At 64.7% G+C, this 228462-nt stretch carries 206 protein-coding genes, 3 pseudogenes and 1 riboswitch (2 of these 210 only partly in view); of the genes and pseudogenes, 114 read left to right on the plus strand and 95 right to left on the minus strand.

Annotated elements, in window-relative coordinates; translation table 11 throughout:
- A protein-coding gene (locus TO66_RS12195) for a LysR family transcriptional regulator (RefSeq protein ID WP_044462551.1) crosses the window boundary here: on the plus strand, positions 1–164 show its 3' end. 730 nt of this gene lie to the left of the window's left edge; only the last 164 of its 894 coding nucleotides appear in the window; its start codon lies beyond the left edge, outside the window; it ends in the stop codon at positions 162–164.
- 133 nt (positions 165–297) lie between these two features.
- Here TO66_RS12195 and TO66_RS12200 read toward each other — a convergent pair whose 3' ends face one another.
- The 4 genes from TO66_RS12200 to TO66_RS12215 all read right to left on the minus strand — a co-directional run bounded on the left by TO66_RS12200 (position 298) and on the right by TO66_RS12215 (position 6875).
- Positions 298–2178, minus strand: coding sequence for a DUF3857 domain-containing protein (locus TO66_RS12200; RefSeq protein ID WP_044462552.1), 1881 nt, complete (start codon positions 2176–2178; stop codon positions 298–300).
- A 407-nt stretch (positions 2179–2585) separates the two neighbouring features.
- Entirely contained in the window at positions 2586–3683 is a 1098-nt protein-coding gene (locus tag TO66_RS12205) for a DNA alkylation repair protein (RefSeq protein ID WP_044462553.1), read from the minus strand.
- Positions 3684–3940: 257 nt separating this feature from the next.
- Positions 3941–5764 carry a monovalent cation:proton antiporter-2 (CPA2) family protein gene (locus TO66_RS12210; protein WP_044462554.1) on the minus strand — a complete coding sequence of 608 codons (1824 nt, stop codon included), beginning with the start codon at positions 5762–5764 and terminating at the stop codon, positions 3941–3943.
- Between the two features lie 220 nt (positions 5765–5984).
- Entirely contained in the window at positions 5985–6875 is an 891-nt protein-coding gene (locus TO66_RS12215; protein WP_044462555.1) for a LysR family transcriptional regulator, read from the minus strand.
- Between the two features lie 168 nt (positions 6876–7043).
- On the opposite strand from TO66_RS12215, the gene TO66_RS12220 reads away from it, so the two are divergent.
- From TO66_RS12220 to TO66_RS33315, 6 genes are all read left to right on the plus strand, one after another.
- Complete coding sequence (locus tag TO66_RS12220; protein ID WP_044462556.1) at positions 7044–8120, plus strand: 4-oxalomesaconate tautomerase; 1077 nt, start codon at positions 7044–7046, stop codon at positions 8118–8120.
- 45 nt (positions 8121–8165) lie between these two features.
- Complete coding sequence (dctA, locus tag TO66_RS12225; RefSeq protein WP_044462557.1) at positions 8166–9488, plus strand: C4-dicarboxylate transporter DctA; 1323 nt, start codon at positions 8166–8168, stop codon at positions 9486–9488.
- 128 nt (positions 9489–9616) lie between these two features.
- The gene (locus tag TO66_RS12230) at positions 9617–10921 is read left to right on the plus strand and encodes a CitMHS family transporter (protein WP_044462558.1); all 1305 of its coding nucleotides are present in this window, start codon (positions 9617–9619) and stop codon (positions 10919–10921) included.
- An 82-nt stretch (positions 10922–11003) separates the two neighbouring features.
- Complete coding sequence (locus TO66_RS12235) at positions 11004–12257, plus strand: OprD family porin (RefSeq protein WP_044462559.1); 1254 nt, start codon at positions 11004–11006, stop codon at positions 12255–12257.
- A gap of 202 nt (positions 12258–12459) precedes the next feature.
- A complete protein-coding gene (locus TO66_RS12240) occupies positions 12460–14103 on the plus strand; it encodes an AarF/ABC1/UbiB kinase family protein (protein WP_044462560.1) in 1644 nt (547 codons plus the stop codon).
- Positions 14104–14311: 208 nt separating this feature from the next.
- A complete protein-coding gene (locus tag TO66_RS33315; RefSeq protein ID WP_156162062.1) occupies positions 14312–15043 on the plus strand; it encodes a fimbrial protein in 732 nt (243 codons plus the stop codon).
- On the opposite strand, the gene TO66_RS12245 is transcribed toward TO66_RS33315, so the two are convergent.
- Positions 15040–16196, minus strand: a protein-coding gene (locus TO66_RS12245) for an IS3 family transposase (RefSeq protein ID WP_103462477.1) whose coding sequence is annotated in 2 segments (ribosomal slippage) — positions 15040–15938 and positions 15938–16196 — 1158 coding nt in all. Because the reading frame shifts where the segments join, the coding sequence is not laid out codon by codon here. The genes TO66_RS33315 and TO66_RS12245 overlap by 4 nt on opposite strands.
- Before the next feature lie 546 nt (positions 16197–16742).
- Between TO66_RS12245 and TO66_RS12255 the strand changes: the two genes are divergently transcribed.
- Entirely contained in the window at positions 16743–17081 is a 339-nt protein-coding gene (locus TO66_RS12255; RefSeq protein WP_044462561.1) for an FKBP-type peptidyl-prolyl cis-trans isomerase, read from the plus strand.
- 105 nt (positions 17082–17186) lie between these two features.
- Here TO66_RS12255 and TO66_RS12260 read toward each other — a convergent pair whose 3' ends face one another.
- The 5 genes and pseudogenes from TO66_RS12260 to TO66_RS12270 form a co-directional block, all read right to left on the minus strand.
- Positions 17187–17543: a DUF6572 domain-containing protein gene (locus tag TO66_RS12260; protein WP_044462562.1), complete on the minus strand. Its 357-nt coding sequence runs from the start codon at positions 17541–17543 to the stop codon at positions 17187–17189.
- 30 nt (positions 17544–17573) lie between these two features.
- Positions 17574–17732 (minus strand): annotated as a pseudogene (locus TO66_RS33940) (pyocin); the annotation flags it as partial.
- A complete protein-coding gene (locus tag TO66_RS34290) occupies positions 17681–17797 on the minus strand; it encodes a bacteriocin immunity protein (RefSeq protein WP_148558663.1) in 117 nt (38 codons plus the stop codon). The pseudogene TO66_RS33940 and the gene TO66_RS34290, both read right to left, overlap by 52 nt.
- 82 nt (positions 17798–17879) lie before the next feature.
- A complete protein-coding gene (locus TO66_RS12265; RefSeq protein ID WP_044462563.1) occupies positions 17880–18236 on the minus strand; it encodes a DUF6572 domain-containing protein in 357 nt (118 codons plus the stop codon).
- Positions 18237–18246: 10 nt separating this feature from the next.
- Positions 18247–19437: an S-type pyocin domain-containing protein gene (locus TO66_RS12270; RefSeq protein ID WP_044462564.1), complete on the minus strand. Its 1191-nt coding sequence runs from the start codon at positions 19435–19437 to the stop codon at positions 18247–18249.
- A gap of 212 nt (positions 19438–19649) precedes the next feature.
- On the opposite strand from TO66_RS12270, the gene TO66_RS12275 reads away from it, so the two are divergent.
- Together TO66_RS12275 and dmeF are read left to right on the plus strand one after the other, a co-directional pair.
- On the plus strand, positions 19650–19922 hold the full coding sequence (locus TO66_RS12275) for a metal/formaldehyde-sensitive transcriptional repressor (RefSeq protein ID WP_044462565.1): 273 nt from the start codon (positions 19650–19652) through the stop codon (positions 19920–19922).
- A gap of 13 nt (positions 19923–19935) precedes the next feature.
- A complete protein-coding gene (dmeF, locus tag TO66_RS12280) occupies positions 19936–20898 on the plus strand; it encodes a CDF family Co(II)/Ni(II) efflux transporter DmeF (protein WP_044462566.1) in 963 nt (320 codons plus the stop codon).
- 2 nt (positions 20899–20900) lie between these two features.
- On the opposite strand, the gene TO66_RS12285 is transcribed toward dmeF, so the two are convergent.
- The 3 genes from TO66_RS12285 to TO66_RS12295 all read right to left on the minus strand — a co-directional run bounded on the left by TO66_RS12285 (position 20901) and on the right by TO66_RS12295 (position 23457).
- Positions 20901–21875 carry an alpha/beta fold hydrolase gene (locus tag TO66_RS12285; RefSeq protein WP_044462567.1) on the minus strand — a complete coding sequence of 325 codons (975 nt, stop codon included), beginning with the start codon at positions 21873–21875 and terminating at the stop codon, positions 20901–20903.
- Between the two features lie 92 nt (positions 21876–21967).
- Positions 21968–22315, minus strand: coding sequence for an antibiotic biosynthesis monooxygenase (locus TO66_RS12290; RefSeq protein ID WP_044462568.1), 348 nt, complete (start codon positions 22313–22315; stop codon positions 21968–21970).
- Positions 22315–23457: a cytochrome P450 gene (locus TO66_RS12295; RefSeq protein ID WP_044462569.1), complete on the minus strand. Its 1143-nt coding sequence runs from the start codon at positions 23455–23457 to the stop codon at positions 22315–22317. Before TO66_RS12295 ends, TO66_RS12290 begins: the two co-directional genes overlap by 1 nt.
- Positions 23458–23538: 81 nt before the next feature.
- Here TO66_RS12295 and TO66_RS12300 point away from each other — a divergent pair, with 81 nt between their 5' ends.
- From TO66_RS12300 to TO66_RS12325, 6 genes are all read left to right on the plus strand, one after another.
- Entirely contained in the window at positions 23539–24312 is a 774-nt protein-coding gene (locus TO66_RS12300; RefSeq protein WP_044462570.1) for a helix-turn-helix transcriptional regulator, read from the plus strand.
- A gap of 68 nt (positions 24313–24380) precedes the next feature.
- Entirely contained in the window at positions 24381–24878 is a 498-nt protein-coding gene (locus tag TO66_RS12305; RefSeq protein WP_044462571.1) for an AAA family ATPase, read from the plus strand.
- A gap of 962 nt (positions 24879–25840) precedes the next feature.
- A complete protein-coding gene (locus TO66_RS12310) occupies positions 25841–27250 on the plus strand; it encodes a circularly permuted type 2 ATP-grasp protein (RefSeq protein WP_044462572.1) in 1410 nt (469 codons plus the stop codon).
- A gap of 3 nt (positions 27251–27253) precedes the next feature.
- Entirely contained in the window at positions 27254–28204 is a 951-nt protein-coding gene (locus tag TO66_RS12315) for an alpha-E domain-containing protein (protein ID WP_044462573.1), read from the plus strand.
- Complete coding sequence (locus TO66_RS12320) at positions 28201–28998, plus strand: transglutaminase family protein (protein ID WP_044462574.1); 798 nt, start codon at positions 28201–28203, stop codon at positions 28996–28998. The genes TO66_RS12315 and TO66_RS12320 overlap by 4 nt, the downstream gene beginning before the upstream one ends.
- Positions 28999–29179: 181 nt before the next feature.
- Positions 29180–30064, plus strand: coding sequence for an N-acetylmuramoyl-L-alanine amidase (locus TO66_RS12325; RefSeq protein WP_044462575.1), 885 nt, complete (start codon positions 29180–29182; stop codon positions 30062–30064).
- Positions 30065–30152: 88 nt separating this feature from the next.
- Here TO66_RS12325 and TO66_RS12330 read toward each other — a convergent pair whose 3' ends face one another.
- From TO66_RS12330 to TO66_RS12350, 5 genes are all read right to left on the minus strand, one after another.
- Entirely contained in the window at positions 30153–31172 is a 1020-nt protein-coding gene (locus tag TO66_RS12330) for a branched-chain amino acid aminotransferase (protein WP_044462576.1), read from the minus strand.
- A gap of 286 nt (positions 31173–31458) precedes the next feature.
- Positions 31459–32850 carry a dihydrolipoyl dehydrogenase gene (gene lpdA, locus TO66_RS12335; protein WP_044462577.1) on the minus strand — a complete coding sequence of 464 codons (1392 nt, stop codon included), beginning with the start codon at positions 32848–32850 and terminating at the stop codon, positions 31459–31461.
- Positions 32851–32853: 3 nt separating this feature from the next.
- Positions 32854–34146, minus strand: coding sequence for a dihydrolipoamide acetyltransferase family protein (locus tag TO66_RS12340; protein WP_044462578.1), 1293 nt, complete (start codon positions 34144–34146; stop codon positions 32854–32856).
- Complete coding sequence (locus TO66_RS12345) at positions 34147–35205, minus strand: alpha-ketoacid dehydrogenase subunit beta (protein WP_044462579.1); 1059 nt, start codon at positions 35203–35205, stop codon at positions 34147–34149. It abuts the gene before it with no gap.
- A gap of 1 nt (position 35206) precedes the next feature.
- Positions 35207–36442, minus strand: a complete 1236-nt coding sequence (locus TO66_RS12350; RefSeq protein WP_044462580.1) for a 3-methyl-2-oxobutanoate dehydrogenase (2-methylpropanoyl-transferring) subunit alpha — start codon at positions 36440–36442, stop codon at positions 35207–35209.
- A 197-nt stretch (positions 36443–36639) separates the two neighbouring features.
- Between TO66_RS12350 and bkdR the strand changes: the two genes are divergently transcribed.
- Positions 36640–37128: a Bkd operon transcriptional regulator BkdR gene (gene bkdR, locus TO66_RS12355; RefSeq protein WP_009048410.1), complete on the plus strand. Its 489-nt coding sequence runs from the start codon at positions 36640–36642 to the stop codon at positions 37126–37128.
- 130 nt (positions 37129–37258) lie between these two features.
- Here bkdR and dapF read toward each other — a convergent pair whose 3' ends face one another.
- Positions 37259–38053, minus strand: a complete 795-nt coding sequence (gene dapF, locus TO66_RS12360) for a diaminopimelate epimerase (RefSeq protein WP_044462581.1) — start codon at positions 38051–38053, stop codon at positions 37259–37261.
- Positions 38054–38332: 279 nt separating this feature from the next.
- Here dapF and TO66_RS12365 point away from each other — a divergent pair, with 279 nt between their 5' ends.
- Positions 38333–40006, plus strand: coding sequence for an MFS transporter (locus TO66_RS12365; protein ID WP_044462582.1), 1674 nt, complete (start codon positions 38333–38335; stop codon positions 40004–40006).
- Positions 40003–41151, plus strand: coding sequence for an HlyD family secretion protein (locus TO66_RS12370; RefSeq protein WP_044462583.1), 1149 nt, complete (start codon positions 40003–40005; stop codon positions 41149–41151). Before TO66_RS12365 ends, TO66_RS12370 begins: the two co-directional genes overlap by 4 nt.
- A 195-nt stretch (positions 41152–41346) precedes the next feature.
- Here the strand turns inward: TO66_RS12370 and copD are convergent, their stop codons facing one another.
- The 3 genes from copD to TO66_RS12385 form a co-directional block, all read right to left on the minus strand.
- A complete protein-coding gene (gene copD, locus TO66_RS12375; protein WP_044462584.1) occupies positions 41347–42207 on the minus strand; it encodes a copper homeostasis membrane protein CopD in 861 nt (286 codons plus the stop codon).
- A 3-nt stretch (positions 42208–42210) separates the two neighbouring features.
- Positions 42211–42573: a copper homeostasis periplasmic binding protein CopC gene (copC, locus tag TO66_RS12380; RefSeq protein ID WP_044462585.1), complete on the minus strand. Its 363-nt coding sequence runs from the start codon at positions 42571–42573 to the stop codon at positions 42211–42213.
- A 91-nt stretch (positions 42574–42664) separates the two neighbouring features.
- Positions 42665–43105, minus strand: coding sequence for an acetyltransferase (locus TO66_RS12385; RefSeq protein WP_044462586.1), 441 nt, complete (start codon positions 43103–43105; stop codon positions 42665–42667).
- Between the two features lie 237 nt (positions 43106–43342).
- Here TO66_RS12385 and TO66_RS12390 point away from each other — a divergent pair, with 237 nt between their 5' ends.
- Positions 43343–43963 carry a TetR/AcrR family transcriptional regulator gene (locus tag TO66_RS12390; RefSeq protein ID WP_044462587.1) on the plus strand — a complete coding sequence of 207 codons (621 nt, stop codon included), beginning with the start codon at positions 43343–43345 and terminating at the stop codon, positions 43961–43963.
- A gap of 315 nt (positions 43964–44278) precedes the next feature.
- Here the strand turns inward: TO66_RS12390 and preA are convergent, their stop codons facing one another.
- From preA to hydA, 3 genes are all read right to left on the minus strand, one after another.
- Positions 44279–45553: an NAD-dependent dihydropyrimidine dehydrogenase subunit PreA gene (gene preA, locus TO66_RS12395; protein ID WP_044462588.1), complete on the minus strand. Its 1275-nt coding sequence runs from the start codon at positions 45551–45553 to the stop codon at positions 44279–44281.
- Positions 45554–46921, minus strand: coding sequence for an NAD(P)-dependent oxidoreductase (locus TO66_RS12400; protein WP_044462589.1), 1368 nt, complete (start codon positions 46919–46921; stop codon positions 45554–45556). It abuts the gene before it with no gap.
- Between the two features lie 270 nt (positions 46922–47191).
- Entirely contained in the window at positions 47192–48631 is a 1440-nt protein-coding gene (hydA, locus tag TO66_RS12405) for a dihydropyrimidinase (RefSeq protein WP_044462590.1), read from the minus strand.
- A gap of 623 nt (positions 48632–49254) precedes the next feature.
- Here hydA and TO66_RS12410 point away from each other — a divergent pair.
- The 6 genes from TO66_RS12410 to msrA all read left to right on the plus strand — a co-directional run bounded on the left by TO66_RS12410 (position 49255) and on the right by msrA (position 57539).
- Positions 49255–50742 (plus strand): NCS1 family nucleobase:cation symporter-1, encoded by a 1488-nt coding sequence (locus TO66_RS12410; RefSeq protein ID WP_044462591.1) that lies wholly within the window; start codon positions 49255–49257, stop codon positions 50740–50742.
- Between the two features lie 155 nt (positions 50743–50897).
- Positions 50898–52181, plus strand: coding sequence for a Zn-dependent hydrolase (locus tag TO66_RS12415; RefSeq protein ID WP_044462592.1), 1284 nt, complete (start codon positions 50898–50900; stop codon positions 52179–52181).
- Positions 52182–52859: 678 nt separating this feature from the next.
- A complete protein-coding gene (locus TO66_RS12420) occupies positions 52860–53816 on the plus strand; it encodes an aliphatic sulfonate ABC transporter substrate-binding protein (protein ID WP_044462593.1) in 957 nt (318 codons plus the stop codon).
- Between the two features lie 140 nt (positions 53817–53956).
- Entirely contained in the window at positions 53957–56026 is a 2070-nt protein-coding gene (locus TO66_RS12425; RefSeq protein WP_044462594.1) for an ATP-binding cassette domain-containing protein, read from the plus strand.
- Between the two features lie 8 nt (positions 56027–56034).
- Complete coding sequence (locus tag TO66_RS12430; protein WP_409077167.1) at positions 56035–57078, plus strand: glycine betaine ABC transporter substrate-binding protein; 1044 nt, start codon at positions 56035–56037, stop codon at positions 57076–57078.
- Positions 57075–57539, plus strand: a complete 465-nt coding sequence (gene msrA, locus TO66_RS12435; protein ID WP_409077168.1) for a peptide-methionine (S)-S-oxide reductase MsrA — start codon at positions 57075–57077, stop codon at positions 57537–57539. Before TO66_RS12430 ends, msrA begins: the two co-directional genes overlap by 4 nt.
- Before the next feature lie 1937 nt (positions 57540–59476).
- On the opposite strand, the gene TO66_RS12440 is transcribed toward msrA, so the two are convergent.
- Genes TO66_RS12440 through TO66_RS12450 form a run of 3 tightly spaced genes read right to left on the minus strand, consistent with a single transcriptional unit; the run spans position 59477 to position 65256 of the window.
- A complete protein-coding gene (locus TO66_RS12440) occupies positions 59477–60895 on the minus strand; it encodes an efflux transporter outer membrane subunit (RefSeq protein ID WP_044462596.1) in 1419 nt (472 codons plus the stop codon).
- A complete protein-coding gene (locus TO66_RS12445; RefSeq protein WP_044462597.1) occupies positions 60879–62045 on the minus strand; it encodes an efflux RND transporter periplasmic adaptor subunit in 1167 nt (388 codons plus the stop codon). The genes TO66_RS12440 and TO66_RS12445 overlap by 17 nt, the downstream gene beginning before the upstream one ends.
- Entirely contained in the window at positions 62035–65256 is a 3222-nt protein-coding gene (locus TO66_RS12450; RefSeq protein WP_044462598.1) for an efflux RND transporter permease subunit, read from the minus strand. Before TO66_RS12450 ends, TO66_RS12445 begins: the two co-directional genes overlap by 11 nt.
- A gap of 226 nt (positions 65257–65482) precedes the next feature.
- Between TO66_RS12450 and TO66_RS12455 the strand changes: the two genes are divergently transcribed.
- The 3 genes from TO66_RS12455 (at position 65483) to sigJ (ending at position 67453) form a co-directional block, all read left to right on the plus strand.
- Positions 65483–65893, plus strand: coding sequence for a hypothetical protein (locus tag TO66_RS12455; protein ID WP_044462599.1), 411 nt, complete (start codon positions 65483–65485; stop codon positions 65891–65893).
- A gap of 229 nt (positions 65894–66122) precedes the next feature.
- On the plus strand, positions 66123–66563 hold the full coding sequence (locus TO66_RS12460) for a carboxymuconolactone decarboxylase family protein (protein WP_009048432.1): 441 nt from the start codon (positions 66123–66125) through the stop codon (positions 66561–66563).
- 2 nt (positions 66564–66565) lie between these two features.
- Positions 66566–67453, plus strand: a complete 888-nt coding sequence (gene sigJ, locus TO66_RS12465; RefSeq protein ID WP_044462600.1) for an RNA polymerase sigma factor SigJ — start codon at positions 66566–66568, stop codon at positions 67451–67453.
- Between the two features lie 374 nt (positions 67454–67827).
- On the opposite strand, the gene TO66_RS33325 is transcribed toward sigJ, so the two are convergent.
- The 3 genes from TO66_RS33325 to TO66_RS12480 form a co-directional block, all read right to left on the minus strand.
- Positions 67828–68589 (minus strand): HNH endonuclease, encoded by a 762-nt coding sequence (locus tag TO66_RS33325; RefSeq protein WP_156162063.1) that lies wholly within the window; start codon positions 68587–68589, stop codon positions 67828–67830.
- A gap of 185 nt (positions 68590–68774) precedes the next feature.
- On the minus strand, positions 68775–70646 hold the full coding sequence (locus TO66_RS12475) for a DUF2075 domain-containing protein (protein WP_044462601.1): 1872 nt from the start codon (positions 70644–70646) through the stop codon (positions 68775–68777).
- A gap of 24 nt (positions 70647–70670) precedes the next feature.
- Entirely contained in the window at positions 70671–71051 is a 381-nt protein-coding gene (locus tag TO66_RS12480; RefSeq protein ID WP_044462602.1) for a nucleotide pyrophosphohydrolase, read from the minus strand.
- A 268-nt stretch (positions 71052–71319) separates the two neighbouring features.
- Between TO66_RS12480 and TO66_RS33330 the strand changes: the two genes are divergently transcribed.
- Entirely contained in the window at positions 71320–72564 is a 1245-nt protein-coding gene (locus TO66_RS33330; RefSeq protein ID WP_156162064.1) for a hypothetical protein, read from the plus strand.
- The gene (locus TO66_RS33335; RefSeq protein WP_044462603.1) at positions 72551–73204 is read left to right on the plus strand and encodes a hypothetical protein; all 654 of its coding nucleotides are present in this window, start codon (positions 72551–72553) and stop codon (positions 73202–73204) included. The genes TO66_RS33330 and TO66_RS33335 overlap by 14 nt, the downstream gene beginning before the upstream one ends.
- Positions 73205–73492: 288 nt before the next feature.
- Here the strand turns inward: TO66_RS33335 and TO66_RS12490 are convergent, their stop codons facing one another.
- Positions 73493–73774, minus strand: a complete 282-nt coding sequence (locus TO66_RS12490; protein WP_044462604.1) for a hypothetical protein — start codon at positions 73772–73774, stop codon at positions 73493–73495.
- Between the two features lie 594 nt (positions 73775–74368).
- On the opposite strand from TO66_RS12490, the gene TO66_RS12495 reads away from it, so the two are divergent.
- Together TO66_RS12495 and TO66_RS12500 are read left to right on the plus strand one after the other, a co-directional pair.
- Positions 74369–75346 carry a hypothetical protein gene (locus TO66_RS12495; RefSeq protein ID WP_044462605.1) on the plus strand — a complete coding sequence of 326 codons (978 nt, stop codon included), beginning with the start codon at positions 74369–74371 and terminating at the stop codon, positions 75344–75346.
- A complete protein-coding gene (locus TO66_RS12500; RefSeq protein ID WP_044462606.1) occupies positions 75346–76032 on the plus strand; it encodes a hypothetical protein in 687 nt (228 codons plus the stop codon). Before TO66_RS12495 ends, TO66_RS12500 begins: the two co-directional genes overlap by 1 nt.
- 122 nt (positions 76033–76154) lie before the next feature.
- On the opposite strand, the gene TO66_RS12505 is transcribed toward TO66_RS12500, so the two are convergent.
- From TO66_RS12505 to TO66_RS12530, 6 genes are all read right to left on the minus strand, one after another.
- Positions 76155–76616 (minus strand): GNAT family N-acetyltransferase, encoded by a 462-nt coding sequence (locus tag TO66_RS12505; protein ID WP_044462607.1) that lies wholly within the window; start codon positions 76614–76616, stop codon positions 76155–76157.
- 26 nt (positions 76617–76642) lie between these two features.
- On the minus strand, positions 76643–77299 hold the full coding sequence (locus TO66_RS12510; protein ID WP_044462608.1) for a DUF2931 family protein: 657 nt from the start codon (positions 77297–77299) through the stop codon (positions 76643–76645).
- Positions 77299–78876: a DUF2235 domain-containing protein gene (locus TO66_RS12515; protein WP_044462609.1), complete on the minus strand. Its 1578-nt coding sequence runs from the start codon at positions 78874–78876 to the stop codon at positions 77299–77301. The genes TO66_RS12510 and TO66_RS12515 overlap by 1 nt, the downstream gene beginning before the upstream one ends.
- A 200-nt stretch (positions 78877–79076) precedes the next feature.
- On the minus strand, positions 79077–79901 hold the full coding sequence (locus TO66_RS12520; RefSeq protein ID WP_044462610.1) for a sulfite exporter TauE/SafE family protein: 825 nt from the start codon (positions 79899–79901) through the stop codon (positions 79077–79079).
- The gene (locus TO66_RS12525; protein WP_044462611.1) at positions 79898–81178 is read right to left on the minus strand and encodes an FAD/NAD(P)-binding oxidoreductase; all 1281 of its coding nucleotides are present in this window, start codon (positions 81176–81178) and stop codon (positions 79898–79900) included. The genes TO66_RS12520 and TO66_RS12525 overlap by 4 nt, the downstream gene beginning before the upstream one ends.
- Before the next feature lie 34 nt (positions 81179–81212).
- Positions 81213–82097 carry an MBL fold metallo-hydrolase gene (locus tag TO66_RS12530; protein WP_044462612.1) on the minus strand — a complete coding sequence of 295 codons (885 nt, stop codon included), beginning with the start codon at positions 82095–82097 and terminating at the stop codon, positions 81213–81215.
- 240 nt (positions 82098–82337) lie between these two features.
- Between TO66_RS12530 and TO66_RS12535 the strand changes: the two genes are divergently transcribed.
- From TO66_RS12535 to TO66_RS12550, 4 genes are all read left to right on the plus strand, one after another.
- Positions 82338–83663, plus strand: a complete 1326-nt coding sequence (locus TO66_RS12535) for a sigma-54-dependent Fis family transcriptional regulator (protein WP_044462613.1) — start codon at positions 82338–82340, stop codon at positions 83661–83663.
- A gap of 959 nt (positions 83664–84622) precedes the next feature.
- Complete coding sequence (locus TO66_RS12540; RefSeq protein ID WP_044462614.1) at positions 84623–86122, plus strand: helix-turn-helix transcriptional regulator; 1500 nt, start codon at positions 84623–84625, stop codon at positions 86120–86122.
- A gap of 130 nt (positions 86123–86252) precedes the next feature.
- Positions 86253–86504, plus strand: coding sequence for a CsbD family protein (locus tag TO66_RS12545; RefSeq protein ID WP_044462615.1), 252 nt, complete (start codon positions 86253–86255; stop codon positions 86502–86504).
- Between the two features lie 9 nt (positions 86505–86513).
- Positions 86514–86762 carry a DUF1652 domain-containing protein gene (locus TO66_RS12550; RefSeq protein WP_044462616.1) on the plus strand — a complete coding sequence of 83 codons (249 nt, stop codon included), beginning with the start codon at positions 86514–86516 and terminating at the stop codon, positions 86760–86762.
- Positions 86763–86915: 153 nt separating this feature from the next.
- Here the strand turns inward: TO66_RS12550 and TO66_RS12555 are convergent, their stop codons facing one another.
- Both TO66_RS12555 and TO66_RS12560 read right to left on the minus strand, forming a co-directional pair.
- On the minus strand, positions 86916–88310 hold the full coding sequence (locus TO66_RS12555) for a HAMP domain-containing sensor histidine kinase (protein ID WP_044462617.1): 1395 nt from the start codon (positions 88308–88310) through the stop codon (positions 86916–86918).
- A complete protein-coding gene (locus TO66_RS12560; protein WP_007930717.1) occupies positions 88288–88971 on the minus strand; it encodes a response regulator transcription factor in 684 nt (227 codons plus the stop codon). Before TO66_RS12560 ends, TO66_RS12555 begins: the two co-directional genes overlap by 23 nt.
- Before the next feature lie 245 nt (positions 88972–89216).
- On the opposite strand from TO66_RS12560, the gene TO66_RS12565 reads away from it, so the two are divergent.
- From TO66_RS12565 to hcnC, 4 genes are all read left to right on the plus strand, one after another.
- On the plus strand, positions 89217–89495 hold the full coding sequence (locus tag TO66_RS12565) for a hypothetical protein (RefSeq protein ID WP_082061167.1): 279 nt from the start codon (positions 89217–89219) through the stop codon (positions 89493–89495).
- A gap of 281 nt (positions 89496–89776) precedes the next feature.
- Positions 89777–90094 carry a cyanide-forming glycine dehydrogenase subunit HcnA gene (hcnA, locus tag TO66_RS12570; protein WP_044462619.1) on the plus strand — a complete coding sequence of 106 codons (318 nt, stop codon included), beginning with the start codon at positions 89777–89779 and terminating at the stop codon, positions 90092–90094.
- A complete protein-coding gene (hcnB, locus tag TO66_RS12575) occupies positions 90091–91500 on the plus strand; it encodes a cyanide-forming glycine dehydrogenase subunit HcnB (RefSeq protein ID WP_044462620.1) in 1410 nt (469 codons plus the stop codon). The genes hcnA and hcnB overlap by 4 nt, the downstream gene beginning before the upstream one ends.
- On the plus strand, positions 91493–92749 hold the full coding sequence (gene hcnC, locus TO66_RS12580) for a cyanide-forming glycine dehydrogenase subunit HcnC (protein WP_044462621.1): 1257 nt from the start codon (positions 91493–91495) through the stop codon (positions 92747–92749). Before hcnB ends, hcnC begins: the two co-directional genes overlap by 8 nt.
- 110 nt (positions 92750–92859) lie before the next feature.
- Here hcnC and TO66_RS12585 read toward each other — a convergent pair whose 3' ends face one another.
- The 5 genes and pseudogenes from TO66_RS12585 to TO66_RS33340 all read right to left on the minus strand — a co-directional run bounded on the left by TO66_RS12585 (position 92860) and on the right by TO66_RS33340 (position 95797).
- On the minus strand, positions 92860–93465 hold the full coding sequence (locus TO66_RS12585) for a glutathione S-transferase N-terminal domain-containing protein (RefSeq protein ID WP_044462622.1): 606 nt from the start codon (positions 93463–93465) through the stop codon (positions 92860–92862).
- Positions 93466–93598: 133 nt separating this feature from the next.
- Positions 93599–93871: a hypothetical protein gene (locus TO66_RS32555; RefSeq protein ID WP_082061077.1), complete on the minus strand. Its 273-nt coding sequence runs from the start codon at positions 93869–93871 to the stop codon at positions 93599–93601.
- Positions 93868–94421: pseudogene (locus TO66_RS32560) on the minus strand (S-type pyocin domain-containing protein); the annotation flags it as partial. The pseudogene TO66_RS32560 and the gene TO66_RS32555, both read right to left, overlap by 4 nt.
- A 126-nt stretch (positions 94422–94547) precedes the next feature.
- On the minus strand, positions 94548–95468 hold the full coding sequence (locus TO66_RS12590) for a MurR/RpiR family transcriptional regulator (protein ID WP_044462623.1): 921 nt from the start codon (positions 95466–95468) through the stop codon (positions 94548–94550).
- Between the two features lie 92 nt (positions 95469–95560).
- Positions 95561–95797, minus strand: a complete 237-nt coding sequence (locus tag TO66_RS33340) for a hypothetical protein (protein ID WP_156162065.1) — start codon at positions 95795–95797, stop codon at positions 95561–95563.
- Between TO66_RS33340 and iolC the strand changes: the two genes are divergently transcribed.
- From iolC to TO66_RS12660, 15 genes and pseudogenes are all read left to right on the plus strand, one after another.
- The gene (gene iolC / locus TO66_RS12595) at positions 95796–97733 is read left to right on the plus strand and encodes a bifunctional 5-dehydro-2-deoxygluconokinase/5-dehydro-2-deoxyphosphogluconate aldolase (RefSeq protein WP_044462624.1); all 1938 of its coding nucleotides are present in this window, start codon (positions 95796–95798) and stop codon (positions 97731–97733) included. The genes TO66_RS33340 and iolC overlap by 2 nt on opposite strands.
- 286 nt (positions 97734–98019) lie before the next feature.
- Positions 98020–98913, plus strand: a complete 894-nt coding sequence (gene iolE, locus TO66_RS12600; RefSeq protein ID WP_044462625.1) for a myo-inosose-2 dehydratase — start codon at positions 98020–98022, stop codon at positions 98911–98913.
- The gene (gene iolB / locus TO66_RS12605; RefSeq protein WP_044462626.1) at positions 98910–99719 is read left to right on the plus strand and encodes a 5-deoxy-glucuronate isomerase; all 810 of its coding nucleotides are present in this window, start codon (positions 98910–98912) and stop codon (positions 99717–99719) included. Before iolE ends, iolB begins: the two co-directional genes overlap by 4 nt.
- Positions 99720–99749: 30 nt before the next feature.
- Positions 99750–101249 carry a CoA-acylating methylmalonate-semialdehyde dehydrogenase gene (locus TO66_RS12610; RefSeq protein WP_044462627.1) on the plus strand — a complete coding sequence of 500 codons (1500 nt, stop codon included), beginning with the start codon at positions 99750–99752 and terminating at the stop codon, positions 101247–101249.
- Between the two features lie 33 nt (positions 101250–101282).
- Positions 101283–102104 carry a TIM barrel protein gene (locus TO66_RS12615; protein ID WP_044462628.1) on the plus strand — a complete coding sequence of 274 codons (822 nt, stop codon included), beginning with the start codon at positions 101283–101285 and terminating at the stop codon, positions 102102–102104.
- A 147-nt stretch (positions 102105–102251) separates the two neighbouring features.
- On the plus strand, positions 102252–104186 hold the full coding sequence (iolD, locus tag TO66_RS12620; RefSeq protein ID WP_044462629.1) for a 3D-(3,5/4)-trihydroxycyclohexane-1,2-dione acylhydrolase (decyclizing): 1935 nt from the start codon (positions 102252–102254) through the stop codon (positions 104184–104186).
- A gap of 62 nt (positions 104187–104248) precedes the next feature.
- Positions 104249–105259 (plus strand): Gfo/Idh/MocA family protein, encoded by a 1011-nt coding sequence (locus TO66_RS12625; protein ID WP_044462630.1) that lies wholly within the window; start codon positions 104249–104251, stop codon positions 105257–105259.
- Between the two features lie 153 nt (positions 105260–105412).
- Positions 105413–106472 (plus strand): annotated as a pseudogene (locus TO66_RS12630) (Gfo/Idh/MocA family oxidoreductase).
- Positions 106473–106612: 140 nt separating this feature from the next.
- Positions 106613–106792: a hypothetical protein gene (locus TO66_RS32565; protein ID WP_082061078.1), complete on the plus strand. Its 180-nt coding sequence runs from the start codon at positions 106613–106615 to the stop codon at positions 106790–106792.
- Positions 106793–106846: 54 nt separating this feature from the next.
- Positions 106847–107773, plus strand: a complete 927-nt coding sequence (locus TO66_RS12635; protein ID WP_044462631.1) for a sugar ABC transporter substrate-binding protein — start codon at positions 106847–106849, stop codon at positions 107771–107773.
- 77 nt (positions 107774–107850) lie between these two features.
- On the plus strand, positions 107851–109428 hold the full coding sequence (locus TO66_RS12640) for a sugar ABC transporter ATP-binding protein (RefSeq protein WP_044462632.1): 1578 nt from the start codon (positions 107851–107853) through the stop codon (positions 109426–109428).
- 63 nt (positions 109429–109491) lie between these two features.
- Positions 109492–110514: an ABC transporter permease gene (locus TO66_RS12645; RefSeq protein ID WP_044462633.1), complete on the plus strand. Its 1023-nt coding sequence runs from the start codon at positions 109492–109494 to the stop codon at positions 110512–110514.
- A 444-nt stretch (positions 110515–110958) separates the two neighbouring features.
- Entirely contained in the window at positions 110959–111363 is a 405-nt protein-coding gene (locus TO66_RS12650) for a TraR/DksA C4-type zinc finger protein (RefSeq protein WP_044462634.1), read from the plus strand.
- Positions 111364–111970: 607 nt separating this feature from the next.
- Positions 111971–113194, plus strand: coding sequence for a methyl-accepting chemotaxis protein (locus tag TO66_RS12655; RefSeq protein WP_409077192.1), 1224 nt, complete (start codon positions 111971–111973; stop codon positions 113192–113194).
- Between the two features lie 159 nt (positions 113195–113353).
- Complete coding sequence (locus TO66_RS12660; protein WP_044462636.1) at positions 113354–113572, plus strand: hypothetical protein; 219 nt, start codon at positions 113354–113356, stop codon at positions 113570–113572.
- On the opposite strand, the gene TO66_RS12665 is transcribed toward TO66_RS12660, so the two are convergent.
- From TO66_RS12665 to TO66_RS12675, 3 genes are all read right to left on the minus strand, one after another.
- Entirely contained in the window at positions 113569–113808 is a 240-nt protein-coding gene (locus TO66_RS12665) for a DUF2789 domain-containing protein (RefSeq protein WP_044462637.1), read from the minus strand. The genes TO66_RS12660 and TO66_RS12665 overlap by 4 nt on opposite strands.
- A gap of 84 nt (positions 113809–113892) precedes the next feature.
- Positions 113893–114285 carry a hypothetical protein gene (locus TO66_RS12670; RefSeq protein WP_044462638.1) on the minus strand — a complete coding sequence of 131 codons (393 nt, stop codon included), beginning with the start codon at positions 114283–114285 and terminating at the stop codon, positions 113893–113895.
- A 64-nt stretch (positions 114286–114349) separates the two neighbouring features.
- A complete protein-coding gene (locus tag TO66_RS12675; protein ID WP_044462639.1) occupies positions 114350–114580 on the minus strand; it encodes a hypothetical protein in 231 nt (76 codons plus the stop codon).
- A 535-nt stretch (positions 114581–115115) separates the two neighbouring features.
- Between TO66_RS12675 and TO66_RS12680 the strand changes: the two genes are divergently transcribed.
- The 3 genes from TO66_RS12680 (at position 115116) to TO66_RS12690 (ending at position 116977) form a co-directional block, all read left to right on the plus strand.
- Positions 115116–115565 carry a hypothetical protein gene (locus TO66_RS12680; RefSeq protein ID WP_044462640.1) on the plus strand — a complete coding sequence of 150 codons (450 nt, stop codon included), beginning with the start codon at positions 115116–115118 and terminating at the stop codon, positions 115563–115565.
- Positions 115562–115759, plus strand: a complete 198-nt coding sequence (locus TO66_RS12685; protein WP_044462641.1) for a hypothetical protein — start codon at positions 115562–115564, stop codon at positions 115757–115759. The genes TO66_RS12680 and TO66_RS12685 overlap by 4 nt, the downstream gene beginning before the upstream one ends.
- A gap of 189 nt (positions 115760–115948) precedes the next feature.
- On the plus strand, positions 115949–116977 hold the full coding sequence (locus TO66_RS12690; protein ID WP_044462642.1) for an ABC transporter substrate-binding protein: 1029 nt from the start codon (positions 115949–115951) through the stop codon (positions 116975–116977).
- Between the two features lie 79 nt (positions 116978–117056).
- Here the strand turns inward: TO66_RS12690 and TO66_RS12695 are convergent, their stop codons facing one another.
- Both TO66_RS12695 and TO66_RS12700 read right to left on the minus strand, forming a co-directional pair.
- Positions 117057–119189 (minus strand): TonB-dependent siderophore receptor, encoded by a 2133-nt coding sequence (locus TO66_RS12695; RefSeq protein WP_044462643.1) that lies wholly within the window; start codon positions 119187–119189, stop codon positions 117057–117059.
- A gap of 88 nt (positions 119190–119277) precedes the next feature.
- Complete coding sequence (locus TO66_RS12700; protein ID WP_044462644.1) at positions 119278–119667, minus strand: DUF2946 domain-containing protein; 390 nt, start codon at positions 119665–119667, stop codon at positions 119278–119280.
- Between the two features lie 97 nt (positions 119668–119764).
- Between TO66_RS12700 and TO66_RS12705 the strand changes: the two genes are divergently transcribed.
- Positions 119765–120202, plus strand: a complete 438-nt coding sequence (locus TO66_RS12705; protein WP_044462645.1) for a DUF3995 domain-containing protein — start codon at positions 119765–119767, stop codon at positions 120200–120202.
- A 122-nt stretch (positions 120203–120324) separates the two neighbouring features.
- Here TO66_RS12705 and TO66_RS12710 read toward each other — a convergent pair whose 3' ends face one another.
- The 6 genes from TO66_RS12710 to TO66_RS12735 are packed head-to-tail and all read right to left on the minus strand — an operon-like array spanning position 120325 to position 126379.
- Positions 120325–120693 carry a Na+/H+ antiporter subunit G gene (locus TO66_RS12710; RefSeq protein WP_044462646.1) on the minus strand — a complete coding sequence of 123 codons (369 nt, stop codon included), beginning with the start codon at positions 120691–120693 and terminating at the stop codon, positions 120325–120327.
- Positions 120690–120968 carry a K+/H+ antiporter subunit F gene (locus TO66_RS12715; protein ID WP_044462647.1) on the minus strand — a complete coding sequence of 93 codons (279 nt, stop codon included), beginning with the start codon at positions 120966–120968 and terminating at the stop codon, positions 120690–120692. Before TO66_RS12715 ends, TO66_RS12710 begins: the two co-directional genes overlap by 4 nt.
- On the minus strand, positions 120965–121453 hold the full coding sequence (locus tag TO66_RS12720) for a Na+/H+ antiporter subunit E (protein ID WP_044462648.1): 489 nt from the start codon (positions 121451–121453) through the stop codon (positions 120965–120967). Before TO66_RS12720 ends, TO66_RS12715 begins: the two co-directional genes overlap by 4 nt.
- Positions 121450–123135, minus strand: a complete 1686-nt coding sequence (locus tag TO66_RS12725) for a monovalent cation/H+ antiporter subunit D (RefSeq protein ID WP_044462649.1) — start codon at positions 123133–123135, stop codon at positions 121450–121452. The genes TO66_RS12720 and TO66_RS12725 overlap by 4 nt, the downstream gene beginning before the upstream one ends.
- On the minus strand, positions 123132–123476 hold the full coding sequence (locus TO66_RS12730) for a Na+/H+ antiporter subunit C (RefSeq protein WP_005789164.1): 345 nt from the start codon (positions 123474–123476) through the stop codon (positions 123132–123134). Before TO66_RS12730 ends, TO66_RS12725 begins: the two co-directional genes overlap by 4 nt.
- The gene (locus TO66_RS12735) at positions 123476–126379 is read right to left on the minus strand and encodes a monovalent cation/H+ antiporter subunit A (protein ID WP_044462650.1); all 2904 of its coding nucleotides are present in this window, start codon (positions 126377–126379) and stop codon (positions 123476–123478) included. Before TO66_RS12735 ends, TO66_RS12730 begins: the two co-directional genes overlap by 1 nt.
- 268 nt (positions 126380–126647) lie before the next feature.
- Between TO66_RS12735 and TO66_RS32040 the strand changes: the two genes are divergently transcribed.
- Genes TO66_RS32040 through TO66_RS12750 form a run of 3 tightly spaced genes read left to right on the plus strand, consistent with a single transcriptional unit; the run spans position 126648 to position 128300 of the window.
- Entirely contained in the window at positions 126648–127154 is a 507-nt protein-coding gene (locus TO66_RS32040; protein ID WP_080925981.1) for a PAAR domain-containing protein, read from the plus strand.
- Complete coding sequence (locus TO66_RS12745; RefSeq protein ID WP_044462651.1) at positions 127154–127852, plus strand: hypothetical protein; 699 nt, start codon at positions 127154–127156, stop codon at positions 127850–127852. The genes TO66_RS32040 and TO66_RS12745 overlap by 1 nt, the downstream gene beginning before the upstream one ends.
- Positions 127827–128300: a hypothetical protein gene (locus TO66_RS12750; protein WP_044462652.1), complete on the plus strand. Its 474-nt coding sequence runs from the start codon at positions 127827–127829 to the stop codon at positions 128298–128300. Before TO66_RS12745 ends, TO66_RS12750 begins: the two co-directional genes overlap by 26 nt.
- 55 nt (positions 128301–128355) lie before the next feature.
- Here the strand turns inward: TO66_RS12750 and TO66_RS12755 are convergent, their stop codons facing one another.
- Positions 128356–129303: a DMT family transporter gene (locus tag TO66_RS12755; protein WP_044462653.1), complete on the minus strand. Its 948-nt coding sequence runs from the start codon at positions 129301–129303 to the stop codon at positions 128356–128358.
- An 84-nt stretch (positions 129304–129387) separates the two neighbouring features.
- Between TO66_RS12755 and TO66_RS12760 the strand changes: the two genes are divergently transcribed.
- From TO66_RS12760 to TO66_RS12810, 11 genes are all read left to right on the plus strand, one after another.
- Complete coding sequence (locus tag TO66_RS12760; protein WP_044462654.1) at positions 129388–129951, plus strand: helix-turn-helix domain-containing protein; 564 nt, start codon at positions 129388–129390, stop codon at positions 129949–129951.
- A gap of 172 nt (positions 129952–130123) precedes the next feature.
- A complete protein-coding gene (locus tag TO66_RS12765) occupies positions 130124–131326 on the plus strand; it encodes an SfnB family sulfur acquisition oxidoreductase (RefSeq protein ID WP_044462655.1) in 1203 nt (400 codons plus the stop codon).
- A 10-nt stretch (positions 131327–131336) separates the two neighbouring features.
- On the plus strand, positions 131337–131828 hold the full coding sequence (locus TO66_RS12770; RefSeq protein WP_044462656.1) for an acyl-CoA dehydrogenase: 492 nt from the start codon (positions 131337–131339) through the stop codon (positions 131826–131828).
- Positions 131828–133246, plus strand: coding sequence for an LLM class flavin-dependent oxidoreductase (locus tag TO66_RS12775; protein WP_044462657.1), 1419 nt, complete (start codon positions 131828–131830; stop codon positions 133244–133246). The genes TO66_RS12770 and TO66_RS12775 overlap by 1 nt, the downstream gene beginning before the upstream one ends.
- Before the next feature lie 69 nt (positions 133247–133315).
- Complete coding sequence (locus TO66_RS12780; RefSeq protein WP_044462658.1) at positions 133316–134305, plus strand: AMP-binding protein; 990 nt, start codon at positions 133316–133318, stop codon at positions 134303–134305.
- A complete protein-coding gene (locus TO66_RS12785; RefSeq protein WP_044462659.1) occupies positions 134302–135081 on the plus strand; it encodes an ABC transporter ATP-binding protein in 780 nt (259 codons plus the stop codon). The genes TO66_RS12780 and TO66_RS12785 overlap by 4 nt, the downstream gene beginning before the upstream one ends.
- Entirely contained in the window at positions 135078–135959 is an 882-nt protein-coding gene (locus tag TO66_RS12790) for a branched-chain amino acid ABC transporter permease (protein WP_044462660.1), read from the plus strand. The genes TO66_RS12785 and TO66_RS12790 overlap by 4 nt, the downstream gene beginning before the upstream one ends.
- Positions 135960–135962: 3 nt before the next feature.
- Positions 135963–137012: a branched-chain amino acid ABC transporter permease gene (locus tag TO66_RS12795; RefSeq protein ID WP_044462661.1), complete on the plus strand. Its 1050-nt coding sequence runs from the start codon at positions 135963–135965 to the stop codon at positions 137010–137012.
- Positions 137013–137037: 25 nt separating this feature from the next.
- Positions 137038–138375 carry an ABC transporter substrate-binding protein gene (locus TO66_RS12800; protein WP_044462662.1) on the plus strand — a complete coding sequence of 446 codons (1338 nt, stop codon included), beginning with the start codon at positions 137038–137040 and terminating at the stop codon, positions 138373–138375.
- Positions 138376–138378: 3 nt separating this feature from the next.
- A complete protein-coding gene (locus TO66_RS12805) occupies positions 138379–139143 on the plus strand; it encodes an ABC transporter ATP-binding protein (RefSeq protein WP_044462663.1) in 765 nt (254 codons plus the stop codon).
- A gap of 14 nt (positions 139144–139157) precedes the next feature.
- Complete coding sequence (locus TO66_RS12810; protein WP_044462664.1) at positions 139158–140591, plus strand: FAD/NAD(P)-binding protein; 1434 nt, start codon at positions 139158–139160, stop codon at positions 140589–140591.
- A 101-nt stretch (positions 140592–140692) separates the two neighbouring features.
- Here the strand turns inward: TO66_RS12810 and TO66_RS12815 are convergent, their stop codons facing one another.
- The 5 genes from TO66_RS12815 to TO66_RS12835 all read right to left on the minus strand — a co-directional run bounded on the left by TO66_RS12815 (position 140693) and on the right by TO66_RS12835 (position 145859).
- Entirely contained in the window at positions 140693–141808 is a 1116-nt protein-coding gene (locus tag TO66_RS12815) for a Gfo/Idh/MocA family protein (protein WP_044462665.1), read from the minus strand.
- Positions 141809–142078: 270 nt separating this feature from the next.
- Complete coding sequence (locus TO66_RS12820) at positions 142079–142846, minus strand: SDR family oxidoreductase (protein ID WP_044462666.1); 768 nt, start codon at positions 142844–142846, stop codon at positions 142079–142081.
- A 26-nt stretch (positions 142847–142872) separates the two neighbouring features.
- Entirely contained in the window at positions 142873–143940 is a 1068-nt protein-coding gene (locus TO66_RS12825) for a phosphotransferase family protein (RefSeq protein ID WP_044462667.1), read from the minus strand.
- Positions 143941–144150: 210 nt separating this feature from the next.
- Positions 144151–145101 carry a 2-hydroxyacid dehydrogenase gene (locus TO66_RS12830; protein ID WP_044462668.1) on the minus strand — a complete coding sequence of 317 codons (951 nt, stop codon included), beginning with the start codon at positions 145099–145101 and terminating at the stop codon, positions 144151–144153.
- A gap of 218 nt (positions 145102–145319) precedes the next feature.
- Complete coding sequence (locus TO66_RS12835; protein ID WP_044462669.1) at positions 145320–145859, minus strand: cysteine hydrolase family protein; 540 nt, start codon at positions 145857–145859, stop codon at positions 145320–145322.
- A gap of 538 nt (positions 145860–146397) precedes the next feature.
- On the opposite strand from TO66_RS12835, the gene TO66_RS12840 reads away from it, so the two are divergent.
- From TO66_RS12840 to TO66_RS12880, 9 genes are all read left to right on the plus strand, one after another.
- Complete coding sequence (locus TO66_RS12840; protein WP_044462670.1) at positions 146398–147501, plus strand: nucleotidyltransferase family protein; 1104 nt, start codon at positions 146398–146400, stop codon at positions 147499–147501.
- 53 nt (positions 147502–147554) lie between these two features.
- Positions 147555–148469: a hypothetical protein gene (locus TO66_RS12845; protein ID WP_148558660.1), complete on the plus strand. Its 915-nt coding sequence runs from the start codon at positions 147555–147557 to the stop codon at positions 148467–148469.
- Entirely contained in the window at positions 148447–149418 is a 972-nt protein-coding gene (locus TO66_RS12850; RefSeq protein ID WP_227698216.1) for a hypothetical protein, read from the plus strand. Before TO66_RS12845 ends, TO66_RS12850 begins: the two co-directional genes overlap by 23 nt.
- Positions 149411–150133, plus strand: a complete 723-nt coding sequence (locus TO66_RS33945; protein ID WP_227698215.1) for a sulfotransferase family protein — start codon at positions 149411–149413, stop codon at positions 150131–150133. The genes TO66_RS12850 and TO66_RS33945 overlap by 8 nt, the downstream gene beginning before the upstream one ends.
- A complete protein-coding gene (gene kdsA / locus TO66_RS12860) occupies positions 150123–150971 on the plus strand; it encodes a 3-deoxy-8-phosphooctulonate synthase (protein ID WP_044462671.1) in 849 nt (282 codons plus the stop codon). Before TO66_RS33945 ends, kdsA begins: the two co-directional genes overlap by 11 nt.
- A 44-nt stretch (positions 150972–151015) precedes the next feature.
- Complete coding sequence (locus TO66_RS12865) at positions 151016–151669, plus strand: class I SAM-dependent methyltransferase (protein ID WP_052506115.1); 654 nt, start codon at positions 151016–151018, stop codon at positions 151667–151669.
- The gene (gene cysC / locus TO66_RS12870; RefSeq protein ID WP_409077169.1) at positions 151666–152292 is read left to right on the plus strand and encodes an adenylyl-sulfate kinase; all 627 of its coding nucleotides are present in this window, start codon (positions 151666–151668) and stop codon (positions 152290–152292) included. Before TO66_RS12865 ends, cysC begins: the two co-directional genes overlap by 4 nt.
- Before the next feature lie 61 nt (positions 152293–152353).
- Positions 152354–153481 carry an MFS transporter gene (locus tag TO66_RS12875; protein WP_256243761.1) on the plus strand — a complete coding sequence of 376 codons (1128 nt, stop codon included), beginning with the start codon at positions 152354–152356 and terminating at the stop codon, positions 153479–153481.
- A 190-nt stretch (positions 153482–153671) separates the two neighbouring features.
- The gene (locus TO66_RS12880) at positions 153672–154952 is read left to right on the plus strand and encodes a serine/threonine transporter (protein ID WP_044462673.1); all 1281 of its coding nucleotides are present in this window, start codon (positions 153672–153674) and stop codon (positions 154950–154952) included.
- Here the strand turns inward: TO66_RS12880 and TO66_RS12885 are convergent.
- From TO66_RS12885 to acnB, 3 genes are all read right to left on the minus strand, one after another.
- Positions 154934–155593 (minus strand): acyl-homoserine-lactone synthase, encoded by a 660-nt coding sequence (locus TO66_RS12885; protein WP_044462674.1) that lies wholly within the window; start codon positions 155591–155593, stop codon positions 154934–154936. The two genes, TO66_RS12880 and TO66_RS12885, sit on opposite strands and share 19 nt — an antisense overlap.
- A 30-nt stretch (positions 155594–155623) precedes the next feature.
- Positions 155624–156349, minus strand: a complete 726-nt coding sequence (locus tag TO66_RS12890) for an autoinducer binding domain-containing protein (RefSeq protein ID WP_044462675.1) — start codon at positions 156347–156349, stop codon at positions 155624–155626.
- A gap of 699 nt (positions 156350–157048) precedes the next feature.
- Positions 157049–159658, minus strand: coding sequence for a bifunctional aconitate hydratase 2/2-methylisocitrate dehydratase (gene acnB / locus TO66_RS12895; RefSeq protein ID WP_044462676.1), 2610 nt, complete (start codon positions 159656–159658; stop codon positions 157049–157051).
- A 510-nt stretch (positions 159659–160168) separates the two neighbouring features.
- Between acnB and TO66_RS12900 the strand changes: the two genes are divergently transcribed.
- Complete coding sequence (locus TO66_RS12900; RefSeq protein ID WP_044462677.1) at positions 160169–160639, plus strand: DUF1289 domain-containing protein; 471 nt, start codon at positions 160169–160171, stop codon at positions 160637–160639.
- Between the two features lie 87 nt (positions 160640–160726).
- Here TO66_RS12900 and TO66_RS12905 read toward each other — a convergent pair whose 3' ends face one another.
- On the minus strand, positions 160727–161590 hold the full coding sequence (locus TO66_RS12905; protein WP_044462678.1) for a universal stress protein: 864 nt from the start codon (positions 161588–161590) through the stop codon (positions 160727–160729).
- A 240-nt stretch (positions 161591–161830) separates the two neighbouring features.
- On the opposite strand from TO66_RS12905, the gene TO66_RS12910 reads away from it, so the two are divergent.
- From TO66_RS12910 to TO66_RS12920, 3 genes are all read left to right on the plus strand, one after another.
- Positions 161831–162436 carry a tRNA-(ms[2]io[6]A)-hydroxylase gene (locus TO66_RS12910; protein ID WP_044462679.1) on the plus strand — a complete coding sequence of 202 codons (606 nt, stop codon included), beginning with the start codon at positions 161831–161833 and terminating at the stop codon, positions 162434–162436.
- Positions 162437–162608: 172 nt separating this feature from the next.
- Positions 162609–163316, plus strand: a complete 708-nt coding sequence (locus TO66_RS12915) for a winged helix-turn-helix domain-containing protein (RefSeq protein WP_044462680.1) — start codon at positions 162609–162611, stop codon at positions 163314–163316.
- Positions 163317–164600 (plus strand): ATP-binding protein, encoded by a 1284-nt coding sequence (locus TO66_RS12920; protein WP_044462681.1) that lies wholly within the window; start codon positions 163317–163319, stop codon positions 164598–164600. It abuts the gene before it with no gap.
- Between the two features lie 114 nt (positions 164601–164714).
- Here the strand turns inward: TO66_RS12920 and TO66_RS12925 are convergent, their stop codons facing one another.
- Positions 164715–165512, minus strand: a complete 798-nt coding sequence (locus TO66_RS12925) for a MipA/OmpV family protein (protein ID WP_044462682.1) — start codon at positions 165510–165512, stop codon at positions 164715–164717.
- Positions 165513–165864: 352 nt separating this feature from the next.
- Complete coding sequence (locus TO66_RS12930) at positions 165865–166353, minus strand: GFA family protein (protein ID WP_044462683.1); 489 nt, start codon at positions 166351–166353, stop codon at positions 165865–165867.
- A 117-nt stretch (positions 166354–166470) separates the two neighbouring features.
- A riboswitch (yybP-ykoY riboswitch) is annotated at positions 166471–166640 on the plus strand.
- A 5-nt stretch (positions 166641–166645) separates the two neighbouring features.
- Here TO66_RS12930 and mntP point away from each other — a divergent pair.
- Together mntP and TO66_RS32575 are read left to right on the plus strand one after the other, a co-directional pair.
- On the plus strand, positions 166646–167218 hold the full coding sequence (mntP, locus tag TO66_RS12935) for a manganese efflux pump MntP (RefSeq protein ID WP_044462684.1): 573 nt from the start codon (positions 166646–166648) through the stop codon (positions 167216–167218).
- A gap of 56 nt (positions 167219–167274) precedes the next feature.
- Entirely contained in the window at positions 167275–167544 is a 270-nt protein-coding gene (locus TO66_RS32575) for a double zinc ribbon domain-containing protein (RefSeq protein WP_082061080.1), read from the plus strand.
- Positions 167545–167551: 7 nt separating this feature from the next.
- Here the strand turns inward: TO66_RS32575 and TO66_RS12940 are convergent, their stop codons facing one another.
- On the minus strand, positions 167552–168118 hold the full coding sequence (locus TO66_RS12940) for a GNAT family N-acetyltransferase (RefSeq protein WP_044462685.1): 567 nt from the start codon (positions 168116–168118) through the stop codon (positions 167552–167554).
- 133 nt (positions 168119–168251) lie between these two features.
- On the minus strand, positions 168252–169148 hold the full coding sequence (locus TO66_RS12945) for a LysR family transcriptional regulator (RefSeq protein ID WP_044462686.1): 897 nt from the start codon (positions 169146–169148) through the stop codon (positions 168252–168254).
- A 161-nt stretch (positions 169149–169309) separates the two neighbouring features.
- On the opposite strand from TO66_RS12945, the gene TO66_RS12950 reads away from it, so the two are divergent.
- The 8 genes from TO66_RS12950 (at position 169310) to dctM (ending at position 178084) form a co-directional block, all read left to right on the plus strand.
- On the plus strand, positions 169310–170149 hold the full coding sequence (locus TO66_RS12950) for a MaoC family dehydratase N-terminal domain-containing protein (protein ID WP_044462687.1): 840 nt from the start codon (positions 169310–169312) through the stop codon (positions 170147–170149).
- A gap of 21 nt (positions 170150–170170) precedes the next feature.
- Positions 170171–171334, plus strand: a complete 1164-nt coding sequence (locus TO66_RS12955; protein ID WP_044462688.1) for an acyl-CoA dehydrogenase family protein — start codon at positions 170171–170173, stop codon at positions 171332–171334.
- 10 nt (positions 171335–171344) lie between these two features.
- Positions 171345–172694, plus strand: coding sequence for an MmgE/PrpD family protein (locus TO66_RS12960; protein ID WP_044462689.1), 1350 nt, complete (start codon positions 171345–171347; stop codon positions 172692–172694).
- Between the two features lie 20 nt (positions 172695–172714).
- Complete coding sequence (locus TO66_RS12965; protein ID WP_044462690.1) at positions 172715–173920, plus strand: CaiB/BaiF CoA-transferase family protein; 1206 nt, start codon at positions 172715–172717, stop codon at positions 173918–173920.
- A 107-nt stretch (positions 173921–174027) separates the two neighbouring features.
- Positions 174028–174843, plus strand: a complete 816-nt coding sequence (locus TO66_RS12970; protein WP_044462691.1) for a CoA ester lyase — start codon at positions 174028–174030, stop codon at positions 174841–174843.
- A gap of 246 nt (positions 174844–175089) precedes the next feature.
- Complete coding sequence (gene dctP, locus TO66_RS12975; RefSeq protein ID WP_044466015.1) at positions 175090–176079, plus strand: C4-dicarboxylate TRAP substrate-binding protein DctP; 990 nt, start codon at positions 175090–175092, stop codon at positions 176077–176079.
- 89 nt (positions 176080–176168) lie between these two features.
- Entirely contained in the window at positions 176169–176801 is a 633-nt protein-coding gene (locus tag TO66_RS12980; RefSeq protein WP_044462692.1) for a TRAP transporter small permease, read from the plus strand.
- Positions 176801–178084: a C4-dicarboxylate TRAP transporter large permease protein DctM gene (gene dctM, locus TO66_RS12985; protein ID WP_044462693.1), complete on the plus strand. Its 1284-nt coding sequence runs from the start codon at positions 176801–176803 to the stop codon at positions 178082–178084. Before TO66_RS12980 ends, dctM begins: the two co-directional genes overlap by 1 nt.
- A gap of 192 nt (positions 178085–178276) precedes the next feature.
- On the opposite strand, the gene TO66_RS12990 is transcribed toward dctM, so the two are convergent.
- The 5 genes from TO66_RS12990 to TO66_RS13005 all read right to left on the minus strand — a co-directional run bounded on the left by TO66_RS12990 (position 178277) and on the right by TO66_RS13005 (position 181246).
- Positions 178277–178549, minus strand: coding sequence for an Ada metal-binding domain-containing protein (locus TO66_RS12990; RefSeq protein ID WP_044462694.1), 273 nt, complete (start codon positions 178547–178549; stop codon positions 178277–178279).
- A gap of 153 nt (positions 178550–178702) precedes the next feature.
- Complete coding sequence (locus tag TO66_RS12995; RefSeq protein WP_044462695.1) at positions 178703–179320, minus strand: DNA-3-methyladenine glycosylase; 618 nt, start codon at positions 179318–179320, stop codon at positions 178703–178705.
- A gap of 352 nt (positions 179321–179672) precedes the next feature.
- Positions 179673–179819 (minus strand): hypothetical protein, encoded by a 147-nt coding sequence (locus TO66_RS34295; RefSeq protein ID WP_409077170.1) that lies wholly within the window; start codon positions 179817–179819, stop codon positions 179673–179675.
- Positions 179820–180011: 192 nt separating this feature from the next.
- The gene (locus TO66_RS33950) at positions 180012–180146 is read right to left on the minus strand and encodes a hypothetical protein (RefSeq protein ID WP_256243475.1); all 135 of its coding nucleotides are present in this window, start codon (positions 180144–180146) and stop codon (positions 180012–180014) included.
- Between the two features lie 161 nt (positions 180147–180307).
- Positions 180308–181246: an alpha/beta hydrolase gene (locus TO66_RS13005; protein ID WP_044462696.1), complete on the minus strand. Its 939-nt coding sequence runs from the start codon at positions 181244–181246 to the stop codon at positions 180308–180310.
- Positions 181247–181836: 590 nt separating this feature from the next.
- Here TO66_RS13005 and TO66_RS13010 point away from each other — a divergent pair.
- A complete protein-coding gene (locus TO66_RS13010; protein ID WP_044462697.1) occupies positions 181837–183165 on the plus strand; it encodes an MFS transporter in 1329 nt (442 codons plus the stop codon).
- On the opposite strand, the gene TO66_RS13015 is transcribed toward TO66_RS13010, so the two are convergent.
- Positions 183162–184070: a LysR family transcriptional regulator gene (locus TO66_RS13015; protein ID WP_044462698.1), complete on the minus strand. Its 909-nt coding sequence runs from the start codon at positions 184068–184070 to the stop codon at positions 183162–183164. The two genes, TO66_RS13010 and TO66_RS13015, sit on opposite strands and share 4 nt — an antisense overlap.
- A 118-nt stretch (positions 184071–184188) precedes the next feature.
- Here TO66_RS13015 and mdlC point away from each other — a divergent pair, with 118 nt between their 5' ends.
- The 6 genes from mdlC to TO66_RS13045 all read left to right on the plus strand — a co-directional run bounded on the left by mdlC (position 184189) and on the right by TO66_RS13045 (position 192768).
- The gene (gene mdlC, locus TO66_RS13020) at positions 184189–185775 is read left to right on the plus strand and encodes a benzoylformate decarboxylase (protein ID WP_044462699.1); all 1587 of its coding nucleotides are present in this window, start codon (positions 184189–184191) and stop codon (positions 185773–185775) included.
- Positions 185776–185826: 51 nt separating this feature from the next.
- On the plus strand, positions 185827–187242 hold the full coding sequence (locus tag TO66_RS13025) for an MFS transporter (RefSeq protein ID WP_044462700.1): 1416 nt from the start codon (positions 185827–185829) through the stop codon (positions 187240–187242).
- The gene (locus TO66_RS13030; protein ID WP_044462701.1) at positions 187239–188177 is read left to right on the plus strand and encodes a ketopantoate reductase family protein; all 939 of its coding nucleotides are present in this window, start codon (positions 187239–187241) and stop codon (positions 188175–188177) included. The genes TO66_RS13025 and TO66_RS13030 overlap by 4 nt, the downstream gene beginning before the upstream one ends.
- Positions 188178–188245: 68 nt before the next feature.
- Positions 188246–189721 (plus strand): aldehyde dehydrogenase family protein, encoded by a 1476-nt coding sequence (locus tag TO66_RS13035; RefSeq protein ID WP_044462702.1) that lies wholly within the window; start codon positions 188246–188248, stop codon positions 189719–189721.
- 130 nt (positions 189722–189851) lie between these two features.
- Entirely contained in the window at positions 189852–191120 is a 1269-nt protein-coding gene (locus tag TO66_RS13040) for an OprD family porin (RefSeq protein WP_044462703.1), read from the plus strand.
- 934 nt (positions 191121–192054) lie between these two features.
- On the plus strand, positions 192055–192768 hold the full coding sequence (locus tag TO66_RS13045; protein ID WP_044462704.1) for a GntR family transcriptional regulator: 714 nt from the start codon (positions 192055–192057) through the stop codon (positions 192766–192768).
- 6 nt (positions 192769–192774) lie between these two features.
- On the opposite strand, the gene TO66_RS13050 is transcribed toward TO66_RS13045, so the two are convergent.
- From TO66_RS13050 to TO66_RS13090, 10 genes are all read right to left on the minus strand, one after another.
- On the minus strand, positions 192775–193725 hold the full coding sequence (locus tag TO66_RS13050) for a PDR/VanB family oxidoreductase (RefSeq protein WP_044462705.1): 951 nt from the start codon (positions 193723–193725) through the stop codon (positions 192775–192777).
- 102 nt (positions 193726–193827) lie between these two features.
- The gene (locus tag TO66_RS13055; protein WP_044462706.1) at positions 193828–194889 is read right to left on the minus strand and encodes an aromatic ring-hydroxylating dioxygenase subunit alpha; all 1062 of its coding nucleotides are present in this window, start codon (positions 194887–194889) and stop codon (positions 193828–193830) included.
- A 299-nt stretch (positions 194890–195188) separates the two neighbouring features.
- The gene (locus TO66_RS13060; RefSeq protein WP_052506116.1) at positions 195189–196724 is read right to left on the minus strand and encodes an OTU domain-containing protein; all 1536 of its coding nucleotides are present in this window, start codon (positions 196722–196724) and stop codon (positions 195189–195191) included.
- 2 nt (positions 196725–196726) lie between these two features.
- Positions 196727–197080, minus strand: a complete 354-nt coding sequence (locus TO66_RS32045) for a hypothetical protein (protein WP_156162067.1) — start codon at positions 197078–197080, stop codon at positions 196727–196729.
- A gap of 52 nt (positions 197081–197132) precedes the next feature.
- The gene (locus TO66_RS13065; protein ID WP_052506118.1) at positions 197133–197720 is read right to left on the minus strand and encodes a DUF4123 domain-containing protein; all 588 of its coding nucleotides are present in this window, start codon (positions 197718–197720) and stop codon (positions 197133–197135) included.
- Positions 197717–199840 (minus strand): type VI secretion system tip protein VgrG, encoded by a 2124-nt coding sequence (locus tag TO66_RS13070; protein ID WP_256243483.1) that lies wholly within the window; start codon positions 199838–199840, stop codon positions 197717–197719. The genes TO66_RS13065 and TO66_RS13070 overlap by 4 nt, the downstream gene beginning before the upstream one ends.
- A 254-nt stretch (positions 199841–200094) precedes the next feature.
- On the minus strand, positions 200095–201165 hold the full coding sequence (locus TO66_RS13075) for an FAD-binding oxidoreductase (protein ID WP_044466018.1): 1071 nt from the start codon (positions 201163–201165) through the stop codon (positions 200095–200097).
- 127 nt (positions 201166–201292) lie between these two features.
- Entirely contained in the window at positions 201293–201679 is a 387-nt protein-coding gene (locus tag TO66_RS13080) for a hypothetical protein (RefSeq protein WP_044462708.1), read from the minus strand.
- 92 nt (positions 201680–201771) lie between these two features.
- Complete coding sequence (locus TO66_RS13085) at positions 201772–202173, minus strand: GFA family protein (RefSeq protein WP_044462709.1); 402 nt, start codon at positions 202171–202173, stop codon at positions 201772–201774.
- A 122-nt stretch (positions 202174–202295) separates the two neighbouring features.
- Positions 202296–203123, minus strand: a complete 828-nt coding sequence (locus TO66_RS13090) for a formyl transferase (RefSeq protein ID WP_044462710.1) — start codon at positions 203121–203123, stop codon at positions 202296–202298.
- A 356-nt stretch (positions 203124–203479) separates the two neighbouring features.
- Between TO66_RS13090 and TO66_RS13095 the strand changes: the two genes are divergently transcribed.
- From TO66_RS13095 to TO66_RS13110, 4 genes are all read left to right on the plus strand, one after another.
- A complete protein-coding gene (locus TO66_RS13095; RefSeq protein ID WP_044462711.1) occupies positions 203480–203821 on the plus strand; it encodes a hypothetical protein in 342 nt (113 codons plus the stop codon).
- 99 nt (positions 203822–203920) lie between these two features.
- Positions 203921–205177, plus strand: a complete 1257-nt coding sequence (locus TO66_RS13100; protein ID WP_044462712.1) for a TolC family protein — start codon at positions 203921–203923, stop codon at positions 205175–205177.
- The gene (locus TO66_RS13105; protein ID WP_044462713.1) at positions 205174–206643 is read left to right on the plus strand and encodes an efflux RND transporter periplasmic adaptor subunit; all 1470 of its coding nucleotides are present in this window, start codon (positions 205174–205176) and stop codon (positions 206641–206643) included. Before TO66_RS13100 ends, TO66_RS13105 begins: the two co-directional genes overlap by 4 nt.
- Entirely contained in the window at positions 206640–209795 is a 3156-nt protein-coding gene (locus TO66_RS13110; protein WP_044462714.1) for an efflux RND transporter permease subunit, read from the plus strand. The genes TO66_RS13105 and TO66_RS13110 overlap by 4 nt, the downstream gene beginning before the upstream one ends.
- An 81-nt stretch (positions 209796–209876) precedes the next feature.
- Here TO66_RS13110 and TO66_RS13115 read toward each other — a convergent pair whose 3' ends face one another.
- A complete protein-coding gene (locus TO66_RS13115; protein ID WP_044462715.1) occupies positions 209877–210905 on the minus strand; it encodes a sterol desaturase family protein in 1029 nt (342 codons plus the stop codon).
- 153 nt (positions 210906–211058) lie between these two features.
- On the opposite strand from TO66_RS13115, the gene TO66_RS13120 reads away from it, so the two are divergent.
- Positions 211059–211511 carry a hypothetical protein gene (locus TO66_RS13120; RefSeq protein ID WP_044462716.1) on the plus strand — a complete coding sequence of 151 codons (453 nt, stop codon included), beginning with the start codon at positions 211059–211061 and terminating at the stop codon, positions 211509–211511.
- A 43-nt stretch (positions 211512–211554) separates the two neighbouring features.
- Here the strand turns inward: TO66_RS13120 and TO66_RS13125 are convergent, their stop codons facing one another.
- On the minus strand, positions 211555–213300 hold the full coding sequence (locus TO66_RS13125; RefSeq protein ID WP_044462717.1) for a phospholipase D-like domain-containing protein: 1746 nt from the start codon (positions 213298–213300) through the stop codon (positions 211555–211557).
- A 181-nt stretch (positions 213301–213481) separates the two neighbouring features.
- Here TO66_RS13125 and TO66_RS13130 point away from each other — a divergent pair, with 181 nt between their 5' ends.
- The gene (locus TO66_RS13130; RefSeq protein WP_044462718.1) at positions 213482–214102 is read left to right on the plus strand and encodes a LysE family translocator; all 621 of its coding nucleotides are present in this window, start codon (positions 213482–213484) and stop codon (positions 214100–214102) included.
- Positions 214103–214134: 32 nt separating this feature from the next.
- Here the strand turns inward: TO66_RS13130 and arsH are convergent, their stop codons facing one another.
- The 5 genes from arsH to TO66_RS13155 form a co-directional block, all read right to left on the minus strand.
- Positions 214135–214836: an arsenical resistance protein ArsH gene (gene arsH, locus TO66_RS13135; RefSeq protein WP_044462719.1), complete on the minus strand. Its 702-nt coding sequence runs from the start codon at positions 214834–214836 to the stop codon at positions 214135–214137.
- A gap of 12 nt (positions 214837–214848) precedes the next feature.
- Complete coding sequence (locus TO66_RS13140; RefSeq protein WP_044466019.1) at positions 214849–215319, minus strand: arsenate reductase ArsC; 471 nt, start codon at positions 215317–215319, stop codon at positions 214849–214851.
- A gap of 97 nt (positions 215320–215416) precedes the next feature.
- On the minus strand, positions 215417–215764 hold the full coding sequence (locus TO66_RS13145; protein ID WP_044462720.1) for a metalloregulator ArsR/SmtB family transcription factor: 348 nt from the start codon (positions 215762–215764) through the stop codon (positions 215417–215419).
- Positions 215765–215948: 184 nt separating this feature from the next.
- The gene (locus TO66_RS13150; RefSeq protein WP_044462721.1) at positions 215949–216995 is read right to left on the minus strand and encodes an alpha/beta fold hydrolase; all 1047 of its coding nucleotides are present in this window, start codon (positions 216993–216995) and stop codon (positions 215949–215951) included.
- Positions 216996–217172: 177 nt separating this feature from the next.
- A complete protein-coding gene (locus TO66_RS13155) occupies positions 217173–218450 on the minus strand; it encodes a flavohemoglobin expression-modulating QEGLA motif protein (protein WP_044462722.1) in 1278 nt (425 codons plus the stop codon).
- A 323-nt stretch (positions 218451–218773) separates the two neighbouring features.
- On the opposite strand from TO66_RS13155, the gene TO66_RS13160 reads away from it, so the two are divergent.
- The 3 genes from TO66_RS13160 (at position 218774) to TO66_RS13170 (ending at position 225116) form a co-directional block, all read left to right on the plus strand.
- A complete protein-coding gene (locus tag TO66_RS13160) occupies positions 218774–223279 on the plus strand; it encodes an NACHT domain-containing NTPase (protein ID WP_044462723.1) in 4506 nt (1501 codons plus the stop codon).
- Between the two features lie 299 nt (positions 223280–223578).
- Positions 223579–223983 (plus strand): hypothetical protein, encoded by a 405-nt coding sequence (locus TO66_RS13165; RefSeq protein WP_044462724.1) that lies wholly within the window; start codon positions 223579–223581, stop codon positions 223981–223983.
- A gap of 326 nt (positions 223984–224309) precedes the next feature.
- Positions 224310–225116 carry a lytic transglycosylase domain-containing protein gene (locus TO66_RS13170; protein WP_044462725.1) on the plus strand — a complete coding sequence of 269 codons (807 nt, stop codon included), beginning with the start codon at positions 224310–224312 and terminating at the stop codon, positions 225114–225116.
- Positions 225117–225347: 231 nt separating this feature from the next.
- Here the strand turns inward: TO66_RS13170 and TO66_RS13175 are convergent, their stop codons facing one another.
- Positions 225348–226574 (minus strand): MFS transporter, encoded by a 1227-nt coding sequence (locus TO66_RS13175; protein ID WP_044462726.1) that lies wholly within the window; start codon positions 226572–226574, stop codon positions 225348–225350.
- A gap of 347 nt (positions 226575–226921) precedes the next feature.
- On the opposite strand from TO66_RS13175, the gene TO66_RS13180 reads away from it, so the two are divergent.
- Positions 226922–227620 (plus strand): lipoprotein, encoded by a 699-nt coding sequence (locus tag TO66_RS13180; RefSeq protein ID WP_044462727.1) that lies wholly within the window; start codon positions 226922–226924, stop codon positions 227618–227620.
- A 40-nt stretch (positions 227621–227660) separates the two neighbouring features.
- Here the strand turns inward: TO66_RS13180 and TO66_RS13185 are convergent, their stop codons facing one another.
- Positions 227661–228462, minus strand: the final stretch of a protein-coding gene (locus TO66_RS13185; RefSeq protein WP_044462728.1) for a TonB-dependent receptor domain-containing protein. Its footprint extends 1325 nt past the window's final position; 802 of the gene's 2127 nt are visible here — the last part of the coding sequence; the start codon falls outside the window, past its right edge — the gene reads right to left on this strand; the stop codon is at positions 227661–227663.

Genomic DNA, 228462 nt, shown 5'->3' on the forward strand with positions numbered 1-228462 from the left:
ACCCGCTGCTGGTGCCGCTGCTGCCCGGCGAGAGCATCCAGCGCGCCTACTGGATCAGCACCCGCCGCGACCTGCACAAGTCGGTACGCCTGCGGGTGGTATGGGATTACCTGGTGCAGCTGTGCGCCGCGGAGCAGGCCCTGCTGCTCGCCGAACCGACCTGATTGCCTAGGCTTTTGTAGGAGCGGCCGGTCGACGCTCGATTGCCCGCGATAAACGCAAGGACAACGCGTTCATTCAGGTGATATGCGTCATCTTTGACCGCCATCGCGGGCAAGCCTCGCTCCTACAGGAACATCACGCTTTTTTCGCGGTGCCCTTGAGCCGCACCAACTGCCGCGTCTGCTCGGAACATTCCTTGGCCTGGCGGACCATGGCGTCGAACGGCGCGCTGATGATGTCCTCGTGGCTCAGCCAGCGTCTTTTCTGGCTCAGGCGGTAGTGGTAGCGGTACTCGCCCTTGACCCGCTCGCTGCTCAGGTCCATGTCGAACCAGGGCGAACGCAGGTTGCAGGTCTTCACATCCTTGTCCAGCTGGGCGCCGGAGAGGGTGAAGGTGTAGCGCAGGGTGTAGGTGTCGCCGATGTAGAGGTCCGCCAGCTGGCCGTTGCGCCGGTAGTTGACCAGGAAGTCCCAGTCGCCCTCCAGGGCCGCGGTCTTGTAGAAGTAGTTGCCGGAGATGTTTTCCAGGGGCTTGAGGTCGGTCAGCGAGGCCTTGACCCGATAGGTTTTCGGGGTGACGAAGGTGGTCGGCTCGCGGTCGATCTGGCAGTCGCGCAACTGCCGGGTGAAGCGCTCGCACAGGCTCTGGTCGTTGCTGGCGATACCGCTCTGACGGTCGGCGACGGTCAGTTGCATCAGCTCCATGTGGCTGAGTTCGATGCGCGCGTTGACCCGCGCCTGGCCGTCGCTGTCGAAGTGCTCCTGCTTGTCCAGCACCAGGCTGGTGTCCGGCGCTTCCAGGGGAATGTAGTCCTGGCGCACCTGGCCCTGGGCGTCGCTGACAAAGGCCCAGCGCTCCTGGATATCGGGCATGCTGCGGCCCGGGTCGAACACCGGGTTGGTCGGGTCCAGCCACCACACCTGGCCGTCGACTTCGGCCCGCACGATGGCGTGGTTCGGCGCGTGGGTGCCGGGGATCAACAGCGGTGCGACCACGTTTTCGCGGCTGACCCAGGCCGTCTCGGCCTTGATTCCGCTGGCCTTGAGCAGGGCGGCCAGGAGCACCGCCAGGTCCTTGCAGTCGCCGTAGCCGCGCTGTTCGATCTGCGCCAGCTCGAAGGGCACGTAGCCGCGCTCGGTGGCGCGCCAGTCGCCCAGGTAACGGTAGTGGTCGTTGATGTGCTGCATCAGCCCGGCCACTTGCTGTGCCGGCGGCAGGTCGCGCAGGCCGGCCACCACCTTGGCGCTGGTGGGCGGCAACGGCGCGGCGAGGATCTGCTGGTAGCGCTGGGCCAGGGGCCCGAAGTAGTCCTGCACCTCGGTGCTGCTGCCCAGCTCGACCCGCGGCACGCGCTGGATGAAGCCGATCGAGGGCTCGTTGATGTAGTTGAGGAAGACCGGGGCTTTCTGCTCGATGGTCAGGGTCTTGCGGTCGGCGGTGGCGCTGAAGCGATAGGCGTCCATCTGCTCGCTGCGCCAGATGATCGGGCGAGGGGCGCGATAGGTGATCTTGAAGCTGTCCTGGCGTACCGGCTTGGGCCCGAACTGCAGCACCGAATGGAACTGCCCCAGCAGCGGCTTGGCCGCGTAGTGCTGCTGCACGGTGTAGCTGAGCCGGGTGCCGACCCGCAGATTGGGGAAGGCCAGGGAGGTCTGCTTCTCGCGCAGGAAACCCTGTTCCGGGTTGGGCGCGGTGCGCGTGTCGATCTGCCCCGGCGCCAGGGCCACGGGTTTGCCGCCCGGTGCGGTGGATTCGGCCTTGAGCAGTTCGAAGCCATCGGTCTCGGCGTAGCTGAAGTCGATGCGCGAGAGCATTTCGCGGCCGGCCGGGGTGAGGATGGTGTAGCGCTGGGTGGTGGTGCAGTCGCTGCTGTGGTCGGCGTTGAACCGGCATTCCATTTCGGCATCGGCGGCCAGGGCGGCTTCCGATTGCGGTTGATAGGCAGCGCAAGCCTGCCAGGAGAGCAGTCCGAGACCGGCGCAGATCAGGGGACGGTAAAGCACAGAACGGGACATGGGCGCCTCGGGTGAATCAGTAAAAACAGCCACAGCGCACCGTGCGGATCGCGCATCCGGTGCGGGTGGCAAGTGGGGGAGGCGCCAAATGATAATTTATCGCAACACCGATTTACACCATTGTCTGACAATCACTTGTCGCTGAAAGCCGCGATCTAGAGCGGTTTGTTTAAGATAGGCGGGATTTTCGAGGCGACTGGCGAGCACTCGCGCGGCCGTTGTCGAGGGGAACCGGAGCGCGGCTTTATCCCCGCCGGATATGGCCCAAAGCCATATCCGGCGCTCCGTAAGCGGCTGCGGCTTGCGTTGTTTTGTCGCGGGCGCTGGCTGGGGTGGTTATTGGCGCAATGCTTGAAATGTTTTGTTACTAAATGCGCGCTGGGCCGGCATGGTCGCTCCTTGCGGTTTCAGTCATGGATATCGAACGCGGTGCTGCCCAGGCGCTCGCCGTTGACCAGGATATGCAGCACATGGCGGCCCGGGTAGTGGCGGCGGGTGGTCAGCTCGCGGATGTGCTGGGCGCGACCCAGGTGTTCCCGGGCGCCGGCGGGCAGGGTGAGGGTCTTGAGCTTGAACACCTTGGCGCGGGTGGCGCCCGAAGCCTTGATGTAGTCGATGGCGTAATCCACCACCAGGCGCTGGCTGGCCTCGGCGGTGGACTCCAGGGCGAAGGACAGGTTGATCCGTTCCCCCAGGCGGATCGCCGCCGGCTCGACCCGCAGGCCGTGCAGCCGCACTTGCGGCGCATGCCCGGCGCCGATGATCGCCAGCGCCCGGCGGTTGCCCTGCTTGATCAGGCTGCGCAGCGCATGGCGGGCGATCCAGGCGGTGTGCGGGTGTTCCAGGGACCAGCCTTCGAGCCGCTCCAGCAGCCAGTCGGGATGGTCCTTGGCGATATCGTTGAGGTGGTTGGCCACCGATTTGCGCACATACAGGCTCGGGTCGGCCTTGAGCTGTTCGAGGATCGGCGCGGCGAGGTCCGGGTCGGCCTGGATCGCTTCCAGGCGGAACGACCAGGGCAGGCGCGGGCGGCTGCCTTCGCTGGCCAGGCGGCGCACATGTTCGTTGGCGTCCCCGGCCCATTCGCGCAGTACCGCCAGGGTGCGCGGCAGGTCGCTGGCGAGGAACGGGCGGATGGCGAATTCCGAAGAACCGAAGGTGGTGAAGTGTTTGAGCGCGGCCATCGAGCGCGGGAAATCGTGGCGGCCGTAGCTGGCCACGTAGTGCGGCAGGAACATGCAGACGAAACGGCTGTTCAGGCGCGGGGCGAGGGCGTACAGCCGCGCGAGGTTGTCCTCGTAGCCGGTCGGCAGTACGGCGTGCAGGCTTTCGCTGACTCGCGCCAGGCGCTGCATCACCGACAGCCCGGCGAGGTCGCGGGTCGCGTGGTCGAGAAAGCCGCGGTGATCGAACGCCGGGTCCACGGCGAGCATTTCCCGGGCGATGTGCTCCAGGCGTTCGTGGTTGAAGATTTCCTTGAGGGCAGGGGCGCTGGCGGTGGTCATCGGCGGGTCCGTTCGAGGGCTGGGCGCCGGGTACTGTAGTGCAGCCGACTGACAGGAATTGTCAGGAGCGGCGTCCTGGCGACCCACCGCGGCGCCTGCATCTCGCGCAAGCTGCGCTCCTACGGAGTCGATCTTCTGTAGGAGCGAGGCTTGCCCGCGATGGCGTCGTGCCTGACTTTGCGCGGTGCCTGCATCGCCGGCAAGCCTGGCTCCTACGGATCGGGTGCCAGGCACAATTAGAGGCGGTGCTCCACTACTCAGCGTGGCGGCGGCAGTACGCCTTCGGTCTGCTCGTCCTGTTCGTCTTCCGCGAACAGCCGCGCCAGCTCGGCGCGGGCTTCCTGGGCCGACTGCAGGATCTTGGCGTGGTCGTCGTAGATCGCGTGCTGGGCTTCGAGCATCTGTTCGTCGTGGGCGGTGAAGCGCTTGATCCGCGAGTCGGCCTGGGCGTGGCTCAGGCCCAGGCCGATCAGCGCCTTGCGCGTCATTTCCAGGCTGGAGTAATAGGTTTCCCGCACCGCGTCGGCGCCCAGGTCCACCAGCTTGTGCACGTGCTGGCGGTTACGGGCGCGGGCGATGATCTTGATGTGCGGGTACAGCTTGCGCACCACCGCGGCGGTCTTGATGTTGGTGTCCGGGTCGTCGGTGGCGATGATGAAGAACTCCGCCTCGCCGACCTTGGCCGCCTTGAGGATTTCCGCGCGCATCGGGTCGCCGTAGAACACTGGCAGGCCGCCGAAGCTGCGGGTCAGCTCGATGGTGTCGACCGAAGTGTCGAGGGCGACGAAGGGGATTTTCTGCGCCCGCAGGATCCGCGCGACGATCTGGCCCATCCGGCCCACCCCGGCGATCACCACCCGCGGCGCATCGGTAGTGATCTCGCGGTATTCGTCGGGCATTTCCACCGGCTTGGCCTTGGGTTGCAGCAGGCGCGCGCCGGCCAGGAGCAGTAGCGGCGTGAGCGCCATGGACAGGGTGATGGTCAGCACCAGCAGGTCGTACAGGCGCGGCTCGAACAGGCCCTGGTCGCGGCCGATCTTGAACACCACGAAGGCGAATTCGCCGCCGGCCGCCAGCACCACGCCCAGGCGCACCGCGCTCAAGCGGCCCAGGCCACCGGCCAGGCGCCCGACCACGAACAGCAGTGGCAGCTTGAGGCCGATCAGCAGCAGGGTCAGGCCGAGCACCGCGAGCGGCGCGCTGAACAGCAGGCCGATATTGGCACCCATGCCGACGCTGATGAAAAACAGCCCGAGCAGCAGGCCCTTGAAGGGTTCGATCTGCGCTTCCAGCTCGTGGCGGTATTCCGAGTCCGCCAGCAGCAGGCCGGCGAGGAAGGCGCCGAGGGCCATGGACACGCCCACCATGTCCATCAGCCACGCGGTGCCGATCACCACCAGCAACGCGGTGGCGGTAGACACTTCCGGCAGGCCGGTGCGCGCCACCACGCGGAACACCGGACGCAGCAGATAACGCCCGCCGATCACCACCACGGCGATGCTGCCCAGCACCTGCAAGCCATGGCGCAGGTCCTCGGCGCTGCTGGTGTTGTGGTCGACCCCGGCCAGTACCGGCACCATGGCGATCAGCGGGATCGCCGCGATGTCCTGGAACAGCAGGATGGCGAAGGCCAGGCGGCCGTGGGGGCTGGTCAGTTCCTTGCGCTCGGCCAGGCTTTGCAGGCCGAAGGCGGTGGACGACAACGCCAGGCCCAGGCCCAGCACGATGGCGCTGTTCAGCGGCTGGCCGAACAGGAACAGGGCCACGCAACCGATCACCACGCCGGTCAGCAGCACCTGGGCCAGGCCGACGCCGAACACCGATTTGCGCATCACCCACAAGCGCCGCGGCGACAGTTCCAGGCCGATGATGAACAGCAGCAGCACCACGCCCAGCTCCGAGACATGGCTGATGCTCTGCGGGTTGCCCACCAGCCCCAGCACCGCCGGGCCGATGATCACCCCGGCCAGCAGATAGCCGAGCACGGCGCCCAGTTGCAGGCGCTTGGCCAGGGGGACGGTCAGCACCGCCGCGAACAGAAACACGACAGCGGCTTGCAACAGGTTGCCTTCATGGGGCATGGGCTTACTCCTGGGAAAAACGGGTATTGGGTGGTGCACGGAAAAAAAACGGCTGCGCCTCAGGCAACCGTTTGGCCCGCGGGTTCCATGGGGGATGGCTGTGCAGCATAAAGTCTGCGCCGGGCGCAGTCAGCTGTTAATGGCCGAGGCCGCCGGCACGCCGTAGCGTGCCAGGGAAAGGTTTCAGCCCGGTGTGTGCGGGGGGCTATGGGCGAGGCCCTCAGTGTGGCCATTGTTCCAGCAGGATCGACACGAATTTTTCCGCGGCGGGCGACAGCGAGGCGCCGCGTCGGTAGACCAGGCCCAGGGTGCGGTTGACCACCGGTTCGCTCAACGGAATGCTCACCAGGGTCGGGTGGTCGGCAGCCGGCATGGCCAGGCTGGGCATGGCCGACACCCCAAGCCCGGCCTCGACCATGCCCAGCGAAGTCGACAGGTGCTGCACCTCGTAGAACCACTGGGGGCGCCAGCTCAGGCCCGACAGGGCATGGTCCAGCAGCATGCGGTTGCCGCTCAGGCGGCCGACGCCGATCAGTCGGTAATCGCTGAGTTCCGACCAGGTGACGGAGGTCTTTTTCGCCAGTTCGTGGTCGCGCCGGCAGGCCAGTACGAAGGGTTCGTTGACCAGGGGCACGAACTCGATGTCCGGGTGCTGGCCGCTCATCATGTTGATGCCGAAATCCGCTTCGCCACGCAGCACGGCTTCCAGCCCCTCGTTGGCGCTGAGGTCGAGCAGGCGGATGCGGATTTTCGGATAGCGCTCGTTGTAGAGACGGATCACCGACGGCAGGAAGTAGAAGGCGGCGGTGGGAATGCAGGCCAGGGTCACCTGGCCGATCTGCCGTTCCGCCAGTTCGCGGATGTTGAGGATCGAGTCGTCGAAGTCATCCAGCAGGCGCCGCGCCTTGGGCAAAAAATCCCGGCCGACGCTGGTCAGGCTGACCTTGCGCGTGGTGCGGTCGAGCAGGGCGGTGCCCAGTCCCTCTTCCAGCTTCTTCATGCGGCGGCTCAGGGCCGGCTGGGACAGGTGCAGGGCATCGGCGGCTTCGTGAAAACTCCCCAGTTCGGCGATTTTCACGAAAGATCTTATGTCCTGAAGCTCATATTCCATGGTTTTCGTCTCAGGCTGGGTCGGGGCGGGGCGCCGCTCACCTTAAAATATTTCATTCGTGAAACGCAATAATCGCTACGATCTTTGCATTGGAAACATGGTTCGTTCCCTGACACTCTTTTGTCCAGAACATCAATTACCCCGATTGATTAACAAGAGTCTGTGTCCATGCAACGAATTCCTTGTGTGCTCATGCGCGGCGGTACCTCCAAGGGGCCGGTGTTTCTCGCCTGGGACCTGCCCGTGTCGGTCGAACAACGCGACGAGCTGCTCCTCGACCTGATGGGCTCGGGCCATGAACTGGAGATCGACGGCATCGGCGGCGGCAGCCCGCAGACCAGCAAGGTCGCGATCGTCAGCCCGTCGCTGCACCCCGACGCCGATGTCGACTACCTGTTCGTGCAGGTGATGGTGTCCCAGCGCCGGGTGGATACCGCGCCCAACTGCGGCAACATGCTGTGTGCGGTCGGCCCCTTCGCGGTCGAGCAGGGCCTGGTCAAGGCCACGGGCGAACAGACCCTGGTGCGCATCCGCAACCTCAACACCGGCACCTTCGTCGATTCCCTGGTCCAGACCCCGGGAGGCAAGGTCAGCTACGAAGGCGACACCGCCATCGATGGCGTGCCCGGCACCGCCGCGCCCGTGCAACTGACGTTCCTCGACGCCGCCGGCAGCAAGACCGGCAAACTCTTCCCCACCGGCAATACCCGGGACCTGTTCGATGGCATCCCGGTGACCTGCATCGACATGGCCATGCCGATGCTGATCGTCGAAGCCGGGCAACTGGGCAAGCGTGGCGACGAAACCCCGGCCGAGCTGGATGCCGACAAGGGCTTCCTGGCGCGGCTGGAGGCCCTGCGCCTGCAAGCCGGACGGGCCATGGGGCTGGGCGATGTCAGCGACAAGGTGATCCCCAAGCCGGTGCTGGTTTCCCCGGCCAAGGCGGGTGGAACCCTTCAGGTGCGCTACTTCATGCCGCACAACTGCCATCGCGCGCTGGCGATCACTGGTTCCATCGGCCTGGCCACTGCCTGTGTCAGCGCCGGCAGTGTCGCCGCCGAACTGCTGGGTGGCGCCAGGCAATTGCAGCAAGTGCGCCTGGAGCATCCCAGTGGCGGGATCGATGTCGTATTGTCCTACACCGGCAGCCAGGGTGAGACCATCCGCGCCTCGGTGGTGCGCACCGCGCGAAGGCTGTTCTCGGGTTTTGTCTACGCCCCGGCGTCACAGCGCCTGGCCGGATAGTCCTGCAACGCAGTGACCGTCGTTTGCATCAGAACAATTCTAAAAATGGGTGATGCCATGAAAGTCGTTAAATCGCTCTACTTCCAGATCATCTGTGCCGTGTTGCTGGGCGTGGTGGTCGGGCACTTCTGGGCCCAGCAGGCCATTGCCCTCAAGCCCCTGGGCGATGCCTTCATCAAGCTGATCAAGATGATGATCGCCCCGGTGGTGTTCTGCACCATCGTCACCGGGATCGCCGGGATGAGCGACAAGCGTTCCCTGGGGCGCCTCTTGAGCAAGACCATGCTGCTGTTCCTCGGGTTGACGGTGATCAGCCTGATCATCGGCCTGGTGGCGGTGTACCTGTTCAAGCCCGGTGCCGGCATGAACATCGATCCCTCGCACCTGAGTACCCAGGGCCTGTCGCAGTACACCGAGTCGGCGGCGAAGCTGGGGGTGGTGGATTTCTTCATGCACATCATCCCCGAGACGTTCGTGGGCGCCTTCAACAAGGGCGAGGTGCTGCCGGTCCTGTTCATCGCGGTGCTCTGCGGCTTCGCCCTGTCGTCCCTGGGCGAGCGCGGCAAGCCGGTGCTGGACGTGCTGGAAGCCGCCTCGCACATGGTGTTCAAGATCTTCTCCTACCTGATGCGCTTTGCCCCGATCGGTGCGTTCGGCGCGCTGGCCTTCACGGTCGGGCAGTACGGCATTACTTCGCTGGGTTCCCTGGCCAAGCTGATCATGACCCTCTACATCGCCTGCGGATTCTTCGTCTTCGTGGTCCTGGCGGGTATTTGCCGGGCCCATGGTTTCAGCCTGTGGAAGCTGCTGCGCTACCTGCGGGAGGAGTTCCTGGTGGTGCTCGGTACTTCGTCCACTGAGCCGGTGATGCCGCGCATGCTGGAGAAACTCCAGGCCCTGGGGTGCAAGAAAGGCGTGGTCGGCCTGGTGCTGCCCACCGGTTACTCGTTCAACCTCGACGGCACGGCCATCTACCTGTCGCTGGCGGCGATCTTCATTGCCCAGGCCTGCAACATCGACCTGAGCCTGGGGCAGGTGATGACGATGCTGGCGATCATGCTGCTGTCGTCCAAGGGCGCGGCGGGTGTCACCGGCAGTGGCTTCGTCGCCCTGGCCTCGACCCTCACGGTGATCCATGACATTCCCCTGGCGGGCCTGGCGCTGCTGATCGGCATCGACCGCTTCATGTCCGAGGCCCGGGCCCTGACCAGCCTGGCCAGCAATGCCGTGGCGACCATCGTGATCTCGCTCTCGGAACAGGCCTGCGATCGCCAGGTGCTGCTGCAGACCCTGGATGGCAAGGCGGCGCCCGGCCCCCAGGCCAGCGACGATGCCTGGAAACCAGTGCAGGCCGGTAAACACCTCTAGCCGCTCGCGGCTGCTTCGCTACACCCGTTGACCCCGTTCGAACCCTCGCCAGGCTCCCCGCCTGGCGGGTAGGGGGCCGTGCGCCTGGGCGTCGGCCATGCTTGTCCATAACAACAAGAGAATCTTCCATGCTTGCATTACTCGGCCTGGCCATGGTGGTCGTGTTCACCTTCCTGATCATGACCAAACGCCTGTCACCCATAGTCGCCCTGACCCTGGTGCCCATCGTCTTCGCAGTACTCGGCGGCTTTGCCGGCAGCACCGGGAAAATGATGCTCGACGGTCTGAAAATGGTCGCCCCCTCCGCGGCGCTGCTGCTGTTCGCCATCCTGTTCTTCGGCCTGATGATCGACGCCGGGCTGTTCGACCCGCTGATCCGCAAAATCCTCAAGCGGGTCAATGGCGACCCGGTGAAGATCGCCGTCGGCACCGCCTTGCTGTCGCTGGTGGTGGCCCTGGACGGCGACGGCACCACCACCTACATGATCACCTGCGCGGCGATGCTGCCGCTGTACAAGCGCATCGGCATGAACCCGATGATCCTCGCCACCATCGCCATGCTGTCCCTGAGCATCATGAGCGGCATGACCCCCTGGGGCGGGCCGGCCACCCGGGCCATCGCCGCCCTGGGCCTGGACGCCGGCGAGTACTTCGTGCCGTTGCTGCCGACCATGATCGGCGGGGCGGCCTGGGTGGTGTTCACGGCCTTCCTGCTGGGGCGCGCCGAGCGCAAGCGCATCGGCAGCGTCCAGCTGCAGAGCGGTGGCGGTAACTGCTACATCAACGCGATCATCGAAGACACGCCCTACAAGCGCCCGAAGCTGGCCTACGTCAACCTGTTGCTGGTGGCGACGGTGATGGTGGCGCTGGTGATGGGCCTGATGCATTCGGCGATCCTGTTCCTGATCGGCTTCGTGCTCGCGCTGATGATCAACTACCCGCAGCTGGACGTGCAGAAAGAGCGGATCCTCGCCCATTCGGGCAATGCCATGACGGTGGTGCTGCTGGTGTTCGCCGCGGGGATCTTTGCCGGGATCTTCTCCGGTACCAAGATGGTCGACGCCCTGGCCCAGACCCTGGTGGACTGGATTCCACCCTCCTGGGGGCACCTGTTCCCGCTGGTGGTGGCGATCACCAGCATGCCGTTGACCTTTGTGCTGTCCAACGACGCCTACTATTTCGGCGTGGTGCCGATCCTCGCCAATGCCGCGGCGGCCTATGGCATCGACCCGCTGGAAATCGCCCGGGCCTCGATCCTCGGCCAGCCGGTGCACCTGATGAGCCCGCTGGTGGCCTCGACCCTGCTGCTGGTGGGAATGGTCGACCGCGACATCGGCGACTTCCAGAAAGCCACCGTCAAATGGGCGGTGTTGACCTCCCTGGTGATCACCGCCCTGGCTCTGCTGACCGGCGCGCTGACTCTGTTTTCCTGAGCCACCCATCTGCTTCCTGGCGCGTCATCCCCTGGCGCGCAGGGCCCCTTGCACCTCGAATAACAACAATGAGTAGTCCGCCATGACCCGTTCGATTTCCCGCAGGGCGTTGTTGCCCCTGGCCGCCCTGTTGCCGCTGACCACCGCCGGTGCGGCCGGCTTCAGCGACGACAGCACGCTGAAACTGCAACTGCGCAATGTCTATTTCAATGAGAACTTCCGCGACGAGCATGGCCTGAGCGCCCGCGCCGCGCGCACCGCCAAGAGCGAGCGCACCGAGTGGGCCCAGGGCCTGCTGCTGGATTTCCAGTCGGGGTTCACCCCCGGCACCCTGGGCCTGGGGGTCGACGCCCTGGGGTTGCTGGGGGTCAAGCTCGACTCGGGACGCGGCCGCAGCGGCACCGGGCTGTTGCCGGTGCATGACGACGGACGCGCCGCCGAAGAGTTCGCCAGTGCCGGAGTCACGGCCAAGGCCCGGCTGGCCGGGACCACGCTCAAGTACGGCACCTTGCTGCCCAGGACTCCGGTGCTGATCTACAACGACGCGCGCCTGCTGCCGCAGACCTACCAGGGCACGCAGGTCACCAGTACCGATATCGCCAACCTGACGCTCACCGCGGGGCACTTGGAGCGTTTCAAGTTGCGCGATTCCAGCGACAGCATGCCGATCGTCGCGGACGGCTATGGCGGCGACAAGTCCGGCGACTTCAGCTATGCCGGGGGCGATTACAAGCTCGGCAAGGAAACGCGCCTGAGCTACTTCTACGGCGAGCTCGAGCATTTCTACCGCCAGCACTTCGCCGGGATCCAGCACGACCTGAAGCTGGGCGCCGGCGTGCTGACCGGCGATCTGCGCTACTTCCGCAGCGGCGACAGCGGCGCGGCCTATGGCGGCAAGATCGACAACGACATGCTCAGTGGCCAGCTGTCCTATGTCATCGCCGGCCATACCCTGAACGCGGGCTACCAGAGGCTCAGCGGCGATGCCGGCTTGCCTTATATCAGTGGCGCCACGGTGTACTCGTTCAGCAACGTCGGCATCGGCAAGTTCATCGAGGAAGACGAGAAAACCTGGATGCTCGGCTACGGCTACAACTTCACCGCCCTCGGGGTGCCGGGGCTGACGTTCTCCACCCGCTACCTGAGCGGCAGCGACGGTAAGTCCGACAGCGCCGTCCGCGAATGGGAGCGCGATGCGGAACTGGCCTATGTGGTGCAGCAAGGCCGCTTCAAGGGGCTGGGGGTGAAGCTGCGCAACTATGTGTACCGTTCCGACTTCGCCCGCGGGCGCGACAGCAACCGCCTTTATTTCACCTACGACATCGCGCTCTGGTAAGGCGGGCGCTGCCTGCCTGGGCAGGCAGCGTTGGCCATCGCTGGCAGCGTGGCGGCCTGGAGACCGGCTACCTGGCGGACGTGGGTGGCAACCGGCTGGGCGCTCGGCACCGCCTTGGAACGCAAGTGCGAGGCCGCGTCCGGAATGATTGGCGGCGGTTGCGGTCGGAGCTTGCAGGACACTGCCCAAGGACATCCCGACCATGCTCGAACCCACCTGGACTGCCCTCAAACACCATAAGCGGGTGCATCAGATCGTCGCCGTGCTGGTGGCCGCCGGCGCCCGGGATGTGCTGCTGCGCCTGGGCCTGGGGCGCTTGCTGGGCCAGGCCCAGGCCAGCGCCGAGGCCGCTTCCGGGGACTCGACGCCGCAGCGCGTGCGCCTGGCCCTGGAGAAGCTCGGCCCGACCTTTATCAAGCTCGGGCAGATCCTCGCCAGCCGCAGCGATATTCTGCCGCCGCACTGGATCCGCGAACTGGAGGCGTTGCACAGCAGCGCCGCGACCTTGCCCTGGAGCGAGCTGCAAGATCAGGTGCGCGAGGACCTGGGGTGCGAACTGGACCAGGTGTTCGCCGAGTTCGACACCGAGCCCCTGGCCGCGGCCTCCATCGCCCAGGTGTATCGGGCGCGGCTGCTCAGTGGCGAGGCGGTGGTGGTCAAGGTCCAGCGTCCCGGACTGCGGCGCAAGATGAACGCCGACCTGCAACTGCTGGAAGGCGTGGCGATGCTGGTGGAAGAGAACGCCGCGCTGGCCCATTACCAGCCGCGGCAGATGGTCCGGCAACTGGCCCGGGCGATGCTCGATGAGCTCGACTTCACCCAGGAAGGCCAGAACGGCGACCAGGTGGCGGCGAACTTCGCCGGGCATCCGCAGATCGCCATTGCGCGGATCCACTGGCTGCACAGCAGCGAGCGCCTGCTGGTCCAGGAATTCCTGCCCAGTCACACGCCGTTGGAACGCCAGGCGCTGATCGAGCAAGGCCTGGACCCGAGCCTGCTGGCGCAACGCGGCGCCCGGGCGTTCATCAAGATGCTGCTCGAAGACGGCCTGTTCCATGGCGACCCGCACCCCGGCAACCTGCGGGCCATGGACGGCAACCGCGTCGGCTTCATCGACTTCGGCATGGTCGGGCGCCTCGACGAACGCCGGCGCCTGGAGGTCATGGGCTTCATGCGGGCCATGACCGAGGGCAGCACCGAGGCGCTGGTGACGGTGCTGATCGACTGGAGCGGCGAGCAGGTGCGCGAGCTGTCCGCCATCGAGCAGGCCGCCCGGGAGTTCATGGGACGCCACGGCGGCAAGGCGCTGAAGATGAGCGCGATGATCGAGGACTTTCTCGGCCTGATGCGCGAATACCAGCTGGTGCTGCCGGCCGACCTGCTGGTGCTGTTCAAGGCATTGGTCACCGCCGATGGCGTGCTCACCCGGCTCGATCCGCAGCTGGACCTGGTGGCCACCGCGCGCCCGGCGATCAACCAGATGCTCAAGGAGCAGTTCAGCTGGAAACTCGCCCGCCGCCTGGGCCTCGATGGCCTGGAGCTGGGCCGCGGCCTCGCCGTCGAACTGCCGCAACTGACCCGCCTGCTGATCAACCGCCTGAAACACGGCGTGGTCGACCTGCGCCTGGACATGCCCGGCGTCGAGCGCCTGGAGAAATCCCTGCGCCTGGCCTCGACCCGGCTCTCGCTGGCGTTGCTGATCAGCGCGCTGCTGATCGCCTTCGGCCCGCAGATCGCCGCGGCCGGGCCGACCTGGCAGGGACTGTCGGTGGTGGGCTGGCTGGCGGGAGTGGCGACGGTGGGCGGGTTGCTGGGGTTTGTCTGGAGTTTGTTCAGGGGGGCTTGATGGGCGAGGCTTCGCTGCATCCCTTCGGTAATGCTCGGGGAATCAATATCCATCTCATTCTCTTTCTCGATATTGGATGTTGCCGCCCGGGCGATAAATCCAGGGGTTGATTGTTTGTCCGAATTTCCTCGGTTTCAGAATTTTCTTATTTAAGGGGTGGTGTTTTTTTGTTCAAAATATTTTCTATTTTGTAAAATAGAGAGCTGTGATGATCATGTCGAGATACACGCTAAAGTTTTGTAGTACAGGTGTCGGGTTGGTTGCTTTAGGTGTGTTGGTATCGTCTGGTCAGGTATATGGCGCATGCAGGTTTACGAATGGGACTATTGGGCCGGCTACTGTCAATTATCCATCGCCTAAATCACTTTCTATTCCGGCCGATACTCCGAATGGCACAAAAATACATACGGTGAATGGTAGTGGGGGAGGCGCAGAATTTACATGTTCTAGCGGTGATCGATATGGGCTAAAAGATGCTTTGGGGGCAGTGGCAGTTAATCAGATATTTCCTTTTGCTGACTCGGGACTTGGATATCGGCTTTACTCTGCGGGTGGTCCCGATAGTATTTATCCTGTGTTATCTAATGGTACGGGGGTAAGAGTTGGCGTTCCATATATTATGGAAATCTACAAGATTGGGCCGATTAAGAAGAACAAGGTGGCAGGAGGACTGTTTGCATCCTTTGTGGGGGAGAACTTGACTGCTTTTAATGCAAGTCTGGTCGGTGATCTTAATATTGCAGCTGCCAGTTGTGACATTCGCTCAACGAATGTTGAGATGGGACGGCACCTTGTTTCTGATTTCAAAGGCGTTGGCTCAAGCCTGAAGGCCAAGAGTTTTAATATTGAGCTGGTTGGCTGTAGCGCGGGAATCAATACGATTAAATACAGGCTGGATGCGGCGAATGATCTTGCCCAGCAGCCGTGGACACGGGTTTAAGCACACATCCTGGCCTCGAAGGCCTCTGGGCTGATGTGCCCCAGCGTGCTGTGTCGCCGCTGGCGGTTGTAATCGGTTTCGACGTATTCAAACACGGTTTCACGCATCTGGGCGCGGCTCGTGAAGCGCTCGCCGTGGATGCACTCGACCTTCAGGCTGTGGAAGAAGCTCTCTGCACAGGCATTGTCGTAGCAGTTGCCTTTGGCGCTCATGCTGCATCGCAAGTGATGGGCGCGGATCAGCTCCTGGTAAGCCGCTGAGCAGTACTGGCTGCCGCGGTCGCTATGCACGATCACGTCATTAGGCTGCCTGCGTCGCCACAGCGCCATGTGCAAGGCATCGCAAACCAAGTCGGCCGTCATGCGCTCGTTCATGGCCCAGCCGATCACCATCCGTGAATATAGATCGATGACCACTGCCAGATACAGCCAGCCTTCCTCTGTATGCAGGTAGGTGATGTCACCCACCCATTTCTGATTTGGCGCAGATGCCTTGAAATCCTGCTTGAGCAAGTTCTCTGCCACTGGCAGGGAGTGCTGAGAATTGGTCGTGGCCTTGAACTTCTTGGCGGCCTTGGCACGCAGTCCTTGCCGTTGCATCGAGGCGGCTACCGTCTTGCGATTGCAGGGTAGGCCGGCTTCCCGCAGGTCGTGGCACAGCCGTGGAGCCCCGCTGCGGCCCTTGCGTGCGCTGTATGCCTGAGCGACCTGCCGATCCAGTTCGGCTCTTCGCCGCTGGCGCATTGACGGCCTGCGAGAGCACCAAGCGTAGTAACCGCTGCGGGCAACGCCCAACACGCGACACATGGCCTGGATCGAGAAATGCGCGGTATGAGTCCTCATGAAGGCGTACTTCACTTGAGGCTCTTGGCAAAGTACGCGGCGGCCTTTTTTACGATGGCCAGCTCCTCGGCGTGCTCGGCCAACAGCCGCTTGAGTCGGGCATTCTCGTCGGCCAGCGACTGCTCGCGCTCGCTGCCGGCCTGAGTCTGGTGCTTCTTGCTCCGCCAGCCGTAGAGCTGGGAAGCATGCAGGCCGAGCTGTTCGGCAGCCTTGCTGACGCCAATGCGCTCGGCCAAAGCCAGCGCTTCGTCCTTGTAGGCTTGGGAATGGCGGGTGCGGGTCTGTTTCATTGGGGTTGCTTGTCTTGCCATGATTCACCTCGTTGCAGTTTATCGCTTAACGGGGTGTCCACTGGGACTGGGCAAGATCAAATGGGAGTTTTGACGCTGGCAGGGGAATAGCGAAGCTTGATGCAGGTGGTGTGCCGGGAGTGGGAATACAAATTAAACGCGGAGACAATCCTGTGCCTTTAGGGGAATGGTTGAGCAACCTCGCAGCACCTCTGGAAGGGAATAACGCTTATGGCTTCTCTGCGGCTTATTATCAGGCGGAGAAAAAAATCGACAACACTACAGTGGGGCGGGCCAATCTCTCGTTGACCGTAACAGTGAATTATCTTTGACGGTTTTGGAATAAAACTTTGAATGTTCTCTTGTGCAAGTTTTGGAAGAACTCAAGACTGGGTTATGTCCTGTAGGCAATAGGCGTTTTTGTTATAGATATAACCGCTCGACAGGAATGAAGATGTTAGTGGAGCTTGTCAAGAAGCGCCGATACGAGTCGCGATAGCAAAAATTTGCTATTTTCCGCCCCCTTCGCTGGCCATTGCCGGCGGCTACCCATCGGAGAGTGAGCGGATGAACGATCAGTTGCAGGTCATCGATATCGAAGTGGGCGAGGGCAAGGCCGCGGTCAAGGGGGCGCTGATCACCACCCAGTACCGCGGATTCCTGGAAGACGGCACGCCCTTCGATTCCTCCTGGGAACGCGGCAAGCCGTTCCAGTGCGTGATCGGCACCGGACGCGTGATCAAGGGCTGGGACCAGGGCCTGATGGGCATGCGGGTCGGCGGCAAGCGCAAGCTGCTGGTGCCAGCACACCTGGGGTATGGCGAGCGCGCGATGGGCAAGATCCCGCCGGGTTCAAACCTGGTGTTCGAGATCGAGTTGCTCGAAGTGCTGACGCGGGATGATTGAGGGAGAGCGTTGAGCCGTGGCGGGAAGGGGCGAGCTTCCTCCGCAGTGCGCTGCATTCGAACGCCCGGAGAATCAGCTAAATGTATTGCTCAAGACCGTCACCGGTCACTCGTTGTCTGTCGCATCGTCTTGTTTAAGCACGAACTCTAGACCAATGCCCACTTCCTTCAGCACCTCGGTAGCGCGATCAACAAGGAGTTCACCTTGCTCCGAAAGCTCGTACTTGCCGATGATGCGGATGAAAGGGGACTTGCCGAGCGCACCAGGAATCTCGGTGTAGATCTCGCCGCTTTCAATGAAAGCAATGTATGCATTCAGCTTTTCCTGGAGCGCTAGAAGGTGCTCGCCCTGTTCGGCTTTGTCAGCCCACCCAAGGTGGTCTGTGATCCCGAGAATTATTTTGTTGTGATCCCACTTTGGGATGCCCCACATATCGATGACTTCAAGGTCTGTAACTGACATGGCTGCTCCTTGAAGGCGTTGGTCTATTTTCGGTCGCAAGATTTGTACTCGGGTAGGCGGTATGACCGTCGCACCAGGGAAGCCCGGTTTACCTTGACCCACAATGACCCCGCCGCTCTCCTGGATTTCCGGGAACGCTAGCTTTTGATTGCGTGTAAGTGGTGCTGTGTCAGAGGCTTTGCATTCGACGCGAGTAGCTCTTGAATGAAACGGATGAATTCATCTTCGGTGAAATCAGAAATGCTGTTTTGCATTGCTCTGTGTCATCCGTTTCTGTGAGTGTCGATGTGATGTTCGTCGCCCCACCTTCTCCCCGGCGCGGGAACACATCGTCGGTCACATGTTGCGTATCGTCTCGTTTTCATCAAGCACGAACTCTAGTCTGATACCCACTTCCTTTAGCACCTCAGCAGCGCGGTCAATGAAAAACTCGCCTTGTTCTGGCAGTTCATATAAGCCGTTGATGCGAATAAGGGGAGACTTGCCAAGTGCACCAGGGATCTCAGTGTAGATTTCGCCGCTCTCGATGAATGCAACATAGGTATTGATCTTGTCTTGGAGCAGTTGCAGGTGTTCACCCTGTTGAGCTTTATCTCCCCATTCAAGGTGGTCAGAGATAATCAGCACAATGTTACTGGGCTCCCAAGTGGGGATGACCCAGATATCGATGACTTGCGGATTGGTGATAGACATGGCTGTTCCCTCAGGGCTTTGGCCGAATAATTTCGACTTTGGTGGGTGGGATTTCGGTACCACCGGGGAACCCCGGCTTCCCCTTGCCTACAACGATTGCACCACTTTCTTCGATTTCAGGGAAAGCAACTTTCTGATTTTTGGTCAGTGGTGCTGTGTCTGATGATTTGCACTCGATACAGGACAGCTTGCCATCAGCATCACGCCCCAGCATGTCCAGTCTTGTACGGGCTCCGCTTTTGGTTTTAATCGTCACTTCTCGGCCAAGCTCGGGTTGTGTCTGGCCGAGTTCATCATATTTGGCATCTTCAAAAGCTTTACCCTGTTTTCTGTTCTTCTCTAATTGAACGTTGAATACGATGTACAGGGGCTGAATCCCAGTCCCCGGCGGGAATACCAGAATGAAGTCTTTGTAATCAGACGGGTAGATCGGGTTGACGATGATGCTGTCCGCTTGCTCGGTGGGCGGATAGATCCAGATGTGGGGAGCTTGTGGTGCTGTTTCTAGCGGGGGAATTCCCGACGCCATGGATGGGTCAACGGCTGGCGTCCAGATCAGGGTTACCCCGTCTCCGAAGTCAGCCACTTGTTGTTGGCCCTGAGCAATAAACTGAACGATGGGAATCATTTCCCAATCGGCGCGTTTTTCGGTGTTGTACCCGTAGCCCTTGAGGCTGCCATCGGCCTGCTGTTCTACGTGCAATCGGACACGGGTACGACCTTCCCTGAGGCAGCTTAGCTGGCCCTCTGTATACAGGCTGCTATCGCCCAAACTCGATGGCCACAACAGTGCGACCACTCCCGCCAACGCGCCAGCAGCCACGCCAGACGCACCTGTGAGCGCTGCGGCAGAAGACGCGATCGCTCTCCCTCCGAGCGCGAGTGTGCCTAGTGATGCCGGTAGGTTTCCGCTGATCTTCCCGAGCTTGAGATTCCCCGGGCTGTCAGTCTCGCGACAACCCAGCAAGACGAATTCACCGAACTCTCTGAGGGTATCGGTGGGGATCACACGGGTTGCGTAATTGATAACGCCATTGGCAAGCGTGCGGGGTTTGGTAAAGGTGCAGCCGATGGTCTTGGGTATGTCTTCCGGCTTCGCTGGCATCTCTGGATATTCCGCCCAGCGCTGCTCCCCAAGATCCACAGGTTCTACCCCTGTGTTGCGATACCCCTTTGCCGCGTTCGGCACATATCCGCTCATCCGTGCTCGCTTCCCTGTCGTCCATGAAAAGTCCCCCCTTGGCGGGGGGGCGAATAACGTTTGCAGTGGGCTTCGGGACGCTAGCGTGAAGGTCGGTGGGCAGGCTGTAGGGCGATTCTGAAATACACCCGGTTAACTGGCTGCGTCAGCCTCTTGCGTTCGCCCACGGCATCGTTCAGCATGCGCGTCATATAGGTATAGGGGGTATAGGTATGTCGCACACACACGCACAAAGGGACGATCTGCTCAAGCGGGTCCGGCGCATTCTCGGTCAGGTGCAGGCGGTGGAGCGGGCCCTGGAGTCTGGCGCGGAGTGCGCCAAGACCCTGCATCTGGTGGCGGCCACCCGCGGCGCGATCAACGGCCTGATGGGGGAAATCATCGAGGCCCATGCCCTTGAGCATGTGGCCCATCCCGAACTCAGCGATGCGGAACGCGCCAAGGGCGTGGACGAATTGCTCGCCGCCATCCGCCGCTATTCCTGATAGGAGACGCCCCATGAGCCCGACTTTGCCTGCCGCAAGCTTCACCCACGATCACCATTTCCTCGGCGCCGGCCATGACGACAACGCCCGGCGTACGCTGTGGGTGGTGGCGCTGACCTTCGTCATGATGCTCGGCGAAATCGCCGCCGGTTACCTCACCGGTTCCATGGCGCTGCTGGCCGACGGTTTCCATATGGCGACCCATGCCGGGGCCCTGGGCATCGCCGCGGCGGCCTATGGTTTCGCCCGGCGCAACGCCGACAACGCGCGCTTCAGCTTCGGCACCGGCAAGGTCGGCGACCTGGCCGGGTTCGCCTCGGCGCTGATCCTCGGGCTGGTGGCCATCGGCATCGCCGGTGAATCGTTGTTGCGCCTGTTGCAGCCGACCCAGGTGGCCTTCACCGAGGCGACCCTGATCGCCGCGGTCGGCCTGGCGGTGAACATCCTTAGTGCCGTGCTGCTGTCTGGCGGCCATGGTCACCATGGCCATGATCACGGGCATCACCACGATCATCATGGCCACGAACATGCCCATGGCCATCACCACGACAACAACCTGCGTTCGGCCTACGTGCATGTGCTGGCCGACGCCCTGACCTCGGTGCTGGCCATCGCCGCGTTGCTGGCGGGGCGTTACTTGGGATGGGTCTGGCTCGATCCGGTGATGGGCATCGTCGGCGCGCTGGTCATTGCCCGCTGGGCCTATGGCTTGATGAAGTCCAGCGCGGCGGTGTTGCTCGATACCACCGACGAAGCCCTGGCCCGGGAGATCCGCGAGTCGGTGGAAGCCGTCGGCGATGCGCACATTACCGACCTGCATGTGTGGCAGGTCGGCCCGCAGGCCCGGGCGGCGATCGTCAGCGTGGTGGCGGCGGTCGGCGTCAGTGCCGAGACCATTCGACAGCGCCTGGCGCCGGTCCATGAACTGACGCACCTCACGCTCGAGTACCGCAGCGCGGCGTCCGCCGGCGAGTAACCCTAGGTCCCTGCCTGGGCGTCAGCCGGGCAGGGGTAGTGACGGCCCAGGAAATCCAGCAACCGCCGATTCACTTCCCCGGCCTGTTCGCTCTGGATCCAGTGCCCGCAATCCGCCAGCCGATGTTGTTCCAGGTGGGGCACCTTGCCGGGCATGCGCTCCAGCGTCAGGGCCTCCAGGCGGCCCACCGGGTCGCGGTCGCCGATCATGAACAGGGTGGGTTGGCTCACCTGGCGATCGCCCAGGTGTTCGGTGCGTTGCCAGTTGCGCTCGAAGTTGCGGTACCAGTTCAAGGCGCCGCGAAAACCTCGCCCTTCAAAGGTGCGCCGGTACACCGCAAAATCCTCCGGCGTGCACCAGGCGGGCGGGGCAGCGTGCGGCGGCATGCCCTCGAACAGCAGGGCCGACGGGCTTTTTTCATCCAGCAGGCGTTCGCAGTCGTGCATGAAATGCAGCAGGCTGCGGTCGATATCGGCGTCCAGTTCCCGTTCAGCGACGCCGGGCTCCTGGAAATACAGGATGTAGTTGAAACGCTCGGCGAACAGCTCGCGCATGATCGCTACCGCCGGGCGTCTGGGGCGCCCGGCGAACGGCACCGACAGGGTCACCAGGGCCCGGACCCGCTGCGGTTCCAACAGCGCCAGGTGCCAGGCCACCACCGCGCCCCAGTCGTGGCCAACGATGCAGGCGTGCTGCTGACCCAGGGCGTCCATCGCTTGCTGGATATCGGCGCACAGGGTCAGCACGTCATAGGCCGCCACGTCCTCGGGCGCGCTGCTGTCGCCATAACCGCGCATCTGCGGGATCAGCACCCGATAGCCGGCGGCCGTCAGCGGCGCGACCTGCTTGCGCCACGAATACCAGCACTCGGGAAAACCGTGCAGCAGCCACACCGGCGGCCCGTCCAGCGGGCCGGCGGCATGCAGGTGCAACTCGATGCCATTGAGTTTCAGGGCATGTTGGGTCATCGGGCTCATGATCGGTGTCCTCCCAGGTCCAGGCATGACCCTAGCAGAAGCCCGATGACCCTCTGATCACCATTCATTGGTCGAATAGGCGCCCAGCAGTGTTACCCGGCATGGGCCTGAAGGCTGTCCGCCGGCGCTTGCTCGCGCTGGGTCAGGCCATAGTCGCGCGCCACTTCGGCGACCCGCAGCCGGTAGTCGGCGAACACCTGGGTCCGCCCCAGGGCCTGGGCGGTGCGATGGCGCTCCAGGGTGCGCCAGGCCTCGACCGCTTGCTCGTCGCGCCAGAACGACAGGGACAGCAGCTTGTCCGGCTGGCTCAGGCTCTGGAAACGTTCGATGGAAATGAAGCCGTCGATCTCCAGCAGCAGCGGTTTCAATGCGGCGGCGATGTCCAGGTAACGCTGGCGATGTTGCGGGTGCGGCAGGGCTTCGAAAATCACGGCGATCATCAGTGCGACTCCGGCAGGGTGGTGAACAGGGGAATGCGCCCGTTGAGCGAGCTTTTATAGCTCCAGCCGATGGGCTGCTCGAGGGTCGGATCGCGCACCAGGGCGCCGATCACCGCGCTGGCGATGCTCAGGGCCAGGGCCTGGCCGGGGCATTGGTGGCGGCCGTTGCCAAAGCTGAAACTGCGCCGCGCCTCGCGTTCGAGCAGCAGGCGATCCGGATGCGGGTTCAATTGCGGGTCGCGGTTGGCCGAGGCCAGCAGGACCAGCACCACAGCGCCTGGCTCCAGCGTCACCCCGGCAATGCTGCAAGGGGCGGCGACGAAGCGCCGGGTGTTCTGCACCGACGGGTCGTGGCGCTGTACTTCGGCCAGCAGGTCGCCGATCCGCGCTGGCGCCGCCCGCAGTTCCGCGAGCAACTGGCGATCGTTCAGCAAGGCGCAGAGGCTGTTGCCGATCAGCCCGGCGCTGGCCTCCAACGTCTGCGACAACAGGCCGATCAGGTTGGCGATCAGGCTGTCGCGGCCCTGGGCGCCGAAGCCGTCGACGATCCGTTGCAACAGCGGGCTGATGGGCGCCCGGTCGAGCAAGACCGCGAAATGTCCAATCAAGTGTTCGGCTGCCCGGTGAGCGGCATCCCGTTGCGCCAGATGGCTGGCCGGCGACAGGCAGGCGACGAAGTCCCGGGTCAGCTCGGCCATCTCTGGCAACTGATGCGCGGCAAAGCCCAGCAGGCCGGCGACCACCGCCACCGGCAGGTGGAACTGACAGTCATGCAGCCGGGCGCCGATATCGCTCGGCAGGCCCGGCAGCAGGGCGCAGACCCGTTGCCCGATTTCCTCGGCATGCACCTGCTGCAGGCCCGGTTCGACGGCCGCGCGTGGGCAGCGTTGGCGTTCGCCTTCGTTCATTCGCATCAGCCGGGCGAACACCCGGCCGGCAGCGCCGTCGGCGATGGCCCGGGGCACCGGTTCATGGACTGGGCGCACGTGGCATTGCGGATGGGCCAGCACCGCGGCCACCGCTTCGGCGCTGCTGGCCAGCCACAGCCCCAGTCCGGGATCGAAGGCCAGCCCGCCGCGGGCCCGCAGACTGGCGTAGTAAGGGTAGGGATCGGCGTGGGTGACGGCGGTGATCGGGTCCATGATGGGCAGCCTTATTCGCGGGGGAGAAGTGTTGCTACTATCGGCAACCTGCCAGGGGCACGATTCGTTCGGGAGCGAAATATGGATGCACAGCAGCACGACAACGCCGTATCCCAGGTCGCCGCGGCTATTGCCGAGCCGGCGCGGACGAAAATGCTCTGCGCGATGATGGATGGCCACGCGCGCACCAGCACCGAGCTGGCGGCCATCGCCGATATCAGCGCCTCCACCGCCAGCGCGCACCTGGGCAAGCTCAAGGAGCTGGCCCTGGTGCGCCTGCATGTGCAGGGCCGCCATCGTTACTACAGCCTCGCCGACCCGCGCGTGGCCCAGGCCCTGGAAGCCCTGATGGTGATCGGCCGCAATGCCACGCCCGCCTTCAGCCCGCGCACCCCGGACCGGCTGCAGTTCGCCCGCACCTGCTACGACCATATGGCCGGCACCCTGGCGGTGCAGCTGCATGACCGCATGCTCGAGGCCGGGTGGTTGGTGGCGCCACAGGAGGGCGCCGCAGAGTACGTGCCGAGCCCGGCCGGCGCGGTTTTTTTCGCCAGCCTCGGGATCGATGCGCCGGCCCTGGCGACCCTGCGCCGACGCTTTGCCTGCCCGTGCCTGGACTGGAGCATGCGCCGCCCGCATCTGGGTGGTGCGTTGGGGGCCGCCTTGTTGCAGGAAGCGCTTCGGCGCAAATGGCTGACCCAGGACCTGGACAGCAGGGCGCTGGGATTGACCGCGCTGGGGCGCAAGGAGTTTGCCAGCCGGTTTGCCGTCCGGATCGAAGAGCCGGACAGTCCAGCCCGGCGTGCCGGGCGCGCTGCCACATCGGGGCGGCCGTCCGTTACCCAGGCTTCATAGCGGTTATCAACCCCTTGGCTGGCGCTACCGCCAGCCTGCGAATGCAGTCCTGGCTTGGAGCCTTCAGCATGCTTATCGTCTTCAGTGGCCTGCCCGGCAGTGGCAAGACCACCATCGCCCGGGCGCTGGCCAGCCAGCTGCGAGCCATCTATCTGCGTATCGACACTATCGAACAGGCGCTGCGCAATGGCGGGCTGGCGGAGGTCGGCAAGGCCGGGTACGAGGTCGCCAATGCCCTGGCCCGCAGCAACCTGGCCCTGGGTAATCGGGTGGTGGCCGATTGCGTCAACCCGGTCGCCGAGAGCCGCCAGGCCTGGCAGGGCATTGCCGAGGCCGAGCAGAGCCTCTTGCTCAACGTCGAGGTGGTGTGCACGGATATCGCCGAGCATCGGCGCCGGGTGGAAAGTCGTGAGGCGGATGTGCCCGGCCTGCGTCCACCGAGCTGGCAGTCGGTGCTCGATCACGACTACCAGCCCTGGAGCAGCGAGCGCTTGCGGCTGGACAGCTCCCTGCTGTCACCGGCTGAGGCGATTCGAGTCATCCTCGAACATCTGGAAACCCTGTAGTAGCGCAGCTTGCTCGCGATGGCGGCGTGCCTGATTCACCGCGACGCCTGGATCGCGAGCACGCTGCGCTCCTGCAGGTTCGGTGGGGCGGCGATAAGTCCCGGTCGATTGCACCCGATCAATAAACACGGGAATGAAGAGTTCGGCGGATAACGTCGGCGAACGTTATTCCTTCGGGGGCGAACCGTGCAAAGTCGGAAATGCCCGGTTCAGTTGTGTTCGACACTTTTACAAACTAGCGCTGGCGCAAAGCGGAAATTGCGCCAATAGTTGGCGCTATTGGCTGTTTCGTTCGCCGTTGGTGCGTTTTCCGGACCGCTAATGGTGCGCTGTTCTTTCTCTCGGCAGACCGCGTCATATCTTGCTTTGTGCAAAGCGATAACAACGGCTTTGTGAAAAATCCCCTTGTCAGGGCAAAAAAACCTTCCTCGACAGTTTCTGCACTTTTTTCGTTCGCGCCAGTGTTGTGCAAAGCCGTTCGCGAGGCTTGCCGGATAAAACGTTTCAGCCGCAACGGGCAGCGGGGCCCCGTGCCTGGTTGAAAAGAGTCGCCGGAGGGTGCTTTTTCCGCCGACGGGGACTTTATTGCCGAACCGGGCGGGGTTTGGGCACAGCGATTGCTAAAGCAGGTAAAGCGCTTTTGAAATGCCGCGAAGTGCGGAGTTTAAGTTTCGCCAAAGTTTCAAACTGAAAGTTCGGATTAAACAATCAAAGAGGAGGGAAGAGTGGCAGGACCCATGGCCGTCATTGTCGACGATTGAGTGTCGTCAATAACGCGGGAAGTTTCGCCAAGCGACTGGCGTCAATAATCGACAGGTTGCCACCGGTATATCCCGTGGAATATTCAAGACGCACAGTGAGGTGCTCAACAGAACAGTTTCCATCGTCCAGCGTAAGGCCCGGTTTATCGAGATAGAGCGTTTACATAAAAAGCCGTTTAAACCACGGCGAGGAGTTGGGGTATGTCCCGTGCTTTTTTTAACGAAATGTATGATGCCAGTGGTGGCTGCCGCCCACATTACCAGGAGTTCGCCCGTTGGCTGGCGGACACGCCCCTGGAGCTGCTGGACCAGCGTCGTCGCGAAGCCGACCTGCTGTTCCACCGCGCTGGCATCACCTTCACGTTGTACGGTGACGAGCAAGGCACTGAACGGCTGATTCCCTTCGACATCATCCCGCGCAGCATCACGGCCCGCGAATGGCAGAGCGTCGAGCGCGGTTGCATCCAGCGGGTCCAGGCACTGAACCTGTTCCTGGCCGACATCTACCACGGGCAACGCATCCTCAAGGAAGGCATCATCCCCGCCGAGCAGGTGCTGGCCAACGAGGGCTACCAGGTGGCGATGCGCGGCCTGGACCTGCACCGCAATATCTATTCGCACATCTCCGGCGTCGACCTGGTACGCGACGCCGACGGCAGTTACTACGTGCTCGAAGACAACCTGCGCACCCCCAGCGGCGTGAGCTACATGCTCGAAGACCGCAAGATGATGATGCGCCTGTTCCCCGAACTCTTCGCCGCGCAGCGCGTGGCGCCCATCGACCATTACCCGAACCTGCTGCTCGACACCCTGAAAAGCTCCAGCCCGCTGGACAACCCGACGGTGGTGGTGCTGACCCCGGGGCGCTTCAACAGTGCCTATTTCGAGCATGCGTTCCTCGCCCGGGAGATGGGCGTGGAACTGGTGGAAGGCGCCGACCTGTTCGTGCGCGACGACCGCGTGTTCATGCGCACCACCTCCGGCGCGCAAGCGGTGGACGTGATCTACCGGCGCCTCGACGATGCCTTCCTCGATCCCTTGTCGTTCAACCCCGACTCCATGCTCGGCGTGCCCGGGCTGATCGCTGCCTACCGCTGCGGCAATGTGGTGCTGGCCAACGCGGTGGGCACCGGGGTGGCGGACGACAAGTCGATCTATCCCTACGTCGACGAGATGATCCGCTTCTACCTGAGCGAAGAGCCGATCCTCAAGAACGTGCCCACCTGGCAATGCCGCAAGCCCGCGGAACTGTCCCATGTGCTGGCCAACCTGCCGGACCTGGTGGTCAAGGAAACCCAGGGCTCCGGCGGCTACGGCATGCTGGTGGGGCCGGCGGCCACGGCGGCGGAAATCGAAGACTTCCGCGCCCGGCTCAAGGCCCGCCCCGAGGCCTACATCGCCCAGCCGACCCTGTGCCTGTCGACGTGCCCGACCTTCGTCGAGAACGGCATCGCGCCGCGGCATATCGACCTGCGCCCGTTCGTCCTGTCGGGCAGCGAAACCCGCCTGGTGCCGGGCGGGCTGACGCGCGTGGCTTTGCGCGAAGGCTCGCTGGTGGTGAACTCGTCGCAGGGCGGCGGCACCAAGGACACCTGGATCGTGGAGGACTGAGCCATGCTTTCAAGAACCGCCGCGGACCTCTACTGGATGTCCCGTTACCTGGAGCGTGCCGAGAACCTGGCGCGCATGCTCGAAGTCAGTTACTCGCTGTCGCTGATGCCCCAGGCGGGGCGCAGCGACGGCCATGCCGAGCTGGCGATGTCGCTGCTGGCCGCCGGCACCCTGGACGATTACCGGCAGCGCCACGGCGAGCTGAACACCGAGCGCATGCTGCACTTCTTCGCCCTCGACGAGAACAACCCGGGCAGCATCTATTGCTGCCTGCGGGCGGCACGCACCAACGCCCATGCGGTGCGCGGGCGTATCACCGCCGACATGTGGGAAAACATCAACGCCACCTGGCTGGAGATGCGCAACATCGCCAAGAGCGGTCTGGGACGCTACGGCATCAGCCACTTCTGCGAGTGGGTCAAGGAGCGCTCGCACCTGTTCCGCGGCGCGACCTCGGGCACCATCATGCGCAACGACGCCTACTGCTTCATTCGCCTGGGCACCTTCATCGAGCGGGCCGACAACACCCTGCGCCTGCTGGATGCGCGCTATGAAATGTTCGGCGAGGAGTCGGAGGAGGTCAGCGACAATTCGGCCCGCGGCTACTACCAGTGGAGCGCCTTGCTACGCGCGCTGTCTTCGTTCGAGGCGTTCAACGAGATCTACCGCAACGCGCCGGGCGCCGAGCAGGTGTCCGAAATGCTGCTGTTGCGCGCCGACGTCCCGCGCTCGCTGCATGCGTGCGTCGAGGAGCTGGACCAGATCCTCGCCAGCCTGCCGGGCGACAACGGCCGCCCGGCCCAGCGCCTGGCCGCCGAGCTGAACGCGCGGCTGCGCTACACCGGGATCGACGAGATCCTCGCCTCGGGGCTGCACCTGTGGCTGAGCGAGTTCATCGGGCAGATCCGTCATCTGGGGCAAAGCATCCACGAATCCTATCTGGAGGTTGTATGAAACTGTCCATACGCCACGACACCACCTACAGCTACGCCGACGAAGTCTGCACCAGCATCCAGTTCCTGCGCCTGACCCCGCAGGACAGCGAGCGCCAGCACATCCTCGAATGGCACCTGGAGCTGCCGCGCCGGGTGCGCAGCCAGCTCGATCCCTACGGCAACGTCCTGCATGTGCTGACCATGGACGAACCCCACGGCGCGCTGGTGCTGACGGCCTACGGCCAGGTGGAGATCGACCAGGACCGGGAAATGGAGCACGACAGCCAGTCGCCGCTGCCGTTCCTGCGCAGCAGCCCGTTGACCCGCGCCGACGCCGCGCTCGGCGCCTTTGCCGTGCAGCATTGCGGCACGCGGCGTGATCGCGCGGCGCTGATCGAGCTGATGCAGGCCCTGGCCGCGCACATGCCCTACAGCCCGGGCGCGACCACGGTGGACACCACCGCGGCCGAGGCTTTCGCCAACCGGGCCGGGGTCTGCCAGGACCATACCCACGCGTTCCTGGCTTGCGTGCGCAGCCTGGGGATTCCGGCGCGTTATGTCTCCGGCTACCTGTGCACCGAAGATGAAAGCCACCTGGCCAGCCACGCCTGGGCCGAGGCCTGGCTCGACGACGGCTGGTACAGCTTCGACGTGACCAACTGCCTGGCGCGCCCCGAGCGCCACCTGAAACTGGCGGTCGGCCTGGATTACCTGGACGCCTGCCCGGTGCGCGGCATGCGCCGCGGCGGCGGTGCCGAGCACATGCAGGCGCGAGTCCAGGTGAGCTCGATGTTCCAGGTGCAGCACCAGTAATCGGGTCTGTAGGAGCGAGCGGGCGGCGATCCGTCTTGCCCGCGATAGCGCTGTGCCTGACCCACCGCGGCATCTTTAGGACTTATCCTAAAGACTGCTCTACCTCCCGCTCTCTAGCATTCCAATCCCCCGCGAGCCTCGGCGACGCGGGGTAATGGAAAGCAGAATTCAAGGGCGGTATATGCACAAGTACACGGCTGTTTTGGGGCTGGCACTGGCGATGGCCGGGTGCGCCGGCCTGCAGCAAGACAAGGCCGACGCAACGCTCACGGCGAAGAACGGCTATGCGATCTCGACCGGCGAGCAGGCATTGGCGAAGAACAATCGGATTCGTTTCCTGGTGCTGCACTACACGGCGCTGGATGAGGAAAAATCCCTGGAAGTGCTGACCCGTTCGGAGCTGGTCAGCGCCAATTACCTGATTCCCGAGGAACCCAAGGCCCACAAGGGCCTGCCGGTGGCCCACCAGTTGGTCGATGACCACGACCGGGCCTGGCACGCCGGGGTGAGCCAATGGAAAAACCGCAGCAACCTGAATGACACCTCGCTGGGGATCGAGATCGTCAACGCCGGCTGGGACCAGGACAGCGGGCAGCTGCTGGGCACGCCCTACGGCGAGCGGCAGACCGAGCTGCTGATCAGCCTGGCGCGGGACCTGATCGAGAAGTACGACATCCAGCCGACGGACATTGTCGGCCACTCGGATATCGCGCCGGGGCGCAAGATCGATCCGGGGCCGCACTTTCCCTGGAAGCGACTCGCCGAAGCCGGCGTCGGTGCCTGGCCGGACGCGCCCACCACCGACCACTACCTGGCCCGTTTCAGCGTTACGCCACCGAGCATGGTGCAGGTGAGCAAGGCCCTGGAAACCTATGGCTACGGTTATCTGGACCAGGGCCTGGAGGTCGTGGTGAAGGCGTTCCAGATGCGTTTCAACCAGCAGCAGGTCAGCGGCGTGGTCGACCTCAAGACCGCGGCCATCCTGTTTGCCCTGATCGACAAGTATCACGGTCAGGAAAAGGTCCGGGACATTCTCCAGCCTGCAGAGGTTGCCGAGCTCGGCTAGGGGCGCTTGCGGCTATAGAGGGCGACCATGAAAAAGCCCGCCGATCACCGAGGTGAAGGGCGGGCTTTCTTGTGGCCGGGAGGGCAGGTCAGACCTTGACGATCCAGCCCGCTGGCGCTTCGACGTCGCCGGTCTGCACGCCGGTCAGCTCCTTGTAGAGCTTCTGGGTGATCGGGCCGACTTCCTTCTCGCTGTAGAACACGTGCAGCTTGTCCTGGTACTCGATGCCGCCAATCGGCGTGATTACCGCGGCGGTCCCGCAGGCGCCGGCTTCCTTGAAGTCCGCCAGCTTGTCGATCAGCACGTCGCCTTCGACGACTTCCAGGCCCAGGCGGGTCTGGGCCAGTTCGATCAGCGACAGGCGGGTGATGCCCGGCAGTACCGATGGCGACTTCGGCGTGACGAATTTGTCGTCGTGGGTGATGCCGAAGAAGTTGGCCGAACCGACTTCCTCGATCTTCGAGTGGGTCAGCGGGTCCAGGTAGATGCAGTCGGCGAAGTGCTTCTTCTTGGCCTCGGAGCCCGGCATCAGGCTGGCGGCGTAGTTGCCACCGACCTTGGCCGCGCCGGTGCCCTGGGGCGCCGCGCGGTCGAAGGTGGAGATCAGGAAGTTGTGCGGGGTCAGGCCGCCCTTGAAGTAGGCACCGACCGGAATGGCGAAGATCGAGAAGATGAACTCGGGGGCGGTACGCACGCCGATGTTGTCACCCACGCCGATCACGAACGGGCGCAGGTACAGCGCGCCGCCGGTACCGTAAGGCGGGATGAAACGCTCGTTGGCGCGTACTACTTCCTGACAGGCGGCGATGAATTGTTCGGTGGAGACCTGCGGCATCAGCAGGCGGGCGCAGCTGCGCTGCATGCGCGCGGCGTTCTGGTCCGGGCGGAACAGGTTGATCGAACCGTCCTTGCAGCGGTAGGCCTTGAGGCCTTCGAAGCACTGCTGGCCATAGTGAAGGGCAGTGGAGCCTTCGCTGATGTGCAGCACGTTGTCTTCAGTCAGGGTGCCTTTGTCCCACTCGCCGTTCCGCCAGTGCGACAGATAGCGCTTGTCTGTCTTGATGTAGTCAAAACCCAGCTTGTCCCAATTGATGCTTTCGTTACCCATGACACCCTCTATCGCTTAACAACCGTCGCAACGGCTCAAGGCTTCTGACGTTATTTTGGATGGGCACAACAATACTGCATTCCGGGGGGCCACCGCATCCCGGGCGATGGGAGGGTGAGCAAAAAAACTTAGCCTGCTCATGAATCCTCCCGTCACCCCACGAAGGGCGCTCTGCGTAGGAGCGAAGCTTGCTCGCGATAGCGTCGGCGCGGATGGCTCGATTGCTCTGGCGTGGCCGCTGGCCCTATCGCGGGCAAGCCTCGCTCCTACAGGTCCGGTGTTGCGTTTACAGGTGCAAGGCGTGGCCCAGGGCGCGCAATGCCGCTTCCTGCACCGCCTCGCCCAGGGTCGGGTGGGCGTGGATGGTGCCGGCGATATCCTCCAGGCGCGCACCCATTTCCAGGGACTGGCCGAAAGCCGTGGACAGCTCGGACACGCCGACCCCCACCGCCTGCCAGCCGACAATCAGGTGATTGTCACGGCGTGCCACCACCCGCACGAAACCGTTTTTCGATTCCAGGGTCATGGCGCGGCCGTTGGCGGCGAACGGGAAGCTCGAGACGATGCAGTCCAGTCCGGCAGCCTTGGCCTCGTCCGGGGTCTTGCCGACCACCACCAGTTCCGGGTCGGTGAAGCACACCGCGGGAATGGCCGCCGGGTTGAATTCCCGGTGCTGGCCTGCGATCAGCTCGGCGACCATCTCGCCCTGGGCCATGGCCCGGTGCGCGAGCATCGGTTCGCCGGCGACGTCACCGATAGCCCAGACGTTGCGCATGCTGGTCTGGCAGCGGCGGTCGATCTTGATCGCCGCGCCGTTCATGTCCAGGTTCAGGGCCTCGAGGTTCCAGCCCTGGGTGTTCGGCTTGCGCCCGACCGCCACCAGCACCTGGTCGGTGTCCAGGTGCAGGCTGTCGCCGTTCGGGGCGCGCACCTGCAGGGTGTGGTTGCCGGCATCGAAACCTTCGACGCTGTGCTTGAGGTAGAGCGTGATCCCCAGTTGCTTCACCGAGTCCAGCACCGGCTGGGTCAGCTCGGCGTCATAGGCCGGCAGGATGCGCTCCTGGGCCTCGACCACGCTGACCTCGGCGCCGAGCTTGCGGTAGGCGATGCCCAGCTCCAGGCCAATGTAGCCGCCGCCGACCACGACCAGGCGCTTGGGCAGGGCCTTGGGCGCCAGGGCCTCGGTGGAGGAGATGATCGGCCCGCCGAGCGGCAGCATCGGCAGGTTGACGCTTTTCGAGCCGGTGGCCAGCAACAGGTGTTCGCACTGGATACGGGTGTCGGCGCCTTCGACCTCCACGGTCTTGCCGTCGATGACCTTGGCCCAGCCATGGATCACCTGGACCTTGTTCTTCTTCAGCAGCGCGGCGACGCCGGTGGTCAGGCGGTCGACGATGCCGTCCTTCCATTCCACGCTCTTGCCGATGTCCAGGGTCGGCGCCGCCACCGTGATGCCCAGGGCCGAGCCCTGGCTGTGGTGGCGGGTCTGCTGGAACTGCTCGGCGACATGGATCAGCGCCTTGGACGGGATGCAGCCGATGTTCAGGCAGGTGCCGCCCAGGGCCTGGCCTTCCACCAGGATGGTCGAGATGCCCAGCTGGCCGGCGCGGATCGCCGCCACGTAGCCGCCGGGACCGCCGCCGATGATCAACAGTTGGGTCGTGAGGTTGTGTTGCATGCCTTACTCCAGGAACAGACTGGCAGGTTGTTCGAGCAGGCCGCGAATGGCCTGGATGAAGAGCGCCGCGTCCATGCCGTCGACCACCCGGTGATCGAAGGAGCTGGAGAGGTTCATCATCTTGCGGATCACCACCTGGCCTTTGATCACCATGGGGCGTTCGACGATCTTGTTCACCCCGACGATCGCCACTTCCGGCAGGTTCAGCACCGGGGTGCTGACGATGCCGCCCAGGGCGCCGAGGCTGGTCAGGGTGATGGTCGAGCCGGACAGCTCGTCCCGGGCCGCCTTGCCGCTGCGCGCGGCGGTCGCCAGGCGCGCGATCTCCGCGGCGCTGTCCCACAGGCTGCGGGCCTCGGCGTGCTTGACCACCGGCACCATCAGGCCGACATCGCTCTGCGTGGCGACCCCGACATGCACCGCGCCGTGGCGGGTGATGACCTGGGCTTCGTCGTCGTAGCGCGCGTTGATCTGCGGGAAGTCGCGCAGGGCCACGACCATGGCCCGTACCAGGAGGGGCAGCAGGGTCAGCTTGCCGCGAGTGGCGCCGTGCTTTTCATTGAGGTGCGCGCGCAGTTCTTCAACGGCAGTGACGTCGATCTCCTCGACATAACTGAAGTGGGCGGCGCGCTGGGTGGCGTCCTGCATGCGCTGGGCGATCTTGCGGCGCATGCCGATCACCGGGATCCGTTCCTCGTCGTGACGCTCGGCATAGCCGGCCGGCGCCGAGCCGCTGCGGGCGTTGTGGCTGCCCTGGGCCAGGTAGGCGTCCAGGTCTTCGTGGAGGATGCGTCCGGCCGGGCCGCTGCCCTGGACCAGGCGCAGCTGGATACCCAGGTCCAGCGCATGCTTGCGCACGGCGGGGGAGGCCAGCGGACGTTCGTCGGCGTCGCGGGCTACCGGCGCCTGGGGCGCGGGGCGGCACGCGGCGGCCGGTTGGCTTTCGACCACGGGCGCGGCTTCGACTTTGGGTGCCGACGCTACGGCTGGCGCGGCCGCTTTGACCGCCACCGGCTCGCTGGCCGCCTGGTCCGAGGCCTTAACGTTGCCAGCCCCTTCGACCTCGATGCTGATCAACACACTGCCCACCGCCATGACTTCACCGGGCTGGCCGCCCAGGGCAATGACCTTGCCATGCACCGGCGAGGGGATGTCGACCATGGCCTTGTCGGTCATGACGTCGGCCAGCACCTGGTCCTCGACCACCAGGTCGCCGACCTTGACGTGCCACTGCGACAGTTCTACTTCCGCGATGCCTTCGCCGATGTCCGGCATCTTGATGACGTGCGTGCCCATTCAGACCTCCATGACCCGTTGCAGCGCCGCGCCCACTCGGGACGGCCCTGGGAAATATGCCCATTCCTGCGCGTGGGGATACGGCGTATCCCAACCGGTGACGCGCTCGATAGGGGCCTCCAGGTGATGGAAGCAATGCTCTTGCACCAGCGACACCAGCTCGGCGCCGAACCCGCAGGTGCGGGTGGCTTCATGGACCACCACGCAGCGGCCGGTCTTCTTCACCGACTTGACGATGGTGTCCAGGTCCAGCGGCCACAGGCTGCGCAGGTCGATGACCTCGGCGTCGATGCCGGTTTCCTCGGCGGCCACTTGCGAGACATACACCGTGGTGCCGTAGGTCAGCACGGTCACGTCCTTGCCCGGGCGGGCGATGGCGGCGACGTCCAGCGGCACCTTGTAGTAGCCGTCCGGCACCTGGGCCGAAGGATGTTTCGACCAGGGGGTTACCGGGCGGTCGTGGTGGCCGTCGAACGGGCCGTTATACAGGCGCTTGGGTTCGAGGAAGATCACCGGGTCGTCGTTTTCGATGGAGGCGATCAGCAGGCCCTTGGCGTCGTAGGGGTTGGATGGCATCACGGTGCGCAGGCCGCAGACCTGGGTGAACACCGCCTCGATGCTCTGGCTGTGAGTCTGGCCGCCGTAGATGCCGCCGCCGCAAGGCATGCGCATGGTCAGCGGCGCGGTGAACTGGCCGGCCGAGCGATAACGCAGGCGCGCGGCTTCGGAAATGATCTGGTCGGTGGCGGGGTAGACGTAGTCGGCGAACTGGATCTCGGCCACCGGGCGCAGGCCGTAGGCGCCCATGCCCACGGCGACGCCGACGATGCCGCTTTCGGAGATCGGCGCGTCGAACACCCGCGAGGTGCCGTACTTGGTCTGCAGGCCTTCGGTGCAGCGGAACACGCCGCCGAAATAACCCACGTCCTGGCCGAACACCACGACGTTGTCGTCACGCTCGAGCATCACATCCATGGCCGAGCGCAGGGCCTGGATCATGGTCATGGTGGTCGTGGTCATGGCGGTTTCCAACTGGATATTGTTGTTGTGATCGTTCATGTCAGATTCCCAGTTGCTGGCGTTGGCGCTTGAGGTGCTTGGGCATTTCCTTGTAGACATCCTCGAACATGGTCGCGGCGCTGGGGATCTGCCCGCCGGCGAGGGTGCCGTACTGCTCGGCCTGCTTCTGTGCGGCGACGACTTCGGCTTCCAGCTCGGCGCTGACCGCGGCGTGTTCCTCTTCGGACCACTGGCCGAGCTTGATCAGGTGCTGCTTGAGGCGGGCGATCGGATCGCCCAGGGGGAAGTGGCTCCAGTCGTCGGCCGGGCGGTACTTGGACGGGTCGTCCGACGTCGAGTGCGGGCCGGCGCGGTAGGTGACCCACTCAATCAGGGTCGGGCCGAGGTTGCGCCGGGCGCGTTCGGCGGCCCAGCGCGAGGCGGCGTAGACCGCGACGAAATCGTTGCCGTCGACCCGCAGGGAAGCGATGCCGCAGCCGACGCCGCGTCCGGCGAAGGTGGTGGCTTCACCGCCGGCGATGGCCTGGAAGGTGGAGATCGCCCACTGGTTGTTGACCACGTTGAGGATCACCGGCGCGCGGTACACGTGGGCGAAGGTCAGGGCGGTGTGGAAGTCCGACTCGGCGGTGGCGCCGTCGCCGATCCAGGCCGAGGCGATCTTGGTATCGCCCTTGATTGCCGAGGCCATGCCCCAGCCCACGCCTTGCACGAACTGGGTGGCGAGGTTGCCGGAAATGGTGAAGAACCCGGCCTCTTTCACCGAGTACATGATCGGCAGCTGGCGGCCCTTGAGCGGATCGCGCTCGTTGGACAACAGCTGGCAGATCATCTCCACCAGTGGCACTTCGCGGGCCATCAGGATGCTTTGCTGGCGGTAGGTGGGGAAGCACATATCGTCGATGTTCAGCGCCAGGGCCTGGGCGCTGCCGATGGCTTCCTCGCCGAGGCTCTGCATGTAGAACGACATCTTCTTCTGGCGCTGGGCGACCACCATGCGGTTGTCGAAGATCCGCGTTTTGAGCATGGCGCGCATGCCCTGGCGCAGGATCGCTACGGGCACGTCGGCGGCCCAGTCGCCAAGGGCATTGCCCTGGTCGTCGAGCACGCGGATCAGACCACGGGAAAGGTCCGCGGTGTCGGCCGGTTCTACATCGATTGGGGGTTTGCGTACCGTACCGGCGTCGGTCAGACGCAGGTAGGAAAAGTCGGTTTTACAACCGGGACGGCCTGAGGGTTCGGGCACGTGCAGGCGCAGCGGTTCGTACGCTTGGGTCATGGCTTGTCTACGCTCGATCTTGTGAATTTCTTGTAGTGGGCGCGCTGAGCTGACAGTCATTCCTTGGGTAAAGGAAATCTTGTCCTACAACAATCATAGGCCGGGCCAAGGAGAATATTTATCTCTGTTTCGTTGCGCTTGAGACGATTTGCAGATAAAAAATCTGCATAAACATAAAAAACAGGCTGATTTGTCTCATGCGCAAACTCGACCGTACCGACATCGGCATTCTCAACAGCCTTCAAGAGAATGCCCGCATCACCAACGCCGACCTGGCGCGTTCGGTGAACCTTTCGCCCACCCCGTGCTTCAACCGCGTGCGTGCCATGGAGGAACTGGGGCTGATCCGCGAGCAGGTGACCCTGCTGGATGCCGACCTGCTGGGGCTGCACGTCAATGTGTTCATTCACGTCAGCCTGGAGAAGCAGGTGGAGGAAGCGCTGCAGCACTTCGAAGAGGCGATCGCCGACCGCCCGGAGGTCATGGAGTGCTACCTGATGGCCGGCGACCCGGACTACCTGATCCGCGTGCTGGTGCCGACCATCCAGGCCCTGGAGCGGTTCATGATGGACTTTCTGACCAAGGTGCCCGGGGTGGCCAATATCCGCTCCAGCTTCGCCCTCAAGCAGGTGCGCTACAAGACCGCGCTGCCGTTGCCGGCCAATGGGTTGACGCTGGGGAATTGAGGTCGTGTAGGGCAGGACCGGCCTCATCGCGGGCAAGCCTCGCTCCTACGGGGTGCGCGTCGCTTCTGTAGGAGCGAGCGGGCGGCGATCCGACTTGCCCGCGATGAGGACCGCCCAGACACCGTCGATCTCAGATCGTCCCGCCGAACACCCGCTCCACGCTGCCGGCCAATTGCACCTTGCCCACCCCGTCCCAACTGACGGTGACCGGCCCGCCATCGCAGATCACCTTGACCGGGCTGTCCAGCAGGCCGCGGCGGATGCCGTTGACCGCCGCGCCGCAGGAGCACGAGCCGGAGCCCAGGGGAATGGCGCCGTTGCGTTCCCAGATGCGCAGGCGAATGGTCTGGCGGTCGATCACCTGGACGAAATGCACGTTGGTCTTGTGCGGGAACAGCGGATGCGCCTCGATCTGCGGGCCCAGGGTCGCTACCTCGATGGCGTTCAGGTCTTCGACGAAAAACGTGCAGTGCGGGTTGCCCATGCCGCACGCCGCCGGCTCGCCAGGCAGCGGCAGGGCCAGGCTGTCCAGGGCGCGGGCCAGTGGAATGTCTTGCCAGGCCAGTTGCGGCACCCCCATCTCCACCGACACCGACCGATCGTCCAGGCGCCTGCAGTGCAGGATGCCGCGGGCGGTTCGCACCCGCACCGAATCCGCGCCGCTTTCCCTCATCAACAGGTCGGCCGCGCCGCGGGTGGCGCTGCCACAGGTGTCCAGGCTGGAACCATCGGCATTCCAGAAGGTCAGTTGCGCCGCCGTCTCGGGGCAATCGCTGAGCACCACCAGTTGATTGAAACCCACGCCGCGGTGACGGTCGCCCAGGCGCCTGGCCAGCTCGGCGGTCATCGGGTTGTTGCGCCCACGGGCATCGACCAGCACGAAGTCGTCGCCGTTGGCATGCAGCTTCTGAAAGGGCAGGGACATGGCGGGCTCGCGAAGGCACGGGGGACGGCCGATTCTAGGGCGCGCGCGGCGGCAATGATAGGTGCGCGCCGAGGTAGCCTGGCGTCGGCGCCACGGGCATTTCGTCAGGCTGGCGGCCCATGGGTGAAAAAAACCTTCGCGCTGTGATGACCTTTAAATAAAGTTCGTCAATCGAGCCTGGCGCTTGCCGGCATCCCACGGTTTTGCGGCACACTGCCGGGCAACCGCAACACCTCTTAAGCGTCCGCCACCTGGGCGCAGATGGAACAAGGTCACTGAATGGATAGCTACACCCCACACAAGTGGCAACCCCACGAAAAACCCAGCTTGCCCGGTTCGCCCTCGACCCCGCTGCACCCCACCCACAAGCGCCTGGCCTATGCCCTGGTCGGCTTGCTGGTGGCGATCACCGGTGGCCTCGGCAACTCCCTGGTCGTCGCCAACCTGCCGTACCTGCAAGGCGCGCTGGGCGCGACCACCGCGGAAATGGCCTGGCTGCCGGCGGCCTACGTGATGACCAACGTGTCGATGAACCTGCTGCTGGTGAAGTTTCGCCAGCAGTTCGGCCTGCGCGCCTTCACTGAAGTGTTCCTGGTGCTCTACGCGCTGGTGACCTTCGGCCACCTGTTCGTCAACGACCTGAGCTCGGCGATTGCCGTGCGCGCCGCCCACGGCATGGTCGGCGCTGCCCTGAGTTCCCTGGGCCTGTACTACATGGTCCAGGCGTTCCCCGCCAAGTGGCGGATGAAGGCCCTGGTGCTGGGGCTGGGCGCCTCGCAGCTGGCCTTGCCCCTGGCCCGGCTGTTTTCCGAGGACCTGCTGCAGATCGCCGAATGGCGTGGGCTGTACCTGTTCGAGCTGGGACTGGCGCTGGCGTCGCTGGGCTGCGTGTTCATGCTCAAGCTGCCGCCGGGCGACCGCTTCCGCACCTTCGAGGCACTCGACTTCCTGACCTTCGCCATCCTCGCCAGCGGTGTCGCGCTGCTCTGCGCCGTGCTGTCCCTGGGGCGCATCGACTGGTGGCTGGAGGCGCCCTGGATCGGCTACGCCCTGGCGGGCTCCATCGTGCTGATCTTGCTGGGCCTCGCCATCGAACATAACCGCAGCAACCCGATGCTGATGACCCGCTGGCTGGGCAGTGGCGCGGCGATCCGCCTGGCCCTGGCGGTGATCCTGATCCGCATGGTGCTGTCCGAACAGTCCACCGGCGCGGTGGGGTTCCTCCAGGCCCTGAACATGAGCAGCCAGCAGATGCGCCTGCTGTACGGGGTGATGCTGCTGGGCGCCATCGCTGGCCTGGCCACCAGCGCCCTGACCATCAACCCGTCGCACTTGCTGATGCCGCTGATCATCTCCCTGGCGCTGATGGCCGTGGGGTCGGTGATGGACAGCTTCTCCAACAACCTCACACGCCCGGCCAACATGTACATCAGCCAGTTCCTGCTGGCCTTCGGCGGGACCTTCTTCCTCGGCCCGACCATGGTCCTGGGCACGCGCAACGTGTTGACCAACCCGCGCAACCTGGTGAGTTTCTCGGTGCTGTTCGGCATCTGCCAGAACCTCGGCGGGCTGATCGGCGCGGCGCTGCTGGGGACTTTCCAGATCGTGCGCGAGAAGTACCACTCCAGCCATATCGTCGAGCAGCTGGTGATGATGGACCCACGGGTCCTGGGTCGGGTGCAGAGCGGCGCGGCCGCGGTCGGCAGGGTCATCGCCGATCCGCAGGCCCGCGAGCTGCAAGGCATGCGCAGCCTGGCCAGCGCCGCCACCCGCGAGGCCAACGTGATGGCCTACAACGATGTGTTCATGCTGATCGCGGTGATCGCCGTGCTGACCATGATCTGGATTTTCACCCGCAGCCTGTGGCTGATGAGCACCACCCGGGCGGTCACGCCCGCTGCTTCCAGCCCGACCCCGACTCCCGTTCAACCCAGCGGTGCCATTTCTTCATGACCCAACCGACCCAGACCACCACCAACGCCATTGCCTCGACTCCGGAAGGCAGCGCGCCGCCGGCCTCCACGCCGATCACCGAGCCGCGTTCGCTGCGGGTGCGGATCATCTCGTCCCTGGGCTTCGCCGCGATCGCCATCACCGGCGTGTTGATCGTTCTGTACGCCTGGCAGCTGCCGCCGTTCAGCAGTGCCGTGGAGAGCACCGAGAACGCCCTGGTGCGCGGCCAGGTGACAATCATCGGGCCGCAGCTCAGCGGCTATGTGTTCGAGGTGCCGGTGCAGGACTTCCAGTTCGTCAAGCAGGGCGACCTGCTGGTGCGCCTTGACGACCGCATCTACAAGCAGCGCCTGGAACAATCCCTGGCCCAGCTGGCGGTGCAGAAGGCCTCGCTGGCCAATGTGGTGCAGCAGCGCAACAGCGCCGAAGCCACCATCAAGCTGCGCCAGGCGGCGCTGGCCGACAGCCAGGCCCAGGCGCGCAAGAGCACCGCCGACCTGCGGCGCAACGAAGCCTTGATCCAGGACGGTTCGGTGTCGCAGCGCGACCTGGACGTGACCCGCGCCGCCAACGCCCAGACCGTGGCCGCGGTGGCCCAGGCCCAGGCGCAACTGGATATCGCCCGCCAGGACCTGCAGACGGTGATCGTCAACCGCGGTTCGCTGGAGGCGGCGGTGGCCAATGCCGAAGCGGCGGTGCAGCTGGCGCGGATCGACCTGTCCAACACCCGCATCACCGCGCCGCGCGACGGCCAGCTGGGGCAGATCGGCGTGCGCCTGGGGGCCTATGTCAACTCTGGGGCGCAGCTGATGGCGCTGGTGCCGGACCAGCTCTGGGTGATCGCCAACATGAAGGAAACCCAGATGGACAACGTGCGCATCGGCCAGCCGGCGAGCTTCACCGTCGATGCGCTCAACCACCGTAAATTCCACGGCCATGTGCAGCGCATCTCGCCGGCCACCGGTTCGGAGTTCGCCCTGTTGCAGGCCGACAACGCCACCGGCAACTTCGTCAAGATCGCCCAGCGCGTGCCGGTGCGCATCACCGTCGACCCCGACCAGGCCGAAAGCGACCGCCTGCGCCCGGGGATGTCGGTGGTGGTCAGCATCGACACCGCCGCCGAACCCCAGCCCCCCACCGAATAACCCTGTAGCCCTGTAGCTCTGTAGCCGCTGCCGAGCCCTGGCGAGGCTGCGATCGGCCGCGAAGCGGACGCAAAACAGGCACCGCCGAGAGTCAGTTACACCGCGTCGCCAGGTCTACGGGGCTGCGTCGGAATGCCGCCCACCCGATCGCAGCCTCGCCAAAGCTCGGCAGCGGCTACAGGGGCAGTGAAAGGTTCAGGGGATAAGGGGCGGCAGGGTGCCGAGCAGGGACACGGCGGCCACGGCGGCGATGCCCAGCAGCCATTCCAGGGCGACGCTGGCGCGCAGGGTGCTCAGGTGTCGCTGGCAGTCCCGGGTGCGCAAGCGGTTGAACAGGGCCAGGGCGAACATGCCCAGCACCAGCAGCACCTTGATCAGCAGGATCAGGGCGAAGCCCGAAAACAGCGGCGTCGGCCACAGCTGCCCGGTCAGCACCCGGACATTGATCAGGCCGGTGACCAGCAACCCGGCCACCAGCCCGTAACCCACGCCACTGAAACGCCGCAACACCTGTTCCAGCGGCGGGCCGTCCGCTTGCCGCAGAATCATCAGCAGCACCAGCAAACCGCCCAGCCACAGGCTGACGCAGCCCAGGTGGACGATCTGGTTGAGGATCAGCAACTGCCCGCTCAGGCCGTCGAGCATCGCGCCGTGGCCCACCGGGGCGAGGGTGGCCAGCAGCAGGGCGGCGAGGGTCAGCCGTAGCGCCGGCCGCTCGCCCAGGCGGGTCAGCAGCCACACCAGCAGCGCGGCATTGAGCAGCAGATGCCAGCTCCACACCTGGCCGAAAAAGGTCTTGCCCAGCACCAATCGCAGGGTGGTCGGGTCCAGGGCGGCGGAACCGCTGCCGGCCATGCTGGCGGTAATCAGCAGCAACCAGCTGGCGCCGCTGGCCAGGGCGATCGCGGCCAGCCAGCGACCGAGCCGGGCCAGGTTGCGATCCACGGCGGCACAGGGCGTACGCCCCAGCAGCAGGGGCCTGAACCCCCAGGCCCCAAACAGCAGCAGGACCGCCGCGAAATGCACGAAGCGGCAGAGCACCAGCAGGGTCGACATCGGTTACTGGCCGACCTTGAAGCGGTAGCTGCCTTCGCTGGTGTGGGTGTCGACCGACACGGCGTGCCATTCGACCTTGTAGGCGCCCGCCGCCAGCGGCGCTGCCGGGGTCACGACCAGGGTCTTCTGGTCGGCGCCTTCGGTGGCCAGGGCCTTGACGGCGACCGGCGCGCCGTCCTTGCTCAGGCTGACTTTGGTGAAAGCCGCCTCGACGCCTTCGGAGAACACCAGGCGCAGTTCGCCCGGCGCGCTGACGGTGCTGTCGGCCGCCGGGGTCTGGCTTTGCAGGTGGGCGTGGGCGAAGGCCGAGGAAGCGGCGGCGAGGGAAGCCAGCAGGGCGCTGGCGGTCAGCAATCGTTTGAACATGGCAGATACCTTTTGCAGTGAGCCGGGCAGGGAATGCGCCGAGCAGTATAGAAAGAGCGACGAGGCCGCTGGATGAAACATCGTTGCGCCCTCAAGCGGGCTTGAGGCGCATGTGGATGATCGGGAACGGATGGCCCTGGCCATCGGTTTGCGAGCGGCCGGTCTCTTCGAAACCGTAATGCCGATAGAAACCGTGGGCCTGGGGGTTCTGTTCATTGACGTCGACACTGAGCCGCGGCTGCAGCGCGCGGGCATGGTCCAGCAATTGGCGACCAATACCCTGGCCGCGATGGGCCGGTTCGATGAACAGCATTTCGACTTTTTCCTGGTCGGTGCCGATAAAACCGGCCGGGGTGCCGTCGGCCAGCTCCAGCAGCCAGACATCGAGGGTCGGCAGGTAGCTGTCGCGCACCAGCGGGAAGAACAGCTGGATATCGTCTTCGCCAAGGAAGTCGTGGGTCGCGCGCACCGAGCGTTCCCAGAGGGCGGCGAGGGCGACATCGTCGGCAGGGCGGCGTTTTCGAATGGGCATGGGCATGATCCATGGAGGCGTGCAAGGTAGCCGGAGCGCGGGGCGTTCGGCGTCGGAGACGGCCTGCATGTCCGTGTCGCGAATCAACGCCTGGACGGAACACTTCAGGATCCCGGGAAGTCAGGAGGCAGCGATCCTAACCAAAGGGCCGCGCCGGGAAAAGCATCGCGCAGGAAGTTTCGTTTTTGTACGAGGGCCGGTGGTAGTCTTGCCTCAGACTGTTTTCAGGGAGCCCACATGGGCAATCACAAGATCGGGATCCGTCGCAGCAACGTCGAGAAAATCCTCCTGGCGGCAGAAAAAGTGTTCGCCGAAAAAGGCTTCGGCGGCACCGCCATGGCCGATATCGCGGCCGAGGTGCAGCTGCCGCGCTCCAACCTCCATTACTACTTCAGCACCAAGGGCGAGCTGTACAGCGCGGTACTGCTGGAACTGCTGGAATTGTGGAAGCAGGACGCCCTGTGCTTCGAGCGCTTCGACGATCCGCGGGTGGTGCTCAGCAGCTACATCCGCGCCAAGATGAACCATTCGCGCAGCCGGCCTCATGGCTCGAAGGTCTGGGCCAACGAGATCATCCATGGCGCACCGACCCTGGGCGAGGCGCTGGATGCCAGCCTCTACGACTGGGCGAAGATGAAGGAAGCGAAGATCCGCCAGTGGGTCGAGGACAAGCGCATCCTGCCGGTGGAGCCTTCGAGCCTGTTGTACATGATCTGGGCCTCGACCCAGCATTACGCCGACTTCGACCACCAGATCACTACCCTCAACGACCACCAGCCGCTGTCGGACATGCAGTTCGAAAAAGCCGTGCAGACCGTGACCAGCGTGATCCTGCGCGGGATCGGGCTGGAGCCCTGAAACCTCCGCCAACCCTGTAGCCCTGTAGCCGCTGCCGAGCCTTGGCGAGGCTGCGATCGAGGACGCAGTCCTCGCCAAACCTGTCGATGCGGTTTGCCGGGAACGACGCGGTGTCTGGTTTTGCGACCGCTGCGCGGTCGATCGCAGCCTCGCCGGGGCTTGGCAGCGGCTACAGGGGCGGGGTATCAGGTGCTGCGTGTCATCGTTCACGTTTATCGCGGGCAAGTCGGATCGCCGCCCGCTCGCTCCTACAGATTGCACGTACCTGTAGGAGCGAGGCTTGCCCGCGATAGCGTCGGTGCGGTCAGCGCTGGGCTAAACCGCCTCGCGATACGGATTGCGCGGATCGTGCTGCCAGTCGAGGAACGGCTTGCCGGTGTCCTGGGGCACCATCTCGATGCAGTCCTGCACCGGGCAGGTGATCTGGCACAGGTTGCAGCCCACGCATTCGGCGTCGATCACCTCATATTTATGGGTGCCGTCGGCCTGCCTGAGGCTGGCGATAGCCTGGTGCGAGGTGTCTTCGCAGGCGATATGGCAGCGGCCGCAGCCGATGCAGGCGTCCTGGTCGATTTTGGCGATCACCTGATAGTTGATATCCAGGTACTTCCAGTCGGTGGTGTTGCCCACCGCCTTGCCGGAAAACTGCGACAGGCTGCTATAGCCCTGGCTGTCCATCCACCGCGACAGGCCGTCCTTCATCTCCTCGACGATGCGAAAACCATGCAGCATCGCCGCCGTGCACACCTGCACCGCGCCGCAACCGAGGGCGACGAATTCCGCGGCGTCGCGCCAGCTGCCGATGCCGCCGATCCCGCAGATCGGCAAGCCACGGGTCTGCGGGTCGCGGGCGATCTCGGCAACCATGTTCAGGGCGATCGGCTTGACCGCCGAGCCGCAGTAACCGCCGTGAGTGCTCTGGCTGCCGACCATGGGGTGGGCGACCATGCGCTCCAGGTCGACGCTGGTGATCGAATTGATGGTGTTGATCAGCGACACCGCGTCGGCGCCGCCGCGATGCGCGGCGCGGGCGGCCATGCGGATATCGGTGATGTTCGGCGTCAGCTTGACGATCACCGGCAACGAGCAATAGGTCTTGCACCAGCGGGTCACCTGTTCCACGTACTCCGGCACCTGGCCCACCGCGGCGCCCATGCCGCGTTCCGGCATGCCGTGGGGGCAGCCGAAGTTCAGCTCGATGCCGTCGGCGCCGGTGGCTTCCACCAGTGGCAGGATGTTTTTCCACGACGCCTCGACGCAGGGCACCATCAGCGACACGATCAGCGCGCGGTCCGGCCAGTCCTTCTTGACCTGGGTGATCTCCCGCAGGTTGATCTCCAGCGAGCGGTCGGTGATCAGCTCGATATTGTTGATCCCCAGCACCTCGCGGTTGGCGCCGAAATGCGCCGAGTAGCGCGACGACACATTGACCGCCGCCGGGTCCTCGCCCAGGGTTTTCCAGACCACGCCGCCCCAGCCGGCCTCGAAGGCGCGGACCACGTTGTAGGCCTTGTCGGTCGGCGGCGCTGAGGCCAGCCAGAATGGATTGGGGGCCTTGATACCGGCAAACACAATCGACAGATCGGCCATTTACGCAGCCTCCACGTTGAGCATGAGTTGGGCATGCATGGCTTCGGCGGCTCGCTTGCCGTGTTGCACCGCCTGCACGGTGAGGTCCTGGCCGAGGCTGACGCAGTCGCCGCCGGCATACACCCCGGGGATGCTGGTGCGCAGCTGCTCGTCGACCTCGATACGCTCGCCGGCGCGCTTGAGTTCGCGGGCCAGCGGGTCGCTCAAGGACGCGCCGTCGAAGACCTGGCCGATGGCCTTGAAGATCGCGTCGGCGGCCAGCTCGAAGGTTTCCCCGGTGGTCTGCAACCGGCCCTCCACCAAGTGGGTGCGGGCGAAGCGCATGCCGCGGACCCGGCCCTGGGCATCGAGCAGCACTTCTTCGGGCGCGGCCCAGGTCAGCAGGCGCACCTGGTTGGCCTTGGCGATGTCCTGTTCGTGCTTGGTCGCGCCCATGTCGTCGAGGCCGCGGCGGTACACCAGGTTGACATCGCGGGCGCCGAGACGGGCCATCTGCACCGCCATGTCGATTGCGGTATTGCCGGCGCCGAGGACGATGCAGCGATTGGCCAGGGGCAACTGGCTGAGGTCGTCGGCCTGGCGCAGTTCGCGGATGTAGTCGGTGGCGGCCAGCAGGCCGGGGGCGTCTTCATGGGCCAGGCCCAGCTGCTTGCTGGCGGCCAGGCCCAGGCCGAGGAACACCGCGTCGAACTGCTGGTGCAGCTCGCTGAGGCTCAAGTTGGCGCCAAGTTTCTGCCCGTGGCGGATCTCGATGCCGCCGATCTGCAGCAGGAACTCCAGCTCCTTCTGCGCGAAGTCGTCCACCAGCTTGTACTTGGCGATCCCGTATTCGTTGAGGCCGCCGGCTTTTTCCCGGGCTTCGAAAATCACCACGTCATGGCCGTGCAGGGCACAGCGATGCGCGCACGCCAGCCCCGCCGGCCCGGCGCCGACCACGGCGATGCGCTTGCCGGTGGCGGCGGCGCGCTGGAACGGGTGCTGGCTGAAGTGCGCGTTGTCCACCGCGTAGCGCTGCAACAGGCCGATCAGCACCGGCGCGCACTCCTGGGCGTTGTTACGCACGCAGGCCTGCTGGCAGAGGATCTCCGTCGGGCACACCCGGGCGCAGCTGCCGCCGAGGATATTGGCCGAGAGAATGGTCTGCGCCGCGCCCTGGACGTTATCGGTGTGGAGGTTGCGGATGAACGAGGGAATGTCGATCTCGCTGGGGCAGGCGTTGACGCAGGGCGCGTCGTAGCAATACAGGCAGCGCGAAGCTTCCAGGTGCGCCTGGCGGGCGTTGAGCGGTGGCGCCAGGTCGCTGAAATGGCCGGCGAGGGTGGCGCCGTCCTCGGTGGGGTGGGGCAAGTGGTTCAGGGTCTTGATCACGGTTCGGGCCTCACGGTTTTTTTATCGATTGCCTCTGATGGGCATTGTTTTCACCAACGGGATGGCTGACCTGCTGCGCCGCTCTGTAGCCGCTGCCGAGCCTCAGCGAGGCTGCGATCGGGCGCGAAGCGGCCGTAAACCGGCTACCGCGCTCTATCTGATGCACCGCAAGCGCAGGTTTTGCGGCAACTGCGTTGCCGATCGCAGCCTCGCCAAGGCTCGGCAGCGGCTACAGGGTTACAGGGTTACAGGGCTACAGGGGTTGCAGGCTCAGCGTTCGACGGCGGTCGGCTTGTGCGCTTCGGCGCGTTTGCGCAGCAGGTCGAACACCGCCGGGTAGGCCGGGCGTTCGAGGTAGCGCCCGGCGCCGCGTTCGGCGCGCAGGTCGCCGTCGGCCCAGACCAGCTTGCCCTGGCTGATGGTGTGGCTGGGCACGCCGCGCACGGTCTTGCCTTCGAAGATGTTGAAGTCCACCTGCTGATGGTGGGTCTTGGCCGAAATGGTCCGTGTGCCTTGCGGGTCCCACAGCACCAGGTCGGCATCGGCGCCGACGCGGATCGCGCCCTTGCGCGGGTAGAGATTGAAGATCTTTGCGGTGTTGGTGGACGTCAGGGCGACGAAGTCCTGCGGCGACAGGCGCCCGCTGTTCACCCCTTCGTCCCAGAGCACGGCCATGCGGTCCTCGATACCGGCGGTGCCGTTGGGGATCTTGCTGAAATCGTCACGGCCGGCGGCTTTCTGCTCGGCGCAGAAGCAGCAGTGGTCGGTGGCGGTGGTGTGCAGGTTGCCCGCTTGCAGGCCGCGCCACAGCGCCTCCTGATGGCCGCGCGGGCGGAAGGGCGGGCTCATCACATAGCCGGCGGCGGTCTGCCAGTCCGGATGGCGGTACACGCTGTCGTCCAGCAGCAGGTGTCCGGCCAGCACCTCGCCGTACACCGGCTGGCCCTTGCCGCGGGCGTAGGTGATTTCGTCCAGGGCTTCCTGGGTCGAGACGTGCACCAGGTACAGCGGCGTGCCCAGGGTTTCGGCGATGCGGATCGCCCGGCTGGCGGCTTCGCCTTCGACCTGGGCAGGGCGCGACAGCGGGTGGGCTTCCGGCCCGGTGATGCCCTGGGCCAGCAGCTTGCGTTGCAGGTGGTAGACCAGCTCGCCGTTCTCCGCATGCACGGTCGGCACCGCGCCGAGTTCCAGGCAGCGCTCGAAGCTCGCCACGAGGGTGTCGTCGGCAGCCATGATCGCGTTCTTGTAGGCCATGAAATGCTTGAAGCTGTTGACCCCGTGCCGGCTCACCAGCTCGCCCATCTCCTCGCGCACCTGCTCGCTCCACCAGGTTATGGCGACGTGAAAACCGTAGTCGCTGGCGGACTTTTCGGCCCAGCCGCGCCACTGGTGGAAGGCCTCCAGCAACGACTGCTGCGGGTTGGGAATCACGAAGTCGATGATCGAGGTGGTGCCGCCGGCCAGTCCTGCCGCGGTGCCGCTGAAGAAGTCTTCGCTGGCCACGGTGCCCATGAACGGCAGTTGCATGTGGGTGTGGGGGTCGATGCCGCCGGGCATCAGGTATCGGCCGCTGCCATCGAGCACTTCGCAGCCTGCGGGATGATCCAGGTTTTGTCCGATGGCCTTGATCACCCCGTCGGCGCACAAGACATCGGCTGTATAACTTTCATCATGGGTAATAACGGTGGCGCCACGGATCAACAGAGACATTCCGAGTTCCTCGCAGGCATGACCGGCTTATGCCGGTTCTAGTGTTCTTATCGTGAGCAGGCGGCAGGTTTTTATTCCTGGCAGTGGTGTCAGGAATAAAACCTAGCTGCTGCTGGATAAATCGGCAAGATTATTTTTCATAAGCTTATATTGTTATTAACTTATTGAAATATAACGATTTAATTCAAAAATTCGCAAAATGGTGCAGCCTTTCACCATTTTGACGCACTTGACAGGATCGAAATATAAGCAAGATTTTCTACGGCAAATCAGCCGTTTGAAGGAGGCCCGGCGATCCATACGCTAGTTTGAAAAAAGTAGGCGTGCACCAGATTGAATCCCGAGCCCTCGGGCAACTTGCCAGGCATTCGGCCTGAGTGAATCGGCAAGTGATCCGGGAACGGAAGTTGGGCAGAAATAAATAGAAGAAACATCAGTTGTTTACATGGATTTTACCGACGGCGAAGCCGCCTCGACGGGTCAGCCGGCACACTTATTGAGTGCCGCCGTCGCCAGGGTGGCCGGTTGGTAAAAGTCGTCAGTTCTCCGGCCATCGCCGGGTTGGCAGCAGGTCTGCCGGCTCGCCCGATGAGCAACAATAATCAGAACAAAGTGGAGCGGCCATGCAACAGAACAGATCCCAAGTCACCGAGCGTGCCGGCCTGTACGAGCTGGACGCCGGCAGCGACGTGCTCGACAGCCCCCGTTACAACCACGACATCGCCCCGACCAAGGTCCACGAACGCACCTGGAACAAATGGCACATCACCGCGCTGTGGGTCGGCATGTCGATCTGCGTGCCCACCTACACCCTGGGCGGGGTGCTCACCGCCTACTTCGGCCTGAGTGTCGGCGAGGCGTTGCTGGCGATCCTTTTGGCCAATGTCGTGGTGCTGATCCCCCTGACCCTCAACGCCTTCGCCGGCACTAAATACGGCATTCCGTTCCCGGTGCTGCTGCGCTCGTCGTTCGGCGTCCTCGGCTCCAATGTGCCGTGCCTGATCCGCGCCCTGGTGGCCTGCGGCTGGTTCGGCATCCAGACGATGTTCGGCGGCCTGGCGATCCACCTGTTCCTGGGCTCGATCTTCGAGGGCTGGAAGGCCCTGGGCGGCACCGGCGAGGTGATCGGTTTCATGCTGTTCTGGACCCTCAACCTGTGGGTGGTGCTGCGCGGCGCCGAGTCCATCAAGTGGCTGGAAACCCTGTCGGCGCCGCTGCTGGTGGCGGTGGGCATCGGGCTGTTGGTCTGGGCCTTGCCCAATGTGTCGCTCAGCGAATTGCTGGCGATCCCGCCCAAGCGGCCCGAGGGCGCGAGCCTCACCGGCTACTTCATGGCCGGGCTGACGGCGATGGTCGGTTTCTGGGCCACCCTGTCGCTGAACATCCCGGATTTCAGCCGCTATGCGAAAAGCCAGAAGGACCAGATCCTCGGGCAGATCTTCGGCCTGCCGCTGACCATGTTCCTGTTCGCGGCCCTGGGGGTGGTGATGACCGCGGCGTCGGTGAAACTGGTGGGCGTCAGCGTCTCCGATCCGGTCAGCCTGATCGGTCATATCCAGAGCCCCGGCTGGGTAGCCCTGGCGATGGCGCTGATCATCATCGCCACGCTGTCGACCAACACCGCAGCGAACATCGTCTCGCCGACCAACGATTTCCAGAACATCGCGCCCAAGCTGATCGGCCGTACCACGGCGGTGATCCTCACCGGGTTGGTGGGGCTGTTGCTGATGGGCCATGAGTTGCTGAAAAAACTCGGCCTGCTGGTCTCGGACGTCAGCCTGGAGACGGTGTATTCCAACTGGCTGCTGGGCTATTCCAGTCTGCTGGGGCCGATCGCCGGGATCATGGTGGTGGACTATTTCATCATCCGCAGACAGCAACTGGACCTGGCCGGGCTGTACCGCGACGACGTCTACCCGGCGTGGAACTGGTACGGCTTCATCGCCTTCGGCGTGCCGGTGGCGCTGACCCTGTTGTCCCTGGGCAGCAGCGCGTTCAGCTGGTTCTACAGCTATGGCTGGTTCACCGGCTCGGCGCTGGGCGGCTTGCTCTATTACGGCCTGTGCAGCCTGCGCAGCCCGCAGCGAGTGACCGCCAAGACGCCGGTGTGAAGCGCCAAAAGCATCGCGGGCAAGCCTCGCTCCTACCAAACGATGCGTTCTCTGTAGGAGCGAGGCTTGCCCGCGATGCGATCCACCAGACACCACAGCACCCAAGACGAGCGCGACCTCGTCACCCACAACCAGAAAAGCCTGAGGAGATCACCATGAACGCTGCCGTCGACGTTCTGCAATCCAGCCACCGGCACATCAACCGCGACCGCCTGTGGCAGTCGCTCATGGAGCTGGCGCAGCTCGGCGCCACGGTCAAGGGCGGGGTCTGTCGCCTGGCCCTGACCGACCTCGACCGCCAGGCCCGCGACCTGTTCGTCAAATGGTGCGAGGAGGCAGGGTGCACGGTCACGGTGGATGCCATCGGCAATATCTTCGCCCGCCGCCCCGGGCGTAACCCGCAGCTGCCGCCGGTGATGACCGGCAGCCATATCGACACCCAGCCCACCGGCGGCAAGTTCGATGGCTGCTTCGGCGTGCTGGCCGGGTTGGAAGTGTTGCGCACCCTCAACGACCTCGGGGTGGAAACCGAGGCGCCGCTGGAAGTGGTGGTGTGGACCAACGAGGAGGGCTCGCGCTTTCCGCCGTGCATGATGGGCTCCGGGGTGTTCGCCGAGAAGTTCACCCTGGAAGAAACCCTGGCCAAGACCGATGCCGAGGGCATGAGTGTCGGCGAGGCGCTGAACGCCATCGGTTATGCCGGCAGCCGCCAGGTCAGCGGGCACCGGGTCGGGGCTTACTTCGAGGCGCATATCGAGCAGGGGCCGATCCTCGAGGACGAAAAGAAAACCATCGGCGTGGTGCTCGGCGCCCTCGGCCAGAAGTGGTTCGACCTCAAGCTGCGCGGCGTCGAAGCCCACGCCGGCCCGACCCCGATGCACCTGCGCAAGGACGCCCTGGTGGGTGCGGCGGCGGTGGTGGCCGCGGTCAACCGCGCGGCCCTCGGGCATCAGCCCCATGCCTGCGGCACCGTGGGTTGCCTGCAGGCCTATCCCGGCTCGCGCAATGTGATTCCCGGCGAGGTGCGCATGACCCTGGACTTCCGCCACCTGGAACCGGCGCGCCTGGATTCGATGATTGCCGAGGTGCGTCAGGTGATCGACAGCACCTGCGAGGAGCATGGTCTGAGCTTCGAGCTGCTGCCGACCGCGGACTTCCCGCCGCTGTATTTCGACAAGGTCTGCGTCGACGCGGTACGCGATGCCGCGCAGGGGCTGGGCCTGTCGCACATGGACATCGTCAGCGGCGCCGGCCACGACGCGATCTTCGTCGCCGAACTGGGCCCGGCCGGGATGATCTTCGTGCCTTGCGAGGGCGGCATCAGCCATAACGAAATCGAAAACGCCGACCCGGACGACCTGGCCGCCGGCTGCGCGGTCTTGCTGCGCGCCATGCTCGCCGCGTCCCAGGCGGTGGCCAAGGCGCAGCGGGTGGCCTGAGGACCGCCGTATTCACCGCCATACACCTGTAGCCGCTGCCGAGCCCTGGCGAGGCTGCGATCGACCCCGCAGGGGGCGCAGCGATCTTGAGACCGCCGAAGGCCCTTCGGGCCTTATCGCAGCCTCGCCGGGGCTCGGCAGCGGCTACAGAGGTTAGGTTTTGTGGCCGCTATGGCAGGAGAGGTGCTCCTGAGCGAACCCATCACCAACACGGCACCGCATCCACCGCCAGTACCTGTAGCCGCTGCCGAGCGGAGCGAGGCTGCGATCGACCCCGCAGGGGGCGCAACGATCTTGCGGCCGCCGAAGGCCCTTCGGGCCTTATCGCAGCCTCGCTAGGGCTCGGCTGCGGCTACAGAGGTTAGGTTTTGTGGCCGCTATGGCAGGAGAGGTGCTCCTGAGCGAACTCATCACCAACACGGCACCGCATCCACCGCCGTACACCTGTAGCCGCTGCCGAGCCCTAGCGAGGCTGCGATCGACCCCGCAGGGGGCGCAACGATCTTGAGACCGCCGAAGGCCCTTCGGGCCTTATCGCAGCCTCGCTAGGGCTCGGCAGCGGCTACGGGGGCGGGGTTGTCGGGTGAACCTAAGCTAATTCCTAAAAAGTATTTATTTTTGATTTGTTAGATCGATTAGCTTTTAGCGACTTTCCTGTCTCCGAGAAGGTCCGCCCCCATGCGCCTGTCGTTTGCTTTTTCGATCACCACCCTGGCCGGTCTGGCGCTGGGCATGGCCCTGAATGCCCAGGCCGATACCGAGCTGCGTATCGGCTACCAGAAATCCTCGACCCTGCTGGCGGTGCTCAAGGCCCAGGGCACCCTGGAAAAACAACTGGCGGGGCAGGGCGTGAAGCTCTCCTGGCATGAGTTCACCAGCGGCCTGCCGCTGGCGGAATCGCTGAACGTGGGCAACGTCGACATCAGCGCCGACGTCGCCGACACCGTGCCGGTGTTCGCCCAGGCCGCCGGCGCCAAACTGACCTATTTCGCTACCGAAACCCCGTCGCCGGCGGCGCAGTCCATCGTCATTCCCAAGGACTCCACGCTCAAGACCCTGGCCGACCTCAAGGGCAAGCGCATCGCCGTGACCAAGGCCGCCGGCAGCCATTACCTGTTGATCGCCGCGCTGCGCGAGGCGGGCCTGAGTTTCGCCGATATCCAGCCGGTGTACCTGACCCCGGCCGATGGCCGCGCCGCCCTGGAGACCGCCAAGGTCGATGCCTGGGTCACCTGGGAACCCTTCGTCGCCAGCGCCGAACGCCAGCAGGGCGCGCGGGTGCTGCATGACGGCCAGGGCCTGGCCAGCTACCGGCGCTATTACCTGGCCTCCAACGACTACGCCAAGGCGCACCCCGAAGTGCTGAAGCAGGTGTTCGCCGAATTGCAGAAGACCGGCACCTGGGTCAAGGCCCATCCGACTGACGCGGCCAAACTGCTGGGCCCGCTGTGGGGTAACCTGGACGTCTCCACCGTGGAACTGGCCAACAGCCGCCGCACCTACCGGGTGGAAGCCGTGCAGCCGGAGGCCCTGGGCGAACAGCAGAAAATCGCCGATGCCTTCTACCAGGAAAAACTCCTGCCCAAGCCGGTGGATGCCCGCGCGGTGCAGCTGTGGAGCCCGAAGGCGTTGTGATTGACCGGTAGATGGCTATCGCCGGCAAGCCGGCTCCTACAGGGATTTGTGTAGGAGCCGGCTTGCCGGCGAAAAGACCTCACCCTCGTTATTTTTCATCACCGCCGTTGGCCATCCCGCGCCCGGCGTCAGGAGTTCCCGTGTCTGCCGTTCACCCCCAAGCGGCCTTTGCCGTCCCAGCCTCGTCCGTCCCGCAACCGGCCAGCGCCGAGGTGGTGCTGGAGCTGCGCAACCTGACCAAGCACTACGGCCGCGGCGCGTCCGTGCCGCCCGCGGTGCAGCAGGTCAGCCTCAGCGTGCGCCGGGGCGAGGTACTGTGCCTGATGGGCACCTCCGGCAGCGGCAAATCCACCTTGCTGCGGCACATCAACCGCTTGATCGAGCCCAGCAGCGGCGAGGTGCTGATCGACGGCGCGGCCATCAGCCAGCTCACCGCCAAGCAGCTGCGCACCCTGCGTTCGCGGCGCATCGGCATGGTCTTCCAGCACTTCGGCCTGCTGCCCCATCGCAGCGTGCGCGACAACGTCGCCTTGCCCCTGGAATTGCGCGGCGAACCCGAGACGCTGCGCCAGGCCGCGGCCGATGTGCAGCTCAAGGCCATGGGCCTGGACGGCTGGGGCGACCACTACCCCCATGAGCTGTCTGGCGGCATGCAGCAGCGGGTCGGGCTGGCCCGGGCGTTGGTCAGCGAGCCGGACATCCTGCTGATGGACGAACCCTTCAGCGCGCTGGACCCGACCATCCGCCGCGACCTGCAACGGCACTTCCTGAGCCTGGTGCGCGAGCGCGGCATCACCACCTTGCTGGTGACCCACGACCCGGCCGAGGCCCTGCGCCTGGCCGACCGCATCGCGGTGCTGCGCCAGGGTCGGCTGATCCAGTTGGGCACGCCCGATGAATTGCTCGAACACCCGGCGGATGCCGAGGTGGCGGACTTCTTCCAGGAGCACGGCGCGCGCAGCGACACCGTGGCGGCAACGCCGCTGGCGGCGCGGCAAGCCACGCTTGCGCCGGCGCCGGTACGTCCGGGCTTTGCCTTCTGGCAGGCGTTGCTGCTGGGGCCGGCGGCCCTGGCCGCCAGCGGGCATGGCGCGTTGTATTGGCTGGGCTTCGCCCTGGAACTGGCGGCGGCCAGCGCCCTGGGCCAGTGGCTGGCAACCGCCGGCCTGGGCTGGGCCGGGCTGGCGCTGCTCGGCCTGCTGCTCAGCCGCCTGCTCAGCGTGACCCTGGCCCGCCGTCCGAGCCGCCAGGGCCGTTCCGACTGGCGCCTGCCGTGGCTGGTCGTGCTGCTGTGCCAGGGCCTGGTGCTGTGGCGCGTGCTGGCGGTCGACGCCAGCGGGCCCTGGCTGCAATTTCCCGCCGACCGCCAGGCCCTGCTGAGTACCGCGGCGGCCATCGACCAGTTGATCGGCTGGTCCCAGGTCACCTTCGAAAGCACCTTCGTCGGCGTGATAGTCGCCGTGCGCACGGTGATCGAAAGCACCGAAAGCCTGCTCGGCTGGCTGCCCTGGCCGGTGCCGGCGCTGGCCCTGGTGCTGCTGGCCTGGCGCTCGGCCGGCGCGGCGCTGGCCCTGACCAGCGCGGCGGCCTTGCTCTATATCGGCCTGTTCGGTTTCTGGGAACGCACCATCGCCACCCTGGCCCTGGTGGGTTCCTCGGTGCTGCTCTCGCTTTTGATCGGCGTCCCCGCCGGCATCCTCCTGGCCAAGCGCACCCTGGCCCGGCGCCTGATCACGCCCTTGCTGGACGTGATGCAGACCCTGCCGACCTTCGTGTACCTGATCCCGGCGGTGGCGTTCTTCTCGGTGGGCAAGACCCCGGCGGTGATCGCCACGGTGATCTTCGCCCTGGCGCCGATGATCCGCCTCACCGCCCTGGGCATCCAGGAAGTGCCCCGGACCGCCGTCGAAGCGGCCCTGGCCCATGGCGCCACGCCGTGGCAGATCCTGACCCGGGTGGAGCTGCCCCTGGCCGCCGGCTCGCTGCTGCTGGGGATCAACCAGACCCTGGTGATGAGCCTGTCGATGGTGGTGGTCGCGGCGCTGATCGGTGCCGGCGGCCTGGGCTACGACGTGATGACCGCGCTGCGCAACATCAAGGGCGGCGAGGGCATGTTGGCCGGCGCGGCCATCGTGTTCTGCGCGCTGATTCCCGACCGCATCATTCAAGCGACCCTGCGTCAGCGGGATCGCGCTTTTACGCACAAGTGAGGTGTTCCTTGAGTCATTCCCTTTTCCGTACCCTCGGCGTGGCCGCCCTGGCACTAGGGCTTGCCCTGCCAGCCCTGGCCAAGGACAAGATCGTCATCGGCGAGCAGAACTGGACCGGCGCCATCGCCATCCAGAACATCCTCGGCGAGGTGATCAAGACCCGCCTCGACGGCGATGTGTCTTATCTGGCCGGCGACATACCGGTGCTGTTCGCCGCCGCGGCCAAGGGCGACGGCTCGGTGGACGTGCTGACCGATATCTGGCTGCCCAACCAGTCCGCCGCCTGGGCCAAGTACGTCACCGGCGGCAGCCGCTCCCTGGTGCCGAACAAGCAGCCGTACCTCGGCGTGCAGGGCTTCTATATCCCCGGTTACCTGCAAGACAAATACGGCGTGAAATCGGTCTACGACCTGCAGAAGCCCGAAGTGGCGAAACTCTTCGAGCCCCTGGGCGGCGGCAAGGCGCAATTGCTGGTGGGCCCGGCGGGCTGGGAGTCGACCTACATCGGCCAGATCAAGGCCAAGGATTTCGGTTTCGCCGATAAATTCGAATCGGTGTCCACCGAAGCCGCGGTGACCTACGCCAAGCTCGCCGCGGCCTACAAGGCCCAGCGCGGCGTGGTGTTCTACGCCTACACCCCGGACTGGATCTTCTCCGCCTTCGACCTGCGCCGTCTGGACGAACCGGCGTTCGACGGCTACGCCCAGGACAACAAGAAGGGCGACCCGCTGTACAAGGCCGACGGCTGCTGGAAATTCATCAGCCCGACGGTGGACGCCGACTGGCTGAACCAGAGCAAGATCACCTGCGCCTACCCGGACGCACGGGTCTATGTGCTGGCATCCACCGCCCTGCAAAAACGCGCGCCACGGATCGCCGCCTTCCTGGAGAACTTCAGCATTGACCCGCAGGCGCTCAACGACCTGATCCTCAAGATCGAGAAAGAGCAGCAACCGGCGGCGGAAGCGGCCAAGGCCTGGGTGGCGGCGCATCCGCAGATCGTCGACGGCTGGCTGGGCGCCAGTGGCGAGAAGGTGGGGGTGGCGCAATGAGCGGGGCGCCACTGAACAGCCTGGAACAGGCGACCTTCGGCGCCGGCTGCTTCTGGGGCGCCGAAGCGGCGTTCCGGACGCTGCCTGGGGTGCTGGAGACCCGGGTCGGCTATGCCGTGGAGGCGGGGGACGAAGCCGTGCAGATCGAGGTGGTGCAGGTGGATTTCGATCCGCGGGCGTTGGCGTATTCGAGCCTGGTCGAGCACTTCTGGGGGCTGCACGATCCGACCTCGGTGGATCGGCAGGGGGAGCATGGCGGGGTGAAGTATCGGTCGGCGATCTTCTATGCCACTGCGCAGCAGGCGGAGCAGGCGCAGTTGGCCAAGTTGGCGCTGCATGAGTCGGGGCGTTTGGGTAAGCCTGTGGCCACGGTGATAGTGCCTTTGGGGCGGTTTGAGTTGGCGGATGAAGCGCACCAGCGGTATCTGGAGAAGAATGGGTTGAGTAGTTGCCATATCTGAGTGTGGGGATGTTGCTGTAGGAGCGAGCAGGCGGCGATCCGACTTGCCCGCGATGGCTTTGCTTTTGGCGCTGTATGTTTTGGACGGTGTACATATCCATTGCTGCGGTCACGGCCGCCTATGGTTTCGCCCTTACGGCGAGTCCCTTTTTTTCAAACGCCAAAAAAAGGAACCAAAAAACGCTTGCCCCTCCATTCGGTGCCTCGCCTAGGCTCGGCATACCCTCACTCCGGTCTTGCTCCGGGGGCCGCCGCAAGGGGCCATCCCTGGCCCCGTGCGGCTAACTCGGCATTCCTGCCGAGTTGCCCCCTGCGCAAGACCTGCGTTCGGCCTCTGGGAACGGGGCGGGTAGATCAAGATCACAAGCCAAAGCCAAAGCCAAAGCCAAAGCCAAAGCCAAAGCCAAAGCCAAGGTACAGCTGACTGCTTTTGCCCCACTACCGCTCTCCCACCTGACACGCCTTATGTAGCCGCTGCCGAGCCCCAGCGAGGCTGCGATCGGCCCGCAGGGCCGCCAAACCTGACCCCTTGTAGGACCTGGAAAAACGCGGTGTCCGTCCGGCGAGTCCTTCGGCCTCGATCGCAGCCTCGCTGAGGCTCGGCAGCGGCTACGGGGAGTGTGTTTCAGGTGGGGCGTTTTGTGTTGTTTGGGGGCGGGACCGATAGCTCAAGAGCAAGATTGAAGCCCAGGCACAACCTTTCGCCACATGATGACTCTTCCGTCTGACACGCCTTGTGTAGCCGCTGCCAAGCGCCAGCGAGGCTGCGATCGGCCCGCAGGGCCGCCAAACCTGCCACCGCGTAAAACCTGAAAAAACGCGGTGTCCGCCCGGCGAGTCCTGCGGCCTCGATCGCAGCCTCGCTAGGGCTCGGCAGCGGCTACGGGGAGTGTGTTTCAGGTGGGGCGTTTTGGGTTGTTTTGGGGACGGGCCGGTAGCTTAAGAGCAAGGTCGAAGCCCAGGCACAATCTTTCTCCACACGATGACTCTTCCGTCTGACACGCTTTGTGTAGCCGCTGCCAAGCGCCAGCGAGGCTGCGATCGGCCCGCAGGGCCGCCAAACCTGCCACCGCGTAAAACCTGAAAAAACGCGGTGTCCGCCCGGCGAGTCCTGCGGCCTCGATCGCAGCCTCGCTAGGGCTCGGCAGCGGCTACGGGGAGTGTGTTTCAGGTGGGGCGTTTTGGGTTGTTTTGGGGACGGGCCGGTAGCTTAAGAGCAAGGTCGAAGCCCAGGCACAATCTTTCTCCACACGATGACTCTTCCGTCTGACACGCTTTGTGTAGCCGCTGCCGAGCGCCAGCGAGGCTGCGATCGGCCCGCAGGGCCGCCAAACCTGCCACCGCGTAAAACCTGGAAAAACGCGGTGCCCGCCCGGCGAGTCCTGCGGCCTCGATCGCAGCCTCGCCGGGGCTCGGCAGCGGCTACGGGGAGTGTGTTTCAGGTGGGGCGTTTTGTGTTGTTTGGGAGCGCGGGGTAGATCAAGAACAGAATCGCCAGCCAGCCAGCCAGCCAGGCCAGCCAGGCCAGCCAGGCCAGCCAGGCCAGCCAGGCCGGCCGGCAGGCCGCCTCGCGTTGTTTTTGATCTGGGCGCCCCGTTAACCACGATGGCCGAACGCAGGCATTGAGCCGTGGGTAACCCGGCAGGGATGCCGGGTTAGCCGCCCCAGGCCATGGATGGCCTGGGGCGGCGGCCCACGGATCAATGCCGGAGTGAGGGCATGCCGAGCCTCAGCGAGGCACCGAGTGGAGGGGCAAGAGCCCTTTGGTTACTTTGGGGCTTTTCCAAAGTGACTCGCCGTAAGGGCGAAACCATAAGCCGCCGTAACCGCAGCAATGGATATGTACCCGTCCAAAAAATGCAGCGCCAAACCCGACGTCATCGCGAGCAAGCTTCGCTCCTACAGAAGCACACAACCGCCAGTACCGTGATAGGGGCCTCAGGCCCCACCTTCCCACCCACCTCCCAACGCCACCACCAACCCCACACTCGCCTGCAACTCCCTTGTCCGCACCGCCTGCAACCCTCGCTGCGCCTGCAAGGCCGCAGTCTGCGCGGTGACCACGTCGAGATAACTCACGGCGCCGGCCTGGTAGCTGTTCATCGCCAGGGCCTGGGTATGCTCGGCGGCATTAACGGCCGCCTGCTGGTCCAGCGCCTCCTGACGCAGATCGCGCAGCTGGCCCAGGTTGTCTTCCACCTCGCGCACCGCCCGCAGCACCTGCCCGCGGTAATGCGCGGCGGCCTCCTCGAACTCGGCATGGGCCTGGCGTTCGTTGGCGCTCAGGCGGCCGCCGTCGAAGATCGGCAGGTTCATCAACGGCCCCAGCGCCCAGTAACGATTGCCCGCCGCCAGCAGGTTGCCGCTGCCCTGGGTCTGGCCGCCGAGCACCCCGGTCAGGCTGAAGTCCGGGTACCAGGCCGCCCGCGCGATGCCTATGCCGGCATTGGCGGCGAACACCCGGCGCTCCGCCGCGGCGATGTCCGGGCGGCGTTGCAGCAGGGCGCTCGGCAGCTGTTGCGGCACCCCGGGCAGGGTCAGCGTCTGAGTGACCGCTGGCAGTTGGAACTGGCTGGCCGGTTCGCCCACCAGCTCGCCGATCGCGTGCTCGGTGAGGTTGCGCTGGGCGCGCACGTCGTCGAGCTCGGCCTCGGCGCTGGCCAGCTGGCTTTGCGCGCGGGTCAGGTCCAGTTCCGAGGCGATCTGCCCCTGGTAACGGCTGCGGGTCAGCTCCAGGGCCTGGGCGTAATCGTCCAGGGAACGGCTGAGGATCCGGGCCTGGGCATCCAGGCCATCGAGCTGCACATAAAGCGTCGCCAGCTGTTTTTGCAGGCTCAGCCGCGCCGCTGCCAGGTCATCCCCGGAAGCCTCGGCCTGGGCGTCGCCGGCGGCGGCCTGGTTGCGCAGGCGTCCCCACAAGTCGAGGTCGAAATTTAGGGCAAAACCGGCGCTGTCGCTGTTGTACACCGAGGGCTGGCTGCTGCCGCGCAGAGGCCGGTGGTCCGACTGGCGCTGGCGCAAGGGCTGGGCGCTGGCGCTGATCTGCGGGAACAGCCCGGCGTGCAGTTGGCTGGCGTAGGCCTGGGCGCCGTCGTAGTGCGCCAGGGCCGCCGCCAGGTCGGGGTTGGCCTTGAGCAGGCGCTGCTGCAAGTCGTCCAGGCGCGGGTCCTGGTACAGCCGCCACCAGTGCGCGTCCAGGGCCTGGGGCGCCTGGGCCGGGTGCCAGGGACCGTCCGCCGTCTGCTCGCGAAACTGCTTGGGCAACTGCACCGGCGGCACCTGGTAGCGGGGCGCCAGCGAGCAGCCTTGCAAGGCCAGCAGCACCAGCGCGACTAGGGGTTCAAGCCTTGGACGCATGCTCACCCCCGGCGTCGGCCAGTTGCACCAGGTCGCCGTCGCGCAGGGCGTCGGGCGGGTTGTCGATCACCCGGTCGGCGGCGCGCAGGCCCTGGTCGATCACCAGCCGCGCGCCGAGATCCAGGCCGATGTGGATGTCCTGCAGGTGCACATGATTGTGCTCATCGAGCAGCGCCACCTGGGTGCCCTGGGCGCGGAAGATCAAGGCACTGGCCGGAATGCTCACGCCCCGGGTGTCGGCGGGCAGCGCCAGGCTGGCCTCGGCGTAGTCGCCGGGCAGCAGCGCGCCGTCGGGGTTGTCGGCGACGAACTGGGCGAGCAGGGTGCCGGAGCGCGGGTCGACGGCGGTGGAGTCGCCGATCAGCCGCGCGCTGAATTGCTGGCCGGGGTGTTCCGGCACCGTCAGCTGGGCCGTGAGGCCCGGGTGGACCACGCTGGCGTAGTTCTGCGGAATCGGCACATAGAGCCGCAGCTTGTGGGTGTCGGCGAGGTCGAACAGCTCCGGGTCGGCGTCGGTGTCGGCCTTGATCAACTGGCCGATATCGGTGTGGCGCGCGGTGATGATCCCGGCGAACGGCGCGCGGAGGGTCTTGTAGTCTTCCAGCGCGGTAAGCCGCGCGTAGTCGGCCGCGGCGGCCTCGGCATTGGCCTTGGCGGCCGCGGCGTTGGAGGTTTTCTCGTCGGCCTCCTGGCGCGACACCGAGTGGCTGGCCACCAGGTTCTGCCAGCGCAGGGCGGTGGTCTGCGCCAGTCGCGCGTTGGCCTGCTCCTGCACCAGCCGCGCATGAGCCTGCGCCACCTGCTGGTCGAGGTCAGGGCTGTCGATCTCGGCCAGGACTTGCCCGGCCTCGACCTTGGCGCCGATGTCGCTGCTCCAGCTTTTCAGGTAGCCGCTGACCCGCGCATGGATCGGCGCCTTGCTCCAGGCTTCCAGGTGCGCCGGCAGGCGCAGGGTGTCGCCCTGGCGGTTCTGCTGCGGCTGGAACACCAGCACCTGGGGCACGGCGGCGGCTTCGGTCCAGGCGCTTACTGCCTGTTCATGCCGGGTGCGCGCGGCCAGCCCGTTGGCCACCAGCAGGGCGGCCAGGGTCAGGCCGCCGAGGCCCAGCCACAGCAGGCGTTTGCGCGAAGGGGTGTGTTCAGGCGACATGGGTGCTTTCTCCAGCGACAGCGGAAGGGGAATGACGGCCGTGGACCAGGCTGAAGACCACGGGAACGAACAGCAGGGTGGCGGTGGTGGCGAGGATCAGGCCGCCGATCACGGCGCGGCCCAGGGGCGCGTTCTGCTCCTCCGACAGGGCCAGCGGCAGCATGCCGATGATCATCGCCAGGGCGGTCATGCACACCGGGCGAAAGCGCGTGTAGCCGGCCTCCAGCGCGGCCTTGAGGGCATCGCCGTGTTCCGCCAGGCGCTCGCGGCAGAAGCTCACCACCAGGATCGAGTTGGCCGTGGCCACGCCCATGCAGAGGATGGCCCCGGTCAGCGCCGGCACCGACAGCGAGGTGCCGCTGAGGAACAGCATCCACACGATCCCGGCCAGGGCCGCCGGCAGCGCGGTGATGATCACGAACGGGTCGAGCCAGGACTGGAAGTTGACCACGATCAGCAGGTAGATCAGCACCACCGCGCCGAGCAGGCCCAGGCTCAGGCCGCTGAAGGCTTCATGCAGGGCATCGATCTGCCCGTGCAGGCTGATGGTCGCGCCCTTGGGCCGCAGCGCCGCGCTGTCGTCCAGGACCTTTTGGATATCCCGGGCTACGCCACCGAGGTCGCGGCCCTGGACGTTGGCGTAGAGGTCCAGGGTCGGCTGGATGTTGTAGTGGGTGACCACCGCCGGGCTGTCGACCCGGGTGATGGTCGCCAGGCCGCCGAGGATCTGCGACTGGCCGTTGCTGCCGGTCACCGGCAGCGCCTCCAGGGACGGCAGGCTGTCCAGGCGGTACTGCGGGGTAGCGGCGACGATCGAGTAGGACACGCCGTTCTGCGGGTTGAGCCAGAAGGTCGGCGCCACCTGCGAGCTGCCGGCCAAGGAGGCCACCATGCTGTTGGTCACGTCGCGCTCGGTGATCCCCAGGCCGTTGGCCCGCAGGCGGTCGACCTTGACCGCCAGCGACGGGTAGCCGCTGGACTGCTGGATGCGCAGATCGGCGATGCCCGGCACATGCCGCAGGCGCCGTTGCAGCTCCAGGGCATAGGCGCGGTTGGCGTCGCCATCGGGCCCGGAGATTTTCACGTCCAGCGGCGCCGGCGCGCCGAAGTTGAGGATCTGGCTGCTGATGTCCGCCGGCAAAAAGGCGAACTGGCTGCCGGGGAAACTTTCCGGCAGGGCCTCGCGCAGCTGCTTCACGTAATCGGCGGTCGGCGCGTGGCCGGGCTTGAGGGTGACCTGGATATCGCCGTCCTGCGGGCCGATGGTGCCGCTGCTGGCGTAGGCCATGTCGATGCCGCTCAGGGGAATGCCGATGTTGTCGATCACGCTGTCCAGCTGCTCCGGCGGAATCACCTCGCGAATCCGCGCCTCGATGCGGTCGAAGGCCGCCGCGCTTTCCTCGATCCGCGTGCCCAGGGGCAGGCGCACATGCAGGGCCAGGGCGCCGGCATCGGTGACCGGGAAGAAGTCCTGGCCGAGGCTCGGCAGCAGGGCGAAGGAGGCCAGCACACAGGCCAGGAAACCCAGCAGGAAGCGCTTGCGATTGGCCAGGGCCAGGGTCAGCAGGCCGTGGTAGGTGTCGCGCACATTGGAGAAGCGCCGCTCGAAGCCCTGCTGGAACCCCAGCAGCCCACGCACCAGGGCATGCCGCGGCCGGGCATGCTGCTCACCTTCGTGGTGGTTGATGAAGTCATCTTCCGGGTGATGCCCCGGCCCGGCTTCCGGCACGTGGGGCTTGAGCAGGTACATGGCCAGGGTCGGCACCAGGGTCCGCGAGAGAATGAACGAGCTGGCCATGGCGAAGATCACCGCCAGCGCCATCGGCCGGAACAGGTAACCGGCGATGCCCTGCAACAGGAACATCGGCACGAAGACGATGCAGATGCACAACAGCGAGACGAACGCCGGGCCGACGATCTGCCGGGCACCGTCGAGGATCGCCACCTTCACCGCCTTGCCCTGTTCCAGGTGCCAGTTGATGTTCTCGATGGTCACCGTGGCGTCGTCCACCAGGATCCCCACCGCCAGCGCCAGGCCGCCGAGGGTCATCACGTTCAAGGTCTGGCCGGTGGCGGCGAGCAGGGCGATGGCGGCGAGCACCGCCAGGGGGATCGAGGCGGCGATGATCAAGGTCGAGCGCCAGCTGCCGAGGAACAGCAGGATCATCGCGCTGGTCAGCAGCGCGGCGATGATGCCTTCGCGGGCGACGCTGCCCACCGACTGCTTGACGAACACCGAGGCATCGCCCAGCAGCGAGGTCTTCAGCGCTGGCGGCAGGGTTTCGTCGATGCGCGGCAGCATCTGGCGGATGCCGTCGACGATCGACAGGGTGGAGATATTGCCGTTCTTCAGCGCCGGCATCAGCACCGCGCGGTGGCCGTCGACCCGCACGATATTGCTCTGCGGCGGCGAGCCGTCGCGCACGTGGGCCACCTGGCCGATGGTGATCAGCGCGCCGTCGACGGTCTTGATCGGCAGGTCGTTGAGCTCGTCGATGGCGGTCGGGCTGTTGTTCAGCAGCACCGTGTACTCACTGGCGCCGAGCTTGGCGGTGCCCACCGGGATGATCTGGTTCTGCGCCGCCAGGGCATTGCCCACGTCCTGCGCCGACAGGCCCTTGGCGGCCAGCGCCTGCGGGTCCAGGTCGAGGGTGATCTGCCGCTGCTTGCCGCCCATGGGCGTCGGCATCGCCAGCCCGGGCACGGAGCTGAGCGGCAGGCGGATGCTGTTCTGCACCAGGTCGCGAATCTTCGCCTCCGACAGGGTCGGGCTGGAAAACGCCATCTGCAAAATCGGCACCGTCGAGGCGCTGTAGTTGAGGATCAGCGGCGGGGTGATGCCCGGTGGCATCTGCTTGAGCACGGTTTGCGACACCGCCGTGACCTGGGCGTTGGCGGTGCGGATATCCACCCCGGGCTGGAAGAAGATCTTGACGATGCCCATGCCCGGCAGCGACTGCGATTCGATGTGCTCGATGTCGTTGACCGTGGTGCTCAGCGAGCGCTCGTAGGTGTAGATCACCCGCCCGGCCATGGCGTCCGGCGACAGCCCGGTGTACTGCCAGACCACCGCCACCACCGGGATGCCGATGTCCGGGAACACATCGGTGGGCGTACGCAGGGCCGCCAGCGGCCCGATGATGCAGATGAAAATCGCCAGCACGATAAACGTGTAGGGCTTGAGCAGAGCGGTCTTGACCAGCCCGAGCATGCGGTGGACCTCCGGGGAGTGGGATTGCAAACCCCGGCAGCCTGCCGCGACCCACCTAACACGCGGCTTTCAGCCAGGTGAAGGAAGTTTTAGGTTGGGCCTTAACTTCCTTTCATGGGGATTCATTTGTCCTGCGCCCGGGCCCTCGACAAGCTGGATGGCAATCCGGCGCGACGGCTTTTTCCCCGTCGTCCCCTGTCGATTTTTTATTGCCGAGGTGCCTGCCATGAATACCAAACCCCTGCTGCTGATTCCCGCCCTGAGCCTGGTGCTGCTGCTTTCCGCCTGCGCCGGCCCGATGCCCAAACCCGACCCTAGCGAAGCCTGGATCAGCCTCGAAGAAGAGGGCCCCAGCGACCTGATGGCCGAACGCGTCGATGGCAAGAACGTCAACGACGGCCGCTACTTCGAAGTCCAACCCGGCGCCCACCGCCTGGACGTGACCCTGTTCGAAGAAGTCGGCGGCGACTCCGACCAGGTCGATTGCCGCGGGTCTGTGAGCTACCCGAACTTCAAGGCGGGGGAGCACTACAAACTGGTGGAATCGACCCTGGGCACCGAGGTGCGGGCGCGGTTGTATGACGGAAAGGGGAAGCAGGTGGCGAGTGCGCGTGGGTTTGAGTGTATGCCGGGGTAGGGTGGGGCTTGTTCCTGAAAGTGTCGGCACTGCTGACACAATTGTTCGAAGTCCTGAGTTGAGCGCTAAAGTCGCGCCACTGGTGCGACAAATTCGCCCCGAGGCTCTGAAGAAGCCTGCTGTGGAGGAGTCGGTTTAGAGGGAAGCGAATTATTTTTCCGCCACCCCGTCACAAACCCCCAGGCTGGCCCGTCATGTCGGTGTATCCCTCAATTAACGGAGCCACCCCATGTCATCCAGCCACCCCACCCAAGCCGTCAATCTGCTGCAAACCATCCCCGAGATCTTCGAAAGCCTGGGCCAGGTCCACGGCCTGATCGACGCCCATGGCCTTGAGCGCAAACTGCATCACCTGGTGGTGCTGCGTGCCTCGCAGATCAACCAGTGCGGCTTCTGCGTGAAGATGCACACCCGCGAAGCCCGGGAAGACGGCGAAAGCAACGAGCGCCTGGACCGCCTGGTCGTCTGGCGCCACGTCAGCGACTTCAGCGCCGCCGAACGCGCCGCCCTGGCCTGGACCGAAGCCCTCACCGTGCTGCGCGAAGACACCGACTTCGGTCCCTTGCGCGCCGCCCTGCGCGAACATTTCAGCGAAGCGCAGATCGCCGCCTTGACGGCCGATATCGGCATGATCAACCTGTGGAATCGCTTGCAGGTGTCGAGGCACTGAAGATGGATCGAATCGATGACACGACGGTGTTCGAAAGCCGTCGCAGCTTCCTGCTGGGCCTGGCCTACCGCCTCCTCGGTTCCCGCGCTGAGGCCGAAGACGTGGTGCAAGACCTGTTCATCAAATGGCTGGAGGCCGACCAGGCCTCCATCGCCAACCCCGCCGCCTGGCTGACCACCGCCTGCACCCGTCACTGCATCGACCTGCTGCGCTCCGCCCGCCGCGCCCGGGTCGACTACATCGGCACCTGGCTGCCGGAACCGATCCACACCCTGCACCACGAATCCCCCGAACAGAGCCATGAACTGGCCTCGTCGCTGTCCACCGCCTTTCTGCTTTTGCTCGAGCGCCTGACGCCCAAGGAGCGCGCTGCTTATCTGCTGTATGACATCTTTGACCTGGACTACTCACAAGTAGCCGCGGCCCTGGATGTTCAGGAAGCTACCTGCCGCAAACTGGTGTCCCGCGCTAAAGCCAGTCTGGGTAACGCTCAGGTGCGTTACCAACCGGAGCCGTCCCGCCAGCAAGAACTGCTGAGTGCCTTTCATGCTGCCATCGCCAGTGGCTCTACTCAGGGGCTGGCGGCGTTGTTGTCCGAGGATGTTGAGCTGTGTGCCGATGGTGGCGGTAAGGCGAGTGCCATTCGCGAGACCTTGTATGGGCTGGAGGCGGTGTTGGCGTTTGTGGGCGAGTCGTTGAGCCGGTACTGGCGGGAGTATCAGTGGCAGGAGGTGGAGATCAATGGTGGGCGTGGGGTGGTGTTGCGTGGGGGAGAGGAGGTGGTGGCGGTGGTGAGTTTTGGGTATGACGAAGGGGGGCGGGTGAATCGCGTCTTTATCATGCGCAATCCGGATAAGTTGGTGGGGTTGGGGAGTGGGGTGTTGGTGTGATGTTGTATCACACCGTTCCGAGTGCTGCGGATTGGCAAATAGGTGATTAATGCCGATCAGTTAGGCGACGGCGATCCACTGTAGGAGCGAAGCTTGCTCGCGATGGTCGTTAACGATAACCGTGCATTGACTGGATAAACGCAGCGTTCTCGAGCCCATCGCGGGCTGTCGAGCGTCGACTGGCCTCAGCCAAAGCGACCAAGTAGGCGACCAAGTAAACGACTAAGTAACCCGCTGCACATGAGGCGACGTGAGTGGCCAATTAGATGATCCAACCTGTGAGGTTGGGTGAGCAGTGGCTTGTGAGTTTTGATGGTGATGCGGTGGCTGAGCCCTATAAACCATCAACAAACGGACGATGTAAAAAACACTGCTTACTCCCGATTGGTTTGATAGCGCGCCTTTACCTCCGCCACACTCAGCCACTTGCGCCGCGAATGCACCACGCGATGACAATTGGCACATAGCAACGCCAGGTCAGTGAGCTTGGTTTTATCGCCAGGTTGGAGCGTGTGCAGTGGTTTGGTGTGGTGAACATCGATAATGCCCTCGATATCCAAGCCATAGGTTTTGCTGAAGTTGAAGCCGCAGGCTTCGCACTTGAGTTCACCGTGTTGCTTGAGGGCTTCGTCCTTTTTATGTTTGACGAGCTTTTTGTCCCTTTCCCGTACCCGGTGTACCCGGGTGAGTACCTTGCCTTCCTCTGCCTCTAAGAAGCCCGGCTCTTCCTCTTCATTCAAATTGATAGGTGTCGTGGTGCTGGACTCGACGTTGGCATTGATGGCGGCCACTACTTCGGCAAGTCGCTTGGGGTTATTAGCGAATTCCAGCCATACCAGCTCTTCGTCCTTGTTGCCTTTCGCAAGCCCCGTCCGACCGGAGTCGGTGTAGCTCGGATCCCAGCGCCGGAAGTTGTTGAGCTTCATGTAAACACCATTGGCATTGCGAAAGCTCTGGTTCTTGCTCATGCCAGTGGCGTTGCCAATCAGATTGAGGCTCTGCGACAAAGCTTGGACTTCCGGGTGGTTCTTACCGGGCAACCCATCGCGATGGCGCAGGTAAAGGTCCAGGGCTAGGACAAGTTCGTCGCGACTCCAAGCGGGATTGGACTGGTTACTGGCGGGTGAGGAGGGCATGAGTCTATCCGTAGATTTCCCGTTTCTTTGTAGGAAGAAACGCAATATTCAATAAGGATATTCTCGTCTGATAGCGTTTGGGAATCATGCCGTGTGCGAATGAGGTTCGCTGGCGGGAGGGAGGCTCGAAAGGGCTTCCCGAGCACAGTCACTTTCATAGTGGTGTGCTCGGGGTGGGGGATCTATCAGTCGTTACTTTGCTCAGCTAGCCGGCTCGCAAAATACTGCGCGGTCTCTGGATCGGTACAGTACAGATAGCAACCTTTCATCCCACGGGTCATCAAGGTTCGATAGGTGTTTTTGATGATCAGATCCGTCTCCTGTTGCGCAAGAACAGGCTGTTCCTTCATCAACTTTTTCCAACCGCGGATCGACTTGTCGTATTTGTCCCGCTCATGAGGCGAAGTCACTACCTTGCCATCACGCACGATCAGGTCCGGCCCGATGATCACGCCGATATAATCCACCTCCAGCCCTTGGCAGGTGTGGATACAGCCGACTTGTTCTACGGAGTTGTCCGCGATGATCCACAAGCTGCCGTCCTGGTCCAGGTTCCATTGACGTGCGTAGTTATCACCGATCTCAATATCCATGGCCTTGGAGTCTTTCTTGCTACGCCATGGCCAGCAATAGCCAGCGACAACACGCGCTTTGTTGCCATGGTTCTTCTCCTCGATAGCTGCGTGCATCGCCTGCGGAGAATCAAATACCTTGAACTCATACTCGCTGGCATCGAGCAATGGGTTGGCGGTCTCTCGAATACCCAGTACATCATCCAGCCACGCTAAGTAACCATCGGAACCACTGCAACGGAACTGGGAAGACAGGGTGTATTCCTCCACAGTCGCCCCTCTGGCTTCGGCAAAAGCACGGATAGCTTGTTTGCTACCAATGTCCTTTAAGGTCACGCGCTGATCTTCGTCGATAAAGAACACCGAGCATTTGGCGGACCCGATCAGTTCCTTGATCTGGTTATCACCCTCGTTGCCATAAAAACCACTTTTTTCATTGAGCCTATGGGCCTCATCAACGATCAGCGCGTCATAAAAATCAGGCTTGATTTCCGTATAGGCACCGGAACCGGAAAATAGGCTGGAGAACTTGGTGGGTTTGACGGTGCCGACCAGTTTCTTTTCGTACACAGCGCGTGGCGCGGCGTTTTTCGAGACATATCTGCTCATCAACTGTAAGGCGGTGAGCCTTACCAACAAGTTGATGGCCACGACCGTTTTTCCGGTCCCTGGACCGCCCTCAATGATCACGACCTTTGGAGCATCGGCAGAGGCTTCTGTGACCGCAGCGAGTACCGACTCAAAGACGGTCTTCTGATCATCGATCAGAACGAACTCAGGCTTGCCCTCCATCAGACCACTCAGCGCTTCAGCCAACGCCTTGGATGGGCGAGTCTTGCCGGTGGAAAGCTCGTAGAGCACCTCTTTGTTGTCGCCGTAATAGATGTGCTGCTTGAGGAAGCTTCTCAGCTTCGTCAGTTCGTCTGGGCCCTTAAGGAATAACGGTGCCTTGCTGGTATAGGCGTCGTAGTGAGCCGAGTCGATAACGCCATCGCTGACATAGTTATGCAGATAGGCGCAGGGGCGGACTTGGATGCCTTTGTCATAGACAGCCTCATTGAAACCCTCCAGCAAAGTGGCGTACGACCACACCTGATAGGACGGGTGAATGGTTTCAACATGACTGCCACCTAGCACCGTTTTTACGATTGCATCCTTGCTGGTGGCGCTGGCTTTGCTCCACTGCTTCAGTTCGACTAGCACTGCATTTTTTGTCTGATGTTGATCGTGGCCTGTCAACAAGAAGTCGATGCGTTTCATGGACTGCGGAATGTGCAGCTCAATGGCCACGCCAGCGTCATCCGGCAGATCCTTATCGCGTAGGACCTTGGCCATATAAGTCAGCGAACCTTGCCAAGATCTGATCTCCGAAGCGGCTACTTTCTTGCCCGTGGCCTCTTTGAAGTGCTTGAGGATGACCTCTTCGATATCGTCGTTATCGCAAACGTCGAGGAAGTGCTGTTTGGTCGCGGCGTAAACGATCACGAATAGTCCTTAGAGCCCAGAGGGTCAGAGTTGGTCGTACTTCTTGCTAGTGCTTTTGGCTTTGTCGACGGGGTACTTCTGACCGTTCAACGCGAGTTTGCTGGTCACCGCTTCGTTGAGGTCGATGCCCAAAACAGTGCTTAGGCGCACCAGGTACATCAGTACGTCAGCCAATTCGTCCTTCACTGCTTGAGCGGTTTCTGGGCGTTTGGCTGCATCCAAGGCATCGGCTTCGCTCATCCATTGGAAGATTTCGCAGAGCTCTCCGGTTTCACCGGTGAGGGCCAGGAGCAGGTTCTTGGGGGAGTGGAACTGCTGCCAGTCGCGGTCGTCGGCAAAGCGCTGTAGCGCGGTTGCTAAGCGGGTGATGTCGAGTAATGGGGGGGAGTCAACAGCGGTGCTCACAATCTCGCCTCTTGGTTGACTACAGCTGGTGCGACAGGGAGCTGTGTCAGAAATGGGAAGGGGGATTGTAGGAGATTTCGTTTTTTGGGGAAGGTTTTTTGCTGGTGTACGTTGAGGGGATTTGTATGAAGCCCCACCGTATCTTGTATGGCCATCATCGTGCCGCCCTGTCATCATCCACCCCATACGACTATGGGATAGACCCGACGCCACTTCTGTCACCCGCTATCAAGATTTAGAACATAAGCCTGTAATAAAAGGATTTAAGATGCTGCAAAATTTGAAGATTGCCCTCCTAACCAAAGATCAAAATGTATGGTTCATACGTGCAGAAAAAGGGAGGTATGCCAAACACTTTCGTGCAGGAGGTGTAATTGCAATTGAACACTTGGAAAGGGCTTATGACGAAAACATTCCCAGTGAACTACCTACTGAGGAATTTCTTAAGGCTCGATTGTTAAGTAACGAAAAATATAGTGAATTTCGGGATAATACAGACGGGAAGGAGAGCCGAAAACTCAATAGGTCCGGATTCAATGTTCTAAATCAAATCAAACGGTTTGCAAACGAAATAAGGTGCGGTGATCTAATTGTCACTCGAAACGAAAAGGATGACGGCTACAGCTTCGGTATCTGCAGTGAAACTATTCCGTATATTGATCATGCCCCCATTCGTGTGCCGATTACCAAGAAAGATGGTACCCCCGGATTTGAGCGGTCTACCCTAACGTATAAACTCCGAAAACGTGTGGTTTGGGGGCCGTCAATCTCTCGGTCTGAACTACCTGGTGCGGTTAGAAAGGCTACAAGCGGTCAGCAGACAGTTACGTGCTTAAATAATCACAAAGAAAAAATCTTTCATTTAATTTACCCATTTTTCACAGATGGTGAATCACTGTTTTTTTCAAACAAAATCAAAACCAATCATCGTGTAAATGCCCTTGCTATAGGTAAATTATTCCAGAACGTTGCGCTAATAAAAGGTCTTAGTGAGGCGCTTCTTGGTGAAGGTGCTTTTGATATTAATCAGTTGTCAGGTTTAATTGAGAGTGCAATACTTCTAGGGAAAAGTGACATAGTTACATGTCAAGCTGAGTTTATGTCTCCTGGTGATATGTGGTGCAGAATACCGCTTGTTGGAGACACTCTTGCAAATCAGCTTTTTGCTTGTGTTTTAGCCTGTCTTTTACTTACGGGGCAAGTAAATTCCACGGAGATAGCCAATTTAACGAACAATGAGGCTACACCAACACTTGCTATAAAGAATGATAGTAGTGACATATTTCTTGACAGATATAAAACGCCAGCGATATCCCAGAAGCTAAAATCAATCGCAAAGTCCGCTGGCTCTCAAGCTGAAAAGATAGAGAATAGCGAAAGTCAAGAGCACACAATCATTGAGGTAAAGAAAAGCTTAAATCTAAATGTTACAAAGGTGGATACTCAAAAGCTTGAAAACTTCGAGTTCGGCATCAACGTATTAGAGATAGGGAGATCTCATGAAAATCCTTGAACCAATTAGTAGCGCTCTGTTAATAACTGGATGTATTTATGCTACAGGTACAAGCCAGAATAGCGCATTTATGCGTGGGTTCGGCATTAACCCAGAGTTTAGTCAGCCATCGATTGACAAAATATTATATGACGGAGGACTCATCACGTTTGAGGTTTTCTATGAGCATTTAAAGTGGATTTCATTGTTTGCTCTAGCTGTTTTGCTTGTTATGGTTTTTATTTGGGGTGTGGTGAGGTTTATAAGTCCTGGGTTGGTAGCTACTGTGGTTGCTAGTGTGTTGAGTCGGGTTGATCAAATAAAAGGCGCATTAAGCTATACACCAGTCGGCATTCTTTTGCTTCTTTATATAATGTATTTGTGTTTTTCGTCATACCAAAAATCTCAGGAAGTCGGGGTGAAGCTTTCAGAGGTATTCATGGAGAGCTGTCATTGGGTGGTTTTAAAAGATAAGAAAAGTACTACCAAGGCCTGTGCATTCAGGAAGGATAAAGACTCTATTTGGTATTACACCATTAAAGAAGGAAGTTTGGATATAAATTCCAAGCTGCTGGCAGGACTAGACCAGGTCACCTATTTGGAACCTCAGGAAAACTCGACTAGCTCCGAGCCCCCTAAAGATAAGAAAGAGAGCTTGTAGCTTTTAAGATCTGAGTGCATTTGTATCTAAAGGTGCACGAAAATCTATTTTGAATGACGTGTTGGGTAGAGTTCAACGCTATCAATAGAGTTGGTCGATAAGTTATTTGTGATGATTTTTAAGGTGTCGTAAAGGTTGAGTGCTTGACAGGGTTCGCTAAGCTCAAGGTAGGTTCATAGTTTTGCGATTTGCTTTTCTATGACAAGTCTTAAGCAGTATCTTGTCCGTGAGTAACTCTTGTTGGGAGGGATATAAAGCCGGGCTAGGCCGGCTTTATATCCCTCTAATTCATACCTGAAAGTCCCGTATTTCAATTACTGCCAACACATCCCGCACATCCTGCAGCAACAACCGGGCGGTATTAGTCACCGTACCGATGTCCTTGTCGCTGGAGTCTCTCAACATAGTACAGGCCATCAAACTCAGATAATCGAGTGCAGTAACCAACCGCTCACTAGCACACGCATGCAAATCCACCAACGGCGCATGGCTGTCGATAAACAGCACCGGTCCATCGCTAGCAATTGGGGTTAGAGGGATAAAGCGTTCGGATGGATTTTGAGTATTCATGGTGTCGTTTCTTCCAAAGAATGAAAAATCGCCACCTGTTGCTGCGAATCAACTGGGTGGCAGCTGTACGCGGGTTCGCAGACCGAGGAAAGAAACAAACCCGGCAGACCCAGAGGTCTCCCACGCACAGCTGCCATAAACGAAGCGCAGGCGGAGTTTGCCTGAGTTGTCATTGACTGTGTTGTTTGATTCTTTCTGTTGGGCTGCGAAACCCTGTCGCTGACCGGGGTCAGCAGACAGAGGAACTATAGGTGTTGGGGTAATGACGGCGCAGTAGGATCTATCTAGTTTGGCTGTAAGGGTCGTCTGTGTTTGCCTCTCAACCCCTTCAGCAGATTGCCCAACGGCCGGTTGGACAATTTCAGTGTTCGGCCAGGTTGCTGCTGCGGCAAAGAGCGCTATCAACGAGCGGTTAATGAGTCGCCGCAATAGGTATGTCTGAACAATCGGGGTGTGCCGGTTTGGGGCCGCTGCGCGGCCCATCGCAGCCTCGCTGGCGCTCGGCAGCGGCTACGGGACCGTAGCGATACCCTCTGATCCTCCCGCCGACTTTGCTATCCTGCGCGCCTTTTATTGATTGCAAGGAGCGCAGGCATGACCCAGTCCGTTGGTGGCGGGAGGCGAGTGGGGGCAGGGAAGTGGGGTGGTTTGCTTCGCCTGGGGCATTTTCTGTCTCGGATGGCTTCGGTGCTGTTTGTGGGCATGGCGCTGAGTGTGCCCACGGCCCACGCCGACCCCATCACTACCTATCGCGGCACGCTTGGTGATACGCCGGTGGAGCTGGCGCTGACCTATGACTCGCAATACGGCGGCGGGATGTCTGGCTATTGGTTTAGCGAGGCCCAGCGCTTGCCGATTCCTCTGGAGCTGACGCCGTTTTGGCCGGACCGGGGGCTGGTGATCAATATCATGGATAACCCGACGTTGCCGGCGGCAGCGGTGTCGTTGCAGCCGTTTGCCGAGGGGGCGCATGTGTTGCAGGGGGCGTTTGTCGATTTGCGCACGGGCGTGCAGCAGCCGTTGCAGTTGCAGCGGGTGATGCGGTTTGGCGGGAATCAGCGGGAGGCCTTCGAGGGCGATCTGTTGCAGCCGGCGGCGGACAAGCAGTTCTATTTCAGTGTGCATGCCGTGCGCAATGCCGGGGAGGACACGGGGCGGGTGGACAATATCCGGGTGCTGAGCCGGGCCACCGGCGAGGTAGTGCAGGAGGTCGGGGGGCAGTGGTGCCTGTCGCCGACCGGGACCCGGACGCTGACCTTCGAGCATTTCGATGCTGACTCGACCATCGATTTCCAGGTGCAGGGCTACAGCTTGAACGGCCCGTACGGCAGTGTGCTGTGCGCGCCGACCGAGTATTACCTGTATCACCCGGCGACCCAGGCGTATCTGCGTCATCCGCAGTTGGAGCAGTTCGCCGCAGAAGGCACGCTGCGCTTTGCTCCGGGCGGGCAGATGGAATTCAGCAAGCAGGACTTTATCAACTACAGTGCGGGCACCCGGAGTTGGGATTATTACCGTGTGATCAGCCCTGACCGGCTGGAATTCATTCAGTCTGGCGAGGAGCGTTTCTGATGCGTCTGGGTAACTTTTTTCGCGGGCTGGCGGCGTTGTTGCTGGTGGTGTGGCTGTTGCCGGCGCAGGCCTCCAGTGGGGTGTATCAGGGCACCTTGGGCAAGCAGGCCATTGTGCTGACGATAGGCAGCCAGAATGCGCTGTACCAGGCGACCTATGCCTACCAGCGCTACCGCACGCCGATCCGCCTCAAGCCGACCTTCAGTTTCAGCAACAAGGTGCTGGCCCTGGACGAGCTGGACGAGCAGGGGCTGCCGGTGGCGCGCTTGCAGTTCAACGACTTGATGGTCAGCCGCCAGAGCGAGCAGGTGCGCGGCAGTTGGACCAGCTATCGCACGGGCAAGACCTTGCCCATTGCCTTGAAGCTGGTGGCCCTGGTGGATTCGGACCGCTCGTGGCCGCAGCCGAGCACGACGCTGTTGCAGAGCGCATCCACCCAACGCTGGTATTTCCAGGTGCCGATGCAGGGCAATGACCGGCGGATAACCGCGATCGAGGTGGTGGACAAGGCCAGCGGCAAACCGTTGCAGACCCTGGCGCTGGCGGAGCGGGGTTGTCTGTATCAAGGGGTCGATATGTTGCAGGTGCAGTCGGAGGGGGAGAGCTTGCGGCTCAGCTTGAGAGGCTGCAAGGTGCCGGGGTTTCAGTGGAATGAGGGCGGTGGGCGGTTTGAGCCGTTGCCTTGAGCCGGGTTGATTTGTAGGTGTGTCTGCCGGGGCGGGTTGGCAGGTTTTGCGGTTGCTGTGCAACCGATCGCAGCCTCGCGGGCTCGGCAGCGGCTACAAGGGCTGTGATCGAGCAGTACGCTCTACAGGATGGGCGTTAGCGGGCGTTGCATGATCAGGGTGCGTTCCTCGCCATGGAACTGCTCGCGCAGGGTGTGGAAGCCCAGGCGGGCGTAGAAGCCTTCAGCGGTGATCGAGGCGGGGACGGTCAGCTGGGTGAAGCCGGCGTCCAGGGCCTGGCGTTCGAGTTCGGCCAGCAGTTGGCGGCCGATGCCTTGGCCTTGCCTTGCCGGGGCGACGAAAACCGAGCGCACGACCGCGCCGTCGAGGCTGGCGGTGCCGACGATATCGCCGGCAGCCTGGGCCACGAATACCTGGCGTTGGTTCAATAAGTGACGTACGGCTTGCGGGTTGAAGCTGTGTTGCACCTGGGCGATCACGGCGGCGGGGTAGTCCTGGGCATTGCTGGTGTGCAGGGTGGCGATGATCAGGCGGCTGATGGCTTCGGCGTCCTGTTCGTTGGCGCGGCGGATTTCGCAGTCCATGTGAAGAGTCCTTTGGGAGGGGGCGGTTACCAACTGCCGTAGGGGATGCCGTATTTCTCTATATACCGCTTGGAGTTCTCGGGTAGGGGGTAATAATGTCCGTTGGATTTACCCTGGTGCGGCCCCAGCGGTTCAATCTCAGCTTGCGCACGGGCGACTTTGACCGTGTTGCGGCATTCATCTCTGACCCAAACTTGTACGATGCCGCCGGGGGCCAGCCCTAAATAGACCGATGCCATATAGCGAGCAGTCTGGTGCGGAGTTTCCGGGCAGCGTCGGTTAGTCGAGATAGTCATGATTTTCCGGGCCTCTTCCGGGATGTCGATCCATACCCGATAGGTTTGTGGTTCAACCACCGATTGCCAGCGTACGAAAATGCGCTTGGGCAGGTCCGCGCCGACCACTGACTTAGCGCTACCTCCACCCCCACCACCCCATCCTCTGGCCCACTCTTTGTTGTAACCCATATCCCCACCCGCAGCGGAGCCGCCGCCAGTACGACGGAATAGCTTGCCGTTGATATCTTCAACGGCGCTGTCTTCAACCCAGACTTTCATATAGAACGGCTCGATGAAGCCAAGCTCCCACCAAGGATCTTTGGGATCGTTTTTTCCGGATAGGGGGTCGCTGGCCTGACAGCCAGTCAACAGAAGTGCGCCCAGCAGGGCGATGAATACTCTCATTACCAAAGCGTCCAGTCAGGTACGTGAGGGTGTTGCACACGCACGGCATCTGCCGTGGGGGCGTTGATATAAACGACTTTAAGGCTGCCGCCATCCTGTTTGCCAAGCGGGTGGTTCCAGTGAGCCGATAGATGGATATAACGCAGCTTGAGCATGGTTTCCTCGGCTGGAGTCGTACTGTAGTCACCGGCTACAAATCTGTCACAGAGGGCTTGCAGCTCTTGCGGGATCGCGTAGTCCGGGTCTTGTTCGTCGATGGTGTTGAGGCGTACGCCGTTCTCCTTGGCCAACTCATACATCACACGGAGATACACCCTCGATAGTCTGTTGCTCATCGGGCGCTTGAGCTGCACGCCCACATACACTCGTTTTTGTCGTAAGCCGAGACGGTCCTGCGGATCTTGCGGCAGAACCATCGGCTCCGGTGTGACGATCTCCAGCCATTGTTCGGGCCAGCCTTCGGCCAACCAGCGTTTTCTTGTCTGGGCCGCTTCCCGGTAAATCGAGGTCTGGGTCACGTCAGTATTGATTGGCACTTCCAGCGCTTGCATCGGACTGACCAGGACACACTCCTGTACCTCATCCAGATAGCCGCCGCCGATATCCGAGTGTGCGCCGGGTAGGGTGATTTCCATGTGGTCGGGTTTGACCCGGCTCAGGGCAAAGTTGGCGCGGTACTCGTCGCGGGCGACCAACTGGACTACTGAGCGAAAGTATCGACGGTCGAGGTGCAGTTTGATTCCTGGGGTAATGGCGCTGCGCACGTTACCCAGATTACTCACGCCGGCAACCGACGGTACCGTGTCGAACAGGCCGATAAAACCCATGTCGACATCGTGGCCGTACTGTCGATTGAAGTTAGGGCTGAAGGCTTTGGACTGGTCGTACAGAGTCAGTTCAAGCGGGCCGACCCAACGCACGACTTCATTGGCGAAATGCCGGGCCGCCGCCGCGCCTCGGCTAAAGCCGAAAGCATCGAAGGTCAGCGAAGTGATTTCACTTTCGGGATTATCTTCGTGGACTTCACGGATACGTTCCTCGATCGCACGAAATGCTTTCCGCACGCATCCAGAGATTCCTGTGTCGCCACGCCCTGTGCCCGAGGTGATCAGGCTATCTTTCTCACCTGGCTGTGTGCCGATCCCATCGATGTAGATTGAGCGATAGGCTAGCTTTTGAATTTCTCCACCTTCGACTTTCCGGTTGGAAAAGTACAAATCACTCAACCGCTTAACATTGCTCACATCATTCCCATAACTGCTCTCCGGATCCTTCATATACGGCTTGCAACTGCCCTCAAGATCCTTGGGCTCGATAGGGTGCTGAGCCCCACACAACTGCCCCATGGCCGAATTGCTGGCGTTATTACCCGTGCCATCGAAAAACACCCCGATACGCAACGCCACCCGAATCTTTTCGGGCGGTGGCGTAGGCTCTTTGGCGTATTTCTCGTATTGCGCCCAGAGCTGTTCGCCATAGCTGGGTTGCTCGGTTTCGGCGGCTCGTTCGGTGGGGCGCTCATTGGGATTGGCGGGCCGTAGAAGTCTGGGCATCGGCCCGGGTCCGTTGCTGGCCATGGCTGGTCCTGGTGCGGTCGAGGAGGGTGTCGAAGACCGTACCGGGAGGGGTGGGCGATGGATTTAGGAGGAATCTGCAAGAGGCGGAGCAGGTGCTGATTTGGTTGTAGGAGCGATGGATTGCCGGGGTGTTTTTGTTGTCTGGGCGGGCGTTATCGCGAGCAAGCTTCGCTCCTACGGAAGCGGTAGGAGCGAGAAGCTCAGTGCCAGGCGCCTAGCGCTCCGAGGCTGAGCATCACGGCTGCCAGCATGCCTACCAGGGCAAACAGCTGTTGCAGCCTTGGCCCTGCCAGGTAGCGGGCGACCTGGCGCCCGGCGATCAGCCCCAGCACCGCGCCGATGGCGAAGGGGGCGCCCACGGCCCAGTGCATCACGCCGCTGAGGCTGGCGGTGACCACGCTGCCGGCGGACACCAGGGCGATCACCGCCAGGGAGGTGGCGACGATGCTTTTGCTGTCGAGGTTGGTGTAGCGGGTCAGGGCCGGGATGATCACGAAGCCGCCGCCGACGCCGAGCAGGCCGGACAGCAGCCCCGAGAGCAGGCCGGTGACGGTCAGGGCGCGGGCGCAGGGCAGGGTCCAGCGCAGGCGGCCTTGCAGCGGGTTGAGCACGCAGGGCTGGAAGGCCGCGCGCGGGGCCGGTCGGCCGTGGCGCAGTTCGTGGGTGGCCTTGAGCAGGATGCGTCCGCAGGCGTACAGCAGCACCGCGGAAAACAGCAGGGCCAGGGGCAGGTTCGGCAGGCGGTGGGCCAGCCACAGGCCGACCGGCGCCATGAGGACGCCGATGGCGGCGACGAAGCCGGCGGCGCGGTAGCGCACGATGCCTTCGCGCAAGCCCAGCACCGCGCCGACGCTGGCCGCCAGGCCCACCGCGAGCAGGCCGATGGGCGCCGCCTCGACCATGCTCAGGCCGAGGCCGAACACCAGCAGCGGCACCGCGAGAATGCCGCCGCCGGCGCCAGTCAATGCCAGGATCGCCCCGATCAACGCGCCGAGGCCGGCGCCTAACAAGTTGTACTCACTCATGATTGCGGCAGGTCATCCGTCACCAGGGTCGGGCGCGCCAGCCACTCATGGCCCTTGAGCATGCCGCGCCAGTACAGCGGTGGCAGGATGCGTTCCTTCAGCCACCAGGCGCGGCGGGTCGGCTGGCGCCCGTCGAGCACCCAGGCCGGAAAGCTCGGCGCGACCTTGCCGCCGTAGGTGAATTCGGCGAGGACGATCTTGCCGCGCTCCACCGTCAGCGGGCAGGAGCCGTAGCCGTCGTACTGCGCCCGGGTCGGCAGGCGCTTGAGGTTCACCAGTACGTTGGTGGCCACCACCGGCGCCTGCTTGCGCGCCGCCGCGGCGGTTTTCGCGTTGCTGGTATTGGTGCCGTCACCGAGGCCGTGGATATTGCTGTAGCGCTTGTGCTGCAGGCTGTGCGGGTCGACGTCGATCCAGCCGGCGGCGTCGGCCAGCGGGCTATTGCGAATGAAATCCGGCGCGGTCTGTGGCGGCACCACGTGCAGCATGTCGAACGGCAATTTGACGCGCTCCTGCTGGCCCTCGGCGCCGTTGCGCACGAAGGTCGCGCGCTGGTTGGGGCCGTCCACCGCCACCAGGTTGTGGCCGAAGTCCAGGGCGATGCCGTACTTCTTCACGTATTCCATCAGCGCCGGCACGTAGTCCGGCACGCCGAACAGCACGCCACCGGCATTCAGGAAGCGCGTCTCGATCTGCCCCAGGCGGCCATTACGCAGCCAGTGGTCGCAGGACAGGTACATGGCCTTCTGCGGCGCGCCGGCGCATTTGATCGGCATCGGCGGCTGGCTGAACAGCGCCTGGCCTTGCTTGAGGTTCTGCGCCAGTTGCCAGGTGTAGGGCGCCAGGTCGTAGCGGTAGTTGGAGGTCACGCCGTTCTTGCCCAGGGTTTCGCTCAGGCCGTCGATGGCGTTCCAGTCGAGCTTGAGGCCCGGGCACACGATCAACTGGTCATAACCCAGCAGGCGGCCGTCGTTGAGCAGCAGGGCGTTGTGCTCCGGCTCGAAGCTGCTCACCGCGGCCCGGATCCATTTCACCCCCGTGGGGATCAGCGAGGCCATGGAGCGGGCGGTGTCTTCGGCGCGGAACACCCCGGCGCCGACCAGGGTCCAGCCGGGCTGGTAGTAGTGGGTGTCGGCCGGGTCGATGATGGCGACGTCCAGGTGCGGCTCGCGGCTGATCAGGCTGGACGCGGTGGCGATCCCGGCGGCACCGCCGCCGACGATCAGGACCTGGTGGCTGCCGTTGACGGCAAGTGGATTGGGGGCAATAGGGCGCATGGCATCGTCTCCTGGTGGAGTGGCGTTATCTTTTTTAAAGGGCGTTGAGCGGGATCTTCAGGTAGCTCACGCCGTTGTCGTCGGGTTCGGGGAACTGGCCGCTGCGCATGTTGACCTGCACCGAAGGCAGGATCAGCACCGGCATGTCCAGGGTCGCGTCGCGGGCTTCGCGCATCGCCACGAAGCTGTCTTCGTCGATGCCCTGGTGGATATGGATGTTGTTGGCGCGCTGTTCGGCGACCGTGGTCATGTATTGCAGCTCGCGGCCGTTGGGCAGGTAGTCGTGGCACATGAACAGGCGGGTCTGCGGGGGCAGGGCGAGGATCTTGTGGATGGAGCGGTACAGGGTACGCGCGTCGGCCCCGGGGAAGTCGCAGCGGGCGGTGCCGTAGTCGGGCATGAACAGGGTGTCGCCGACGAAGGCCACCGTCTCTTCACCCTCTTGCACCAGATAGGTCATGCACGCCGGGGTATGGCCGGGGGTGTGCAGGGCGCGGGCCTGGAGGTTGCCGATGGCGAAGCGGCTGTCGTCCTCCAGCAGCACGTCGAACTGGCTGCCGTCGCGGGCAAAGCCCTGGCCTTCGTTGAATAGCTGGCCGAAGGCGTGTTGCACCTGGGTGATCCGGTTGCCGATCGCCACCCGGGCGCCGAGCTGCGCCTTGAGGTAGGCCGCGGCGGACAGGTGATCGGCGTGCACGTGGGTTTCGAGGATCCAGTCGACCTGGGCATCGAGCTCGCGGACTCGGGCGATCAGCTTGTCGGCGGACTCGGTGCGGGTGCGGCCGGACTTGGGGTCGTAGTCCAGCACGCTGTCGATCAGCGCGCAGCGCCGGGTGCCCTGGTCCATCACCAGGTAGCTGATGGTCCACGTCTGGCTGTCAAAAAAGGCTTCTACGCACAGCGATGCGCCGATGATCATGGGGCTCTCCGAACAATAGGGTGACGCCGGCCGTGGCTGGCGATCGCTTCTTGGACTGTCAATAACCGTGCCAATCCCGGCACGCGGTTCTGAACGCCAATTCATTGAATTCAAAGGCTTGTGACGCGCGTTCGAGCTGTCACTGCCAATAATGGCTGGCAGTCGATTGGCAGTGGGTGGCAGAAAATGGCAGAAGTCGCAGCCTTGGTTTAAGCTGCCGCGCAATGCCCAGGAGTTGCCATGCCCCAGTCCCCCAATGCCCTCGCCAGTGCTGAAATGTTAGCCCTGATGTCCTATCTGGAACATGACGCGCAACCGACGATCCTGTTAGACACCGACTACAACATCCTCGCCGCCAACACCGCCTACCAGCGCCAGTTCGGCGTCGAGGGCAAGCCCCATGTCGGCGCCAAGTGCTACCGGGTATCCCATCAGTTCGCGGTGCCGTGCGACCAGGCCGGCGAACACTGCCCGATGCGCAAGGCCTTCGAGACGCGGTTGCCCGAGCGCCTGCTGCATATCCATCACACCCCGCGCGGGCCGGAGCATGTGGATGTCGAGCTGCGGCCGATCCTCGGCGATACGGGGCAGGTGGTGGCCTATGTCGAGCGTTTGAGTTCGGTGGCGGTGGCCTCGGTGCAGCCGCAGCAGAAGGGCCTGGTGGGGCGCTCGCCGGCGTTCAACCAGGCGCTGAGCGCCTTGCAGCGAGCGGCGCCGTCGCAGATCCCGGTGCTGTTGCAGGGCGAATCCGGGACCGGCAAGGAGCTGTTCGCCCGCGCCCTGCACGACGGCAGCCCGCGCGCCAGTGGGCCGCTGGTGGTGGTCGATTGCACCGGCCTGACCGAGTCGCTGCTGGAGAGCGAGCTGTTCGGCTATGAGAAGGGCGCGTTCACCGGGGCCTTGCAGCGCAAGATCGGCCTGGCCGAAGCGGCCCATGGCGGCACGCTGTTTCTCGACGAGATCGGCGAGGTGCCGCTGGCGATGCAGGTCAAGCTGTTGCGGCTGATCGAGTCGGGCAGCTTCCGCCCGGTGGGCAGCCTGCGCACCGTGCATTCGGACTTCCGCCTGGTTTCGGCGACCCACAAGCCGCTCAAGGAAATGGTCGCCGCCGGCACTTTCCGCCAGGACCTGTACTACCGCATCAGCGCCTTCCCGATCCGCCTGCCGGCCTTGCGCGAGCGTAGCGACGACCTGCCGTTGCTGATCGACAGCCTGCTGCAACGCCTGGCGCCCGGCGCCGTGCCCAGGGTGGCCCCCGAGGCCCTGGAGCGCCTGGGCCTATACGCCTACCCGGGCAATATCCGCGAGTTGCGCAATATCCTCGAACGAGCACGCTTGTTCAGCGACGACGGGGTGATCCGGGTCGAGGACCTGCCCGAGGAACTGCGCGCCGACCACGCCAGCGCCGCGCCGCCGACCCGTCGCCGCAGCGGCAAGGACCTGGAACAACTGGCCCACGCCCTGGAAGTGTTCGACGGCTCGCGCAGCGAACTGGCCAAGGCCCTGGGCCTGAGCGAACGCACCTTGTACCGGCGCTTGAAGGCGTTGGGCATCGCGGGGCGTTGAGTCCGCAGCTGCCCCTTTGGTGTCATTCCCCCCTCGATTTCCCGGCGTGCCAGGGACGGCCGGGAACTCCCTCTCGATATTGAAATGTACCGGACGCTTGTGTAGCCGCTGCCGAGCCACAGGCGAGGCTGCGATCGAGCGGCACGCTCGCAGCGGGCTTGTGGGCGCTGGAGACCCTGCGGGTCTATCGCAGCCTCGCTGGCGCTCGACAGCGGCTACAGGATGGTGATTCCCCTCGATATTCGGGTATGCCAATGCTGGTGTAGCCGCTGCCGAGCCGCAGGCGAGGCTGCGATCGAGCGGCACGCTCGCTGCGGACTTGAGGGCGCTGGAGACCCTGCGGGTCTATCGCAGCCTCGCTGGCGCTTGGCAGCGGCTACAGGATGGTGGTCGCTCTCGATATTCGGGTGTGCCGGTGCTGGTGTCGCCGCTGCCGAGCCGCAGGCGAGGCTGCGATCGAGCGGAACGCTCGCGGCGGACTTGAGGACGCTGGAGACCCTGCGGGTCTATCGCAGCCTCGCTGGCGCTCGACAGCGGCTACAGGATGGTGGTCGCTCTCGATATTCGGGTATGCCGGTGCTGGTGTAGCCGCAGGCGAGGCTGCGATCGAGCGGCACGCTCGCGGGGATCTTGCGGGCGCTGGAGACCCTGCGGGTCTATCGCAGCCTCGCTGGCGCTTGGCAGCGGCTACAGGATGGTGGTCGCTCTCGATATTCGGGTGTGCCGGTGCTGGTGTAGCCGCTGCCGAGCCGCAGGCGAGGCTGCGATCGAGCGGAACGCTCGCGGCGGACTTGAGGACGCTGGAGACCCTGCGGGTCTATCGCAGCCTCGCTGGTGCTCGGCAGCGGCTACAGGGGATTTGTGCGATAGGGCACGATGGCGACACGCCGTGGTCGTAGCTTTCAGTCCTCTTTCATCTGTCGCCCGGGCCTGTCGCGCCGGGCCTTTCAGGAGCTGCCATGAGCCAGGATGTCCTTGCCACCGAAACCAATCGTCGCCAGTTGCAGCAGATCATTTCCGGCCTGTCCGACGGGGTCATCCTGCTGGAAGCGGACCGGCGCATCGTCTGGGCCAACGAGGCGGCGCTGGCCATGCACGGGGTCGACGAGGTCGGCGAACTGGGGGCCAACGATCGCGAGTACGCCGAACGTTTCGCCCTGCGCTATCGCAACAACCACCCGCTGGCGCTGGAGAGCTACCCGATCAACCGGGTGGCCGCCGGGGAGACGTTCAGCGATGTGGTGGTGGAAGTGCGCAGCGGCGAGGGCGAGCAGGAGCGCACCTGGGTGCACCGGGTACGCAGCATGATCCTCACCGACAGCGCCGGCGTGGTGGAGTCCCTGGTGCTGATCCTCAGCGATGCCACCGAGTGGGCCAGCGCCGAGCAGCGTTTCGAGAAGACCTTCAATTCCAACCCGGCGCCGGCGGTGATCTGCCGCCTCAGCGACCTGCGCTACATCAAGGTTAACCAGGGCTTTCTGGAGATGACCGGCTATGCCCGCGATCAGGTGATCGGCCGTTCGGTGTACGAGGTGGATGTGTTGCACGGCGCCGAGCGCAAGGACCTGGCCATCGAGCGCCTGGGCCAGGGCGCGACCATTCCGCAGATGGAGGCCCAGCTGCGCCTGCCCGAAGGCGGCAGCAAGCTGGTGATAGTCGCCGGCCAGCCGCTGGATATCCATGAAGAAGACTGCATGCTGTTCACCTTCATGGACCTGGAGCCGCGACGCAAGGCGGAGACGGCCCTGCGCCAGAGCGAAGAGCGCTTTGCCAAGGCCTTTCGCCTGACCCCGGTGCCGACCCTGGTGTGCAGCGCCGACAACCAACAGATCGTCGACATCAACGAGGCCTTTCTCGAGAGCACTGGCTATACCGCCGAGGAGCTGCTGGGCAAGACGGTGGAGGAGGTCGGGTTCATTGCCGGGCCTCACGCCTGTGCACGGTTGTTCGCCGTGCTGGAGAAGAGCAGCGATGTCCGGGGCGCCGACCTGCGGGTGAAGAAGAAGGGCGGCGAACTGATCGATTGCGTGGTCTCGGCCGACACCGTGAACATCCAGGACAAGCCCAGCTACCTGCTGGTGCTGATGGACATCACCGAGCGCAAGCGCTCGGAGCTGGAGCTGGTGGCGGCGATCGAGGAGGTGATGCGCGACGCTTCCTGGTTCAGCCAGACCCTGATCGAAAAACTGGCCAATGTGCGCAGCGCCAACCAGGCCGAACTGCCCAGCGCTTCCTATACCGACCTCACCGCTCGCGAGCGCGATGTCCTGGGGCTGATCTGCGAGGGCCTGGCCGACAAGGAGATCGCCGCGCGCCTGCAACTGGCGCCGAGCACGGTGCGCAATCACGTGGCCACGGTGTATTCCAAGCTGGCGGTGCACAGTCGCGCCGAGGCCATTGTGTGGGCGCGCGAGCGCGGCCTGTTCGCCGGCGAGCGGCGCGTCAAGGGGCAGCGCTAGCAGTACAAATGCCCCAGTGCCATCAGTGCAAATGGTGCTGTTGCCCCGCGTTGCCGGTTTCTAGGCTGAGGGTCTGCGGTCCGTGTCTGCCACGGATCGCCCTCAAGATCATCAGTTGAAGGAATACACGATGCGTAGCGAACAGATCAAAGGCGCGGTGGGTGCGGCGACCGGCAAGGCCCAGGGCGCGGTGGGCGAACTGCTCGACGACTCTCAGATGCGCCTGGAAGGTGCCGCCCGCGAAGCCGCCGGGCAGTTGCAGCAAAGCTATGGCGATGCCCTGGACGGTGTCTCCCGCTTCGTCCGCGAGAAACCCCTGGCCAGTGTCGCCCTTCTCGCAGGGGTCGGCCTGCTCGCCGGCCTGTTGCTGCGTCGTCGTTGAGGCGCCCGGGTGATTGCCCAGGCGCAGTTGCGCCGCCTCATCGAACAGGGCTTCGCGCCCCTGGCCTGTGCGTTCAGCACCGGTGCCGATTCCACCCTCACGCTGCGGGTCTATGAGCCGCAAAGCGGCCGGGTCGACCTGGTGGTCACCGGCATCAACCTGCGCCGGCTGGAGACCGAGGCCGATGTGCAGGCGATGATCGAGGAACTGCGGTACGAGTTGCAGAGCAATTCCATCAACCAGCTGTATTTGTCCTGACCGCCGCCGCCGCTCTTCCGTAGGAGCGAGGCTTGCCCGCGAAAAAACCTCATGGCAACGCGGTGCTTCAGGCTCTGCGCGTTATCGTTGGCCTCCATCGCGGGCAAGCCTCGCTCCTACAGACAGGCGCCGTCATTAGGCAGGCGTCGTCATTCAGCTCTTGGCGATCAGGCTCGGCCGGCAGTCGAGGCTAAGGCGCGCGCCGCCGCTGGGGCTGCTGCCGACGTCGAGCTTGAAGCCGTGCAGGTTGACGATGGCCGCGACGATCGACAGGCCCAGGCCGAAGCCGCCGTGGGAGTTGCTGTCGTCGACCCGGTAGAAGCGCTGGAACACCGCCTGGCGTTCGGCCTCGGGAATCCCGGGGCCGGAGTCGAGGACTTCCAGGCGCGTGTGGCCGCCGTCCTCGACCCCGCGCAGGGTCACCTCGCCGCCCGGCGGGGTGAACTTGATCGAGTTGCTCAGCAGGTTGGCCAGGGCCTCGAACAGCAGGGCGCGGTCGCCGGTCAGTTGCGGCAGCGTGTCGGGCGCCTCCAGGGTCAGGGTCAACTGGCCTTCCTCGGCCAGCGGCAGGTAAAAGTCATGCAGTTCTTGCAGCAGCGGCAGCGGGTCGAGTTCGACGAAGCCCGAGCGGCGCTGGTGATCCTCGATCTCGGAAATCCGCAGCAGCCCGCGAAAGCGCGCCATCAGCCGGTCGGCCTCGCCCAGCACCTGGTCCAGCTGCACCGCCTCGGGCGTGCCTTCGGCGGCCTGCTGCTGCATGCGGTACAGCTGCGCGCGCAGGCGGGTCAGCGGGGTGCGCAGGTCATGGGCGATGTTGTCGCACACGCCCTTGACCTCGTTCATCAGCCGCTCGATGCGGTCGAGCATGGCGTTGACGATGGCCGCCAGCATGTCCAGCTCGTCGCGGCGGTTGGACAGCGGCAGGCGGTGGGTCAGGTCGCCGGCGACTATCGCCTCGGCGCTGGCCTGGATCCGGCGGATGCGTTGCAGCGGCCGGCGCCGCAGCAGGTGCCAGCCGGCGGCGCCGGGAATGATGGTCAGCGACACCCCCCACAGCAGCGCGTGGAGGATGATCCGCGTCACCGCGAACAGCGAGCCGTTGTCGCGCACCAGGATCAGCCAGCGGCCGTCGTGGGTGTAGGTGGCCACCGCGTCGCAACTGTCGCGCGGCAGGTCGGGGTCGTCGGAGTCGATGCAGCTCTTGAGCTCGTGGATCTGCCCGTCCAGCGGCAGGTCGTCGGGGATCTCGCGGATCGGCCCGCTGAGGTGATGCAGGCGCGCGTCGAACAGCCCGTAGGCGTCGATCGCGCGCATGTCGAAGGTCATGCTGGTGGTCAGGGCTTCTTCCAGCTGCTCGCCCTGGAAGCGCGCGAACAGGTGCTGGCGCTGCATCAGCGAGTGCTTGGCGAGGCTCTCCAGGTAGCTGGAGACCTCGTAGTACATGACCCCCATGAGGATCCCGCTCCAGGCCACGAACAGCGAGCTGTAGAGCGCCAGCAGGCGGCTGCTGGAGGAGCGCCAGCCCTTAGAGGGGTTCAGCAATGACATAACCCGAGCCTCGCACGGTGCGGATCAGCGGGGTCATGCCGGGCGGGTCGATCTTCTTGCGCAGGCGGCCGATGTGCACGTCGATGAGGTTGGTGCCCGGGTCGAAGTGATAACCCCAGACCTCCTCGAAAATCATCATCCGCGAGAGGATCTGCCCGGTGTTGCGCATGAGGAATTCCAGCAGCTTGTATTCGGTGGGCAACAGGCTCAGCAACTGGTCGGCGCGGGTCGCTTCGCGGCTGATCAGGTTCAGCTCCAGGTCGGCCACCCGCAGGCTGGTCTCGAACTCCTGCACCGTGCTTTTGCGCCGCAGCAGCACCTCGACCCGGGCCGCCATCTCGTCGGAGGCGAAGGGCTTGGTCAGGTAGTCGTCGCCACCGGCGCGCAGGCCGCGCACGCGCTCGTCGACGTCGGACAGGGCGCTGATCATCAGGATCGGCGTCGACACGCCGATGGTGCGCAAGGTGGTGACGATCGCCAGGCCGTCCAGCTCCGGCAGCATGCGGTCGAGGGTGATCAGGTCGTAGTCGCCGCTGACGGCGCGCACCAGGCCTTCGCGACCGTTGTCGACCCAGTCCACGTCCAGCCCGTGGCTGCTCAGTTCGGCCACGATCTCGCGGGCGGTTACGGCATCGTCTTCGATGGTCAGGATTCGAGTCATAAAGGGCTTACCTGATTGGGTTTGCGTGACACAGGCCAGCATTTTGCCAAGAAATCGGCGCGTGCTTTCTAAAAAATCTTTCATCTTGCGCCGCGCCGCCCAGGGTAGCAGGCGGCCGGCGCGCTCAATCGTTGATATCATCCGGCCACTTCGACTGGCATGGACGCTATGCAATGCCCCTGAACCGACCCTTCGCCCGGCACGCCCCGGGCGCTTGCCTGCTGGCCCTGTCGCTGGCCCTGGCGATGCTCCCGGCGGTTGCCGCCAACCAGCCCTGTTCCGGCAAGAAAGGCGGGATCGCCGGTTGCGACGGCGAGCTGTTCCTGTGCCGCGATGGTTCCATCAGCGGCTCGAAGCGAAGCTGCAGCGCCGTCACCGGGCAAGCGGGGCAGGCCACCCGGCCACAGACCTTGCTGCGTAGCGGCGAAGGCTGCGCCTGTGGCACCGGCAGCTTCTGCACCGGCCCGCGAGGCGGCGTCTATTGCCTGACCCCGAGCGGCAACAAGAGCTACAAGCGCCGGTAGCGACAACGGCCCGACGCGCTGAGTGGACAAGCCCGGGCACCTCTACTAGCGTTGCCGGCACGTTGACGGTGGGGCGGGTGGTCGCCGGTCTTGCCGCGGCGCGGGCCTGGCGCTTTGCTTGGCCCAGATCAATGTCCGTGTTCGACAAACCTACTAGATTGGCGCGGTGTTCAGCCCCGAGGAGCTGGCGCCGTGCAACCCGCACCTGGAGATCCAGGTCGCGGTCATGCGCAGCAGGACGCTGGCATTCCTCTTCACTCTGTTCAAGGACGAATCTTTCGATGCGCCAGACCGAACGAACCTTCGATATCCAGCCGTTGCAACGGGCGGATATGACCATCAGCCTCAATGGCCAGCCGGTGACGGCGGCGATCGGCGAAACCGTGCTCAGCGTCATTCAGTCCCTGGGGCTGCGCCAGGTGGCGCGCAACGACCACGGCCAGCTGGCCGGCGCCTATTGCGGCATGGGCGTGTGCCACTGCTGCCTGGTGCAGATCGACGGCCGCCACAAGCGCCGTGCCTGCCAGACCCAGGTGCGTCCGGGCATGCAGGTGCAGACCGAAGTCAACCGCATCGTCGCGACGGAGGAAACGCCATGAGCCTCAATCCGTTGATCGTCGGCGGAGGCCCGGCCGGCATGGCCGCCGCCATCGAACTGGCCGAGCATGGCGTGCGCAGCACCCTGGTCGACGAGGCCTCGCGCCTGGGCGGGGTGGTCTATCGCGGGCCGCTGCGCGACGGTGTGCAACTGGACTACCTGGGGCCGCGCTACTGCGAAGCCCTGGCCAAACTGCACGGCGCGTTTTCCGACTGCGAACAGATGATCGATGTGCGCCTGAACCACCGGGTGGTGGGCGCCGAAGGCAAGGACAGCCTGATCCTGCTGGATGCCGACGAGCAGCTGCAGGAAGTGGCGTACTCGCAATTGCTCCTGGCCGCCGGCTGCCACGAGCGCAGCGTGCCGTTTCCCGGCTGGACCCTGCCCGGGGTGATGCTGCTGGGCGGCTTGCAGTTGCAGATCAAGAGCGGCGTGGTCAAGCCGCGCGGGCCGGTGGTGATCGCCGGCACCGGGCCGCTGCTGCCGCTGGTGGCCTGCCAGTTGCATGCCAGCGGCGCCAACGTGGCGGCGGTCTACGAGGCGTGCGCCTTTGGCCGGATCGCCAAGGAAAGCCTGGCGCTGCTGAACAAGCCGCAACTGTTCCTCGACGGCCTGAGCATGCTCGCCTACCTCAAGCTGCACCGCATTCCCATGCATTACGGCTGGGGCGTGGTCGAGGCCCAGGGCACGGACGGGCTGGAGAGCGTCAGCGTGGCGCCGTACTCGGCGCGCTGGGAGCCGGACCTGTCGCGCCGGCAGCAGGTCGCCGCGCAGACCCTGGCGGTGGGCTACGGCTTTATCCCGCGCACCCAGCTCAGCCAGCAGATGGGCCTCAACCACGGCTTCAGCCACGACGGCTACCTGCGCGCCACGGCCAACGTCTGGCAGCAGAGCAGTGAGCCGCACATCCACCTGGCGGGCGACATGGGCGGGATCCGCGGCGGCGAGGCGGCGATGCTCACCGGGCGCATCGCCGCGCTGTCGATCCTGATGCAGCGCGATGTGCTGAGCAACGAGGCGGCCCTGGAGCGGCGCCAGAAGTACCAGAACAAATTGGCGTCCATCAGCCGCTTCCGCGCGGCGGTGGACCGCTACACCGAGCGCGGCACCGGGCAGATCGACCTGCCGGCCGCCGACACCCTGATCTGCCGGTGCGAGCACGCGACCCGCGGCGACATCGACCGCGCCCTGGAGCAGGGCGTGCAAGACATGGCCAGCCTGAAGATGCGCACCCGGGTGAGCATGGGCGACTGCCAGGGGCGGATGTGTGTCGGCTATTGCAGCGACCGCCTGCGCCAGGCCACCGGGCGCCAGGATGTGGGCTGGCTGCGCCCGCGTTTCCCGCTGGACCCGATTCCGTTTTCCGCTTTCCCTCAACCGAGCAAGGATGCTGTGAATCATGAGTAAGTTCTACGACGTGGTCATCGCTGGCGGCGGTGTGATTGGCGCCTCCTGTGCCTACCAGCTGTCCAAGCGCAAGAACCTGCGGGTGGCGCTGATCGACGCCAAGCGTCCGGGCAACGCGACCCGGGCCTCGGCGGGCGGCCTGTGGGCCATCGGCGAGTCGGTGGGGCTGGGCTGCGGGGTGATCTTCTTTCGCATGATGTCGGCCCGCAACAAGCGCCAGGCCAACGGTGCGGCGGTGCAGGTGGATGCCAGCACGCCGCATATCCTGCCGCAGTCTTTCTTCGACTTCGCCCTGCAATCCAACGCCCTCTACCCGCAGCTGCACCAGGAGCTGCGCGAGCGCCATGGCATGGACTTCAAGTTCGAGCGCACCGGGCTGAAGTTCGTGATCTACGACGACGAGGACCGGCTGTACGCCGAGCACATCGTGGCCTGCATTCCACACTTGGCGGACCAGGTGCGCTGGCTCGACCAGGCGGCGTTGCGCGCGGCCGAGCCGAACGTCAGCCACGACGCCCAGGGCGCCCTGGAATTCCTCTGCGACCACCAGGTCAACCCGTTCCGCCTGGCCGATGCATACACCGAAGGCGCGCGGCAGAACGGCGTGGACATGTACTTCAACACCAACGTCACCGGCGTGCTGCACCAGGGCAACCGGGTCAGCGGGGTGCAGACCGCGGAAGCCGGGCTCTTCCACTGCGACACCCTGATCAACGCCGCCGGCGCCTGGGCCGCCGAACTGAGCCTGCAGGCCACGGGCGCGAGCATTCCGGTGAAGCCGGTCAAGGGCCAGATCCTGCTCACCGAGCGCATGCCCAAGCTGCTCAACGGCTGCCTGACCACCAGCGATTGCTACATGGCGCAGAAGGACAACGGCGAGATCCTGATCGGCAGCACCACCGAGGACAAGGGCTTCGACATCAGCACCACCTACCGGGAAATCCAGGGCCTGGTGCAGGGCGCGGTGCGCTGCGTGCCGGAGCTCGAACAGGTCAACCTCAAGCGCTGCTGGGCCGGCCTGCGCCCGGGCTCGCCGGACGAACTGCCGATCCTCGGGCCGATGTGCGGGGTGGAAGGCTACCTCAACGCCTGCGGGCATTTCCGCACCGGCATCCTGACCTCGGCGATCACCGGCGTGCTGCTGGACCGCCTGGTCAACGACGAGCCGCTGCCGCTGGACATCACCCCGTTCCTCGCCGACCGTTTCGGCTTGCAGGCGGTGGCGCCGTTGCAGGTGGCGCTGGCCTAAGTTTTTTTCGCCAGCAAGCTCGCTCCTGCGGGGCATACCACAGGCCCTTGTAGGAGCGAGGCTTGCCCGCGATCAACAATCACGCGGTGTCCCTGAAACACCGCGTGGCCTCAAACCAACGGCGTACTGACAAACAGCTCCAACCCTTCGGCGTACTGCGCGAACGCCTTGACCCGGGAATACCGCGCAGCCTCCAGATGCTCGGCCACCACCAGCTGGGTAAAGCTCCAGGCCACGGCCAGGCTGATGCCGGCCTGATCGATGCCGCCGTCGGTGGCCAGCGGGCGCTTCTCCAGTTCCTTTTCCAGCTCGCCATAGGCCGCCGCCAGTTGCCCGCGAACCCGCTCCAGCCACGGCTCGTGCTGTTTCTCCGCGGGGCGCAGCTGGTACTCGTAGTAGATCTGCACCGACTTCTCGCACGCCGCCAGGGCCAGGCCGATCAACCGCAGGTCGCGGGCCCGCGCCTGGGGCGCCGCCGGCAACAGGCTGCGGCCGGCCAGGGCCTCCAAGTAGTCGATGATCAGGCTCGAATCCATCAGCACCGTGCCGTCGTCGCAGACCAGGGTCGGCGCCTTGACCACCGGGTTGACCTGCTGGAACTGCTCGAAGGTGCGAAACACCGACAGCGCCTCATGCTCGAACGGAATTTCCAGGCGCTTGAGGGTCAGGGCGACGCGGCGTACGTAGGGCGAGTCGAGCATGCCGATGAGTTTCATTGAGCATTTCCTTGTAGGGGCTGAGCGGGCAGCGATAACTGTAGCGGCAAGGTCCGGGCTTGCCCATAAGCCTCTCTTCCGAGGAAAAGAAAAACCCAGCATGGACCGGGCTCTTCTTTAAGGGCGTAACGCTTTATTTAAAGATGTATTTATTTTGCGCGATGAACTCCGGGGTCTTCCACATTGGGCCTTTTCTTAAAGCTCCATCGGTGTGCTTGATTAATCCCTCGGCAATCATTGTGTCAACCAGTTTTAAAAGTTCGATATTGCTTGAAATGTTAACCCAGTCATTCCTGTTATAGAGTCCATCCAGCCTTGGATAAGAAATACCATTTTCACCTCCGGTCAGAAAAAGAAGGACATCTCTAGGAGTCTCTGAACTTATAATTGTGCTGATGGTGCTCATTTATGTTCCCTCTCAACTTGTGTGTTGTCAGCCTCTATTGCTTCGGGCGTGTAGAGTAAGTTAAAGGCATCTTTCAATTTGTAGTCCTCTAACGTCGCCGTATGGGTGTTATTCCAAATAGCTCCGCCATTATTTTGTTCGCATCTGATGGTGGAAACCTACTAGTATGCAATTTGACGAGGCTAATCCCATTCTGAGTTACTGTCACTATTGTCCAGTCCAGGTTTTGGATAGGGCCTCCTGCCTTTTCGGGGTTATATATCCGATCACTGAATATTCCTTTGGTTGTTGCTCTTTTGTATGGACTATTGAATACGACATAAATTGGTGGGAGGCCCGAATCTGCTGGGTAAACGTAAATGGCGTCCCGGATATCCATCTGATCAATTGCCGGCAGGGGCACGGCCTTGATCTCAAGCGGTGTCAGCGTAACGCCTGTGTAGACCGGCACCTGTACCGGTGTACCGGCTATGCCGGGGTGGCCGTCGAATTGTTAGCGGGTACGGTAATCGGAAAGAAGGGTAGTAGGCGGGGTATCAGCTGTGGTGAAGGCAATCGGCAGATATCGATGGACCGTCTTTCGAGATTCATAGGTTCCAGTACGTTCGAATCCAGAATCCAGAAGAACAACGTGTAGGGGAGGGAAGGCGAGTGCCCCGCACTCGCCATTCCCCGGCTAGTCCTCGAACCCTGCCTGTTCATGCATCTCGTCGACCTTCAGTTCCAGGCGGTAGGCCACGGCGATGAACAGCGCCTGGCACAGGCACAGGGTGGCGCTCAGGGAGCGGAAGGCGAAGGAGCTGCCTTCGTTGACCAGCAGCACCGTGTTGGCGCGCTTGGCCAGGGGCGACAGGGTGCTGTCGGTGATGATCAGGGTCTTGGCCTGGTGGTGCTGGGCGATGCGCAGGCAGTGCTGGGTCTCCTTGGCGTAGGGGGTGAAGCTGATGGCGATCACCAGGTCGTTGGGGCGGATGCTGCGCATCTGCTCGCGGTAGCTGCCGCCCAGGCCCGAGACCAGGTGGATGCGCTTGTTGGTGTGCTGCAGGTTGTACACCAGGTAGTCGGCCACGGCGAACGAGCGGCGCACGCCGACCACGTAGATGTTGTCGGCGTTGACCACCAGGTCCACGGCCCGGTCGAACGCCGTGTCGTCCAGTTCCAGGCCCAGGCGCTCGATGCCCGACAGGGTGGCATTGATGCATTCGCGCGCCAGGTCGCCGCCGCTGGCCTTCTGCGACTTGTTGGCGATCATGCTGCGGATGCGCTGCTGGTAGTTCTGAACCGGGGTGGTCTTGTGGGTGTAGGCCTCGCGGAACAGCGCCTGCATTTCGCTGAAGCCACTGAAGCCGAAGCGCTGGGAAAAGCGCACGATGGCCGACGGGTGCACCTCGCATTCGCGGGCGATGTCGCTGATGCGGTCGACCATGATCCGGTCGCTCTGCTGGCTCATGTAGCTGGCGATGCGCTTGAGCTGGCGCGGCAGGCTTTCGTATTCCTGGGTGATCAGCTGCAGCAGGCGCTCGGCGTTGACCGGGGGGCTGGCGAGGTCGCTGTCTGGCAGGTTCTCGTTCATGGCCGGCTGATCGGTGCGGGACATAGGCAATCCTTCTGGCATGTGCTGTCTGGCTGTTACTGGACGGGAACGGGCCTGTTCTTCCGTTCCCTGACAATAGGTGGGCTGTGCGCAGTCTACAGGGTCGGCGCGGGGAAAATCTTGAGACGCCGAGCCGCCGGCAGCCTGCTGAAACGATGCACGCTGCCTGGACCGGCCTTGAAAAAGTTTATTGGAAAAAATATTCCACGTAAAAAATTTATAGAAAAAATATTGATTGGTGCCGGTGAACGTTTTAGTCTGCATCCACCAAGAGCGTTCGGCGCCTTCCTCGGTGCCACGCGCAGGCTGATAAAAATAACAGGAGCCAGCATGGGCCAGACTCGTTTTGCCAGTGGGCGTCAATTGGATCTGATTTGCCTCGGACGCCTGGGCGTCGACCTTTACGCACAGCAGGTCGGGGCCCGGCTGGAAGATGTCACAAGCTTCGCCAAGTACCTGGGCGGCTCGTCCGCCAACATCGCCTTCGGCACCGCGCGCCTGGGCCTGCGCTCGGCGATGCTGAGCCGGGTCGGCGACGATCACATGGGGCGTTTCCTGGTGGAGTCCCTGGCCCGCGAAGGCTGCGACGTCAGCGCGATCAAGGTCGACCCGCAACGCCTGACCGCCCTGGTTTTGCTCGGGCTCAAGGACCGCGAAACCTTCCCCCTGGTGTTCTACCGCGAGAACTGCGCCGACATGGCGCTGCGCGCCGAAGACATCAGCGAAGCCTTTATCGCCTCGAGCAAGGCGCTGCTGATCACCGGCACCCATTTCTCCACCGACGGCGTGTACCAGGCCAGCCTGCAGGCCCTGGAGTACGCCGAGCGGCACAACGTCCGGCGGGTGCTCGACATCGACTACCGCCCGGTGCTCTGGGGCCTGGCGGGCAAGGCCGACGGCGAGACCCGGTTTGTCGCCGACCGCAACGTCAGCCAGCATGTGCAGAAGATCCTGCCGCGCTTCGACCTGATCGTCGGCACCGAAGAAGAATTCCTCATCGCCGGCGGCAGCCAGGACCTGCTCGGCGCCTTGCGCCGGGTGCGCGAGCTGACTGCCGCGACCCTGGTGGTCAAGCTCGGCCCCCAGGGCTGCACGGTGATCCACGGGGCGATTCCGGCGCGCCTGGAAGAGGGCGCCATCTACCCGGGAGTGCGGGTCGAAGTGCTCAACGTGCTGGGGGCGGGCGATGCGTTCATGTCCGGGTTTCTCAGGGGCTGGCTGGAGGAGGCCAGCGACGAGCGCTGCTGCCAGCTGGCCAATGCCTGCGGTGGCCTGGTGGTGTCGCGCCATGCCTGTGCGCCGGCGATGCCGACCCGCGCCGAACTGGATTATCTGTTCAACAGCCCGGTGCCGATCACCCGGCCGGACCAGGACGCGACCCTGCAGCGCCTGCATCAGGTCAGCGTGCCGCGCAAGACCTGGAAGCAGCTGTTCATCTTCGCCTTCGACCATCGCGGGCAGTTGGTGGAACTGGCGCAGAAGGGCGGGCGCGAGCTCAAGGCCATCGGCCAGCTCAAGCAGCTGTTCATCCAGGCGGTGGAGCGGGTCGAGGCCGATTTGCGTGAGCAGGGCATCGCCGCCGACGTCGGCCTGCTGGCCGACCAGCGTTTCGGCCAGGACTCGCTGAACGCCGCCACCGGCCGCGGCTGGTGGGTGGCGCGGCCGGTGGAGGTGCAGGGCTCGCGGCCGCTGGCCTTCGAGCATGGGCGCTCGATCGGCAGCAACCTGATCGCCTGGCCCCAGGAACAGATCATCAAGTGCCTGGTGCAGTACCACCCCGACGACGAACCGCTGCTGCGCCTGGAACAGGAAGCGCAGCTCAAGGGCCTGTACCAGGCGTCCCAGGCCAGCGGCCATGAGCTGCTGCTGGAAGTCATTCCGCCCAAGGACCTGCCCGGCGCGCACCCGGACGTGCTCTATCGCGCCCTCAAGCGCCTGTACAACCTGGGCATCTATCCGGCCTGGTGGAAGATCGAGACGCAGAGCGCCGAAGACTGGAAGCGGCTGGATGAGTTGATCGAGGCGCGTGACCCCTATTGCCGCGGCGTGGTGCTGCTGGGCCTCAACGCCCCGGCGGCAGCCCTGGCCGAGGGTTTCCGCCAGGCCGCCGACAGCCGCACCTGCCGCGGCTTCGCCGTGGGCCGCACGATCTTCCACGAACCGAGCCGCGCCTGGCTGGCCAGCGAGATCGACGACGAAACCCTGATCCGCCGGGTGCAGGCGACCTTCGTCGAGCTGATCGACGCCTGGCGCGCCGCGCGTGGCTGATCCCGAACACAAAACCCGAACGTAAACCCGAACGCAAAACCGAATCTGAAACGTGAACGCAAAACCCTGTAGCCGCTGCCGAGCCCCGGCGAGGCTGCGATCGAGCGCGTAGCGCTCGCAAAACCTGCCAACGCGTTTTGCCAGGTACATCGCCGGCGGCGGCTTCGCCACCGATCGCAGCCTCACCGAGGCTCGGCAGCGGCTACAGGGGCTACGTCGATTACAGCGGCGGGGCTAGCGGGTGGGAATTTTCAGAACTGGTTGGAAAACAATAAAAGGTGCAGCCATGCCCGCAATCCGAATTGGCATCAACCCGATTTCCTGGAGCAACGACGACCTGCCGTCCCTGGGGGGCGAAACGCCCTTGAGCACGGCGCTCAGTGAAGGCCAGGAGATCGGCTACGAAGGTTTCGAACTCAACGGCAAGTTCCCCAAGGACGCCAAGGGCGTGGGCGACGTGCTGCGGCCTTATGGCCTGGCGCTGGTCTCGGGCTGGTATTCCAGCCAACTGGCGCGGCGCTCGGTGGCCGAGGAGATCGACGCCATCGCCAGCCATGTCCAGCTGCTGGCGCAGAACGGCGCCAAGGTCCTGGTCTACGGCGAGGTCGCCGACTCGATCCAGGGCCAGCGCATTCCCCTGGTGGAGCGCCCGCGCTTTCACAGCCAGCAGGCCTGGCAGGCGTACGCCGACAAGCTCACGGAACTGGCGCGCTTCACCCTGTCCCAGGGCGTGCGCCTGGCGTATCACCACCACATGGGCGCCTACGTCGAATCGCCGGCGGACATCGACCAACTGATGCGCCTGACCGGCAGCGAAGTCGGCCTGCTGTTCGACTCGGGCCATTGCTACATGGGCGGCGGCGAACCCCTGGAAGTGCTGCGCAAGCACATCGACCGCATCTGCCACGTGCACTTCAAGGACGTGCGCAAGCCGGTGGTGCAACTGGCGCGCAACAACCTGTGGAGCTTTCCCGACTGCATCGTCAACGGCACCTTCACCGTGCCGGGGGACGGCGACATCGATTTCGCCGCGCTGCTGGACGAACTGCTGGCCGCCGGTTACCAGGGCTGGCTGGTGGTGGAAGCCGAGCAGGACCCGGCCGTGGCCCCCAGCTACCTCTACGCCAAGAAGGGGTATGAGACCTTGCGCGGGCTGCTCGATACGAGGACTGGACAATGAGCCTGCTGGTGAAAAGCGCGGCCAAGGGCCGGACCATGGTGCAGCTGGCTGAAGGCGCCCTGGAGTATGTGGGCTTCGCCGCCTACCGCCTGAGCCTGGGCGAAAAACTGCCGGTCGCTGCCGGCGACCGGGAGCTTTGCCTGGTGCTGCTCAGCGGCCGCATCGGCATCCAGGGCGAGGCGCCGGGGCAGGGCGGGTTCGCCTGGGACAACCTCGGCGACCGGCAATCGGTGTTCGAGGACAAATCGCCGTTCGCCGTCTACCTGCCGCCCGGCAGCCAGGCCCAGGTCACGGCGCTGAGCGATGTGCAGATCGCCGTCTGCGCCGCGCCCGGTTCTACCGCAAACGGCCTCGGCCCGCGGCTGATCCGTCCCGAAAACATGAAGCGCAGCGTGCGCGGCAAGGGCGCCAACACTCGCTATGTGTGCGACATCCTGCCGGACAGCGAGCCGGCGCATTCGCTGCTGGTGGTGGAGGTGCGCACGCCGTCCGGGCACTCCTCCAGCTACCCGCCGCACAAGCACGACACCGACGACCTGCCGCACCAGAGCTTTCTCGAAGAGACCTACTACCACCAGGTCAACCCGCCCCAGGGCTTCGTGTTCCAGCGGGTCTACACCGACGATCGCCGCATCGACCAGGCCATGGCCGTGGAGCACCACGACCTGGTGGTGGTGCCCAAGGGTTACCACCCGGTCAGCGTGCCCTACGGCTACGAATCCTATTACCTGAACGTCATGGCCGGGCCCAAGCGGGTCTGGCAGTTCCATAACGATCCGCAGCACAGCTGGCTGCTGGATCTCTGAGGTCCGACCTTCCCATGGAGAACAAGAATAATGAGTGACGCCCCGGTAATCGGCCATTACATCGACGGCCAGGTGCAGGACAGCGGCGAGCGTTTCGCCCAGGTGTTCAACCCGGCCACAGGCGAAGTGCAGGCCCGGGTCGCCCTGGCCAGCCCGCAGACCGTGGACGCCGCCGTGGCTTCGGCGCTCAGGGCCTTTCCGGCCTGGTCCGAACAGTCGGCGCTGCGCCGTGCGCGGGTGATGTTCAGGTTCAAGGAATTGCTCGACCAGCACCATGACGAGCTGGCCCGGATCATCACCCGCGAGCACGGCAAGGTGCTGTCCGACGCCCATGGCGAAGTGACCCGCGGCCTCGAAATCGTCGAGTTCGCCTGCGGCGCGCCGAGCCTGCTGAAGACCGATTTCAGCGACAACATCGGCGGCGGCATCGACAACTGGAACCTGCGCCAGCCCCTGGGCGTGTGCGCCGGGGTCACGCCGTTCAACTTCCCGGTGATGGTGCCGCTGTGGATGATCCCGCTGGCCCTGGTCGCCGGTAACTGCTTCATCCTCAAGCCGTCCGAGCGCGACCCTTCCGCCAGCCTGCTGCTGGCCCGGCTGCTGACCCAAGCGGGGCTGCCCGACGGCGTGTTCAACGTGGTCCAGGGCGACAAGGCGGCGGTGGACGGGCTGTTGCAGCACCCGGACATCGAAGCGATTTCCTTCGTCGGCTCGACCCCGATCGCCGAGTACATCCACCGCGAGGGCACCGCCCGGGGCAAGCGCGTGCAGGCCCTGGGCGGGGCCAAGAACCATATGATCGTGATGCCCGACGCCGACCTCGACCAGGCGGCGGATGCGCTGATCGGTGCCGCCTACGGTTCGGCCGGCGAGCGCTGCATGGCGATCTCCATCGCGGTGGCGGTGGGCGAGGTCGGCGACCGGCTGATCGAAAAGCTGCGCCCGCGCATCGACCAGTTGAAGATCGGCAACGGCCTGCAGGGCGACAGCGACATGGGCCCCCTGGTGACCGCCGAGCACAAGGCCAGGGTCGAGGGCTTCATCGACCAGGGCGTGGCCCAGGGCGCGCAACTGCTGGTGGACGGCCGCGGCTTCAAGGTGCCGGGGGCGGAGCAGGGGTTCTTTGTCGGCGCCACGCTGTTCGACGGCGTGACGACCGAGATGAGCATCTATAAGGAGGAGATCTTCGGCCCGGTGCTGGGCATCGTCCGGGTGGCGGATTTCGCCAGCGCGGTGGCCCTGATCAACGCCCATGAGTTTGGCAACGGCGTGTCCTGCTTCACCCGCGACGGCGGCGTGGCCCGGGCCTTCGCCCGCAGCATCAAGGTCGGCATGGTCGGCATCAACGTGCCGATCCCGGTGCCCATGGCCTGGCATTCCTTCGGCGGCTGGAAGCGCTCGCTGTTCGGCGACCACCACGCCTATGGCGAGGAGGGCCTGCGCTTCTACAGCCGCTACAAGAGCGTGATGCAACGCTGGCCGGACAGCATCGCCAAGGGCCCAGAGTTCAGCATGCCGACCGCCAAGTAACCCGCCGACCCGTTACCCAGGAGAACAAGAATAATGAGCCAGCCCCTGCGTTTCGCCCTCAACCGCATGGTTGCCCCGCGTTTGCCCCTGCCCGAATTCATCGAGCTGGCGGCGGCCTTGAAAGCCGATGCCATCGAGCTGCGCAACGACCTTGCCGGCGTGGAAATCGAAGACGGCACGCCGCCGCAGCAGGTGCGCCAGTTGTGCGCGGCCCGGGGCATCCAGGTGCTGTCGATCAATGCGCTGTATCCCTTCGATGTGTGGAACGACGAGCGTCGCGCCCAGGCCCTGAACCTCGCCGCCTATGCCCGCGACTGCGGCGCCCGGGGCCTGGTGATGTGCCCGCTCAACGATCGCGCCGACAGCCGCGACGCGGCCGAGCGCAACGCCGGCCTGCGCCTGGCGTTGAGCGAGCTGGCGCCGATCCTGCGCGAGCACGGGATCCTCGGTTTTATCGAGCCCCTGGGGTTCGCGGAATGCGCCCTGCGGCGCAAGCGCAAGGCGCTGGAGGCGATCCGTGCCTGCGGCGGGCTGGATGTGTTTCGCCTGGTGCACGACACCTTCCACCATCACCTGGCCGGGGAGCAGGAGTTCTTCCCCGAGCTGACCGGGCTGGTGCATATCTCCGGGGTCGAGGAGCGCGAGGTGCCGCTGGCGAACATCCGCGACGGCCACCGGGTGCTGGTGGGCAAGGGCGACATCCTCGGCAACCGGACTCAGATCGAGACCCTGCTGGCGCGCGGCTACAGCGGCTACCTGTCGTTCGAGCCGTTCGCCGATAGCGTCCACGGGCTCGCGGACATCCGCCAGGCCCTCGGCGCCAGCATCGACCATCTCAAACACGCCCTGGCCTGATACCTGTAGGAGCGAAGCTTGCTCGCGATGAATTCAGATGTACCGCGTTTCTCCAGGCAGATCGCGTCATCGTTAGCGTCCATCGCGAGCAAGCTTCGCTCCTACAGGGAAGGGCGCCAACCTTCACCGTATTGAGCAAGGTGCAGCATGACTACGACACGATTGACCATGGCCCAGGCCCTGGTGAAATTCCTCGACAACCAGTACGTCGAGGTCGATGGGGTCCAGAGCAAATTCGTCGCCGGGGTCTTCACTATTTTCGGCCATGGCAACGTGCTCGGCCTGGGCCAGGCCCTGGAGCAGGACAGCGGCGGGCTGCGGGTGCACCAGGGGCGTAACGAGCAGGGCATGGCCCACGCTGCCATCGGCTTCGCCAAGCAGCACCTGCGGCGCAAGATCTACGCCTGCACCTCGTCGGTGGGCCCGGGCGCGGCGAACATGCTGACTGCCGCGGCGACCGCCAGCGCCAACCGTATTCCCCTGTTGTTGCTGCCCGGCGACGTCTACGCCAGCCGCCAGCCGGACCCGGTGCTGCAACAGATCGAACAGTTCCACGACCTGAGCATCAGCACCAACGATGCCTTCAAGGCGGTGAGCCAATACTGGGACCGGATCAACCGTCCCGAGCAGTTGATGAGCGCGGCGATCCACGCCATGCGCGTGCTCACCGACCCGGCCCAAACCGGCGCGGTGACCCTGGCGCTGCCCCAGGACGTGCAGGCCGAGGCCTATGACTACCCGGACGCCTTCCTGCAAAAACGCGTGCACCGCATCGAACGCCGGCCGCCCACCGCGGCCATGCTCGACGACGCGGTGGCGGCCTTTGCCGGCAAGCGCAAGCCGCTGCTGATCTGCGGCGGCGGGGTCAAGTATTCCGAGGCCAACGCGGCGTTGCAGGCGTTCGCCGAGCGTTTTGCCATTCCCTTCGCCGAAACCCAGGCCGGCAAGAGCGCGGTGGTTTCCAGCCACCCGCTGAACGTCGGCGGCATCGGCGAGACCGGCTGCCTGGCGGCCAACCTGCTGGCGCAAGAGGCGGACCTGATCATCGGCGTCGGCACCCGCTACAGCGATTTCACCACCGGTTCCAAGTCGCTGTTCCGTGCCGACGCGCAGTTTCTCAACCTCAACATCAGCCCCTGCGATGCGCTCAAGCTCGACGGCGTGCAACTGCTGGCCGATGCCCGGGTGGGCCTGGACGGGCTGGCGCAGGCCCTGGCGCGCAGCGGTTACCAGGCGGCCTGGGGCACGCAGGTCGGCGCGGCGCGGGCGCAACTGGACGCCGAGGTGGACCGGCTCCACCAGGTCGAATACCACGCCGACGGTTTCGTCCCGGAGATCGCCGACCACCTGGACCCGGCGGTGCTGCGCGAATTCATCGAGCTGACCGGCTCCTGCCTGACCCAGAGCCGGGTGCTCGGGGTGCTCAACCAGACCCTGGCCGACGACGCGGTGATCGTCGCCGCCGCCGGCAGCCTGCCCGGCGACCTGCAACGCAGCTGGCGCAGCAAGGGGGTGAACACCTATCACCTGGAGTACGGTTATTCCTGCATGGGCTACGAGGTCAACGCGGCGCTGGGGGTCAAGCTCGCCGAGCCGGCGCGCGAGGTCTATGCCCTGGTGGGCGACGGTTCCTACCTGATGCTGCATTCGGAGCTGGCGACCTCGATCCAGGAGCGCTGCAAGATCAACGTGGTGCTGCTGGACAATATGGCCTTCGGTTGCATCAACAACCTGCAGATGGGCAATGGCATGGACAGCTTCGGCACCGAGTTCCGCTTCCGCAACCCTGGGACCGACAAGCTCGACGGCGGCCTGGTGCCGGTGGACTTCGCCATGAGCGCGGCGGCCTACGGCTGCAAGACCTACAAGGTCAAGACCGTCGAAGAGCTGCGGGCGGCCCTGGCCGATGCGCGGACCCAGACGGTATCGACCCTGATCGATATCAAGGTCCTGCCCAAGACCATGATCCACAACTACCTGTCCTGGTGGCGGGTCGGGGTGGCGCAGGTGTCCACCAGTCCCCGCACCGACGCGGCGGCCAGGCAACTCAACGAACGCCTGGCCAAGGCCCGGCAGTACTGAGCGCTTTCCAACGAAGGCTTTCCAACGAACTTTTTCCAGCGAATCATCACAGGAGTCGTTCCATGTCCTTGAAACTGGGCGTCATCGGTACCGGGGCCATCGGCCAGGACCATATCCGTCGTTGCAGCCAGACCCTGCTGGGCAGCCAGGTGGTGGCGGTCACCGATATCAACCTGGAGCAGGCCGCCCGGGTGGTGGCCGAGTTGCAGATCGCCGCGGAGGTCTATCCCGACGGCCAGGCGCTGATCCGGGCGCCGGAGGTCGAGGCGGTGCTGGTCACTTCCTGGGGCCCGAGCCATGAGGAATTCGTGCTGGCCGCCATCGCCGCCGGCAAGCCGGTGTTCTGCGAGAAGCCCCTGGCGGTGACCGCCGCCGGCTGCCGCCAGATAGTCGAAGCCGAGATGGCCCATGGCAAGCGCCTGGTGCAGGTGGGTTTCATGCGTCCCTACGATGCCGGCTACCGCGCCCTCAAGGCGGTGATCGACAGCGGCCGGATCGGCGAGCCGCTGATGCTGCACTGCGCCCACCGCAACCCGCGGGTCGGCGAGAACTACAAGACCGACATGGCGATCACCGATACCCTGATCCACGAGCTGGACGTGCTGCGCTGGCTGCTGGCCGACGACTACGTGTCGGTGCAGGTGGTGTTCCCGCGCAAGTCGAGCAAGGCCCTGGCGCACCTGCGCGACCCGCAGGTGGTGCTGCTGGAAACCGCCCGCGGTACGCGGATCGACGTCGAGGTCTTCGTCAATTGCCAGTACGGCTACGACATCCAGTGCGAAGTGGTGGGCGAAACCGGCATCGCCCGATTGCCGGAACCGTCGCAGGTGCAATTGCGCAGCGAGGCCAAGCTGTCCAACGCGATCCTGATGGATTGGAAGGACCGCTTCATCGCCGCCTACGACGTCGAGCTGCAAGCCTTTATCGACGGCGTGCGGGCGGGGCAGGTGGGTGGCCCGTCGGCCTGGGACGGCTACGCCGCGGCGGTGGCCGCCGACGCCTGTATCCAAGCCCAGGGCAGCGGGCAGATCGTCAGGATCGAACAGCCGCCGCGCCCGGCCTTCTACGCCTGACGTTGGCCAAATCCGTAGGAGCGAGGCTTGCCCGCGATAACCGTTAACGATGACGCGTATTGCCTGACGCAACGCAGCGTCCTCGAGTGCATCGCGGGCAAGCCTCGCTCCTACGGGGACGAGATCGCAGGTTCTATATAAGGAGGCTGTTTGATGCGAATCGGATTGGTGGGCTACGGCCATGGCGGCCGGCATTTTCATGCGCCCTTGATCGCCAGCCTGCCCGGCGCGACTTTTGTCGGGGTGGTCACCCTGTCGGCCGAGCGCCGGCGCTTGCTGGCGGCGGAGCACCCCGGGGTGCCGGCCTTCGACAGCCTGGCGCAACTGGTCGCGGCCGGGGTCGACGGGCTGGTGATTTCCACCCCGCTGTAAGGCCGCGAAGCGCTGGTGCTGGAAGCCATCGAGCGCGGTATCCCGGTGGTCAGCGACAAGCCCTTCGCCAGCGACGCCAAGCAGGCGCAGGCGCTGATCGACGCGGCCGCGGCCCGCCAGGTGCCGCTGAGCGTGTACATGAACCGGCGCTGGGATTCGGACTTCCTCACCCTGCGCAAGCTGATCGAGGCCGGCGCCCTGGGCCGCGTCAGCCGTTTCGAGTCGCGGGTCGAGCGCTATGCGCCCGAGGCGGTGGGCAATACCAGCGGCGGCGGTTTCCTGCGGGACCTGGGCTGCCACCTGGTGGACCAGGCCTTGCTGCTGTTCGGTCCGGTCACGCGGGTGTATGCCGAACTGCAGTACGCCGCCCAGGCGCCGACCTGTGACTACGGTTTTTTCCTTTCCTTGAGCCATGCCGGCGGGGTGGTTTCGCATGTGTCCGGCAGTTGTCTGCAGAACTGCCAGGGGCCGCGCCTGCGGGTCAGCGGTTCGGCGGGCTGCTACACGGTCGAGGGCCTGGACGGCCAGGAGCAGGCGCTGGTCGCCGGCCTGTCGCCGCACACCGAGGGCGAGCGCTGGGGCGTCGAGGAACACCGGCGCTGGGGCTGGTTCGAGCAGGGCGAAGTGCGCGAGCGGGTGGCTTCCGAGCGCGGCGACTGGTTGCAGTTCTATCGACAGTGGCAGGCGGTGCTGCGAGGGCAGGGACCGCTGCCGGTGGCGCCGGCCGATGCCCTGGCGACCACCCGGGTGCTGGACGCCGCGCGCCTGAGCTGGGAGCAGCGGCGGGTGGTGGAAATGCCCGTGTTTACGGGCCCGGAATCGATTTAGAATAAAATTCTAAAATGAGTTGATATAGAAATTATTTTCCAATAAAGTCATTTCCAGGTTGCCGACCAGCAGGGTCGCGCCGACTCCGAAGCCCCCTCAGGGCCATCCGGAGGCGAGCGCCACCCGCCGACAAAAACAAAACAGGTGCCGTCGATGAAAACCTTTCGTTCTGTCCCGTTCCAACCCGCGCTGGCGTCCCGCCAGTCGCCCGCTCGCCAGGCCTCGCGGCCGGCGTCCTTCTTCCAGTCCCTGGTCCGTCTGCTGTGCGTCGAGCGCCGGGGGACGCTGGTGTGCTGCATGCCCGGCGCGCCGATCGTGCGCCTGCCTCACTGAGTGGTTTCTGCGCCTTATCCATAAAACCTACAAGAATGTGGAGAAAGACCTTTCATGAAAACCAAGACCCGTTTCGCCACGCTGGCCCTGTTCCTGCTGCTGGGCAGCGGCACGGCGCTCGCCGACCTGAGGATCGGCGTGAGCATGTCGCAGTTCGACGACACCTGGCTGACCTACCTGCGTGAATCCATGGACCGCAAGGCCAAGTCCCTGCCGGACGGCGTCACCCTGCAGTTCGAGGACGCCCGCGCCGATGTGGTCAAGCAGTTGAGCCAGGTGGAGAGCTTCATCAGCCAGAAGGTCGACGCCATCGTGGTCAACCCGGTGGACACCGCGGCCACCCGCAAGATCACCGAGGCGGCGGTCAAGGCCGGGATTCCGCTGGTCTACGTCAACCGCCGCCCGGACGACCTGAACCTGCCCCAGGGCGTGGTCACCGTGGCCTCCAACGACCTGGAGGCCGGGCAGATGCAGATGCAGTACCTGGCCGACAAGCTGGGCGGCAAGGGTGAGATCGTGATCCTGCTGGGCGACCTGGCGAACAACTCCACCACCAACCGCACCAAGGGCGTCAAGGAAGTGCTGGCCAAGTACCCGGGGATCAAGGTCGAGCAGGAGCAGACCGGCATCTGGCTGCGGGACAAGGCCATGACCCTGGTCAACGACTGGCTGACCCAGGGCCGCCAGTTCAACGCGGTGGTGTCCAACAACGACGAGATGGCCATCGGCGCCGCCATGGCCCTGAAACAGGCCGGGGTGGAAAAGGGCAGCGTGCTGATCGCCGGTGTCGACGGCACCCCCGACGGCCTGCGCGCGGTGCAGAAGGGCGAGCTGGCGGTCTCGGTGTTCCAGGACGCCAAGGGCCAGGCCGACGGCTCGATCGAGACCGCAGTGAAGATGGTCAAGAAGGAGCCGGTGGAACAGGCGGTGTGGGTGCCTTACCGGCTGATCACCCCGGAAAACGTCGCCCAGTTCAAATAGCCCGGCGCCACCGATCCGTCTTCCCAATCACAAGCCGTCCGGGCAGCCCGGTTGCCCGGCGGATGGAGTACCCGACCATGTTCGTTTCAGCGTCTGCTTCGAAGATCCCGCGGGCGGCTGCCCAGCCCGCCGCCCCGTCCGCCCAGCCTGTGTCCGGGCAGCCCTACCTGTTGGAAGTCATCAACGTCAGCAAGGGCTTTCCGGGTGTCGTCGCCCTGTCCGATGTGCAGCTGCGGGTGCGCCCCGGCACGGTGCTGGCGCTGATGGGGGAGAACGGCGCGGGCAAGTCGACCCTGATGAAGATCATCGCCGGGATCTACCAGCCGGACGCCGGCGAGCTGCGGCTCAAGGGCCGGCGGGTGAACTTCGAGACACCGCTGGCGGCGCTGCAGGCGGGGATCGCGATGATCCACCAGGAACTCAACCTGATGCCGCACATGAGCATCGCCGAGAACATCTGGATCGGCCGCGAGCAGCTCAACGGCCTGCACATGATCGATCATCGCGAGATGCATCGCTGCACCGCGCAACTGCTGGAGCGCCTGCGCATCGACCTCGACCCCGAGGAGCAGGTGGGCAACCTGAGCATCGCCGAGCGGCAGATGGTCGAGATCGCCAAGGCGGTGTCCTACGATTCCGACATCCTGATCATGGACGAACCGACCTCGGCCATTACCGACAAGGAAGTGGCGCACCTGTTCTCGATCATCGCCGACCTCAAGGCCCAGGGTAAGGGCATCATCTATATCACTCACAAGATGAACGAAGTGTTCGCCATCGCCGACGAGGTGGCGGTGTTCCGCGACGGCGCCTATATCGGCCTGCAGCGCGCCGACAGCCTGGATGGCGACAGCCTGATCTCGATGATGGTCGGTCGCGAGCTGAGCCAGCTGTTCCCGGTGCGCGAGAAGCCCATCGGCGAGCTGTTGCTGTCGGTGCGCGACCTGCGCCTGGACGGGGTGTTTTCCGGGGTGTCGTTCGACCTGCACGCCGGGGAGATCCTCGGCATCGCCGGGCTGATGGGTTCGGGCCGCACCAACATCGCCGAGACGATTTTCGGCATCACCCCCAGCGACGGCGGCGAGATTCGCCTCGACGGCCAGCCGCTGCGCATCGGCGACCCGCACACGGCCATCGACAAGGGCTTCGCCCTGCTGACCGAGGACCGCAAGCTCAGCGGCCTGTTCCCGTGCCTGTCGGTCCTGGAAAACATGGAGATGGCGGTGCTGCCGCACTACGCCGGCAACGGTTTCATCCAGCAGAAGGCCCTGCGCGCCCTGTGCGAGGACATGTGCCGGAAGCTGCGGGTCAAGACCCCGTCCCTGGAGCAGTGCATCGACACCCTGTCCGGCGGCAACCAGCAGAAGGCGCTGCTGGCGCGCTGGCTGATGACCAACCCGCGGGTGCTGATCCTCGACGAGCCGACCCGCGGCATCGACGTCGGCGCCAAGGCCGAGATCTACCGACTGATCGCCTACCTCGCCGGCGAGGGCATGGCGGTGATCATGATTTCCTCGGAGCTGCCGGAGGTGCTGGGCATGAGCGACCGGGTGATGGTCATGCACGAGGGCGAGCTGATGGGCACCCTCGACCGCGACGAGGCGACCCAGGAACGGGTGATGCAACTGGCTTCCGGCATGGCGCTGGTTCACTAAACGGATCAAGGCCGTCGGCGGGACCTGCCTGCCGCGGGCCATACAAGAAGAAGGTGAAGGGCTATGAACGCGATACTGGAAAACAAACCCACGGCGGCACCGGCCAGAACGCGCCGGCGCCTGCCCACCGAGCTGAGCATCTTCCTGGTGCTGATCGGCATCGGGCTGGTGTTCGAACTGTTCGGCTGGATCGTGCGTGACCAGAGTTTCCTGCTCAACTCCCAGCGCCTGGTGCTGATGATCCTCCAGGTGTCGATCATCGGCCTGCTGGCCATCGGCGTGACCCAGGTGATCATCACCACCGGCATCGACCTGTCGTCCGGCTCGGTGCTGGCGCTGTCGGCGATGATCGCCGCCAGCCTGGCGCAGACCTCGGACTTCACCCGCGCGGTGTTCCCATCGCTGACCGACCTGCCGGTGTGGATCCCGGTGCTGGCCGGGCTCGGCGTCGGGCTGCTGGCCGGGGCGATCAACGGCAGCATCATTGCCATCACCGGCATCCCGCCCTTTATCGCGACCCTCGGCATGATGGTCTCGGCACGCGGCCTGGCGCGCTACTACACCGAAGGCCAGCCGATCAGCATGCTCTCGGATTCCTACACCGCCATCGGCCATGGCGCCATGCCGGTGATCATCTTCCTGGTGGTGGCGGTGATCTTCCATGTCGCCCTGCGCTACACCAAGTACGGCAAGTACACCTATGCCATCGGCGGCAACATGCAGGCGGCGCGGACCTCGGGGATCAACGTCAAGCGCCACCTGGTGATCGTCTACAGCATCGCCGGGCTGCTGGCGGGCCTGGCCGGGGTGGTGGCCTCGGCGCGGGCGGCGACCGGGCAGGCGGGGATGGGCATGTCCTACGAGCTGGACGCGATCGCCGCGGCGGTGATCGGCGGCACCAGCCTGGTCGGTGGGGTGGGGCGCATCACCGGCACCGTGATCGGCGCGCTGATCCTCGGGGTGATGGCCAGCGGCTTCACCTTCGTCGGTGTCGATGCCTATATCCAGGACATCATCAAGGGCCTGATCATCGTGATCGCGGTGGTCATCGACCAGTACCGCAACAAGCGCAAAGCCAAGCGCTGATCCCTCTGCCTTATATGCCTTATATGTAGGAGCGCAGCTTGCGCGCGATGGCGGTGGGCCAGTCAACGGATGAGGGACTGGCAGGACGCTATCGCGCGCAAGCTGCGCTCCTACAAGGGTAGGTATCACGGCAGCGGCAGGCCCTTTTCGGCGCCTGCCGCTGCCGTTTGTCTTCTAAAAGACCCCGGTCGATGGAATTTCTTGTTATAAACGCACTCCGATAACCGCCGCCAAAGCCAGCCCTGGCGGGCTTTCAGGGCTTGTCGGACAAATTCGATGTCATTTCAGTTGCTGAGGCCTCAAACGGGCCTTAGACTGCCGCCCCTTCGTAAATTGAGTGCCGGGTGGCGCTTGGAATGTACGGCGCCTTTCCGATGCCCCGAAAGGGGGCACGGAAAACAGCTTTAATTCGCCTTAATGCACGTATTTTTTATAGAGAAATCAATGACAAAGGAAAAGTTGCTGGCCATGCCGGCGGATGACTACATGAATGCCGAGCAGCTGGCTTTTTTCACTGAGCTGTTGCAGGCCATGAAGGTCGAAACCCACGAGCGCATCGAGCAGAACCGCGTCGCCATCGAAAGCCTGGACAGCCCGGCCGATCCCGCCGACGCCGCTTCCGTGGAAGAAGAGCGCACCTGGCTGGTCAACGCCATCGACCGCGACCAGCGCATGCTGCCGCAACTGGAACAGGCCCTGGGCCGGATCAGCGACGACAGCTTCGGCTGGTGCGACGACAGCGGCGAGCCGATCGGCCTCAAGCGCCTGCTGATCAGCCCGACCACCAAGTACTGCATCGAAGCTCAGGAACGCCACGAGCAGATCGACAAGCACCAGCGTCAGGCCTGATCGCCAAGACTTCTCTGCCTCGCGGGCAAGCCCCGCCCCATGGCCGCCGACGCGCCTGGGGCCGCGGGCTTGCCCGCGAGTCGTTCCCGAGTGCTTCACGGCCCCTGCGCAACCCCCCGTATTTCCATTGATCTGCTGCAAAACTGCGACTAAGGAACCATGGATAATGGCTTTTTAGTGGCGTTTAATCGCGATCAAATAATTAGAAATGCGTGGGGTAATGACGATGCAAGACGGATCCTTGCCAACGGCCATGGCGCAACCGCTGCCCGCCGCCCGGACCACCTGGCGCTGGCAGCTTCCAGCCCTGCAGAGCGGGGCCTTGATCCTGCTGTTGTATGCCCTGGCCCTGGGGCCGCTTGCGCTCTATGTCGCCGTGCCGCTTGCGCTGTGCATCGTCTGGCTGCCGCGCCTGCCCGGGCGCGCCGCACCGCCGGCGAGCCCGGTCGACCACGGCGAGATGGCCGCGCTGACCCGCGACCTGTCCCACAGCACCAGCCACAATGCGCTGGCGGCGGCCGGGGTGGCCTACTCGGTGCAGCAGCTGGCGGCCAGGGTGCAGTCGCAACTGGATTCGGCGGCGCGCATCGTCAGCAGCGCCGAAGCCATGATCCATACCGAGCAACTGGCCGCGCAGCTCAGCCAGCAGGCCCTGGGCGCGGCCAGCGAAGCCCATCGCAGCAGCGCCGAAGGCAGCGCGGTGCTGGAAGAATCGATCGCCCGCATGCACCGTCTCAGCCAGAGTGCCAACGACAGCCGCGAGCTGATCGAGGCCCTGAGCCAGCGCAGCGAAGACATCCAGCGCGTGGCGCTGGTGATCCAGTCGATCGCCAGCCAGACCAACCTGCTGGCGCTGAACGCCGCCATCGAGGCGGCGCGGGCCGGCGAGCACGGCCGCGGTTTCGCGGTGGTGGCCGACGAGGTGCGCGGGCTGGCCGGGCGCACGGCGACTGCCACCGAAGAGGTCGGGGTGATGGTCGGCGATATCCAGCAACGTACCGCGCAAGTGGTGGAGCAGATCCGCCTGCTGTCCGACGATCTGGGCACCGGGGTGGCGCAGGTCGAACACACCGGCCAGCACCTGCGCAACATTGCCCGGCTGGCGGCCGGCGTGGAGAACCAGGTGGGCGAGATCGCCCGTGGCGCCGAGACCAATCGCCAGCAGCTGGACAGCCTGTTCCATGCCGTGGAACAAGTGCGTGCCGACCTGGCGGTCAGCGATCAGCAGACCCGCCGGCTGGCCGAAGCGGCGGTGCAGATGGAAGGGCAGGCGGAAGTCATCAGCGAGCGCCTGGCGGCGGTCGGCCTGGACGACTACCACCAACGCATCTACGACCTGGCCCAGGAAGGCGCGCGGCGTATCGCCGAGCAGTTCGAGGCCGACCTGGACGCCGGCCGCATCGGCCTCGACGACCTGTTCGACCGCAACTACCAGCCGATCGCCAATACCCGGCCGGTGAAATACCAGACCCGCTTCGACCGCTATGCCGACCAGGTGCTGCCGGCGATCCAGGAACCCTTGCTGCCCCGCCACGAAGGCCTGGTGTTCGCCATCGCCTGTACGCCCCAAGGCTATGTGCCGACCCACAACCTGGCGTTCTCCCAGCCGCTGACCGGCGATCCGCAGCTGGACACCCTGCACAATCGCACCAAGCGCAAGTTCGAGGACCGCACCGGCATCCGCTGCGGCAGCCACCAGCAGGCGCTGTTGCTCCAGACCTACACCCGCGATACCGGCGAGCTGATGCACGACCTGTCGGTGCCGATCAGGGTCAAGGGCCGGCATTGGGGCGGCCTGCGCCTGGGCTACAAGCCGCAGCAGGCGACGTGATAACCCTCGCTTAACCTACGGGGCGCTAAAGTATGGCCGGTGGCCATTGTTACCGGCCATGCAACGAATCTGTGCAAGGGATGGCTTTTTCCTAGCAAGGGAACTGATTAACATGAGGCACATTGTTAGCTAGCTAACTAGTTGCCTGGAGAAGTCCTCATGCAAAGCAAAGTCGATGTCGCAGTGATGATTGGTAGCGGTGTACCGGCCACCTTTCGCGCGGTCGGGCTGAATGTGTGCTGGGTGGTGCTGGTCAACGGCGAGCGCCGCGGCGCACCCTTCGCCAGCCGGGACGAAGCCCTGGAATGCCAGGCGTCCTGGCTGGCGCAGCTGGCGCGGGACAGTATCGGCCACCCGCTTTTCAGCCGTTCGGCCTAGCGGCGCTGGTGCAGGCGCAGGTTGAGGTCGTCGACCACCCGCGCCCAGTCCGCGTCTTCGCGCAATTGTTCCTTGAGAAAGGCCGCCTGCTGCGGCGTCCAGAAGTCCGCGTCGATCATCCGCTGGTCTTCGGGCAGCGGCGAATGCCGGGCGATGAAGGCGTCGATGGCGCCAGGGCCGGAGTCCAGGCCCAGTTGATCGAACAGCCCCTTGAGGTCATGGGTCGGCGAATCCATGGTGTTCTCCTTTGATGGCAATCCAGGCGTTGCCTTGTATCTGAGGCAGCGGGCGGCCAGGAGTTCGATCGATTCGCCGGGGCGTCAGACCTCGCTGCCGATTACCGCGCTTTCGGCCTGGAACAGCGCCACCTGGGCCATCGACAGGGCGCTGCTGGCCGCCTGGGCCTGGGCCCGGGCGGCGGACAAGGCTTGCAGGTGCGCTGGCGTCCCGCGGTGCCGGGCCGCGCTCTGCACCATCGCCAGGCGGTCGTTGGCCTTGCGCAGGCGCTGCTGCAATTGTTCGATCTGTTTGCGCAGCAGCTTGATGCGTTTCTTTTTCGCTTCGAGCACGCCGTCGGGAACGGCATTGCGCGCACGGACAATCGCCGTGCGCAGGTCGAGCGGATCGTCGGCCGGACTGTCGCTGGCCGCCGTGCCCGGCAGGGCGAACTCGGCCAGGGACGGCAGGCGGGCGGAGGAGGTGAGGTCGATCATCGGCAGGTCCTACATGAAGGCTCGCCCCTGTATCGACCGGTCGGCGCGATCCTTGATCGGGGCGTCAAGGCTCCAGGGCGCCCTGGTCGACCGCCTGCTTGAGCGCCAGGGCGGCTTCCCGGGCGGCGGCCTCGGCCAGTTCCGCGGTCTTGAACCAGCGGTCCCTGGCCACCTGGTGGTGGCTGAGGCTTCGCAGGGGCGGCTTGGCGCGCAGCACGATCACGGCCTGGAATTCGCCGGCGACGTCGCGCGCCTCGCCATGGATGAAAAACTCGCCTATATCGAATTCGGTCATGGCTGGCTCCTGTGGGGGGAGGGAAGAGTACGGGTGGGCGGGGTCACGGCAGCATGGCGCTGATTGCTCTGGCGGGGACTGAGCCAGGTCATGCCGGCCGCGACTGGGCCCCGGATACAGGTTTTTTTCAACGATTTGCGGGCCGATGGGTTGGTCTGGATACATAAAGTTGCTCTAGAATTGCTTCCGGCAGTCAGAGATCGATCTTTACCTGCAGCATTCGCGTCCCGAACAAGGTGACGACAGGATCGCGCAACCTTGCCGATCAACAGTGAGTGTGCAGCTTTCTCGGCGGTTCGGAACCACTTTCTTTTGCGCTTGATGCGGGCCAGGCGGCTCGGTTGTCCTTCCGATCATTCTGGCGGGGGCATGCCGGGGTTTGCGCCTACGTGTTGGCGGGTGGGGCTTTTCATATCGTTTTCATGTGGAGTGACGGCGCCGTTTCACGGCCGCCTTTTTCTGCTGTCCGTCTTTTATGCGGACAGAGTCAATTTCAGCTTCGGGGACCTTTTCCTTGGCAGTAAGTAATCTGGATATGCATGCTTTGTTCGTATTGGGCGATTTACGCGCAAAGCTGGTGAAGCAGTTTCAATCGCGTTTCGTCTATATCGCCGAACAGACGCCCGAGGGCATCTACATCGCCGAGATCGACACCGAGTCGGCGATGGTCGTGGACGACAAGCCGCGCCTGGAACTCAAGGTCGGCGATCATTTCCGCGCGGCGGTCCTGCCCAGCCGTGAGGGCGGCAAGTTCGAAATCCGTTTTCGCGAGATCAAGCTGACCGTCTACGGCCTGGGCGAATACGCCTTTGTCGACACTGCCGACGGCCACGCCATCCTGTTCAAGGAAGGCCACAGCGTGGTGACGGTATTCGCCGCCCACCAGCAATTGCAGGAAGGCCTGACCAAGACCCTCAAGACCGTCACCGGCAAGGCCGCCAAATGGCGCAAGGGTGAGTTGGTGAGCTTCAAGGCCAGCGAGTGAGCCGCGCCGACTTCCACCGGCAGCACCAGGAGCGCGCCCACGCCGAAGCCCGGCGCCTTTTCGCGCGCAAGGCCGAGCTGCAAGGGGCCTGGCTGGCTTGGGTGGCCTCGCAGCTGTATGCGCTGGAGCCGGCGGAATACGCCAGCATGGTGCGCCGCGAGTTGCAGCAGTTGCAGGAGCAGGCCGGACACTGAGACGCCCGTCTCGAAAGCAGGAACCTCTACTACAGTCAGATGACTTAACTAAGTCCGTACGAAAAATGGCAGTGCCCTGGACGCCTTCCTGGCGACACCGGGCCTGCCGCGTACGGTCTCTGTCAGAGGCTGGCGATCGTCGATCGCGACCATCCTGCTAACGCTGCGAACGGCACGAGGTGCACGGGCATGAAAGGATTGCGAACACTGCTGGGCGGCGCGCTGCTCGGCCTGGGGTTGGGTTTGGGCCTGGTGCTGGCGCCGGCCGGCGCCTCGGCGGCACAGGCGCCGATCCACTTTGCCGACCTGAACTGGGAAAGCGGCAGCCTGATCACCGAGATCCTGCGGACCCTGGTCGAGCAGGGTTATGGCCTGCCGACCGATACCTTGCCCGGCACCACCATCACCCTGGAAACCGCGCTGGCCAGCAACGATATCCAGGTCATCGGCGAAGAATGGGCCGGACGCAGCCCGGTGTGGGTCAAGGCCGAAGCCGAAGGCAAGGTGGTCGCCCTGGGCGACACCGTGAAGGGCGCGACCGAAGGCTGGTGGGTGCCGGAATACGTGATCAAGGGCGACCCGGCCAAGGGCATCGAGCCGCTGGCGCCGGAGCTGCGCAGCGTCACCGACCTGGCGCGCTACAAGGACGTGTTCAAGGACCCGGAAAGCCCGGGCAAGGGGCGCTTTCTCAACAGCCCCATCGGCTGGACCTCGGAAGTGGTGAACAAGCAGAAGCTCAAGGCCTACGGGCTGAGCGACAGCTATGTGAATTTCCGCAGCGGCTCCGGCGCGGCGCTGGACGCGGAAATCACCTCGGCGATCCGGCGTGGCCAGCCGATCCTGTTCTACTACTGGTCGCCAACGCCGTTGATCGGCCGTTTCAAGCTGGTCCAGCTGCAAGAGCCGCCGTTCGACGCCGAAGCCTGGAAGACCCTGACCGACGCGAGCAACCCCAACCCACGGCCCACGCGTTCGCTGGCCTCGAAGCTGTCCATCGGCGTGTCCATGCCCTTCCAGAAACAGTATCCGCAGATCGCCGCGGTCTTCGCCAAGGTCGACCTGCCGATCGAGCCGCTGAACAAGGCGCTGGCCGAGATGAGCGAGCAGCACACGCCGCCGCGGGAGGCGGCGCGGGCGTTTCTCAAGGCCCATCCGCAGGTGTGGCAGGCGTGGCTGCCCGAGGATGTGGCGGGCAAGGTGAGGGCGAGTCTGGACTGACACCGCTGTGGTGATGCCGAGGACGCTATCGCGGGCAAGCCTCGCTCCTACGTAGGAGCGAAGCTTGCCCGCGATGCTTTTAGAAGCGGCTCTGCACCGCCAGTTCGAAGGTCCGTGGCGTACCCAGGTAATAGGCCGGCGACACATGGGCGAACTCGGCGTACACCTCGTTGGTCAGGTTGCGTACCCGCCCGGTGATGGACGTGTGGCTGTCGAGCTTGTAGGTCAGGAAAGTGCCGTACAGGGTGTAGGAAGGCACGGTCATGGTATTGGCCGTGTCGGCGTACACCGAGGCCACATAACGTGCATCCACCCCGGTCTGCCACTGCGGCGCCAGGTCATAGGTCAGCCACAGGTTGCCGACCCGCTCCGGCACGTTGGTCGGGGTATTGCCCTTGCGTGACACCACCACGCCCGCGGCATTCTTCTCGGTGAACTCGTCGTATTGCGCATCGACCCAGGCGAAGTTGCCTTCCAGCAACAGTTTCGGCGTGACCCGCAGCGAGCTGGCCACCTCGATGCCCTTGGAGGTCTGCTGGCCCACCGGGATGCTCAGGGTCGGGTCCAGCGGGTCGGTCACCGCGAAATCCTTGCGTTCGATGCGGTAGGCCGCCAGGGTCGCCGAGCCGCGGCCGTCCAGGTAGTCGAATTTGCTGCCCACTTCCCATTGCTTGCCCGTGGAGACATCGAAGTCCTGGGTGCCGTTGGGCTGCTCGGCGGCGGTGCTGTATTGCACATAGACGTTGGCGGTGGGCAGGACCTGGTAGGTCAGGCCGACCCGCCCGGTCAGCGGTTCCCAGCGGCGCTTGAGGTGCCGCGGGTTGCTCGCCGTCACCTGGCGGTGGTTGGTCACGTCCAGGTCGATGGCGTCGTAGCGCAGGCCGCTGAGCAGGGTCAAGCGCTCGGTCAGGGCCAGGCGGTTCTCGACGAACAGCGCCTTGGTGGTGACCTCGTTGGTCTTGTCGGCGACAAAGCCCTGGCGGGTGCCCGGCAGGTCGTAGAAATGCCCCGGCCGGTAGTCGTTCGGGTCGACGCTGTTGGCCGCCTTGACGTTCAGCGGCGAGTTGGTGGTGCGGTTGATCTTGTACTCGAAGCCGCCGGCCCAGGTGGTGTCGAGGCCGAAGAAGCGGGTGTCGTGGCGCAGCTCGAACTGGTTGCCGTTCTGCTCGCCCTGGTGCCGCACCTGATAGGCCGTGGAGCGGTTCACCGCACTGTTGTCGGCGTTGTACTGGTAGGTCTCCAGGTTGCGGTAGTCGCGCTGGCTGTCCAGGTGGTAGAGGGTGTTGCGCAGGTTGGTGCTGTCGTTGATCCGGTAGTCGACGATCGAGCGTACCCAGATCGTGCGCTGCTCGTAGCGGCCGTCCTCGACGTTGTAGTTGTTGAAGCGGTTGTGCTTGTCGATCTTCAGCTCGCCGGCCTTGGGGTTGAGCACCGGGGTGCCCCAGTACGGGCTGTCCTCGTGCTCGTCCTGGTATTCCAGGGCCAGGGTGTGGGACAGGTCCGGCGTCAGGTCGCTGAGCAGGGAGAAGGCCGCGCTCCAGGCATCGCGCTCCTGGCGGTCGATGTAGCCGTTGCTGGTGTTGTGGCTGACGTCGAGGCGGGCGTAGTGCTGCACTTCGTCGCCGGCCTGGCTGAGCGCATGGTTGAGGCCGAAGGCGGTCTCGGTGGTGTCGTAGGTGCCGTAGCTGACCCGGCCCTCGAGGGAGCGCTCCTGGCGGTCGGCCAGCTTGGTCACGTAGTTCAGCGAGCCGCCCACGGAGCCGGCGCCGTTGACCAGCGAGGAGGGGCCGCCGAGCAGCTCGACCCGGTCGTAGATCCAGGCGTCCACCGGCCGCGCCAGTCCGCCGGAAACGTTGACGCCGTTGAACATCTGGGTGATCTGGCTGCTGGTGAAGCCACGGTACGAGACAAAGCCGCCGAAGCCCGGCGGGGCGCTGGCATTGACCCCGGGCAGGGTGTTGGCGGCGTCCTGGAAGTTCTGCGCGCCGCGCCGCTCGATGTCGTTGCGGTTGGCCACGGCTACCGAGGCCGGGGTTTCCCGGACACTCAAGCCCAGGCGCGAGGCCATGCCGCTGGACTGGTCCAGGGCCAGGCCGGGTTCGGCCGGCTGGTCGCCATCGATGGTGATCGGCGCCAGGTCGACGCTCGATTGCGCCCAGGCGGAAACGGACAGGCAGCCGCACAGGCTGGCCAGCAGGGGAATGTGTTTCATCGGTACGTCCTGAATTCTTGGCTAGGAAGCAACCCACGCGCTCATGCCGTGCAGGGCACGGGGCGGGCTGATAGAGAAAGCGAAAGGCTCAGGCGAGAACGGGCGGCGCGCGCGGATGGGCCGCGGGCCAGGTGGAGCGGGCGGGGAGGTCGGTGTTGGACAGCGGCGCCAGTGGCGGGCCGTGGTGCGGCGGCAGCACCGCCAGGGTCAGGCTGGAGTTGAATGCCGGGCCCATGCCGCCGGTGGAGCACAGCGGGCAACCGAAGGCCTTGGACAGGGTCGGCAGCGACTCGTCGGCCGGAATCGAGGAGGCCGGCGCCTGGGTGCGCGGATCGACCGTACAGAACTGGCCGCCAATGCCGTTGAGTTGCTGGCCGACCATCTGCCCGTGGCCGATGCTGCAGGCGAACACGTTGAACAGGACGCAGCAATAGAGCATCCAGGCAACGAGCGAGCGATCGGTTCGGGCGAATTTCATGGGGCGGCACTTTAGCATTGCAAGCGACGAACGTACTTACAAAAACGCTCGGGCGGGTCCATTCTTCAGCAACATTTTTTGCCATGGACGATTGCATATGAATGTCTTGATCGCGCAATGGATGGCGGCAGCCTTCTTGCTGATCAGCCTGATCCACCTGTACTGGGCCGCCGGCGGCAAGCGCGGCAGCGAAGCGGCGGTGCCGCGGGTGCCGGGCAGGCGGCCGGGCGAGTGGCGGCCGCTGTTCAAGCCCGCGGGGTTCGCCACCCTGCTGGTGGCAGTGGGGCTGCTGCTGATCGCCATGCTGGTCTGCCTGCGGGTCGGGTTGTACCTGCCGAGTGTGAGCCACCCGTCGCTGCAATGGACGATCAGCGCGATTGCCGTGCTGATGTTCGCCCGGGCCATCGGCGACTCGAACCTGGTGGGGTTCTTCAAGGAGGTCAGCGGCTCGCGGTTCGCCCGGCTGGACACGCTGTTCTATTCGCCCCTGTGCGTGGTGCTGGGGACGGGGTTGCTGGTGGTGGCCTGGAATTGAATCGCTGAGCGCCAAAAAACATCGCGGGCAAGTCGGATCGCCGCCCGCTCGCTCCTACAGGGCCCTGAGCTTTGTAGGAGCGAGGCTTGCCCGCGATGGCGTCTGTGGAGACGCCGCCGAATTCAACTGCCGCTTTCGCTACGCCGGCTGCTGACTTCCGCCGGCACGTCGTGGCCGGCCATGCGCTTGCGGAACAGCGCCGCCCGCGCCAGCAGCAGGGTGGTCACCGGCACGGTGATCGACAGCAGGATCGGAATCAGCCAGGCGTGCAGCACCGGCGCCGACTTCAGTCCCGAGAAGTACAGGATCGACGCCAGGGCCACGCACCAGGCGCCCAGGGTCGAGGCCAGGGCCGGCGGGTGCATGCGCTGGAAGTAGTCCTTCAGGCGCACGATGCCCAGCGCGCCGATCAGCGCGAAGGTGCCGCTGAGCACTAGCAGGATCGCCACCGGTATCTCGATCCATAACGACAGTTCACTGACGGCATTCATTCGATCACCTCGCCACGCAGGAGGAATTTGGCCAGGGCGAACGAGCCGACGAAGCCGAACAGGGCGATCAGCAGCGCCGCCTCGAAATAGGTGTCGCTGGCATAACGGATGCCCAGCACCAGCATCATCAGCATCGCCAGGATGTACAGGTAGTCCAGGGCCAGGACCCGGTCCTGGGCCGAGGGGCCGCGGAACAGCCGGACCAGGGTCAGGACCATGGCCACGGAAAACAGGAACAGGCTGAACAGGATCGCGTTGGAGAGCAGGGCACTCATTCGAAGATCTCCATCAACGGACGCTCGTAGGTGGCCTTGAAGTGCTGGATGAAAGCGACCTCGTCGTCCAGGTCGAACACATGCAGCAGCAGGATGCTGCGGTCCAGGGACAGCTCGGACCAGACAGTGCCCGGCACCACCGTGGTGATGGTCGAGAGCGCCGCCAGGCCGTTGGCGTCGCGCAGTTGCAGGGGGATCTTGACGAAGCGCGAGCGCGGCGGGCGCCGCCCGGCGTTGAGCACGCCCCAGGCCACGGCCAGGTTCGACAGCAGCACATCGCGGCCGACCACCAGCAACAGGCGCAGGATGGTCGCCGGGCGGCGGATGCGGATCGGCAGCGGGCGCAGCGGCCGCATCATCAAGGGCGCGCAGAAGCCCAGGAGCGCGCCGAGCAACAGGTTGCCCGGGCTCACGGACTGGTTCAGCACCAGCCACAGCAGCCACAGTGCCAGCGACAGCCAGGGGGCGGGGAACAGGCGCTTCATGGCTGCACCTCCTGCACGGCCGCCTGGGCTTCAGGGCTCGGCACCGTGCGGGTGCCGAGCACGGCCATTACGTATTGCTGCGGATGGTCGAGGCTGTCGGCGGCGGCCTGGGTAAAGCGCAACAGCGGCTCGGCCTTGACGGTCAGCAGCATGCACAGCCCGAGCAGGGCGATGATCGGTACGCACTCGAAACGCCGCAGCAGCGGCGACGGCCGCTCCTCCGGGGTCCAGAAACGCTGGATACCCACTCGGGAAAAGGCGATCAGCGACGCCAGGCCAGAGAGGATCAGCAGGGCCAGCAAGCCCCAGGCGGCGCCCGACAACGGCGCGTCGCTGGCCGTGCCCAGCCCGCTGGGGTTGAGCAGGGCGCCGATCAGACTCAGCTTGCCGATGAACCCGGACAGCGGTGGCATGCCGATGATCAGCAGGGCGCAGGCAATGAAACTCAAGCCGAGGAAGGCCATGGTCCAGGGAATCACCTGGCCGACCACGGCCTTCTGTTCGTCGTCGAGGTTGGTGCCCGGCGGCGGTTGCAGCGATTCCATGGGGCGCGGCAGGGTTTCGCCTTCGTCGTCCAGGGGGATCTCGTTGGCCGAGCGCGAGCGCTCGATCAGCTCCGCCAGCAGGAACAGCGCACTCATCGCCAGGGTCGAGCTGACCAGGTAGAACAGCGCGCCGGCGATCAGGCTGGGCTGGGCGAAGCCGATCGCCGCCAGGAGGATCCCGGCTGAGACCAGGATGCTCAGGCTGGCCATGCGCTCCAGGCGCTGTGCGGCGAGGATCGCCAGGGCGGCGCAGACGATGGTCGCCATGCCGCCGTAGATCAGCCAGTCGCCGCCGAAGTAGGCCGAGGCCCCGGCCTGGCCGGAAAACAGCAGGGTCCACAGGCGCAGCAGGGTATAGACGCCGACCTTGGTCATGATCGCGAACATGGCCGCCACCGGCGCGCTGGCCGAGGAATAGGCCGGCACCAGCCAGAAGTTCAGCGGCCACATGCCGGCCTTGGCCAGGAACGCGGTGGCCAGGATCGCCGCGCCGGCGTGCAGCAGGCCGCGGTCGGCTTCCGGCACCAGCGGGATCTTCAGCGCCAGGTCGGCCATGTTCAGGGTGCCGGTGACGCCGTAGATCAGCGCCGCGCCGATCAGGAACAGCGACGACGCCAGCAGGTTGATCGCCACGTAGTGCAGGCCGGCGGACACCCGCGCCCGGCCCGAGCCATGGAGCATCAGGCCATAGGAGGCGGCCAGCAGCACTTCGAAGAACACGAACAGGTTGAACAGGTCGGCGGTCAGGAACGCACCGTACAGGCCCATCAGCTGGATCTGGAACAGCGCGTGGAAGCTGGCCCCGGCGCGGTCCCAGCGGGCCATGGCGAACAGCAGGGCGCTGACGCCGATGATCCCGGTGAGGACCAGCATCAGCGCCGACAGGCGATCGACCACCAGCACGATGCCGAACGGCACCTGCCAGTTGCCCGGCAGGTAGACGCCGACGGAGCCGGGCACGCCGCTCTGCTGGGTCCAGTACAGCAACAGCACGGCGATACCGAGGCCGAGGAGGCTGGAGAACAGGTTGATCCGGGCCTTGAGCGGGCGGCGTTTCTCGCCGAGCATCAGCATCACCGCGGCGGTCAGCAGCGGTAGCAGGATGGGGGCGACGATCAGGTGCGGCATCAGGCTCATTCTTTCGGCTCCCGGCCATCCACGTGGTCGGTGCCGGTCAGGCCCCGGGAGGCCAGCAGGACCACCAGGAACAGCGCGGTCATGGCGAAGCTGATGACGATCGCCGTGAGCACCAGCGCCTGGGGCAGCGGGTCGGTGTAGTTCAGCAGATCCTGGGGCACGCCGTCCTTGATGATTGGCTCCTTGCCGATGAACAGGCTGCCCATGCTGAAGATGAACAGGTTGACCCCGTAGGACAGCAGGCACAGGCCCATCACCACCTGGAAGGTCCGCGGCCGCAGCACCAGCCAGACGCCGGAGGCCGCCAGTACACCAATGGCGATTGCAATGACTTCTTCCATCAGGCGGCTCCTGGCTTGGCTTGGGGTTTGGCTTGCGCGCGCACCGACTGGTGCGCCAGCGCCGTGAGGATCAGCAGGGTCGAGCCGACCACCACCGCATACACGCCAATGTCGAAGAACAGCGCGCTGGCGATATGGATATCACCGAGCAGCGGCAGGTCCAGGTGCAGGGTGTGGGTGGTCAGGAACGGGTAGCCGAAGCCCAGCGCGCCAAGCCCGGTGAGGGTGGCGAACAGCAGGCCGGTGCCCATCCAGCGCGGCGGCCGCAGGCTCATCTGCGCCTCGACCCACTGGGTGCCGGCGACCATGTACTGGAGGATGAACGCCACCGACATCACCAGGCCGGCGACGAAGCCGCCGCCCGGCTGGTTGTGGCCGCGCATGAACAGGTAGAACGACACCACCATGGCGATCGGCAGCAGCAGGCGCACCAGCGCCGCCGGCACCATCATGAAGCCCAGGGCGGTGTCGCTGGCCTGGCGCGGGTTGACCAGGTCGGTGACCACGTCCGGCGCCAGCAGGCGCTGCTGGGCTGGCAACTGCATGCTTTCCTTCGGCGGGCGGAAGCGGCGCAGCAGGGCGAACACGGTCAGGGCCACGGCCACCAGCACGGTGATCTCGCCCAGGGTGTCGAAGCCGCGGAAGTCCACCAGCATCACGTTCACCACATTGCTGCCGCCGCCTTCGGGCAGGGCGCGGCTTAAGTAGAACGAGGAAATGTCGTTGGGGGTCTGGCGGGTCAGCATGGCGTAGGACAGCACGGCCATGCCCAGGCCGACGGCGATCGACAGCAGCAGGTCGCGCAGGCGTCGGGCGCGGGCCTTGGGCACGCTGCCGGGCAGCGGCGAGACCTCCTCGATCCGCCGCGGCAGCCAGCGCAGGCCGAGCAGGATCAGCACCGTGGTCACCACTTCCACCACCAGTTGGGTAAGGGCCAGGTCCGGGGCGGAGAACCAGACGAAGGTCACGCAGGTCATCAGTCCGCAGACACTGACCATGGTCAGGGCCGCCAGGCGGTGGTACTTGGCCTGCCAGGCGGCGCCCAGGGCGCAGGCGATGGCCAGCAGCCAGAGGGTGACGAAGACGATCGAGCCCGGGATCTTCGGCCGGTCGCCCCAGCTCAGGCTGCTGTGCAGCATCGGGATCAGCCCCACCAGGACCGCCACCAGCACCAGCAGGAACAGCTGGGTCTGCAGGCGCTTGGTGCTGATGTAGCGCTCCAGGCGCCGGGTCAGGCGCATCATGCTCACCAGGCTGCGCTCGAACAGGCGCTTGCCGTTGAAGCGGCCCACCAGCGGCGGATAGGCGAAACGCCCGCCCACCAGCGGCTTGCGCAGCAGCAGGTAGAGCACGATGCCGCAGGACATGGCGATCAGGCTCATGATCATCGGCGCGTTGAGGCCGTGCCAGATCGCCAGGCTGTATTCCGGCAGCGTGCCGCCGACCACCGGCTGCGCGGCGGCGGCCAGCAGCGGGCCGACCATCTGCGCCGGGAAGATCCCCACCAGCAGGCAGGTGAACACCAGCAGTTCCACCGGCGCGCGCATCCAGCGCGGCGGCTCGTGGGGCGTGTGCGGCAGGTCGGTGGCCGGTTCGCCGAAGAACACGTCCACGGTGAAGCGCAGGGCGTAGGCGACGCTGAAGGTGCCGGCGAGGGTGGCGATCACCGGCAGCGCGGTCTCGACCCAGGCGGTGGAATTGATGAACACCGTCTCGGCGAAGAACATTTCCTTGGACAGGAAGCCGTTGAGCAGCGGCACCCCGGCCATGGAGGCGCTGGCGACCATGGCCAGGGTCGCGGTGAACGGCATCAGCTTGACCAGGCCGTTGAGCTTGCGGATGTCGCGGGTGCCGCTTTCGTGGTCGATGATGCCGGCGGCCATGAACAACGAGGCCTTGAAGGTGGCGTGGTTGAGGATATGGAACACCGCGGCCACGGCGGCGAGCGGGCTGTTCAGGCCCAGCAGCAGGGTGATCAGGCCCAGGTGGCTGATGGTCGAGTAGGCCAGCAGGCCCTTGAGGTCGTTCTGGAACATCGCGCAGTAGGCGCCCAGCACCAGGGTCGCGGCGCCGGCGCCGCCGACGATCCAGAACCATTCCTCGCTGCCGGACAGCGAAGGCCAGAGGCGCGCGAGCAGGAACACCCCGGCCTTGACCATGGTCGCCGAGTGCAGGTAGGCCGAGACCGGCGTGGGCGCGGCCATGGCGTGGGGCAGCCAGAAATGGAAGGGGAATTGCGCGCTTTTGCTGAGGGCGCCGATCAGGATCAGCGGGAGCAGGATGGGGTAGAGGGCATGGGCTCGGATGGTCTCTCCGGCAGCCAGGACCTTGTCCAGGTCGTAGCTGCCGACCACATGGCCGAGCAGCATGACCCCCACCAGCAGGCACAGGCCTCCGGCGCCGGTGACCATCAGCGCCATATAGGCGCCGCGGCGGGCGTCGGAGCGGTGGTGCCAGTAGCCGATCAACAGGAAGGAGAACAGGCTGGTCAGTTCCCAGAAGAACACGATCTGGATCAGGTTGCCGGAGATCACCAGGCCGAGCATGGCGCCCATGAACGCCAGGAAAAACGCGAAGAAGCGCGGCACCGGATCGTCCGGCGACATGTAGTAGCGCGCATACAGCGACACCAGGGTGCCGATGCCCAGCACCAGCATGGAGAACAGCCAGGCGAAGCCGTCCATGCGCAGCACGAAGTTCAGGCCCAGGCTGGGCAGCCAGTTGAACTCTTCGCGAATGACCCCGCCATGGGCGATCTGCGGGTACATGAGGGCCACGGCCACGGTGCCGGCCAAGGCGACCAGGCCGGCCAGCAGGGACTCGGTATTACGTGCGTTGTGCGGCAGCAAGGCCGCCAGACAGCTGCCGATAAAAGGCAGAAGCAGTAGAACTATCAGGGACATAGGCTTCTAATCTGCGGGAATTTGTGATGCATCATACGTGCCGACTCTGCGATCACCAACCTTGAAGCTGTGGCAGGATCCTACAAAAATCCCCCGGCGGCCGCGGGCAACCCGCCGGCCAATGCCTGCTTGCCCGGGATGCGAGAAGCACGCGGTAGCGCTCAACGGGGGCGCCGGGGCTCTTTTTATCAAGATGTGACATCGAGCATTTTTCGCCGCCTGCAAGTTGTGTAACATCCGCAACCCCTGAAGTTAAAGGACTATATCTATGGCAGGAAAGCCAGTTGCACGGCTTGGAGACCCTGGAAGCCACGGCGGCAGCATCTCCACAGGTTCAAGCCCCATCTATGTCAACTCCCTGCCAGTGGCCTGCGTGGGCGATCTGTATGCCTGCCCCCTCCATGGTCCCAACCCGATCACCAGTGGCGCGCCCCATGCCTTCGGCCTGGGCAAGGACGTGGCCCATGTCGGTTCTCAAACCGCCTGCGGCGCCAGCATCACCGCCGGTTCCCCCGATACCTTTGTCGGCAGTGCCGCCGCCAGCCCGGTCAGCAGCGTTTTCTCCGAGCTCCTGAAGGAAAAGACCTTCGTCGAATTCCAGTTGCTCAACGACCTGGAACAGCCGATCGCCAACGAGAAGTTCGTGCTGACCCTGCCTGACGGCAAGGTCATCAACGGTGTGCTCGATGGGCAGGGCCGGGTGCATGTGGCGGATGTCCCCCGGGGCAGCTGCAGTATCAAATTTCCAGACCTTGAAGATACGGAACATCTTTAATGACCGAGCCTAGTAGAACGACCGGGACAACGCAGGCGGCAAAAACTACCGGGGCCCAGGGCAAGACGACCCAGACCAATCAGTTGGTGGTTTCCGGGCCCTACATGGAGATCCTGATAGGGGGGCCTTACACCAAGGACAAGGAAGAGCATCTTTTTGGCCACGCCGCATTGCGTGTGGTGGTCGGTAGCAAAGAGGTCATCTACGACTTCGGGCGTTATGGCAAGACCTGGGGCAAGTTCGACAGTGAAGGCGAGGGCGTCATGAACGTCTGGACCTCCTTCAGGACCTACATTGCCGGTGAAAACAGCCTCAAGCGAACGACGACCGGGTTTGTCTACTATCTGGACAAGGCCAAGGCCGAAGCGGTGATCGCCCACTTCGACGGGGTGGTGGCCAAGCAGAAAGAGGTCCGGCGCAAAACGCCGACCGCGACCCGTTATGTGCTGCCCGGGGATTACCACCCGACGACCAACAACTGCACGACCGTGACCCTCGAAGGGGCGAAGGTCTCGGGCAAGAAACTGGTCCAGGACCCTGCCAAGTACCGGGAAATGCGAGGTTTGTCCTGGCTGGAGAAACAGGCCGCACGGACTCAGACATGGACTGCCGACGGGATTTTCATGCCGGCCGACTTGCAGGCGATGTTAGAGGGGAACACGGAGGCCCGTTATGACAAGAAAAATATTTACAAGTAGAAGTGCTCTCGCCTGGCTGGTCGGCCTGCTCCTGGCCAATACCGTGCTGTTGGCTGTTTTATTGTTCAATAACGCCTCGAAGGGATATGACATGAAGATGATCAAGACGAAAGAGCCGCTGCTGATTGAAAGCCCGACGGGTGACGACAATTATTATGTGCTGCCGGTTGGAACCACGCTCTATCGGGAAAAGAGCTTTCCGGAAGGGCATGATCGTTATGTCGTCTACTTGAACCACAAAGGCAACATCGCCCACGAAGAGGTGCCGATGAAACCCGAGTACGGTGGCCAGCTCATCGATCCGCTGTGGGTGTCGAATGTCGATGCCGATACCTTGAAGGTGCTGTTCAACCGGTTCCCGCTGTCCAAGGACGATGTGGTCGCGGCCATCAAGTCCAATGAGATCACCCGCGACGACCTCGCCGACATCATCCGCTCGCTGCCCTAGCCAGCCTGCGGGAGCGGGCAAGGGATGAGGGAACCGCGCCCGGGGCAGGGCGCGGTCAGCGGTTCGAATCCAGCGCCTCTTGCTCGACCTTCGCCTCGGGCGCTTCGTCGCCCTTGCCCCGGGTCTTCAACTCGCTGACGATCACCGCCGCGACGATCAGCCCGCCACCCAGCAGGGCCAGTGCCGGCAGGCGCTCGCCGGCGATGCGCCCGACCAGCCCGGCCCACACCGGCTCACCGGCGTAGATCAGGGTGGCGCGGGTCGGCGACACGCTTTTCTGCGCCCAGTTCATCGCCACCTGGATCGCCGCGCTGGCGGCGCCCAGGCCCAGGGCGCTGGCCAGCAGCAGCCAGGAAAAGTCCGGCAGGGTTTCCCCGGTCGGTACTACCATCAAAAATGACAGCACCGAGGTCGCCGCCAGTTGCACCACGGTGACCCGGCGCACATCGACCTGGCCGGCATAGGTGCTGATAAGGATGATTTCCGCGGCGATCGCCACGGTGCTGATCAGGGTGGCGATTTCCCCGGGGCTGAAGTCCAGGGACGCGCCGCCGGGCCCGGAGAGCAGCATCAGGCCGGTAAAGGCCAGCATGATGCCGATGCTGGGCATCAGCCCCGGGCGCTTGCCCATGAACAGCCATTGCAGCAGCGGCACGAAGGGCACGTACAGCGCGGTGATAAAGGCCGACTGGCTGCTGGGAATGGTTTGCAGGCCCACGGTCTGCAGGCCGTAGCCGAGCATGATGGCGGTGCCGATGAACACCCCGGCCTTGAGTTCGAACAGGGTCAGGCCGCGCAGGCTGCGCAGCGAGAACAGACCGACGATGCAGGCCGCCGCGGCGAAGCGCAGGCCGACGAAGAACATCGGGCCGCTGACGGTCATGGCGTGCTGCACCGTGAGGAAGGTGCCGCCCCAGACCATGGTGATCAGCACCAGCACGCACTCGGCTTTGCTCAGTTTGAAGAAAAAGGACGATGCTTTGCTGGCGTTCACAGACGTCATACCTTGCGCGCTACCCGGGGCGGCCGCACAATGCGCCGCGAAGTTGGGCAGTATACTGCGCAAACCTACACAGTGAGCAATATAGTGCACAAGGATTCCGGGCAGCGCGCTTCCGTGCTGCAACATGTCAGTCAGAACGTCCGCCGGCTGCGCCACGCCGCCGAGCTGAGCCAGAGCGCCCTGGCGGAGAAATCCGGGGTCAGCCGGCGCATGCTGGTGGCCATCGAGGCCGGCGAGAAGAATGTCAGCCTGAGCACCCTGGACCGGGTGGCCGAAGCCCTGGACGTGGCCTTCAGCGACCTGATCCAGGCCCCCGACGCCCGCGACCCGAGCCGGATCAACGAGCTGGCCTGGGCCGGGCGGCTTCCCGGGAGCAGGGCGGTGCTGCTGGCCAAGGCCAGCGCCAGCCGCGAAGTGGAGTTGTGGGAATGGCGCCTGGAGCCGGGCGAGCAGTACCTGTCGGAGCCGGACGCCGAAGGCTGGAGCGAGCAGCTGTATGTCTGCGAGGGCTGCCTGACCCTGATCCTGGGCGACCGGGAGCGGCGCCTGGAGCCCGGCGAGTTCTTCGCATTCGCCAGCAACCTGCCGCACATCTACCGCAACGATGGGCCGGTGGCGCTGCGGTTTGTCCGCAACGTGGTGATCTGAACGCTGTTGCCCAGGCAACAGCGCTTGAACACTTTGTCGGATCGAAATTCCAGTCGTTTATCGATAAATAATCGTAACTATATGATTTTTATCGATTAATTATTCCGGCATGACTCCTGCAGTCTCCAAGTCAGAGCGGACCTTCCGCATTCGACAGGACCTGGAGTCGGCCATGACAGCCTCTGCCCAACCCACCCGAACCGCCCACATCATCCGTTCCGACGCCGAGGCGATCGCCGTCGCCAGGACCCTGGCCGAGCGTTTCGCCGTCGAGGCCAGCGTGCGCGATCGCGAGCGCCGCCTGCCGTTCGCCGAACTCGACGAGTTTTCCGCCAGCGGCCTGTGGGGCATCACCATTCCCAAGGCCTACGGCGGCGCAGGGGTGTCCTATGTGACCGTGGCGCAGGTGATCAAGATCATCTCCGCCGCCGATTCCTCCCTGGGGCAGATCCCGCAGAACCACCTCGGGGTGCTCGACATCCTGCTGCAGGTCGCCAGCGAAGAGCAGAAGCGCCATTACTTCGCCAAGGTGCTGCAGGGTTATCGCTTCGGCAATGCCTTCTCCGAGGCCGGCAGCAAGCACGCCGGCGCCTTCGAGACGCGCATCCGCTTCAACGCCGACGGCGCGCGGATCGACGGCGAGAAGTTCTACTGCACCGGCGCGCTGTTCGCCCATATCGTGCCCGCGGTGGCGGTCGACGAAGAGAACCGGGCGTTCATCGCCTTTATCGAGCGCGACAACCCCGGCCTGACCGTGATCGACAGCTGGGACGGCTTTGGCCAGCGCATCACGGCCAGCGGCGGCGTGACCCTGGATGCCGTGCAGGTGCCGCTGAGCGCGGTGATCCCGGCGCACCGCGCGTTCGACGAACCCACCGCCGACGGGCCGATTTCGCAGATCATCCAGGCGGCGGTGGACACCGGCCTGGCGGTCGGTGCCCTGGAAGAGGCCAAGCGCCACGCGCGGCAGGCGCGGCCGTGGATCGACAGCGGCCAGGATCACGGCTGGCAGGACCCGTTCACCATCGCCGCCATCGGCGACCTGGAATGGCGGGTCCATGGCACCGAGGCGATCCTGGAGAAGGCCGGCCTGGCCATCGACCAGGCCCTGCGCGAGCCCAACGAGGACACGGTGGCCCACGCCTCGGTGGTGGTGGCGCAGGCCAAGGTGCTATCGGCCGAAAGCGCCTTGCTCGCCAGCAGCAAGCTGTTCGAGCTGGCCGGCACCCGCTCGGTGCTGGGCAAGCACAACCTCGACCGCTACTGGCGCAACGCCCGGACCCACACCCTGCATGACCCGGCGCGCTGGAAATACCACCTGGTCGGCAACTTCCTGCTCAACGGCATCAAGCCGGCCCGTCACGCCTGGAACTGAGGAATCGCCCATGAACGCATTGAGCCAACAACCGCTGAGCCAGGCGGCCACCCCCGAAAACCCTGGCGTCGAGCCGCACGATCGCGCCGGCGACGACCTGCGCCGCGCCCGCGAGCTGCTGCAGGCGACCCTGGCGTTCGTGCGCGAGCAGGCCCGGCCCTGGCCCGGCAGCGGGCTGGCGCAGGCCAGCGACGACCCCTACGTGATCAGCCGCTTCGGCGATCTGCTGATCCGCATCGAAGTCGCCGCCGCCTTGCATGAACGGGCACAGGCCCTGCGCACGGCCGCGGGCGATGTCGCCGAAATCGGCGTGGCCCGCGCCGAGGCGCTGATCGCCGCCCGGCAAGCCCTGCTGGCGGCGAGCGACGCCGAGTTCGAGCTGAGCGGCCAGCGCAGCCCGTTGCCCGCCGCGCTGGATGAACCGCTGCGCTGGCAGTATCAGTTGATCGGCAACTACCGCCTCAACGGCGTGGTGCCACAAGGTTTCAGGAGTGCTGTGTGATGTCCCGCGAAATCCGTCTCAACGCCTTCGACATGAACTGTGTCGGCCACCAGTCGCCGGGCCTGTGGGCGCACCCGCGGGACCGCTCCTGGCAATACAAGGACCTCGAATACTGGACCGACCTGGCGCGGATTCTCGAACGCGGCAAGTTCGACGGCCTGTTCATCGCCGATGTGCTGGGCATCTACGACGTCTACCAGGGCAATGGTCAGGCGGCGATCCGCCAGGCGGCCCAGGTGCCGGTGAACGATCCGTTGCAACTGATCCCGCCGATGGCGCTGGTCACCGAACACCTGGGATTCGGCCTGACCGCCTCGCTGTCGTTCGAGCATCCCTATCCCTTCGCCCGGCGGCTGTCGACCCTCGACCACCTGACCAAGGGGCGGGCCGGCTGGAACATCGTCACGTCCTACCTGGAAAGCGGGGCGAAGAACCTCGGGCAAAAGGCCCAGACCGAGCACGACACCCGCTACGACTACGCCGAGGAGTACCTGGAGGTCTGCTACAAGCTCTGGGAAGGCAGCTGGGAAGACGGCGCGGTGCTGCGCGACCGCGAGCGGCGGATCTTCAGCGACCCGAGCAAGATCCATGAGATCCGCCACGTCGGCCAACACTTCCAGGTGCCGGGCATCCACCTCTGCGAACCTTCGCCGCAGCGCACGCCGGTGCTCTACCAGGCCGGGGCGTCGAGCCGCGGCAAGCAGTTCGCCGCCGAACAGGCCGAGTGCGTGTTCGTCGCCGCGCCGTCCAAGGTGCTGCTGAAGAAGACCGTGGCCGATATCCGCCGCCGGGCCGCCGAGGCCGGGCGCGATCCGGCGAAGATCCTGATCTTCAACCTGCAGACGGTGATCCTCGGCGAAACCGACGCCAAGGCCCGGGCCAAGTTCGAGGAGTACAAGTCCTGGGTCAGCTATGAAGGCGCCATGGCGCTGATTTCCGGCTGGACCGGCATCGATTTCAGCCAGTTCCAGCCCCACGAGCCGCTCAAGCATGTGCACACCAATGCCATCCAGTCGGCGGTCGAGGCCTTTTCCACGGCCGATCCGAACAAGGTCTGGACGCCCCACGAACTGGCCGACTGGGTCGGCATCGGCGGCTTCGGCCCGTTGTTCGTCGGCGGCCCGGAAACCGTGGCCGACCTGTTGCAGGAATGGGTCGAGGACACCGATGTGGACGGCTTCAACCTGGCCTACGCGCTGACCCATGAAACCTTTGTCGACGCGGTCGAGCTGCTGGTGCCCGAGTTGCAGAAGCGCGGCGTGTACAAGACCGAATACGCCCCCGGGACCCTGCGCGAGAAGCTGTTCGGCGCCGGGCCGCGCCTGCCGCAGACGCACCCCGGCAGCGCCTATCGCGACCTGGCGGCGTGGCAGCGAGCGCAGCAGAAGGTCGCCTCTGTGCGGGTGCCTGCGCTGTAGCCGCACCTACCGATCACCCCTCAGCCAGCGGACCACCGCACGCTTTTGCCCAAGGAACGAGGTCAATCCATGAGCGTGCATGAACTCAAGCGTTCGCCGCTGGCGAGCGCCCCGGCCCCGGAACAGGCGGCGCTGCCCGCCGACGCCCTGGCGCGCCTGCAACACTGGGCGCAGGTCAGCCCGTTGCACAACGCCCTGCGCCACAAGCGCCACGGCCAGTGGTACGGCTGGCGCTGGATCGATGCCTTGCGCGATGTCGAGCGCCTGGCCGACGGCCTGCGCCAGCAGGGCTGCGACGGGCATTCGCGGCTGGCGGTCAGCGGCCCGTTCGAGCCGAATCTGTTGTTGCTGGCGCTGGCGGCGCACAGCATCGGCGCCCAGGTCCTGGTCCTCGACGACAACCTCGGCGCCGAGGCGTTGCAGCAGGCCCTGTGGCGCCTGCAACCGAGCCATGGCTTCGTGCATGCGCGCCAGTCATTGCTGCGCTGGGTCGCGGCCGGCGAAAACGGCGTGGCGTCGCCGCGGCTGATCACCGACCAGCCGGTGCCGCGCCTGGCGCAAGGCGCGCGCCAGCCGGTGCTGGCCTTCGGCGAACTGCTGGGCGTCAGCGAAGCCCCGCGCCAGCAACGCTACTGGCGCCACCCGGCCCACGAGTCGCAGCTGTGGAGCGAGGAGGGCACGGAGTGGGCGCAGGGCCTGGAGGTGATCCTCACCCAGTGGCTGGGCAGCGGCCACAGCCTGGCGTTTCCGGAAAGCCGCGGTTCGGCCAGCCGCGACCGGCGCGAGGCGGTGCCCAGCGGCCTGCTGTTGTCCGCCGCGCGCCTGCAACGCCTGGCCGACGAGATCGAGAGCCGCCTGGCGCCCCCGGGCAGCTGGCGCCGCCGGCTCTGCGAATGGGCCATCGCCCAGCCGCAACGGCCGGTGCAACGCCTGATCAAGCACCGCGTGCGGCGGCTCCTGGGCTTCCAGCGCCTGCACTACATCTGGCAGGCCCCCAGCTCGCCGGCGAAACCCGCGGCGCCCCTGTGGCTGGCCGAATTCAAACGGAACATCGCATGAACCCTGCCGAACCCATCCTGCAAGTCCAGGGCGTTTCCCTGTCGTTCAAGGGCGTGAAGGCCATCGACCGCCTGTCCTTCGCGGTGCGCCGCGGCGAGATCTGCGCGCTGATCGGTCCCAATGGCGCCGGCAAGAGTTCGCTGCTCAACATCCTCAACGGCGTCTACCGCTTCGACGCCGGGGCGATTGTCTTCGAGCGCGAGACGCTGACCCGCATCGACCCCTTGCAGGCCGCGCGCCGGGGCATCGGCCGCACCTTCCAGAACAATGCGCTGTTCAAGAAGATGAGCGTGATCGACAACCTGCTCACCGGCCTGTCGCGGCATACCCGCGCCAGCGTCCTCGAACAGGCCCTGGGGCTGCCCCGGGCGCGGCGCGAGGCGCGGGCCTACCGCCAGCGCGCCCAGGGCATCCTGCAGTTCCTCGAATTGCAGGCCCAGCGCGACGTGCCGGTGGGCAACCTGGCCTACGGCCTGCAGAAGCGCGTCGAGTTGGGCCGGGCGCTGATCGCCGGCCCGACCCTGTTGCTGCTGGACGAGCCCATGGCCGGCATGAACGCCGAGGAGAAGCAGGACATGGCGCGGTTCATCGCCGACATCAACCGCGACCTCGGCACCACCGTGGTATTGATCGAGCACGACATGGGGGTGGTCATGGACCTGTCCGACCATGTGGTGGTGCTCGACTACGGGCGCAAGATCGGCGACGGCAGCCCGGCCCAGGTGCAGGCCGACCCAGAGGTGATCGCCGCCTACCTGGGAGCGTCGCCGGCATGAGCTTTTTCTTCGAGACCCTGCTCGGCGGCTTGCTGGCCGGCACCCTGTATTCCCTGGTGGCCATCGGTTTCGTGCTGATCTACAAGGCCAGCGGGGTGTTCAACTTCGCCCAGGGCGCGATGCTGCTGTTCGCCGCGCTGACCTTCGTCAGCCTGCACGAGCAGGGCCTGCCGTTCGCCCTGGCGCTGCTGCTGAGCGTGCTGGTGATGATCGCCGGCGCCTGGCTGATCGAGCGCCTGGTGCTGCGGCCCTTGGTCAACCGCTCGCAGATCACCCTGTTCATGGCCACCCTGGGCCTGTCGTTCGTCATCGAGGGCCTGGCCCAGGGCCTGATGGGTTCCCAGGTGCGGGCGCTGGACCTGGGCATCGACGATGTGCCGCTGTTCCTCGGGCCGCTGATGGTCAGCCAGTTCGACCTGATCGCCGCGGCCGTGGCCCTGGTGCTGGTGACGGTGCTGGCGCTGCTGTTCAACAAGACCCGCATCGGCGTGTCGCTGCGCGCGGTGGCCGACGACACCACGGCGGCGCTGTCGATCGGCATCGACCTCAACCGCATCTGGCGGATCGTCTGGGCCGTGGCCGGGGTGGTCGGGCTGGTGGCCGGGCTGCTCTGGGGGGCGCGCCAGGGGGTGCAGTTCTCGCTGTCGCTGGTGGTGCTCAAGGCCTTGCCGGTGCTGATCATCGGCGGCTTCACCTCGATCGGCGGGGCGATCGCCGGCGGGTTGATCGTCGGCGCCGCGGAGAACCTGGCCGAGGTCTATATCGGGCCGCTGCTCGGTGGCGGCATCACGCCCTGGTTCGCCTACGTGCTGGCCCTGGCCTTCCTTTACATCCGTCCCGCCGGCCTGTTCGGCGAGCGCGCCATCGAGCGAGTCTGAGCCATGTCCATTCCCCTGACCCAAGAAACGGCGCCGCTGCTGCTGGTCCGCCGGCGCCTGCCCTGGGGCCTGGCCGGCCTGTTGCTGCTGGCCTTCGTCGGCGTGCCCCTGGTAGGCAACGACTATTGGCTCAACGCGATCCTGATCCCGTTCCTGGTGCTGTCCCTGGCCGGGCTCGGCCTCAACCTGCTGACCGGCTACGCCGGCCAGACCTCGGTCGGCGCCGCCGGCTTCATGGCGGTCGGCGCCTTCGCCACCTACGGTTTCCTGTTGCGCCTGCCGGAGCTGGGCCTGCCGGTGGCGCTGCTCGGCGGCGGCCTCATCAGCGCGCTGGTGGGCTGGCTGTTCGGCTTGCCCAGCGCGCGGATCAAGGGCTTCTACCTGATGGTCACCACCCTGGCGGCGCAGTTCTTCCTGGAATGGCTGTTCGTCAAGTTTCCCTGGTTCTACAACTACGGTTCCTCGGGCACCATTTCGGCGCCGCAGTTGAGCCTGCTGGGCCATGACCTGAACCATCCCCAGGGGCGCTACCTGCTGACCCTGGTGACAGTGCTGCTGTTGACCTGGGTAGCGCAGAACCTGGTGCACAGTCAGGTCGGGCGCAACTGGATGGCGATCCGCGACATGGACACTGCCGCCGCGGTGATCGGCATTCCGGTGGCGGGCTACAAGCGCCTGGCGTTCGCCGTCAGCTCCTTCTACCTGGGCATCGCCGGGGCGCTGTGGGCGTTCGCCTACCTGGGCACGGCCAGCGCCGGCAGCTTCGATATCAATCGCTCGTTCCAGATCCTGTTCATCATCATTATCGGTGGCATGGGCAGCGTGGCCGGCAACTTCGTCGGCGCGGCCTTCATCAGCCTGCTGCCGATTTTCCTCAGCCACGCCGGGCAGGCGCTGTCGGGCGGCGCGGTGGATGCCGGGCAGTTGCAGAACCTGCAGAAAATCATCTTCGGCGTGCTGATCATCCTGTTCCTGATCAAGGAGCCCGAAGGGCTGATCCGCCTCCTGCACACCCTGCGCCAGCGGCTGGGCCACTGGCCGCTGCGTTTCTGACTCCCCCTGCGACTAGAGAGACAACATGCGTGCATCCCTGAAAGCTTCATTGGCCGGCACCGCCCTGGCGCTGGCCGTCCTGGCCGGCGCGGCGCCCGCGGTACAGGCCGCGCCCGACCAGCAGTTCTTTCCCCTGGCCACCTACCGGGTCGGCGCCTATGCCTCCAGCGGCGTGCAGGTGTGGGCCGGGATGATCGACTACCTGAACTACATCAACCAGGTCGAAGGCGGGATCAACGGGGTCAAGCTGGTGTGGCAGGAGTGCGAGACCGAATGGACGGCGGAGAAGGGCATCGAGTGCTACGAGCGCTTCAAGAACGGCCTGGGCGGCGCGCCCGTGGCGATCTACTCGCCCAACGGCGCCCCGGCCGCCTACGCCCTGAGCGAGCGCGCCGAAGTCGACCGGATCCCCTTGATCACCCTGGGCTACGGTCGCACCGAAGCCACCGACGGCACGGTGTTCCCCTACAACTTCCCGGTGATGCTGACCTTCTACAGCGAGGCCTCGACCCTGGTGAACTACATCGCCGAGCGCGAGGGCGGTTTCGACAAGCTCAAGGGCAAGAAGATCGCCACCGTCTACCACGACTCGGCCTATGGCCGGGAAACCCTGGGCCCGATGCAGCTGCTGGCGCAAAAGTACGGCTTCGAGAATATCCAGATCCCGGTGGCCGACCCCGGCAACGAGCAGTCGGCGCAATGGCGCCAGGTGCGCCAGCAGAACCCGGACTGGGTGTTCCTGCGCACCTGGGGCGTCTCGACCCCGGTGGCGGTGAAGACCGCCGCGCGCTTCGGCTTCCCGGTGGATCACATCATCGGCGACATCTGGGCCAGTTCCAGCGAAGACGTATTGCCGGCCGGCGCCGCGGCCAAGGGTTACCTGGCGCTGACGCCGTACCCGGCCGGCAGCGACTTCGAGATCCACCGGCGCCTCAAGCAATACATCCTCGATACGGGTAAGAGTGACCTCAAGGATCTGAAGAACTTCGGCAGCGTGTACTACAACTCCGGGCTGGTGAACGCCGCGGTGGCGGTCGAGGCGATCCGCACCGCCCAGGGCAAGTTCGGCCAGCGCCCGCTCAATGGCGAGGAGGGGCGCTGGGGCCTGGAGCACCTGAACATCGACGACGCGCGGCTCAAGGCCATGGGCTACCTGGGGTTGATGCAGAACCTCAAGCTGTCCTGCCGCGACCACGAAGGCGGCGGGGCGACGCGGGTGCAACAGTGGGACGGCGAGCGCTGGACCCTGATCAGCGACTGGATCGCCGCCGACCGGGCCACCCTGCGGCCGCTGATCGACGAAAAGGCGGCGGCCTTCGCCAAGGAGAAGAACCTCACGCCGCGCACCTGCGCCGAGGAATGAAGCATGAGCCAGAGCGCCGCGGCGGCCGCCGACGACCTGTTGCAGGTCCGCGATATCGAGGTGATCTACGACGGGGCGATCCTCGCGGTGGCCGGGGTGTCGCTGCAGGTGCCCCGGGGCGCCATCGTGGCCCTGCTCGGCGCCAACGGCGCGGGCAAGAGCACCACGCTCAAGGCGATTTCCGGGCTGGTGCGGGCCGAGCGGGCCGAAGTCAGCCGCGGTTCGATCGGCTTTCTCGGCCATGACCTGGCCGGTGTCGACCCCAGCCAGCGGGTGCGCCAGGGCATGGTGCATGTGCTGGAGGGGCGGCATGTGTTTCCCCTGTTGACGGTCGAGGACAACCTGCGCAGCGGCGGTTTCGTGCGGGGCCTGGGCCGGCGCGAGCTGGCCGCGGACCTGGAGCGGGTCTACGCCTGGTTCCCGCGGCTCAAGACCAAGCGCAAGACCCGCGCGGGGCTGACCTCCGGCGGCGAGCAGCAGATGGTCGCCATCGGCCGGGCGCTGATGACCCGGCCCAGCCTGGTGCTGCTGGACGAGCCGTCCATGGGGCTGGCGCCGATCATCGTCCAGGAGATTTTCGAGATCGTCGCGCAACTGAACCGCGAGGCGCAGGTGAGCTTCCTGATTGCCGAACAAAACATTAATGTGGCGCTCAAGTACGCCACCCGGGCCTACGTGCTCGATACCGGGCGCGTGGCGCTCGCCGGAACCGCCGAGGCCTTGCTGGCCCGTGGCGATCTGCAGGACTTTTACCTGGGTAGACAGTGAGCCGAGACAGCCCCATGAGCGCAACGAACCACGCCCCGACCGCCCACGCGCGGTGGGATGCCGATGTACTGATCGTCGGCGGCGGCCTCAGCGGCACCTTGCTCGCCGCGCAACTGCTGCGCCTGCCGGGCCAGCGCCGGGTGCTGGTGATCGAGCCGCGCAGCGAGCTGGGGCGCGGCGAGGCCTACAGCGCCGTCGAGCTGGGCCACACCCTGAACGGCAACGCCGCGCGCATGAGCGTCGACCCGGACAATGCCGACGACCTGACCCAGTGGCTGGGCGAATACATCGCCGGCGGCGGCTGGCCGGAGTCGGACCGCCAGGCGGTGCCGGTCAGCCAGTTGTTTCCACCCCGGGGGATCTTCGGCCTGTATGTCCAGCAGCGGCTGGCCGAAGCCCGGGCGCTCGGCGCCGCGCAAGGCTCGACGGTGGCGCATGTGCACGCCGAGGTGGTGGATCTGCAGGCCGATGCCGAAGGGGCCCGGCTGACCCTCGACGATGGCCGCTCGCTCAGCGGCGCCTTTGCCGTGCTGGCCACCGGCATGTTCCCGGCGGCGCGCACCCCGCAGACCGAATCCAGCGGCCTCAACGCCGCCGCGCTCGATCCCTGGGATGTCTCGGCGATGGCCCGGCTCGACCCTGGGGCGAGGGTGCTGATCATCGGCTCCGGGCTGACCATGGTCGACGCCGTGGTGTCCCTGGAGCAGGCCGGGCATCGCGGGCCGATCGAGGTGTTCTCGCGCCACGGCCTGCTGCCCCAGGTGCGCCGCCAGCCGCCGGAGTGGGTGGACTTCCTGGCGGCGGACCCCAGCATCCGCAGCCCGCGCCAGCTGATGCGCGAATTGCGGCGCCAATGCCGCCTGGCGCTGGCGGACGGCGTGGACTGGCAGGCGCCGCTGGACACGGTGCGGGCCCATATCGGCCGGTTGTGGAGCCAGGCCACGGAGGCGCAACGCCGGCAGTTCGTGCGCCATGTGCGGCCGTGGTGGGAAAGTCATCACCACCGTTCGCCGCCCTTGAGCGCCGAGCTGGTGGCGCGGTTGCACGAAGCAGGGCGGCTGCGGATCCACGCGGCCTCGTTCAAGGGCCTGGAGCCCGGGACGGACGGGCGCCTGGCGATCCGTATCCGCCGCCGTGGCGAAGGGGCGACCACCCGGGTGGCGGGCGACGCGCTGATCAACTCCAGCGGCATCGAATACGACTGGCGCCGGGTGGCCCGGCCATTGCCGCGGCAGTTGCTGGCCCGCGGCCTGATCCAGCCGGGACCGCTGGCCCTGGGGATCCGCGCCGACGCCGCGGGCGCGGTGGTGGATGCCCAGGGGCAAATCGCCCGCCGGCTGTTCGCCCTGGGCCCGCCGTTGCGCGGCATGTGGTGGGAAAGCACCGCGGTGACCGATGTGGCCAGCCAGGCCAAGGCCCTGGCGGCGCGGTTGGTGGCGTTGGGGTAAATCGCCGCTCGCTCCTACAGATCACCTTCATCTGTAGGAGCGAGCGGGCGGCGATCCGACTTGCCCGCGATGACGTCCTCCCCGACAACGCACCTCTATGCTCAAACCGCGTCGAGCCTCACCCAACGCTGCTCCCGCGCCGCCACCCGGATCGCCGCCGCCAGCCGTTCCACTTGCCAGGCCTCGGCGAAATCCGTGCCGCCATGCCCCTGGCCACTGAGCGCCATGATCAGTTCGTGCACCTCCAGGGTCTTGAGCTCGTTGTAGCCCAGCTGATGCCCCGGGGCCGGGCTGAACGCGGCATAGCCGGGCAGGGCGGGGCCGGCCAGCAGGCGCTGGAAACCCTGGTCGCCGGCCCGGTACAGGCGCAGCTCGTTGAGGCGTTCCTGGTCGAAGGTCAGGGTGCCGCGGGTGCCGCTGATCTCGAAGCTCAAATGGTTCTTGTAGCCCTGCTTGAGCCAGCTGCTGCTGACGCTGCCGCGGGCGCCGCTGGCGAAACGCAGCAGGGCGTGGGCCTGGTCGTCCACGGCGATCGGGCGCTGCTCCGGGCTGTCGGCGCTGGCCGGGCGCTGGCGGTGCACGGTCTGGGTGTCGGCGCAGACCGCCTCGACCTCGCCCAGCAGGTAACGCGCCATGGCCAGCAGGTGGCTGCCCAGGTCGGCCAGGGCGCCGCCGGCGTGCTGCGGCTCGCAGCGCCAGGAGAAGGGCGACAGCGGGTCGGCCATGAAGTCTTCGCTGAACTCGCCCTGGAAGCTGACGATCTGCCCCAGCTCGCCGCTGTCGATCAGCGCCTTGGCCTGCACGATCATCGGGTTGTGCTGGTAGTTGTAGCCGACCCGGGTGACCACCCCGGCGGCCTGCGCGGCCTGGTGCATCTGCCGGGCCTGGTCGACGCTCACCGCCAGGGGCTTTTCGCAGTACACCGCCTTGCCGGCCTGCAAGGCGGCCATGGCCATGGGGAAGTGCAGGTGATTGGGCGTGGTGATCGCCACCAGGCCGACCGCCGGGTCGTCGATCAGCCGCTGCCAGTCGGCGTGGGCCCGGGCGAACCCCCAGGCCGCGGCGCAGTGTTCGGCACGCTGGCGATCGGCATCGGCCAGCGCCGCCAGGTGCAGGCGCACCGGCAGCTCGAACACCGCGCTGACATTACGAAACGCCAGCGCATGGGCCCGCCCCATGAAGCCGGTGCCGATCAAGCCTATTCCCAGTTCACCCATAACCGACCCCTTGCAGAATTGTTGTTGTAAGGAGGGTTATTTATGGAATAAATATTCTCTAATTGCAATTGGTGGAATAAATATTCATTTACGCCGCAAACCCTGTAGGAGCGAGGCTTGCCCGCGATGGTCGTTAACGATGACGTGTAGTGTCTGACGGAATGCGGCGGCCTCAGGTTTATCGCGGGCAAGCCTCGCTCCTACGGGGCCGTGGATGGTCAATGAAAAAGGCAGCCCGCAGGCTGCCTTTTTTTGTACGGCGCGGGTCGCTCAGGAGAGGAAGCCGCCGTCCACATTCAGCGCCACGCCCGTGGTGTAGCTCGAGGCGTCGCTGGCCAGGTACAGCACCGCGCCGGCCATTTCGCTCGGGTCGGCCACGCGCTTGAGCGGGATCTGCGACAAGGCCTGTTTCAGGATCGCATCGTTCTTCACCAGCGCCGAGGCGAACTTGGTGTCGGTCAGGCCCGGCAACAGGGCGTTGCAGCGAATGCCGAACTGCGCGCATTCCTTGGCGAAGACCTTGGTCATGTTGATCACCGCCGCCTTGGTCACCGAGTAGATGCCCTGGAAGATGCCCGGCGATATGCCGTTGATCGAGGCCACGTTGATGATGCTGCCGCCGCCGTTTTCGCGCATCAGCTTGCCGGCCTCCACCGACATGAAGAAGTAGCCGCGGATGTTCACGTCGACGGTTTTCTGGAAGGCGCCCAGGTCAGTGTCCAGCACGTTGCAGAACTGCGGGTTGGTGGCGGCGTTGTTGACCAGGATGTCCAGGCGTCCGAATTGCTCGCGGATGCCGGCGAATACCTGGCTGATCTGCTCCATCTCGCCGATGTGGCAGGCGATGGCGGTGGCCTTGCCGCCGGCGGCGATGATCGCGTCGGCCACGTGCTGGCAGCCTTCGAGCTTGCGGCTCGAGACGATCACGTGGGCGCCTTGCTGGGCCAGCAGTTTGGCAATGGCTTCACCGATGCCGCGGCTGGCGCCGGAGACGAAAGCGATCTTGCCGTCGAGGTCGAACAACTGAGTCTTGGACATGGTTTTTCCTTGTTATGAAGCCGCGGTCAGAGGCTGGATTTCTCGATGACCTGCAGGCTCATCTGCTCCAGCAGCTTGTTCATGTGGATGAACTGCGCGAAGCGTTTGTCCTGGGTCTGGCCATGGAAGAAGCGGTAGTAGATCTGCTGCACGATGCCGGCCAGGCGGAACAGGCCGTAGGTGTAGTAGAAATCGAAGTTGTCGATCGCGATCCCCGAGCGTTCGGCGTAATAGTCGACGAACTGCTGGCGGGTCAGCATGCCCGGGGCGTGGCTCGGCTGGCGGCGCATCAGCTGCACCGGCGCCGGGTCGCCGGCTTCGATCCAGTAGGCCAGGGTGTTGCCCAGGTCCATCAGCGGATCGCCCAGGGTAGTCAGCTCCCAGTCCAGCACGCCGATGATCTGCATCGGGTTGTCCGGGTCGAGGATCACGTTGTCGAAGCGGTAGTCGTTATGCACGATGCTGGAGGTCGGGTGGTCGGCCGGCATCTTGTCGTGGAGCCAGGCCCGCACCGCTTCCCACTTGGGCGCGTCGGGGGTCAGGGCTTTCTCGTAGCGGTCGTTCCAGCCCTTGATCTGGCGTTGCACATAACCTTCGGGCTTGCCCAGGTCGCCCAGGCCACAGGCGCGGTAGTCGACGCGGTGCAGTTCGACGAGCTTGTCGATGAAGCTCTTGCACAGGGCCTCGGTGCGGGCTGCGTCGAAACCCAGTTCCGGCGGCAGGTCGGAGCGCAGGATGATGCCCTTGACCCGTTCCATCACATAGAACTCGGCACCGATCACCGACTCGTCGGTGCAGTGCACGTAGGCTTTCGGGCAATACGGAAAGCCGTCCTTGAGCTGGTTGAGAATGCGGTACTCGCGGCCCATGTCGTGGGCCGACTTGGCCTTGTGACCGAAAGGCGGGCGGCGCAGGACGAATTCCTGCTCCGGGTATTCCAGCAGGTAGGTCAGGTTCGAGGCGCCGCCCGGAAACTGGCTGATCTGCGGAGTACCGGTCAGGCCCGGAATATGCGCCTTGAGGTACGGATCGATCAGGCTGGCGTCGAGTTCTTCGCCGGAGCGGGTGCGGGTGGACTGGTCTGTAAGCGCCATGCTTATCCCTTTTGCTTATTCTGGAGGCCAGAGATTATTGGCTAATCTAATGCGCCCACCTGGGCGCCACAATCGCCGCTCGCCGTTATAGGTGAGCGTGTTGCTGGACAATCATTGCTTTTGATACAAGCGTTTGAAAGTCACGGCCTCACTCTAGTCCAGTCCGCGGGGCCCGGCGGGATATTCCGGGCGAGCCCGCGGCCGCCGGGTTCAGTTCGCCGGGGGCAGGGCGATCGGGGTCAGCAGCGGCTGGCCGCTGAAGTGCGCGATCAGGTTGCGGCCCACCAGCTCGACCATGGCCTCGGTGGCTTCCGGCGACAGCCCGGCGACGTGAGGCGTCAGGACCACGTTGTTCAAGGTCTTCAGGCCATCGGTGACCCGCGGCTCGTCGTCGAACACATCCAGGCCGGCGCCGGCGATGCGCCGCTGTTCCAGGGCCTGCAGCAGGTCGGCGGTATTCACCACGCTGGCGCGGGCGATGTTCACCAGGAACCCCTCCGGCCCCAGGGCCTGCAGCACGTTCTTGTCGACCAGCTGGCGGGTGCCGACGCCGCCCGGGGTGGCGACGACCAGGAAATCCGCGTGGCGCGCCAGTTCGGTCGGGGTCGCGCAATAGGTGTAGGGCACGTCGCTGCGGATCTGCCGGTTGTGGTAGCTGACCTGCATGTCGAAACCGTTGGCGCAACGCTTGGCGATGGCCAGCCCGACGGCGCCGAGGCCGAGGATGCCCAGGCGCTTGCCGGCCAGGGACGGGCGCATGACTTTCGGCCATTCGCTGCGCCGGACCGCGGCATCGGCCCGGGGAATATCGCGCACCAGCGACAGCAGCAGGGCCAGGGCGTGATCGGCCACCGACGAGGCATTGACCCCGGCGCCATTGGTCACCGCGATCCCGCGGTTGCTCGCGGCTTGCAAATCGACCTGCTCGTAGCCGGCGCCGATCACGCAGATGATTTCCAGGCGCGGCAGGCTGGCGATCTCTTCGGCGGTCAGGCCCAGCGGGCCTCGGGTGAGCACCGCGTTGATCTGCCCGGCATGGGCCTTGATGGCCTCCGCCCGCTCGCCGGGGGTGGGCGCGAGAATCAGGTGGAAGCCCTGGTGTTCGAGAATCGGCAGGTAGTCGTTGATGGTTTCGACCAGGACCAGAACGGTGGCGGGCATGCGTGTCTCCTGAAGGGCGGAAGAGGGCGGGACGGCGTACGGCACAACGACGGCAACCGGCATGCGAGCCACGGGGTGCGCCGTGATAAACCGCTCAAGCGCTCAAGATTGCGGATTGCCGGGCGCTTTGGCAAGGCTGGTGGCAGTGTGCCTGGCTGCGAACCGACTGGCCCGCGATGCTCGCCATCGCTGGCCAGTCGTTCTCTATAAAGAGGGAGTCAGAAGCCAATCTCGGCGGTCTTGAGGCAACGCGCGAACGCGCCGTTCAAGGTCACATTGTGATGGTCGATGATCGCCTGGGCCGGGAGCGACGGGGTGTCCATGCAGGTATGGGCATCCTCCGCCAGCACGGCGGCGAACCCCAGGTCCATGGCGGCGCGGCAGGTGGAATCGATGCAGTACTGGGTTTTCATGCCGGCAATCACCAGCTCATCGATTTGCCTGGCCTTCAGGTGCTCGGCCAACCCGGTGCCGACAAAACAATTGGGGCGGGATTTGTCGATTCGATGGTCGGCGTCGGTGAGCTGCAATTGCGCGAGCAGTTGCCACGACGGGCTGCCCGCGGCGATGGGCGAGCCTTGCGGGCCGGTATGGCGCACCGCGATCACCGGCGCGCCGGCCTGGCGGGCGCGGTGGATCAACTGGTTGATGTTGTCGAGCACGCGCTGCCCTTCGAAGGGTTGCTGCGGTCCATGAAACAGGCCGACCTGCATATCGACGATCAACAGGGCAGGGCGCTGGGCGGGGGATGACGGCATGGTGTTTCTCCTTGTGAGCCAGCGGGACGGAGAAACTAAAAAGCCCCGTCCATTGCTGGCGGGGCCTTGGGTTCGACTGCGCTGTTGTCAGCTCATGCAGCGACCACACGACCCGCCGGAAGCGGTCGTGGTGGTAGTGCGGGTGAGAGGGCGCGGGAAAGCATTCATGGCGCCGATCATGCCGGCGAGGTTCGGGAGCTGTCAATGCGCTGTGAGGCCTGACTGCAAAGCTGGGATTCGGCGCGCATTGTCGGCTTTTCGATACCTTGAATGTTAGGGAAACAAGCGTCGTGGCGGGCATATGCGTTGAGCGCATGGCAAGTATTCATTGAATGCATTGGTTGATGATTGGGCTTTATGAAATATTTGTGACAGTTGTGAAGTGAGTCAGAAGGATCTGTAATGCGTGGTTCCAAACACAAGGAAGTGTCGAGTGGTTTGCTTTACGAACTGCTTGTGACCTTTAAGCAATCAATGATTGCTGTCATGTCTTATCTCTCGCCATTCGTCGATCGAGTCATTATGCAAACAGGCATATATGATCGTGGATGAGCGCGCCAATAATCTGCTGCTGTTGGCCTTGTCCGCCGGGATGGCGTCGATAGATGAAGAGGGGACGAGAGATTATGTCGAGCATCTTCTGAGTCGTATCGACAGGCTCTGGTTGAGTGATAATCAGGCTCTCGTTGTGCCGTTCATGCACAAGACGAAAATACTGTCGTTTGTCGACAGTATTTTTCCCTTCGTCGAAAGTTGTCGGCTTTTCGAACTGACGAAACTTTATCATGCGCTGGTTGCAGTGACGGCCATCCGGCGCTCGATGCTGGAACCGGTGTTCAAGGCTCTCACCTCTCGTCATGTTGATGTCATGCCTTATAAAGGCGTGGACTTCATTTATAACTACCCTGGTCGTGCGGCCCAGCGCTTTATCTCCGATGTGGATCTGATTGTCAGGCGTGATCAATTGCCTCTTGCACTTGAGGTATTTGAAAGCCAGGGGTTTTTTCAGGCCCAGGTCAGTAAAGACAAGTTGTCGGCCGATGGCCGGTCCTTATATGTACAGCCATGGGCATCGGAGTCCGCAATTGCCTGGCGCGACGAGCAGGCTATCCGCCCTTATATCAAAGTGGCGAAAGTAGAGGCTTTGCAAGCCCATCAGGAAATACTTTCCGAATATACGGTTATTTATCTGTCGGGGCAGCCGATGGTGATTGCCTATATCGATCTGGAGTTTTCCGTGGTGCCGGGGGGCGATGAGCAGGATGTCTGGAGCCGGACGCGAGCTGCCAGTGTCGCCGGCGATGCTTACCCCGGGCTGTGCCGCGAACTTTATGTGTGTTCGCTGTTCCAGAGGGCCTCTGGCGTATCGGACATTCTGCAGGAGGCGGCTATTTACCCCTTTGTGGACGCGCTGAGAGTGCTGGCCGCCGGAGGTATCGACTGGGACTATCTGTGGACACTGGCGCACAGATACCAGCTCGTCGCCGCCGTTTCTCGCGGCCTGATCGAAGCGACCGGCATGCTGCGGTACGCGATACCGGCGCAGGTGGTCGACCGGTGCCGGAAAAACCTGCAAGGCCATGAAGCCTCCCCTGTTCCGCCGCTATTGGAGTGGCTGGGGACGATCAATGCTGTCCGCTAGTTGAGAGTGCCTGGTCTCAGGGATACGAGTTAAACAACAAGGACGATGTGCACATGTGGATCAACACACCGAAGTCGAACGGCGGCCGTCTTTGCGTGATCGGAGGTACCGGTCAGGTCGGACAGTCTCTGATGCCCTTGCTGGGGAATTGCGAAAATTGGGAAGTGGTGTTCTATGTTGAAACTCATGAACAAGCCTGTCGGCTGGAATGCAGCTTTCAGGATCATCTGGTGCAGAACTGGAAGATATCCTTCGATCGGGCCTCCATTGCCAATAGTCATACCGTCCTTTTTATCGCCGGCAGCAAAACGGCTGCGCAGGGCAGTAAAAATGATTTGTTTGCCGACAATAAGAAGATTATCGACCGTTATTTGGAGTTGATGCGCGGAAAGAACATCATCCTGGTGACCAATCCCTGCACTCGGCTGGGCTGGTATGTCGAATCGACTATCGACGCCTTTACCATGGGTGTCGGCGTGCAGAACGACTATAACCGCCTGTCTTATCAGAAACCTGATATCGATTATATTTTTGGCGCGCACAATATACAGGAACAAGTGTTCTACGATGCCCGGGAAGAATGCGTGTTCGACGGATTCTCCAATGCGCAGCTCTATAAGCATCATCGTGAAACTCAAGATAAATATGTGAGCGCCCAACTGTTCGACTTGCTCAGGGAAGAATTGAGCCAGGATGAATACTTCAAATGGTGGAAGATGCAGCGCTATCACTCGATAGCGAATCTCTCCAGTTATTCCTGTGCTCGCGCAATTGTGCAAACGCTCGATTATATCGGTGGGGCTCGAGCCGTGAAGATCCATGGGGAAGTCAGGGTAAGACTGGCTTCGGGCGACAGCGTCTTTGTCGGCGTGCCCATTTGCAATGATCAACTTTATTGCACTTCCCGATCACTTGAATCGTTTTTAAAGGCCAAGGACGAATACTTTGAGAAATACAGGCTGGCGTGAGTTCGATTTGAATTACTTTGGTTTGGTCGACTTGAGGGTCTGCTGTACGGGCCAGCGGGATGCCGAACTGTTCGAAGGCGTCCTCGAGGATTACCTGCTGCCGTTCCTGCAATTGAAGCAAGCGGCTGGCGAACCTCATTACACCCTTGTGTTGCGCCAGGGGGAGGGGGCTGAGCCCGGACCCGATTGGCAGCCCATGACGTTCCTGCTGGATGACGCCGTTGCGGACTTTCGTTTCGGCAAGATAAAGCAGTATTCCCCGTCGAGGCGCGACATCTTCAATCCGCTGAATGGAACGCTTTTCAGCATTTCCGACACCCGGATCGAGATTGTTTATGTGACCGCAGAGGCCTTGATCAAGGATGTCCAGCGGGTCATCAAACAATTGCTTATCACCGAAATAGAAAACGCCGGCGGTGCGGTGCTGCATGCCTCCGCTTTTTCGTTGGCCGGTAAGGCCATCTGTTATGTCGGAGAGAAGGGGCAGGGCAAGACGACCTGCTTGTTGGAGTCGCTGAAGGCCGAGGGTGCCCGGTACATCACCAATGACCGCTTGCTCCTCGTCCCGATTGCCGGGGCTTTCCATGTATTGGGGTGGTTCGAGGAGCTGCGGCTGGTGCAGCCCTCTGGCGGCACCAAGAAGAAGGTCAGGGTCTCGCAACTGTGCGAAGCCTCGCAGATCGAGACGTGGCCGGTGCTGCCCAAACTTATCGTGTTGCCCGATTGCCAGAGCCGGCTGACGGGCGAGAGCGACGATCGCAAGGTGATAGCAGGGCAGTTGCTGACGCCCGTCGATCCGCAGCGCCCGAAGTGGCTTGGGTATTCGAAGTCGCTGGATTTCGACAGTGATGCCCTGCTCGATCCCCTCCCGGTAAAGCGCCTCGAGTGGCAGTTCGAGGCGCGAGAGCGGCTGCTGGGCAAGATCCAGGAGGTGGTGGCCAGTGTATGACCTCGTGCTGATCGTCGGTCCGTGCAGGAGCGGGACCACGTTTGTCTTCAACGCTTTGTCGCACAGCGACTTCGTGGGTTTTTTCCAGCCCTTGAAGCATCGTATCCGTTGTGCCCTCAGCGGGGTGCCAAGCGAGACGCGACTGGAGCGTTATGCGGGGAGGCGCGTGGTGGTCAAGGAGGCATTCGGCCCCTACCGCCTGGAGGAGGCGGATTACGATCCGGTGCGCGAGGCCATCGATATTTTCCAGGCAAAAAAAGTCTTGCTGGTGCTGGTCTTGCGTTCACCGGCGCAATGCCTGGCGTCCTGGAAAAAAGCCTTTTATCCCGACCGCCCTGTCGACGATCAAGTGTTCAACCAGGCCTATCTGAACACCCTGCGATTGCAGCGCAAGTATGCGCAGGTCCTGGATGTCGAGACCCTGATCCTGGAACAGGAACAACCCTTCATTCGCACCCTGGAGGAGATCAGGGCCAGGCTCGGAGGCCGCGAGGCGAGCCAGCGCTATAGCGACTACGTGAAACCCCGGGACCCGCACCGATACGAGGTTCGTGGCCTGTTGGACAAGGCGCTGCAGGGCAAGGACTACAACGCCGCCTACGTCTCGAAGGAGGCGGCAAGCGTGGACATGTCGAAAATGGCCGTGGCGTTGCACTGCTACGGCGCCGCCCAGCGTGGCTGGAACGAACCGAGCGAGAACTCTCATGAGCTATGAAGTGCTGCATAAGCTGTTCCCCGAACGTCGCCAAGGGGTTCGCGAGAACGAACTGTTTATCTTTGCCGGTCCCTGCGTGGTCGAAAACGAAAGCGTCACTTTCCGCATTGCCGAAGAACTGGCGCACATTCGCCAGGCCTGCGACATCGATATCGTGTTCAAGGCGAGTTTCGTGAAGGCGAACCGGACCTCCAGGGACAGTTTCACCGGGCTGGCGCTGGACCAGGCGCTGAGCATCCTGCAGGCGGTCAAGACCCGCTTTGGCTTGAAGATCCTCAGCGACGTACACGAATACACCAACCTCGACGAGATAGCCGACGTCGTCGATGTATTGCAGACCCCGGCCTTTCTGGTGAGACAGACCGAATTCCTGCGGCGGGTCGCCGCTGCCGGCAAGCCGATCAATATCAAGAAGGGCCAGTTCCTGAGTCCCACGGAAATGATCAGTGCCGTCGACAAGATCCTGTCCTTTGGCAATAGCGACTTGTTGGTCTGCGAGCGCGGCAGTTCATTTGGCTACAACTACCTGGTCAACGATTTTCGCGGGATGCAGCAGTTGATGCAGCGGGCTCAACCCTTGGTGTTCGACGCCACGCATTCGGTCCAGCGCCCCGGCGCTTTGGGCGACAGTTCCGGTGGGGACGCCAAGTACGCGCCGGGGCTGGCCAAGGCGGCAGTGGCGGCGGGCGTGGATGGCATCTTCATGGAAACCCACCCGGACCCCGCCGCGGCACTGAGCGACGGTCCGAACATGATCCCTTTGGCTCTCGTCAAGCGCTTGCTGGGCGAGTTGAAGGAGCTTCATCAAGTGGTCAAAGGGCAATCTGCCTATCTCTGATACAGGTCTGATCGTACCTATCGATCCAGCACAAGGAGCTCGCTGTGAATTGGCAAGAATGGCATGAGAACTACCGGGATTTTTCGCCACTGCAAGCGCGACTGGCGGAGGTCAGCCGGCAGGTCGCGGAGGCGATCGACGCCATGGCGTCACCTCGCGTGCAGATACTGAGCCTGTGCTCAGGCGATGGGCGCGACCTGTTGCAGGCCTTGTCGTCGGTGCAGGCGGGCAAAGCGGTGGACGCGACCTTGATCGAGTTCGATCAGGTGCTGGTTGACCAGGGGCGAAAAGCCTTCACTGCCCAGGGCTGGGGCGACAGCGTGCGGTTTCGCTGCGCGGACGCGACGCTGTTTTCCACCTACCAGGATTTGCCCAAGGCCGAGCTGGTGATGGTGTGCGGGGTATTCGGCAATGTACGCAACGAGCATGTGCAGCGGCTGATCGGGGCGTTGCCGGGGTTTTGCCTTCCCGGGGCCCGGGTCGTGTGGACCCGCAGCCTCAACGAGTTCGACGATGGGGAAGCGGCCGCAGACCATATAAGGCACTGTTTCGCGGGCGCCGGTTTTCGCGAGGCGTCGTTCGTGCGGACCCCGGAAGGTACGTTTGCCGTCGGCAGTTTCATTTACCAGGGGGAGCCAGCGGGCCTGCCGGCCACGGGGCAGATGTTCGAGTTTTCTGCGTTCTGGGATCGGCAATGATGGCGGATAGACAGATGCTCGCTCAGAACTTGACCTGGCACGGCAGCTCGGTGACGCCCGAAATGCGCTCGCTATTGTCGGCACAGCGCCCCTTGACCCTGTGGTTCACCGGATTGAGCGCCGCCGGCAAGAGCACGCTGGCCTTCAACCTGGAACGCTTGCTGGTCGCCAAGGGCATTCATTGCTGCGTCCTCGACGGCGACAACGTCCGTCATGGCCTGTGCCGCGACCTGGGCTTCGACAGCCAGGGCAGGACTGAAAATATACGGCGGGTGGCGGAAGTCGCGCGGCTGATGAATGACGCCGGGCTGGTCGTCATGGCGGCGTTCATTTCCCCCTATCGGCGGGATCGCGAGCTGGCCAGGAGCATTATCGGCGAGGAGCGTTTTCAGGAGGTGCATGTCAGCGCGCCGCTGCATGTCTGCGAAAGCCGGGACCCGAAGGGGCTCTACAGGAAGGCGCGCAGGGGCGAGCTCAGTGGCTTTACCGGGATCGACGACCCCTATGAAGTCCCGGACTGTCCGCACGTTTACCTGGACACCTCCCGTACGCCCTTGCCTGACTGCCTCGAACGGCTGTCCGGGTTGGTGACCGTTCGTGCGCACCGCGACGCGCAGGGATGAATGCGCTGGCGGCGGGCCCTGGCCGCGCGATGGGGCAGGCAGCTGATTGATTGCGTTCGTCTTGTTCTGGGCCCAGTTCCTGGTCGTCGGCAATCTCCTGATCATGCCGGTGTTATTGCTGGGCGTGCGTGATGGGCTTTCCCTGGACGCCGGGTCGATGGGGCTGCTGCTGGCGGCGTTTCCCTCGATGGCCTTGATCGGCAACCTGTTCGTCGGGCGGTTCATCGATAAGGTCGGCCGGCCCCTGAGCCTGCAACTGGGGCTCTGCATGAGTGCGGCCTGCTTTCTTCTGATGTCCTTTGCCGAGAACGGCAGCGTCGCCATTGTCGCGCGGGGCCTGACAGGCCTGTGCATGCCGCTGATAGGGGCGAGCCTGTATGCGGTGATCGCGGATGTGTATGCCGAGCAGGCGCGTCGGCGAGTCACCGCGCTGGTCAGCACTGGCGCTTCATTGGCGGGACTGGTGATTCTGCCGCTGGGAATAGGGTTTTCCACCGCCGCGAGATGGCATTACGTGTTTCTGGCGTTCGCCCTGGCCAGCCTTGGCCTGGGGGTGCTCAGCTACTTTTCCTACTATCGCCGCCATGCCCCCAGGCGAGCGCAGGCGGCCGGTGCCAGGCTAGGGGCCGCAAGGCTGTATCGGGAGGACGGGGTATTGCGCAGCTATGCCCTGTTGTACTGGTTGCAGGGCTTTGCCTATTTCGCCTTGATTTCATGGATGCCGTCCTATTTTCAACGGCTACTGGACGACGGCCAGTCGTCCGTGGCGCTGTTTTTCGGCGGCGCCGGGGCAGTGCTGGGGGCGTGGTGCCTGCCGGCGCTGGCGGGCCGGCGGGCGCCAACGTTCTACCTGGTGCTCGGTGTCAACGCCATCGCCATCCTGGGCCTTGCGGCGCCCGTCCCGGGCCTGTGGGCCGCCTGTGCCTGGTTCGTCTACAACGCCTGCCGCCAGTTGTTGTCCGCGCATATCCTCGCGGGGTCGAACGCGCATTGCGCCAATGCCGACCGCGGGACCTTGAACGCCACGTTGAACGTGGGATACCAGGCGGTGGGAGCCGTGGCCGCGTTCGTCGTCGCGCAACTGCCTTTCGTGGCCGGTTCCCTGTCGATCATTTGCCTCATGGCGACGCTGATGTTGTTGCCGGGCTTTTACTTTTATAAACGCCTCGGCCGTTCGCACGCGTTGTGAAGCATGACGGCCCGCCCCGCGGAATCCGCGGCCGGCATCTGATATGCAGCGCCGCTCCTCAGCTAAGTCTTTGCTTCTGGTGAGTAATCCCGGACAATCGCGCCCCTGTTTCGGCGAGGGCTCTGTCTGTCGGGTATTCCGACGCGTCCTGGCCGAGTGGCAAATGACCGGAATGTGGAGATCCCACCGGATGAATGATCAGGCCAACAGCGTTGATCAACGCTTTGAAGCGGCAGCCCCAGCGACCTTGAGCAGCTGGAATCGCCATGACACTACCTGGATGCTTGGGCTGTTCGGCACCGCCATCGGTGCCGGGACGCTGTTCCTGCCGATCAACGCTGGCCTGGGCGGCTTCTGGCCGCTGCTGGTGCTGGCGCTGCTGGCCTTCCCGATGACCTTCTTCGCCCACCGTGGCCTGACCCGCTTCGTGCTCTCCGGACGCGACGGCGCGGACATCACCGACGTGGTGGAAGAGCATTTCGGGATCAAGGCCGGCGCCCTGATCACCTTGCTCTACTTCTTCGCCATCTTCCCGATCCTGCTGATCTACAGCGTGGCCCTGACCAACACCGTGGGCAGCTTCATGGAGCACCAGCTGCACATCATGCCGCCGCCGCGCGCCGTGCTGTCGCTGGTGCTGATCCTCGGCCTGCTGACCGTGATCCGGTACGGCGAGCAGGTGATCGTCAAGGCCATGAGCCTGATGGTCTACCCATTCATCGTCGCCTTGCTGTTCCTCGCGCTGTTCCTGGTGCCCCACTGGAACGGCGGCATCCTCAGCACCGCCGGCGACGTGCCGGCGCCTTCGGCCTTCCTGCACACCCTGTGGCTGGCGATCCCGGTCATGGTGTTCTCGTTCAACCATTCGCCGATCATCTCGGCCTTTGCCGTGGACCAGAAGCGCCGCTATGGCCAGCACGCCGAACAGCGCAGCTCGCAGATCCTGTGCCGCGCCCACCTGCTGATGGTGGTGATGGTGCTGTTCTTCGTCTTCAGCTGCGTGCTGACCCTGTCGCCGGCGCAACTGGCCGAAGCCAAGGCGCAGAACCTGTCGATCCTGTCGTACCTGGCCAACCATTTCAGCAACCCGACCATCGCGTTCGCCGCGCCGCTGATTGCCTTCGTGGCCATCGCCAAGTCGTTCCTGGGCCACTACATCGGCGCCAGCGAAGGCCTCAAGGGGCTGATCGTGAAGAGCGGCCGCCGTCCGAGTGCCAAGGCCCTGGACCGCATGACCGCAGCCTTCATGCTGGTGGTGTGCTGGATCGTCGCCACGCTCAACCCTAGCATCCTGGGCATGATCGAGACCATGGGCGGCCCGGTCATCGCCGCCATCCTGTTCCTGATGCCGATGTATGCCATCCGCAAGGTGCCGGCCATGGCCCGCTATCGCGGCCAGGCCTCCAACGTGTTCGTCACCCTGGTCGGCCTGGTGGCCATCAGCGCGCTGGTCTACTCGCTGAGCATCTGACCCATCGCCAGCCCGTCGCCCCTGGACGACGGGCTGCTCCCCAGGATTGCCCGCTCGGGCAACGCCACGGCCGCCGACTGCGCATGGAGCGCGGCGCGGCCGTTTTTCTGAAAGGCGGCAAAATCCAGGGCCAGCAACCAGTCGCGCTCGACCCGCTGCGGCTGGCCCAGCCGGCTCAGGGCCACGCCGTGGCGCAGGAAATAACGCTCCAGTGCTGGCGTAGTCACCGCCACCACCGAATTCGCGCCCAGGCTCCAGGCCGTGTGCAGGGTGTGCCAGAACACCCGCATCGGCAGCGTGCCGCCTTCCAGGGCGGAGGCGGCGAAGCGCGAGATCTCCCAGGTGTCGTCCTGGCGCGGCAGGGGCCGGTCGCAGAGAAAGCCGAATACTTCGGACAGCAGGTAGGGTTCGGTGGTGGGTAGCAGCCGCGCGCAGCCGTGGATCCGTTGTGCGTCGTCCAGCGCCAGGGTGTAGCGAGTGCCAGGGTGGTCGAACTGGTCGCTCTCGTAGCCGGGGCGGCCGCCGCCGACGGGCAGTTGCCAGCCCAACTGCTCGACGAAGACCGCATGCCGATAGCGGCCGAGGTCGTCGCGCAACGCCGGCGAAAGCTGGCGCTCATGCCGGGAAATCAGGTGGATCATGGGGCGATATCCTTATCGTCTCGGGTGGCGTCAGATCAGCCTCAGCACGGCGGCATAGGCCGCGGCCAGGGTCTTGTTGGTGGCGCCGAATTTCTTCTGGATGACCTTGAGGTGGAAGTTCACGGTATTCACCGAAATGCCCAGGATCAGGGCGATCTCCCCGGAACTCTTGCCGTCGGCCGTCCATTGCAGGATTTCCCGCTCCCGCGGGCTGAGCTCCAGGGGCTCGACCTGGCTGCTGGGATGCCCGAGCTCGCCGAGCCGCTGGATCACCAGCTCGATGATGCAGCGCAGGCGCAGGCGGATCTCCTCCCGTTCCACGAGGCTGATCGCGCCGCTTTCCCGGGCCACCGACAGCAGGCTCAGGCCGCCGTCGGGGGTGCGGATGGGCAGCGTGGCACCGACCCGCAGCCCCCATTCCCGGGCCTCGCCCCAGAGCAGAGAGCCCTTGCCGAACAGGGTGTCGTTCCAGATCACCATTTCGGCGGAGCGCAGGCCATTGAGAATCGCCGGGTCGATCGCGGCGTAGTTCTGTTGCTGGTAGCGCTCCATCCAGGGTTGCGGATAAGAGCTGTAGATTTCGGTCTTGGGACGGGTAAAGGGGATCGAATGCCGGACGCCATAAGCGTAGAAATCGAATCCCAGTTGCCGGACTTCCCGTTCCAGCAGCGCAAATACCTGTGCGCTTTCCTGTTGCGTGAGCATCTTCATGCGCAGGTCGTTCCACCAGTGCATGAAATCCTGTTGCTTCTCCATGGCGCATGCCTTGATTCCTTGCACGGCAGGGAATCTAGCCCAGGGCAATGCGCTGTCAATATCCCACAGTCTCATGGGAAACCCCGCCAGCGCTCTGGCCCGGCGTTCTTCGCCAGGCTCGCCGGGCCAGGCGCCGACAAATGGGCGGGTTGCGGCCCGGGATGGCCGGCACGGCCGGATGCGGCCTGCGGCAATGTGTCACGGCCGGGGCTGGGCTGCGCCAGGTGGGGCCTGGGGCGATAACCGGGAGGACGTCCCCCGGCGAAGCCGATGGTGTTCAGGTGCATGACTCTTCCTTGAGTATTCGGGTGGTCGCCGGCCACAGGGACGGCAGCGCGCCGAGGGCAGGGTGGCCCCTGTGTGGCGGCAACAGGGCAAAGGGCTGCTCGACAACCAGGATCTGGCGGGCGGGCGCGGGGTGTTTTCTAGATTGTCTGGGTGTTTGCAGCGATGAACCCGGGCTGGCAAGTGCCGTCCCAAGGCTGTGGAGCAGGCAGCGTCAAAGGCTCGAACGAGCATCCGGCGCTGTTGGCAGTCAGGTGTTTTTTAGCAGGGGCAGGGTGGGTCGACAACTACCAGATCTGGTAGGAGGAAAAACTGGCGCTGGCCGCCGGCATCGACTAGCGGCATGGATGCGGGCATAAAAAAAACGCCGCGTATCGTCGTGGGATACGCGGCGTCCTTCATTGCCTTGCAGCCTTAGGCTTGCACCACCGGAATCTTCGCGTTGGCGGCAGCCTCACGGAACTCGGCGATCTGGTCGAAGCTCAGGTAGCGGTACACGTCCGCTGCCATGCTGTCGATCTTGCCGGCGTATTCCATGTACTCCTCGACGGTCGGCAGGCGACCCAGGATGGACGCTACGGACGCCAGCTCGGCCGAGGCCAGGTAGACGTTCGCGCCGTCGCCCAGACGGTTCGGGAAGTTACGGGTCGAGGTCGATACCACGGTGGAGTTCGGTTCGACGCGTGCCTGGTTACCCATGCACAGCGAGCAGCCCGGCATTTCCATGCGCGCGCCAGCCTTGCCGTAGATGCCGTAGTAGCCTTCCTCGGTCAGCTGGTGAGCGTCCATCTTGGTTGGCGGCGACAGCCACAGGCGGGTTGGCAGCTGGCCCTTGACCTGGTCCAGCAGCTTGCCGGCAGCGCGGAAGTGCCCGATGTTGGTCATGCAGGAACCGATGAACACCTCGTTGATCTTCTCGCCAGCGACGCTGGAGAGCAGGCGGGCGTCGTCCGGGTCGTTCGGCGCGCAGAGCACAGGCTCCTTGACGTCGGCCAGGTCGATCTCGATGACTTCGGCGTACTCGGCGTCCTTGTCGGCTTCCAGCAGCTCGGGGTTGGCCAGCCAGGCTTCCATGGCTTGCGCGCGACGTTCCAGGGTACGGGCATCGCCGTAGCCTTCGCCGATCATCCAGCGCAGCAGGGTGATGTTCGATTGCAGGTATTCGGCGATCGACTCTTTGGACAGCTTGATGGTGCAACCGGCAGCCGAACGTTCGGCCGAGGCGTCGGACAGTTCGAAGGCTTGCTCGACGGTCAGGGTTTCCAGACCTTCGATCTCCAGGATGCGGCCGGAGAAGGCGTTCTTCTTGCCTTTCTTCTCGACGGTCAGCAGGCCTTTCTGGATCGCGTAGTAAGGGATGGCGTGGACCAGGTCACGCAGGGTGACGCCAGGCTGCAGCTTGCCCTTGAAGCGGACCAGGATCGATTCCGGCATGTCCAGCGGCATGACGCCGGTGGCGGCGGCGAAGGCCACCAGGCCGGAACCGGCCGGGAACGAGATACCGATCGGGAAACGGGTGTGGGAGTCGCCACCGGTGCCGACGGTGTCCGGCAGCAGCATGCGGTTCAGCCAGCTGTGGATGATGCCGTCGCCCGGACGCAGGGACACGCCGCCACGGGTCATGATGAAGTCGGGCAGGGTGTGGTGGGTGGTGACGTCGATCGGCTTCGGATAGGCCGCGGTGTGGCAGAAGGACTGCATCACCAGGTCGGCGGAGAAGCCCAGGCATGCCAGGTCTTTCAGCTCGTCGCGGGTCATCGGGCCAGTGGTGTCCTGGGAGCCGACGGTGGTCATCTTCGGTTCGCAGTAGGTGCCAGGGCGCACGCCTTTGCCTTGCGGCAGGCCGCAGGCCTTGCCGACCATCTTCTGTGCCAGGGTGTAGCCCTTGCCGGTGTCGACAGGCGCTTCAGGCAGCTTGAACAGGTCGGTTGGGCCCAGGCCCAGCTCGGCACGGGCTTTCTCGGTCAGGCCACGGCCGACGATCAGCGGGATACGGCCGCCAGCGCGGACTTCGTCGAGCAGCACCGGGGTCTTCAGTTCGAAGGTGGTGATGACCTCGTCGCTGCCGTGCTTGCAGACCTTGCCAGCGTGCGGGTAGACGTCGATCACATCGCCCATGTTCAGGTTCGAGACATCGAACTCGATCGGCAGGGCGCCGGCGTCTTCCATGGTGTTGTAGAAGATCGGGGCGATCTTCGAGCCGAAGCAGAAGCCGCCGGCGCGCTTGTTCGGCACGTACGGGATGTCGTCGCCGAAGAACCACAGCACCGAGTTGGTCGCGGATTTACGCGAGGAACCGGTACCGACCACGTCACCGACGTAGGCCACCGGGAAACCCTTGGCCTTGACTTCTTCGATCTGCTTGAGCGGGCCGATGGCGCCTTGCTGCTCGGGCACGATGCCGTCGCGGGCCATTTTCAGCATGGCCAGGGCGTGCAGCGGGATGTCGGGGCGCGACCAGGCGTCCGGGGCAGGGGACAGGTCGTCGGTGTTGGTTTCGCCAGGGACCTTGAACACGGTCAGGCTGTACTTGTCGGCGATGGCGGGCTTGTTGGTGAACCACTCGCCGGCGGCCCAGGATTCCAGCACGGCCTTGGCGTGGACATTGCCCGCCTTGGCTTTTTCCGCAACGTCGTGGAAGGCATCGAACATCAGCAGGGTGTGCTTGAGCTGTTCGGCGGCGACGGCGGCCAGCTCGGTGTTGTCCAGCAGCTCGACCAGGGTGGCGATGTTGTAGCCGCCCTGCATGGTGCCCAGCAGCTCGACGGCGCGTTTCTTGTCGATCAGCGGCGAAGTGGCGTCGCCCTTGGCGACGGCGGACAGGAAGCCGGCCTTGACGTAGGCGGCTTCGTCGACTCCTGGCGGAACGCGGTTGGTGATCAGGTCAACGAGGAAGGCTTCTTCGCCAGCGGGGGGATTCTTCAGCAGCTCGACCAGGCCTGCAGTTTGTTCGGCGTTTAGCGGCTGGGGAACGATACCCAGGGCTGCACGCTCTTCGATATGTTTGCGGTAGGCTTCAAGCACAGTATTACCCTCATCAGTGGTCCCAAATGGGTGTCCGGGACGCTCATCCCGAAATTGCCGTACTCATGCACCGCGTGACGTTATGCGTCGCTTGGCCAGAATTACCGACAATTCCTTACAGAAGCTGCTTTCAAAGTTTTACGCCTGCAGAACGGGAGCTGATGAGGGTTGGCGCTGGGCTTTCCCCGCTGGAAAGACCCATCGCCAACACCGCTCTGAAGGAACGACTGTGCTCGTGACGCTTTGAAAACAGCTTCTAACGGACATTGGCGCCTAAAAAGGCTGGCTGATTCTACGGCAAAAAAAATTTAAAGGTAAGACAGGCTCTATTGGACTTTGGTGGCGGGCCGTGTGGCTGGAACAACGTGCCCGAGGCAGGGCGCGGGCACCCGTCGCGGTCGCCGGCAAAGCCCGGCGCAGCCTGAGCCCCTGAAGTTTGAGGGGTGATGAATGCCGGACAAAGGGCTAACATGCGGGCCTGTTTCGCTTTTGTCGTGTACTGCCCAACTTATGCCCAATCAGACGATCAAGACCCCTTGCGTGGGCCTCTGCTCCACGGTCTACGGAGACCTGGTATGCCGTGGCTGCAAGCGTTTCCATCACGAAGTGATCCACTGGAACGGCTACAACGAGGAACAGAAGCAGGCGGTATGGCTGCGCCTCGAACAGCTGCTGGTGCAGGTGATGGCGGCCAAGCTGGAAGTCTTCGATCCCCAGCGGCTGCGCGGGCAGCTGGAGCAGCGCAAGATCCGCTTCGTGCCGCACCAGTCGGAGTATTGCTGGGCCTATCAACTGATCGCCCGCGGCGCGCGGGTGATCAACCAGCTGGAAGCCTACGGGATGGTGTTGCTGCCGGAGTTTCGCGATTGGGAGCTGCCGGAGCTGCGCGATGCCATCGATCGGGAGTTTTTCCTCCTGTCGGAAGCCCACTACCAGCGTTATATCGCCCCGGGGTTTCTCAAGGACGCCTTGGGCGGCTGAGCCTTAAAAGCATCGCGGGCAAGCCTCGCTCCTTGTAGGAGCGAGGCTTGCCCGCGATGGCGTCCTGTTTATCGACCCATCACTCGATCAATGCTTGGCCGCCACCTCTTCCAGGTGGTCCATGATCTCCTGCGGCTTGAGCACCAGCACATCGCTTTCCAGGGCGTCGAGCACCACTTCCGCGGTATTGCCGATCAGCGCGCCGGAAATCCCGGTGCGCGCCACGGTGCCGATGATGGTCAGCGCCGCTGCCAGCTCATGGGCGGTGTGCGGGATCAGCACGTCCGCCGGGCCTTCTTCGATATGCAGGTGGGCGTCGTCGATATCGAACTCGGCCTGGAACGCCTTGCACTGCTCGCGGTAGCGCGCCTCGATGGTTTCCTTGAGCTGGAGCACCGGGTCGGCCGCCGACAGCATCGGCGACGGATGGGCGCTGATCACATGCAACTGCGCCTTGGCCAGGCTGGCGATATCGAAACCGTGGTCGACGATGGTGGCATGTAGGGTGCGGTGCTCGCCGTCGCTGTTGCCGACGTCGACGGCCGCCAGGATCACGCCGCCGGTCCAGGGCCTGGCGGTTTTCACCAGCAGCACGGGGCTGGGGCAGTAGCGCAGCAGTTTCCAGTCGGCGGGGGTGAGCAGGGCCTTCTTCAGCGGGTTGTCGGCGAAGTGTTGCTTGATCACCAGGCCGCAGCCTTCGGCCTGCTGCACGTCGATGACGGTGTTGTACAGGCTGTCGTTCCAGGCCTGCTCGGTGGTCACGTTGTAGCCTTCGCTGATCAGGCTGTTCTTGAGCACGCTGAGCAGGGCCGAGTGTTCATGTTTCTTGTCGCACACCAACAGGTGCAGATGGGCCTGGGTGACCCCGGCGATCAGCTTGGCGCGCTTGAGCGCGAGGCTTTCGGAATGCTCGGGCTCGATGACCACCAGGATGCTGCGGATGGCTTGCATGGTCGGGATCTCCAGAGGGTGATGAAGGCTGTGTTGCACAACTATAGTTGCTGGCCGTCGGCGCGGATGTTGATGCACATCAAGCGCCGCGGCTGGTGGTCTGCGGCACGGCCGGTATAATCGGCGCCCTTCGCCGTGAACCCTTTATCCCGTGAGCCCCATGTCCTCTATCCCTGAAGTCGCCGCCGTGCTGCCTGGCGCGCGTTATGCCGCCAAGACCCTGTCGAAGGATGCCCGACCATGAATCTGCCGGAAATCCACGAGTTCCTTGGCTGCCGGACACCGGATGAATGGGTCCGGGCAGCCCTGGCGGACCAGGAAACCCTGCTGATCGACCACAAGAACTGCGAGTTCAAGGCGGCCAGCACGGCCCTGAGCCTGATCGCCAAGTACCACTCCCATGTCGACCTGATCAACATGATGTCGCGCCTGGCCCGGGAAGAGCTGGTGCACCACGAGCAGGTGATGCGCCTGATGAAGCGGCGCAAGATCGAGTTGCGCCAGCTGTCGGCCGGGCGCTACGCCTCGGGCTTGCGCAAGGTGGTGCGCAGCCACGAGCCGGTGAAGCTGGTGGACACCCTGGTGGTCGGCGCCTTTATCGAGGCCCGCAGCTGCGAACGTTTCGAGGCGCTGGTGCCGCACCTGGACGAAGAGCTGGGCAAGTTCTATTTCGGCTTGCTGAAAAGCGAGGCCCGGCATTTCCAGGGCTACCTGAAGCTGGCCTACCAGTACGGTGACGCCAGGGACATCGCCCAGGTGATCGAGAAAGTGCGCGCCGCCGAGCGCGAGCTGATCGAGTCGCCGGACGTGGAGTTCCGCTTCCACAGTGGCGTGCCTACCCGGTAGAACGGGCCCGATGGGTATAAAACTACGGGCAAATTGTAAAAAACTCTTAAAAGCATGAAACATCGCGAAAAGCCGGCCGTGCGAGCCGGTTTTTGCCTGGCGCCGTGCTCAGATTTATCCGATGCCGCCTATAATGCGCGCACTCAAATTGTGCGTTCTCAGACTGGTATTTATGGATAACCCGGGTCTTGGCAAAGTATTGCTGGTGGAAGACGACGAAAAGCTCGCGGGGCTGATCGCGCACTTCCTGTCGCAACATGGTTTTGAGGTCCTGGCGGTGCATCGTGGCGATGTGGCGCTGGCGGCCTTTCTCGAATTCAAGCCGAAAATCGTCGTGCTCGACCTGATGCTGCCGGGCCAGAGCGGGCTGCACGTGTGCCGGGAAATCCGCAGCGTGTCGGATACGCCCATCGTCATCCTCACCGCCAAGGAGGAAGACCTGGACCATATCCTGGGCCTGGAATCCGGCGCCGACGATTATGTGATCAAGCCGATCAAGCCGCCGGTGCTGCTGGCGCGCCTGCGGGCGCTGCAACGGCGCCAGATGCCGGAGCCGGTGGTGCGGGGCGCGCTGGAGTTCGGCACCCTGGCCATCGACCGCAGTTGCCGGGAGGTGCGCCTGGCCGGCGAACTGATCGAGCTGACCACCATGGAGTTCGAGCTGCTGTGGCTGCTGGCCAGTGCGGCGGGCAAGATCCTCTCGCGCGACGATATTCTCAACCGCATGCGCGGCATCGCCTTCGACGGCCTCAACCGCAGCGTCGACGTGTACATCAGCAAGCTGCGCGGCAAGCTCCACGACAACCCTCGCGAGCCGGTGTGCATCAAGACCATCTGGGGCAAGGGCTACCTGTTCAATCCGTTCGCGTGGGAGCTGTAGATGCTGCGCCTGTTCCTGGGCCTGTACATTGTCCTGGCCATCGGTTTCGCCGGGGCGATCACCGCGGTCGATCACATTTTCACCGCCGTCCTCGAGGACCCGCTGGAAGCCTATCACCGCGATGCGGTGCGGGGGCCGGCCTACAGCCTGGTGGAACAGCTGCGGCCACTGGACAGCGCCGAACGCGAGCGGCAACTGCAGGCCCTGCAACCGCACTACGGCCTGCAATTGCGCCTGCTGGACAGGAACACCCTGACCTTGAACGAACGGGAGCAGGCCTTGCTGGCCTCCGACCAACTGGTGGTGCGGGAGAAGTTGACCCAGTTCATCGCCCGCATCGACCAGGGGCCGCAACTGTTGAGCATCAAGCTGCCGGAAGAGCCGTCGCTGACCCGGTTCTACACCATTGCCGCTTATGTCGCGCTGGGGACGATAGTGGGCATCTTCCTGCTGTTCTGGGTGCGTCCGCACTGGCGCGACCTGGAACAGTTGCGGCTGGCGGCCGAGCGTTTCGGCGACAACGACTTGAGCGCACGCCTGCACCTGTCGCGGCGCTCGAACATCCGCGAGCTGGCCGGGCACTTCAACCGCATGGCCAGCCGCATCGAAGGCCTGATTGCCAACCAGCGCGAACTGACCAACGCGGTCTCTCACGAATTGCGCACGCCCATCGCGCGGCTGTCGTTCGAGCTCGACCAGCTCAAGCAGTCGGACCCCAAACAGCGCCGCGAGCTGATCGCCGACATGTACGCCGACCTCGGCGAGCTGGAGGAGATGGTCTCCGAACTGCTGACCTACGCCAGCCTGGAACACGGCGCCACGGTGATCAACCGCGAGCACATCCAGGCCCGCCACTGGCTTGACAGTGTGGTCGGCAGTGTCGCCCTGGAGGCGGAAGCGGCGGGGGTGCAGATCGCTATCAGGGCCTGTGAGGTCGAGTACATCAGTATCGAGCCGCGGTTCATGGCGCGGGCGTTGATCAACCTGCTGCGCAACGCCATTCGTTATGCGGGGCGGCAGGTCGAGGTGTCGCTGAGGCAGACCGGGCAGGGCTACGAAGTCCAGGTCAACGACGACGGCCCCGGTGTGCCGGTGGAAGGGCGGAAGAAGATCTTCGAGCCGTTCTCGCGCCTCGACGCCAGCCGCGATCGCCGCACCGGCGGCTTCGGCCTGGGCCTGGCGCTGGTCCGGCGGGTCTCGCAATCCCACGGCGGGCAGGTCGAAGTGACGGACTCGCAATGGGGCGGGGCGTCGTTTCGCATGACCTGGGCGCGTCCCGAGTAACCGGGAGTTTTGCGGCGTGGCTATCGCGGGCAAGCCGGATCGCCGCCCGCTCGCTCCTACAAGGTACGTAGGAGCGAGGCTTGCCCGCGATGACGGCAGAGCGGTCGCTACCTTTTAGAAGCTGTACTCGACACTGGCCGCCAGCGAGGTCTGCAGGCGCTTGTCGACGATCGGGCTGTCGCCGGCTTCCTTGCTCAGGTAATCCACCGCCAGCACCGTGGAGACGCTGGTATTGGCATTGATCGGCAGGGTCCAGGTGAGGTCGCCGCCCTGGCTGAGCATGCCGCCCTTGGCGTGGTAGGCGCCGAAGCGGCTGTTGGCCGCCTGGTGGCGGCTGACGCCGTACCAGGTCTGCATGTAGTCGCCATCGCCGAAGCGGCTGTTGAGACTGCCGTCGAGGCTGCCGTAGGCGCCCTTGTAGAGCGTGGTGGCGATGTTCAATTGCAGGTGGTTGTAGGCCGAGCCGGTGTCCGGGTCGTCGTTCTTCTTGAAGGCATGCTCCACCGTCGCGCCGATCACCACCGAGCCCAGGGTGTAGCTGAGGTTGGCGCCGACCTGCGCCCGCGACTTGATCGAGCCCATGCCGTTGAGCCGGTCGGAGCCCTTGTAGCCGGTCTTGCGATCCTTGCGGCTGGCGCTCGGGCCGACCCAGGTGCTGAACGCCAGGTCGCCCCATTCGCCTTGCCAGCCCAGGCCCTGGGCGGTGTCGAAGAACAAGCCGTAGGGGCTGTCGATGCTGGCGCCGAGCAGCGGCGTCACGCTGCGTTCGTCGCTGCCGCTGTAGCGCGGCTGGCTCGCGGCGCCCAGTTGCAGGCTGTATTTCCAGTCTTCGGCGTGGGCGGTGCCGGCGGCCAGCAGGCACAGCGAGCTCAGGGACAGGCACCAGGTTCGAGGTGTGATCAGAGGCTTCATCAAGGTCAGTAACTCAACAGGTTGGAGGAGGGTCGACCATTTCTCGAATAGGAACTGCCCAGGCCGTCGCGAGGCCGGCTGGCGGCCTTGGGTGCGGGCGGGCTCGGAGGTTCAGGCGTGAGCGTCTCGCCCCTGGGCTGGGGCGTCGCTGCAACAGGTGGGGCAACAACCGTGGGCGGTGCCGTGCCCTGGCAGCTGAGGCTGCCGAGCAGTAACACCAGGAAAAGACCGCATAACCTGCCTGACATGACGCACCCGTGGAGAAATGGATGCGCTCATGCTAGGGACGCGGTGGCGGGCAATCTTTGCCAGCTTTGTCGGAAAACTGTCAAAGACTGTGAAAGGCCTTCACCTACCGTTGCAGATCCAGGCGCTGGTGCCACTGGGCGATGGATTCTTGCGGGTAGTGCTCGAACTGCAGGTCATGAGGATGCCAGTCGATCTCGACCCAGGGCGCCCGCGAGTCGAGCATCAGGTGCGTGTGTTCCGGGGGCACCGGCAACGGCGTGTCGATGGCCGAGGCGAAGGGGTGGATCAGTTCCGGCCATTGCGGGCTGAACAGCCACAGGCCGGAGCCGCAGAGGCTGCAGAAGTGCCGTTCGGCGCTGCTGCGGCGCGCCCGTTGCGCGCCGGGGGCCTTGATCCGCGCGTGGTAGATCGAAATATGCTGGCGCCCGCGGACTTTCAGGCTGGCGGCGTCGCCACCGAGGTTGATCGCATAGCCGCCACCGCCCTGGGTCTTGCGGCAGATCGAGCAGTAGCAGCGCTGGTAAGGGTAGGGGTGGGCGCTGGCCAGGCTGAAGTGGACGGCGTCGCAATGGCAGGAACCTTCGAGTTGCATGATCACCTCCGGCTACGGGTGGACGATGCCCTCAGCCTAGTCCCGGGCCGGCAGGCTGCCCAGCCGTGCGGGGACGGGCGGCCTTGATGAAATTTTCACGCACGCTGCCTTAGGCTGCCCGCTCTCTTTGGGGAGTAGCCTGTTGCCGGTTCGTCCGGCAGCGCCCGTATCAACATTCTCGGCACCCTGCCGTGGTACGGGCACCTTCTGGTTGGCGAGACCATCGACATCCCTGCGCTGAAGTCGGGCGCGCGGGCATGTCGTGGACTCAAGCCCGACCGGAAGATCCCACATGAACCCAGCCTCGATCGTGTTCCTTGCCTTCGCCATGTCCACCGATGCCTTTGCGGCCGCGGTCGGCAAGGGCTCCAGCCTGCATAAACCGCGTTTGTCCGAAGCCTTGCGCATCGGCCTGATCTTCGGCGTGATCGAAGCCATCACCCCGGTGGTCGGCTGGCTCATCGGCCAGGCGGCCGCGCAATGGGTGGCCAACTGGGACCACTGGATCGCCTTCGGCCTGCTGCTGGCGCTCGGCCTGCACATGATTCACAACGGCTTGAGCCTGGAGCAGGAAGCTCGACAGGAAGCACCGCGCCAGCCGGGATTCTGGCTGCTCGCGGCCACGGGCTTTGCCACCAGCATCGATGCCCTGGCGGTGGGCGTGGGGCTGGCCTTCGTCAACGTCAATATCTGGGTCGCGGCCACGGCGATCGGCCTGGCGACCATGACCATGGTCACTCTGGGCGTAATGCTCGGGCGCGCCATCGGCACGGTCATGGGGCAGCGCGCGGAAATCCTGGGAGGCGTGGTGCTGATCATCGTCGGCTCGACCATCCTCTACGAGCACCTGTCGGCCGTGGCTTGACCTTGTAGTTACTTCAGGTTTTTTACTGTCGGCTCTCTCACGCTGGAGTCATCGATATGAGTTTTTTCGAGCGTTTGCTGGGCGGTCATCACGGTCGCGGCCATGGTGGCTATCAAAACGGGCATCACGGCGGGCACTCGGGGAACGGCCATGGCCGGCGGCCTGCCGGCCCGTCATGCCCGGACTGTGGGGCGAACAATGCGGCCGGGGCGCGGTTCTGCCAGCAGTGCGGCACCTCGTTGCACCCTGCCGCCTGCGGCCAATGCGGCAGCCCGCTGGCCGCCGCTGCGCGCTTCTGCGGGCAATGCGGCGGCGCGGCGCGCTGAGGACGCTCTACAGTGCGATGGCGTAGCGCACCTGGGTCGCGTCGTCCGGATCGATGGCGCGGCTGAAGCCGAGTGTCGTGGCCAGTTGGCGCATGCGGTGGTTGGCCGGGCAGTCCAGGGAGTACATCTGCCGCAGGCCCTGGTCCTTCGCCCGGGCGATCAGGTGGTGCATGAGCACCGCGTCCAGCCCCTTGTGCTGCCAGTCGTCGGCCACGGTGACGGCGAATTCGCAGGTGTCGGGGGCGGTGTCGATCGCGGCGTAGCGGCTGATGCCGATTTCCCGCAGCGTGCCGTTGTCGTGCACCAGCGCCACGTAGGCCACGCGCCGGCGGCCGTCGACATCCATCAGTTGCGCGAGCAGGGCGTCGCCGACCTCTTTCACTTCGCCGAGAAACCGGTGGTGCCGGGTGAGTGGCGAAAGGTTCTCGATAAAGGCTTTTTCCCGGTCGCGGTCTTCGGCGCGCAACGGGCGGATCAGCACCGGGCTGCCGTCGTTGAGGGTGTCGATCCAGTGTTCGCCTTGCTGCGGGGTGAAGGCGGCCGGGGCGGGCGAGTGAATGGCGGTACTGGTCATGGGCGAGGCTCCTTGGTGCGGCAAATGATGACCTGAACATCTACACCGCCCAGGCGCGGAGCCTTTGATTCAGGTCAACGGCCAGCCGCGCCGGAGCCGGTTTGCCGCCGGAAGGTCGCCTGGCCCGGGGCGCTCAGGCCTGCTCCGGTGCGGGCATCAGGGTGCCGATCAGCGCCCGCACGCTGCCGGGCAGGGCCTCGAGTTCGCGCACGATGATGCTGCGTTCGCGCACGGCCCAGGCCTCGTCGAGTTTCACCGTCACCAGTTGCATGGTGCGGCTGTGCCGGATGGCCGCCGACTCGGGAATGATGCCGATGCCCACGCCGGCCTCGACCATGCGGCAGATCGCCTCGAAGCTCGACACCTGGATCCGCAGCGACAGCTGCTTGCCGGTGCGTTCCACGTGTTCGCGCAGAAAGCTCAGCAAGGTGCTGCCTTCGTGCAGGCCGATGTGCTGGTAGGCCAGGGTCTGTTCCAGGGTCACCGCCGGTTGCCTGGCCAGGGGGTGGTCCACCGGTAGGATCAGCACCAGGTGGTCGGTGCTGAAGTGCAGCACTTGCAGGCCGCTGGCTTCCACCGGGCCGGCGATGATGCCCATGTCGGCGGTGCCGTCGAGCACGCCCCGCACGATGTCGCGGGACAGGCGCTCCTGCAGGTCCACCGTGACCCCGGGGCGCTTCGACAGGAAGCCGGCGAGGATCTCCGGGAGGAACTCGGTCACCGCCGTGGTGTTGGCGAAGATCCGCATGTGCCCGGTGGAATCGCCGCCGTACTGGGTGAATTCGCTTTTCAGGTAGTCCACCTGGCGCATGATCAGCCGCGCATGCTGCAACAGGCGTTCGCCCGCCGGGGTGACCTCGACGCCGCGGCTGTCGCGGTACAACAGGCGGGTTTCGAGCTGGCCTTCCAGGGCCTTGATCCGCGCGCTGGCCGCCGCTGGCGAGAGGAAGGCGCGCCGGGCGCCCTGGGTCAGGCTCGGCGATTCGGCGATATGGATGAACAGGCGCAGGTCGGCCAGATCGAAATGCATGGGCGGGCTCCTGGGGCTGGCGAAAGGACCGCCGGGAAGCGGGCGGGCGCAAAGGGCGTTCAGCATAACCGAACGCCGGTTTATTGAAATGCAAATTCTCGGAACGCGCCGTCGCTTGCATGATCGGCTCCATCACCACTGCACGACAGGACTCCGACCCGATGAGCGTGACCGATCCCGGCGCCTGGACAGGCCGCCGCCAGCAAACCCATGACCAGCTCAGCCGTAACCTGCTCAAGCGTATCGCCGCGACCTTCGGCGAACCCGCGCCGGCCCATGGCGAGGCGCTACCGCCGCTGTGGCAATGGTGTTTCTTCCAGGAGCCGCTGGCCGCCAGCGCCTTGGGCGAAGACGGCCATCCGGCGCGGGGCGGCTTCCTGCCGCCGGCGGCCAACCGCAACCGCATGTGGGCCGGTGGCCGGGTGGAGTTCTTCGAGCCCCTGCGCGCCGGTTTCGATGCGGACTGCGTGTCGACCATCGCCCGGGTCGAGGAAAAGACCGGGCGCAGCGGCGCGCTGCTGTTCGTCACGGTGCGCCATGAGTATTCCCAGGACGGTCGCCTGGCGATCGGCGAGGAACAGGACATCGTCTACCGCGAGCCGACCCCGCCCAAGCCGGGCAGTGGCGAGGCGTTGCCCCGCGGGGAATGGCGCGAGGTCGTCGAGCCCGACGCGACCCTGCTGTTCCGCTACAGCGCGGTGACCTTCAACGGCCATCGCATCCATTACGACTTTCCCTACGTCACCGCGACCGAAGGTTATGCGGGGCTGGTGGTGCACGGTCCGCTGATCGCCACCCTCGGCTTGCGCGCCTTCTGCCGCGCCCACCCGCAGGCGCGGCTGCGGCGTTTCGCCTATCGCGGCGTGCGGCCCTTGATCGCGCCGCAGCCGTTCGAGGTCGGCGGGCGCATCGTCGGGCCCGGCGTGGCCGAGCTGTGGGCCGGTAACGACGCCGGCCTGGCCCAGCAGGCCGAGGTGCTGTTCGATCCCATTGCCCAATAATCACAGGCGGAGAGCCGTTCGATGAACCCCAACAGCAACGAAGAACTGAATGCCATCCGCGAAGGCGTGCGTGCCTTGTGTGCCGAGTTCGACGCCGCCTACTGGCGCCGGATCGACGAAGAAAAAGGCTTTCCGCAAGCCTTCGTCAAGGCCCTGACCGACGCCGGCTGGCTGGCGGCGATGATCCCGGCCGAATACGGCGGCTCGGGCCTGGGCCTGGCCGAAGCCTCGGTGATCCTTGAGGAAGTGAACCGCTGCGGCGGCAACTCCGGCACCGTACATGGGCAGATGTACAACATGTTCACCCTGCTGCGGCACGGCAGCGAGGCGCAGAAGCGCTTCTACCTGCCGAAGCTGGCCAGCGGCGAACTGCGCCTGCAATCGATGGGCGTCACCGAACCCACCACCGGCACCGACACCACGCGGATCAAGACCACCGCGGTGCGCCAGGGCGACCAGTACGTGATCAACGGCCAGAAGGTGTGGATCTCGCGCATCCAGCATTCCGACCTGATGATCCTGCTGGCGCGCACCACGCCGCTGGCCGAGGTCAAGAAGAAGTCCGAAGGCATGTCGATCTTCCTCGTCGACTTGCGCGAGGCCATCGGCAACGGCCTGACCGTGCAGCCGATCGCCAACATGGTCAACCACGAGACCAACGAGCTGTTCTTCGACAACCTGCGGATCCCCGCCGACAGCCTGATCGGCGAGGAGGGCAAGGGCTTCAGGTACATCCTCGACGGCCTCAACGCCGAGCGCACGCTGATTGCCGCCGAGTGCATCGGCGACGGCCGCTGGTTCGTCGACAAGGCCAGCCAGTACGCCCGCGACCGGGTGGTGTTCGGCCGGCCCATCGGGCAGAACCAGGGCGTGCAGTTCCCCATCGCCGAAGCCCATGTCGAGATCGAGGCCGCCGACCTGATGCGCTGGCGCGCCTGCGCCGAATACGACAGCGGCCTCAACGCCGGCGCCAGCGCCAACATGGCCAAGTACCTGGCGGCCAAGGCCTCGTGGGAGGCGGCCAACGCCTGCCTGCAGACCCACGGCGGTTTCGGTTTCGCCTGCGAGTACGACGTCGAGCGCAAGTTCCGCGAGACCCGCCTGTACCAGGTGGCGCCGATCTCCACCAACCTGATCCTGTCCTATGTCGCCGAGCACCTGCTCGAACTGCCGCGCAGTTTCTGAGGAAGCGAGCATGAGCCATACCCAAGCCCTGGCCGGGTTCCTTGCCGGCCTGAGTTACCCGCAGTTGCCCGACCCCGTGCTCGCGCGCACCGAAGAGCTGTTCCTCGACTGGCTCGGCTCGGCCCTGGCCAGCCAGGGCGCGCATCCGATTCCGTTGTTCGAGCGTTACGCCCGGCAGATGGGCCCGGCCGATGGCCCGACGCGGATCCTGGTCAATGGATGTGGCACTTCGGCGTATTTCGCCGCGCTGGTGAACGCTGCGTCTTCGCACCTGGTGGAGCAGGACGACTTGCACAACGGCTCGGTGCTGCACCCGGCCACCGTGGTGTTTCCCGCCGCGCTGGCCGCCGCCCAGGACCTTGGCAAATCCGGCCGCGAGCTGCTGCTGGCGGCGGTCGCCGGCTATGAGGCGGGCATCCGCATCGGCGAGTTCATGGGGCGTTCCCATTACCGGATCTTCCATACCACGGCCACCGTCGGCACCCTCGCCGCGGCCGTGGCGCTGGGCAAGCTGATGGACTTCGACCAGGAGCAGTTCATCCACCTGCTGGGCAGCGCCGGGACCCAGGCCGCCGGGCTCTGGGAGTTCCTGCGCGACGCCGCCGACTCCAAGCAGCTGCACACCGCCAAGGCCGCGGCCGACGGTTTGCTCGCGGCCTACCTGACCCGCGACGGGCTGAGCGGCGCGCGCAATATCCTCGAGGGCGAGCAGGGCATGGCCGCGGGCATGTCGTGGGATGCCGAGCCGGGCAGGCTGTCCGACCGGCTCGGCGCGCGCTGGGCCTTGCTGGAAACCTCGTTCAAGTTCCACGCCTCTTGCCGCCATACCCATCCGGCCGCCGATGCCTTGCTGGCGCTGATGCAGCGCGAAGGCCTGGGCCATGAAGGAATCGCCCGGGTGGAAACCCATGTGCACCAGGCGGCCATCGATGTGCTGGGGCGGGTCAACGTGCCGCAGACCGTGCACCAGGCCAAGTTCTCCATGGGCACCGTGCTGGGCCTGATCGCGGTGCACGGCCAGGCCGGCTTGCCGGAATTCCATGAGCGGGCCTTGCACGATCCGGCGGTGGCGGCGTTTCGCGACAAGGTGTCGATGCACCTCGACCCCGACGTGGAGCGCGCCTATCCGCAGCGCTGGCTGGGCCGGGTGCGGGTGGTCACCGAGGATGGCCGCACGCTGCACGGCGCCATCGACGAGCCCAAGGGCGATCCGGGCAACGGCCTGTCGCGGGCGGAGCTGGCGGACAAGTTCCAGCGCCTGCTGCGGTTCTCCGGCGCGCGCACCCCGGAGCAGGGTGCGGCCCTGATAAGCCGGGTGTGGAACCTGCGCGACAGCGCGCACTTGAACGAACTGTTTTGAGCCAGCCCCGAGGACGCCTTATGACAACCACCCCCGCACAACCCCGGCCGCTGGACGGCATCACCGTGGTCAGCCTGGAGCACGCCATCGCCGCGCCGTTCTGCACCCGGCAGTTGGCCGACCTCGGCGCCCGGGTGATCAAGGTCGAACGCCCCGGCAGCGGCGATTTCGCCCGTGGCTACGACGAGCGCGTGCGCGGCCTGGCCTCGCATTTCGTGTGGACCAACCGTTCCAAGGAAAGCCTGACCCTGGACCTCAAGCAGGACGCCGCCGGCGACATCCTGCAGCGCCTGCTGGGCGAAGCCGACGTGCTGGTGCAGAACCTCGCGCCGGGCGCGGCGGCGCGCCTGGGCCTGTCGTTCGAGGCGCTGCACGCACGTTTTCCGCGGCTGATCGTCTGCGACATTTCCGGCTACGGCGAGGGCGGCCCTTATGAAACGAAAAAGGCCTACGACCTGCTGATCCAGAGCGAAGGCGGCTTCTTGTCGGTCACCGGCGGCCCGGGTGACGACCAGCTGGCCAAGGCCGGTTGCTCGATCGCCGACATCGCCGCCGGCATGTACGCCTATAGCGGCATCCTCTCGGCGCTGTTGCTGCGTGGCCGCACCGGGCAGGGCAGCCGCATCGACGTGAGCATGCTGGAAAGCCTGGTGGAGTGGATGGGCTACCCGATGTACTACGCCTTCGACGGCGCGCCGCCACCGCCCCGGGCCGGCGCGGCGCACTCGACTATCTATCCCTACGGGCCGTTCCCGGCGGGCGATGGCGGCACGGTGATGCTCGGCCTGCAGAACGAACGCGAGTGGGCGGCGTTTTGCGACAAGGTGCTGCTGATGCCGGAGCTGGCCGGCGACGAACGCTTCGCGGCCAATTTCAAGCGTTCGGCCAATCGCGACGCGCTGCGGCAGATCATCGTCGACAGCTTCGCCCAGCTGACGGTGGAGGAGGTGATCGCCCGGCTGGAGCAGGCGCAGATCGCCAGCGCCCGGGTCAACGACATGCAGGGCGTGTGGCAACACCCGCAGCTCAAGGCCCGCGATCGCTGGCGTGAGGTGGACAGCCCGGCCGGCAAGCTGCCGTCGCTGCTGCCGCCGGCGCACAACGCCGCGTTCGCGCCACGCATGGACGGCGTACCGGGGCTGGGGCAGCACAGCGGCGCGATCCTCGCCGAGCTGGGGTTGTCCGCCGAAGCCATCGAACAGCTGCAGGCCCAGGGCGTGATCTGAGATCCGCTGGCTTGCACGGCCTCTGTAGGAGCCAAGCTTGCTGGCGATGAGGCCCTGGGGGAGTTGCACCGACCTTGCGGGTTTCCATCATTTACAAGGAATTCACCATGTCCAACCCTATTGTTCGTTCCGCCCTGTTCGTGCCGGGCAGTCGCCCCGAGCGTTTCGGCAAGGCCCTGGCCAGCGGCGCCGATGCGGTGATCGTCGATTTCGAGGACGCCGTGGAAGAGCCGCTCAAGCGCCAGGCCCGGGACAACCTCGGGCAGTTCCTCGACAGCCAGCCCCAGGTGCGCCTGTGGGTACGGGTCAATGCCCCGGAACATGTCGAGCATGCCGCCGACCTGGGGTTCTGCAAACGCTACGCCGGGGTGGTCGGCATTCTGCTGCCCAAGGTCGAAAGCGCGGCGCAAGTGGCGACCGTGGCGGCCACCGGCAAGCGGATCTGGCCGATCATCGAAAGCGCCCGCGGGCTGCTGGCCCTGGCGCAAATCGCCCGGGCTCCGGCGGTGCAACGCCTGTCCTTCGGCGGCCTGGACCTGGCGCTGGACCTGAACCTCAGCAGCGGTTCGCCCGCAGCGCAATTCGCCCTGGACCAGGCGCGGCTGGCGCTGATCCTGCATTCGCGCGCCGCCGGCCTGGTGCCGCCGCTGGATGGCGTGCACCCGGCCATCGACGACCCCGAGGGGCTGCGCCGCTGCATCCGCCATGCCTACGAAATGGGCTTCGGCGGCGCCTTGTGCATCCACCCCAGGCAGGTGGCGGTGATCCACCAGGCCCTGGCCCCGAGCGCCGAGGACCTGGCCTGGGCGCAGCGAGTAGTGGCGGCCGGCAGCCACGGCGCCGGCGCCTATCAGATCGACGGGCAAATGGTCGATGCGCCAGTGTTGCTGCGAGCGCAGCGCTTGCTGGCGCTGGCTTCCTAGGGAGCCCTGGGCCGCTTCCGCTTCTGTAGGAGCGCAGCTTGCGCGCGATGAACGATGACGCGGTGTATCAGGCATTCCGTGGTGTGCTCTTCGCGGGCAATCGAGCGTCGACCGGCCGCTCCTACAAAAAACGGTACTGCGGTGGCGTTCGATGGAGGTGAACGCGGGTATCAAAAATTCGAAATTCTCAATACGCGTGTGCTTAGGCACTCTGCGATCAAGCACAACAATAAGAAGGTGATGTCCATGTTCAAGCTCTCCCGGGCGTTGTTCTGCGCCGCCGCATTGCTGGCCGCCGGTATCGCGCAGGCCGCCGATCCCATCGTTATCAAGTTCGCCCATGTGGTGGCGGAAAACACCCCCAAGGGCCAGGGCGCCCTGCTGTTCAAGAAGCTCGCCGAGGAACGCCTGCCGGGCCGGGTCAAGGTCGAGGTGTACCCCAACTCCTCGCTGTTCGGCGACGGCAAGGAAATGGAGGCGCTGCTCCTGGGCGACGTGCAGTTGCTCGCGCCGTCCCTGGCCAAGTTCGAGCAGTACACCAAGAAAATCCAGATCTACGACCTGCCGTTCCTGTTCGACAACCTGGCCGCCGTCGACCGCTTCCAGCAGGCCCAGGGTAAGCAGCTGCTGACCGCGATGCAGGACAAGGGCATCCTCGGCCTGGCCTATTGGCACAACGGCCTCAAGCAGCTGTCGGCCAACAAGAAGCTGGTCGAGCCCAAGGACGCCCGTGGCCTGAAGTTCCGCGTGCAGGCTTCCAGCGTGCTCGAGGAGCAGTTCAAGGCGGTACGCGCCAACCCGCGCAAGATGAGCTTCGCCGAGGTCTACCAGGGCCTGCAGACCGGGGTGGTCAACGGCACCGAGAACACTTGGTCGAACTATGAGAGCCAGAAGGTCCACGAGGTGCAGAAGTACTTCACCGAGACCGACCACGGCCTGATCGACTACATGGTGATCACCAACGCCACGTTCTGGAACGGCCTGCCGCCGGACGTGCGCGGCGAGCTGGAAAAGATCATGGCCGAGGTCTCGGTGGAGGTGAACAAACAGGCCGAAGCCCTGAACCAGACCTCCCGGCAGAAGATCATCGACGCCAGGACCAGCGAGATCGTGACCCTGACCCCCGAGCAGCGCAACGAATGGCGCGAAGCCATGCGCCCGGTGTGGAAGAAGTTCGAAGGCGATATCGGCGCCGACCTGATCCAGGCCGCCGAGGCCGCCAACCAGGCGCAGTAACGCCCTGCATCCCGGCCGCTGCGCTCGCAGCGGCCCATCGGCAGCCGCTAGCGGGCTGCACTCCACTGGCACTCTCGCGGAGAACCTCTATGCACTGGCTGAGGCGGTTCTGGGAACATTTCGAAGAGGCGTTCATCGCCTTCCTGCTGGCGGCCATGACGCTGGTGACGTTCGTCTACGTGGTACTCAACAACCTCTATCCGCTGTTCTACGCCATCGGCGATGCCTGGCAAGGTGCCAGCGCGCCGTTCCTGGCAATCGGCGACTTCCTCATGGAGCTGGCCCAGGAGATGGTCTGGAGCGTGGCGCTGACCAAGATGCTGTTCGGCTGGCTGATCTTCTTCGGCATTTCCTATGGCGTGCGCACCGCCGGCCACCTGGGGGTGGACGCGCTGGTCAGGCTCGCCTCGCGCCCGGCCCAGCGCCTGCTGGCGGTCGTTGCCTGCCTGTGTTGCATGGTCTACGCCGGGCTGTTCATGGTCGCCAGCTTCAAGTGGCTGATGGCGCTGATCCAGGCCGGCATCGAAGCCGAGGACCTGGACCGGTTCGGTATCCACCTGTCGCATATCGCCATGATCGTGCCGTTCGGCTTTGCCCTGGTGCTGATCCGCTACCTGGAAATCATGTGGCGCATCCTCATGCGCGGGCAGATCAACCTGGGCCTGGCCGATGAGGCGGCCGAGGCCAGCAAGCTTGCCAGTCACCAGGAGGATCAGCACTGATGGCCATTCTCTGCCTGTTTCTGATGCTGTTCGTGTTCATGTTCCTCGGCGTGCCGATCGCCATTTCCCTGGGGCTGGCCGGCGCCACCTCGATCCTGCTGTTCAGCCCGGACTCCCTGAGTTCCCTGGCGATCAAGCTGTTCGAGACCTCGGAAGCCTATACCTTGCTGGCGATCCCGTTCTTCCTGTTGTCCGGGGCGTTCATGACCACCGGCGGCGTGGCCCAGCGCCTGATCGATTTTGCCAACGCCTGCGTCGGGCACATTCGCGGTGGCCTGGCGATTGCCGCGGTGTTGGCGTGCATGCTGTTCGCCGCGCTGTCCGGCTCTTCGCCGGCCACCGTGGCGGCGGTGGGCTCGATCGCCGTGGCCGGCATGGTGCGTTCCGGCTACCCGCGGGAGTTCGGCGCCGGGATCATCTGCAACGCCGGGACCCTGGGCATCCTGATCCCGCCGTCGATCGTCATGGTGGTGTACTCGGCGGCCACCGAGACTTCGGTCGGCAAGCTGTTCATGGCCGGGGTGGTGCCGGGGCTGCTGCTCGGGGTGATCCTGATGGTGGTGATCTACATCGTCGCGCGGATCAAGAAGCTGCCGGCGCAGCCGCGGGTGTCGCTGCGCGAATGGCTGAGCACCGCGCGCCGGGCATTCTGGGGCCTGCTGTTGCTGGTGATTATCCTCGGCGGCATCTACAGCGGCCTGTTCACCCCGACCGAAGCGGCGGCGGTGGCGGCGGTGTACTCGGCCTTCGTCGCGCTGTTTGTGTACAAGGACATGCGCCTGCGCGACTGCCCGAAAGTGCTGCTGGAGTCCGGCCGGCTGTCGATCATGCTGATGTTCATCATCGCCAACGCCATGCTCTTCGCCCACGTGCTGACCACCGAGCAGATCCCGCAGCAGATCACCACCTTCGTCATGGATGCCGGGCTGTCGCCCATCGGTTTCCTGCTGATGGTCAACGTGGTGCTGCTGGTGGCGGGCAGCTTCATGGAGCCCTCGGCGATCGTGCTGATCCTGGCGCCGATCTTCTTCCCGATCGCCATGCAGCTGGGTATCGACCCGATCCACCTGGGGATCGTCATGGTGGTCAACATGGAGATCGGCCTGGTGCATCCGCCGGTGGGCCTGAACCTGTTCGTCACCTCGGCGGTGACCGGCCTGAGCCTGGGCCAGACCATCCGCGCCGCATTGCCGTGGCTGATGATCCTGTTGGCGTTCCTGATCCTGGTGACCTACGTGCCGTTCATTTCCCTGGCGCTGCCGAACTGGCTGGGGATGAACTGAAGCCGGGCGCGCCTTTTGTAGGAGCCTGGCTTGCCGGCGATGGGGCCGCGAGGGCGGCGGAGTGCTCGGGATCTGATCGCGGGCAAGCCTCGCTCCTACGGGGTTGGGTGGTGGCGGGACGGGCGCGCCTTTTGTAGGAGCCTGGCTTGCCGGCGATGGGGGCCGTGAGGGCGGTGGAGTGCTCGGGATCGATCACGGGGTTGGGTGGGTGGTGCGCCAGGCGGTGTAGGCCTGGGGCAGGCAGCGGGCGCAGGGGCGATAACCGGCGGCGCGGGCGCTGGCTGCGTCGAGAAAGAACACCCGCTGGGCCACATAACCGCCGCGGGCGATGGCCCGCAAGGCGGCCGGACAGTCCAGGCGGCCGTAGATCCGGCTGCCACGGTGGCCGCCCAGGGTGCCCGGTCGTTCGCTGAGAAATCGCTGGCCCCGGGCATCGAGCAAGACCCAGCGTTTATCGGTGTCCATCCCTCCCTCCTGTGTCTCGCTCTTTGTAGCCGCTGCCGAGCCCTGGCGAGGCAGCGATCGAGCGGCACGCTCGCGGGGTTCTTGCGGGCGCTGGAGACCCTGCGGGTCTAGCGCAGCCTCGCTGGCGCTCGGCAGCGGCTACAGGTAACTGGATCAGCGGGTGGGCACCCGCCACAGGTACCAGGCCGCGACGGTGCGATAGGGGCGCCAGGCCTGGCCGATCTCGATCATCTGCTTGCGTGTCGGCTGTTGCGCCAGGCCCTTCAGGCGCCGGTAGCCTTCGCGCACGCCGAAATCGTCGGCGGGCAGGATGTCCAGGCGTTCCAGGCTGTAGATCAGCAACATTTCCACGGTCCAGCGGCCAATGCCGCGCAGGCGGGTCAAGCGTTCGATCAGCGCTTCGTCGTCCATTGCCAGCGCCGTCGCGTAATCGGGCACCACGCCGCTCAGGGTTGCCTCGGCGATGCCCCGCAGGGTGACGATCTTGCTGGCGGAGAAGCCGCAGGCGCGCAGTTGCTCGATGTCGCTGGCGAGGATCTGCGCAGGGGAAGGGAAGGCGCCCGACCCGTACAAACCAAGGAAGCGGCCGAGGATCGCATCGCCGGCCCGGGCATGCAGTTGCTGATAGGCGATCGCCCGCACCAGGGCCTCGTAGGGCTCGCGGGTCGGCTTGGCCTGGTGCAGGCAAGGGCCGACCGCCGCGACATGGCGGGCCCAGTCGGCGTCTCGCCCGGCGAGAAAGGCGCGGGCCTGGAAAAACGGTTCGGGCATGGGCAGTCCTGGACGAGGGGCGTGGCCAGAGGTTAGCGGCCCGCGATCCGCGCCGCACTCTGTCTCTTGCGCTGGAAGTCGCGCCGGTGGCCGGGCAACGCCCTCAAGCCGGTGTGACAGCAGGCGGCAGTGCTTATCCCAGGAGGGCTGGCTTCGGCGCGACAAGGCGCGCGGGCTGGCTCACAAGGCCTGCAACAGGCGCTGCAATTGCTCGTGTTCCCAGATGCTCAGGAGCTTGACCGGATCGGTGCCGTAGCGCGGCCAGGCGTCGAGCGTCTCGACCCGGCCGTCCGGGGCGCGGCAGCGCTCGCAGTGGCTGAGGGTCTGGCCCTGGTTGACCAGGGCCAGACCCTCAGCCGTCGACCTCCAGCAGCACTTGCCAGCCGTGGTCCGCCGTCGCCACGCGGTGGCTCGAGGGGCCCAGGCTGCGGGTGCCGAGCGCCAGTTCCCTGAGCACCTGGCAGATTTCACGGGCAGTGAGGGCGGGAGGGCTAGGCATGGCAAAGGTTCTCGGGCATGGACGGCGGCCATTTTGCCATGGTTGCCGAGCGGCATCAGGTGCGATGGCCGAGGGGCCCAGGCAAAAAAATGCCCATATCGCCGGATACGGGCATTTCCATTGGCTTGCACCGGCCGCCTGCCGAGGCTGGCCGGAGGGCCTTCAGTGGTTTCGAAAAGAAGGGGGCAAGGCTCACTTGGCGGACTTGCGCGCGTCGGACGAACGCCAGGCCTTTTCTTCCCCGGGATGCTGCACGGTCAGGTAGGCCCTCACGCCCAGACCTGCCAGACAAAAGACCATGCCTGCGATGAATTGAAATGTAGTCATGACATGCCTCCAAAACAATCAACCAGAGACCATCTCATTTAAGCCACGCCGGGGCCAGCCGGAGTTGTTACAGGTTGTCTAAGGAAACCCTTGGCAGCGGGCGTCCTGCGGGGCGCGGGGCAGGGCGCAAGGGTGGCGCCGCCAGGATCCCCGCGCCGGGTTCAACTGGTCGGTCCGCGGCTTGGCTCCGTGCGGGCGACCTTGGCGGGCGGGGCGTGCAGCAGGGTGTCGAGGGCCCGGCGGTAGCGCTCGCCGGCCAGGCTCATGCTGTTGTTGTGGGTGGCGCCGGGAACCAGCAGCAGTTGCTTGGGCGGCTGCGCGGCGTCGAACAGTTGCTGGCTGAAACGCGCGGGCACATAACGGTCGTCCAGCCCATGGACGATCAGCAGCGGCATGCCGATGTCGGCGATCTTGTCGAGGGAGTCGAACTTCTGCGACAGCAGCCAGCGCACCGGCAGCGAGGTATTGCCCAGCTCGGCGGCGACCGCCGCCAGGGAGGTGAACGAGGACTCGACGATCAACCCTCGGGCTGGGATCGGCGTGCCGGCGCTGGCGGCGTGCCGGGCGAGTTGCGCGGCCAGTTCCACCGCCACCGCGCCGCCCAGGGAGTGGCCGTAGATCAAGCGCTTGCCGGCGTCGGGTTGCAGCTTCGACAGCTGTTCCCAGGCAATTTGCGCGTCCTCGTACACGCTGGTTTCCGACGGTGGCTCGCCCAGGCTCTGGCCGAAGCCGCGGTAGTCGATGGCCAGCACCGAGTACCCCAGGGCGTGCAGCTGTTCGATGCGGAACAACTGCCCGGTGAGGTTCCAGCGCACCCCGTGCAGGTAAAGGAGGGCGGGTGCATTGGCGCGTTGGGCCGGCCACCACCAGGCATGGATGTTCTGCTCGGGCTTGAGGCTGGCGCCCTTCAGTTCCAGCTCGCGCACCCCCGTCGGCAGCCCGCGGTACCAGCTGGCGTTACCCGGTTCGACGCGAAACACCAGTTCGCGCTCCTTGTGCTCCAGCACCTGGCAGCCCACCGGCAGGCCGATCAGCAGCGCGGCCAGGCCGAACAGGAGCCATCGGCGCGAGCGCCAGCGCGAAAGAAACGAGGAAGACATGAGGCGGCACCGCGCACGGATAAAAAACGCGTTTTAACAGATGCGCTTGCCGGCCCAGTAATCATTTCGCCTCTTGCCGGCCGGGGATGCTTTACAAAATGTGGCGCCGCCACCGGGAAGGCCGCCGGCCGCTCATGGGATCACAGGCTGCCTGGCTCGTTTCGCGTTGAACTTAATGGATCCATTGTGGCGAAGTTGGCTGACCCGGCATCGCCCCACACTCGGCGATAGCCCATGCCGCCTGACTCTGGTCGATAATCGCCCGAAAATATTGGTCCATCAGTATTTCTACAAGTCATTGATCCTTATTGGATAACCTGGAAACGCGCGACGGTTTTCCAGCCATTCCGGCTGTTTCCAGTCCTGTCTCCGGCCAGCATCTCTTGCTGGTGGATCCATTGGGTGGTTGATTAGCCACCTGGCGATGGCGGGTCCCTGCCGAGCGCCCCCGATAAAAACGACAAGAAGGGTCTGGTCATGAATGGCTTATCAAGGGCGCGTTACCCCCTGGGTTTCGTCCGCCGCCTGTCTGTGTGCACGCTGCCGTTTCCTCTCTCGCTGTCGCCGGCCGGCGCCGGGGAGTGGCTGCCATGAGCGACTTGAAGAGCCGCGTCGACAGCGGGCCGATGAGTGCCTTTCAATGCCTGGCCATCGGTATCTGCATGGTCCTGAACATGATCGACGGCTTCGATGTGCTGGTGATGGCGTTCACCGCGGCCTCGGTGTCGGCCGAGTGGCACCTGGGCGGGGCGCAGGTCGGCCTGTTGCTCAGCGCCGGGCTGTTCGGCATGGCGGCCGGTTCGCTGTTCATCGCGCCCTGGGCCGATCGTTTCGGCCGGCGCCCGCTGATCCTGTTCTGCCTGGCGCTCTCCGGACTGGGCATGCTGCTTTCGGCCCTGAGCCAGACCCCGGTGCAACTGGCGTTGCTGCGGGGCCTGACCGGCCTCGGCATCGGCGGCATCCTGGCCAGCAGCAACGTGATCGCCAGCGAATATGCCAGCCAGCGCTGGCGCGGCCTGGCGGTCAGCCTGCAGTCCACCGGCTATGCCCTGGGCGCCACCCTGGGCGGCTTGCTGGCGGTGTGGTTGCTCAGCCAATGGGGCTGGCGCTCGGTGTTCCTGTTCGGCGGCGCGGTGACCTGGCTGGTGATCCCCCTGGTGTGGCTGTGGCTGCCCGAATCCCTGGACTTCCTGCTCGCCCGGCGGCCGGACAATGCCCTGGCGCGGATCAATCGCCTGGCCCGGCGCCTGGGGCAGGCCGAGCTGGGGCAATTGCCGCCGGCGGCGCCACGCCAACCTGGTGCGCCCAGCGGTTTCGGCCAGTTGCTGGCGCCGGCCATGCGCCGTACCACCTTGCTGATCTGGCTGCTGTTTTTCCTGGTGATGTTCGGCTTCTATTTCGTCATGAGCTGGACCCCGAAACTGCTGGTGGCCGCCGGGTTGTCGGCGCAGCAGGGCATCACCGGCGGGGTGCTGCTCAGCGTCGGCGGGATCTTCGGCGCGGCGCTGATCGGCGCTCTGGCCTCGCGCTGGCCGCTGGGCCGGGTGCTGGCGCTGTTCATGCTGGTTACCGCCGGCCTGTTGGTGCTGTTCGTCGGTTCGGCGACATCGATCAGCGCGGCGCTGGGCCTGGGGCTGTTGATCGGGCTGTTCGCCAATGGCTGCGTGGCCGGCCTCTATGCCTTGTCGCCGGTGGTCTATGACGCCTCGGTGCGCGCCACGGGCGTCGGCTGGGGCATCGGCATCGGGCGCATCGGCGCGATTGTCTCGCCGACCGTGGCCGGTTTCCTGCTGGATGGCGGCTGGCAGCCGCTGCACCTGTACGGGGTATTCGCCAGCGTATTCGTGATCGCCGCCGCGTGCCTGCTGTGGCTCAGGCCGCCGCGCGCGCGGGCCCGCCCGGCGCTGGCCGGGGCCTAGCCGTCAGCCTGGGCCTGGCCGTGGATGATGGCGTCGGCCACCGTGGCGCAGAACCAGCGCAGGGCGGCGGAGCTGTCGCTGTTGGGGTGCCAGTGCAGCGACACCTCGAACTCGGCCACCGGGAACGGCAGCTCGAGCATTTTCAGGTCGCCTTCCTGGATGAACAGGCGGGCGATCTGGGCCGGCAGCACGGCCAGCAGCTCGGTGCCGGGAATGATCTTCTGCAGCACCGAGAAGTGCGGCACATGCAGGCTGATACGGCGCTGTGCGTGGATGGACTTCAGGGCATCGTCGATGCTGCCGTGGCCGGTGGTGCGGGTCACGGTGACGTGTCGCTCGGCGAGGAACTGTTCCAGGCTCAACTGCTGGTCGATGCGCGGGTGGCGGGCACTGAGCAGGCATACGTAGCGCTCGTTGATCAGTACCTGGCTGCGGGTGCCGGGCACCGGGTGGCGGCAGATCGCGGCGTCGGCCTTGCCACTGGCCAGCCACTCGCCGGCCTGGTCCACCTGCAGCGGCAGCACCTCGACTTCGGCCAGCGGCGCCTCCTGGTTCAGGCGCGCCAGGATCAGCGGCAGGAAGCCCATCTCGCCCAGGTCGGAAAGGGCGATGCGAAAGCGCCGCTCGGTGCTCGCCGGGTCGAACTGGCGGCAGCTCTGCACCGCGCCTTCGATGCGGGTCAGGGATTCGCGCAGGGTGCCGTACAGCTGTTCGGCGACAAAGGTCGGCTGGATGCCGTCGCGGGTACGGCTGAACAGCGCGTCGTCGAACACTTCGCGGAGGCGCGCCAGGCCGTAGCTGACCGAGGGCTGGGTGACGAACAGGCGCTCGGCGGCGAGGGTCACGCTGCGGGCTTCGTAGAGGGTGACGAAGGTGCGGATCAGGTTCAGGTCGATGTGGCTCATACCGCCTCGGCTGCCGTTGTGGATATAGACCGATTTTATTTTTGATAGAGATAGTATCGATTTGATCAATTTTGTAGCGGCTGCAAGAGTAACCCGAAATCCAATAACAAGGGTCCTTATGAAAACCGTCCACTCTGCGTCCTACGAGATTCTTCGCGAGCAAGGCCTGACCACCATCTTCGGCAATCCGGGGTCCAATGAGCTGCCGTTTCTCAAGGGGTTTCCCGAGGACTTCCGCTACATCCTCGGCCTGCACGAAGGCGCGGTGGTCGGCATGGCCGACGGCTATGCGCTGGCCAGCGGCAAGCCGACCTTCGTCAACCTGCATGCCGCCGCCGGCACGGGCAACGGCATGGGCGCGCTGACCAACGCCTGGTACTCCCACAGCCCGCTGGTGATCACCGCCGGCCAGCAGGTGCGCTCGATGGTCGGCGTGGAAGCGATGCTGGCCAACGTCGATGCGGCGCAACTGCCCAAGCCGCTGGTGAAGTGGAGCCACGAGCCGGCCTCGGCCCAGGACGTGCCGCGCACCCTGAGCCAGGCGATCCACATGGCCAGCCTGGCGCCACGCGGGCCGGTGTACGTGTCGATTCCCTACGACGACTGGGCCGGCGCGGCACCGGCCGGGGTCGAGCATCTGGCACGGCGCCAGGTGGCCAGCGCCGGCCTGCCTTCGGCGGCGCAACTGCAGGCGCTGGTCGAGCGCCTGGCGGCGGCGCACAGCCCGGTGCTGGTACTCGGCCCGGATGTCGACGGCAGTGGCAGCAACGGCCTGGCGGTGCAACTGGCGGAGAAGCTGCGGATGCCGGCCTGGGTCGCGCCGTCCGCTTCGCGTTGCCCGTTCCCCACGCGCCACCCGTGTTTCCGTGGCGTGCTGCCGGCGGCCATCGCCGGGATCAGCCGCTGCCTGGCCGAGCATGACCTGATCCTGGTGGTGGGCGCCCCGGTGTTCCGCTACCACCAGTACGCCCCGGGCGATTACCTGCCGGCGGGCTGCGAACTGGTGCACCTGACCTGCGATCCGGGCGAGGCGGCGCGGGCGCCCATGGGCGATGCGCTGGTGGGCGATATCGCGCAGACCCTCGAAGCCCTGGTCGGCGCGCTGGCGCAGAGCGCACGGCCGCTGCCGAGCGCCTTGCCGCGGCCGGCGCCGGTGGCCGAGGAGGGTGGCTTGCTGCGCCCGGAAACGGTGTTCGACCTGATCGACCGACTGGCGCCGCGGGACGCGATCTACGTCAAGGAGTCCACCTCCACCGTGAGCGCGTTCTGGCAGCGGGTGGCGATGAGCGAGCCCGGCAGTTACTTCTTCCCGGCCGCCGGCGGCCTTGGCTTCGGCTTGCCGGCCGCGGTCGGCGTGCAACTGGCGAGCCCCGCACGGCGGGTGGTGGCGATCATCGGCGACGGCTCGGCCAACTACGGCATCACCGCGCTGTGGACGGCCGCGCAGTACGGCGTCCCGGTGGTGTTCATCATCCTCAAGAACGGCACCTACGGCGCCCTGCGCTGGTTCGCCGACGTGCTGCAGGTGGCCGATGCGCCGGGGCTGGACGTGCCGGGCCTGGACTTCTGCGCCATCGGCCAGGGCTATGGCGTGCACTCGGTGCAGGCCGCGACCGGCGCCGAGTTCGCCGCGGCCTTCAGTGCCGCCCTGGCCGGCGATCGCCCGGTGCTGATCGAGGTGCCGACCCTGACCATCGAACCCTAGGTTTGCCCACCGCGCCTTGCGCACACCCCACAAGAATAAAAAGAGGTGGTTATGAACACGACTTCGCTCAGTGAAGTGACGGCGGCCGCGTCCCGGCAGCCGACCCCGGGCACCGGCAGCGCCGATATCGGCACCTTGCTCGATGACGGCCCCTACACGGGCATGCAGAAAATCGTGGTGCTGCTGGCCGCGCTGTCGATCGTGCTGGACGGTTTCGACGGTCAGCTCATCGGTTTCGCGATCCCGCTGATGATCAAGGAATGGGGCATCACCCGCGAGGCGTTCGCCCCCGCGGTGGCGGCCGGGCTGATCGGCATGGGCATCGGCAGCGCCTGCGCCGGGCTGTTCGCCGACCGTTTCGGCCGGCGCATGGCCGTGATCGCCAGCGTGCTGGTGTTCGGCTCCGCGACCTGCGCCATCGGCCTGGCGCCGGACGCGGCGACCGTGGCGGCGCTGCGCTTCGTCGCCGGGCTGGGCATCGGCGGGGCGCTGCCCAGCGCCACCACCATGACGGCGGAATTCACCCCGGCGCGCCGGCGTACCCTGGCGGTCACCGCGACCATCGTCTGCGTGCCTTTGGGCGGGATGCTGGCGGGCTTGTTCGCCTCCCACGTCCTGCCGCTGTACGGCTGGCGCACGCTGTTCTTCGTCGGCGGCAGCCTGCCCATCGGGCTGGGCCTGTTGCTGCTGGCGACCCTGCCCGAATCGCCGCGCTTCCTGGCGCGCCGGCCGCAACGCTGGGGCGAGCTGAGCGCGCTGCTGGGGCGCATGGGCCGGCCGATGCCGGAGGGCGTGCGCTACACCGATGCGCTGGAGCAGAAGAGCGAACGGCAAGCGGGTTTTCGCGCCTTGTTCGCCCCGGGTTACGGGCGCGACACGCTGGCGGTCTGGGTGGCCTTCTTCATGTGCCTGACCGCGGTCTACAGCGCCTTCAGCTGGCTGCCGACCATGCTCCTGGCCGAGGGCCTGCCGCTGGCGCTGGCCGGCTCCGGGCTCACGGCCTACAACCTCGGCGGGGTGATCGGCGCGCTGCTGTGCGCGCTCGCCATGACGCGCTGGGGCTCGTTCTGGCCGCTGCTGATCTGTTGCGCCGGCGGCGCGGCCAGTGCGTTTGCCATGCAGGCGGTGGATGTCGAGCAGAACAGCCGCTTGCTGATCTTCGGCTTCGGCGTGCATGGCCTGTTCGTCAATGCGGTGCAGTCGACCCTCTATGCCTTGTGCGCCTTTATCTATCCCACCGGCGTGCGTGCCACCGGGACGGCGTCGGCCCTGGCGTTCGGTCGCCTCGGCGCGATTCTCAGTGCGTTCGTCGGCGCCACGGTCATCACCCGGGGCGGTGCCCAGGGCTACCTGACCCTGCTGGGGACGGTGATGGTGCTGGCGCTGGTCGCTCTGGTCGTGGTGCGCCGGCATATCCCGCGGCGCGCGTCGGGCATGATCCCTCACACCGATAAGGAGATTCGATGAACATCAGCATTCTCGGGGCGGGCGCCATGGGCTCGCTGTTCGGCGGCCTGCTGGCGGAGAGCGGCCAGCAGGTCACGCTGCTGGATATCAACGACCGGCACCTGGAGGCGATCCGTCGCCAGGGCCTGCGCCTGGAGACCGACAGCGGCGACCGCCGCGTGGGCCGCCTGAGCGCCTGCCGGCCGGAGCAGGTCACGGGGCAGCCGGACCTGCTGCTGGTCTTCACCAAGGCCCAGCACACCGAGCAGGCACTGCGCGGCATCGCCGGGCATATCGGCGAGCACAGCCTGGTGCTGACCTTGCAGAACGGCCTGGGCAACGCCGAGGCGCTGTGCCGCCACATCGCCCCGCAGCGGGTGCTGATCGGCATGACCACCTGGCCCGCCGACATGGCCGGGCCCGGGCATGTGCGTTCCCATGGCCAGGGCGTGGTTCGCATCCTGGCCCTGGAAGGTGGCGAGCGTGAGGACTGCGCCGCGGTCGCGGCGGTGCTGGAGGCGGCGGGGCTCGACTGCACGGTGGACCCGCACGTCTGGACCGCGATCTGGGAGAAGGTGGCGTTCAACGCCGCCTTGAACAGCCTGTGTGCCGTCACCGGCTGCACCGTGGGGCAACTGGATGGCGCGCCGCAAGGCCAGGCGCTGGCGCGGGCGATCGTGCTGGAGGTGCTCGGCGTCGCGCAGGCGGTGGGGGTGGCCACGGATGCGCAGCACTGCCTGGATACCGTGGCCTATGCCATCGCCCACCACCGCACGCACCGGCCGTCCATGCTGCAAGACGTGCTGGCGGGCCGGCCCACGGAAATCGGTGCGATCAACGGCGAAGTCCTGGCCAGGGCGCGCCAGGCCGGCCTCGCCGTGCCGCACACCGAAACCCTGCTGGGGTTGCTGCGCCTGATCGAGGCGCGGGCGGCCGCCGGCGGTGGTCATGAATAACCCGGAGCGGCGCTGCGCTGGGGCGCGCGCCGGTCTTTCCCGTGAATCCTGTGTCGAGGAGTTTTGTCATGAGTGAGTCCACAGCTGTCTACACCGATCTGCATCTGCAGCCCATCGCCGGCCAGTGGCGCGCCGGCGCCGCCGGCAAGACCCTGGCGGTGACCAACCCCTATGACGGCGCGCCGCTGCTGGAGGTGGCCCAGGCCAACCGCGCCGACCTCGATGCCGCCTATGCCAAGGCGGCCGCCGTACAGCCGCAGTGGGCGGCGCTCGGGCCGTCGGCGCGGGCGGCGGTGCTGCACCAGGTGGTGGCGGTGTTCGACCGGCGCCGCGAGGAAATCGTCGACTGGATCATTCGCGAATCCGGCAGCACCCGGCTCAAGGCGCAACTGGAATGGGGCGCGGCGCGGGCCATCGCCCTGGAGTCGGCGTCGTTCCCGGCGCGGGTTCATGGGCGCATCGTCGAGTCCGATGTGCCGGGCAAGGAGAGCCGGGTCTACCGCAGCGCCCTGGGGGTGGTCGGGGTGATCAGCCCGTGGAACTTCCCGCTGCACCTGACCCAGCGTTCCATCGCCCCGGCGCTGGCGCTGGGCAACGCGGTGGTGGTCAAGCCGGCCAGCGACACCCCGGTCTGCGGTGGCCTGCTGCTGGCCAGGATATTCGAGGAGGCCGGCCTGCCGGCGGGCGTGCTCAGCGTGGTGGTGGGGGCGGGCAGCGAGATCGGCGATGCCTTCGTCGAGCATCCGGTGCCTTCGCTGATCACCTTCACCGGCTCCACCCCGGTCGGTCGCGGCATCGGCCGGATCGCCAGCGGCGGCGCGCACCTCAAGCATGTGGCCCTGGAACTGGGCGGCAACAGTCCGTTCGTGGTTCTGGATGATGCCGATCTGGAGCAGGCGGTGAACGCGGCGGTATTCGGCAAGTTCCTGCACCAGGGGCAGATCTGCATGGCCATCAACCGGATCATCGTCGACGAGCGTCTCTACGACGCCTTTGCCCAGCGCTTCGTCGAGCGGGTCAGGGCGCTCAAGGTCGGCGATCCGCAATCGATCGAGACGGTCATCGGCCCGGTGATCAACGAGCGGCAGTTGCAAGGCCTGCACGAGAAGATCGAGCTGGCCCGTCGCGAAGGCGCCGAGCCGCTGTACGAGGGCGGCGCCCGCGGCAACCTGTTGGCGCCCCATGTGTACGGCGAGGTCACGGCCGACATGGACCTGGCGCGCAATGAAATCTTCGGCCCGCTGGTGGGGCTGCTGCGCGCGCGGAACCAGGCCCATGCCCTGGAACTGGCCAACGCCAGCGAGTTCGGCCTGTCCAGCGCGGTGTTCACGGGCAGCCTGGAACGCGGGGTGAACTTCGCCCGGGGGATCCGGGCGGGCATGACCCATATCAACGACATCCCGGTGAACGATGAGGCCAACGCGCCCTTCGGTGGGGAAAAGAACTCGGGACTCGGGCGCTTCAACGGCGACTGGGCGATCGACGAATTCACCCGCGATCACTGGATCAGCGTGCAGCACACGGCGCGTCGCTATCCCTTCTGATGCCCCTGTGTTGAGTTGAGGTTTTCGCCCGGCCGGGACACGGCCGGGCCTCTTTGCAGCCGAGCAGAGGCGGGTCGCCAGCGACCTGTCGGGGTACGGCTGCGCCCATGCAAAGCGGAGAACAATAATAATGAGCACCCCTCGTTGCATCCTCGCCCACTCGCTGGCAGCGACTTCATTGGCACTGGGCACGGGCCTGCCGGCCCTGGCTGAAGAAGGCGGCTTTCTCGACAATGACTTTTTCAAGGACGCCCAGGCTGGCGTGACCCTGCGCAACTACTACTTCAACCGGGACTTTCGCGACCCGGGGGCGGCCAAGAGCAAGGTCGAGGAGTGGGCCCAGGGTTTTATCCTCAAGTTCAATTCCGGCTACACGCCGGGCGTCGTCGGCTTCGGCCTCGACGGCATCGGCCTGTTCGGCGTCAGGCTCGACAGCGGCCGTGGCACCAGTGGCTCGGAGCTGCTGCCGGTGCATGGCGACGGGCGCGCGGCGGACAATTACGGTCGCGCCGGCGTGGCGGCGAAAATGCGGATTTCCGCCACTGAGCTGAAGGTCGGCGAGCTGCTGCCGGACATTCCGCTGCTGCGCTACGACGATGGCCGGCTGCTGCCGCAGACCTTCCGCGGGGCGATGCTCGACTCGCGGGAAATCGCCGGGCTGGGCCTGCAGGCGGGGCAGTACCGTGCGGTGAGCCTGCGCAATTCCTCGGATATGCAGGACCTGTCGGCCTGGGCCGCGCCCGGGGTGACGTCCGATGGCTTCACCTATGCCGGCGCCGAGTACCGCTTCAACCAGCAGCGCACCTTGATCGGCGCCTGGCATGCGCAACTGGAAGACATCTACCAACAGAGCTATTTCAACCTGCTGCACAAGCAGCCGGTGGGCGACTGGGTGTTGGGGGCGAACCTGGGCTATTTCATCGACAAGGACGATGGCCAGGCGCGCATCGGCGAGATCCGCAGCCGCACCGCCTATGCCTTGCTCTCGGCGTCCACAGCGGGGCATACGCTGTACCTGGGCTTGCAGAAAGTCAGCGGCGACAGCCCGTGGATGTCGGTGTATGGCAGCAGCGGCCGGACCCTGGGCAACGATATGTTCAACGGCAATTTCAGCAACGCCGACGAGCGTTCCTGGCAGGTGCGTTACGACTATGACTTTGCCGCCATGGGGGTGCCGGGGTTGCTGGCGATGGTGCGTTATGGGCGGGGCGAGAATGCCACGACCAGGGTTGGGAGCGATGGGCAGGAGTGGGAGCGGGATACCGAGGTGGGGTACACGGTGCAGAGTGGCACTCTGAAGAACCTCAGTGTGCGGGTGAATAACGCGACCAATCGGCGCAGTTTCAATAGTGATTTCGATCAGACGCGGGTGATTGTGAGTTATCCGTTGGCGCTTTGAGTGGGGAGGGGGGCTGTGTTTTTTGGGCGGGGTACATATCCGTTGCTGCGGTTACGGCGGCTTATGGTTTCGCCCTTACGGCGAGTCACTTTGGAAAGGCCCCAAAGTAACCAAAGGGCCTTGCCCCTCCACTCGGTGCCTCGCCTAGGCTCGGCATGCCCTCACTCCGGCATTGATCCGTGGGCCGCCGCCACAGGCCATCCACGGCTCAATGCCTGCGTTCGGCCATCGTGGTTGACGGGGCGTTCAGATCAAAAGCAACGCGAGGCGGCCTACCGGCCGGCCTGGCCGACAACCTGGATCCCTGTAGCCGCTGCCGAGCGCAGCGAGGCTGCGATCGCCCCCGAAGGGGGCGCAAAGGCTTGAGAACGCTGAAGCCCTGCGGCCTGTGTGGCAGCAGGTTTACGCCTTTCCCGTAGGAGCGAGGCTTGCCCGCGATGGGGCCCGTAAGGTCACCACCAGCCAAAGCAACGCGAGGCGGCCTGGTTGGCAACGCAGCCTGTAGCCGCTGCCGAGCGCAGCGAGGCTGCGATCGCCCCCGCAGGGGGCGCAAAGGCTTGAGAACGCTGAAGCCCTGCGGCCTGTGTGGCAGCAGGTTTACGCCTTTCCCGTAGGAGCGAGGCTTGCCCGCGATGGGGCCCGTAAGGTCACCACCAGCCAAAGCAACGCGAGGCGGCCGGCCTGGTTGGCAGCGCAGCCTGTAGCCGCTGCCGAGCGCAGCGAGGCTGCGATCGCCCCCGAAGGGGGCGCAAAGGCTTGAGAGCGCTGAAGTCCTTCGGCCCGTGTGGCAGCAGGTTTACGCCTTTCCCGTAGGAGCGAGGCTTGCCCGCGATGAGGCCCGTAAGGCCAGCTCCGCCAGCCCGCCACTATCCCCATGCCGCCAGCGCAATGCTTGCGTTACTATGGCCGCCCACGTTTTCTGGAAGTTGCCTGGATGAGTAAGCCCGGTCAATTGGTGCTGGTCGCGCTGCGCAAGATGATCGCCTCGGGTGAGCTGGCGGCGGGGGAGCGGTTGATGGAGATTCCCACGGCACAGCTGTTCGGGGTTTCGCGGATGCCGGTGCGCATGGCGTTTCGCACGCTGGAGCAGGAAGGCCTGCTGGTGCGGTTTGGCGGGCGTGGGTTCCAGGTGCGTTCGGTGAGCGCCGAGGACATCGCCGGCGCGGTCGAGGTGCGGGGTGTGCTCGAAGGGCTGGCGGCACGCCAGACCGCCGAGCGCGGGCTGTCGGACGCGGCGCGGGCGAGCCTCGAGGTGTGTCTGGCGCGGGGCGACCAGTTGTTCGCCAAGGGGTATGTGACCGAAGACGACCTGGAGGTCTACCACGACCTCAACATGCAGTTTCACCAGGTGATCGTCGAAGGCAGCCACAACCCGGCGATCGCCGATGCCCTGGCGCGCAACGACCACCTGCCGTTCGCCTCGGTGACCGCGCTGGCGGTGGATCGCCAGGACATGGCCCGTGAATTCCGGCGCTTCAACTACGCGCACATGCAGCACCATTCAGTGTTCGATGCCCTGGTCAACCGCCAGGGCGCGCGGGCCGAGGCGATCATGCGCGAGCATGCCAACGCGACCCTGCGCTATGCCGAGATCTTCAGCAGCGCGGCGGCGGACGAGCGGATGAAAGTCATCCTGCGCCCCGCGTGACTCCCCTCACAGGTCCAGCACCAGCAGCGGCGTTTTCGAGCGTGAGCAGCAGGGGGTGAACTGATCGTTGCGCGCCTGTTCGTCTTCGCTGAGGAACAGGTCGCGGTGTTCCGGCACGCCTTCCAGCACCCGGGTCAGGCAGGTGCCGCAGATCCCTTGCTCGCAGGACACGCCGATGCCGATGCCATGGCTCTCCAGGACCTGGACCACGCTCTTGTCCGGCGGCACCTCGAACACCTGGCCGGTGCTGCCGAGCTTGACCGAGAAACTGCCATCGTCACGGGTGTCGACCGGCGCGGCGGCGAAGTACTCGCGGTGCAGGCAGGGCTCCTCCCAACCCGCGGCCCTGGCCGTGTCCAGCACGTGCTGCATGAAGCCGCCGGGGCCGCACACATACAAATGAACGTCGCTGCGCGGCGCGGCCAGCACCTGGGCCGCGTCCAGCGCAGTCTCGGGCTCCTGGTCGAAATGCAGGAACACCCGGTCGGCAAAAGACGCGCTGCGCAGGCGCTGGACAAAGGCCGCGTGCTCCCGGGAGCGCGCGCAGTAGTGCAGCTCGAAATCCGCGCCGCTGTGAGCCAGGCGTTCGGCCATGCACAGGATCGGCGTGATGCCGATGCCGCCGGCGAACAGCAGGCTGCGCCGGGCGTCGCGAGCCAGCGCGAACAGATTGCGCGGTTCGCTGATGCGCAGCCGCATACCGGGGTGGATCTGCTCGTGCATGGCCTGCGAGCCGCCGCGGGAGCCCGGGTCGCGGAGCACGCCGATCAGGTAGCGGTGGCGTTCCTCGGGGTGATTGCACAGGGAGTACTGGCGCACCAGCCCGCCGGGCAGGTGCACGTCGATATGCGCGCCGGCGCTGAAGCCCGGCAGCGGGCTGCCATCGGCACTGGCCAGTTCATAGCTGCAGATGTCCTGGGCTTCGTCGTGACGGGATACCACCACTGCATCGATCATCGTCGGTTCTCCGAGCGCCGCCGCTGGCGGCACTTGCGTTTCTTGCATGGAAAGGGGCAGGGCACAGCACGGCTGCGCCCGCGGCAGGCTGTGGTGGCGGATTCAGGCGCTGGTCGTGGCGATCAAGGCGGCTTCGCCGGCGCGCTCCCTGGCGATCAGACGCTCCAGCACCCGCCGCGACTGCACGCCGCCGGCGTCGATATTCAGCTTGAGCAGGTTGCGCGTGGGGTGGGCGAGCAGGTTGCGTTGCTGGCGTTCGAGCATCTCCAGGTCCTCGCTGAAGATCTTGCCCTGGCCTTCGCGAATGCTCGCGGTCAGTGCCTCGTCCTGCGGGTTGAAATGACGCGCCATGCCCCAGAAGTACCAGATCGAGGTGTCAGTCTCCGGGGTGATGAAATCCACCACGATGCTCGACGCCTTGAAGCGTTCCGGCGCGTCGTAGCCGCCGTGGCCGGCATGGGCCACGCCGACCTCGATCAACACATGGCTGGGCGGGGTGAAGCGGCAGATCTGCCAGCGGTCCACCGGCACATCGTCGGCCAGGCCGTTGCCGCGCAGGGCCATGCGCCAGAACGGCGGGGCCATGATGTTTTCCATGTGCCGGGCGGTGACTACTTCGTCGCCCTCGACCGTGGTAGTCGGCGGCGCCTCGTCGATTTCCTTCTGGCCGATGCTGGAGGCGTGGACGTAGGTCTCGTGGGTCAGGTCCATCAGGTTGTCGATCATCAACCGATAGTCGCAGGCGATATGGAACAGCCCGCCGCCATAGGCCCATTCGTCGTTGACCGCCCATTCCAGGTGGTGGATCAACGCCGGATCGGCCAGCGCCTGGTCGCCGGGCCAGACCCAGATAAAGCCGTAGCGCTCGACCACGGCAAAGGTCTTGTTGCAGGGAAAACCGCGCACCCGTTGCCCGGGCATCGCCACGGTCTTGCCGTCGCAACCCATCACCAGGCCGTGATAACCGCACACCAGCTGGCCGTCCTCGACATAGCCCAGGGAAAGTGGTGCGCCACGATGGGGGCAGAAATCCTCGACCGCCGCGACCCGGCCCTCCAGGCCGCGATAAAACACCATCTTCTCGCCACAGATCTGCCGGCCCAGGGGCTTGTCGGCGATTTCATCGGGGGTGCAGGCAACGTACCAGGCGTTCTTGGGGTACATGGAGGCTCTCCAGGCGGGTGATTGTTGTTATTTAATGGATCCATTAGGAGGGCGTTTGGATTTTCAAGTCAATGATTATTCTTTGTTTAAAGGGCGATTATCGAACAAGCAGTTCTATTGTGGATCCATTGTGGGGTTTTTGAGGCGCCCTAGGGCGGAAGGAGCCGTGGGTGAGAGGGGATGGGGCGTTGCTGAAGGTCCTGCGCTATCCGGGGGGCTGGCAGCGTGGAAAACGGTCGAAAAATGGAAAGATTTCGGCTCGAGGGAAGCGGCTGGCGCGCAGGCCGCCAGCTGCCGCCTCAGGCTGGCTTGATCAATGCGTCAAAGTGGTTCAGCGGTCCGCCCGGGCCTTGTGTCGAGCAATAGTAAATGTGGATGTCGTTGTCCTGTTCCTGGTAGACGGGCCAAACCTCGCGGGCATGGATGTCGCCCTGGTAGATGGTAGGCTGCTTGCCATCCTGGTGAAGCACGATGACGCGCCCCAGCTTTTCGGCCAGTGCCATGATTTCCGGAAAACCACCCCACAGGATGTCCTTGTCCATATTATTCAGGGCTTCCAGGTAGCGCTTTTGATCCTTTTCCTCCTTGATCAGCGCGGGGTGCTGCTGGAGATATTCCGCCGCCTTGCTCCGGAGTTCCTTCACGGAATCACCGGTCTTGACACCAATCGCGGCAAACAGGCAATGGCCATCGTCGGCCACCTCTATGACGGTCATGTCGCCTACCTTGCGGGGCTCCAATGGTTTGCCGTTGTAGGTCGTATGCCAGAGCTTTTGGAAAATGCCGGGGCTGTCGAGGGTCAATGGGCCGCCGTGTTCGTAGAGGCCGGCAGGCACGCTGACCCTGTACTCCCGCTCCGGCCCCTGAATGATCGTGGCGATCGAGGTCGTTTCCAGACAGGCATGGGTATAGGCGGGGCGCCTCCCGAGCTTCTTGATCCTGGCTTCGTCGTTACCCTGGTAGGCCTGTTCCAGGAAGGTAAGGCAAGGGGAGATCGATTGCTTCTCGGCCAAAGCCAGGGTCATCGCTGTTTCCTTGTCATTGGCGATCCTGTTCAAGTTGTCCTTGCAGGCCACGACGGCATTCAGCGAGCTTTCCTCGAACACCCTGAACTTGCGGAAGTTCGCGGTGAGGTCGTCGGCGCACAACTTGAACACCAGGGGAGGGATCTGGCTGACCCCGTGGGTGAAACACGAGCGGTTATTCTGGGTGACCAACAGAAAGCGACCCTCCATTCCTGCGGCCTTTTGTGCTTCGTTGTCCGCGATCTTGATCAGGCAAACGTTGAATACGTAAGAGTGCCAGCTGTCGGCGTGCTGCTCCGTCAAGGCCACCATGCCGGCCAGCACGGAGTTGCCCTCCAGGCTGCCATGGGCGAAGTGGGGAGACAGCCCCAGGTGACTTGAATGCACCCGCGTCCGGTAGTTCTTGGCGTCATAGTGTTCGGTTTTCCATGTCGTCCAGAGGACATCGAGGAATTTCTCGTGTTCGCCGCCGCTCAGGTTGTGCCGCGCCATGGTCGCGATCAGTACAGCGATCGTGGTGCGTTCTATCATCTGGCGCAGGTCCTTGAGCTTGCCGAGGGCCATGGTCTTGCGCACATGCTTGCCCTTGTTGGGGTTTTCGTCCTTCCAGGGGTTTTCGCTGTTGCAATGAAACTGGATGTACTTCATGACGCCGTCGGAGTCTTTCGAGGCCAGGATCTGCTCCAGTTCCCCCAATGAATGAACATTGTTTTCGAACAGCCGAGTCAACTTGAGCAACAGCAGTTTGTCCGCCGACATCCCTTGCATCAGTTGGTAGTAGTTGTGGAAAGCGTCCGTGAACTCCGACATGACTACCCCCGGGAGGTTGGTGCCAACGCATCGCCCAGGCGATCGTTGAGGCTGTCGAACGAGGGCCCGGCCTGGGCGAAGGCCGCATCCACCGCCTCGGCATCGGCCTGGGAGCGCAGGTCCAGGCGGCTCAGCAGCAGGGTTTCCAGCAGGGTCACCGCCTGCACCGGCGAGGTGATGCCGTGCGCCACCAGGCGCGGGGTGTACTGCTCCACCAGCAGAACGACCTCGGCATGACCCCGTTCCGCGCACCGTGGGGCGTGCTCGCTGTGCAGGAATGCCACGGCCCTGGCGCAGAACGCCTGTTGCCGCGCGTGCTCGAATACGGCCATCTGCTCGGGTCGAATCCTGATCATATGAAAGACTCCCATGCTGTTTTTGTCCTGGGCGCACAATGCCCGGTGGCGCTCATGAAACCCCTTGGCCGGATGGCCAGATGCGCAAGCGGGCAGCGGGGCCGCCAGCGGGGTCCACCGGGTAGTCGATCAATGAATGCCCGGTGCCGGTTTCGGCGAGCAGCGCCCTGGCGGGCCCGAACAGCGCGGCACGCTCCAGGGCGGTGCAGGTCGGCAGGTAGAGGCGCAAGACCCGTGGGTCGTAGAAGCGGAACACCAGCGTCTCGCCCTCCGGCCCGAGCACCCGCAACAGGCTGCGAAAGTGCTGGCGCAGGTCCTCCAGGCTGACCTGGGCCGATGCGACCACAAAGCAGCCCCAGCTCTGTCCCCAGCTGTCTTCAAGCAGTTGCCGGGTATAGGGCTGGTCGGGTTGAAGGTGCAGCAGGTAAGGTGCAGCGGCCGACAGGCTGGGAGAAAGCTCGCCTGCATACAGGCAGGCAAAGCCGGCCTGGCTCGTGCGCACGCGCTGCTCGATCTCCGGGGCCCGGGCGCCGTCCAGCAGGGCATACACCTGGGGATCCTCGGGACGGCTGCCGTGTGACCAGAGTTCGCTGGTCAACCATTCGTCCAGGCGGAGATCGGCTTGCAGGAAACGGCTCATTTGCGACACACCTCGCAAAAGGGCATGCCGTGCACGGCGGCGTTCATCAGGGTCTGTGCCTGGCGGTCCTGCAGGTCCAGTCGGGCGGCCCGGGCCGCTTCCGCGGCCTGGGGGGCGGCGAGGGAGGGGTTGGGCACACTGGCCTGGTTGCCCGGAGCGGCGGCGAGGGTGTTGCCCGCGGTGTCGTTGTCCGCGGCTTTCAGCTGTTGCGGCAGCAATACGGCGATACCTGTGCCGTTCCCTGGTTCCCCGCCAGAGTTGATCTTCACATCCGCACCACCGATGGTCACGCCGCCGCCATCGAGCTTGACGAAGCTGCCGCCGGCCTTGGCGGTGAGTTCGGCGCCGGCTTCGAGCACCACCTTGGTCCCGGCCTTGTAGTGGATCTCCTGGCCGGCCTCGACGAATTGCGCGGTGCCGAGTTTCAGGTGCTGGCTGACGGCCACAGTGAGGTGGTCGTTGGCGCGGATGTCGCTCTTGCGGTCCAGGTGGGTGATGCGGTGTTCTTCGGCCTTGAGCTCGGTGAGGCTGTTGGCTTCGACCGTGTCGTGGCGTTCGTTGCCGACGCGGATGCGCTGGTCGTGCTCGACGTTTTCGTCCCAGTCGCGCTGGGCGTGCAGGTAGATCTGCTCGGCGCCTTTCTTGTCTTCGATGCGCAGCTCGTTGTAGCCGCCGCCCCCGGGGCTGCTCAGGGTCTTGAAGGTGCTGCGGGTCTTGTTCGCCGGCAGGTCGTAGGGAACGACGTTTTCCTTGTGGTACAGGCAGCCGGTCACCAGCGGCTGGTCGGGATCGCCTTCGAGGAAGGTCACTAGCACTTCCATGCCGATGCGCGGGATGGCGATGCCGCCATAGGCCTTGCCGGCCCAGCCGCTGGCCACGCGCAGCCAGCAGGAGGTGTTGTCGTCGGCCTGGCCGTCGCGGTCCCAGTGGAACTGCACCTTGATCCGCCCGTATTCGTCGCAGTGGATTTCTTCGCCCTTGGGCCCGGTGACCACCGCGGTCTGGCTGCCCAGGGACTTGGGTTTTGGATGCTCCAGCGGCGGGCGGTAATGGGCGTCCCACGGGGTGGCGAGGAAGCGGTTGCGGTAGCCCTGGTGGAAGTCGTCCTTATTGCTGGTGACATCGCTGGTGATGTTTTCGCCCAGCACCTGCGGTTGCTTGCCTTCGTGGATCACTTCCAGCAGCAGCCACAGGTCGTTCCATTCGCTGCGCGGGTGGCCGGCCAGGGTCAGGAAGTGGCCGCTGAGCAGGGTCGGCTCGTCGCCCTTGCCCTCGGCCAGCCGGTAGTCGCTGCGGTGGCGTTCCAGGGCGCGGGTCGCCAGCTGTTTGCCGCGGGCCTGCTGGGTGAACAGGCCCGGGTAGTCGTAGTCTTCCAGGTCCGGCATGACCCCGGATTTGGCCGCGGCTTCGGGCAGCAGGCGCGGTTTCTCGAAGTCGTAGTCGCGGCGGCCGACGCGGCTGGTGCGGGTTTCCAGGCGCAGGCCGAAGCGCTTGATCACCGGCTGTTCGGCGGCCATGCCGGAGTCTTGCTGGTAGTTCACCGCCGGCAGCTTGCGGAACACCGTCTGGTCGTCGCCGAACACCAGGGTGTGGCCGCTGGCCGAGTGCTGGAAGTGGAAATGGATGCCTTCTTCTTCGCACAGGCGCTGGATGAAGTGCAGGTCGGATTCGTCGTACTGGGTGCAGTAGACCCGTTCCGGATAGGTCGCGCCGAGCTGGAAGCGGTAGGCGTCGGCAAGGATGCCGCGGGCCTCCAGGACCTGGGCGATGATCTTCGGCACGCTCAGGTGCTGGTAGATTTTCTGATTGAAGCTGTGGCGCAGGTAGTTGAGCTGCGGGGTCAGGCTGAGGCTGTAGCGGGTCAGCTTGCGCCCGGAGTCGCCCTGGGCGATGCGGTACACCAGGCCGTGGACCAGGCCCTTACCAGTGCTGCCAAACGTCAGGCAGGCCGGTTTATGCAGCAATTCCTCGAGCTTGAGGTCGGGACGGGCACTGACCAGTTCGATATCGAAGCAGAAGGGTTGGTTGAGGGCTTCGCGGCCGACGAAACCGAGGACCTGCAGGTCGACCGAGGCACCTTCGACAGTGAAGGCGATATGGGTGGCATTGGCGTCCAGCATGCGTCTGATTCCGTCCATTGAACAGGCACGACCCGGATAGCAGGCGTTATCGGGTTTCCCTACAACGCCTCGAGACACTGCGCGACTGGCGCAGGGATCGAGGCACCTCTGGTGGTGTCGGTACACAACCTGCCGCTGTGGATTGTAGGCGCTCTTTTACCAAGGGTTGTCTGACAGAAGTGTTTATAGGTATTGCATCGGGCCGTTGCAGCTCTGGTGGACATTCGTCGTTCGTCGCGGGTGCCTTTCGCCCCCTACGCCTGCAAGAACCGCTCGGGCCGGCAGGGGCCAAGCGCCGCAGCGGCCTCGTCGTGGACGATCTCTTCGCTGGCGAGGCGGCCCACGATAGCCGCCAGCGTGACACCGGGGTGCATCACACACACATATACGCCGGCGATACCGGGCAGGTAACCGACGATGGGGCGGCCATCGACCGGTATGGGCCTGAGCCCGATGCACGCCACTTCCGGAACGATGGACGTCACCCCGTGCAGCTCGTCCTGAATGGCCCGGGCGGTGCGCAGGGCTATCGCGGTCGGCTGGTTTTCCGGGGTGTCGTCCAGGTAGTCCTCCGCGGCCAGCAACTGGCCGCCCGCGCCTTGGCGCACTTCCATTGCAGGGTTGGAGATCAGGGTGCGCACAAGATCGGATCGGGCCTGGTAGCGGATGAAGATCGAGGGCGAGGCCGCTATGGGCAGGGGCAGGTTCAACGTCTCCGTCAGCTGGCTGATGCCCGTCCCGGCCGCCAGCACCACAAGGTCGGCTGCGATAGGGCCCTTTGCGGTTTCGAGGCCGATCACCTTGGCCCCCTGGGTGATAAAACCGAGCACCCGGGTCTGGGTGAGTACCTTCGCGCCATGAGCCTCGGCGCCGGCAATCAAGGCATGGGTGGTTTGCACGGCGTCCAGCGCGCCTTCTTCGGCGGCGAACAAGGCTTGCCGTGGGGGATGCTTGAGGTTGGGTTCAAGCTCGAGAATCTGCGCGCGCGACACTTGGCTTGTCGAAGGCGGGTGGCTGGCGGCGGGGGACTCAGCCGAGGCCACGCCGTAAGACAAGGCGCCTGTCCAGCGTACCTTCAGCCCGGGTAGCTCGGTTTCGAGCCGGCGGTACTCCCGGATTGCCGCACCGCGCAATGCCGCGACGGGATCGGGCCCGCTGTGGCTGGTGTTGATCCAGGCGAAGGAGCGTCCAGTCACTCCGGACGCGATACCTTCGCCCTCGACCAGAGTGACCTGCGCGCCTTGGCCCGCCAGGTGATACGCCAGGGAGGCGCCCACGATGCCGGCGCCCACCACCACGACGCGTTTGCCTGCGTCATTGCCCATATCAACCTCCGTGTTGTTGTCTTGTTGAGGGTAGGTATCCGGATGATCGAATGACCTGAGAACCTGGTCGTCCATGATGCCTTTATGCGCCGGCTCCTGGCCGACTCCATACCCAGGTCTTGGCAACCTAAGTGCTATGAAGCCCGGTTTGATCTCGCCAATACATCAGGGATTCGTACTGAAATGACACCAGAAAGTAAGCATCGGATTCGGCGGCAATGGCCTCAACGAACATTTTCAGATCGTCGAGTGGCGAGCTGTCTTCGGGGCCAGGGCCTTTGATTCTGAAGTAGCAGCGAGCCATTACCGGGAATGACAACCCCTTGGTGTCTTCTGAATAAATAGCCTGATCGTCGCAGGGGCGTTTGGCACTTACTGACAGGCCGGAGGCGAAATGGGCAAACACTGAGCTGTCATCGCAGGCCAGATCCAACCCACCCAGGGTACGCGCGATGACCGTAAGCACTTCCAGTGAGAGACGCTCGTCAGCTTCAAGATGAACATCCAGTCCCATTTTCCAGGTGAACCTCTGATTGCCAGTGTTTTGAGAAGCGTGGTGATGGGCTAGTCAGCGGGGAGGGGGCGACAGCCGTTCGATATTGGCGCTCATGGGTGTTGCGGCCACTGCTCCTGAATTTCGTACCACGAAGCCTTGGAGGCCACTTGGATGTGTTTCTGCCTGTCCGGCATGAAGGGCGTATCCAGCGTGCCCAGGGCGATCGAGATCCAGTCGGCGTAGTCGCCCTGGCTGCTCGTCCAGAACAGCGACGAACCGCATTGCCCGCAGAACTGACGTAGCACCGACGCGGAAGACGCATAGGACGTGAGGCGATCGGCACCCTGAACGAGGCGCAGATCGCTGCGCAACACGCTGCCATAGCTGGCGAAGGCCGCCCCATGGCTTTTGCGGCACTGGCTGCAATGGCAGTGCGAAAGCGCTTTTGGGGGAGACGCCAGCTGGTAGTGGATGGCGCCGCACAGGCAACTGCCCTGGAAGGTGTCGGTCATTCGAGGGCGCACCTGGGAACGGAGGGCGCCCATTTAAGCAGCCGCTGTCGAGGATGTCGAATGGCGGCTCTGCCAGCCTTTTGCGGCGTCGTTTCGAGCGTTTCCCTCGCGCCGTTCAGCGCTCAAAGCGCGTTTGGCCGCAACGCAAAGCCGTAGGATTCGAAAAGCTCCCAGACGTCCTCGCGATCGAAGAGCCGCCAACCCTGTGCCGTGAACCGCATCAAGTCATCCTCGTCGGGAAAGCTGTAATAGGCCCCGGCAGAGGGATCCTGAGACGTCCCCGCCATGGGTTCACCGCGCTCCAGGCGCCTGATGGCGTTGAGGATCAGCTGCGCGCCCGGTTGATAAAGCGCAAGGATGTGCCACAGCAGGGAGCGCTCTTTGTCGACCGTGACACGCGCTGTCTCGATGATGCGACCGACATCGATGCCGGGACCGTCAATCCAGTGGAGCGTACAGCCGATCTCCGGGTCGCCGTTCAGCAGCGCCCGCAAGGTCGCGAGAACCCCTCGATACTCAGGCAAGAGGCCAGAGTGAAGATTGAGCACGCCGCGTGATGGAATGGCCAGGGCTTCATTCTTGAGGATTTGCCCAAAGCGGATCGAGACGAACAGATCCGCTTCCGCCTCCTGCAGCATTTGCAGGCCCGCAGGCTCCCTCAAGCTGGGCAATACCCGCACGGGAACCCCAAAACGTTGCTGCAGTTCGGCAAAGCCGAATCGCTGCCCGCTGCCGGCCGGGTCGCTGGATCCGCCTGAGCCAGGGGGCAAGGCAGTGAACAAATCCTGTTCGATCAAGGCCAGTTGTCCGAGCAGGCGTGGCACCTTGCTGCCCGATCCCACCCTCTGCGAGAGGAATATGCCCACCGTGCTCTCATGAAGCTCGGGCAACAGGTAATTGAGCGCGAGATTGCTCTCTACGTCCCGGTTCACCAGAAAAGCGATTCGCAATTTCAGACCTCCAGAAGACCTGCCTTGAGAGACAGCAACGGCCCCTTCAACCCTGGCGGAGGGGGCCGTTCCCATTGTTTTGCCACGACCTGTGGACGCAAGGTCCGAGCTGCCCGGTCGATTCAGGCACCGGACCCAGCATAGTTGCTGTTTCGTCAGGGCAGGAAACGAGGCCGTTGCTTGCGTCCGCCGTCCGGCTTGAGCGACGAGTCGCGGTCCGGCGAGCGGCAGCGGCAGCGCTTTTTTTCTGCCGCTAATCCTGGCTTAATCCCGTTGCGTTGAGATCGCGCGGAACCGCTTCAGGCTGGTCCGCGCCTGTCGCCGGTTCGCCGTTATCCAACACCAGACTCCCGTCCATGAAACGCTACCTGCGGTGCTGTCTTGTCTTCCTGATTAGCCTGGCGCTTCCCCTCAGCGGGATGGCGGGCGTTCCGGCGCCCGCCGAGCCCTGCCCGATGAAGAGCATGGACATGGCGATGATGGATGGCATGGGCATGGACTGCTGCAACGACCTGAAAAGCCCGGTCGAGCATGGCAAGCCCTGCAAGCCGGGCCAGGAGTGCAAGACCGGCGGCATGCTGCAAGTGTCGATCGGTAAGCCGGCCGTGACCCTGTTCAGCCCGGTGGTGCTGTCTTTTTCCAGCGTTTTCCTGCCTGCGCAAACCCCCTCCGGGGTGTGGCGACCGCCCCGCGCCTGATGCCTGTACCTCACTGAGCCCCATTCCGCCCTGACGCGGGATGGCAGTGCTGCGTGCCTGTGTTGCGGGCGCGCGGTGGATCACACAGGAATCATCAACATGAACCCCAAGTGCTATTGCACCGGCTGGTCCCTCGTGGCCGGCCTGGCGGCAGGCGTGCTGGCGTTGCCGAGCCCGGCGGGCGCGCTGACGCTCGATGAGGCGTTGCGGCTGGCCGAGAACAACGCGCCGTCGCTGAGTGCCCAGGACGCGAAAATCCGTGCCGCCAGCAACGCGGCCATCCCCGCTGGCGAATTGCCCGACCCCAAGCTGTTGCTGGGGCTACAGAACTTCCCCGTCGGTGGTCCGGATCGCGGCCGCCTCGACCAGGACTCCATGACCATGCAGATGGTCGGGATCCGCCAGGACATGCTCAACAGCGACAAGCGCCAGGCCCGCATCGAGGTCGCGGCCGGGGCGGTGGAGCGGGCCGCCGCCGAGCGTCAGGTCGAGCGCCTGAATGTGCGCCAGGCCACGGCCCTGGCCTGGATCGGCAGCTATTCGCTGGCGCGCAAGGCGGCGCTGTTCCAGGACTTCTACCGGGAGAATCGCCTGCTGGGCGACAGCGTCCGGGCGCAAATCGCCAGCGGTCGGGCATTGCCGGCGGATGCCGTGGCTCCCAAGCAGGAGGCCGCGCAACTGGCCGAGCGCGAGGACGAACTGGCCAGCCAGCAGGCCCAGGCCCGGGCGGCGCTCAAGCGCTGGATAGGGGCGGCGGCCGATCAGCAGCCGCAGGGGCGTCTGCCGCAGTGGCCGGTGGATACCGCGGGCTACTCGCATCAGTTGCAACACCACCCCGAACTGGCGGCGTTCGCGCCCATGACCCGCGAAGCGCAAGCCAGGGTTCGCGAAGCCGAGGCGCAAAAGCGCTCGGACTGGAGCTGGGAGGTGGATTACCAGCGCCGTGGCCGGGAGTTTGGCGACATGCTCAGCGTGCAGTTTTCCTGGGACTTGCCGCTGTTTCCCGGCTCACGGCAGAACCCGACGATCGCCGCCCGGCAGGCCGAACTGAGCCAGCTGGAGGCCGAGCGCGAGGCCTTGTCGCGCGAGCATGCGCAGCAACTGGAAACGCAATTGGCCGACTACCAGCGGCTGGATCGCGCGGTGGCCCGCAACCAGCAGAGCCTGCTGCCACTGGCCCGGGAGAAGGTCGACTTGAGCATGGCCAGCTACCGCGCCGGCAAGGGCGAACTGGCGGCGGTGATCGCGGCCCGCCGCGAGCTGATCGACGCCCGTCTCAAGCAGATCGATGTCGAGGAGCAGCGGGCCCTGACCAACGCCCGCCTGTATTTCGCCTATGGGGAGGCTGCGCAATGAGTGCGTCGATCTGGAAAGTGGCGGCCATTGTCGGCTGCTCCATCGCCCTGGGTGGGGCCGCTGGCTACTGGCTGGCCCGGGCGCGTATCGCTGACCCGGCGCCGGTCGCGGCCGGGACGGACAGCCCGGGCCAGGCCAAGGTGCTGTATTGGTACGACCCGATGTACCCGCAGCAGAAATTCGACCAGCCGGGCCAGTCGCCCTTCATGGACATGCCCCTGGTGCCGCGGTATGCCGATGCTCCGGGCGACAGCGCGGCGTTGCGCATCGATCCGGGCCTGACCCAGAACCTTGGCGTGCGCCTGGCCACGGTCCGGCGCGGCGGGCTCGCGGCCAGCGTCGAGGCCACGGGGCAGTTGGCGTTCAATGAGCGCGACGTCGCGGTGGTCCAGTCGCGGACCCCGGGTTTCGTCGAGCGGGTGCGAGCCCGGGCCCCGGGCGATGTATTGGAGGCCAACGCGCCCCTGGCGGACATCCTGGTGCCGGAGTGGGCGGCGGCCCAGGAAGAGTTCCTGGCCCTGAGGAACAGTGGCGATAGCGCGTTGCTCGCCGCGGCCCGGCAACGCTTGCGCCTCAGCGGGATGCCGGCGCAATTGATCGCCCGGGTCGAGCGCAGCGGCCAGGTCCAGCCGACCCTGACCCTGGCCAGCCCCATCGGCGGGGTGCTGCAAGAGTTGAACGTGCGCCAGGGCATGACGGTCGCCGCCGGCCAGACCCTGGCGCAGGTCAATGGCTTGAGCCAGGTCTGGCTGGCCGTGGCCGTGCCGGAAGCGCAGGCCGGCTCGATAGTCGCCGGGCAGGAGGCCGAGGCGCGTCTGCCGGCGTTCCCGGGAGAGCTGTTCAAGGGCCGGGTCGGCGCGATTCTGCCGCAGGCCAATGCCGATAGCCGCACGTTGCGGGTGCGGGTCGAGCTGCCCAATCCCCAGGGACGGCTGCGGCCGGGCATGACTGCCGAGGTCAGCCTGCGGCGCACGACCGGGCAAAATCTGTTGTGGGTGCCCAGCGAGGCAGTGATCCGCACCGGCCGGCGAGCGTTGGTGATGCTCGCCGAAGACGCGGGGCGCTACCGCCCGGTCGAGGTGCGGGTGGGGCCGGACAACGCGGGCCAGACCGCGATCCTGCAAGGCCTGGAGGAGGGCCAGCAGGTGGTGAGTTCCGGCCAGTTCCTGCTGGATTCGGAAGCCAGCCTCAGGGGCCTGGTCGCCGCGCCGCTGCAGGCTCCTGCCGCCAGCGCGGCCCTGCACGAAGCCGATGCCCAGGTACTGGCGCTCGACCCGCAGGCGATCACCCTGGCCCACGGCGCTTTCAAGACCCTGGGCATGCCCGCCATGACCATGACCTTCGCGCTCGCCGACCCCGGCCTGATCCAGGGGCTCAAGGTGGGTGACCGGGTGCGCGTCGCGGTGGCGGCCGGCGACGGCGGGCTGCGGGTCGAACGCCTGGAAAAAACGGAGGACCGGCCATGATCGCCGCCGTGATTCGCTGGTCGGTGGCCAACCGCCTGCTGGTGGTGCTGGCGACCCTGTTCTTCAGCGCCTGGGGCATCTGGGCGGTGCGGCACACGCCGGTCGACGCATTGCCGGACCTGTCGGATACCCAGGTCATCATCCGCACGCCCTATGCGGGGCAGGCGCCGCAGATCGTCGAGAACCAGGTCACCTATCCCCTGGCGACCACCATGCTCTCGGTGCCAGGGGCCAAGACCGTGCGCGGTTATTCGTTCTTCGGCGACAGCTTCGTCTACGTGCTGTTCGAGGACGGCACCGACCTGTACTGGGCCCGTTCGCGGGTGCTGGAGTACCTGAGCCAGGTCCAGGGCCGCCTGCCGGCCAACGCACGGCCGGCGCTGGGACCGGATGCCACGGGCGTCGGATGGATTTTCCAGTACGCCCTGGTGGACCGCAGCGGCCGGCATGACCTGGCGCAGTTGCGCGCGTTGCAGGACTGGTTCCTCAAGTTCGAGCTCAAGACCTTGCCCAACGTCGCGGAGGTGGCCACCGTCGGCGGCATGGTCAAGCAGTACCAGGTGCTGCTCGATCCGCTGAAGCTGGCCAGCCTCGGCATTACCCAGGCCGAGGTGCGCGCGGCGATCGGCCAGGCCAACCAGGAAACCGGCGGCGCGGTACTGGAGCTGGCCGAGGCCGAGTTCATGGTGCGCGCCTCCGGCTACCTGCAGAGCCTCGACGATTTCCGGGCGATCCCGCTCAAGCTCGGGGCGGGCGGGGTGCCGGTGACCCTGGGTGACGTGGCCACGGTGCAGGTCGGGCCGGAAATGCGCCGGGGCATCGGCGAACTGGACGGCGAGGGCGAGGCGGTGGGCGGCGTGGTGATCCTGCGCAGCGGCCAGAACGCCCGCGACACCATCGCCGCGGTCAAGGCCCGGCTCGCGGAGCTCAAGGGCAGCCTGCCGCCGGGGGTGGAGATCGTCACCACCTACGACCGCAGCACCCTGATCGACCGCGCGGTGAACAACCTCGGGCACAAGCTGCTGGAAGAATTCATCGTCGTCGCGCTGGTCTGCGGGATCTTCCTCTGGCACCTGCGCTCCTCCCTGGTGGCGATCATCTCGTTACCGGTCGGCGTGCTGCTGGCCTTTATCCTGATGCGGCAGCAGGGGCTCAACGCCAACATCATGTCCCTGGGCGGGATCGCCATCGCGATCGGGGCCATGGTCGATGCCGCGGTGGTGATGATCGAGAACGCCCACAAGAAGCTCGAGGCCTGGCACCACGCCCATCCCGGGGAACAGCTGCGCGGCGAACCGCGCTGGCGGCTGATGACCGAGGCGGCGACCGAGGTCGGGCCGGCGCTGTTCTTCTGCCTGCTGATCATCACCCTGTCGTTCATCCCGGTGTTCACCCTGCAGGCCCAGGAGGGCCGGCTGTTTGGCCCCCTGGCGTTCACCAAGACCTACGCCATGGCCGCGGCGGCGGGATTGTCGGTGACCCTGGTGCCGGTGTTGATGGGCTACTGGATCCGCGGGCGGATTCCCGGCGAGCGGCAAAACCCGCTGAACCGCTGGTTGATCCGCTGCTACGAGCCGGCCCTGGACGCGGTGCTGCGCCGGCCCCGGAGCACCCTGCTGGTGGCCGTGCTGGTGTTGCTCAGCGCGGCGTGGCCGCTGTCGCGCCTGGGCGGCGAGTTCCTGCCGCCGCTGGACGAAGGTGACCTGTTGTATATGCCCACGGCGCTGCCGGGCCTGTCGGCGCAGAAGGCCGCGCAACTGCTGCAACAGACCGACCGGCTGATCAAGAGCGTGCCCGAGGTCGAGCGGGTCTACGGCAAGGCCGGGCGCGCCGAAACGGCCACCGACCCGGCGCCGCTGGAGATGTTCGAAACCACGGTGCAGTTCAGGCCCCGGGAGCAGTGGCGCCCCGGCATGACCGCGGAACGGCTGGTGCAGGAGCTGGACCGGGTGGTGCAGGTGCCGGGGTTGACCAACCTCTGGATTCCCCCGATCCGCAACCGGGTCGACATGCTCGCCACCGGCATCAAGAGCCCGATCGGGGTCAAGGTGGCTGGCGCCAACCTGCGGGACATCGACACCGCGACCCAAGCCATCGAACGGGTGGCCAGGACGGTGCCCGGGGTCGGTTCGGCGCTGGCCGAGCGCCTGGGCGGCGGCCGTTACATCGACCTGGACATCGACCGCGCCGCTGCCGCGCGCTACGGCCTGAACATCGCCGACGTGCAGTCGATCGTCGCCGGCGCCATCGGTGGCGAGAACATCGGCGAGACCGTCGAGGGCCTGGCGCGCTTCCCGATCAACCTGCGTTACCCGCGGGAGTGGCGGGACTCGCTGGATGCCCTGCGACAGTTGCCGATCTACACCCCGCTGGGCGGCCAGGTGACCCTGGGCAGTGTGGCGCGGGTCGCGGTCAGCGAGGGCCCGCCAATGCTCAAGAGCGAAAATGCCCGGCCCTCGGGCTGGGTGTACGTCGATGTGCGGGGACGGGATATCGCCGCGGTGGTGGCCGATCTGCGCCGCGCGGTGAGCGAGCAGGTGCGGTTGCAGCCCGGCATGAGCCTGAGCTATTCCGGGCAGTTCGAGTTTCTCGAACGAGCCAATGCCCGGCTCGCGTGGCTGGTGCCGGCGACCTTGCTGATCATCCTGGTGCTGCTGTACCTGACCTTCTCCCGCTTCGACGAGGCCTTGCTGATCATGGCGACGCTGCCGTTCGCCCTGACGGGCGGGGTGTGGTTCCTCTACGGGCTGGGGTTCAACCTGTCGGTGGCCACCGGCGTGGGGTTCATTGCCCTGGCGGGGGTGGCCGCCGAGTTCGGCGTGATCATGCTGCTGTACCTGAAAAATGCCTGGGCCGAGCGCCAGGCGTGCGGCCCGGGCGACGAGCCCGGGCTGCTGGCGGCGATCCGCGAGGGCGCGGTGCAGCGCGTGCGGCCCAAGGCCATGACGGTGGCGGTGATCGTCGCCGGCCTGCTGCCGATCCTGCTGGACGGCGGCACCGGCAGCGAAGTGATGAGCCGCATCGCCGCGCCCATGGTCGGCGGCATGCTCACCGCGCCGTTGTTGTCGCTGTTCGTGATTCCGGCGGCCTATCGCCTGATGCGCCGCCGGCACCTGGCCGCTGCCTGCACCCCGCCAGGAACAGAACCATGACTGCGATTCGTCGCGGGTGACGTTCGGCTTGCGCCTGGATGCCACGCTATCCAGGCGCGCACCGGTCGTTCTGGCGAGCGTCTAGGCCCGGGGCGGCTGCGGGTAGCCGGGCAGGCGTTTGCCGCGGGCGAGCCGGCGCCAGGTGTCGACGAAGGGCGTGACGATCAGGCTGTAGATCGTCAGGTAGCGCGGATGGTCCTGCTCGCCGGTGCCGAAGCGCAGGGGTTCCGGGGTCGCGCTGGTGACGTAGAGGGTGCCGAACAGCCAGTCCCAGAGCGACAGGTTGATGGCGAAGTTCTTGTTGAAGTGGCGGGGCGCGTCGCTGTGATGGATCTGGTGCTGGGCCGGGCTGTTCAGCACGTGTTCCAGCCGCGGCCCGAACGACAGCCAGACGTGGCTGTGGCGCAGGTTGGCCGCCAGGCCGTTGAAGATGAACACCAGGTAGGTCACGCCGAACAGCGTATAGCGCCCGACCTCGCCGCCGCAGGCGTACCAGAACGCGCCGGCATACAGGCCCAGGGCCGCGGTGACCGCCAGCTTCTCGACGATCTTTTCCACGAAGTGCACGCGGCTCGCGGTCGCCGGGACCAGCACCGGCGCGGAGTGGTGGACCTTGTGGAACGCCCACAGCCAGCGGCTGTGAAAGGCCCGGTGCAGCCAGTAATGGATGAAGTCCTTGAGCAGGAACACCCCCAGCCCGTAGAGCAGGGCCAGGGCGAGGTTCTCGCCGAGGCGCGGGCGGGCGCCCCAGAGGTTGTCGAAGAAGGCCAGGTAATCGCCGGAGCGCAGGATATGGGGATCGACCAGCTGGACGATGGGCAGCACCAGGGCGACCTTGAGCAGGGCGCGCACAAAGTAGTAGCGGTAATCGAGCAGCGCCGAGCGGTGCAAATGCACCCGGCGCCCGCCGATGAACTGGCCGAAGCTGCGGGCGTCGGTCAGGCCACGCCGCCGGCGCCAGCGGAACAGGCCGTAGGCGACGCCATAGGAAATCAGCAGGAAGGCGAGCCCGAGACGGCCATTGAGGTTGAACAGGCCGACAAACTGCCGGCTCAGCGGCTCGATCAGCCACTGCTCCAGGTGCGGGTAGACAAACGCGAAAGCATCCACGGCACGTTCGCCTCGGCCAAAGGGGGAAGGCGCGCATTGTAAATCAGAACTGTTTCGCCTGAGCAGCTTTGTGTGGGCGGCGCAGGTGCCGGCGATTCACAGCACCGCGTGCGGTTCGTTCCTATCTGCACCATCCAGCAGAAGGACTGCACCATGAACAACACCGACCTCAGCCGCATCATCTTGAGCGACCACTCGCGCATCGCCGCCGCCATCAGCACGGGCGCGGCCTGGGAAGTCTGGTTCCAGGTCGAATTCCTCATACTGTTGCGGGCCGCTCACCTGGGGGTCGCCCGCGAGGTGGCTTACCCTCCGCCGAACCAGGGCCTGCACCTGGATGTGCTGGCCGGCCAGGGCGTCAAGCAGTACGCCATCGAGCTCAAGGTCGAGAGCGCGACCAACGCCGGCAACCGACTGCTGGCCGAAACCCGCAAGGACATCGAGAAGATCGCCAAATTCACCGAGCCGGTCGAGGCTCGCTGGGTGGTTTCCCTGGCCTACAGCGACGAGGCCAAGCGCACGCTGCGCGGCTTCACAGTCGAGAACGGCGGCCATGCGATCTACCACGAGGAAGGCGGGATCGGCTGCATGATTTTCTCGGTCTGATCCGCACGGGCGCCAGACGGCCCGGCGCCGCCTGGCGCCTGCCCTAGTGCGCGAACAGACGCCGGTCGTTGGCTTTCTGCGAGCCGGCGACGTAGTAATCCTCGAACCAGGCGGGCCGGCCCGAGATCGCCGTGGGTTTTCTCAGCAGCAAGGGCGGGGCCTGGTGGTTGCCGCTGGTGCTGAAGGCCTGTTGCATGGCGCTGCGAAAGTGCAGGTGGTCGAAGATCAGCAAGGCCTGGATGGCGTAGACCACGGCGATCTTCTGGTCCTCGATCAGGATCAGGTGATCGCCGTTCTTTTCCTCCCCCGAGACCGACAGGTTCGAGGAGCCGGTGAAGACCTTGGCGCTGGGCAGGTTGAAGTCGACGACCACGAACTTGTTGTGCACCGAAATGCCGCTGCCGCCCGACCATTCGCTGCGAAACGGCTCCGGCGCGTATTTGGCCAGGTAGGCGAAGTCGACCTCGGCCGAGGTGCCGTCCGGCTTGATCACCGCCATGCCCGACGCCTTGTCGGAAACCCCGTAGTTGAACAGCGGGCGCTGGTAGAGCTGGCTGATGGCGCGGTACAGCGGGCCGCTGGTGATCTGGTTGAGGAAGGCGATATTGAACAGCACCGCATCGCTGGCCTGGTCGATGGCGTCGCCCAGCGGGTCGAGCGACAGATCGCTGCTGGCGTGCGGCGAAAAGCAGAAGTGCAGGCGCGGGCCGGCTGTCGTTCCCGCGATCGTGGTGTCGATCACGTGCCATTGTTGCGCCAGGGCGTTGGCCTTGAAGTGCTCGGGGTCGTCGAAGGCGGCGTCGAACACCTGGCCGAACAACTGCGCGACGTCCGGCTGCTGGAACAGCAGCGCATTGTTGTTCTGCACATAACAGCCGCGGAAGCTGAAGTTGGTGGAGCCGCACAGCACCTGCCAGGGCTGGCCGTTGCGGCGGGCGATCAGCACCTTGTGATGTTGCAGGCCGTTGAAGTGGGTGCGCTTGACCCGGCCCGCGCCGGCGGAGGCCGTCAGGCGCTGGGCGGCGCGGGTCTCGCAGCTGTCCGCGGCACCATGGTCGCCGGCGTCGTCGATGATGATGCGCAGGCGTTCGCCCAGGGCTTCCATCCTGGCCAGGATGTCCGGTTCGTTGAAGTCATAGGCGAACACATCCAGGGTGGCGTCCGGCTGCTGCAGTACGTCGTCCAGAACCTTGAAGATCATCGCCACGGCCTCGAAGCCCAGCCACTGGTACATGGCCGTCTCGGTCTTCGGGTGGTCGAGCCCGTCCTTGCCCTTCGACGGAATCAGGCGCTTGCCATAGGCACTCACATCGACCCCCGCGGGCACCCGGTCGACGAAGGCCTGGGACGAGGTGAACCCGCGGGTGAAACCAACGTCGAGGATGCCTTCGTAGCTGGTGGGGTCGAGGTCGATCGGCAGCTCGATGGTGGTGCCGGCCACCAGTTGGCCGTCGCTGGGCATGTGCATCATCCGCCCGCGGTAGACGAAGGTGCCTTGCGTGACCTCACGGGGCACGTGGACCCAGCGGAACTTCTGGAAGGGCGCTTGCAGCGAGGAAAACTTGCGCGTGCCATCGACGGCGTCGGGCGCGGGCTTGTCGTAGGCAAAGGCGATGCGGTTGAGCAGGGGCTTGAAGTCGGTGCTGCCGGGAAACCGGCATTCGATGGCGAACCCCACCAGGTCGGGGGGAGGGTTGTCGACATCGAAACCGATCAGGCACATGCGTTCGCCGCGCCACAGCTTCATGGTGAAACCGTCGAGCGTCTGGGTGTTGTAGAAATCGGCCATGGGGGCGCTCCTTGCGCGGGGGGACGAGTCAAGCCGGGGCTGGGTGTGTACAGCGTAGAACAGCGCGGCGGGCGGTGGCGGTTTTAGCACAGGCCGGGTCGCGGGGGCGGGTTGTGTTGCGCCCCGATGCTCTTATATGTTGCAAGCCCGACCCGTTCGACTCCTTGCAGAGAGACCCTCGATGAACCTCGCCACCCTGCTGTTGTTTCTTCCGGCCTGCTTCGCCCTGAACATGGCGCCCGGGCCCAACAACCTGTTGTCGGTGCGGAACGCGACGGCCTACGGTTTCCGCACCTCCTGCCTGGCGGGCACCGGGCGACTGGCCGCGTTCGCCTTGATGATCGCCCTGGCCTCGGCCGGGCTGGCGGTGGTGCTGCAAGCCTCGGAACTGCTGTTCTACGGGATCAAGATCCTGGGCGCGGCGTACCTGCTGTACCTGGCGTATCAGCTCTGGAGCGCCGACACCCAGGCCGCAGCCGAGAAAAACACCGCGCCCCTGGGGCTGGCCGCGCTGGCCCGGCAGGAGTTCCTGGTGGCCATCGGCAACCCCAAGGCGATCCTGATCTTCACCGCCTTCCTGCCGCAATTCGTCGACCCCACGGCTCCGGTCCCTGGCCAGTTCCTGGTGCTGGGCGCCTTGTTCCTGCTGCTGGAATGGATCGCCATCAGCGCCTACGCCTACATGGGCCTGCACATGCGCCGCTGGTTCGCCGAGCCGCGCGGCAAGAGGATCTTCAACCGTTGCTGCGCGGCGTTGCTGTCGGCGGCGGCTTCGGTGTTGTTGCTGGCGCGGCGGGCCTGATCCGGTGACCGACAACGCAGCGCGGGGCTGCCTCAGATCGAGCGCTGGTTGACGCGGGCACTGAGCTGTTCGGCGGTTTCCTTGCGCTCGGAGTAGCGATCGACCAGAACCGCCTGGTGATCGCGCAGCAGCAAGGTGAATTTCACCAGTTCCTCCATCACATCGACGACACGGTCATAAAAGGCCGAGGGTTTCATCCGGCCTGCATCGTCGAACTCCAGGTAGGCCTTGGGCACCGAGGATTGGTTGGGGATGGTGAACATGCGCATCCAGCGGCCAAGCACGCGCAGCTGGTTGACCACATTGAAGGATTGCGAGCCGCCGCACACTTGCATGACTGCGAGGGTCTTGCCCTGGGTGGGGCGAACGGCGCCAAGCGCCAGGGGGATCCAGTCGATCTGGGCCTTGAAGACCGCCGACATGGCGCCATGGCGTTCCGGCGAGCACCAGACCTGGCCCTCTGACCATTGCATCAGCTCTCGCAGCTCCTGCACTTTCGGATGTTCCACCGGGGCATCGTCGGGCAGGGGCAGCCCTGAGGGATCGAAGACCCGGGTTTCGGCCCCGAAGTGTTCCAGCAGGCGGGCCGCTTCTTCCACCAGCAGGCGACTGAACGAGCGTTCTCGGGTCGAGCCGTAGAGCAGCAGGATCCGCGGCTTGTGGTGACTGGAGCGGCCGGTGGCCGGGAGCTGCGGAAACAGCGAAAGGTCGAGGTTGGGCAGTTGTTCTGACATAGGTTCTCCAGCTCAGAGAGCGCCGATACGGTCCAGCTCGCGCTTGAGTTCGTCGCGGCCGAGGGTGCCGAAGGGAAGGGCGAGGAAGGCGTTGCAGCGCCGCTCGATGCGCGCAAGGGTGGCGCGGAAGGCGGCGTCGATGGAGGCTTCGTCTCCCCGGACCTCGGAGGGATCCTCCAGGCCCCAGTGGGTTTTCAGGGCCGGTCCGAAGTAGACCGGGCAGGCTTCGCCGGCGGCCTTGTCGCAGACGGTGATGACGATATCGGGCGGATGGTCCGCGAAGCTGTCGTTGCCTTTGCTGTGCAATCCAGCGATGGAGATGCCGGCCTGCTGCAAGGTGGCGAGGCTGCGCGGCAAGACCTGCCCCTTGGGAAAACTGCCGGCGCTCACGGCTTCGAAACCGGGGGGCGCCAGGTGGTTGAACTGGGCTTCGCAAAGAATGCTGCGACAGCTGTTGGCCGTGCACATGAACAGGATTCGCAGGCGGGGCTGCTGGCGCATGGGCGCGGATGGCAAGGGTGCCGGCGCAGCGCCGGGGGTCGAGCTGTGGTCAGTCATGAATATCTCGCTGGGTCGGGGTTCAGCAGCAGGCCGTCTCGCGCACGGGGCGACTGCCCATGTTCCGCAGGCGGGCAGCGTTGTCTTCCAGCCAGTGGGCATTGGCTTCGAGGGTCACTTGCAGCACCTCATGCACCCAGGCCGGTAACTGCGGGTTGAGGCGGTAATAAATCCACTGCCCCTGTCGGCGATCCAACAACAGGCCGCTGCTGCGCAACTGCGCCAGATGGCGGCTGATCTTTGGCTGGCTGTCGCTCAGGGCGCACATCAGCTCGCAAACGCACAGTTCGCCTTGATGAGCGATCAGCAGCGTGGCGCGAGCGCGCGTCTCATCGGCCAGGCTCTTGAAAACCTCGGGAGGCGTGATCATGGGGATGCTCAAATATATGGAAAACCGAATATACGGATATCCATATATTCAAGGCAAGTCGTGCCGATGAAAAGAAAGGTGGCCTGTGATCCGTCAAGCGACGGGTGTCGCACAAGGGCATCGCCGGCGTGTCACCGAGACCGGCGGCCCCGCACGCCCGATTCATTGGGGCGAGGCCGCTCATTCACAGCCGATCCGCATCGATCACCGCCTGGGCGAACGCCTGCGGATCTTCCTGCGGCAGGTTGTGGCCGATGCCGCCGTCGATCAGGCGGAACTGGTATTTGCCGGTAAAGTGCCGGGCGTAATCCTCGGGGGTGGGGTGGGGCGCGCCGTTGGCGTCGCCTTCCAGGGTGATGGTCGGCACCTTGATGGCCGGTGCCGTGGCCAGTTTCTGCTCCAGCGCGGCGTAGCGGCTTTCGCCCTGCACCAGCCCCAGGCGCCAGCGGTAGTTGAACACGGTGATGTCCACATGGTCGGGGTTGTCCAGAGCCTTGGCGCTGCGCTCGAAGGTGGCGTCGTCGAAGGTCCATTTGGGGGACGCCAGTTGCCAGATCAATTTGGCGAAGTCGTGGGTGTTCTTGGCGTAGCCGGCGCGGCCGCGATCGGTGGCGAAGTAGAACTGGTACCACCATTGCAACTCGGCCTTGGGCGGCAGCGGGTTCTGCCCGGCCGCCTGGTTGCCGATCAGGTAGCCGCTGACCGCGACCAGCGCCTTGACCCGTTCCGGCCACAGCGCGGCGACGATATCCGCCGAGCGCGCCCCCCAGTCATAACCGCCGAGCACCGCCTGCTTGATCTGCAGCGCATCCATGAAGTCGATGACATCACTGGCCAGCGCCGCCGGCTGACCGTTGCGCAGGGTATTCGCCGACAGGAAACGCGTATCGCCATAACCCCGCGCATAAGGCATCAACACCCGATACCCCTTGGCCGCCAGCAGCGGCGCGACTTCGTCATAACTGTGAATGTCGTACGGCCAGCCGTGCAGCAGGATCACCACCGGGCCATCGGCGGGACCGGTCTCGGCATAGGCCACATTCAACAGCCCGGCTTCGACGTGTTTCAGCGGGCCGAACGGCGAGGGGGCTGCGTAGGTGGTGCCGGTGCTGTTCGTCTCTGGCTGCACCGCTGTGGCCGTCTGCGCCTGGGCGGTGCCGAGGAGGCCGAACAGGGCGAGTGCCAGAATTGATGAGCCGATTTTGCCAGTGGTGGGGGTGAGCAGTTTCATGCGGGTCTCTCCATTGAATGCACGCGTGGGGTAGGGAATCTGGGGGATCCACTTCAACCGTGGGTGCATTTGAAGGCAGAGACGTATCTGGGATGTGTCGGGTTTTGAGGGGGATGAAAGGTTATGTTGCGGGACGCCATGCAGACACACTTCGATACATGAGAGCGGTGCCCATGATCACCGGGCGCTGGCGTCGTCTTCGTGCTCGTCCGCAAAGGCCATGAACACCTCCAGGTCGAGTACATCCAGTTTTATCTGGGCGATAAACGCGGAGAAGGCCAGGTTGGCGGCGAGCCGACGCAGATCGCAGGCCCAGGCCGGTAGATGGACGGGGCCCTGGAGCCAGCCGGACTCGAATAGCGGCGCCAGGCGTACGGTATCGGCCAGACTGAGGCGTCCGGCAAACAAATGCCCCACCAGTTCCGGTCGATTGTCGCGGATCGCGATACGCAGCAGGGTATGGACGCCCAGCAGGCCCGTCAGGTAGGCGGCATCCTTGGTAAACGCCGAACCACCCCGTAGATCGGCGCCACGGAAGACCCGCTGGGTTGAACGGAAGGACTCCTCTTGCGACTGGCCGGCGGCAAGAAAACCCTCGAATACCTGTATGAAGTCGGCGCCGTCCAACGCTTGCTGGACCGCCAGCACGCGCAGGGCCAGGCGCCGCAAGCGGCTGATATCCATGCTGCCAGTGAAGAGTTCGGCCAGGGTGGCAATGCCTTCCTGGGTTTGAGTCGTGCGTGGCGCTCCCAGGCCCAGGCTTTTGAGGTTGGGCTGGAGCGCGCCATTTTGCGCGGTAGCGACGTGCACGAAGGCCTCGTGTTGCAACAACTGATTTTTATCCAGTTCAGAGAACAGGGCGCCGGCACGCAGGCGTATACGGCTTGCCCCGGCAATCGCCTTGGCCGCCAGGGTCGGATCGAGCACGACCGTGACCCGGCCCTCGCCGAAGAAACGGTCCAGTTCCGGCTGCATCCAAGCGGCGAACGCCTCGGCCGGGATCTCCGCCTGAGTCGGTGGAATACGGGCTCCCCCCAGCAAGGCGTCGGTGGTCGTGAGAAAGAACCGGGCCGCGTCCAGCATGCTGAGTTTCTGGTTCGAATAATAGAAATCCGGGCGTCGGTACAACGCGGATGAATAGTCAGTAAAGGCGGGAGTGCCAATCGCCCCCAGCAGGCGTCCGGCCGTGGCATAGCTACGCGCGGTCATGGCCAGATAGTTCCCGGCGGGATGCCCCAGATCGCAACGCCCGATAAAGGCCTCCAGAGCGGCGATATCGGCGCTGTGATCGCGGGGGCGCAATTGGACGCTGGGCAATTGCGCTTTCCCGTCACGCCAATGCGCCAGGAAAACTTCCTCGACCCCATCCGGCCAGGACAGGGCATCCAGTACGCGGATCTTGCGAGCCAGACCCGGTAGCGCGGCATCGAGTTCGGAGAGAGGGGCGCTGCTCATGGAGTCACCCTTGGAAGGCGAGGTTTACTGGGAAAAGCTTAGCTGTTCCGATGCGTTGCGTTGTAACTGAGCAAGGGGGCTTTTCCGTTATTCAGAAGCGACTGAGCCTGGCCGTTTTCTGCTTTCTGTGTATGTTGGTTATCGACCCAGAAAGGCCCTTAGCGATAGGTAGCTATCGGCCAGAAGCGGTCGGTCACGTGAGTAAGTTTCGCAGTCTGCAGAAAACTCACTGGGGATGGTAGAGCCATGCCGGACACGTGGAACGGCAGAGCAAGCCGTGGCATATTCCCCCATATTCCTTCAGTACGCAGCGCGGTCTACGAATGGCTATCCTGAGAACCGACATCGAAAGGGCACTCGATGAGTTCGCCTCCCAGGAGGAGGGGATGCGTTTTCAGGGGCTGGCAATTGTGCTGGGCAAGAAACTCTGGCCTGAGCTCATCGCCCGCCAGCGGAAGAAGGATTTCGGTCTCGATGCATACGCGCCTGCAAGTCTGACACCGGATAGCATTGGCAAGGGGCTCGCTGCTTCAATCACTCCAACACTAAAAAAGATTTCCGACGACGCTGAAACTGCCAAGAAGAACTTCCATGACCTCGGCAAGCTCCTCTTCGTAACGCCCGCCAAAGTTGGCAACGCCGACCGAAAGCGGTGGGAAGAGGTAATTCAGAAAGACCACGGCGTCGAACTTCACATAATAGAACGCGAAGAGATCATCACGCAGATGATGATGCCGGAGAACGCCTCGCTCCGTGCAAGCTTCCTCCACCTCGAAACCAATGTTGAACCGCTGCTCGCTGAGCTCATTGAAAGAACAAGACGCGCGTCCGATGCTGTCACACGGACTTGGGCAGCCAAAACAAAAGGGCATCCGCTCATCGATTTGAAAGCCGTGCGGCTTGATTCGAACGGCTCGGATTCTGCCGACGTGATGTCGCTGGAACAAATCGATCTGGCGCTATTGCAAAGCAGCCGTATTGTCGTCGAAGGGCCAGCCGGCCGCGGAAAAACCACGACACTAATACAGCTCGCGCAACGCGTACATACCGTCGGCACCCCGCTGATCGTGGAACTTCCAGCGTGGACGACCTCGCGCCAGGGAATTCTTGAGTACATTACAGGTATGCCCGCGTTCCAGGCAGAAAGCCTCACGGCCGCCGACCTCGCGCGCGTGCAGCAAACGGAACCTTTCTTGTTTCTGTTGAACGGCTGGAACGAAATTGCAGATTCGAATTCCTTGCAGGCGAACCATGCGCTCCGGGAGCTCGAACGGGATTTTCCAAGCGCGGGCATCATTGTCGCAACCCGTACGTACCATTTAACACCACCACTGCCCGGCGCTATAAGACTCCGATTACTGCGCCTGCAACCTACGCAGCGGGACGCTTATCTAGCAGCCCGCCTTGGCGCGAAAGATGCAGAGCTTTGTGCTCGCATCGATGCTGACTCGTCACTCGAAGAACTGACCCGCACACCATTCATCCTCTCGGAAGTCGCTTCACTGTTCGAAGCTGACGTCGCAATACCTTCCACGAAAGTCGGAATCCTAGACCAAGTTCTCCGCTTGCAAGAACGACGTGACGAACACAGAAACGCACTACAGGCAGCACCAATTTTCGGCCTGCAAAAGAACTACCTGAAGGCCATCGCAACCGAAATGACACGCCGCGGCGCGGTGACCTTACCCGAGGCTGCAGCCCGCACTGTCGTTGCTACCGTTGTACGAGAGCTTGTGAATAGTGGCCAGATCGATTCAGTGGGAGCACCAACGATCCTCGCGATGCTCACAGCACACCACGTCCTCGAGCGCGTGGACTACCCACAAACAGCGTTTCAATTCGAGCATCAGCAGCTTCAGGAGTACTACGCTACGCTCGACGTTACTGCGTTACTTCTCGACCTGCGGTGCGATGATGAGGGCGCGATCCGCTGCTTTATGGCCGACTACGTGAACGAACCGGCATGGGACGAACCCCTGCGCATGATCGCCGAGACATTTGCAGAACAGACCGGCGACACCGAAGCTGACAGGAAAAAGATCTGCGCTGGCAGGCAGTTGGTGGAGATGGCACTCGCCGTCGACCCCGTATTCGCCTCCGAGCTTGCGCAGCTTTCCGGTACGGCCGTCTGGAGTGAAGTTCGCTCATCCGTCGGCGAGCGTCTTCGCGCGCTCTACACGATCGGCGACGGCAGTTTTGTGCAGTATGCCACTGCCGCGATGCTCGCTACCGGAGCAGACGACTTTGGCGATCTCATCGTGCCGCTTCTATCTGGACAAGACCAACAGACGCGGCTTCGTACGTACCGGCTCTGGCCCGACATCCATGTCTCCTCGTTAGGACCGAACTGGCAAGAGCAGTTGCGCAGTTGGAGCGACGAGGTACGCGCGGATTTCGTCTCCGAGCTGCTACATCATCGTATGGACGACGAGATCGTCGCCTTCGCTGCCGAGGATAAAAGCGTCGCGGTGAAGAAGGCTGCTATTTCAGGCCTTATGTGGACAGCGTCTGACGGCGCACTTACCCGCGTCCTTGAGTCGATGGATGAGCAGACATTCGAGGAAGTCTCGCACCAAAACGCCGATCGCATGCCCGCGGCTCTCAGGCCCAAAACCATCGTGGCAATGAGAAAGTTCATCCAGAACATCACGGATCATCTCGCCCGCCTGCGAACCGCGCTTGAGTTGATCAATTTTGGCGAGACAGACATGGATGGCGTCATCAAGGATGCACTGGCGGCGCTGTCCGGCAGCGATTTGCGCAATCTGGGTCCGCACTACATTCAGCCGGCGCTCGAACATCTGCGCAAAGCCGACCCCGACTGGGTGAGCGAGTGGGTGGCCGTCCAGATCGCTGAAGGCGTTCTCTACCAGTACGAGAATTGGTTGCCGTTTGTAACCGTCACTCCCGACAGCCTTGTCGAGAAATACCTGCAACACCTCGAATCCGAAGATCTTAAGAACGGGCGCTTCGGAGGTATGACTTCCATCATCGCCGCATGTGCAGATGCCGCCCTTGCGCAGCGTGTGTTTACAAAACTGCGCGAACTGCGGCGCAAGGTAGATGGAGAGCCTGGCGTACGGCACGAGCTCGAGTGGCAGATAATGCGCCAACTAGAAACCGTATTTCGCCGCCTCCCCGACAACATCGCTGCGGCAGGCATTCTCTCGTCCGTCACGACCGCCGATTCGCTCGACATCAAAGTCGCCGCTGGCCTACTGAGCAGGGTCGCAAGATCGAATGAGGAACCGCTCCGCATCACGGACGATGACCTTAAAGCACGCCTTTGCACCTACCTGAAACACAGTGTTGATGTCGTCCTGCGCCAAGACGATTTCAATGGTGAGGAGAAAGCCAACCTGGCCTCGTCGATTGCCCAAGCCGGCAAGCCTGGAGATATGGCGGATCTGGTGAGGCTTATTCACGCCGACATTGAGCGCGTACGTCGCGGCCGGACCGCGAGTGCAGGCGGCGACCGCGGCCCACTCGGCAATGGTGCAACTATGAGCTACGCAGGATGGCATATCACCGCAATCATGCATCTCGACGCAGTCGGTGCCGATCAGGTGCTCACTGATCTGCTTGCCGAGCCGGAATACCGCTCCGAAGCCGCCGCTGCGATGGCACGCGATTTCATTCCAAAAGCGAAGCCTTTCTTCGACCAAACGTTCCGCTACGACTTGATTTGGGCCGCACGCGAAGGTCGCAATGTGCCACCCGGCGACGACCAGCGACGCACACGATTCGTCTCAGCACTCAATGCCGAAATCAAACGCTTGCGAGAGCGGAATCAAGACGGAAAACCCATTGCAAGTCTAAAAGATCTAGCAAAGGCGCTTGCGGCAATTGACGGCCGCGGTTCTGCGTCAGATGTGCTCGAAGTGATTGCTATACCGGGCCAATGGGACCAATACACCTGCCTCGACATCGCCGAGCGCCTGTTGATGGCGGGTGTCGTCTTGCCTGCTACCACCGCGTTCGCTCTCCTCGATTCCATGGTCGAGCGTACAGAGAAATGGATGCAAGACTCAGATAAGTACCTTCTGCGCCGCGTCCTGGCGCTTTGTCCGTTCGTCGACGACCCAGCTTCTGGGATCGCCAAGATGCGAGACGTACTCGGTAAACGGAAATTTCGGGGGTATGAGTTGCGAGAACTTATCACCGCTCTTGGTGAGAGCCGATCGGATGTTGTCGTTGATCTTCTGTATGAACTCGCGTCTGAATTATCGACGTTCGAGCAGTGCGAAGACAAATTCATCAATGCTTTTGCGGTACTCGATACACCGCGCGCGCGCGAGCTGCTTCTGGGATTTGTTGATCCGGATATTCGCGGCATCGAGCTGACACGCCCTCACCATGAAGAGGTACTCGTTGCGCGGCTTGCAGATCTGGCCCAGCGTAATCCCCAGATAGCGGCGCGGCTGCGAAGTTTGTGCGAGCGCGATTTACCGCAACGCAAGCGGTACGTTCTTTCGAAGGTAATGAGTTGGCTCGGAACGCCCGAAGCACTTGCCGCAAATATGAACCTGATCGACGACGCTAAGCCCTCACGCGTTCCGGATGGCATTTGGGATCAACTCGAAAGTGCCTTCGTCGAGCAACGACCCTATGGGCACAATTCCAACGTTTTCACGCAGCACGCACGCGCTGCAAATGAACTGCGCGTCCTGCTGTTCAGAATGGCGGTTGAGGACGAGAAGCGACGGAAGTCTGCCTTTATGCTTCTCGGCCAAATCGAAAAATGGCGCGTTGAGTATGGCAGGCCGTTGGACGAGCCGCGTCACCCCGATCTCGCATCTGGGCAATCTTGGCCGCCGGTAGATCTTTGATTGTATTGTGAGCTAAAAGGGCAGTCCTCGTTGCTCGCACCGACCCCGGTAGAGCATCAAATTTATCATTGACTACCACAGCGCTAGACGAAATGCCCGACTAGTTCAGGTTAGAGGGAGATTCAGACATCCAACGGGAGACAGACATGAACTATCGCTGTGGGTAGTTAGCCGTCCTAGGACGAGAGTCCGCTTTTGGCTGTGGATTCAGCCAGTCGCGACATTCCGTTTTACCCAGACAATAAAGCAATGCCCAACTCCGATATGATCGTCGCTTTGACCCACCGAGTAGGCGCGAAATGACAGGTTTTTCAAACTTGATCTGGCAGTGGTACGGCGCCGAAGAGCATGAGCGGATTGCTGCAATCTCTAAGGCCATCCCTGCACTTGAGTTTCTCGCAATGGATGCAGAGCTACAGCAACTTACCATTCCGGATTGCCCAGCGTGCGAGGTGTGGTCCTCAAAAATGCTCCCCATTCATGCCACTGTCGAGGCCTGCGGCGCTGTTTTGCCCGATGACGTTAGTTCACTTCTGGGACGCGTCTGGGGACTGTGCCAGTCGTTAAACGATCTTGAGTTGCCTTGCCATGACCGGACGATTTTTGAGTTCGAGCAGTGGCAACCCTTGCGAGAGGCTGCCAGGCAGGTGCTTATCGCGATGGAGGCGGCGGCAATTGAACCGTTCCTCTCAGACCTATCATAAGTACCAATCGCCCCCAGCATGCGTCCGGCCCGGGCAGATAACGATGACAACTTTGTCGTCGCCTACCTGGGCCTGTCCCGTCCCGGCTCCGGGTCCGTCACCCGCGGATCGGACTTGCGCCCGGCCCTGGCAAGCCGGGACGACGCGTCGAGCGAGCAATCAGGTCTGCACCTCGCCAGGGAACGCCGGCAGCCCGTACGTCAACCCAAGTTCCAAGACCGGTTACAAGGGCTATACCTATCAGAACAAAAGGCGGGTCACCCCAGAATAGCCCCTCCAAAGACAGCTCCCAGGCCTAATCGGCGCCTGTAGCGCAGAGCGATGTGATGAGTTCCAGAGCATGGCGATGGGCTCGCAAGAGCCTTCTAGGTTGCATCGAGCTGGCCTTGCTGGTCGCGCCACTGTGCGCCAGCGCCATGTTCAAGTGCCAAGCCAGGGACGGAGCCATCAGCTACACCAGCCATACCATTGCCAGCGCCCGCTGCACTCGCCTGAATGGCAGGGCGGACGCCGCTGTCGGCGCCAAGGCATTGGCCCGGCCACGACCTGTGCGAAAGAACGACTCAGGCGCGGTACGGATTCTGGTGTACACCTTCATTCACAAGGGTATTCGTCAATATGTGAGCCGGCGCCCCGTCGGGATTTCCGAGCGGGTCGATGTCCTTGAGATCTATTTCATCAAGGGCTGCTATCTGTGCAGGGCGCCAAAGGACTTCAAGGTCGCTTCACTGCGCCTGGACACTCATTCCTATCGGCGGGAGATCGAAGCCGCTTCGGATCATTATGGTGTCGACAGGGCGCTGGTCCGCGCCGTGATACATGCCGAATCGGCGTTTCGCCCCAATGCTGTTTCCGAAGCCGGCGCCCAGGGGCTGATGCAGTTGATGCCCGCCACCGCCGTGCGCTTCGCCGTGGACGATCCGTTCGACGCACGACAGAACATTCGTGGCGGCGTGCGCTACCTGGCCTGGCTGCTCAAGCGCTTCAACGGCAACCAGATGCTGGCGTTGGCCGGTTACAACGCCGGAGAAGCGTCCGTGGTCGAGTACAACGGGGTGCCTCCCTACGCCGAGACGCAATCCTACGTCACCCTCGTGCAGTCCTTGACCGAACGCTATCGCAACCTTCGCTAGTACCGTAGGGCGCATAACCCGGAACAAGTGCGACGGACGTCGACAAGGTCAACAACAGAGCGCCGAAAGTCATTTTCAACATCGTTTCTTCCTTGAAAGAGAGGGTTATCGCGACCCAAGACGCGCCGTCTGGTACTTCCATCTTTGTGCGGAGTCGAGGTTAATGTGGCTGTCAATGAGCTTGGATATTAAAGCCTGCATTCGGATCACGCCGCTATTAACATCAGCCTGCTAGCCCGGCTGGGCCGCCAGGCTGTTACTGACGTTGCGCCCCAGCACCAGCACAGTCACAAAACCGCAGCCCACCAGGGCCGTGGCCAGGCTCAGCAGCACCGAGCTGCCCATCTGGTCGACGATCCGCCCGCCGAAGAACGAGCCCAGGGCAATGATCACCTGGAACAGGGCGACGAACAGCGGCATGCCGCGTTCCACATCCTTGGGCGCCACGACGAACATCCAGATGCTGGCGCAGGCCGGGAAGGCGCCGAAGGCGAAGCCCCAGAGCGCGATCAGCATCGCCGCGCCGGTCATGCCGGTGGCGAAGTGGGGGAATAGAGCGGTGCTGGTGCCGATCATCAGGGCGACCAGCAACAGGGTGTGGCGCACGCTGCGGTTGGCGGCGAAGCCGGCGAAGATATTCCCCACGACCCCGGCCACGCCATACAGCAGCAGGAACGAGCCGATGGTCTGGCCGTCGAAGCCGGCGCTCTGTTTGAAGAAGGGCGCGACATAGGTGTAGGCGGCGAAGTGGGCCAGGCCGATCAGCAACACGGCGATCAGTCCGACGCGGGCCAGCGGGTTGATGAACAGGGCCGGCAGGTCATGGATGCGAATGGCCTTGTCCGGCGCCAGCCGTGGCAGCAGGAACACCTGCGCCAGCAGCACCGGAATGCCCAGCAGCGCGGTGGCCAGGAAGGTCATGCGCCAGCCCATCAGGCCGCTCAGCCAGGTGCCCACGGGCACGCCGAGCACGGTGGCGAGTGTCACGCCCATCATGATGATCGAGGTGGCCTTCGCCACGCCGACACCCTTGGGGGCCAGGCGGCCGCTGAGGGCGATGGCGGTCGCCCAGAAACCGCCGATGCTGATGCCCAGCAGTACGCGGCCGAACAGCAGCAGGTTGAAGTCGCTGGCGTAGGCCACGACCGAGTTGGCGATGATCATGATCAGCGTCAGGCCGATCAGCAGGTAGCGGCGGTCCAGGGTGCCGATACCCACGGACAGCAAGGGCGCGGCGAGGGCGGCCATGATGCCGGGCAGGGTGACCATCAGGCCGGCGTGGCCGGCGGTGATGCCCAGGTCGCTGGCGACATCGTTGAGCACACCCACCGGGAGGAACTCGCTGGTCACCAGGGCGAAGGCGCCCACGGCGACGGAAAGAATCGCCAGCCACTGCTGCTTGACGCTCTGTTGACTATGTTCGAGGGGGCCATGAGGGGCCTGGTTTGCACTTGGCATGATGCTGGGTTCCAAGAGGGAATGGCGCCTGAGGCAGGCGAAGGAGCGGGGGAGAATTCGCGGCGATTATAGGAGCCGGTCCTGGCGGCCCGACAGGCGGGCGGCTCGATAATAATCATCAATGGGATCGATTAGAAGCGTGGGGCAGGGCGTTGGCTGAGGTTCAGGCGGTCGCGTGGGGACGATCGATCTTGTCAGCAGTGCACGAAGGGCCTGTCCCGAGCCGATCTTCAAACCCCTCAGAGCAGACTCCACGAAATACATCGGCTCGCGCTGCCTTTTTCGCTTCAGAATTCCCGCCCCATGACGACAACGTGCGCACATTCCTTTCGTATCGCGAGTGGTTCATGAAGAAGATTGCTGTCCTGGTATTGGCCGTTCTGTTCCTTGCCGGATGCGCCAACCAGAAGTTCAAGCCCGAATACCGTACCCAGATACACCGGGTGAAAATCCTTCCGGTGTCGTGGAAGCCCCAGGAAATGAGCTACATGGGACGCGAACAGGCCTGGGGTGCGGCATTGGGCGCGGGGATCGGCACCGGCGTAGGCATGGCGGCAGGCGCATCGAACCTCGGCAAGGCCGCCTTGGGTGGCGCCGGGTTTGCAGCAGGCTTGAAGGCAGGGGATCTGGCGTCAATGTCGACGGTCGAGGCGATTCTCTACAACATGCAAACCGCCGACATCAATCTGGGCGAGTTGGTCAAAAAGAGTTTTGAGGAGCAACTGTCCGCTACCGGTCGTTTCAAGATCGTGGGTGAAAACGAACCGGCCGATGCGCAGATTCAGTTGACCATCATCAATTGGGGGTTTGCGCTGACTCAAGGTTTCAGCAGCGTTGTGTACCCGACGATTGCGGTGAACGGTGTCATGAAACGCGGCGACGAACTGATCTGGCAGCGCGTCGAGACGATCACCGCATTCAACGGCGCCAATACCTACGGTTACACGCCATTGCGCTATCGCACTGAACCGGAGTTGCTACGTACGGCGTTGACGGGCATTGCGCAAATCGTAGACGGCTACCTGATCAAGGACCTGAACGAGTGATCACCCGGCGCTGATGCGCTGTGTCTGGTGGGCGCAGGCCTCAGCGCAAACTCCACGACACCCCCACATACACCCCCATCCCTTCCCCCGGCGTCGACCGTGCCGCGTCCAGTCCCTTGTCGTCATACCCCGGCGTGACGGTGGCGGCGTAGCGTTTGTCGGTCAGGTTGCGCAGGTCGAGCCAGGTCTGCCAGTCGCCCTTGGGCGCGTTGTAGCCCAGGGTGGCGCCGAACAGGGCGTAGGGATCGGCGTAGTAGCTGTTGGCATAGTCCACCGCGACCTTGGACACCAGCTGCGTGTTGAGCGCGGCGAAGAAGCCCTGGGGCCAGTCGTAGCGCAGTTCGCCCTGGTAGTAGTGCATGGGCAGGCCGGGCAGGCGGTTGTCGCCGAAGCGCTGATCGTCGCGGTAGTGGAAGTCGCTGAAGGTGTAGCTCTGGCGCAGGCTCAGCTGGCCGCCGTCGGGGCGGGACCAGAGGTTGCTGTGCAGGCTGGCTTCCACGCCCTGGTGCACGGTGGGGCTGGCGTTGAGCTCGTAGGGCGTGGTGGCGTTGGCGTCCGGCAGCACCGAGAGCAGTTCGTGGCGGACCTGGGCGTAGTACCAGGCCAGGCTCCACTGGCCCAGACGGCTGTCGCCGCGGCCGCCGAGTTCCAGGGTGGTGGCGGTCTGGTTGCGCAGCTTGACCGGGTCGCGCTGGGTGCCGGTGGCGGCGCCGCTGCCGGTCGGAAAGCGAATGTTGGAGCTGTAGATCAGCGACCAGGGATGCGGCGCCTCGACCGAGCGGCTGAGGTTGCCGAACAGCTGCAGGTCGGGCGTGAGCTGGTAGCGCAGGCCCAGGCGCGGC

This window comes from Pseudomonas sp. MRSN 12121, assembly GCF_000931465.1.
Classification (GTDB): Bacteria; Pseudomonadota; Gammaproteobacteria; order Pseudomonadales; family Pseudomonadaceae; genus Aquipseudomonas.

Coding starts and splice junctions, on each gene's coding strand:
- TO66_RS13055 (WP_044462706.1), bottom strand. CDS start 194,889: ATGTACCCCAAGAACGCCTGGTACGTTGCCTGCACCCCCGATGAAATC.
- TO66_RS13110 (WP_044462714.1), top strand. CDS start 206,640: ATGATCGCCGCCGTGATTCGCTGGTCGGTGGCCAACCGCCTGCTGGTG.
- TO66_RS12690 (WP_044462642.1), top strand. CDS start 115,949: ATGAAAGGATTGCGAACACTGCTGGGCGGCGCGCTGCTCGGCCTGGGG.
- hydA (WP_044462590.1), bottom strand. CDS start 48,631: ATGTCTCTGTTGATCCGTGGCGCCACCGTTATTACCCATGATGAAAGT.
- TO66_RS12710 (WP_044462646.1), bottom strand. CDS start 120,693: ATGAATGCCGTCAGTGAACTGTCGTTATGGATCGAGATACCGGTGGCG.
- TO66_RS13040 (WP_044462703.1), top strand. CDS start 189,852: ATGAGCACCCCTCGTTGCATCCTCGCCCACTCGCTGGCAGCGACTTCA.
- TO66_RS13095 (WP_044462711.1), top strand. CDS start 203,480: ATGAAACGCTACCTGCGGTGCTGTCTTGTCTTCCTGATTAGCCTGGCG.
- TO66_RS12835 (WP_044462669.1), bottom strand. CDS start 145,859: ATGCCGTCATCCCCCGCCCAGCGCCCTGCCCTGTTGATCGTCGATATG.
- TO66_RS32045 (WP_156162067.1), bottom strand. CDS start 197,080: ATGATCAGGATTCGACCCGAGCAGATGGCCGTATTCGAGCACGCGCGG.
- TO66_RS13070 (WP_256243483.1), bottom strand. CDS start 199,840: ATGCTGGACGCCAATGCCACCCATATCGCCTTCACTGTCGAAGGTGCC.
- TO66_RS12555 (WP_044462617.1), bottom strand. CDS start 88,310: ATGTCATTGCTGAACCCCTCTAAGGGCTGGCGCTCCTCCAGCAGCCGC.
- TO66_RS12955 (WP_044462688.1), top strand. CDS start 170,171: ATGAACCCCAACAGCAACGAAGAACTGAATGCCATCCGCGAAGGCGTG.
- cysC (WP_409077169.1), top strand. CDS start 151,666: ATGATGGCGGATAGACAGATGCTCGCTCAGAACTTGACCTGGCACGGC.
- TO66_RS13150 (WP_044462721.1), bottom strand. CDS start 216,995: ATGAAACTGCTCACCCCCACCACTGGCAAAATCGGCTCATCAATTCTG.
- hcnA (WP_044462619.1), top strand. CDS start 89,777: ATGCGCCAGACCGAACGAACCTTCGATATCCAGCCGTTGCAACGGGCG.
- TO66_RS12270 (WP_044462564.1), bottom strand. CDS start 19,437: ATGAGCGGATATGTGCCGAACGCGGCAAAGGGGTATCGCAACACAGGG.
- TO66_RS33330 (WP_156162064.1), top strand. CDS start 71,320: ATGCTGCAAAATTTGAAGATTGCCCTCCTAACCAAAGATCAAAATGTA.
- TO66_RS33315 (WP_156162062.1), top strand. CDS start 14,312: ATGATCATGTCGAGATACACGCTAAAGTTTTGTAGTACAGGTGTCGGG.
- TO66_RS12845 (WP_148558660.1), top strand. CDS start 147,555: ATGTGGATCAACACACCGAAGTCGAACGGCGGCCGTCTTTGCGTGATC.
- TO66_RS13130 (WP_044462718.1), top strand. CDS start 213,482: ATGAACCTCGCCACCCTGCTGTTGTTTCTTCCGGCCTGCTTCGCCCTG.
- TO66_RS12925 (WP_044462682.1), bottom strand. CDS start 165,512: ATGAAGCCTCTGATCACACCTCGAACCTGGTGCCTGTCCCTGAGCTCG.
- TO66_RS12490 (WP_044462604.1), bottom strand. CDS start 73,774: ATGAATACTCAAAATCCATCCGAACGCTTTATCCCTCTAACCCCAATT.
- TO66_RS12965 (WP_044462690.1), top strand. CDS start 172,715: ATGACAACCACCCCCGCACAACCCCGGCCGCTGGACGGCATCACCGTG.
- TO66_RS12695 (WP_044462643.1), bottom strand. CDS start 119,189: ATGAAACACATTCCCCTGCTGGCCAGCCTGTGCGGCTGCCTGTCCGTT.
- TO66_RS12790 (WP_044462660.1), top strand. CDS start 135,078: ATGAGCTTTTTCTTCGAGACCCTGCTCGGCGGCTTGCTGGCCGGCACC.
- TO66_RS12350 (WP_044462580.1), bottom strand. CDS start 36,442: ATGACCCAAGCGTACGAACCGCTGCGCCTGCACGTGCCCGAACCCTCA.
- TO66_RS12750 (WP_044462652.1), top strand. CDS start 127,827: ATGACAAGAAAAATATTTACAAGTAGAAGTGCTCTCGCCTGGCTGGTC.
- TO66_RS12945 (WP_044462686.1), bottom strand. CDS start 169,148: ATGCATTTCGATCTGGCCGACCTGCGCCTGTTCATCCATATCGCCGAA.
- TO66_RS12680 (WP_044462640.1), top strand. CDS start 115,116: ATGCATGCTTTGTTCGTATTGGGCGATTTACGCGCAAAGCTGGTGAAG.
- TO66_RS13100 (WP_044462712.1), top strand. CDS start 203,921: ATGAACCCCAAGTGCTATTGCACCGGCTGGTCCCTCGTGGCCGGCCTG.
- copC (WP_044462585.1), bottom strand. CDS start 42,573: ATGTTCAAACGATTGCTGACCGCCAGCGCCCTGCTGGCTTCCCTCGCC.
- TO66_RS12265 (WP_044462563.1), bottom strand. CDS start 18,236: ATGTCTATCACCAATCCGCAAGTCATCGATATCTGGGTCATCCCCACT.
- TO66_RS12370 (WP_044462583.1), top strand. CDS start 40,003: ATGACCCAACCGACCCAGACCACCACCAACGCCATTGCCTCGACTCCG.
- TO66_RS12455 (WP_044462599.1), top strand. CDS start 65,483: ATGAATACCAAACCCCTGCTGCTGATTCCCGCCCTGAGCCTGGTGCTG.
- TO66_RS12735 (WP_044462650.1), bottom strand. CDS start 126,379: ATGTCCCTGATAGTTCTACTGCTTCTGCCTTTTATCGGCAGCTGTCTG.
- TO66_RS12285 (WP_044462567.1), bottom strand. CDS start 21,875: ATGAGCCCGATGACCCAACATGCCCTGAAACTCAATGGCATCGAGTTG.
- TO66_RS12240 (WP_044462560.1), top strand. CDS start 12,460: ATGCTCGAACCCACCTGGACTGCCCTCAAACACCATAAGCGGGTGCAT.
- TO66_RS12390 (WP_044462587.1), top strand. CDS start 43,343: ATGGGCAATCACAAGATCGGGATCCGTCGCAGCAACGTCGAGAAAATC.
- TO66_RS12640 (WP_044462632.1), top strand. CDS start 107,851: ATGTTCGTTTCAGCGTCTGCTTCGAAGATCCCGCGGGCGGCTGCCCAG.
- TO66_RS12295 (WP_044462569.1), bottom strand. CDS start 23,457: ATGGACCCGATCACCGCCGTCACCCACGCCGATCCCTACCCTTACTAC.
- TO66_RS12545 (WP_044462615.1), top strand. CDS start 86,253: ATGCGTAGCGAACAGATCAAAGGCGCGGTGGGTGCGGCGACCGGCAAG.
- TO66_RS12930 (WP_044462683.1), bottom strand. CDS start 166,353: ATGCAACTCGAAGGTTCCTGCCATTGCGACGCCGTCCACTTCAGCCTG.
- TO66_RS13025 (WP_044462700.1), top strand. CDS start 185,827: ATGAACACGACTTCGCTCAGTGAAGTGACGGCGGCCGCGTCCCGGCAG.
- TO66_RS13175 (WP_044462726.1), bottom strand. CDS start 226,574: ATGCCAAGTGCAAACCAGGCCCCTCATGGCCCCCTCGAACATAGTCAA.
- TO66_RS12275 (WP_044462565.1), top strand. CDS start 19,650: ATGTCGCACACACACGCACAAAGGGACGATCTGCTCAAGCGGGTCCGG.
- TO66_RS12220 (WP_044462556.1), top strand. CDS start 7,044: ATGCAACGAATTCCTTGTGTGCTCATGCGCGGCGGTACCTCCAAGGGG.
- hcnB (WP_044462620.1), top strand. CDS start 90,091: ATGAGCCTCAATCCGTTGATCGTCGGCGGAGGCCCGGCCGGCATGGCC.
- dctM (WP_044462693.1), top strand. CDS start 176,801: ATGGCCATTCTCTGCCTGTTTCTGATGCTGTTCGTGTTCATGTTCCTC.
- TO66_RS12715 (WP_044462647.1), bottom strand. CDS start 120,968: ATGAGTGCCCTGCTCTCCAACGCGATCCTGTTCAGCCTGTTCCTGTTT.
- TO66_RS12300 (WP_044462570.1), top strand. CDS start 23,539: ATGGATGCACAGCAGCACGACAACGCCGTATCCCAGGTCGCCGCGGCT.
- sigJ (WP_044462600.1), top strand. CDS start 66,566: ATGGATCGAATCGATGACACGACGGTGTTCGAAAGCCGTCGCAGCTTC.
- TO66_RS12800 (WP_044462662.1), top strand. CDS start 137,038: ATGCGTGCATCCCTGAAAGCTTCATTGGCCGGCACCGCCCTGGCGCTG.
- TO66_RS13045 (WP_044462704.1), top strand. CDS start 192,055: ATGAGTAAGCCCGGTCAATTGGTGCTGGTCGCGCTGCGCAAGATGATC.
- TO66_RS12950 (WP_044462687.1), top strand. CDS start 169,310: ATGAGCGTGACCGATCCCGGCGCCTGGACAGGCCGCCGCCAGCAAACC.
- TO66_RS12410 (WP_044462591.1), top strand. CDS start 49,255: ATGCAACAGAACAGATCCCAAGTCACCGAGCGTGCCGGCCTGTACGAG.
- TO66_RS12515 (WP_044462609.1), bottom strand. CDS start 78,876: ATGGCCAGCAACGGACCCGGGCCGATGCCCAGACTTCTACGGCCCGCC.
- TO66_RS13160 (WP_044462723.1), top strand. CDS start 218,774: ATGGCTATCCTGAGAACCGACATCGAAAGGGCACTCGATGAGTTCGCC.
- bkdR (WP_009048410.1), top strand. CDS start 36,640: ATGCGCAAACTCGACCGTACCGACATCGGCATTCTCAACAGCCTTCAA.
- iolB (WP_044462626.1), top strand. CDS start 98,910: ATGAGCCTGCTGGTGAAAAGCGCGGCCAAGGGCCGGACCATGGTGCAG.
- TO66_RS32565 (WP_082061078.1), top strand. CDS start 106,613: ATGAAAACCTTTCGTTCTGTCCCGTTCCAACCCGCGCTGGCGTCCCGC.
- TO66_RS32040 (WP_080925981.1), top strand. CDS start 126,648: ATGGCAGGAAAGCCAGTTGCACGGCTTGGAGACCCTGGAAGCCACGGC.
- TO66_RS12565 (WP_082061167.1), top strand. CDS start 89,217: ATGCTCCCGGCGGTTGCCGCCAACCAGCCCTGTTCCGGCAAGAAAGGC.
- dctP (WP_044466015.1), top strand. CDS start 175,090: ATGTTCAAGCTCTCCCGGGCGTTGTTCTGCGCCGCCGCATTGCTGGCC.
- TO66_RS12970 (WP_044462691.1), top strand. CDS start 174,028: ATGTCCAACCCTATTGTTCGTTCCGCCCTGTTCGTGCCGGGCAGTCGC.
- TO66_RS12530 (WP_044462612.1), bottom strand. CDS start 82,097: ATGATCATCGGCGCATCGCTGTGCGTAGAAGCCTTTTTTGACAGCCAG.
- TO66_RS13125 (WP_044462717.1), bottom strand. CDS start 213,300: ATGGCCGATTTCTACAACACCCAGACGCTCGACGGTTTCACCATGAAG.
- TO66_RS12795 (WP_044462661.1), top strand. CDS start 135,963: ATGTCCATTCCCCTGACCCAAGAAACGGCGCCGCTGCTGCTGGTCCGC.
- TO66_RS12655 (WP_409077192.1), top strand. CDS start 111,971: ATGATCCATACCGAGCAACTGGCCGCGCAGCTCAGCCAGCAGGCCCTG.
- TO66_RS12365 (WP_044462582.1), top strand. CDS start 38,333: ATGGATAGCTACACCCCACACAAGTGGCAACCCCACGAAAAACCCAGC.
- TO66_RS13050 (WP_044462705.1), bottom strand. CDS start 193,725: ATGATCGATGCAGTGGTGGTATCCCGTCACGACGAAGCCCAGGACATC.
- TO66_RS12995 (WP_044462695.1), bottom strand. CDS start 179,320: ATGCCCGAACCGTTTTTCCAGGCCCGCGCCTTTCTCGCCGGGCGAGAC.
- TO66_RS12730 (WP_005789164.1), bottom strand. CDS start 123,476: ATGGAAGAAGTCATTGCAATCGCCATTGGTGTACTGGCGGCCTCCGGC.
- msrA (WP_409077168.1), top strand. CDS start 57,075: ATGAGCGGGGCGCCACTGAACAGCCTGGAACAGGCGACCTTCGGCGCC.
- TO66_RS12905 (WP_044462678.1), bottom strand. CDS start 161,590: ATGCAAGCCATCCGCAGCATCCTGGTGGTCATCGAGCCCGAGCATTCC.
- TO66_RS12940 (WP_044462685.1), bottom strand. CDS start 168,118: ATGACCAGTACCGCCATTCACTCGCCCGCCCCGGCCGCCTTCACCCCG.
- TO66_RS12830 (WP_044462668.1), bottom strand. CDS start 145,101: ATGCCCGCCACCGTTCTGGTCCTGGTCGAAACCATCAACGACTACCTG.
- TO66_RS13165 (WP_044462724.1), top strand. CDS start 223,579: ATGACAGGTTTTTCAAACTTGATCTGGCAGTGGTACGGCGCCGAAGAG.
- TO66_RS12785 (WP_044462659.1), top strand. CDS start 134,302: ATGAACCCTGCCGAACCCATCCTGCAAGTCCAGGGCGTTTCCCTGTCG.
- TO66_RS12725 (WP_044462649.1), bottom strand. CDS start 123,135: ATGAGCCTGATGCCGCACCTGATCGTCGCCCCCATCCTGCTACCGCTG.
- TO66_RS12775 (WP_044462657.1), top strand. CDS start 131,828: ATGTCCCGCGAAATCCGTCTCAACGCCTTCGACATGAACTGTGTCGGC.
- TO66_RS12615 (WP_044462628.1), top strand. CDS start 101,283: ATGAGCCAGCCCCTGCGTTTCGCCCTCAACCGCATGGTTGCCCCGCGT.
- iolE (WP_044462625.1), top strand. CDS start 98,020: ATGCCCGCAATCCGAATTGGCATCAACCCGATTTCCTGGAGCAACGAC.
- iolD (WP_044462629.1), top strand. CDS start 102,252: ATGACTACGACACGATTGACCATGGCCCAGGCCCTGGTGAAATTCCTC.
- TO66_RS12520 (WP_044462610.1), bottom strand. CDS start 79,901: ATGAGTGAGTACAACTTGTTAGGCGCCGGCCTCGGCGCGTTGATCGGG.
- TO66_RS12880 (WP_044462673.1), top strand. CDS start 153,672: ATGAATGATCAGGCCAACAGCGTTGATCAACGCTTTGAAGCGGCAGCC.
- TO66_RS12315 (WP_044462573.1), top strand. CDS start 27,254: ATGCTTTCAAGAACCGCCGCGGACCTCTACTGGATGTCCCGTTACCTG.
- TO66_RS33335 (WP_044462603.1), top strand. CDS start 72,551: ATGAAAATCCTTGAACCAATTAGTAGCGCTCTGTTAATAACTGGATGT.
- TO66_RS13180 (WP_044462727.1), top strand. CDS start 226,922: ATGAAGAAGATTGCTGTCCTGGTATTGGCCGTTCTGTTCCTTGCCGGA.
- TO66_RS12535 (WP_044462613.1), top strand. CDS start 82,338: ATGCCCCAGTCCCCCAATGCCCTCGCCAGTGCTGAAATGTTAGCCCTG.
- TO66_RS12290 (WP_044462568.1), bottom strand. CDS start 22,315: ATGATCGCCGTGATTTTCGAAGCCCTGCCGCACCCGCAACATCGCCAG.
- TO66_RS33340 (WP_156162065.1), bottom strand. CDS start 95,797: ATGCTGGCTCCTGTTATTTTTATCAGCCTGCGCGTGGCACCGAGGAAG.
- TO66_RS12585 (WP_044462622.1), bottom strand. CDS start 93,465: ATGAAACTCATCGGCATGCTCGACTCGCCCTACGTACGCCGCGTCGCC.
- TO66_RS13030 (WP_044462701.1), top strand. CDS start 187,239: ATGAACATCAGCATTCTCGGGGCGGGCGCCATGGGCTCGCTGTTCGGC.
- TO66_RS12345 (WP_044462579.1), bottom strand. CDS start 35,205: ATGAACGATCACAACAACAATATCCAGTTGGAAACCGCCATGACCACG.
- TO66_RS12635 (WP_044462631.1), top strand. CDS start 106,847: ATGAAAACCAAGACCCGTTTCGCCACGCTGGCCCTGTTCCTGCTGCTG.
- TO66_RS12780 (WP_044462658.1), top strand. CDS start 133,316: ATGAGCGTGCATGAACTCAAGCGTTCGCCGCTGGCGAGCGCCCCGGCC.
- dctA (WP_044462557.1), top strand. CDS start 8,166: ATGGGTGATGCCATGAAAGTCGTTAAATCGCTCTACTTCCAGATCATC.
- TO66_RS12415 (WP_044462592.1), top strand. CDS start 50,898: ATGAACGCTGCCGTCGACGTTCTGCAATCCAGCCACCGGCACATCAAC.
- dmeF (WP_044462566.1), top strand. CDS start 19,936: ATGAGCCCGACTTTGCCTGCCGCAAGCTTCACCCACGATCACCATTTC.
- TO66_RS12460 (WP_009048432.1), top strand. CDS start 66,123: ATGTCATCCAGCCACCCCACCCAAGCCGTCAATCTGCTGCAAACCATC.
- TO66_RS12525 (WP_044462611.1), bottom strand. CDS start 81,178: ATGCGCCCTATTGCCCCCAATCCACTTGCCGTCAACGGCAGCCACCAG.
- arsH (WP_044462719.1), bottom strand. CDS start 214,836: ATGTCAGAACAACTGCCCAACCTCGACCTTTCGCTGTTTCCGCAGCTC.
- TO66_RS13080 (WP_044462708.1), bottom strand. CDS start 201,679: ATGGGACTGGATGTTCATCTTGAAGCTGACGAGCGTCTCTCACTGGAA.
- TO66_RS12205 (WP_044462553.1), bottom strand. CDS start 3,683: ATGACCACCGCCAGCGCCCCTGCCCTCAAGGAAATCTTCAACCACGAA.
- TO66_RS12700 (WP_044462644.1), bottom strand. CDS start 119,667: ATGAAATTCGCCCGAACCGATCGCTCGCTCGTTGCCTGGATGCTCTAT.
- TO66_RS12500 (WP_044462606.1), top strand. CDS start 75,346: ATGCGTCTGGGTAACTTTTTTCGCGGGCTGGCGGCGTTGTTGCTGGTG.
- TO66_RS13105 (WP_044462713.1), top strand. CDS start 205,174: ATGAGTGCGTCGATCTGGAAAGTGGCGGCCATTGTCGGCTGCTCCATC.
- TO66_RS32575 (WP_082061080.1), top strand. CDS start 167,275: ATGAGTTTTTTCGAGCGTTTGCTGGGCGGTCATCACGGTCGCGGCCAT.
- TO66_RS12590 (WP_044462623.1), bottom strand. CDS start 95,468: ATGTCCCGCACCGATCAGCCGGCCATGAACGAGAACCTGCCAGACAGC.
- TO66_RS12745 (WP_044462651.1), top strand. CDS start 127,154: ATGACCGAGCCTAGTAGAACGACCGGGACAACGCAGGCGGCAAAAACT.
- TO66_RS12900 (WP_044462677.1), top strand. CDS start 160,169: ATGCCCAATCAGACGATCAAGACCCCTTGCGTGGGCCTCTGCTCCACG.
- TO66_RS12650 (WP_044462634.1), top strand. CDS start 110,959: ATGACAAAGGAAAAGTTGCTGGCCATGCCGGCGGATGACTACATGAAT.
- TO66_RS12420 (WP_044462593.1), top strand. CDS start 52,860: ATGCGCCTGTCGTTTGCTTTTTCGATCACCACCCTGGCCGGTCTGGCG.
- TO66_RS12820 (WP_044462666.1), bottom strand. CDS start 142,846: ATGTCCAAGACTCAGTTGTTCGACCTCGACGGCAAGATCGCTTTCGTC.
- TO66_RS12885 (WP_044462674.1), bottom strand. CDS start 155,593: ATGATCCACCTGATTTCCCGGCATGAGCGCCAGCTTTCGCCGGCGTTG.
- TO66_RS13155 (WP_044462722.1), bottom strand. CDS start 218,450: ATGAGCAGCGCCCCTCTCTCCGAACTCGATGCCGCGCTACCGGGTCTG.
- TO66_RS12805 (WP_044462663.1), top strand. CDS start 138,379: ATGAGCCAGAGCGCCGCGGCGGCCGCCGACGACCTGTTGCAGGTCCGC.
- TO66_RS12625 (WP_044462630.1), top strand. CDS start 104,249: ATGTCCTTGAAACTGGGCGTCATCGGTACCGGGGCCATCGGCCAGGAC.
- TO66_RS12665 (WP_044462637.1), bottom strand. CDS start 113,808: ATGGATTCGCCGACCCATGACCTCAAGGGGCTGTTCGATCAACTGGGC.
- TO66_RS12770 (WP_044462656.1), top strand. CDS start 131,337: ATGAACGCATTGAGCCAACAACCGCTGAGCCAGGCGGCCACCCCCGAA.
- TO66_RS12910 (WP_044462679.1), top strand. CDS start 161,831: ATGAATCTGCCGGAAATCCACGAGTTCCTTGGCTGCCGGACACCGGAT.
- TO66_RS12200 (WP_044462552.1), bottom strand. CDS start 2,178: ATGTCCCGTTCTGTGCTTTACCGTCCCCTGATCTGCGCCGGTCTCGGA.
- TO66_RS12260 (WP_044462562.1), bottom strand. CDS start 17,543: ATGTCAGTTACAGACCTTGAAGTCATCGATATGTGGGGCATCCCAAAG.
- TO66_RS12755 (WP_044462653.1), bottom strand. CDS start 129,303: ATGACGTCTGTGAACGCCAGCAAAGCATCGTCCTTTTTCTTCAAACTG.
- TO66_RS12540 (WP_044462614.1), top strand. CDS start 84,623: ATGAGCCAGGATGTCCTTGCCACCGAAACCAATCGTCGCCAGTTGCAG.
- TO66_RS13145 (WP_044462720.1), bottom strand. CDS start 215,764: ATGATCACGCCTCCCGAGGTTTTCAAGAGCCTGGCCGATGAGACGCGC.
- TO66_RS12890 (WP_044462675.1), bottom strand. CDS start 156,349: ATGGAGAAGCAACAGGATTTCATGCACTGGTGGAACGACCTGCGCATG.
- TO66_RS12675 (WP_044462639.1), bottom strand. CDS start 114,580: ATGACCGAATTCGATATAGGCGAGTTTTTCATCCATGGCGAGGCGCGC.
- TO66_RS13010 (WP_044462697.1), top strand. CDS start 181,837: ATGAGCGACTTGAAGAGCCGCGTCGACAGCGGGCCGATGAGTGCCTTT.
- TO66_RS13015 (WP_044462698.1), bottom strand. CDS start 184,070: ATGAGCCACATCGACCTGAACCTGATCCGCACCTTCGTCACCCTCTAC.
- TO66_RS12330 (WP_044462576.1), bottom strand. CDS start 31,172: ATGGGTAACGAAAGCATCAATTGGGACAAGCTGGGTTTTGACTACATC.
- TO66_RS12230 (WP_044462558.1), top strand. CDS start 9,617: ATGCTTGCATTACTCGGCCTGGCCATGGTGGTCGTGTTCACCTTCCTG.
- TO66_RS12960 (WP_044462689.1), top strand. CDS start 171,345: ATGAGCCATACCCAAGCCCTGGCCGGGTTCCTTGCCGGCCTGAGTTAC.
- TO66_RS12670 (WP_044462638.1), bottom strand. CDS start 114,285: ATGATCGACCTCACCTCCTCCGCCCGCCTGCCGTCCCTGGCCGAGTTC.
- TO66_RS13060 (WP_052506116.1), bottom strand. CDS start 196,724: ATGTCGGAGTTCACGGACGCTTTCCACAACTACTACCAACTGATGCAA.
- TO66_RS12560 (WP_007930717.1), bottom strand. CDS start 88,971: ATGACTCGAATCCTGACCATCGAAGACGATGCCGTAACCGCCCGCGAG.
- mntP (WP_044462684.1), top strand. CDS start 166,646: ATGAACCCAGCCTCGATCGTGTTCCTTGCCTTCGCCATGTCCACCGAT.
- TO66_RS12510 (WP_044462608.1), bottom strand. CDS start 77,299: ATGAGAGTATTCATCGCCCTGCTGGGCGCACTTCTGTTGACTGGCTGT.
- TO66_RS12920 (WP_044462681.1), top strand. CDS start 163,317: ATGCTGCGCCTGTTCCTGGGCCTGTACATTGTCCTGGCCATCGGTTTC.
- TO66_RS12810 (WP_044462664.1), top strand. CDS start 139,158: ATGAGCGCAACGAACCACGCCCCGACCGCCCACGCGCGGTGGGATGCC.
- TO66_RS32555 (WP_082061077.1), bottom strand. CDS start 93,871: ATGAGCACCATCAGCACAATTATAAGTTCAGAGACTCCTAGAGATGTC.
- lpdA (WP_044462577.1), bottom strand. CDS start 32,850: ATGCAACACAACCTCACGACCCAACTGTTGATCATCGGCGGCGGTCCC.
- TO66_RS12340 (WP_044462578.1), bottom strand. CDS start 34,146: ATGGGCACGCACGTCATCAAGATGCCGGACATCGGCGAAGGCATCGCG.
- TO66_RS13170 (WP_044462725.1), top strand. CDS start 224,310: ATGAGTTCCAGAGCATGGCGATGGGCTCGCAAGAGCCTTCTAGGTTGC.
- TO66_RS12440 (WP_044462596.1), bottom strand. CDS start 60,895: ATGCGTCCAAGGCTTGAACCCCTAGTCGCGCTGGTGCTGCTGGCCTTG.
- TO66_RS12255 (WP_044462561.1), top strand. CDS start 16,743: ATGAACGATCAGTTGCAGGTCATCGATATCGAAGTGGGCGAGGGCAAG.
- TO66_RS12840 (WP_044462670.1), top strand. CDS start 146,398: ATGATCGTGGATGAGCGCGCCAATAATCTGCTGCTGTTGGCCTTGTCC.
- TO66_RS12990 (WP_044462694.1), bottom strand. CDS start 178,549: ATGGACACCGATAAACGCTGGGTCTTGCTCGATGCCCGGGGCCAGCGA.
- TO66_RS13065 (WP_052506118.1), bottom strand. CDS start 197,720: ATGAGCCGTTTCCTGCAAGCCGATCTCCGCCTGGACGAATGGTTGACC.
- TO66_RS13075 (WP_044466018.1), bottom strand. CDS start 201,165: ATGGGCAATGACGCAGGCAAACGCGTCGTGGTGGTGGGCGCCGGCATC.
- TO66_RS12825 (WP_044462667.1), bottom strand. CDS start 143,940: ATGGCGCTTACAGACCAGTCCACCCGCACCCGCTCCGGCGAAGAACTC.
- TO66_RS13005 (WP_044462696.1), bottom strand. CDS start 181,246: ATGTCTTCCTCGTTTCTTTCGCGCTGGCGCTCGCGCCGATGGCTCCTG.
- TO66_RS12445 (WP_044462597.1), bottom strand. CDS start 62,045: ATGTCGCCTGAACACACCCCTTCGCGCAAACGCCTGCTGTGGCTGGGC.
- TO66_RS13120 (WP_044462716.1), top strand. CDS start 211,059: ATGAACAACACCGACCTCAGCCGCATCATCTTGAGCGACCACTCGCGC.
- preA (WP_044462588.1), bottom strand. CDS start 45,553: ATGGCCGATCTGTCGATTGTGTTTGCCGGTATCAAGGCCCCCAATCCA.
- TO66_RS13085 (WP_044462709.1), bottom strand. CDS start 202,173: ATGACCGACACCTTCCAGGGCAGTTGCCTGTGCGGCGCCATCCACTAC.
- kdsA (WP_044462671.1), top strand. CDS start 150,123: ATGAGCTATGAAGTGCTGCATAAGCTGTTCCCCGAACGTCGCCAAGGG.
- TO66_RS12210 (WP_044462554.1), bottom strand. CDS start 5,764: ATGCCCCATGAAGGCAACCTGTTGCAAGCCGCTGTCGTGTTTCTGTTC.
- TO66_RS12505 (WP_044462607.1), bottom strand. CDS start 76,616: ATGGACTGCGAAATCCGCCGCGCCAACGAACAGGACGCCGAAGCCATC.
- TO66_RS12660 (WP_044462636.1), top strand. CDS start 113,354: ATGCAAAGCAAAGTCGATGTCGCAGTGATGATTGGTAGCGGTGTACCG.
- TO66_RS34295 (WP_409077170.1), bottom strand. CDS start 179,819: ATGCCTAGCCCTCCCGCCCTCACTGCCCGTGAAATCTGCCAGGTGCTC.
- TO66_RS12325 (WP_044462575.1), top strand. CDS start 29,180: ATGCACAAGTACACGGCTGTTTTGGGGCTGGCACTGGCGATGGCCGGG.
- TO66_RS12765 (WP_044462655.1), top strand. CDS start 130,124: ATGACAGCCTCTGCCCAACCCACCCGAACCGCCCACATCATCCGTTCC.
- TO66_RS12450 (WP_044462598.1), bottom strand. CDS start 65,256: ATGCTCGGGCTGGTCAAGACCGCTCTGCTCAAGCCCTACACGTTTATC.
- TO66_RS33325 (WP_156162063.1), bottom strand. CDS start 68,589: ATGCCCTCCTCACCCGCCAGTAACCAGTCCAATCCCGCTTGGAGTCGC.
- TO66_RS12645 (WP_044462633.1), top strand. CDS start 109,492: ATGAACGCGATACTGGAAAACAAACCCACGGCGGCACCGGCCAGAACG.
- TO66_RS12320 (WP_044462574.1), top strand. CDS start 28,201: ATGAAACTGTCCATACGCCACGACACCACCTACAGCTACGCCGACGAA.
- copD (WP_044462584.1), bottom strand. CDS start 42,207: ATGTCGACCCTGCTGGTGCTCTGCCGCTTCGTGCATTTCGCGGCGGTC.
- dapF (WP_044462581.1), bottom strand. CDS start 38,053: ATGTCCCTGCCCTTTCAGAAGCTGCATGCCAACGGCGACGACTTCGTG.
- TO66_RS12235 (WP_044462559.1), top strand. CDS start 11,004: ATGACCCGTTCGATTTCCCGCAGGGCGTTGTTGCCCCTGGCCGCCCTG.
- TO66_RS12915 (WP_044462680.1), top strand. CDS start 162,609: ATGGATAACCCGGGTCTTGGCAAAGTATTGCTGGTGGAAGACGACGAA.
- hcnC (WP_044462621.1), top strand. CDS start 91,493: ATGAGTAAGTTCTACGACGTGGTCATCGCTGGCGGCGGTGTGATTGGC.
- TO66_RS12720 (WP_044462648.1), bottom strand. CDS start 121,453: ATGAAGCGCCTGTTCCCCGCCCCCTGGCTGTCGCTGGCACTGTGGCTG.
- TO66_RS12215 (WP_044462555.1), bottom strand. CDS start 6,875: ATGGAATATGAGCTTCAGGACATAAGATCTTTCGTGAAAATCGCCGAA.
- TO66_RS12815 (WP_044462665.1), bottom strand. CDS start 141,808: ATGGGTGAACTGGGAATAGGCTTGATCGGCACCGGCTTCATGGGGCGG.
- TO66_RS12495 (WP_044462605.1), top strand. CDS start 74,369: ATGACCCAGTCCGTTGGTGGCGGGAGGCGAGTGGGGGCAGGGAAGTGG.
- TO66_RS12980 (WP_044462692.1), top strand. CDS start 176,169: ATGCACTGGCTGAGGCGGTTCTGGGAACATTTCGAAGAGGCGTTCATC.
- mdlC (WP_044462699.1), top strand. CDS start 184,189: ATGAAAACCGTCCACTCTGCGTCCTACGAGATTCTTCGCGAGCAAGGC.
- TO66_RS33950 (WP_256243475.1), bottom strand. CDS start 180,146: ATGACTACATTTCAATTCATCGCAGGCATGGTCTTTTGTCTGGCAGGT.
- TO66_RS12385 (WP_044462586.1), bottom strand. CDS start 43,105: ATGCCCATTCGAAAACGCCGCCCTGCCGACGATGTCGCCCTCGCCGCC.
- TO66_RS12705 (WP_044462645.1), top strand. CDS start 119,765: ATGAATGTCTTGATCGCGCAATGGATGGCGGCAGCCTTCTTGCTGATC.
- TO66_RS12310 (WP_044462572.1), top strand. CDS start 25,841: ATGTCCCGTGCTTTTTTTAACGAAATGTATGATGCCAGTGGTGGCTGC.
- TO66_RS13035 (WP_044462702.1), top strand. CDS start 188,246: ATGAGTGAGTCCACAGCTGTCTACACCGATCTGCATCTGCAGCCCATC.
- TO66_RS34290 (WP_148558663.1), bottom strand. CDS start 17,797: ATGCAAAACAGCATTTCTGATTTCACCGAAGATGAATTCATCCGTTTC.
- TO66_RS12610 (WP_044462627.1), top strand. CDS start 99,750: ATGAGTGACGCCCCGGTAATCGGCCATTACATCGACGGCCAGGTGCAG.
- iolC (WP_044462624.1), top strand. CDS start 95,796: ATGGGCCAGACTCGTTTTGCCAGTGGGCGTCAATTGGATCTGATTTGC.
- TO66_RS12305 (WP_044462571.1), top strand. CDS start 24,381: ATGCTTATCGTCTTCAGTGGCCTGCCCGGCAGTGGCAAGACCACCATC.